Here is a 230686-nt window from a genome sequence, read left to right on the forward strand (position 1 = left end):
ACCTCGATGTCGGCTCATCGCATCCTGGAGCTGAAGCAGGTTCCAAGGGTTAGGCTGTTCGCCTATTAAAGCGGTACGCGAGCTGGGTTCAGAACGTCGTGAGACAGTTCGGTCCCTATCTGCTGTGGGCGTAGGAGATTTGAGAGGAGCTGTCCTTAGTACGAGAGGACCGGGATGGACAAAGCTCTGGTGTACCAGTTGTGCCGCCAGGTGCAATGCTGGGTAGCTATCTTTGGAAGGGATAACCGCTGAAAGCATCTAAGCGGGAAGCCCCCCTCAAGATGAGATCTCCCTGGGGAAACCCCTGAAGACTCCTTCGAGACGAGGAGGTAGATAGGCTGAAGGTGGAAGTCTGGCAACAGATGGAGCTGATCAGTCCTAATCAGTCGTGAGGCTTAACCTTCAAATGCGCGAGGCTTGTGGGCCTATGAAGTCATGCAATGAGAGCGATTCGAAAGAAATTTCTGGTGGCAAGATCGTTGGGGTCACACCGGTTCCCATTCCGAACACCGTAGTTAAGTCCGACAGAGCCGATGATACTGGGGCGTGACGCCTTGGGAAAGTAGGTCACCGCCAGAGCTAAACAAAAAAAAATGCCGATCCTTCAGGGGATCGGCATTTTTTTTGTCCAAAACGAAGGCATCCAGATTTCGGGGAGGCGCCAAATCCAAGAGCGAAGCCCACCCATCCCCCTAAATGCCTTCAACGAAGTAAAATCCTCCGAAGAGCCCCCCGGCCAAGAGAGACGTCGGGCCAGGTAGGTTCAGCCGCCGGCTGAACTGATCGAAGCGACCCAAGCTTCGAAGGTGATCCGCGCCAAAGAGCGAAGCACACCCGCTCCCCAAACGCCGCCAACGAAGCAAAATCCTTCGAAGAGCCTCCCGGCCTAGAGAGGCGTCGGGCCAGGTAGGTTCAGCCGCCGGCTGAACTGATCGAAGCAGCCCAAGCTTCGAAGGCCATCCGCGCCAAAGAGCGAAGCACACCCGCTCCCCAAACGCCGCCAACGAAGCAAAATCCTTCGAAGAGCCTCCCGGCCTAGCGAGGCGTCGCGATCCCACCAAGCACATTGCGCTTTTCCTGGATCGGGTCCGCCACGTTGCGTGCATGTCGCGATCCTCACGTTTCTTCGCCCCGCGTAAGTAAAACGGATCGATCTAAGGTAAAGTAACCTTCTGGTTTCAACTTGGTTCCAGTGGTGACCCGATGAGCAGAGCGCCCGAGGCTTCGTTGCCGGAGAAATATCTCGATGTCTTCTCCGCCTTCACGCATTATCTATCCTACGAACGAAAGCTCGCCGTCAATACCGTCGAGAGTTACACGACGGATATCCGATTGTTTTTACAGTATTATGACGCCCGCGATCTGGGGGGATTGGCGCCCGATCACGTGAAGGAATTCCTGGAGTTGCAGAGCCGGGCCGGTGTGTCCCGCAGGAGTAGAGCGCGCAGGCTTTCGGCGCTGCGGAGTCTGTGCCGGTTTCTGTTGTTGCGTCAGATCATCACCAAGAATCCCATGGAGTGGGTGGACGCACCCTTCCCCGCCAAGCGGCTGCCGAAGGTCATCAACGAAAAAGCCGTGGATGCCTTCCTGGGCGCTCCGGACACGCAGACTCCTTTCGGCCTGCGTGACCGGGCGATGCTCGAGATTTTATACGGCTGCGGTCTTCGTGCCACCGAGATGGTTTCTTTGCAGGAATCCCAACTGAGAATGGATCCCGGATTCCTCATCGTTCTAGGAAAAGGTGGCAAGGAGCGTTTGGTGCCTTTCGGTGCACGAGCCAAATCCGCCTTGGTAACCTACTTGACCGAAGGCCGGCCTCGTTTGTTGAAGGGATCGTCGCAACACGTTTTTCTCAACCGATTCGGCACCGGCATGACCCGCCAGGCGTTCTGGCAGCTCGTCAAGAAGTACGCGACACAGGTGGGGATCGATCGTTCCTTGATCTCTCCTCACGTGCTGAGACACTGCTTCGCAACCCACTTGCTGAATCACGGAGCCGACTTGCGGGCGGTCCAGATGTTGCTAGGTCACACGGATCTCAAAACTACCGAGATCTATACCGAAGTCGCCAAGGAACGCTTGGCGAAAATTCATTCCCGTTTCCATCCTTTGGAAGGTGGGTCTGACTGAGTTGGGAAACATGGGAAGATTTTTTCGAGAAATCTTGAGAATAATTTCGTCCGATGGAGTCTTAGCTGAGTGTAGGCCAACCCCTAAAGCGGAAGAAGAGAGCACTGATGACGACTATTGATTACGGTAAACGACTAGGTTTTTTCGCTTTTCTTATTACCGCCCTTAGCTTTTCGGCCCTCGCGCAAGACGCACTTACCTTGGAAGGTGGCTCCGGTAACGCCGGATCGGCCGTCGAGCTGAGCCTTTTTGTTCGCGATGTGCAGGGCACGGTTCTCGATACCGACGACGAGGCCGAGAGCAATTTTTTTGGATTCAACATTGGCTTCAGCTTCGACGCTTCGCTCGTCGACAGCGTTGAGTGGGAGCGGGCTGGCCTCACCACTTCCCAGAATCCTTTGTTTTTCATCGATTTCAGTGAAGTCCAGAACGGCACCTCCGCTTTGGGAGTGGGCTTCAACGAAAGTATGGCGCTGACGCTTGGCGCCGCCTCGCCCGGTGATTTGGTCGCTAAGCTGCGCCTGGTGCCTTCCGCGGCCGCAGAAGGCCGTACGATTCAATTTACGGTCAACCAGAGTCAAACTTCGCTGGTGGGCCTTCAGGGCGGTATCGAATTGAACATCGCCAACGGAACACTTGCCGTGAACATCGGCAGTGTTACCGTAGACGGCGACCCCCCTGACGACCTGCCCGTGATCAACAGCTTCACCGCCAATCCCACCACCATCGAAGTGGGTTCCAGCAGCACGCTTTCCTGGTCGGTCAGCAACGCCACCAGCGTCACCATCAATCAGGGCGTCGGCAGCGTCCCCGGCAGCAGCAATCGAGTCGTGTCACCAAGCGTAACGACAGATTACACCCTGACCGCCAGCAACAGTCAGGGCAACGTGCAGGCCACGGTTCGCGTTACCGTGATCCCGGTCAATTCCGGCGATCCCCCGGTCATCGACCTTTTCAGTGCGAACCCTTCGACCATCGCGCCCGATGGCAGCTCGACCCTTCAGTGGACCGTGCGTGACGCCGATTTCGTGTCCATCGACCAGGGGATCGGTACGGTCGACAGTTCCGCATCCCGGTCCGTTTCGCCGGATGCCACCACAACCTACCAATTGACGGCAACCAACGAGTTCGGTACGGCACGCCAAAGCGTGACGGTGACGGTCTCTTCCGCGGGAGCCCCGGTCGTCAACAACTTTTCCGTCACGCCCAGCCAAATCGCGGAAGGTGAGTCGGCGACCCTGGCCTGGGACATCGACAACGCCGATGCCGTCGATATCGACAACGGGATCGGTCGTGTGGATTCTCAAGGATCCGTGATCGTCAGTCCCACGGAGACCACCGAATATACGCTGCTCGCTTCGAACCAGGACGACGAGGTTTTGGTGAAGACCACCCTTCTCGTCGCCAGCAAGCCGCGCATCAACTCGTTCACGGCGAACCCCGAGGAAATCCTGGCCGGTCAGTCGAGCACCTTGAGCTGGGATGTCCAAAACGCGACCTCCCTGACCTTGAACCCCGGCAACCTGGACGTAACCACGGCAAATACGTTGACGGTGCGTCCCACCGAGACGACCACCTACACCTTGACCGCGACCGGTGCGGGTGGTGAATCGTCGGCGAATGCGGTGGTAACCGTGACCGGTGCGCCTTCGCTGATGCTGAATGCCACCGAGATTCCGTTCGGGTCGACCACCGGCTCCCTGCAGGTCCGTTTGAGCGCCAATACCGACCAGGCCTTCAACTGGAGCCTGGCCCAGGCTCCGGAGTGGCTGACCATCACGCCCGAAGAGGGGAGTGTGGCCGCCGGTGAAACGCAGGTCGTTCGTTTGATTCCCGATCGCGACTTCCTGTTCCCCGGACAAGACGTGACCGAAAATCTGGCTTTTCAGGCTCAGGGTTTCGACAACGCGACCGCACAGGTGAGCGTCGCGCGAGCCGAACAGCGCAACGGCGAATCCTACTTGTTCTTTCCGCTCGCCGATTCCGGAACGGAGAAGATCACCCACCTGGGCGTCACCAATCTGGAGAACCAGTCCGTGGAGATGACGCTCTTGATCTTCGATCGCGACGGTTCTCGCGTGGACGAGCCCCTGGTGCAAGAATTGGGAGCTCTCGCCAGCTTCAGCCACACCATCGAATCGCTGGAGAGTGGTTGGGCGGTCGCCACACTTTCCTGGGATGCCTCGAACACGGGACCGGCCGGCAGCGGTGTCGCCAACATTCGCGCCCGCGACGGTGAAGAGCTGGTGGCCTTGAACCCGGTGAGCAGCGCGGCGGAATTCCTTTACGTACCGCATATCGCCGCCGATTTGAACACGTTCTACACTCTGGGTGCCGCAGCCAACATCTCCACCGAGACCAGTAACCTGTTTCTCGATGCGACGGAAACGGACGGTTTCGACGTGGAGGATCTGTCGTCCGGCAGTCACGCGTTCTTCAACTTCGCCGATGCCATGGGCGGCACCATTCAAGGCCCCGGATGGGGGTCTCTGTCACTGAATGAGGCCAACGATTCGCGTATGATCGGAGCTGAAGTCTTTGGTAGAACCGCCCAGTCCGGCCTGCGCCAGTCCGTGGGTGTGGGCTTGAGCAGCCAGGCTTCCCAGGAATTGTATTTTGTACATATCGCAAGCGATACGAGCCGTTTTTGGACGGGTATCGTGGTGATCAATTTGGGCGAAAGCAGCGCCGATATCCAGTTCGAGGCATTCGACACCTCCGGTCAGTTGATTGGAACGGGACAGGTCGAATCCTTCGCGGCCGGGGAGAAGAGGACCTTCCTCGTCAGCAGTGACAGCATTCCCTTCGGCGACGATGCCGCCTGGTTACGCGTCACCTCTTCCTTTCCGATGATCGGCTACGAGCTGTTCGGAACCTGGGCGCCCGCCGATCAATTTGCAGGATTCGAAAGTATTTCCGGCCTTTCTAATCGTTTGGCCATTCCCCACACTGAAGATGGCGTCAGCGAAGGGGGATGGACCGGTGTTGCCATCATCAATCCCGGTTCGAGCGCCGCCGTGGCGACGGCCCGTCTGGTTGCTGCCGACGGAACGGTCAAGGAAACCCAAGAGGTGACCATCGAGCCAAAAGAGAAACTCGTCCAACTGGTGTCCACTCTCTTCGAGACCTCGATTGCCGCGGGTGACGTGGTCCTGGTAGAATCACCTGAAAATGTAGCAGGTTTCGTTCTATACGGGTCGGGCACGACGACCATGGGAGCCCTTGTGGCTTGGCCGTATTGAGAAAAAATTGATTATTTGTGTTCACAACTAGGAGGAACGACGATGAGAAAACTGTTATGCCTGTTTGTTGTGCTGTGCGCATCCTTTGCGATGGCACAGCCCAGCCTGGAGCTGAGAGCCAAGACCGGCACGCCCGGCTTTGTGGATGCCGACACGATCGACGCCAGCCTGATTACCGCCGGCGAGGCGTTCTGCTTGCAGATCATGTTGAACAACCTGAACAACGAATTCGCCTTGGGCGGCGCCGAGTACCAAATCACCGCGCCTACCTTCCTGATGCTGGCGAACAAGAACGCAGTCGGCACCGCCAACGCGCCCTACCGCATCGATTCCGGTGCAACCGGCTGGAACACCGAGAACTTCCAGAAACTGCCCGCCAACGAAAACGGTGAAGACACTTCCACCACGCTGCGCAGCCTCGCCGGTTCCTACCGCTACGGTATCGTCGTGACCGCCGCCAGCGATCGCCCCACCAGCGGCAGCATCGTTTTGGGCGAAGCTTGCTTCGTTCGTGGCCAGGACTACAGCGCTTCCCTGAACAGCGACAGCAACGCCGGTGCTCGTGACGAGCCGGCCTGTATCTCCTCCACCGAGGTGATCCGTCTGATCGCCGCCGACAGCGGCTCCAGCCGTCACATCATCGCCAAGGGCGACGCCACTGCCGCACTCCAGGGTGAAATCACCTGGACCGCCGCCGATTTGGAAGTGAACTTCGTCAACACCAGCACGACCGTCGTAAAGGCCGATTCCACCCTGGACGGCAATGTGACTCCTGCGGACATTCTGCCCTCGGCTCGCTGCATCTTCTTCGGTCAAGCGAGTGCAAGTTGCACCTTGGGTGGTATCAGCGCCGACGAGTTCCTCACGCGTCTCGACTGCAACTGCGACGGTAACGTCAGCTCGGGCGACCTTCTGCCTTGTGGTTCTCGCGCTGCCGGCTCTCTGCCCCGCCTGTCCAAGAACCTGAACTTCGAAGCTCTGAACGAAGGCACCGGTTCTCTGAAAATCGACGCCATGGACGGTGCCGGCGCGGTTTACTCCGGTGTGGTTTTCCTGAACGGTAAAGGTGAGCTGTTCGAAGACATCAAGCTCTCCGACGCTGCCGTGGCCGATGGCTGGAACGCGATCGCCAAGTACCACGCCAACGAGCAGGCTCTGCGCTACGTTCTGTTCAACAGCAATTTCGAAGACGCCGTATTCCCGGCGCTCAACATCGCTTACAAAACCGATGGTGCCGCTTCTTGGGCCCTGGGCGATGTGCAAAACTTCAACGCTCGCAATGAAGCGCTCACCGTTGCCGGTAACCGCGATCATTTGGGTGTGAAGAACCAGTAAATGGTTCAATCGGGACAGCCAATTTTATTCGCTCGTCTCTTGTGTGGAGACGGGGGCTGGCATGCAACCTGCAGCCTCCCCAGAGTGATAAAATTGGCTGTTCTCTCGTTTGCCCCTTAACATTCTGTTTGAATTGTTTTGAGGCGTATAACTCATTAGAATGAGTGGTCATTGAGTGAATCATTCATTTTATTGGTGTGTCTCTGACGATGAATCTTTACCTCAAAAAACAAGAGATGGTGGGTAATTAAATGGTAACTAAAATCAGAACAATCGTTCTCTGCGCCTTGATGGCAGCGGCTTTTGTGCCGGCTTTCGGCCAAAGCCCCCAAGGCACAGTTAAGCTGAGAATCGGTAGCGTTCAAGTCGACCCTGCCGACATTACCTCCGCAGCCTGTATTCAGGTTCCGATTTTCATCAATGACCCTGATCAGGCCAACCGGGATTTTCTTCAGGTAAGCTGGTCCGTTCAGTTGTCCGGCGATGAAGCGCTGGTCGATGGTGGCTTTGGTTCCGACGTGATCGTCGCCAACGCCTTCACCAACTCCACGACCGGTCTCACCAACCCCGGTACCGATCTCACCGACACCGGTGGTGGCGGCAACACGCCTTCCTGCGGGTTGATCTTCAACCAAGCCACCGAAGGCGGTGCTGCTGTTGATTTCGAAAGTGGTAATGCAAACGCCACCATTTTCACCAACAACGCAACCGATGGCGTCGTGGCCCGTAAATCCGCCACGTTTGTCAGCTTCACGGGTTCCATCCTGGTTGACGGTCCGCAGAACACCGACATCATGGTTGGCGTCTTGGAGATTCCCATCGTGGCCAACCCCGCGGTCGGTCGTATCACCGTTCAGGCATCCGACCTCGTCGACGGTGGCTTGATTGATCCCAACCTCTACCAGTTCGACGACGGTACCGCTGGTCGCCGCGTTCCCCAGTCTCGCCGCTTCGACGTCACCGAAGCTATCGGTCACATCGATATCTTCAGCGCCGTCGACTGCTCCGGTGCTTCCGTGGTTGACGCCAACGCGACTGCCGGTGCACGCCCCACCCTGCGTGGTGGTGCCGTAGGCATCAACTTCCTGGATCCCCAAGCCGGTGGTAACGGTGGTGCTTTGGACTTCACCTTCGATCACGCCGCAACCGTCACCGACATTCGTGTTCAGGGTTCCGACGGTTACGACAACACCTTCTCGGCTACCGGTACCCAGTCCACGCTTTCCATCAATACCGCTACCGACAACTCTCCCCAAGCCGCCAGCAATGTCACCTACACAGTGACGTACGGTGTATTCTTCGCTCCGGCCGGTGAGCCCATCTTCGGTGGTTCCTGTTCCGTGGGGACCGAGTGGAACGCTCCGACCGTTACGGTCGCAGCCGATTCTCAGCCGGTTCAGGGTGGTAACACCAATATCGACGTCACCATGTCCAACGTGGTTTACGACGCGGGTAACTCCCGTTTCGCTCAAATGACTTCCACTGCCCCTGGTTTCACTGGCCCGGTCAATCTTAACGCGCCTACCTCCACTTCCGGTGTAACCCTGACCTACGACGACCCCTATTCGATCACCGGTATCGATGCGGACGATCTGGGTCTCTACACCGTCATGGTAACTGGCCCCAACGGTCAGTCCGCTACCGACAGCTTCCAGCTCGTGACCGATCCCCCCGAAAACTTGGTGAACTGCGCCACGGTTCCTCAAGCCACCATCGGCGGCACCGTGACGATTCCTCTGGCCGGTAACAACGTGACCGGTTGGGAAGTCGTCTACAATGGTGTAACCCAAAACCTGCCCGCAGATGCCACGCAAGTCGTTCTGGATCCCATCGTGGGCACCGCGACGACCGTGACCATCACCGCTCAAGGTTTCGACAGCTCGGGTAATCCGGACACCGACGTCGAAACGTGTACGCTCGACTTTGTCGCTCCCGCGTGTGGCGCAACCACCCAAAATCCCGACTCCACCGCCACTCCGGTCGATGTCGGCACCGTCATCACCCTGACCCTGGTTTCCGAAGGTGCGATCACCGCAACCATCGGCGGTACCGCGATGACTCAGGGTGCTACCGTAGGCGACGAAACCACTTGGACCGCTACCCACACCGCGCTTCGCGACGAAACGATCACTGCCGTGATCACCAACCCCGACGGTGAAACCGCCGAGTGTACCTGGGTCATCGACATCAACTGTGCGCCTCCCGAAATGGTCGACGTTTCCGGTGAGCCGGGCACGGTTGGCACCATCACCATCCTGGGTACCCCGGGCTGCACCTACACCGTCACCGTCAGCGATCTGAACGGTAACGTGATCGACACCATCGACATCGACATTCCCGATTGCGGTGAAGATCTCTGTGAAGGCACTGCCAGCTACCTGATTCCCGCCGACGCCGTGTTCGGTGTTGGTCAGCAGGGTCAGGATCCCGCCGGCGGCACCATCCGCACCGTACCCACCTTGGGCGAATGGGGCATGATTGCCTTCATCACCCTGCTCATGGCGTCCGGTCTGGTCTACATGAGAAAGCGCCGCATGGCATAAGGATCTTTTCAGATCACTTGAAAGGCCTCCCTTCGGGGAGGCCTTTTTTGTTTGGGCATACCCCGTTTTGGCGGTTCAAATTTATCGGAACGACGCGAACGTTCGATGATGGATGTGAAGGCCCCGCTTCCTGGCCGGTAGATTGACATCTCGCGCCTTAGTGTTTAAAATACACTAAATCTTTGAAGGGGGGCACCATGACTTGTGCGCTGCTGATCATCGATCCTCAGAATGATTTTTGCGACCCCACCGGCGCGCTCTACGTGCCTGGCGCCGAAAACGACATGGAGCGGCTCGGGCGCTTTATCGCCACTTGGCGCCATCGGTTTTCCAGCATTCATGTCACCATGGACAGCCACCACCACTGGGACATTTCCCATCCGCCTTTCTGGGTGGATGCCGAGGGCAATCATCCCGAGCTCTTTTCACAGATCGGCATCGAGGATTTGAGTTCCGGTCGTTGGCGCACGGCCCAACCGTCTTGGCAGGAACATGCGGAGCGGTATGTGGCCACATTGCACGATTCCGGTCGTTACCAACTGACGATCTGGCCGCCTCACTGTCTCCTGGGCAGCACGGGTCACGCCGTGTATCCCTGGCTGTTCGAAGAGTTGAAACAATGGGAATCCGACGTGGGCCGACCGGTCGATTTCATCTTGAAAGGCACCAATGTGGGGACCGAACACTACAGCGCGTTACGCGCCGAAGTTCCCGATCCCCAAGATGAGGAGACTTCGCTCAACCGGGCGTTGATCGAGCGCCTCACCCGAGAAGACATCACGCGCGTCTTTGTGGCCGGAGAGGCCTTGAGCCATTGCTTGGCAAGCACTCTGTTGGATTTGGTAGAAGAGGTGGATGCGGAAGCGTTTTCGCGGTTTGTGCTTTTGCGGGACTGTACCAGTAGTGTGCCGGGCTTCGAGAAACTGGGCGATGTCTTCCTCGGGAAGATGCTGCACCGAGGTCTTCGTATCTGCAATACGGACGACTTCGAAGATTCTCTTTTCAAGTAATCGATAGCTCAGAGGGTTTCCAGGAAGCCTTGCCATTTCACGTAATGGCTGCCTTGCCAATAGAGCTGATCGCAAGATTCGCAACGGTAAACGGTGTCGTAATGGTCGCGGACACTGGGCGGCAGTCGATGAAGTACCTGCTCCTTGTCCACATTGGCGATGCGGCCGTTGCAATGGCTGCAACGCACTTGGGTTCCCAGGTAACCTTTCATCGGGTAACGGGAGACCAGCTCGGTGAATTGAATGCGCGGATCGGTACTGCGCAACCAATGACCGTATTCGACACGACCCCTCTTCAACAGGCCGATATCTCTGGACAAGGCGATTCGGCGTTCTTTTCCCGCGATCTCCGCGATGCGTTCGTCACCCAAATCCTCGCGTTGATACAGGGTGTCGAATCCGGACATGCGTAGATAGCGCGCCAGGGTGCCCAGATGGACGTCCAGAACGAACCTTGGCCGTTCTCCGGGATGATTTGGGAGCAAGGCATCTTCGGGAAACCCGGATGGGATGGCGTCGCAACCAAAGACCTCGACGACGTCGCCCTCGAATAACTGGTAACCGAAGTCGACGGGCCGGCCGTTGACCACAATGGCACAAACCTCCGGGTGGGGAGGCCCGATCGCCTCGATGGCGTCTTTGACCGAAGGATGTTCCTGGAAGGAGTAGGACATACGCGCAGGTGTCGTTCCTTTCGGCAGAAAGTCCCGAACACTCCCGGAAAATGTGAAAAAAGCGTTGTTCGTTCCCATGGCCCATCCAAAGAACGCGGTTCGCGGTCCTGTGATCAGTCTAGTTCAAACAGGCATGAGAATGAAGGCGGCATAATGTTCCAAAGCCGACTCGGCGACCACTGCGACGCGTGGCGATGGGAGACACAATGCAAAAAGGCCCGGAGTTCCTGGAACCCGGGCCTCCATTGGTCGGTACACCACCCCATCAGAGGGGGGGATGCGTTTCCGGTTATTCGGCCAGCAGGCCTGGGATCATCCAGTTCACCGACTGAAGCAGGAGTTCCTCACGCGCGAGTTCAGACAGATGACCGAACGGCATGGTGAAGTAGACCACGCGGAACCCGTCTTCGACGGTGAAGATCGCGGTACCGCTCGAACGATTTTGCCCGTAATAGCCGTCGTACGCGTAACAGGCTTTTGCGGGCGGCTGGATATCCACCTCGCTTTGGTACCAAACATTGTCGAGCGACAGCCAATAGGGCGTGTCGAGGATGCCGCCGTCGATCGGCACGATTCCCGGCACGCGCCCGCCATGCGCGACATGCGTGGCGTGGAGGTAATCCCGGAACAGAGGTGTGTCGTCGAGGTAGAGCGATGCATAGGCACCCGAAAGAACCAAGTTTCCGCCCCGGCTCAAGTAGTTTCGGATCATGTCGCGCTGGGATGCATCGAAGTGGTTGCCCTGATCGGGGTGGTAGTAGCCCAAAGACCAGATGACCATCCCGCCGAGATAGGGGCTCAGGTCGGTGACGGGACCTTGGGAGCGGATCTCCCAGACCTCGTATTCGATTTCGTTGCTGTCGAGAATTGTCGCGAAACTTTGGAGATAGCTGTCGTTGCCGTAGGTGGAGTCGTTGACTAACAAGATCCGTTGACTGTCGCCATGGCCTTCCTGAGCCTGGGCATAGGCGATATCCGAATAGTTGGACAAAGAGCCGGATTGGCTGATGGCGCGAATCGAGTAGTAATACCACTCACCTGGAATCAGATCACCATCCAAATAGTGGGTCGAGCTGATGGGCTCCTGATTGATGCGCGTCCAGCCGACCGAGGGGGTGGAGCGATAGATGACGAATCCTGCGAGGGTGGGATCGCTCTGATTGGGGTCGTCGCCGGTTCGCCAGGTGACCTGAATGCCTGTCGATCCCGAAGTGGCTGTGACGTTGACGGGCGTAGCCGGTAGGCCACCACCGTCGCCGCCGTCGGAACCATCGCCACCATCACCACCGTCGGAGCCGTCACCGCCATCACCACCGTCGGAACCATCGCCACCATCACCACCGTCGGAGCCGTCACCGCCGTCGTCTCTAGCACTTGCCGATGTGCTGTTGGAGGGATTGGATTCATTGCCGGCGAAGTCCTGCGCAATCACCTGGTAGTAGTAGGTTTGGCCAGGAGTGACCGCTGTGTCGGTTGCGGTGGTCGCATCGGCGTTTAATTCGGCGATGGCCGAGAAAGGGCCTTCGGCATGTTCGGACCGATGTAGGGTGTACCCCGAGAGGTCGGGCTCGGTATTCGCGTTCCAGCTCAGCGCGATGGCGCCGATTTCACCCGAGGCGCGTAAGCCGGTGGGAGCCGAGGGCGGTGTATTGTCGGTCGAGCCTTCGGTGCTGAACGGGCCTTCGATGACGCAGGTGGCTGTCACGTGGTTTCCGCTGCGATTCAGGCTGCCGAACCAGGATACGGCGGAGATGAAGTTGTTGCCCAAGGGATTCAGCGCCGCCAAGGCATCGTCCATGCTCTGTTCGAATTGATCCCGAGTCGCCCCTTCCGATTGTTGGATGTTCTTGGTCAGGGTGAAGGAAGCTTGATAACGACCTTTCCACGTCCGGAATTGGGTCATCTGAGCTTGCACGGTGCTGCCGAGAATGGATTCGATGTCGCCGGCGTTGTCGGCCGGGAGACTGTCGGGCGTGCGTGCCGTAGGGACGTCCTCGGCGAACAGGCCGCTCCCGTCCTGGAGCGCCGCGATCTGTGTATCGAGGTATTGGGTGTATCCCTGTTGCAACGAGGCGTCGTTGGCCATGCGCAGATATATCGCATCGACCTTGGCGGCCTGGTTGCTGCGAACTCCGTCGAGCAGTTCGGCCAGGAGGTCCGGTTGCTCGGCATCCAGGTAGGTGAACAGGTAACCCGAATACCGATAGAAGTCGAAACCGGAACTGTAGGTGGCCCGCACGATCTCGGCCACGGTCATGCGCCGGCTGTCTCCGGCAATGTGCTCCGCATAGATGCGACGGGGGAGCACCTCGTGTTCGCGGGTGCTGCCGGCCAGGAATTCAGCCAGCCCCTCCGCGTACCAGGTCAGGCGATCGCCCTGATAGATTTCCCCTTCACCGAAGCTGGGAACCACGACGTAGCGACCGTCCAGATAGTGGACGTACTCGTGGCGGAGCAATTCTTCCAGAGTCAGATAGGATTGATCGGGCGTGCGATCGTAGGTGAAAAGGGTTGCCCAATTCTCGATGTAGATACCGCCGTTGTTGGTGTCCGTGCCGTAAAGGAACGGCTGGAACTTTTGGTAGTCGTCGGGGGAGGCGTAGATGACAAGGGTGGCGTTCTCGTTGGTGTCGCCGGGGGTTTCCTCCAGGAAGGTGGTCTTGCGGAAGAATTGCGCTTCCACTTCCTGCATGGCGTCGTAGAGTTGCGCCGCCTTGGCGTAGGAGATCGCGGTCTTGAACGTGACGCGTCCTTCGTCGAATACGAAGGTATTTGGGAGCGCCAGAGCGTGGACCTCGGCCTTGATCGCGTCCAAATCGAGTTGGGTGCCGTCGGAAAGAGTGGCTTCGTAATACCAGGACAAGTAGTTCAGGGCGTTGAACCAGGGACCGGAATGGACTTCCTGGTTGTAATAGGCCTGACTGAGAATGGCGTGAGCGCGTTGCGAGGTTTTGGGTTCCAGCACGCTGAAGTTACCCAGCGCGTAAAGGGAGTTGTTGACGATGGCCTCGGTATTCTCGTCGTATTGTGTCTGTAGGGCATAGTCCTGCACGAGATTCAGAAAACGGTCGTCCAGAAGGCGGTACCAGGGGCTGTTTTCGCCGTGGGTTCCGTTGTAGATGCCGGGTTGCCGAGCCAGCGTCGAAAAGAGATTGAAGGCCGCTTGGCGTTCTCTGTACTCCTTGGCGAGATCGGGGTTGTCGCGAAACCGGGTCAACATCCAGTACACCGTATCGATTACGCGGTGACTGCCGCCGTTGCTGTCGATGGAAACGGACCATTGCATCCGCAACGCGGACATGGCCGAAGTTTCGTTTCTGAACGCACCTTGCGCGGCAACACGGTCAGTGGCCGTCTGCAGCACGGGAAACAGGTCGGACGGATAGGTGAGATCGTCCTCGTACCATTCGTGGAACAGGGCGATTTGCTGGAAATACATCAGCCGCTCGATGCGAACCGCATTCTCGGGAAGCCGATGGGCTTCGTTTTGGGTCAGTTGGGCGACGGCCTCCAAGCGATCGTTCGATAGTGCACGGGCCGTTTCGGCGTTGAAGGTCCACAGCACGTCGAGGCACGATTGATCGGCGTCCGCCACGGCATCGGCGAAGGCTTGACCGGATAGGTTGCCCCACTCGTACGCGGAACAGGGACTGGAAGCTTTGGCGCGCAGGGGCGTGTGGTGCAGGGGGATCCGGTCCTGAGTCTCCCTGGAGGTCCACGCGGGGCGGGGTGGATGGGTTTTGTGGTGAGGCAGCGAGACGCGTTCGGCGCAAAACGCCGGACGATGTTGAACGCGGCCGCGAGGGGCGAGGTCGGTGGGACGACTGGAGGCGGAAAATGCCGGAAGGGCGGTGAGTGCCATCAAAACGCAGATAGAAATGCTGGCCAAAAAGCGAGTCATGTCTGATCTCTCCTCTATTGAAAAACTTGGTAGAGGCAGATATGAAGAATATTCTACTGATATATTAATGTAAATGGATTGTAATGCTTGGGCTCCGGTTTTGTAAAACCTTTTCTTGGTTATCTTCGCTCCGGTGTGATCCAGCTCTAGTTCGAGGTTCCTATCGAGTGCACCCTCAAAACCTAAATCACCACGACGCTGCGCTCAACGCGTTTTGTTAGAGTGGTTTGGAAGTGCGAGGTATGGCGCGTGCAACCTCGTGGGCCACGCCTTTCCCCGAAAGGATCGCCTATGGAACCGGAGACAGGTGATGTCATCCGTGAGGAAATGTAAAAAATCAGGTATATGCGTGCGAACGCACTTGCTGAGCCGGTGAGATTTTGGATCGAGTGCATGATTCTCCATGATGACGAATCTCACCGTCAAACACGCATTGGTTATCCTTGTGTGCTATCCCACGTTTTGAAGAATTCGAGGTTGGCCAACCCTGGGTTTCGAATCTTGCGACATGAAAGTCGTGTTTTTCAAACTGGTTCGCAATACCTTGGAAATAAGCGAGGTAACAACTTTTCGCGATGGGCTTAACAGCCGTGTAGGTCCGCTTGGTGAAAAAAAGTTGGTGACGTTAAAAAACTTGATGAGCCATTTTCCCTTCGGGTTACGAAGGTATAGGTAAGGATACCTGCAACTACCCGACAACCTCGGATCTCGCGCTTGAGACAAGCAGCCATGCAAATGCAGAACGCGAAGTACCAAATCGTCACCGGAAACGATCGTCACCCGTTTGTGGCGCTACCGTTCCCTGAAGCTCCTATCCCTGCCATTGGGTGATGCACCCAAAAACCCGAACCGAGTTCGAAGGCCGAAGGTGAACTTTGGGCTTCGGGCCGTCCAGCGAACTTTGACGACGTCTTTATTGGGGGGTTATATGAGTTTGTCGCAACTGGCTCACGAACTCATGGTCTTTCGGCAGAATCGCGATTTGGTGGAACCGTCCCGTGTGCACCTTCTCAGTCGGTGCCAGGCTTGGATCGATGCGGCGGATCCCTGTTGGAAAAACGAGTCGCTCCTGGCCGACCAGTTGGCGTGGTTACTCGCCAATCGGTTCAAGGCTGCATCTCACATCGTGGCCGCGATTTCGATCGGCAACGGCGTGGGAATGACCCTCGAGGGTTCTCGAAGTCATCTCCATACGGCAAGGTGTTAGGGCGATCAGTACCAGCTTGACGGGAGTCGGAAAAGTCGTTATCGATCCCGACCAAAAGGCCTAGACCCTCGCTGTTCGGAATGAATCGCCACCTTTTGGTCTCGCCTGCATTTATGCCGAAAAGCGCTCCACGGAAAGGTCGGCCAAAGACTGGGCGGAGGTTGCCTGTACCGATTGCTCGGCGGCGATTTCGCTGATGATCTTGCCCGTGATGGGTGCCAGCGTAATGCCGATCATCGCGTGGCCGGTGGCGACCAACAAATTATCGAACCTATCGCTGCGCCCGATCATCGGCAGGCCGTCCGGCGTGCAGGGGCGAAACCCGGACCAGATTTGGCCGCGCGACACCGATTCGGCCCGAAAATCGGGAAAATAGGTCGGCGCCGCCTTGAGTATGGAGGCCACGCGCTTGCGATTGATGCTGGGGTCGAGGCCTGCTAGTTCCAGGGTGCCGGCGAAGCGAATCTGATTTTCCAGCGGGGTGACCGTGGCTTTCGCCTCGGCCAGGATCATGGGAATTCGCGGTGAAACGGTGGGACCGGGAAGCGTGATGCTGTAGCCTTTTGCCGCTTGAACCGGCAATTTCAGACCGAGCGTCCTCGCGATCAAGGGTGACCAGGACCCACCGGCCAAGAGGATTTGGTCGGCGGTGAAATCGCCTTGGTTGGTGCGCACGGCGACAATTTTCCCCTGCTCTTCGACGAGTTCGGTCACTTCGGTTTGCGTGTGGATCGTCGTTTGTCCCTTTTGCTTCAATTTGGCGGCAAGAGCGGTGACGAATCGGCCGGGGTCCAGGTGGGCGTCCTGTGGATAGTAAACGCCGCCGATGATGCCATCCGGCACGTGCGGCTCGAGCGCACGCAGGGCCTCCTGGTCCAATTCCTCCACGGGCATGCCCATGCCTCGCGCCAAGTTGGCGCCCTTGAGGCAGTCCTGGCGACCCTTTTCCTTGGCGAAGAGCATCAGGAGACCTTCTTTGCGGTAACCGAAAGAGAGATCGTCGATGGCGGCCAATTCGTCGAACAGGGGCAGGCTCGCCTGGATCAACTCGTGGATGATGGGCATGGAGCGGCGCATCCGCGATTCGGAACAGGCCGACCGGAAACGCCAGATCCAGGAGATCAAATCGGAACTCAGACGGGGTTTGATGTAAAACGGGCTGGACGAATTGAATAGCCATTTCAGGCCCTGGCTGATCACACCCGGCGCGGCCAGGGGCACCACGTGGCTGGGCACGATCAAACCCGCGTTGCCGTGAGAGCAGGCGCCGCCCACCTCGCTTTTCTCCAGCACGGTGACGGAAAATCCGGCTTGATTCAAATAGTGCGCGGAGCAGATGCCAATGGCGCCGCCGCCAACGATCAACACATCCGACATGGTGCCTCCCGATCCTGTTTGCTGAGACTGACGTATTCGCGAGAGAGAAGAGTGGGGCACCCACACGCGGGGCACCCGCTTGTTTCAGAGTACCTGGAATCCGTGCGCGAAGGGGTCCTCGTCATCCACGAAGATCGAGTTGATCCCCGTGACGCGGGCCCAGCCCTCGATGCTGGGAATGATCGCGTCGTACGAGCCCACGCGTGCCTGACCTTCGACCCGGGCTCGGAACAGACTGCCGATCACGCTCTCGTGCACGAAACTGTCGCCGACGGCGAGCTTGCCGCGTGCCGCCAATTGGGCTACGCGCGCCGAAGTGCCCGTTCCGCAGGGAGAACGGTCGATCGCCTTGTCACCGTAGAACACCGCGTTGCGGGCGTCCGCTTCGGGATGGCGTGCCTCGCCCGTCCACTGGATGTGACTGAGGCCGCGAATCGTTTCGTTTTCGGGATGGTCGAAGGTGTAGCGATCGTTCATGGCCTGGCGTAACTTGGGGCTGATACGCACCAAATCGCCGACGCTGAACGCCTTCATGCCGGCGTAGTTTTCCTGGGGTTCGACGATCGCGTAGAAATTGCCGCCGTAGGCGACGTCCAGCTTGAGCGGGCCCAATTCGGGACAGTCCACTTCCAAGTCGGTGGAATGGAGGAACGAGGGCACGTTGGTGATGCGAACCGCGCTGATGCGATCGCCTTCCTTGCGGTAGTGCGCCTCCACCAGACCCGCGGGAGTGTCGAGTTTCAGGACGCCCGGCGTTTTGGGGGTGACCAGGCCCTGCTCCAAGATCACCGTGACGGTGCCGATGGTACCGTGCCCGCACATGGGCAGGCATCCGCTGGTTTCGATGAACAGGAAAGCGATGTCGCAATCCGGTCGGGTCGGCGGATAGAGAATGGTGCCCGACATCATGTCGTGGCCGCGGGGTTCGAACATGAGTGCCGTACGAATCCAATCGTATCGGGAGAGAAAATCCTGGCGGCGCGCGCTCATGGTGTCGCCTTCGAGAAAAGGTCCTCCGCCGGCGACGACCCGAACCGGGTTCCCGCAGGTGTGGGCGTCGATGCAGAGAAAGGTGTGCTTGGCCATGGTCGATCCTTTCGTGCGGCGAGCCACGACGAGGCCGTCCGATCGAGTACGGGACCCACCGTCCGGAGACGGACGGCGCCCCTGGTGTTCCTCGATCGGAAACCGCTCCACGTGTGGTCGCCACGCTTGGCGTGAAGTTGCGAAAGCTTCGGTGGGAGTCAGGTTCCCTGGGATTGGGAATAGGCCGATGGAATGCGACGCGCCTTAGAACATCTCCAAGGCGGCGCGCGTGAATTGCTCCAAGTAGTCCATGAGCTGATCGGAGGCGGCAGCGGCCGCTTCTTCGTTGCCTTCGGCAACGGTGTCCATCAGCTTCGCGTGCAGGGTGGCCGATTGGCCGAGATCGCCATTGCCTTGATAGAGGTACCAAAACCGGCGGCAGTGGGCGTGCAGCGGTGCGCAAGCACGTGCGGCGAAGGGGTTTCGGGATGCGTCTTCCAGAACTTGATCGCACTCGCGGTCGTAGCGCATGAACTCCGCGGTGTGCTGGGTTCGTGCGGCCGCGGCGAGGTTCGCGGCGAGATCGGCCAACTGGGCGCGATGCTCGGGGGTGGCGCGTCTCGCGGCACGAGTGGCGATCAGGCGATCGAGGACTCTGCGGGTTTCCAGCAGGGCGAGGTGCTCGGTGATGTTGACCTCGGTGACCATCATGCCGCGACGGGGCATGGTCACGACGAGCCGTTCGGAAGTCAGGCGCTGCAAGGCCTCACGCAAAGGAGTTCGGCCAATGTTGATTTCCCGGCTGAGTTCCGCCTCGGAGAAGATCGTCCCGGGTGCCAATTTCAACGTGACGATCATTTCCTCGATAACGGAATAGGCTTTTTCGGCTAGACTGCTGGGCTGTTTCTGCATAGTCCTTTTCGGTTGGGGCCTGGCGGCCGCCCTTTTCTGGAGTAAGGCACTTTGGGTCATGTTCGACTTCCCGATTCCGGCTCAACCGGCCAAATAGGTGGTTTTGACCGTTGTGTAGAATTCGATTGCCGCCGGCCCTTGTTCGCGTGGGCCGTAGCTCGAATCTTTTCTGCCGCCGAAAGGAACGTGGTAGTCCACACCCGCCGTTGGTAAATTTACCATGATCATACCCGCTTCTGCATGGCGTTTAAAGTGCAATGCGTGTTTTAGCGACGTGGTACAGATTCCCGAAGACAAACCGAATCCGGTTCGATTGGCTTCTTCGAGGGCCTGTTCGTAGTCGGCGACTCGTATGACCGAGGCCACCGGGCCGAAAATTTCTTCGCGATTGATGCGCATGTCGGCCGTGGTTTCGGTGAACAGGGCGGGCGCCAGGTAGTACCCTTCGCGCGCCAGTTGCAGGCGATCGCCGCCGTAGACGAGCTTGGCGCCTTCGCTCTGGCCGATTTCGATGTACTCGCGCACGCTGTTGAGTTGGCGACCGTCGACCACCGGGCCCATTTGGGTACCCGCCTCACGGGCATCGCCGACCACCAGCTTGGCGAGGCGTTCGGTCACGGCATTGACGAAACGATCGTGAATGCCCTCGGTCACGATCAGGCGGCTGGAAGCGGTGCAGCGTTGGCCGGTGGAAAAATAGGCGCCGTTGACGGCAATGTTGACCGCCGTGTCCAGATCGGCGTCATCCAGTACGACGAGCGGGTTCTTGCCGCCCATCTCCAGTTGGAACTTGGCCATGCGACCCACGCAGGTCGCGGCGATCCGGCGACCGGTATCCACCGAACCGGTGAAGGTCACGGCGTTGACGCGAGAATCTTCCACGATGGCGTTGCCGATGACGCTACCGCGACCCATGACCAGGTTGAAGGTGCCGTGCGGCAGATCGGCCCGAGATATGATCTCCGCCAGGGCCCAGGCGCTTCCGGGCGTGAGTTCCGCCGGCTTGAAGACGACCGTGTTGCCGAAGGCGAGGGCCGGCGCGATTTTCCAGGCGGGGATCGCGATCGGGAAATTCCAGGGGGTGATGATCCCGACGACGCCCAGCGGCTCGCGCGTCACCTCTACCGCGACGCCGGGGCGAATCGAGTCCACCAGATCGCCGGCCATGCGCAGCGCTTCACCCGCAAAAAACTTGAAGATCTGACCGGCACGGTTCACTTCGCCGATCGCTTCGGGTAGGGTCTTGCCTTCTTCCCGCGCCAGGAGGTCGCCCAATTCCTGTTTGCGCGCGATGATTTCGGAGCCGATGAAGTCCAAGGCGTCGGCCCGCTGTTGGGGCGTTTTTCGAGACCAGGTCGGAAAGGCTTTGACGGCGGCTTCCACGGCCGCTTCGGTGTCGCGTTTCTCCGCACGTGCGTAGCGATCCACCACGTCGCTGATATCGGACGGGTTGATGTTTTCGATGCTTTGGTCCGACGCTTTCCAGGCGCCGTCGATGTAATTTGCCTTCATGTTTCGCTCCTGTTGATTGAAATGGCTGAGCTGACAAGAGAACGCTTGTGGACGATGAGGTGTTCGACATGGGGGGTTCCGCGATTGGGAACCGGATGGGACCGTTTTCCGTCTGCGCGGAGAAGCGGCGATCCGTCCAGGGGAAAGGATCGCATGCGGATCATCAACTCGGCATGGGAAAACCGGCCCTTTCGGCGAAAAGTCGAGAATCCATCCCCCGGTTCGGCCGGGGGATGGTGTCTGAGGAGTCGCCTGGTCGGGCGTGGTGTATTCGGCATTCGTTCCTGAGGAAAGGGGGAGAAGTGGTGGCTTTCCCCGGAGAACGAACACCGAATAAGCTTGATCCGCCGCAAAACCGGTGCGGCGGGAGACCGTCGCGCATGGGGGAACAATCGCGAGGGCCGGGGGGAAATTTGGTGTGACAGGCCGGTTGTCGTTGATCGATAGGTGGGCGATCGCCGCCTTGGGGCATGCGGAGAGCGCCTAAAAAGAGGGGAACCGGCTCGAACGAGCGGTTGAGGGGATGCTCCCTCGAACCGGTTCCCACGATGAAGATACGCGGATGTGTCGATCACATCGCGAAGAGGTGCGATGCGATCGACGTCACCGCGTTTTGATCAGCCCGCTCGCGGTCGGGCCCCGCATATGACCTAAGCGAGAACGGTCTGATCGTTGTGAGCTGCTTTTGCCAGCTCGGGTCGAGAAGCGAGACATTCGTCGATGATTTCTTCCACTCTGCGGCGTTCTTCGCCGGCCAGAGGTAGACGGGGGGCGCGTACGTGTTCGGTGCCGAGGCCGGTTTTGACCTCCGCCAGCTTGATGTTCTGCACCAGCTTGGTGGACACGTCCAGGTGGAGCAGCGGCATGAACCAGCGATACAGTTCGCGGGCCAGGGTGAGATTGCCGGCCAAGGCGGCCTGATAGATGGCGACCGTTTCGCGCGGGAAGGCGCATACGAGGCCGGCGACCCAGCCGTCGGCCCCCAGCAGCAGGCTCTCCAGAGCCAGGTTGTCCACACCGCAGAAAAGGCGGTAGCGGTCGCCGAGCAGGTTGCGGATATCGGTGATGCGACGCACATCGTCGGAGGATTCCTTGATTGCGACAAAATTCTCGCAATCGGCCAATTCCGCCAGGATGTCGGGGGTGAGGTCGATCCCGTAAGCAACCGGATTGTTGTAAAGCATGATGGGCAGGTCGGTCGACTTGGCGACGGTGCTGAGGTAGGCAACGGTTTCACGATTATCGGACTTGTACAGCATGGGCGGCAAAAGCATGAGGCCGTCGGCGCCGAGATCCTTGGCATCGGCGGCCAGTTGGCAAGCGGCCTGAGTGGTGTTTTCCGCGATGGTGGCGAGCAAAGGAACTTGTCCCTTGATTTGAGCGGCGGCAGATTGTATGGCACTGCGTTTTTCTTCAGGAGAAAGAACACTGTTTTCGCCGAGCGTTCCAAGAACGATGATGCCATGGCAGCCACTGTCGAGCATGGCTTGGATATGGCGTTGGAATGCGGGAGAATCGAGTTGGTCGTCGGCGGTGAATTTCGTAGTAACGGCAGGGAATACGCCGTGCCAATTAAACTGCATGATGGAACTCCTAAAAGATTTACTGGGGGCGGAAGGGACGTCAATCAGAGTGACGCAACAAATAAATCCGCAGAAGAAGGGACGATCGCGTCCGGCTACGTTTGCTAAATATGTGATACCACTGATATATCAGTGAGTGCAACAAAAAAACGCGATCTCTATCGATTTCCTGTTTGTTTTTGTTCGGTTTTTCGTTTTGCTTGACCTCGGCCGCTTTTTCCGGCCTTGTCCCCGAGCCTCCACGATTCTGAAGCGGCTCGCATGGGCCCTTTCCGGAGGCCTTTCCAAATAAAAAAAGAGCGGCTCTTTCGAACCGCTCTCCTTGTTTGGATTTCGTGAATGGCGGATATCGAGTCCGCCCACCTCGATGGGGGCTCGCTCGGATCTCGCGATTACAGGGCCGGCAAGGTGTGCTTGCGACCCTTGTTCTGCTTTTTCAAGTAGGCCATCAGGGGCTCGAAGTAGTCGAGCATGGGCTTGGCGCTGATTTCTTCGCCGAGGTTGTCCCGCATCACCTTGCGCCAGTCGACGACCGAGCCGGTTTTCAGGATGCCGTGGAGGAAGGTGCCGATTTCCTTGTTGCCGTAGTAGTTGGTCGCCCGCGGATCCTGTTTCAGGATGTTCTTGGCGATGTGCGCGTGCAACTGGTGCAGGATGATGTAGGAGATGGCGTAGTCGTAGTACTGCGCCGCGTCGTTGTTGATGTGGGTCTTGGTGGCCGCGTCGCAATAGGATTCGTCGCGGTCGGAAGGAGGCTCGATGCCCTGGAACTTTTGCACGTAGGACCACCAACGCGCGTTGTACTCGTCCTTGGAGAGGTTCTGGCTGTAGAGGTCGTGCTCGAAGTGGGTCATGGTGCCCGCGGAGAAGGGAATGAACACCACCATGCCCAGCGCTTCACGCAGCAGGATCTGGATTTCGTCGGTCTTGGCGTTTTTGTCGATCAGGTTCAGCTTGGCCAGGAACGGCTTTTGGGTGGAGGCCATGCCCAGCAGGCTGCCGACGGCCTCGTGGAAGCCGCGGTTGGCGCCACGACGGAGCAGCGGCGGGACCTCCGGATTGGTATAGGCCATGTAGTAGTAGATGTGGCCGAGTTCGTGGTGGGTGGTCTCGTACCAGCGCGCGTTGGGCTCGACGCTCATCAAGCTGCGCAGGTCGTTCTGGAGGTTCATGTGCCAGGCGCTGGCGTGGGTGTTCTTCTTGTAGGGCGCGTCCTTGGCGACCGGGTAGAGGGAGGACTTGGTATAGAAGCTCTCGGGCAGCGGATCGAAACCGAGGCTGATGTAGAACCGCTCGGATTGCTTCACGAGCCATTCGCTACCCTTTTCCTCGAGAATGCCGTCGAGGTCGATGCCTTCCACCTTGACCATCTCGGCCCAATCCTGGCCCCAGCGATTGGGAAGCCAGTGGGCGGGAATCAGGTCGGGAACCTTCTTGGCGCCGTACTTCTCGGCCAGCTCGTGGCGGGCCCAGGTGTGGAGCTCGCGATAGAGGGGGCGCAGTTCTTTCATGAACTTGCGGTTCATCTCCATCATTTCCTTGGAGGTCATGCCGTAATCGGAAACCTGGTAGTCGAAGTAGTCGTGGTAATCGAGCGCCTGAACCGTCTTGTTGCGCAGGTCTACCAGCTCAGCCAGGCCTTCCTTGAGCTCCTTGCCCACTTCCTTGGAGGCTTCCCAGGCCTTCAGGCGCTTGCTGGGGTCGGTCTCTTCGTAGAGAATGCTGTCGATCTGGTTGGGGGTGACTTCCTCGCCGTCAATTTTGAATGAGTACCCGAAGAGATTGGTGTTCTGGCGGGTTTCGGCGGCAATGCGCTTCTTGACCAGGTCGGGAACCGTTTGGGGGTTGTTCGCCGCGCCGTAGAGGATGACCTCGAGCTGCTTGACCTGCAGGGGGGTCAGTTTGTCTTTGTGATTGAGAAATTTCTTGGTGTGCTCGATGACCGAAACGGAGCCGGTGTGGCGGGCCATGGCTTCGTTGGCGAGCTTGGTGATGTTGTCGATGGCGCCGACGCCGTCGATGATAACCGTGTTCGAGGCCCATTCCGCCTCCGCGGAGAGGGCATACAGGTCGAGAAAAGTCTTGGTGTATTCGTCGATAAACGCCTGGGCTTTGTTGGAAATGTCGCTTTCGGGCGCGCCCGCGGTGGTGGACAAAACCGAGAGGAACAAGATCAAAGTCGACATGATGGCGCGGGCGATGTTGCCGCCCGTCTTGGAAAAACGGTTCGATAGTTGGACGTTCATAAAGAGGATGGCCTCCAAAAAATTGTGTACCCCACTCTCCTGGGATCGAACCCCTGCCGCCGTTGGCGAGACCCTCGGGTTTCGCGAGACGGACCCGTGTGGTGGGGGTCCGGAGAATTGGATCTGAATCACGAGTGGTCCCGGCGGCTGATCGAGCCGATGGCGCGGGTGCGACTCGTCCCTCGCGGTTTCCGAACAAAGGGTCCGTACCGGAGGGGGATGGCTCGAATCGGGAATCGATACCGCTTCGGATAGGTCATTCATGAATAGCGAAACATCTGTCACACGGCCTTTGATCCCGGGCTTCGGCCCGGCGGGGGAGGGAACGCAGGCGCCATCGAATCGCGTGGTTTGCCACGATCGACAGTGTCGTCGCACCCACCCGAATCACCCACCATCCGGGTTCGAAACCGAACGGCGGCCGTGCACATCGCAGCGGAGGAAACGGGACTCAAAACCGAAAGTATACCATCCTAATCTTCTACGCGTAACACAGCGAACAAACGCATCACGGTCGTTTCGGAGCTCTGCCGGTGGGGCGGCAAAAAATTCAAGCTCCATGGAGGGGGGATCCGAAAGATGATAAGATGAACTCCCCTTTCCCGAGAAACCTAGGGGATTCGTGGAACGCACAGCCTGGGTTCAAATCTATTACCGCCGAATTTTTGCTGTCTGGGGTCTTGCTTTGGTCGCACAAAAGATTCTGGAAGAAAAGTTGGACTCGCTCCGACGGGAGTACGAGCGACTTCTACCCAGAAAAGTCAAGCAAATCGGTGAAACGTGGGACTTGCTGCGGGAAAGCGGTGATCCGGGTACGTTGAGCCTGTTATATCGTTTGGTCCATAGTCTGGCCGGGTCGGGCGCGACCTTCGGCTTCACGCGTTTGAGTCAATGTGCCAAAGAGGTCGAAGCCTCTTTGCTGGCGCTCGAGGAAAAGGGAGAACCGCTCGGCGAAGAGGACCTGAGTGCCTTGGGCGAGCTGTTCGACACCATGCGGGAGGCGGCCTTTCAAAAGGATGCCAGCGTGGAGCAGGTCACGCTCACGTCGATCCAACCGCAGTCGCAAAAGGTGGAGACCCAGGCCAGACTGTTTCTCTACAGCCTCGATCCCATTTTTTCACAGCAGTTGCGGGTGCAACTCAGTTTTTACGATTTCCAGGTGTCGCTTTTCGCCGACTTGGGGAATCTGTTGCGGGAGGCCAATCGCCAAAAACCGCCTTCGGTGCTGATCTTCGATTTGGCACAGGAAGGGTTCGGCGTGGCCCACCTGGAGCCGATCTACAATCTCTCCAAAGAGCTGAACACCAAGATTCCCATGGTGTTTCTCCTACCGCGTGGGGACGATGCCACCTTCTGGTTGCGCGCCGTACAGATCGGCGCCCGGGCCTGCTTTTCGAAACCATTGGGAATCGGCTTTCTGGAGAAGATCCACGAGATCGTCTCGCCGAACGAGGAACCACCCTATCGCCTGATGATCGTCGACGACGACAAGGTCCTCTCGAATCATATCGGGGCCATCATGGAGAAGGCGGGCATGGACGTGTTGGTCATCAACGAGCCGACTCGCGTCCTCCAGCCGATGTTCCGTTTCAAGCCGGATCTGATTCTGATGGACCTGCACATGCCCGAATGCTCCGGGCTCGACTTGGCTCGGGTGGTGCGCCAGTACGAGGATTTCGTCTCGACGCCGATCGTCTACCTGTCCAGCGAGACTCAGGTCAACAAGCGCCTGGAAGCGCTGGATCTCGGTGCCGACGACTTCCTCATCAAACCCATCCAGTACCGCTACCTCTATTTCTCGCTTTCTTCGCGCATCAAGCGCGCCCGTCAACTGCGGACCCACATCCTGGCCGACGGCTTGACCGGCCAACAGAACCACACCACGCTCTGGCGCCGCTTGGGCGAGGAGCTGGTCAAGGCTTCGCAGAGCCGCATCCCGCTGACCTTCGCGTTGGTGGATATCGACAATTTCCACGAAATCAACGAGGAGTACGGTCACCCCGCCGGCGATCGCGTCCTGCGGGGTCTGGCGATGTTGCTGCGGCGGCGCATTCGGCAAAAGGGCATCATCGGTCGCTATGGCGGTGAGGAGTTCGGAGTCGTGCTGGTCGGGTTCGAGGAGGCCGAAGCCCTGGACCTGATGGACCAGATTCGCGAGGATTTCAGCGAAATCGTACACGATCTGGATCGCAAGGGTTTTCACGCCACGATCAGTGTGGGCCTCGCCGGTTCACCCGCTTTCGAAACCGCGCGGCTCCTGTCCAAGGCGGCCGAATGTGCCGTGAACATGGCCAAGGAACGCGGTCGCAACCAGGTGCTCATCTATCCCAAGGATCGTGCATTGACGTTCCATCAGTCGCCACCGGCATCGGATGACGAAAGCGTGCGGTTCAAGGTCCGCGACGAGAGCGAAGAACCCGAGATCCGACCCGACAGCAGCATCGATTTCCTCGTGTTCAACACGGATTCGTTCAACGTCCACGCCGCCGATGCCCAGGTGGATTTCTCCGTGGACGGCTACGCCGAAGGGGAACAGCCGATCGAACTCACGGACGAGGAGAATACCATCTCCTTCGAGGATCTTTCCGAGGAAGCGCCGGAGGAGGCCGCCGTCGTCGACGACAGCCTCGCGGATCTGGACCCCGAGGAACTGGCCGAGGCCCTGGATCTGGAAGACGATCAGGCGCCGGACGATGTAGTCGAAGGTTCCGATGGCGACGAGAACGACGACGATTTCGACGAGTTTTCCGATGCACCCCTCGTCGTGGTGGTGGACGACGAACGCGAGATGCGGGAGTTGGTCAAGAACACCCTGAAGAACAACGGATTTCGGGTGTTGGTCGCGGCGGATGGCGATCAGGGGTTCGAGCTGGCGCTCCAACACGAGCCGGTCTTGCTGATCACCGATCTGCTGCTCTTCCCCGGCATCCACGGCTTCGAGCTGTGTCGCCGGGTGCGCGCCCATCCCAAGCTGAAAGACTTGCGCATCATGGTCATGACCGGGGTCTACAAAAGTTACCGATACCGTATGGAAGCCCGCGACGCGGGAGTCGACGAATTCATGGAAAAACCGCTGGATTTGGAGAAGCTCGTTCAAAATGCGTGCAGATTGACACTCGCGTGACGATCGGGTGGGTTTGGCGGTGCAAGGAGTTGCCGATGACCGAGGCTCAGGAAGGTTCGACCCCAACGCCGGCGCTGCGACGGGTGATGTATGTCGAGGACGAACCAGACATCCAGTTGATCGTGCGCATGGCTCTCGAGGAATTGGGCGATTTCGAAGTGGAGATCTGTTCCGGGGGCAGTGAGGCGCTGGCACGGGTGGACCAATGGCGGCCCGATCTGATCCTGTTGGACGTCATGATGCCGGACATGGATGGGCCGACGACGTTCCGAGCCCTGCGCGAGAAGGCCTGTTGCCGGTCCACGCCGATTGTGTTCATCACCGCCAAGATCCAGAGACAGGAAATTCAGCCCTACCTGGATCTCGGCGCTGCGGACGTAATTCAGAAACCCTTCGATCCCCTGGCCCTACCCCAGCGGTTGCGTTCGATCTGGGAGCGTTGCCGGGAAGCGTAGGCGACGCTTCAGCCGTGGCGGTAGAAGAGGATCGAGATATTGTCGGGCTTGGTGTACAGCGGAGAGCCCGTGGTGTTCCACTTGAGGTTGGCCTCGATACAGCGGTTGTACAGAGCGTTCAGAAGGGCGCGGTCGTCGTTGGTCGAATCGACGACGTCCTTGATATCGCAGGGATGTAGCGTTTCCAGGCCGTCCGAGGCCAAAATCAGGGCATCGCCCTTCTTCAGCGTGAGGAAGGTCGGCATCCAGTAGGGATCGTAGTTGCGCCCGATCGCGTTGGAAATGATGTGCCGCTGGGCCAGGTATTGCTCGTCCGAGAACTGCTTCTTCAGTTGGTCGAGGTCCAGCCACTGACGGTTTTGATCCAGCAGGCGCAAATCCTCGTCGCGGATGTGGTACAGCAGGACGTCGCCCACCTGACCGATCTCGCATTGATTGTTCTTGATGCTGACCGCGGTAACCGCCGCCTGGCTGATCTCGTTGGGAAAGGTCACGAACTCGGGGACTTCGCCTTCCAGCTTGTCGCCGAGATCCAGTAGGACCTCCACGCTGTCGGCGAACACTTCCTGGATCGATTTCTCCGGGTGCTTTTCGAATTGGCTGAGAATCACGTAGCTGGCCACTTCGCCTACCAGGCAGTCGCCGACCCCGTCACAGCCCACCAGCAGCAGTTCGTTCTCGCGCTCGAATACGCCGATCCCGTCTTCGTTGACCGCCTTGTAGTTCACACCCCGGGAAGACAGCCCTTCGGCCCGTTCGCCGAGCACGTAGCCGTTCTCGTTACCCGCACAAAAGCTGTCGGAAGGCTGGCGATCCATCATCCGGTAGAGGATTCGGGTGGCCATGCGCTTGAAGATCAGGTTCTTGGATTCGGTTTCCACGAATCGGAACCAGGTATAGCTGTTCATCTTGGAAGCGATGTGCTTCAGGTAAATCGGAGAATAGTGCCCGAACAGTTCGGTGAGACTGGGATAGTTCATACTTGGGGGAAGAATTTTTGCAAAATCCTCGGCCGAAAGGGTTGGGATTTGAATGGGTGTCTTCCGCATCCTTACTCCGATTTAGGTCGTCTAGATATAAATTATCTGGGTATTCTAGCCCTATGCCTCGTCATTTGGAAATGAAAATTGAAAACCCAGAGGCCAAACGCGTCCACCCGGTTGCATGTCCGCAAAACAGACACCGCACCTGGACTTCGACCTCGGGCCGGAAGCCAGGCTTCGAGGAGGTGGAAACGTCGTACGGGAAAGCTCGGCGCCCCGATTCGGGAGTAGCTTGCCGATTCCCGGGGGTCGTTCCCGGTGTCTTCGAAATGTCATGACGGACGCTGTTTTTAGCCTTATCGCCCGGGAGTGGATTCCACTTGAGGTTCAGCGCCAAAAAACGATCGGGCCGGGTGGGGACGTGCCCCGGGCGGGTTCGTCACGGGGTTGACCCCGGTTGATCGGCTCGCTAAGGTGGGGGCACGGTGACAGGTAAATGTAAGCGGATGGTTTTTCGCTAGTTGCCTTTGGGTTTTCTTGTTTGTGGTCTGTTAAGAATCCCGGCCTAGTGACCGATAGGCATTTGGAAACCCAGCCACCATCACTGCGAAACGAACGCGTCGCCATCACCACTCCAGGGCGGCAACCGAGGAGGTTGTTTGATGTCGGAAGATAAAAACCTCATTAGTCAGGACGAAGTGGACGAGCTGTTCAAAATCCACGATTTGATTTCGGATAAAAAAGAAGAGAAGCAAACGTCCCTGATCGAAGAAATCAAAGGTGCCATCTTGGATTCAGGCAAGCTCACCATCACGGAATGGAAGAGCCTTCGGGAGCGGATCCGCGAGATCGAGGTGCTGATTCCCCATATCGACATGATCATCCAATTGAAGGACAAAGACTGATTCCCAGGTCATGGTCCCCGTGCGCTCGAGAACTGGCGGGCGCGATCCGCGAGACATGTCGACCCGATCATCCCTTCGACCGGAAGGGATGATCGTACTTCGCCCGGTGACGCGTCCCTGTCTTCAGGCGAGCTTCTTTCCGATCACCACCTTGGCCAATGCCGTCATGATCAGGTTCATGACGACCAGGACCGCCAGGCAGCCCCACATGCTGAGATTTGCGACGGGTGTCGCCAGCAGGTTTTTGGACCCTTGCCAGCTACCGTCGAAGAACACCGCGCGCAGGGGCTCCACGGCCATGGTGATCGGGTTGAGGGAAACGAACCAGGTCAACCAGCCGGGCATGTATTCCAAGGGCGCGAATGCGGTGGACATGAACATCAGCGGCAACGAAATGATCATGATGATGGACAGCAGCTCGAAGTGGTACCGGAGCGCGAAGGACAGGGCCAGGCTGAGGGTCGTGAACAGCATGGTGATCAGGGCCAGCACCAATATGAAGACGCCGATCCCGGCCAATCCGCCGTTGAACTTGACGCCCATGACGCTCGTAACCAACACGATCACGACACATTGCAGCAACGTCATTACGAAAATGTGGAATCCGGTGGCCCAAATGATCGAAAACCGCGACTTGAGGGGGGCCGCCAAGAGACGGTCCAGAAAGCCCAGCTCGCGATCGAACAGAATGGGCACGCCGCCGTTGAGGGCGCCGGTGAAGGCGGTGAAGACCAAGGCGCCCGGGGTGATGAAGGCCAGATAGCTGTCGGTGCCTACCAACGTGCGCATCGGGCTGTTCTTGAAGACGGCCGAGAACAGGACCAACCAGATGAAGGGCTGAAACAGGCCCGCGAGCAGCACGATCGGTCGTCGTTTCGAGTGAAGGAACCAGCGCCAGGACAACGCCTTGATTTCCATCAGGTAAGCATTCACGAATCACCTCGCAGCGAGAATCGATAGACGTCTTCCATGTTGGGATGCTGGACGTTCAGCGAGAACACCGGGAGGTCCGCCCCTTCCAGGTGCGAAAGAATCGTTCCCTGGACTTCGGACATGGCGCTTTCGCCCTGCACCGCCAGGGCGACCCAGGTGTCGTCGTGATTGAGGACACGCAAGCCGGTCTGGCCCGCGAACACCGCCGCGGCCTGTTCCTGGTCGCGGGCGGTCATGTACTCCCGCGTCTGCAGCCGAACCACGAACTGCCCCAATTGTTCCTTCAAGGCCTGGGGGGTGCCGCTTTGGGACACGACGCCGCGATCGAGGATCAGCACCTCGTCGGCCAGTTGCTGGACTTCCTGGAAGTCGTGGCTGGCCAGAATGACCGAACCGCCCTCTTTGGTGAAATCCCGAATCAGGGACCAGATCAACTCTCGCGCTTCGATGTCCAGGCCGGTGGTCGGCTCGTCCAGGATCAGGATCCGCGGGTTGTGCAGCAGGGCCGTGGCCAAGTCCAGGCGGCGTTTCATGCCGCCCGAGTATTTGCCGATTTGTCGATCCTGGGCTTCCTTCAAGCCCAGCCGATCGAGCAACTGCAGGGCCCGGTCGCGATGGTCGCGCCATTTCAAGTGAAGGATGCCTGCCGTGAACTGCATGAATTCGACGGCGGTCAGCACCTTGTCCATGGCCAGTTCCTGCGAGACGTAGCCGACGAGATCGCGGATCTTGCGCGGTTCTCGCAGGATGTCGCGGCCCTCCCACAGGATTTGCCCGCCGTCCGGGGGCACCAAGGTCGTCATGATCTTGATGGCGGTACTTTTTCCGGCTCCGTTCGGTCCCAGCAGGGCCAGAATGCGGCCCGGCGACAGGCTGAAACTCAGTGACCGAAGCGCTGCCACATCTTTGTAACTCTTTTTGAGGTCTTTTATTTCCAGTGTCATGCGCGCTGTTTTCCTTTTGACTAGGGGAGGTTGGTGCCGTGGCCCGCGAAGCGTTTCGCGCCTGGCTCGGCGCCTTCGGTCGCCTTTCGAATCGGGGACCGGGGACCCGCGCTTGTCGGGAGGCTCGGGCGATCGGGTTCACGACATGCCGACGCAAAGCATGTGTTTGCCGTGTCGCGTCATGATGACGGACCTGCCAAACCCCGGATGATAGCACAGCACGGGCGGAAATGGTGCTGGACCAAAGCTTTCGCCAAGGTGGGGGCCTGTGGAAGAACTCGTTTCGACCGAGCGTCGTAGCGTCGGGAAAGGGGCTGTCGAACGCTCAGGTTTCCGAGGATTCCATGGTGCGCGCGATGGCCATTTGGTGAAATCCGTACCAGAGAATGCCGGTATTGGCCACCAGAATGAGAATCGCCGCGATCACCATCCACGGTTTCGGTTCCAATTGCCGGTCCATCTGTTTGAGGGCCGGTTGAAAGTGATCGACCACATGCCAGAACGCGGAGGTTTTGGCATAAAAGTCTTCCTCCGATCCCACCATGTAGAAATACACCGCGCCTTCACCCGATTTCGTGCTGGCGAAGCCCAGAATGTAGTCGCGGAAGCGGTCGTCCTGTTTCAGCCGGAATATTTGCGGGTTCTTGCCCAGGTACCGCGTCTCTTCCTCGATCGGCTCCAACTGAATCCGTTGAATGCCCATGACCTGAATCAGCAGGTCCAACACGCGGTTGGGGTGCGGGTTCGCTTCTTTGAAGGCGGCGGCGACGAAAAACGCGTCGTGTTCGGGAGAGCGGGCCACGATCACCGATTCACCGACCCCGTGCGGCCAGTACACGTGCGGAAATTCCTCGTGGACCGGAAGCGTGGCGCCGTCCTTGAAATGAATGACGGGACGGTCTTCCGCCGGTGCGGGCCAGCCCAGCCAAAGACAGAGACCGAGCACCATCGCTCTAATCCACTTCGCCTCTGCGTACCGACGCCAACACATTCAGGAATTCCTTCTCGGGGATCACCCTGGGATTGTTCTTCTTCTGGGAGTACTTTCCCGGCGTTTCCAGGAACTGCTCCACCAGGATAGCGTAAAGCTTCTCATATTCCCGAAAAGTTATATCGAATTGTGCGGCGCGCACTTTGAGACTGGCTTCGCGCACCTGGCGCAGGTGATTCAAACGCTCGTCGATTTCCTTGCCGGGTCCTTTGGGCGGCCCGCTGGGCACGGTTCCCTCCAATAACTCGAACAGCGAGGTGCCCAGCGCCGCGGCCAGCCGATTCAGGGCGGCCAGCGAGATGTGGGTCAACTGCTCCAACTGGTGTGGTGTCAGGTGAATGGAGCCCAGGTCCAGATCGGCGCTGTTGTGGTAGGTCATCAGCTCCTCGCGAATGGCGTCGAACGGCTGCTCCAAAAGCTTGATCTGCGCCGGTCGCAAGCCGGCCTTGCTCGCGATCTCCTCGACGCTCTTGTTCCTGCGGATGCGCAGGTCGTGGACTCGTCGGCCCAGGTCCTTGAAGGACACGCCCGGTGCCCGCGGTGCCTTCAGGTCCTTGAGGATCGTTTCCACCACCGGAAGCAATTGCGGCTTCAGGTCACGCCAATCGCGATACTTCAGGTAATACCGTTCACCGTCGGTGGCGTGCACGATGTTGGCGGGCGTACCGATCAGGAACCGCGAGAGCTGGGTGTCGCGTGAAAAGATGATGACGGGTTTGCCCAGTGAGGTGGCCATTTCCACTTCGCCACCGATCCCGAAGCTGGTGTGGTCTGCCGCGACCAACATGTAATCGGCCTCGACGACCCGAATCCGATCGAGCAGATAGACGTGCTCCGGCAGCATGTGGTCGCGTACCTCGGGCGAGGTGACCAGCGAGGGGATGTACAGCCGCGTGTGATAAGGCGGCCCCGCCAGTGCTTGGGACACCTTTTCGATCAAGTTCTTGAGTCGACCTTTCTCCCGCGGGGGGCATTTGGTGATCGGCTCACTCACGTAGGCCAGGTGGGTTGGCTCCTGAACGGCGGTGGCATGGGTCATCGAAATGCGTTCCTTTCAATCTGGTCCTGGTCGGGCATCGTTTCCTGTCGGCTGGATTCGGGATGAGGAAGCTGCTCGCTTTCTTTCGATACAATGTAACCGTATTGATCGGAGTTGTTTGGGTGAAAAATGTCGCATTGTTGGGTGAGGTTGCCGCGTCAACTCGATTGGACAATTCTCTATAACTCTCTATCTGTTTAGTTCTAATAATCTTAAGTGAAACTTGCGAAAAAGGGCGTCAAATCCGTTTGACACCGTTCATCCCACCGCATTTTGGGCACGAGTGCATCGCTGGTTTTATTGAAGTTACGTTTTGAAGTGGGATTCGAACCGGCATGTGGCTTGCCCTCTTGGATTGGCGTTTCCTTTGGGGCCCACACTTTTTGGAAGCCCCAATGGGCCAGGCTCGGATACGGCTGCGCATGTCTCCGCTTGGGAGGCAATGGGATATGTTCGGTCGGCGGGTGTGCAATCCGGCCTGGCCCATTCCCCGACAGTGCGGGAGGTTTTCGATGAGTCATCGTTTCGGGAAAGGTATCGGCGGGTACTCCTTGATCGAGTTGAGCGTGGTCCTGGTGGTCGCCATCACGTTGGGGGTCCTGGCCGCGCCGCTTCTGACGGGCCCGCTTCGGGACCGGGAATTCGGGGTATTCGCCGCGGAGTTGACCGGGCAGTTGTTGTTGGCGCGCAGTCATGCGCTCCACATGCGGGAAGAGGTCCATTTCGATTTCCAGTCGGACCGGGAATTTCGCTACCGCCTGCTCCGTCGCCGGCCCGGTGGGGGTTGGCGTGCGCTCTCGCTGAACACCTGGCCATTCGGATATGGGCGGACGATTCATGCCGCTTTGCCGGCTTGGCCGCTTCCGCATCCTCACACGGGTTCGCCCATTCGCCATCCCATCAGCTCGACCCACGGGCAACGCTTCTTTTTTGGCACTGAAGGGTCCAGTTCCGGTTCGGTGGTGTTTTCCGACGGGCGCGATCGGGTTCTCTGTGCGGTGATATCCGGTGAGACCGGTCGCTTCAGGGTGTACCTGTGGAACCGTAGCGAAGGGGATTGGGATGTCTATTATTGATGTATGGCGGTTCGTCTCCGTGGCATCCGGCGTGAGGCCCGCGAAGACACCGAGGAGGTCGTCATGATCCCCCCGCTTGGGCGATGGTTCGCCAAGACCAGGGAGAGCGGGCCGGCTGGATCGAAATGGCCTGGGCGCTTGCGCCAACTCGATCCGCTGCAATGGGTGGCGCCTGCGGATTGCTTGCTTTGCGGGCGAAGTGTCCGCGGCCCGGTGTGCGCCGACTGCTCCGGTCTGTTTCAATCCGCCTCCGGCAAAGGGTGCCGACGTTGCGCCAATCTCCTCGTTTCGGATCATGCGCTTTCGTGTCCCTGGTGTTGCCGCCTACGAGATCTGCCCGATCACCTGGCTTGTGGCTTCTATTACCGTCACGAGGCGGCGACCCTCTATCGATTGATCAAGTTCGAAGGTTATTGGCCTTTGATGAAGCACCTGTTGGAGCCGGGCATGCACGCTTTTTTCCGCATTCCCTTTCTCGAGTACGACGGGCTGGTGCCGGTCCCGGAGCCCTTCGTCAAGAAGATGAGCCGGTTTTTCAATCCCTCCCTTCTGCTGGCCGACCTGCTCTGCGCGCGAACCGGTCTGGATGTGCTTCCGGTTGTCGGGATCCGTCCCTTCAGCCGCGGCCAGGTGGGTTTGTCCTACGCCGAGCGCCGCGCAAACGCTCGCCGCAGGTTCTTTTTGAGACGGGCCCCACCCGAGCGCCTCATCCTGGTGGACGATGTACTGACCACCGGCGCCACCCTCGAAGCGATGACCGCCGTGCTCCGTGCCGCCAAAGTGCGGCGCATCGCCTGGTTCACGCTCTTGCGAACACCTTGAGACCTCTCCAGCATTGCGGTATTACCGCGCCGACCGAAGCGGCGATCCCTTGCACCTCTTCCGAAACGGATCTCCGGCTTGCCGGTTCTGGTTCGGGATGGCGCCATGGAATCCGAAATCGCTGCAGCTTGATTGACAGGTTACCCAAGCGCCTGCTACACAAAGTAATACTCGAATAATTTTTCGCGAACCGGCCCAGAGTTGGCGTGCTTGGAAAGGGATGGTCGATGCTCAAGAATATCGAATTATGTAACGTGGGTCCCGCCGAGCGGATGGCTTTCAAGCCGGTTGCGCACCGGTTCAACTTGATTACCGGTGACAACGGGCTCGGCAAGAGTTTCCTTCTGGAAGCCTCCTGGTGGGCCTTGACGGGCACCTGGCACGCACATCCGGCTGTTCCTTCGCGTGGTGACGCCGTCATCGCCTACCAATTCGATGGCGATACCAAGGTGTACAGCGCTTCATCCAAATGGGATCCCAAGTCCCAACGATGGCGCCGTAAAGCGGGGCGACCCCCCAACCCGGGACTCGTGATTTACGCGGGCATCGACGGTTCCTTTTCCATTTGGGATCCTGCGCGCAATTATCGGATCTATCGCCGTGCCGATGGCGGTGAAGCGGAATCGCCCGCGGCGTATCAATTCGGACCTCACCAGGTTCTCGATGGGCTCAGGCGAACCGTTGTCGAAGGCGGTGTGTCCCGCGAGCAGGTCGTTTGCGCGGGCTTGATCGACGATTGGACCCGGTGGCAGGCCGCGAACGATCCCAAGTTCCAACTGTTGACTCGTCTGCTCCACCATCTCGGTCCGGACGGGCAACCCCTGGAGCCAGGACGACCGGTTCGCCCCACTCTGGACGACGATCTGAGGAGTAGAATCGAAACGACGATCCGCGATCTAAGGCTCAACGAGGATCCTACGTTTATTCGAGCTCGCGAGGAGTATCACGACTTGTACCATGGGTTGCAGACCAATGAATCGGGGGTTCCGCGAGAGCCGCTCCCCTTCGACTGGTTGGCGAACGAGTGCCCCTTCGTGGCCTATGAACTCCAGCGTCAGGGGCGCCTGCGCAAATGAGCGGAAACCTCGGCCTCTTCCTGGCGATTTGCTTCGATTGGTTACCCACCTGAAACCCAATGGTCCGGCAATTCGGCCCTCGGTCCAAGCAGTGACTCCATGACGAATCAATCGAAGCGCCGTTTTTGCGTCGGGGCCGGCGCCACCCGCTCAAAGGTAGCGGTCGCGATCCGCGTCGTCGTGATAGGGGATCGGGTCGCGTTGGCCCGCCCGGGCGAAGCCCCGCAGGCGCAAGCCACAGGAATCGCAGTGACCGCAGGCCTTGTCGCTTTCCTGGTAGCAGGACCAGGTCAGCGATAGGGGTGCGTCCAGTTCGAAACCGCGTGTCACGATTTCGGCTTTGTTCATCTTGATCAGTGGGGTCTCGATGCGAATCTCCGTGTCCGGTTTCGTTCCCAGCGCGATCAACTGATTGTAGGCTTCCATGAAAGATAGGCGACAGTCGGGGTAACCCGAGCTGTCCTCTTCGACCGCACCGATGAAGATGCGTTTCGCACCGATCACTTCCGCCCAGGATGTCGCGATGGCCAGCAGGTGCGCGTTGCGGAAGGGAACGTAGGAAGTGGGCACACCTTCCGCATCGAGATCGGCGTCGGCCACGTCCATGTCGGCGTCGGTCAAGGAGGAACCGCCGATCAGCTTCAGGTGGTTCAGATTGGTGACCAATCGGTGCTTCACCCCGTAGTGGTCCGCGATTTCGTGGAAGGCGCGGAGCTCGCGCGCCTCCGTGCGTTGCCCGTACTGAACGTGCAACAGCGCGGGTTCGTAGGTTTCGCGGGCAATCGCTGCCGTCACGCAAGAATCCATACCGCCGCTTGTCAAAACCACTGCTTTGTCTTTCATTTTCCCGCAACATCTCCCCACAACGTCTTGTGTAACTGAACTTGAAACCGTACCTGCAATCCGCTTTCGATGACCTTCTCCGCGTAGCGATGCTTGTCCTCGCTGGCGGCCACCGGAGAGATCAGCACCTGGAAACGGCGATCCAATGCCAGTGCGCGAACTTTTTCGAGGCTCCAGGCTAGATCGGCTTCGGAGCAACAGACGAACTTGACCTCATCGCTGGGTTTCAGCAGGTCCAGGTTGGACCACAGCATGCGGTCCAACTCGCCGCTTTCCGGCGTTTTGACATCCAGCACCACGTGGGCCTCGGGGTGCAGGCCCGCGATGCTCACGGCGCCGCTGGTCTCGATCAGGGGTCGATACCCTTGCTCGATCAGGGCATCGATCAGCGCCCAGACCGCGCGTTGGTGGAGCGGTTCGCCGCCCGTGATCTGAACCAGGTGGGCGCCCTTCTCGCGCACGTAACCCAGCAGTTCGTCGAAGGACTTCCAACTGCCGCCGTAAAACGCGTATTCGGTGTCGCAGTAGGTGCAGCGCAACGCGCAGCCGGTCAATCGAATGAAGGTGCACGGGAGCCCGCTGTGGGTGCCTTCACCCTGCAACGAATGAAAGCACTCGGTAATCTTTAGGCGCGGCTTGTATTTGAAGCTCAATCCGCGCTTCTCGTAAGTGAGCATCATGGCTGGTTCCGTAAAATCACAGTCCCGTATTGGGTCCGAAAATGAACTCCATGCGATCGCCGAGCTCGAAACCTTCCGGGATCGCGGTGGTGAAATGGTCGCCGTCCAGCTCTTTGTTCACTTCTATTTGATTGAGTTCCAGGAAATAAATATCGCCGTCGGCCGAGACCACCTTGATTTTGTTGATCAGGTAGCTTTCGTCGAACCAGAGCCGAATCTCGCTGACCTTCTTTTTGACTTTGCGTTTGGTGGGTTTCAGGATCAGGGTGCGTGTTTCTTCGCCCTCGGCGTTCAGGGTCCGGATGATTTGAAAATAGTCGAGAATGGTGCTGAGGTTTTCCATCAACACGTACTGCGAAAGGGAGGAGCGCCGCTTCTTAATTTTGATGCGCGTGGCTTTTTTGGCCTTAGGGGAAAGCGAGACCATTTCCTCCGGTGTGATCACCAGAACCATGTCCTGTTCGGGATCGAAGTCGAATTTGATGCCCGTGTCCTTTTTCATATAAAAGATGCCTTTCATTTCGATCGGCTCTTTGAGGAGGCTGACTTCCCTTCGTTGAATGAATTCAGCCTGCATGGTTTGGACGGCGGCATTGCGGGCGTCGATCTTTTCGATCAGGGATACCAGTTCCGGGTCCATCTTGCTGCCGGCGAGGACCGTGGCCGGAGCGATCAGCAAAAGAAAAAATGCCAAAGCGTGCATACAACCTCTCTTCAAGCGTAATAGAGTACCAATTTGACGGTAGGGGATCAATCCTCCTGAGCGGAGTGCCCTATGCAATGGCGATACCGCGGAGAAGTCCGGCGAGGGGCGGCGTCCGCGTTCGGGGGCTCGGCCTTTGGCACGGCTGGAATTGTGATCTCACCCGTGGCGATCGTGGTAAGATGGCGCGCTATGTGGAAACGACGCCTTTTTCTTTCTGGTCTCATCGCATCTGTCCTCTTGGGATGTCTCGGTTGCGGCTACCATCTGGTGGACTGGTCATCCGCGTCCTATGCGACGTTGGCGGTGAAACCCGTCGACGGTTCGGCCCCGACCAGCGTGGTTCGGAGCCGCATGCGCGATGCGTTGATTACTCGCTGTCTGGCCGGCTCCGCGCTACGCCCGGTCGATTCGGAAGCCGATCTGGCGCTGCACAGCACCATGAGCCAATACCGCGAGAACATCATCGCCACCGATACCGATGGCCGTACCAAGTCCGTCCAGTTCACGTTCGTGATCAGCTTCGAACTGCGCGACCGCCAGGGCAAGGTCATCTGGTCCATGCGTAACTACCAGTATTCCGATCAGTACGAGAAAACCACCAGCCAGGGCGCCTATCGCGATGAGGTGGTGTTCCTGCAGGACAAGGCGTTGCGAGCGGTCGCCGATCTGGTCGTGACAAACATATCCCTGGCCATTGCCGAACACGATGCCCGCGAATCTTCCGAATCGAAGTCCGAAGGTGACGGCGGAGGCCAGGCCGAAGCCCAGCCCGATCGAACCGAAGAGGAACGCTGAATGAGCAATGCCTACGAGACCGGTGCTCGGGAATTGCGCGACGGGCGCATCGCGCCGGTGTACCTCTTGATCGGGGACGAGACCTGGAGCAAAGAGCGGTTCCTGGAGCTGTTGAAGAAGACCCTGGTCGATCCCTCCATGGCCGATTTCAATTTCGAGCAGTTCCACGCCAACGAGCTGACCGGTGTCGATGCGGTCGACAAAGCCGGGATGCTGCCCATGATGTCCGATCGCCGGCTGTTGATCGTGGAAAACTGCGACGCATGGAAAAAGAAGGACCTGGACGTGGTGACCAAGTACCTGGGCGCCCCCTGCGACACCACCACCCTGGTCATGAGTTTCACCAAGGCCGACCGTCGCAAAAAGTTTTTTTCCGCCAAACAGTCCGGCGTGCGTCTACTGGATTTTCCGCGGCCACGCCAGTGGGAACTCCCTGAGTTCATACGAGGTGTGGCGACCGGCATGCGCCTGCGCCTCACGCCCGATGCCGTCGAGCTGGTGGCCGAATTGGCCGGCGACGACATCTCCAAGGTCCACCGAGAGTTGGACAAACTCAGCATTTTCAAACTGGGATCCAATCAGATCGAGGCCGAGGACGTCGAGGCCTTGATGGGCCGTACCCGCATGGTCACCCGTTGGGAACTCAACGAAATGCTGGGCAAACGAGATCTCCCACAAGCTCTGATCAAGGCGCACGACATCATCGACAGCGGCAGCGACGCCATCAGTCTGTTGTCGGCGATCAACATGTTCCTGCGCCAATTGTTCCTGGTCAAGATCGCCATGACCAAAGGCGTTCGCGACAAGGGGAAGATGGCTCAACTGATCGGTGTGCCGCCCAAGATTGCCGGTGACCTGATGGGGCGCCAACGCGCCTATTCCAGTTGTGAATTGCGGCGGGCCTTCGACTTGATGCGCCAAGCCGATTCCAAACTGAAGGGTTCGGGCATCGATCGTCGCCTGATCGTGGATCACCTGCTGTGTGAAATCATGATGCGTTCGGAGTTGTCGCCCCCGGCATCCGGACGTTGATGAGCAATCTTTTCCCCACGATTATCGATTACAATGGGATAACACCACAAATCGAGTGAAGAAAAGGCTTTCAAGGCGAACCAGGGCTGGCGGGTCGGTCGGCTTCGTCGTCCGGGTTCGTGGACTTCGAGAGCTGGATCACAGGGGGTCGGTCATGGGTCATGCACGCATCGGTAGTCGTGCGAGCGAAGGGGTGCGTCCCGCTCCGGGGCGCGTGGTTCGTCTCGGTCTGTCGGGGCTTCTCGCGCTGACGGTTCTTTCCTGCGCCAGCGTTTCGGTCAAGAAAACCGATCCTCTGAAGATGGCCACGCACATGACCCGCGATGTCCTCGGCACCGGGCGCTTGAGCGAAGAATCGTTTCAGACCCTGCGCCTCCACCACCTGGACAACTTTTACCGCAACAAACCGCTGCACGCGTTGGCGGGCCTCAAGGCGATCTATGCGCTGGAACCCTCACCGAACCTCTTGGCCTGCATCTCCGAAATCGCCTACATCGAAGGACGGAAGGCCGACCAATCGGGGCGTGCCGACCTGGCCGCCTCCCTGTATTTGATGACCGCGGCCCACACCTTCGATTACCTGTTCGGCGCCGGCGAGTTTTGTGTCGACAAGGCCTTCGACAACCAGTACTACCAAATGCAACGCATCTACAATTTTTCGGTGGGACGTTACATTTCGCTCTACCAGGCCAAAGAAGGCACGTTGAAGTCTCACCGCGCGTCCTACTACTTCGAGGAAGTGGACATCGATATCGGTGACTGGTGCGGCGTCTACACCCGCAGTTATTTCGATACCTTCATTCCCGCCACCGAGGTCGCCATCCGCGGCTTCCGCAATCGATATCTGCACCACGGCCTCGGGGCTCCGTTGATCGCCCTGCGCGAGAACCTCGGCAAGGAACCGATGGAACGATTCTATCCTCCCGAGGGCATCGTCCACCCGATGACGGCCACCCTGAAATTCGAGCGCGTTTACCACGCCAAGGACGGCCGGCCCCGGCGCGCCTGGCTGCAATTTCACGATCCGCGTGCCTCGCGCCATCTCGATTCCGGCAGCGGGACCATTCCGCTGGCCGCCGATTTCACCGCGCCCTACGCCTACCTGCTCGATCGCGCCGACTTGGACAAATACCGATTTCGCGGTCTGCGCAACTCCCAGAAGAGCTTGGCGCACCAGGGCGTTTACCTGATGGAACCCTACGATCCCGAGCAGGTTCCAGTCCTCATGGTACACGGGCTCGGCTCCACCCCCGCTACCTGGCTGGAACTCACCAACGACCTCAACGGCGATCCCCACGTACGCGACAACTACCAGATTTGGCACTACATGTATCCCACCGGGTATCCCTTTTTGTACTCCGGCAAGATCATGCGCGATACCCTGGATGCCTTTATGGACGAGGTGGATCCCGAGCGGGACGATCCCGCCATGAAGGACCTGGTGGTTCTGTGCCACAGTATGGGCGGCCTGCTCACCCGGACGCTGGTCACCCACAGCGGCGATGATGTGTGGAACGCGGCATTCGATCGAAAACTCGAGGATATGGATCTCGAAGCTGGGCAACGGGCTTTTCTGAGTGGCGTGTTCCAGTTCCAACCCAAGCCCTACGTGTCACGGGTGGTCTTCATTTCGGTGCCCCATCAGGGGAGCCGCATGGCCGACGGATGGATCGGCCGACTGGGGAGCTCGCTGGTGCGCTTGCCGGAACAATTCAAGAACCGCTTGAACGACATCATGGCCAGGAATCCGGGCGTCGTCAAACCCGAGACGGCCGAACTGTTCGCGCGGCGTGGACCGACCAGCATCAAGGCCCTTTCGCCGACGCGCGGCATCGTGCGCGTGTTCGGCAAGCTCCCGATCGACCGGCGCGTGGCGGTGCATTCGATCCTCGGGGATCGTGGAAAGGGCCAGTTGGAAGGGGGCTCCGACGGTGTAGTGCCTTACGAAAGCGCCCATTTGGACGACGTCGCCTCCGAGCTGGTCGTGCCGAGCGGGCACGACGCCCATACCCATCCCTTGGCAATCATAGAGATCAAGCGCATTCTGACCCAGCACCTGCGCGAGCGTTACTCGGGACCCATGACATCGGGCGTCGATCCGATGCCGTAGTCGCGGCTGAAATGGGAAAAGGCGAGCCCTGAAGAAAAAAACGGACCGCCTGGGCGGTCCGTTTGCGAGCCTCAGATCTTGACGATGTCGTCGATCGTGGCGGTCGCGATCGGGTGGTAACCCGAGCGGGCCTTGGCGTAGATCTCCTTGCTGAGGTCGCGCGTTTTCGGGTTGTCCCACAACGCCTGGTAAAGCGGTTTGAGGAACTTGCGGCGACCCTGGCGCATCAGGAAGTGCTCCACGGCGGGAAGCGCCGGTTTGTAGGTGTTGCGAATGGCGACCATGCCCCAGGCGAAGAGAACCTCGGAGTTGCCCGTGTTGCTGAAATTACAATGCTCGTCGAGCTTCTTCAGCTTCGCGTGATCCACCTTCTCCGGCAGGCTGTTGAGGAAATCCAGCCACTCTTCCGTAACCCAACCCTTCTTGTCGATGAAATCCAGGTTGCCGGTTTCGGAGAAGGCCTTGGCCGCTGCACGCGTCTTGTCGAACTTCTCCGATTTGGGGATCACCATGTTGTCGGGCACGCCGGCCTGGTAGACCCACTCGTCCACCTTGAGCTCCTTCCAGGCCGTCTCGTTGCCTTGGAACAGCTCTTTTTTCATGAAGGCCAGGAACTTGGCGGTGGTCATACTCTGAAAGGCGTGTGTGTCGAAGTACTTGATCAGGAAGGCGTCGAACGCGCGGCGGCCGAAGTATTTTTCCAGGACGAACAGGAAGTTGGCGCCCTTTTCATAGGGGACGCTGCTGAAGGCGTCGTCGGGATCGTGTCCGGAAAGGTCCTGGAACAGCTTGGCGAATTCCTTGTTCTTGGCGCCCATTTCCGCGATCTCGTGATGCAACTCGCGTTGGCCGAGCAGTGTGTGCATCTGCGCCGTTTCCTTGCCGTAGAGTTCTTCGACGATGCGACGCTCGAAATAGACCGTAAAGCCTTCGTTGAGCCAGAAGTCCGACCAGGTGGCGTTGGTGACCAGGTTACCGGACCAGGAGTGTGCCAACTCGTGGGCCATGACGTTGACCAGGCTGCGATCGCCGGCCAGCAGGGTCGGGGTGGCAAACGTCAGCATGGGGTTCTCCATGCCCCCGAACGGAAAGCTCGGCGGCAGAACGATGGTATCCCAGCGTTCCCAACGGTATTCGCCGTAAAGGCCCTCGGCGGCCTTCATCATTTTTTCCATGTCGGCGAATTCCCAGGCCGCCTTTTCCAATACGGCCGGTTCGGCGTAGACCCCGCAGCGGTCGGAAATCGCCTTGAACTCGATTTCGCCGGCGGCCAGCGCGATCAGGTAGGGTGGAATGGCGCGTTTCAGCTCGAAACGATAGATGCCCTTCTCGGGTTCGTGTTTGCCATGGGCCGCACTCATGATCGGGGTGATGCCCTTGGGCACGCGAATCACCGCGTCGTAGGTCACCCGTACGCCCGGCGAATCCATGCAGGGAAACCAGGTGCGGGACAGGATGGCCTGACCTTGAGTCAACAGAAACGGATGTTTCTTGGAGGTGGTCATGCGCGGCTCGAGCCATTGCAGGGCGCCGGCGGCCGGATCGGTGTGATAGTGGATCTCGATCTTGGTAATGTTGGGGTTGGGAAGCTTGACGCGCAGACGGCGACCCAACAGTGACTCGTTTTCTCCCAAGTCGAATTTCAAGGTGCGACCGGTTCCCGGTTCCACGACCTTGGTGACCGTGAGCATTCGGGTGTCCAGGTCGATGTGGGCCGCGCCCTTTTTGGGGTCGGCGTATTTGAGCGTGAGCTCACAGGAACCGCTGATGACCTTTTTATCGAAGTCCAGCGAGAGGTCGAGCGACACGTGGGAGGTTTGCACCTGTTCCACGTTGCCGTAGGTGTGTATGTCTTTGAACGAATAAGCGAACATGGCAATGATTCCAAACAACAGCATCTTAAAGCGTACCTCTGTAAATCTTTGACGCGTGAGGGTTCTGCTCCGATCGGATGTTCCCCCCGACAAATCTTGCATCTACGCGAAAGTGTCCCAAATTCTACCCCAAACTCTACGCGAACGGTGGCTCCGAAAGAGGTCACGGGCCGAGAAATCCCATGCCGCCACGGGATTTTCGCCTAGGTGGCGGTCGTGTATTTCCATCGACAGGGTGTGGTTTGATCGCGGCCCTTCGTCCGGTTGCGGCAGTTCTTTACCGGGTGTATCAAGTTATTGAAAAAGATAAAGTTGACGTTGTGTGAAAAGTGCCGCCCGGTGACCCGGCAAGTGCGCTTTCCACGGGCTTTCGCACTTGACACGCCGCCGATTCTGAGCCCTAATAGGGGCATCCCCTTTCTATTTGGTTTCTCGGGATTCCACCGCTTCCTTTGTCTCGGCCTTTCGCCTGGTAGGGGATTTTCGTGGGGTGATGTTTGGGGCGCCCTTTCGGTGTGGGTTCGCGAGTTTGGTCATCGTCACTTTTCTCGATTACGCATCCATTCGCCGGCCGACGGAATGGTGCCGCCGATGGAGTCGCGGCCTTCATTCGCGTTGCGTGCGATCGATTTCGGTCGAAGGTGTCGGACCGGCCTGGGGGGATCCTCGAACGACCGTGCCCACTCCCCCGTGCCACAAGGAGACACCGTGATTTCATTACTGCTGACGATCCTGTTTGCTCAGCAGGTCGAATTTGAGGCCCAGCCCAAGATTCTTCTGGAGAAAACGGGTCTCGATTTTGAGCGTATGTCCGTGTCGGCCGATCGCCTTTTCGTGCCCGACGAAGGCAACAGTGCCGTCTTGGTTTTCGACAAGTCCGGCAAGCAATTGGCGATGCTTCAAGCCGCTTCCGGTGCCAAGCTTCAGCTTCCCCACCAGGTGACCTGGGTGGAAGCCGACCAAAGGGTTTATGTCTACGATTCCGCCGTGCGTCAATTTTTTGTGTGGGATGCCAATTTTCAACCCGTCAACCGGATGGCCACCAATTTCGACGTCCTTTTCGAAGTCGGTCGCCTGATTCAGGTTGGTGGCGGATTTGCCGCGCCGGTATCCCTGGTCAAGGAGAAATTCCTGGTCGGCCGATTCGACGCCCAGTTCCAGCCCATTCGCTACGGCTACGAAATCATGAACCGCCAGTTGACCAAGATGTCGCCGGTCCTGCGCCGGTCCTTCCTCGCGCGGGTCAAATCCCAAGGTGGTGAGCGCCTCTTGGTCATGCAGAGCCTGAGTCCTTCCGTCGCGGTATTCGATACCAACCTCAGCGCGACCAATACCTTCACGCTCAGTCCTCGAGGTTGGACGGACGCCAATATGCGCAAACTCAAGAAGGTCTCGAAGAATCCTCGCGAACTTCAGAAGCTCCAGGAAACCTTCTCCGAGGTCGTATCCCTGTTTGCCGTGGGAGAGGACATGTTCCTGGTGGGTTTTCGCAACATTCGCAGTCGGTCCCTCATTTCCTACCAGTGCTACAACGCGGAGACGGGCCAGCCGCAGGGGATCAGTTTCGACACGGCCTTCAGGCTGGTCGCGGTTCACGGCGATACCGGTTACTACCAGGATCCGGCTTCGTCCAAGCCGGAGCTGTACCCGATTCGGGTGGTGCGTCGTTGAGCTGTCGACTTCGGTGACCACAGCCGAAATTCCCAGTTCTTTGTGCGCTCAATGGTGAGAAAACGTTTAATTTTAGTGCTTTACCTGGGGAAGCCTTCTGCTTCGGACCTCCGGAGAGCGTGCCCATCCCGCCTTCGGATGGGCACGATGCGGAACTCAGGAGTCTTTGCCCGAAACGAAGGCGCTTCGAATGGCGTCGAAATCCGACGCTTTCAAACTGGCGCCACCGACCAGGAAGCCGTCCACGTTTTTCAGGGTCGCCAGTGCCGCGGCATTGGCGGGCTTGACGCTGCCACCGTACAGAACCGGCGTTTGGGTGAAGCCTAGCCCGGCCAGATGGGCCTTGATGCGGGTGTGGGCGTCCGCCACGTCTTCCGGTTCGGCTGCGATACCAGTGCCGATCGCCCAGACCGGTTCGTAGGCGATGGCCAGTTCCGTAGAGGAACTCAGATGCGCGATGGCGGCCAATTGACCGTGAAGGATCTCCAGGAGGCGGCCGGCTTTGCGCTCCTCGAGCGTTTCGCCGATGCAGAGCACCGGCAAAATGTCCGCCGCCAGCAGGCGATCGATTTTTTCGCGCGTGTCGGCCACCGTTTCTCCGAACAATTGGCGGCGTTCCGAGTGGCCGACGAGGTTGAAACGACAGCCCAGTTCGGCCAGCATGCCCGCCGACGTCTCACCGGTATAGGCGCCCTCGCCGAAGCGCGATACGTTTTGCCCGCCGACCCAGGTCTTCCCGAACCGATCCGCGTCGATCAGGTGAAACGGCAGGGCCAGGCCGTAGATCGTGCCCTCGGGCGGGGCTTTCGACACGCCGCTGAACGCCGCGGCGAAAGTTGCCGCCGCTTCACGGCTTCCATTCGATTTCCAGTTTCCCAAAACCATGTATTTCGCCATTTAGGCCTCCAATGCGGTGACACCGGGCAGATCGTGACCGCCCAGCAGTTCCAGGGAGGCGCCGCCGCCCGTGGAGATGTGGGTCATTTGATCCTGAACCCCGGCTTTGTTGACCGCTGCCACGGAGTCGCCGCCGCCGATGATCGTCATGCCCGGATTCTCGGCCATGGCCTCGGCGACGGAAATCGTGCCCGTGGCAAAGGTCTCCCATTCGAACACGCCCATCGGGCCATTCCAGACGATGGTCTTGGCCGCCGCGACCTGCGTGTTGTAGAGGTTGATCGTTTCCGGCCCGATATCCAAACCCATCAGCCCTTCCGCGATGGTCTGATCGTGCGTGATCTCGGCATCCGCGTCTTCTTTGAAATCGCGTGCGGCCAGGTGGTCCAGGGGCAGCAGCATCTGCACGCCTTTCCGTTCGCACAGCTCCAGCAGCCGCTTGGCTTCCTCCACGAAATCCTTCTCCACCAGCGACCGACCGATACCGATACCTTGGGCTTCAAGGAACGTGTAGCTCATGCCGCCGCCGATGATCAGTGTATCGACCTTGTCGATCAGGTTTTCGATCAGGCGCAGTTTGTCCGAAATCTTGCTGCCGCCCAGGATGGAGACGAAGGGGCGCTCTGGATTTTTCAGGGCTTCTTTCAGGTAGTGCAGCTCCTTGGCGAGCAGGTAGCCGGCCCCTTTTTCCTCGAAGTGTTCCGCGACGGCGGCGATCGAAGCGTGGGCACGGTGGGCCGCGCCGAAGGCGTCGTTGATGTAGACATCGCCGTATTGGGCCAGGGTTTTGGCGAAGTCCGCATCGTTTTTCGTTTCCCCGGGTGAAAACCGGAGGTTCTCGAGGAGTTGCACCTTGCCGTGCCGACCGCCGTCCGCGAAGTCGGTGACCAAGGCGACCTCGGTCTCCAGAAGCTCGCCGAGGTGGGCGGCGACGGGTTTGAGCGAGAATTCGGGTTTCACCTGGCCTTTGGGGCGACCCAGGTGACTCATCAGGGTGATCTCACATCCCTGTTCCAACAAGTAACGAATGGTGGGGAGTGCTGCGCGAATGCGCGAATCGTCGGTGATCTGTTGGTTCTTGTCCATCGGCACGTTGAAATCCACGCGTACCAGAACCCGTTTGTTGGCCAGATCCAACTGATCGAGAGATTTTACTGCCATGTCGGTGCCTCACTGGTGTGTTGGGTTGGTGCCCCGAAGCGGGCTGGGGCGGACAGACGGAGCCCGATCCCATGAGGGAGACGGCGCGACCCGAACGGCTTGCCGGTCGCGCTGATGGGGGCCTTGGGATCCCTTGGCGGAAAAGCTCCTTCCACTGTCGCGCTTGTCGAGAAATCATCTGCCATTACAGCATATCCGGCCCGATTCGCCTATGGTCGCCTGAACCGGTTTTCGCTCGGTGACGGGACCCGCCGCCCCCGTCCAGGAAGCCGCATCGCTCGGGCCGAGCGGGTTTTCGGAACGGGGCCGGCTACCCGTTTCGGAGTGGGAAAAGGAGGCGCGATGGGGCGGGCGGCGAGGCCCGGCACTTGCCGAAAATGTCGAGAAAGGCAGCAACTGCATGATCCGCTTTGACTTGTGTGTTGATATGGTTTTAATATATCAATAATAGCTTAGCGCCCTTCCCATGCTTCCCATCACTTCATGCCGCCGTGTTCCACCGCTTGTCGGGTGTTTTCTCGGATGGTTTTCGCGAGGGCCGCTTTTTCAACCATACGGACGGATGTGACCATGGCTTCTCGTATTTTGCTTTTCTGTCTCTCCCTGCTGCTCGCCCTACCCGCGCTCGCCGGTCCGCCGGTGCGCGAGCGGCCTGCCTACCGCCGCATTCAGGACAATCTCCAACGTGGCTGGAACACCTGGCACAGTCCCTCGGTCTTGACGCAGGTGCTTTTACCGGAGGGGTTTGCCCTGAACCTTGGATTCAAGCAACACTATTGGCTCGAAGAGCGCCATTTGGGCGAAGCCTTGATCGGGCGTCGACAGGAAGGAGCCGAGCGGATTCGGCCCGGACTGCACGCCATGGACGGCTCCTTCACCTCGCTGACCCTCCATTGGGAAGAGCTGGCCGCCACCATTCGGACGGCCCATGCCGGCGATGACCTGGTGGTCCTGATCGAACCGATGTCCCCGAGCAAGAACCGGATCAAGCTCGTGCTCGAAACCGCCATGTTGTGGAATCGGCCAGGACATCTTCTGCGCGATGGCGAGGCTTTGGTGGCGCGATTGGCCAACCGCGAGATCCGCGTCTTTACCACGGGTCGGCACGTGGACGATCCCTACGTCCCGACCCGCACGCCCTATCTGGCGCTGCCGCTCGAAGGACCGCTCGCCATTTCCACCGGCAAGCCGCGCACTCTCGCGGAGGTCACCGACCTGGTGACGCGGGCCGAGGCGCGCCTGGCCGAGCAGGCGCGTGCCAAGTACGGCGATCTCGACCAGGCGTGGCTCGCCGTGACTTCCGGCATCGCCTGGAACACCATCTACGAGCCCAAGCACGACCGGGTCGTGTCCACCGTGGGGCGGCTATGGAACGCCGAATACGGCGGTTACTGCCTTTTCGGCTGGGACAACTTCTTCCTGGCCTACATGACCGCGCTCGACTCGCGCGATCTGGCGTTCGCAAACATCATCGAACACCTTCACGGCAAGACCGACGAGGGGTTCATCCCCAACGACAATCGCGGCAACGATTCCAAATCGTTCGATCGTTCGCAGCCGCCCGTGGGCGGCATCATGGTTCGCGAGATCGTCAAGAAATATCCCGAGCGCTGGTTTCTGGAAGCGGTCTTCGACGACCTGTTGGGCTGGAACCGTTGGTGGATGCGCAAGCGTCTCAATGAAGGCCTGCTCAGCTACGGATCACACCAGGCGCCCAACCCGTTCCACGAACCCGCCACCCGCAGCAAGCGCACCGCGGGATACGAGTCCGGCATGGACGATTCGCCGATGTACATCGATGTGCCGTTCAATGCCGAAAAGAACACGTTGGAGTTACAGGACGTAGGCTTGACCAGCCTGGTCATCGCCGATTGCCGGGCGCTGGCCGAGATGGCCACACTGCTGGGTCGCGACGCCGAGCGGCGCGAACTCCTGGATCGCGCGCAACGGTTGACCCGTGCCATGGATGCGCTGTGGCACGAGGAAACCGGCTTCTATCTCAACCGCAGGACCGACACCGGCGAATTCTCGTTTCGTCTCTCGCCGACCCTGTTCTACCCGCTACTGGCCGACGTCGCCGACAAGGGCCGTTCGCGGAAAATTCTCGATCACTTCTACGACGAGCGCGAATTTGCGGGGGATTGGATCCTGCCCAGCATCGCGCGCAACGACCCCACCTTTCCCAAACAGCGCTATTGGCGCGGAGCCATCTGGCCGCCATTGAACTGGCTGACCTATCTAGCCTTCCACCGAGCCGGTTTTACCGATTCGGCACGGGAGCTCGCGGATAAATCGCTCCACATGTTCCTCGCTCAATGGCGTGACAAGGGTTTCGTCAGCGAGAACTACTCGGCGATCACGGGCACCGGCGACGACGCCCGCTTGTCATCCGATCGATTCCACTCGTGGGGCTCGCTCTTCGGGGTCATGGCCCTGGTGGAGGCGGGCCACATGCCAGCGCCCGGCGCGCCGCTGGAGAAGGTGGCGCCGTGATGGGTCCTCATCGTCGGTTCGATCCCTTGAGTGGGCGACGCATTCTGGTCTCCCCGCAAAGGAATCGACGCCCCTGGCAGGGGCAGCGCGAGCCGGTGGTCAACGCGCCCCGACCCGCGTACGACGAGAACTGTTATCTGTGCCCGGGGAATCGCCGTGCCAATGGCCGGATCAATCCGGCCTATTCGGGAACTTTCGTATTCGACAACGATTTTCCGGCGCTGCTCGATGCGTCCGACCCCGTTGCGGGCGACGACCTCCTGTTTCGTGCCGATGAGGTTCGCGGCCGTTGTCGGGTCCTGTGTTACGCCCCGCGCCACGATCTCGGGTTGGGCGATCTGGGCCGCGACGGCATTCGCGCGGTCATCGAAACCTGGATTCGCGAGTGCGCTTCGCTCGGGCGGCAGTATTCCCACGTTCAAATATTCGAAAACCGCGGAGCCCAGATGGGGTGTTCCAATCCTCATCCCCACGGGCAGATCTGGGCCACCGACAGTCCTCCGGAGCTGCACGACGTGGAGGATACCCACCAACGCGACTGGTTCCAACGCCGGGGCCGTGCCTTGCTCCTGGAGGTGGTCGAGCGCGAAGCCGCACTCCGAACCCGAGTCGTAGCCAAGACGAACCATTGGCTGGCGATCGTACCCTTTTGGGCGGTGTGGCCCTTCGAACTGCTGCTGCTCCCGCGATTCCCGATCAGTCGCATCACCGAGTTGCGCGTGGCGGAACAAAGCGACCTGGCCGAAATGTTGGAACGGGTGTTGGCCTGCTATGATGGTCTCTTCGACACGACCTTTCCCTATTCTTTCGGCTGGCACGGCGCACCCCAGGACGGACTCGCACGGCCTTGGTGGCAGCTCCATGCCCATTTCTATCCGCCGCTGCTGAGGTCGGCCGGTGTCCGCAAATTCATGGTCGGTTACGAGTTGCTGGCCGAATCGCAGCGGGATCTCACGCCCGAGACGGCGGCCGAAACACTTCGGGCGGTGATATCGGGAGGCATTCGATGACGATGCCCAGGGTAACCCTCGAAGAATTGTATGGCGTCGATCCCGAACGACTGGCGGCCCAGGATGCCCGTAGGGCGATGGGCGCCCGCCATTTTCGGTCCACCTATGGCAGGGATCCCGAGGCGGTATTCAGCGCGCCCGGGCGTATCGAACTTCTGGGCAACCACACCGACCACCAGGGGGGTCAGGTGCTTGCCACCACCATCGGTTGGGATGTGCTGGCCTTCGCGGCGGCGAATGAGGAGAAGGTGGTTCGCTTGCACAGCAACGCCTACCGGGACGCGTTCACCCTGTGGTTGGACGACCTGGCGCCGCTGCCGGAGGAGCGCGGCCGGGTGGCGGCCTTGATTCGGGGCGTCGCCGCCGGCCTCGCCGCACGGGGCTGTGGCATTGGTGGGCTGGACCTTTTTTTCGCCAGCCAGGTTCCCATCGGCGGTGGCCTCTCCTCTTCCGCGGCGATCGAGGTTCTGCTGGGTCGGCTGTTTCACGAACTACATGGAAGCGGCGATCTTTCCTGCGGCGAGCTCGCACGCGTCGCCCAGGATGCCGAGACCAATTGGTTCGGCAAGCCCTGCGGACTCATGGACCAATTGGTCATTTCGCACGGAGGCCTGATTGCGTTGGACTTCGCCAACCCCGACGAACCGGGGGTATCCCTTCTCGACGTCGCCTTCCCGCCTCCCGACAAGTGCATGATCCTGGTTCAAACCGGCAGCGATCACGAGGGGCTCGACGCCGCCTACGCTTCGATTCCCCAGGAGATGGGGGCTTTGGCCCGAGCCCTGGGTCGGCGGCGGATGCGCGACGTGTCGCAACCCGAACTCCTCCAGGCAATGCCGAAACTTCGCCAGACACTGGGAGATCGGGCGGTTCTGCGTGGGCTCCATTTCCTCGACGAACAGGAGCGCGTGGTGCGGGGCACGGCCGCTTTGAAGCGCGGAGACTGGGAGACCTTCCTCTCCTGCACCCGCGAGTCGGGTGTCTCTTCCCACGCTTGGCTGCAGAGTTCCTTCCTCGATCCGGAATCGCAGGGCATCAGTTTGGCGCTCTACCTCTGTCGGTCCTTTTTCGAGGCCGGGACGGCGGGGGGATGGCGGGTGCATGGTGGCGGCTTCGGGGGATCTGTTCTGGCCTTGATGGAGAGCGATCGGGTAGAACCCTTTCGCCGCTTAATGGAACCCGTTTTTGGAAAGGGAGCCGTTCGCGAAGTGCAGATTCGCCGGCATGGCGTCGTTCGCCTGAACGGTTAGGAGGTTGTGGTGACGATTTGGTTGTTGATCTGGATGCTTGCAATTGACGGCGAGCGCGTACCCGATTGGGAGAACCCGGAAGTGGTCGAGCGGAACAAGCTTCCGCCTCATGCCTCGTTCGCGCCCTGGCCCGATCTGGACACGGCACTGAAGGGAGGCGAGAACCCCAACCGGCTCCTGCTGAACGGGCAGTGGAAGTTCCACTGGGTCCGCAAACCGGCCGATCGGCCGCTGGACTTTTATCGAACCGATTTCGACGACGCCGCCTGGGCCCGCATCGCCGTGCCGGGCTGTTGGGAGTTCCTCGGTTACGGCACCCCCTGGTATTTGGACGAGGCCTATCCCTTTCCGCCCAATCCGCCCCACATCCCCCACGACTACAATCCGGTGGGTTCCTATCGGCATCGGTTCCAGGTTCCCGAGTCTTGGCGCGGCAAGCGGGTCACGATCGAGTTCGGTGCGGTGGAATCCGCCTTCTACCTCTGGGTGAATGGGGTGAAGGTCGGCTACAGCCAGGGCTCGCGCCTTCCCGCCGAATTCGACATCACCGAGCACCTGGTCCCCGGAGAGAACCTGCTCGCGGTCGAGGTCTACCGCTGGAGTGACGGCTCCTACCTGGAGTGCCAGGATTTCTGGCGCATCAGCGGAATCAAGCGCGATGTCGTGCTCGTCGCGCGTGAGGCCATGTGGATCGAAGATTTCGAGGCCCGAGCCGCGCTGGTCAACGACTATCGAGAGGGTCACTTGAATTTGACCGTGCACGTAGGCGGTTCGATTTCCGCGCCCTATCGCGTGCGAGCCACCGTTCTGGATGCGGCGAATCGGGCCCGGTTATGGCGTGACGAGGTAGAGACGAACCATTCCGAGGTCACTTGGCGGCAGTCGTTCGAGGGGATCGCGGGCTGGAGTGCGGAAACGCCGAACCTCTACCGCCTGACCATCGAACTTTTGGATGCGAAGGGTGCGGTGATCGAGGCTTTGGTTCACGATATCGGGTTTCGCACGGTCGAGATCGAGGGCGGACGCTTGCTGGTCAACGGCAAGGCGATCACCTTGCGCGGGGTCAACCGCCACGAGCACGATCCGGTCATGGCCCAGGTCGTCGACGAAGCGTCCATGATCCGCGACATTCAACTGATGAAGCGGCTCAACGTGAATGCGGTGCGCACCAGTCACTACCCCAACGATCCGCGTTGGTATCGGCTCTGCGACCGATATGGGCTGTACGTGGTCGACGAGGCCAATATCGAGTCGCACGGAATGGGCTACGATCCGGACGTGACCCTGGCCAACAAGCCGCTCTGGGAAAAGGCGCATATGCAGCGCACGGTGCGCATGGTGGAGCGCGACAAGAATCATCCCTCGATCATCGTCTGGTCGTTGGGCAACGAGGCCGGCGACGGCGTCAATTTCCAGGCGACCTCCAAATGGGTGCGGCACCGCGACCCCAGCCGACCGGTGGCCTACGAGCAGGCCCGACTGAAGCCCCACACCCAGATCGTGTTCCCCATGTATGCCCGCGACTACATGATGGCGGCCTATGCCCGCGAGCACGACGATCGGCCCTACATCCTGTGCGAATATGCCCACACCATGGGCAACAGCGGCGGCAACCTTCGGGACTATTGGGACCTGATCGAAGCGCATGGCGTCCTGCAGGGCGGTTTTGTTTGGGACTGGGTCGACCAGTCCATCCGCAAAACGGACGACAAGGGCCGCGTCTATTACGCTTACGGAGGGGACTTCGAGCCGAAGGGTCAGCGGAACGACGGCAATTTCTGTGTGAACGGGTTGGTGGCTTCGGATCGCTCCCTCCACCCCCATGCCCTGGAAGTGAAGAAGGTCTATCAGCCGGTGGGGATCGCGCGCGGTGCGGCACGAGGCGAACTGAACTTGACCAATCGGTACGACTTTCTGGATCTCAGCCACCTGGCCGGACAGTTTCAAGTGTTGCGGGACGGCTCGGTCGTGCATCGGGGCCAGTTCGATCCAGGTTCGCTGGAAGCGGGGCGGCGGGGTGCCGTGCGTCTCGAACTCCCGCCGATCACGGCGCGCGAAGTCGAAGAACTTCTGCTTGATGTGCAGCTCGTGACGAAACGCGCGGCGGAAATGGTACCCGCGGGGCATGTCGTCGCTCGCGATCAATTCCCGCTGGCGCCGACGCGGCTCCAGCCTTCACCGAAGCGAAAGGACCCCGCCAAACTCGCCATTCGCGAGGTCGCGGGCGGGCATGTCGTCGAGGCCGGTGCCGTCACCGTACGGTTCCGCGAGGGTTTGCCCGAATCCCTGGAAGTGGAAGGCAAGTCCTTGTTGGTCCGGTCGCCCTTCGGCGAGTTCTGGCGACCGCCCACCGACAACGACTACGGTGCCGACTTCCCGCGGATGAACGGAACCTGGCGCGATGCGGGCAGCCAGGTGGAGGTGACCCGGGTTCGACGCGCCGACAAGGCCGGCAACTTCATCCTCGTGCGCGAAGAGCGCTTGCCGCGCGGGCTCGGCACCATGACCTGGTCGACGACCCTGTATGGTGACGGTACCCTGCTCGTCGACCTGAAGTTCGTGCCTGGGGGTGACGATCTGCCGGAGATGGCGCGTTTCGGCACCACTTGGCGGCTGGCGGCTGATTTCGATCGGGTCGGCTGGTACGGTCGCGGGCCGCACGAGTCCTACATCGACCGCGAGCGAAGCGCCTTCCTGGGCCGTTACGACGCCGCCGTTCGCGACCAGCCGCATCCCTACGTGCGGCCCCAGGAAACCGGAAACCATACCGACGTAACCTGGATGGCGGTTCACGACGGAAAGGGCACCGGCCTGTTGGCGGTGGGCCTGCCTCGATTGGAGGCGGCCGCACTGCCCTATACCGTGGCCGACCTCGACGAGGGCGACCGCAAGACCTTCCGGCACTCGGTCGACCTCCAGCCGCGTCCGTTTACCAGCCTGCACCTGGACTACCGCCAGATGGGTGTCGGTGGCGACAACTCGTGGGGCGCTACGCCGCATCTGGCGTTTGCGCTCTGGCCGCGACCGATGCGGTACCGGTACCTGCTGCGTCCCTATGGCCCCAAAGACGGCGAACCGGGCGCCTTGGCGCGGCGACTGCAGCCGCAGCTCCAGATTGCGGCCCGAAAGGACTACCGCGCGCCTTCCGCCACCGACAATTTGCTGCCGCATGCGGCGCGAGGACGAGCGGTGGCGGTGGTCACCCCGAGCGCGCCGCGTTACTCGGCCGGCGGAGACGCCGCCTTGACGGATGGTGCCCGAGGCTCCATCGATTATCGGGATGGACGTTGGCAAGGATACGAACGCGAAGATCTGGTGGCCACGCTCGATTTGGGGGCACCCACTGCCATTCGGCACCTGCGAACCGGTTTTCTGCGTCATGCCTGGGCGCGGGCCTTTTTTCCAATCCGACTGACCTACGCTGTTTCCGACGATGGGCGAACCTTCAGGACCCTGGCGCAAATACCCGTGGCCGATGCCACGGAATCGGGCTCTCCCGAACGACGGCTTCTGGAAGCGCGCTTCGAGGATGTGACCGCTCGATTCGTCAGGGTCCACGCCGTCAATCGAGGAACCCTTCCCGGGGAGCGGGGGCGTGACGGCAAACCGGCTTGGCTCTACGTGGACGAGATTGTCGTCAACCCCGGAAACCCGACCTCGTCACCCAAACGGGACGAAGAACACGTCGATTGATTCGGAGGATGGCAATCGGGTCCGAAGGTTGGGTGGTGCGCCCGACAGGAATCGAACCTGTGACCTACGACTTAGGAGGTCGCCGCTCTATCCAACTGAGCTACGGGCGCCTTATGTGAGCTGAGCGCGATGGTCGAACCTTAGCTTGCTCGCCGATCGCTGTCAAGGGGCCCGGGCCAGGGAACCCGGGCACCGCTTCAAGCTGTCGGGACCTGGGCGATACACTCGATCTCGACCAGCACGTCCTTGGGAAGTCGCGCCACCTCCACGCAGGAGCGAGCGGGTTTGTGGTCGCCGAAAAACGCTCCGTAGACCGCGTTGATCTTGCCGAAATCGTCCATGTCCTTGATGAAGAGGGTCGTCTTGATTACGTCCTCCATGCGGCATCCGCCGGCTTGAACCACCGCGGCCAGATTCTCCAGGCACTGCCGGGTTTGGGTTTCCACGTCCTGGCTCACGATTTCGCCGGTCTTGGGATCCATGGCGATTTGGCCGCTCGTGAAGAGCATGTTCCCCGTTCTGCGTGCCTGTACGTAGGGCCCGATCGCGGCGGGAGCTTCGTGGGTGTGAATGATGTCCGACATCTGTATCTCCTTGGTTGATGAGTCCGGATCCCCTCACGAACGAGGTCGATGGAGTTCTGGTCCGCATGTCACATCTTCGCCATGGGACCTATTTGAGAAATGCGAAATTGGCTCGAGAGCGTGCCGTTCGGTCCGAAGGGATTGTCCTGCTTTTGAAACCACTGATCCTAACACGCTTGTGGTGCTCGGTGGGCGCCTTTCGCGGGCGGTTCGACGCGAGCTTTCCCTTTGGGAGCGGCAGGGTTCGGTACATCCTCGTGCCGCGGTGGAGACCAGGCCGTCTCGACCCGTTTCGGACCTAAAAACCCTATAAACATGGGATGGTTTCTCAGGTGCCCGGGTCCCTAAAATAGAGGGCGTCGGGAGGTCTTGACCATCGAGTGATTGCGATGGCGAACCGGGCCTCGTGGCTAATGCTATGTCCTTTGGCCGTTCACTCGATTCGGTCACCTATCACTATTTCATCGAACGTTGGGATTCGGCGGGATTCCGCCTTCCGTCCATTCTGCCGGTTGTCGCGTTTTCGTTCTTTTTCGAGCTGCATCCATGCCCTGTACGGTACCAGGGAGTTTCCCAGGGTTTCACCTTGGCGGGTTGGGGTCGACGATGCCCCGCGCGTTGGGGCCTGACCTTTCGGGCGTCGTGGGGAACCGTGGATCGATCCCGGTCCCGTTGGTCGAATTTTTATGGAGAGCGTGTCAAGCCTATGCAATTACACAACTTCATCCCTTTTCCCATCTTCTGTTTCGAGAATCGCGATCCGGATGGAAACAAGCGTGGGGTCTTTTTGGTACGCGGTACCTTTCGACTCCCCGATCGGGATTCGGGGGCGCCGATCCTGCCCGTTCCCGAGCAGCCCAAAATCGAGTTTCGCGATGTCTTTCGCGGCGATAGCGCCACCACCAGTCTGCTGACGGAAACCGATCTCGCCCCGTTCAAACCCGGGGCGGACATCTATTTCAATGCGACTGCCTATGCACCCGAAGGGCTGCCGGCGCCGGAATGGGATGTGGCCGCTACCTTGGGCACCGCGACGAAGCGGCTACGTGTCACGGGGCCGCGCCATTGGCGTCGCCGTCGCTGGGGTGGTTGGAAGTTGGACGATCCAGAGCCGGTGGACCGCGTGCCATTGACCTATGAGCAGTCCTTCGGTGGGAGCTACACAGGCGGCGATGAAGAGCAGGTCACCTACATGGCCAACCCGGTCGGCAAGGGGTATTTCGACCCCAAGGCGGCGCCCCGCGACCAACCGGTGGCCGCGCCCCAGGTGATGGATCCCGAAGCACCCGTCCACGAACCCGGCGAGCCGATGCGGCCCGAAAGCCTGGCGCCGGTGGCGCGCCACTGGCAGCCCCGCTTGGCGCGTGCCGGCACCATGGACCAGGCCTGGGTCGACCATCGCGCACCGAAATTGCCGGCGGACTACTGCGAGGGCTTCAACAACTGCGCGCACGAGGACCTGATCTACGAGGGCTATCCAGAGGGCGACGAAGACGTCGTGCTTGAAGGGCTCTGTCCGGGAGGCGGTCGCCTGCATTTTGCCTTGCCCCGCTATCGGGTTGGCCTGCTCATGCGTTTTTGCAGCGGTCGTCTTCACATCGTGCCGTTGGTGCTCGACACGATCTATTTCGATTTGCGTGCCGAGAGCCTCTCGGATTTCCGCGTGCATCTCACCTGGCGGGCCAATTATCCCCTGGACGAGCCCATCCGCGTTTTGGAATCGCGGCTGGTGCATCCGGGCCAAACATGGATGGAGCGTGTGACATGGCAGTGAACGAGGGGTGCCGGGCCACCCCGGACGCGTTTGTGATCAATGTGGATCCCGACATCTGCCTCACCCCGATCGGCGGCGATTGGGTGCCGGTGCCCTACACCATCATCGGCTTTTTCGGGGACGTGGCCAACGCCTCCGGAGACGTACAATTCACCGGCCAGGCTGCCACCAACATGGACTGTTTCATCCCCGCGGTCATCGGCAACGAGGCCGGCACCGGTGGCGGCGTCAAGAGCGGCGTGAACCTGGGTGCCTGCCGGCCGTCCACGGCCTGCCGCACGGTGTTCGTCAACGGCCAACAGGTCGTGTTTCACACCAGCACCATGGACATGAATTGCAATGGATTGATGGGTGTCCACAATTGCGTGGGTGTCGTCGCCTATTTGGTGAGCCCGCCGGTGAGTGCCACGATCCAGCCGGACGGCACCATCGTCGGCGACACCAATCCCGTGGCTCCGCTGACTCCCGAGGAACAGAGCTGGTGGGACATGTCTTTTTCCGACAAGGTCACGGACACCGCCAATCGGGTCGTGGGCGTGCTCATTTTCGCCGGAGGTGCGCTGGAGACCGCAGCCGGGGTCGCCATGGTCACCGCGGGCGGTGGCGCTTCGGGAACGGGTGTCGGTGCATTGCCCGGCGTGCCGGTGATGATCTTCGGCGGGGTCGTGACCTTGCACGGGATCGATACCATGCAGTCGGGTGCGCGTCAGGCGTGGACCGGGGAGCTGACCAACACCCTCACCCAAGACGGCATCGATTACCTGGTGTATGGGGACGAGGTTCCCGAGCACGGCATCACCGTCGGTCTGATCGCCGATTTCGGGGTCGGACTCGGCGGCGGGCTCGGCAAGAACCTACTCGAGGAAGGGGGAGAAGTCACCGCGGAGTTGATCATCAAAAACCACGAGGCGGCATTCGCGGCCTGGCTGAATCTGCGCACACGGCTCGAGATCTACGATCAACTTGATCGCATGAACGACGGCCGCGCTCCGATCGATGCGCCGCCGCCCGTGAACTTTGGCGGTGGGCCTCAGCCTGCGCCGACGCCTTCTCCGCCGGCGGTGCCTGCGCCCGAGCCGGTCGCCACGCCGGGCGCCTCCACCCCGACCTCGACCGCGCCACCGGCCGCGACACCCGCGCCCACGGCGACGCCGAGCCCAACGGCGGCGCCGACGCCTTCCGCAACCCCGACGCCTTCCGCAACCCCGACGCCGTCGCCGTAGTCGAGGCCCGGAAGTACCCGAATCCTTCGGCTGTGCTGGTTCCCCCGAGCAAAGTCGCTTCGAAGTGCCCGCGAGCGCGCATGCGACGCAAGGCCTGTAGGTTGGCCCGCTGGGCCGACGCGTCGAAGCAACCCAAGCAACGACAACCAATTGCGCCAAAGAGCGAAAGCCGATTTCCTCCCTCGCGCTGCGCCAGCGAAGCCGTAAGGTCCAGGGTTCCCGCATCGTGAAAGGGTCGCAAGGCCTGTAGGTTCACCAGCTTGGTGAACCAATCGAAGTGAACCCTGTGGCAACGTAGAGCAACGCCAAAGAGCGGAGCGAGCTCATTCGGGTGGGAGCAGTAAAGGCCTGGATGAACAATACCTGGTGGCGTAACACACTGATGAAGTGTGGGTTGCTCCGATCGGTCGAGTTAGCATCCTGCGCGGCCTGGCTCAACCTACAGACCTGGATTCTCTCTCCGCATGCGGGAACAGCGAGGATGGATGCTTTGGGATGGATGTTTCGGGAAAGGTAGGCAAGGCCTTGGGATGGCGCTTCATCGAGGATTGCGTTACTTCGAGGTGTCGACCCAGCACCCTGGCCGGGCCCGAAACCTACAGCGACGACGCCTCTCTCGGCATGCGGGAACTACGAGGCAATGCACTTCGGCGGAGAACCTTCCGCGAAGGAACCGGCTCCGCTCTTGGGCATCCCGATTCACTGTAGGTTGGGCCGCTTCGATTGGTTCACCAAGCTGGTGAACCTACAGGCTTTACGTCGCTTACGGGCGGGCGGGCTCTTCGGTCGCAGTCTTTTGGCGAAACCTTTGGCTCCGCTCTCTGGCATCGCACTAAGTCGTTACCTGAATCACTTCGAAGTGTCGGCCCAGCGGGCCAACCTACAGGCCTTTCGACCCCTCTCACGATGCGGGCACTTTGATTTTGCGGCTTCGGATTGGGGGCCGCGAGGGAGATTCTGTGCTTCGCTCTTTGGCGCAATGGATTGTCGTTGCTTGAGTTACTTCGAAGTGTCGGGCACGGCCGGTATGGCTGGCAGCCCAACCTACAGGCTTTACTGCCCTCTCACGATGCGGGAATCACTGGGGTGATCACCTCGAAGAAACAGGGGACAGGCGGACGGCTCTCTCGCCGTTCGAGAGCCTCGTGTCAGGACGGCGAACACGGAGCGATCCTTTTGTGGTTTACTTGTGCTTTTCGCCCCGTACACTTCGCTCAAGGAGGCATCCGTGGATAGAGAAGCCCGACGCCTGGCCTTTCGAAGCTTGGCCGCTGAGTTGGACAAGCTGGATCTTCCCGTGTACGAGTCCTTCGGGAAGGATCCCTTGGAGCCGATCATCGGTTTCGGCCCGGCCCAGGCCCGTCTCTGCATTTTTGGTCGCGATCCTGGCCGCGAGGAAGTTCGCCACGGCATGCCCTTCGTGGGGGCCGGCGGTCAGAAGGTCCGAGCCGAGCTGTACCGCGCTTGGTTCGGCACCGAGATGCCCGATTTCGAGGCCTCGATCGCCATTGGCGACAACGTCTTCTGGGCCAACACCATGCCCTACAAGCCCCTCGGCAACAAGGCCTGGTCCCAGGCCGTCAAAAAGCGGGGCCGGTCGCTGATGGCCGATGTGCTCTTGCACGAGTGGACCGGGGAAGACGTGGTGACCCTGGGCCGCGAAGCGTTTCTCTGGTTCGGCATCGGTGTCGACCGCGCGGCACGCAAACAGCTCGAGGCGTTCTGGCAACGAGAGGACCGCTTCGAGACCTCGTTCGAATGGACACTGCAAGGTGAGGACGGCGAAGCGCGCACGTTGCGGTTGCATCCCTTGCCTCATCCCTCTCCCTTGAACGCCACGTGGTACCGGCGATTTCCGGAGTTGTTGGCGGCACGGCTGGGGCAACTGGCGTGGGGTCGCGATCGTTGGGAGCGGAGCCCTTCGCCGCCTCGATGACCTGGTTCGGCGGGCCATTCGAGCCGGCCGCCATACAGGCCGCGCGTCATGGACGTCCGCGATGCCCGGATGTGAGCCTGGCGACATTTATCCCGCTACCTTCGAGGACGGGGGAATGTGTGGCCCTCGATGAGAGTTCTTTTCTCTACGGCACGTGGTTTAATGAAACCAAAACACGAGTGCCCAAATTTTTCCGCCAGGGGGGATGCCGTGAAAAGAATGCGAGACGCCAGGAGTTGGCGCTTCCCTATGTTTGGGTTACTGATTTGGATGGTGGCCGGCGCCTCGATTGCCGGCGAGACCCAATCGAAATTGCAAAAAGAGGGGACAGCTATGGAGAAAGCCACATTCGGTGCCGGTTGCTTTTGGTGTGTCGAGGCCGTGTTCGAACGCCTGAAGGGCGTCGAGACCGTCGAATCCGGCTACACCGGTGGCCACACCAAAAATCCGACCTATAAGGAAATCTGTACCGGCAGGACCGGCCATGCCGAGGTCGTCCAGATCACCTTCGATCCCAAGGTCGTATCGTTCGGGGAACTGCTCGAAGTCTTTTGGAAGACCCACGATCCCACGACTCTCAACCGCCAGGGCAATGACGTGGGCACCCAATACCGCAGTGCGGTCTTCTACCACGACGACCAGCAAAAGGCCGAAGCCGAGAAGTACAAGAAGAAGTTGGATGAGGCCGGCGTTTTCGACGATCCCATCGTGACCGAAATCAGCCCATTGGGTGTCTATTACGCCGCAGAAAACTACCACCAGGAATATTTCGAGCAGAATCCCAACCAACCCTACTGCCGGTTGGTGATCGCACCGAAGGTCGACAAATTCGAAAAGGTGTTCAAGGACAAGCTCAAAAAATAAGCGATCCCATGGTCCGGGGCCGCGCTTGGAAGAGCCCTGGCGACCTCGATCTCGAAAGTCGATGGGTCCCGATCGTGGTTCGCCGGCGCTGCCGGCAACCGGATCGGAACCCTTTTTGGATCAGAGGGCCGCGGCCAGCCGGCTGCCTTCGTCGATGGCGCGTTTGGCATCCAGTTCCGCCGCGAGTTTGGCGCCGCCGATGAGGTGGTTCGGCACACCGGCCGCTTCCAGCGGCCCCTGCAGTTCCCGCATAGGCTCCTGACCGGCACAGACGATGATGTGGTCCACTTCCAGAACGCGCTCCTCCGTTTCGCCCATGACCACGTGCAATCCGTTATCGTCGATCTTGCGGTAGGAGATCCCGGCCAGCATGTCCACCTTGCGGTTTTTGAGCGATCGGCGGTGAATCCAACCGGTGGTCTTGCCGAGGGTTTTGCCCAATTGGCTCTGCTTGCGCTGCAACAGGTAGATCTTGCGCGGCGAGGTGGGGATTTGCGGCTCCACCCCGGCGATGCCGCCCCGTGCCTCCAGGTTGGGGTCGACCCCCCATTCCCGCAGAAACGCGTTGGGTTCCGTGTTTTGGTGACCGGCGGGATGCGTCAGGAACTCGGCCACGTCGAACCCGATGCCGCCGGCACCGATGATGGCGACCCGTTGACCGACCTCCGCGCCGCGATACAGCACGTCGATGTAGGAAAGTACCTTGGGATGGTCGATACCCTCGATGCCTGGCGTGCGTGGTTTGATGCCGGTGGCGAGGATGACCTCGTCAAATTTCTCGTCGATCAGTTGCGTGGCATCGACGCGGTGTTCGAGGTGGAGCTTCACACCCGTGACCTCGATTTGGCGTTGAAAGTATCGCAGCGTTTCGTGGAATTCCTCTTTGCCCGGGATGCGCTTGGCCATGTTGAATTGGCCGCCGATCTCCGGAGCCGCGTCGAACAGGTGGGTTTCGTGGCCGCGGCGTGCCGCCACCGTTGCCGCGGCAAGGCCCGCGGGTCCGGCGCCCACCACCGCGATCTTCTTCTTTTTGGCGGTGGGTTCGTAATTCAGTTCCGTTTCGTTGCAGGCGCGCGGGTTGACCAGGCAGCTCGCCGCCTGATTCTTGAAAACGTGGTCCAGGCAGGCCTGATTGCAGGCGATGCAGGTGTTGATCTCGTCCTCGCGGCCCTGCTCGGCCTTGATCACGAAATCGGCATCGGCAAGGAAGGGGCGGGCCATCGAGACCATGTCGGCATGGCCTTCGGCCAAGATTTTTTCGGCCACTTGCGGCATGTTGATGCGGTTGGTCGTGATCAGCGGAATCTTCACTTCCTGCTTCATCTTGCGGGTGACCCAGGTGAACGCCGCCCGGGGGACCATCGTGGCGATCGTGGGGACCCGGGCTTCGTGCCAGCCGATGCCGGTGTTGATGATCGTGGCGCCCGCCGCTTCGATGGCCTTGGCCAGTTGCACCACTTCGTCCCATTGGCTGCCGTCGTGGATCAGGTCGAGCATCGAGAGCCGGAAGATGATGATGAAATCGCGGCCTACGGCTTCCCGGGTGCGGCGTACGATTTCCACGGCGAAGCGCATGCGGTTCTCGTAGGCTCCGCCCCAGTGGTCGGTGCGGTGGTTGGTGTGCTTCACCAGGAATTGATTGATCAGGTACCCTTCCGAACCCATGATTTCTATCCCGTCGTAGCCCGCTTCTTGGGCCAGGGTGGCGCAACGCACGAAATCGCTGATTTGCTTTTCTACGCCGCGGGCGCTGAGGCCCCAGGGTTTGAACGGGCTGATGGGCGACTTGATGGGCGAGGGCGCCACCGCCAGGGGGTGGTAGCCGTAGCGGCCCGCGTGCAGGATCTGCATGCAGATTTTCCCACCTTCGGCGTGAACTGCCTTGGTCACCAGTTGGTGGCGGGCGACTTCGCCTCGACGCGTCAGTTTCCCCGAGAGGGGGGCGACCCAGCCGGCGCGGTTTGGGGCGATGCCGCCGGTCACGATCAGGCCCACACCGCCGCGGGCCCGTTCGGCGAAATAGGCGGCGAGTTTGGGGTAGTCCTTGGCGCGATCTTCCAATTTGGTGTGCATCGACCCCATCAGGGTCCGATTGCGAATCGTGGTGAAGCCCAGGTCGAGCGGGGCGAGGAGGTGGGGGTATTTCTGGGAACTCATATGCGGCAAACTCCGAAGTGACAGAGTCGAAACGTTGGTGGAAAAGCGGGTTTCGTTCCGCCCTGATCGACCCGATCGAATCGACGAGCCGGACGAGGAAACCCGTGCTCCCGAAATCCGCCCGGTCCCGAAAGCGAAGCGGCAAGCCGACACGACCGCGGTGACCGAAGGATGGCGAAGCCAGGGAAGGGAGCGGGCCGTCCTATGTGGATCCGAAAAAAGAGGGATCCGCATAGGGAGCGGCGAAGTGGGAGGGTATGGATGAATCCGACGTGAATAAAAAGCGAAAAGGGTCGCGGGAAACATTGGCTGTGTTCATCGTCATCAAATGCTGTTGAGATGTGGGGGTGGGTCCCGCGACCGAATTAAAATGAATAGTAGCTCATAATTTTACAGTTTGCACCTGTCTTTTGATCGGAGCCCCTTAAAGTGCTTGATTCAATGGCCTTGTTCTGTAAGGGAGGTGGTCCGTCCTCGATCTCGATCAGCCGTCCTGTTCCGACCGTCCGGGCAATGGGGGGGCCGGCGAGGCGGTGACTCTCTTTTCGCCCGCTCGGGCTTTCGATTCCGCGCCGATGGGTGCGCCCAGGAATGTCTGAAAGGCCTCGCTTTTGGGGCTGAAACCCAACGGATCCTCTTCGTAGTAGACCTCGAACAAGTGAAGTCCGGTGGCAGGAGCCGTTTCGCCCATGTCCACCCGGTTGCCGCGATTCAGCCGTTCTCCGAAATCTTCCGCGGCCCATTCACCGGTACCGACTCGCTTCAGCGAGCCGGCCATGTTGCGCACCATCAGATACAGAAAGTGGTGGCCGAGCACGTCGAAGGTCACCAGGGAGCCATGGCGCCGTACCCGGGTGGCGAAAATCGTGGTTTCGCTGTTGGGACGGTGGTCCTTGCACGATTGAAGGGCCTTGAAGCAGCGCGTGCCTACCAATTGCTCGGCCGCGCGGGCCATGGCTTCGACGTCCAGGGGTTCGGCGCAGGCGGTGACGTAGGGTGCGATGAAGGGCGAGGCCAGGTTTTGCCAGGCGTTGAAGGCGGTCGTGCCGGGCGGATTGAGGAAGAAGTAGCCGTAGTGTTTGGCGCGGGCGTGGTGACGTGCCTGGAAACCCGGCGGCCGCTCGCATACTTCCAGCAACTGAATGTCTGGCGGAAGCAGTCGTTCGAGGGCCCGTTGCAGCCCCTCCAGCGGAATCGGATGCTCGATTTGGAACGAGACGCGTTGATCGTGGGCGTGCACACCCGCATCGGTTCGGCTACACCCAACGGTTTTGATCTTTGCCAGCTTCAGGATTCGCTTGAGAACCGCGGCGACCTCGCCCTGAACCGTCCTGGCACGTGGTTGGATCTGCCAGCCATGGAATCCAGCGCCGTTGTAAGCGATTCGCAATTCGAGGTTTCGCATCGGGGTCTTTTGATTTACCATTATAGGACCGTTTTACGCAAAAGTTCCGGGTCGTTTAGGACCTTGATCTCACAGAGGGTGGTGACGGGCGCATATGATTACTGGCTTCAACACCGACGTCAGACACAAGTCCAAAGTCTATCATGTCCAGACCGAGGACAAAGGCCGCAGCAATCCCAAGATCGAGTCACTCGTGTACGTGGGCGGCGAGATATTGGACAGCTACCAGACCTCCTACGAGCAAAAGAAGTCCGATCTTTCCGAGGACGAAATCATGGAGCTTCTGGAAGCCCAACACAAACGGGTGATTCGGGAAATCAAGACCGGACACTACGATTCGCCGGATGACTTTCCGGAAGATGTGCTGACCCATCGCGAGTTGGACGAGCTGATCATCGACTATTTGAACAGCGAGCCGCCCTTGGACCAGTTGAAGCTGGTGGTCAACGGGCTGTCCACGTTGCGGGCCCGGACCGATGCCGCGCTGAAGGTGGAAGCCCGCATGGTGACGGCAGGCGATCCCGTGCCCGACGCCCACGTTCGGGTCAAGTTGATGCGCAAGGGCATGCAGACCCAGGATCTCGGGGAGAGCCACACCGATCAGACGGGACAGGCGCTCGTCAACGTGAACCTGCCCGACTACACCATGGGCGAGGCCGCCGTGGTGGTGCAGGGCATCAGCGAGTTCGGCGTGGCCGAACAGCGCTACCTGCTGCGGCACTGATTTCGAGCCGCCCATGTCCGAAGCCTTCACATCCGGCGCATCCGGGGCTGCCGAACCGCAGGCGGGCGGCTTCGACCTGGAGCGCGCTCGGGCAATTTTCGAACGCGCCGCCTTCGTGCGCCACTTGGGCATCGAGCTGGTCGCGTTGGAACGCGGCCTCGTGGAGACCCGTCTCGCCATCCGGCCCGAACATCTGCAGCAGGATGCCTTCATTCACGCCGGCGTGCAGACCACCTTGGCCGATCACACCGCGGGCGGTGCGGCCGGGACCGTGGCGCCGCCGGGATTCATCGTCCTGACCGCCGAGTTGAAGATCAATTTGTTGCGTCCGGCGGTGGGCGCCTGGCTGCGTTGTGTCGGTCGCGTGATCAAGCCCGGCCGGTCGCTGATCGTGGCCGAGGCCGAAGTCTACGCACCGCGGGAGCCCGATCGCGAGGTTCTGGTCGCCAAGTTGATGTCCACCTTGGCCGTGGTTCCCGAACCCAAGTAGGCAGGTCGGCGGTACCCGTCGATTTACGGAGCGAGGCCCTTGCGGCGGAACACCATGACCTCCGATTCGAACCCCTGTTCGGTGGTCTCCCCGAAGATGTCCGCATTCAAGGCCACGACGTCGAACCCACTGAAATACTGGATGTAATGGTCGCGGGTGGTTTGCTGCTTCACCCCGACATCCGTTTCCGATTGGGCCGACGGTTTACCGTGCCGGCTGTTTTTCAGCAGCAGGTAGTGGCTTACCAGGCCGTCGAGGTGTTTGGCGTAATTGGCGACCACTTCCGGTTCCATTTCCTGAAACGAGGAGCTGTTGGCGAAGAGTTGGAAGTTACCCTTGACCTTCGGGAGCTGCCAGGGGCAGATGACCGCGGCGCGAAACTCGTTGGCGCGCAACCATTCGATGTCGATCGTTCCTTGATCGCGGGTCTGGTCGTAGGTCGCGACCGCATTCGGCCCGAACAAGGTCTCCAAATACCAACTGGAGATGTAGGCGGTGGGCGGAATGTCGATATTTAGGTAGAAGTACTTTTTCGAATGGGAGCGCAGGAAGATCTCGCCCAGGGAGCCGAATCCCCCGCCGATCTCGAGGACGTTCGTAATGGGTTTGGTGTCGACGTGTTTCTTGAGGAAAGCCAGGCACTTGAGGTAACGCAACATGGCGAAGCCGAAGCTTTTGCCGCTGAAATGGTGCTGTTCTACGGGGCAGCCCGCCGCGGACTCGAAGACCTGATCGAAGGCCGGCGGTTGGTGGCTGTCGGCCGCGCAGAAGATCTCCCAATCGCGTTTGGCTTCCACGCTCCCGTTCAGGTGTCCCAAAAAGAGTCGGGCCAGGTCCGGATTGCTGGCGGCCAGTTGTTGAATCGCCTGATCCGTGGCTTCGCGATTCAACAGGTATTCGCGCTTGATGTAGGTGGGCACGTACATGTCCAGTGCGCTCATGTGCGACCGGAACTGAGTGACGCCGTGTCGCTTCAGGTCGGCCAGGATCGGTTTCATGGCGTTGGACCAGAACAGCGTGGGACGAAAGAGTTCGGGTGCCTTGGCCATGTCGGCCAACATCAGGTCGAGGGTATTGGGATTCATGGGAGACCTCGAATGGGGCATTCTGGGAACGGGCGGCCTCGGGACCACCCGTACCGGACGAAATCGGGTCAGCTCATCAGGTTCATGTGGCGCAACACGGCCTTGACCAACTCGATCCGCGCATGCTTGATCTGATCGAACGTATCGCCTTCGAGCTTGAGGACATACACGAAGGTTCTCGGTCCGCGTTCCAGGTAGCCCACCAGCCACCCGACCTTCTTCTTGTCGGGCATGGTGCAGAGGCCGGTTTTCCCACTGAAGCGGTAGTCCTTTTGGTTGTCGAGTACCAATACGTCTTTGAGGATGGCGGTCGTCTTCTCCGAAACGCCCAGCTTTTCACGGTAGAACCGTTCCATGAAGTCGAGCTGTTCGTTGGGCGAGATGGCGAAGTCGCCCTTGATCCAGAAAATGTCGGGTCCCGCGGAGAAGTCACCGTTGCCGTAGTCGAACTTGGTGAGCCACTGCTGCATGCGCTTGGGGCCCACGTGTCCGGCCAGGGTGCGGTAGTACCACACGATCGAGTGTTTCATGGCCTGCCGCAGGGTGGCCGGGGAGCGTTCCCAAGAGCGCGGCCACCAATCTTCGGCGGGGAATTTGAGGGGGTCGCGCTTGATTTTGGTATCGGCATCCTGGAGGATGCCCAATTCGAGACCGATGATGCTGTGCGGAATCTTGAAGGTCGAACAAGGGAGGCAGCCGCGATCGAGGGCTTCGTCGTTGAATCGCCACATCTGGCCGCTTTCGAGTTCCTTCATGACGAAGGTGGCCTGGTGGTTTTCGAAGATCTTCGCGAAATCGGGCGAGGGTAGCGTGCGATGGGTTTCGGAGGCTTGGAGCGGGAAACAGGTCGCGGCCAGTACGGCCAAGATCGAGTGAAAGATGGGTTTCATGTGGAACTCCTACGGGCAACGGCTGAATGGGAGCCCGGCCGAGTTGGCAAGTGAGGCCGGGTTCCGTGGGATCGCCATTGTGGCGCGGCTGTTTGAAAGGAGCGTGAAAGGGGCCGGGAGTCTTTTGAAACCAATGTGAAGCGTATGTGAAGTCGGGCGCCGAATTGGACTTGGCTGGATTGCACGGCCTGCATGGGAGACCGACACACGCCGTGCGATCAATCGATGAAAGCGGTGACGATGTCCGGGAAGAGGACGATCATCAACAACCCGAAGAGTTGAATGCCGATGAACGGAATGGCGCCTTTGTAGATTTGGGTGGTCGCCACTTCCGGTGGCGCCACGCCGCGTAGGTAGAAGAGGGCGAATCCGAAGGGCGGGGTCAGAAACGAAGTCTGCAGGTTCATGCCGATCATGACGCCGAACCAGACCATGTCGATGCCGAGGATTTTGGCGGCGGGGGCCAGCAGGGGGATGATGATGAAGGCGATCTCGAAAAAGTCGATGAAGAAACCGAGTACGAAGATCGCCAGATTGGCGACGAGCAACAGGCCGATTTTGCCGCCCGGCAAATTCGTCAGCAAATCCTCGATCCAAATGTCGCCGTAAAGACCGCGGAACACGAGCGCGAAGGCGGTCGAGCCAATCAGGAGGAACACGACCATCGAGGTCAGCCGCATGGTGTAGTCCATGGTCTCCTTGAGGCGGGTCAAGGTCAGGCGGCGGTTCAACGCGGCCAGGATGATGGCGCCGACCGCGCCCAGGGCCCCGGCTTCGGTCGGTGTGGCCACCCCGGCGAAAATGCTGCCCAGTACCAGGAGAATCAACGCCAGTGGCGGAATCAGGACCAAGACGACTTGCTTGAGCAGGGCTTTGCCCTGAAGTTCGCGGGCCTCCGGGGGAAGTGCGGGCATGGCTTCGGGTTTGACGAGGGCCACCGCGACGGCGAACAGGGCGTAGAGGCCGGCGAGCATGAGGCCCGGGCCGAGCGCGCCGCGGAACAGGTCGTTGACCGAGATGCCCAACTGATCGGCCAGAACGACCAGGACCACGCTGGGCGGGATGATCTGACCCAGCGTGCCCGAGGCGGTGATCAGGCCGGCCGAGATCTCGCGCGAATACCCGTAGCGCAACATGACCGGCATCGAGATCATGCCCATGGCGACCACGGAGGCGCCCACGACGCCGGTAGCGGCGGCCAGGAGCGCGCCGACGAAAACCACGGCCAGGCCCAGCCCGCCGCGCAGGGGGCCGAACAGCATGCCGATGGTTTTGAGCAGATCCTCGGCGAGGCGCGATTTTTCCAGCATGGCGCCCATGAAGATAAAGAAGGGAACCGCCAGCAGTACATAGTTGGACATGACGCCGAAGGTGCGGTTGGAAAGTGCAAAAAGCAGGTGCCAGTCGAAAAAGCCCGCTTCCACGCCGACGAAGGCGAAAATCAGGGCCGTCCCGCCCAGGGAAAAGGCCACCGGGTAGCCGCTGAAAATCAGCAGGAACGCCACCGCGAACATCAGGGGGCCGAGCCAGGATTCGGTCATAGTATGTCACCCAAGTGGGGATTGTCGGGGTCGTCTTCGTGGGACTTGGTGGACCTGCCCGTGATGACGCTCAGGTTGTGGATCAATTCGGAGACCCCCTGCACCATGAGCAGCAGAAACGCGATGGGGATCAGCGTCTTGATCGGGTAACGCGGCAGTCCGCCCGGGTCCGGCGACATCTCGCGCACGCTCCATGAGTTGACCATCGAGGGCCAGGACACCGTGATCATCAAAGCGCAGAACGGAAAAAAGAAGATCAGGGTGCCGACGAGGTTGATCCAGGCCTGCCCCTTGGGCGACAACTTTCCGTAGAGCACGTCGACGCGCACGTGCTCGCCGTGTTTGAGGGTGTACCCGGCGCCGAGGAGGAAGACCGCACTGAACAGGTACCATTGGGTCTCGATGAAGGCGTTGGAGCTGAGGGCCACGGTCGTCATCGGGTCCAGGTAGCGGGCGACCGCGTTGTAGGCGCCGAACCCGACCATCGCCAGCGTCAACCAGAGTAGGGCGCGACCCAGTCGCTCGGTGAGGCCGTCGATGGCGGCGGCGATGTTCATGAGAACGTCCATGAGGAGTCACTTCCGTGGATGCCCGAGGCGGTGGTGTTCGGGAATTCTTGCAAAGTTCCCGAACGCAGGTCAAGCGGGACGAGGCTCGGGGCGGCGAAACCCGGTGATTCGGGCGAAATCGCGAATGGACCCTGCCGAAAGCATCGAGCGTGGCACGGCTGAACCGGGGTGGATTGGTCGTTGCGGATGCCGTCTTCCTTCACTACAATGGCCGCAACTCCAGGTATCCGATCCAGTGTTCAACGACTCCGTGCGAGCTGCGCCTCGTCTGATGCCCGGGGGCGGAACCATCCGATTTCCGCGACCCCCATCCGACCCATTCCAATCGAAGCGTCCTCGAAGTGGGCGGGCTCCGAATTCGGTGCCGTCCGCCGAGAGGCGATCTTCAGGTCAGGGAGACCAACATGAGCCACGATCAACGTCCCGAACCTTCCGCCGCCCATCCTCGGACCATGGAACGCCGCGGCTTTTTGAAAAAGGCAGCCGCGGGTCTTACCGGCGCCGCACTCGTGACCCACGGCTGTGGGTCCAGCTCGCCGAACGCCAATGGCGAAGGCCCTTCCATCAAAACCAGCCCCAAGGTCATGTGGCGACTCGCTTCCAGTTATCCCCGATCGTTGGACACGATCTACGGCGCCGCCGACGTCCTGGCCAAGCGATTGAGCGAATTGACTTCCGGCCGGTTCACCGTGCGGCCCTATCCGGCCGGTGAACTGGTTCCGGCGATGGAGGTCATGGATGCGGTGCAGCAGGGCACCGTCCAACTGGCGCATTCGGCCAGCTACTATTTCAAAGGGAAAAACCCGGCCCTGGCTTTCGATTGCACGATTCCCTTCGGGCTCACGGCCCGCCAGCAAAACGCTTGGCTGAGCCATGCCGGCGGTTTGGAGCTGATGCGTGAGGTGTTTTCCGACTTCAACATCATCAATTTTCCCGCCGGCAATACCGGCATTCAGATGGGCGGCTGGTTCCGTCGTGAAATTCAATCCGTCGCCGACATCAACGGCCTCAAGATGCGGATCCCCGGGCTCGGTGGCGAAGTCATGAGCCGCATGGGCGCCACCGTCCAGGTTCTGGCGGGCGGCGACATCTTCCCGGCGCTCGAGCGCGGCGCCATCGACGCGACCGAATGGGTGGGTCCCTATGACGACGAAAAACTGGGCTTCTACAAGGTCGCCAAATACTACTATTATCCCGGCTGGTGGGAACCCGGACCCAACCTCTCGTTTCTCGTGAACAAGGATGCCTGGGCCAAGCTTCCCAGCGAATATCAGCACGCCTTCGAGGTGGCCGCCGCCGAAGCCAACGGGGCCATGCTCGGAAAATACGACGCGTTGAATCCACCGGCCCTGGAACGCCTGCTCCAGCAAGGTGTGCAGTTGCGCCCCTTTGCCCAGGACATCGTCGCGTTGGCGCGCCAGACCGCCTTCGATTTGATGGAAGAGCTGTCGGGCGCGGATGCGAGCTATCGCAAGGTGTTCGAACCATGGAAAGCCTTTCGCGATCAGAGCTACCGCTGGTTCGCCACGGCCGAAGCCTCCTTTACCGCCTGGGCCGCCAAGGAAGCGCAGCCCGGCTGAGGCCCGTCCCCCGAGACCTGGTTCCGTGCCCATCCAGGCCGCTTCGATAGCGGCGAGGTTTTCACGGCTGGATGGGCTCCGGATCACCAGGCGGTGGCATTCGTGTTACATTCAAGCCTTTACCGCCCTTTGTCCCAACCGGCATTTCGCCTTCGTTGCGACCATCTCTCGATCGAGGAGTTCCCTTCATGAAGTTCCGCCATGCGTTTCTCTGTTTTTCGATGTTCATCTCGGCAATGGGTGCGGGCCTGTTCGCCGCCGACGAGATCCACATCTCCTACACCCAGATGCGACCGAACCTCTTCATGTTGGAAGGCGCGGGCGGCAATATGGTGCTCTGCCGTGGCGAAGACGGATTGTTTTTGGTGGACGACCAGGTTTCGGCGGTCAGCGAAAAGGTCAAAAAGGCGATCAAGGCCATCGAGCCGGGACCGCTGCGCTTCATTCTGAACACCCATTGGCACCACGACCACACGGGCGGCAACGAGTACTTTCGCAAAGGTGGAACCCTGACCGTGGCGCACCGCAACGTGCGCAAACGCATGATGAAGAAAAACGTGGTCGAAGCCCTCAAACGCGAATTGGAGGCTTCTCCCGAGGGCGCGTTGCCGGTGATCACCTTCAGCAAAGAGATGACCTGGCACTACAACGGCGAGGAAATTCAGATCTACCACGTGCCGAACGCCCATACCGACGGCGATTCGATCGTGTTCTTCAAGACCAGCAACGTGGTCCACATGGGCGACGTGTTCTTCAACGGCCTCTATCCGTTGATCGACTACAGCTCCGGCGGCACCATCAAGGGCATGATCTCGGCCGTCAAGCGCGTGCTCAAGCACGTGGATTCCGATACGCAAATCGTCCCCGGCCACGGTCCCCTCGGTACCAAATGGGATCTCGTCACCTACCTCCAGATGCTGGAACACGTGCGCGACAAGGTCTCGGCCATGAAAAAGCAGGGCAAGAAGCTGTCCGAGATCAAGGCGGCCAAGATCACGGCCGAGTGGGATGCAACCTGGGGTACCAAGTGGCTCACGCCCGATCAGTTCATCGAGATCGCCTACCGCTCGATATGACGAGCGCCCGAGCAGAAACGGAATGGTTGCCCCTTTCGTGGTGGTTTGGCTGGATGGGCACGGCTGCGGCCATGGGGTGCCATGGTTTTGACAAGTTGCTTTCTTTCAGGTGATTAACTGGTGCCTGATGCCTGGGCCTTGCCGCTGGTTTGTGGAGAGAACCTGCCGATTCCATGGAATCATTTAAAAAACCCGTTTCCGGATGGGTGGCAACCAGCGCGGATTCAAACCGATTCCACCATCGGATGGGCGCCTCCGACCGGGCAGTGGTGTGCCGGGCTCAAGCTATCCGGTGCGAATGTCGATTCCTGTGATCAACGATCTCATTCGAGGAGCGCGATTCATGCCTCACTACGCACCGCGGCGTTTCGAACGCTTCAACTGCGAGATGGCCGTATGGATTCACCCGCTCGCCCCTGAAGAACCGCTCTTGTTGGCCGAAGTGCTCAATATCAGCGGTGGCGGGTTCCTCTGCCGCGTGGACCGCGAACTTCCTCAAAACCAGCCCTTGGATATTTCCATTGAACTACCCCAGCGGGAAAACCTGGTTCCGGTCAAGGGAGAGGTCCGCCACGTGCGGCCCGAGGACGAGCAAACCTTTCTCATCGGTCTGGAATTCACGGAGATCGAAGGTATGACGGTCCCCGCTTTCATAGCCTACATCGAGGCTATGTTCGTTTAGGTACCCCCACCTCCACCAAAAACTGGCGAGTGAATCCATGCACAGGGACATGTTTCAGGAACGGATCGAGGAAATCCTGAAGACCGGCAACGAGAAGTTGCTGCATTCCTTCTTGATGCGTGGATTGAAGACGGACCGACAGCAAACCATCGGGTTGCTGAACGAGGTCCTGCCGCTCATCGGCGGCCGCAATCGGCTCAAGGTCATGGAAATCCTGATCGACGACGGCGAAAAGGACCTCATACCGTTGTTCGTGAGGGCCATCGTGCACGAAAAGAACATGTTGTTCGCCAAGAGCCTGTTGTTCATCTACCGCAATTTCAGCCATTACGAGGCCGTCTTCCCGCTGGAATCCATCGAAGATCGGCTGGTTCCCGAACTGGGCGACGCCTTCAAACGCGTCATCGGAACCCTGCGCGCCAAGCACCACCACCGGTTCAACATGCAGGCCTTCCGCGATCGGGACGACCAGCCGGATTTGTTGCGGGAAACGCTGGACATGATGCTGAAGGAGCCGGATCCCGCCTATGCCGGTTTTCTGATCGACCGGTTGAACGACGGGACCGATCTCCAGGTCCGTGAAGCGTTGCGGGGTCTGGATGCGCTCGGTGACGCGGATTCGGTACCGACACTGCTGGAGTTCCTGGCGGCGCGCATCGAGCAAAAAAAGCTGGTGGATCGCCTGGGGCGTTTCCTGGTGCGGCCCGAAAGTCACGAGGAACGCGGCCCGGCGGATTACGCCCAACCCTTGGCCGATCTGGTGGGCTGGGACGATACGGATCGCGAAACCTTCCACGCCTGCATCCAACAGGGAAAAGGCGAAGCGGTGCTTTCGATGGTGCGCGGTGGATTTGGCTTGAACGGCGATCTCTGGATGGAAGTCAGCGTCTTCCTGACCAACACCCTCTCCGGTGAAAAACCGCAGGAAAGCGCGCTCGCCAGCTTGAACACGGCCTTCGCCGCATGGCAAGGCGAGCAGGACCGGGTCCTGACGAAGGTTTGCGAGGTGCTTGGGCGGATTCGTTTTCGCTGTGACGGCGAAGATGCCACGGAGCGGATCGAGGCCGCCATTCCCGAATCCGAGTCGGCCCGGCCCGTGATGCTGATCGCCTACCTGGAGGGTTGCCGCTCCGCCAACGCGCTGAAACGGTTGTTGGCATACGTTTCCTTTCCGCCCGACGAGGTGGTGTTGCGGCGCGCCCTCGAGGCTCTGACCGCCTTCTCGTTCGAGACCCTGCCGTTGCCCTTGCTGGATGTGGTGCGAACCGGGCCCGATGCCGGGATTCGTGAAATGGCCATGGACATCCTCGCCCGTGCCGGATACGGCTCCGTTCTGGTGGAAGACGTGTTGGTGGGGGCGCCTGCCGAACGACTCCCCGAAATCGCGCAGGCGGTGGCGCGCCATCGCGTTCAAGGTGGCGGCGCCCGCCTGGCCGATTTGTTGGAAGACGCCGAGTCCGAGTCCCTGGCGTTGGTGCTGATCGAGTCGCTTCGTGCTTTTCCCGGCTCGCGTACCGGTCCGGCCGTGAAGCCCTTTTTCCAGCCAGGCAATCCAAAGGCGATTCGCGATGCGGCTTTGGAGACCCTTTTGGTGGCCGGCGGTCCCGAGCGGTTGCAATACCTCCTGGACGGCCTGAATCTTTTTCCGACCATCAAGAAAGATCAACTGGTCCGCCAAGTGTGCGAGCGCCTGGCCACCTTCAACCGCGAGCAATTTCCGCCCGGTTTGTTGGAGGCCATGGATTTCTGGTTGTCCTTGCTGCAGGATGCCCGCGACGAACAACTGCGCTACCTGGTGTTGCAGGTTCTTCAAAGCGCCGATTGGGGCCAGGCTCGCAACAAGCGTATGTGGGTCGAGAGCCTGCGCAGTCTCAGTGAAGACGACGAGCCCCAACGCAGCAGTGAGGAGCGGCGCCTGTTGCGGGTGCTGATCATCAAAGCCGAAGGCGATTCCCGCACCGCGACCGCCGCTCCGGCGGAGCCGCCGCCGGTCGCGGAGCCCGCGGTAGAGGAAGCTGCCCGTCCGGAGGGTCCCGCTTCAAGGAGACGGCTCGACTACATGCTGGATCAACTGGAGACGTCCTGCCACCACCAGCGGGCCGGCGCTTTGCGACGGCTCAACCTGATGTACAAACCCCACCTTTTGAAAAACCAACCTCACGAAGAGAAAAGGTTGGTGGACAACGTATTGCGGCTTTTCGAGCAGAATCAGGGCGTGACCGAACTGACCCGCGTGTGCATCAGTTTGGCGGTGAAGGTGGGCCATCCTCGTTTGTTGGAACGCGTCGATACCTGCCTCTACGATACCGATCTGGGCGTCGTCCAGTTTGCCGATCGCGCCCTCGCCATGGTGCGCAAGGCCGAAATGGCGCAATCGATTCAAACCATTCACCTGCTTGACGATACCCGTCTGGTGACGCGCACGCTGAGTTCGCTGTTGACGCGTAGCGGGTTCCAGGTGGAGATCGACAATTGCCCCGAAGACGCGTTGGTGCGCTTGGAACGCGGCCGCTTCGACCTGGGCATCGTCGACTTGATCATGCCGAAACTCGATGGCGTGAGCTTCATTCGAGAGATTCGGCGCAGGCAATTGGCGCCGCGCCGGCTGGTCGTCATTACCTCCAGCCGCGACGAGAACCTGCACCGGGTGGTCCGGGGCCTGGATGTCGATGCGTTGCTGCTCAAGCCGTTCCCCATGGCGCGACTGGTGGATTGCATCCGCGGCCTGGAAGCGTCCTGACGATCGGTGAACCGCGTAGACATCGGGAGCCGACAAACTTCCAACCGGGTTTGGACGAAGGAAAGCTTAATATTGTTTTGTGTCGCTAAAAAGTTGGCTTGTGGATTGCTAAAGAAAGCAATGTCTTTTTCAACATGACATTGACAACATATTCGACCTTTCAATCAAATTTTTTCCTACTTTCATCTCTGTTAGTGTTTTTACATTCTGGCTTCTCGATCGCTCCGTTCTCGATTTCTCGATAAAGCACATACTATGACTCCCTCTCGTTCCCCAAGACCCGCGAGATCCACGCTCGCGGGTTTTTTCTTTTTGGGGGAAGGCCTCTGCGGTGATCTTCCGATCCGCGGCCTGTCTCCGGTTTGGATACGAAAACCGAACGCGATGGGCCGCGAACCTCGATTGTCTCGGGGATGCGCACGCTTTGTGAATCCCGCTTCCAGCCTTGAACGCACTCACTTTTTGGGCTTTTCCTGCGAATCCGGGTTTACGGTTTGCGGGCTTTGAGTGAAAATAGTGATGTAGCGCACGCGCGCTCGGGTGGGTATCATCGCCAACAGGGGAACCTTTATTATGAAACGATTCCTTTTCGTATGTTTACTTTTTCCGACAATATGTTTCGGTGCATTTATGGAACGTGCCGAACCCAATCGCCCTGTCAAATATTCCGTTTTCAAAGCCCACACCATCCTTCCCGAAACCTTTCGAAACGTGATCGAAAAGAACGGGAAACACCTGTTTGCCGGTCTCGAAAAGGGATTGTCCACGCCCCACGCCCAGCTCTCCGTCGAGCGCGTGATGGAAGAAAAGCGGAAGATCACCGAACTGGTCAACAACCAGGCCGCCTTCAGCCAGGTCGCCCATCAGATGGGGTTCGTGGCCGGTTTGGTCGCGCTGCTGGCCGATCCCGTTCAGGAACAACAGGGGACCGTGCGCCAAGGCTTCGATTTCTATCTCGATTACAAGCTGTCGCGGTTCCATTTCGTGTTCGACGGCTACCCAGGTCCCGACGTCAACGAGCAATGGCTCTCCGCCCAACTGAACGCCGTGGTCAGTCACCGAACCCAGTACCGCAACATCTTGGAAAAGGGTTATCGCCAGGTGAACGGCAACCCACGCTTCCGTTTCGACGAGCGCCATCCCGTCTACGGGGTGTGCAGCATCTACTTTTCCAATGTGGCTCGACTCTCCGCCCATCTCTGGTATCATGCTTGGGCGGCCGCCAATGGGGACCTCACCAGAACGCCTCTACTGAAAGAACGCATCGCGGAAATGAAGAAAAAACAAGGCTGAGCGGGCTTTCGGGAACTTTTTTTACACAGCGTTCGGCGGCCAAAAAAAAGCGGAGTAGCGAGCAATGATGGCCGAACAGAAAAAGCGTGCGCTCATCAGTGTCTCGGACAAGGCCGGCATCGCCGAGTTTGCCGAAGCACTGGCTGAAAAAGGATTCGAAATCATTAGTTCGGGCGGCACCTATCGCCACCTCGAGCAGGCCGGGTTGAACCCCATCAAAGTGGCCGACATCACCGGATTTCCCGAGATCCTCGACGGACGGGTCAAGACCCTGCATCCCCACGTCCACGGGGCCCTGTTGGCCCGCTACGAGTTGGCCTCGCATCGCGAGCAATTGAACGGTCACGGCATCGATCCGATTCAGGTCGTCGTGGTCAACCTCTATCCCTTTGCCCAGACCATCGCCAAAGAAGGCGTGACGGTGGCCGAAGCGATCGAACAGATCGATATCGGCGGGCCGACCATGGTTCGCGCCACGGCCAAGAATTTCCAAAACCTCACCATCCTGACCGACCCTGCCGATTACAGCGCTTTCCTCGAGGGTGTGGATCCCGCCACCGGCTTGCCTTCCCTGGCGTTTCGCCTGACCATGGCCCAAAAGGCGTTCCAGCACACCTTTTCCTACGACATGAAAATCGCCGATTACCTGGATGCGGTAGTGGCCGATGAGCGGGAACTGACGCGGGCCGAAGACGAGACCCTGCCAAAGGTGTTTCGCATGAGTGCCGAGCGGACCGAGGTCTTGCGCTACGGCGAGAACCCCCACCAACGGGCCGGCATGTATCAGGTGCACGGTGCCGAGCTGCCGGACTACGTCACCCAACATCAAGGCAAACTGCTCAGTTACAACAACCTGGTGGACATGGAAGCGGCTTGGCGTTGCGCCTGTGATTTCGATCGGGCCACCGCGGTCGTGGTCAAGCACACCAACCCTTGCGGCGTGGCCAGTCACGACGTGTTGGAGGAGGCCTTCCGCCGGGCCCGGAAAGTGGATGCGACCTCGTCGTTCGGCGGCGTGATCGCCTTCAATCGCGAAGTGGACGAAGCCACGGCGATCGCCATCAACGAACAGTTCGCCGAACTGGTGATCGCGCCCGCCTTCAGTGAGGCGGCGCTGAAGAAATTCAAAAGGAAAAAGAACCTGCGCGTGCTCGAGATCCACCTGCCGGACGGCCGGTTGCCTCGTGGCCTGGAGTTCAAGCGCCTCGACCACGGACTCCTGGTGCAGGACAAGGACAACAAGCGCGTGCCCTTTTCCGATTGGAAACTGGTTTCCGAGCGCCAGCCTTCCGAAGCGGAGGTGGCCGCCCTGACCATGGCGTGGCAGATCGTGCCCCACGTGAAATCCAACGCGATCGTCTATGCCGACGCCGACGGTGCCGTGGGCATTGGCGCCGGCCAGATGAGTCGGGTGGACTCTTCCAAGATCGGCATCGCCAAGGCGGGTGAAGCGGGTTTGACCATTGCCGGTTGCGCCATGGCTTCCGACGCGTTTTTCCCGTTCCGCGATTCGATCGACGCGGCCGCGGCAGCGGGTGTTCGCGCGATCGTGGAGCCGGGCGGTTCGATTCGCGACGAAGAAGTGATCCAAGCGGCCAACGAGCACGGCATCGCCCTGTTCTTCACCGAGACGCGTCACTTCAAACACTGACCAAACACGTGTTCGATGGGATTCGTGTCGCCGCGATCGCGGCGACGCCTCCCAAGCGCCCAACGTGCGCTTTCTCTCTTTGGGTTCACGGCGGAATGATTTAGCATGAATCTCGATTGGGTCGTCGTTCGACCGGATCTTGCGCGGTTCGCGCGTTCCCTGGTGAAAGGTCTCGTCTCGAGGGAGGGTTTCGATGGGTATTCCGCAAAAGCCTCAATTCCTGATGAAGCGCCGTTTCCGATGTCGCCTTTGGGGCGTTCTCGCCGTTTATCTGAAAGTTGGCCTGCTTTTTTCGGGATTCGCGGTCCTGCAGGCCGAGGATGGAGATGGGTTCCTGGGCGCCCTGCGCGTAGCCTATCCCACCGCCAAAACCCTGGACCAGCCTTTTCCGGGCCAATCCGTGGAGGATGCCCGCGCGGTTCAGCGCGAGTTCATTACCAGCCTTTGCGGGATCATGGGTCCCGTGGTCGGCTATAAGGCCGCTTTGACCAATTCCGCGGCCCAGAAGCGGTTTGGGGTGGATCAACCGATTCGCGGCACCCTGTTGCGCGACATGATTCTCAAGAGCGGGGCCCGGGTCCCCCTGGATTTTGCGGCCGTCCCCTTGTTGGAAGGCGATCTGGTGGTGCGGGTCGCCGGTGAGGCCATCAACCGCGCCGAGGGGCGCAAAGAGGCACTGGCCGCGCTCGACATGGTCTACCCGTTTCTCGAGTTGCCCGATGCGGTGTTTCGCAAGGGCGTCGAGATCAACGGTCTCGCCCTGATCGCCATCAATGCCGGCGCCCGCTATGGTGTGCTCGGCGAAGGGGTTCCGCTGGGCAAGATGGCGAATCCGGAAAAGGCCCTTGCCCAAATCGAGGTCGTGGTTTCGGACGAAAACGGCCGCGAGTTGGCCAACGGGGAAAGCGGCAATCTGCTCGGCCATCCCTTGGATGTGGTGCTGTGGCTGCGCGACTCGCTGCATGCCGAAGGGAAAAAGCTCAAACGCGGCGACCTGCTCTCCTTGGGCTCGATGACCGCTTTGGTGCCGCTCCGCAGTGCGGGCACCTTTTCAGCCCAATTCGAAGGCCTGCATCCCGAGCGTGTCATGCGCGTGGACGTGATCCTGGAAGAACCACGCTGAAGGGTGCCGCCCAACCAGGAGGGCTCGGCACTTCACGCGAACATTCGGCACCATGGGCACGGTATCGGGTCTCGGGCGCCAGGTGCTCGGAGTGCCGGTCGTGGTAGAAATCCGACCGTGACCTGGGCACCGGTCGTGATTTGGTGGTGTTCCGGATCCGTTCATGGGATTCGCGATCCGGCCATGCCCGTGTGCGAGTTTTTTCGACGGGGCCCGTTTTTTTGATAGGATGGCGGAAAGGCCTTTCGTGGATTTAGCGAGGTGCCCATGAACACGATCTTCGCCATGGTTTGTGCGAGCCTCTTCTTGTTTCAGGGCGATTACCAGAAAGAACGAGCCCGGATGGTGGCCGACCAGATTCGCGCGCGCGGTGTGAGAGACGCAGCGGTCTTGGCGGCGATGGAATCCGTGGAACGACACCGTTTCGTGCCCAAACACTTGAGGCACGACGCCTACGAGGATCACCCGTTGCCCATCGGGCACGGCCAGACGATTTCCCAACCCTACATTGTCGCGGCCATGACCGAGATGTTGCGGGTCGATTCCGATTCGGTGGTCTTGGAAGTCGGCACGGGCTCCGGATACCAGGCGGCGATCCTGGCTCGCATCGTCAAGCGGGTCTACACCCTCGAGGTGATCGCCCCGCTCGCGCGCCGAGCCGTAACCACCTTGAGGGAGAACGGGATGACCAACGTGACCGTCAAAGAGGGCGACGGTTATTACGGCTGGGCTGAGAAGGGGCCGTTCGACGGCATCGTCGTGACCGCCGCGGCCAGCCACATTCCGCCACCGTTGGTGGATCAGTTGAAGCCCGGGGGCTGGATGGTCATTCCGGTCGGGCCGGTCTTCGCGGTTCAGTCGCTCATGCTGGTGCACAAGCGCGAGGACGGCACCATTACGAAGAAAAAGGTGATGTCGGTGCGCTTCGTGCCGCTTACCGGTAACCACTGATCCGGCGCCGGGCCCGGTTTTTTGTCATGACCCACCTTGCGATTTTTTTGGTCGGATTGGTGGGGATCGCCTATCAGATCGCCTTGATGCGCATCTTCTCGATCGCCCAGTGGTACCACTTCGCCTACATGATCATCAGCATCTGCATGTTGGGCTTTTCCTTCAGCGGGACCTTGCTGGCCCTGGTGCGGCGGCGCATTGCGGGTCGAGAAGCGCTTTGGCTTTCTCGCTGTACGCTTGCCTTGGTACCTGCGCCGGCGTTGTGCTACGCCTTGGGGCAAATGGTGCCGTTCGAATCCTTCCGGCTCCTGGTCGAGCCGATCCAAAGTCTCTACCTACTGTGGATCTACCTCGCGTTCAGCTTGCCGTTCGCTTTGGTCTCGGCCTGTATCACGCTCGGGTTCATGATCGAAAAGGCGCGGGTGGGCAAGGTCTATTTCGTCAATATGGCCGGATCGGGCCTGGGGGCCCTGGTCGTGATCCTGTTGCTCTACCGGGTGAATCCCGTGTGGGTTCCCTACCTGCTCGCGATCCCGGCCGCGGTGGCCCATTTGGTCCTGCAGCGGCGAGCAGACTGGCTTCGAACGTGGCGGTGGTTGGCGGCAGCCGGGATTCTCTTGGTCCTGGTCGGTCCGAGGCCGATTCGGATGTCCGAGTACAAGGGACTCTCCCATGCCGGCGCCTTGCCCGATGCCGAAGTTCTCGAACGCCGCGACGGGCCGATGTCCCAAATCACGGTCCTTTCCTCATCCATGATTCGCGAGACGCCAGGCCAGATATCCAACTATCCCATGGGCCGCTTGGGCCCGCTACCGGAACAGATCGCCTTGTTTTTCGACGGTGGCGGCATGTCGGTGGTCAACCGGCTGAATGGCGAGCCCAGCGAGGCGGTGTACCTGGATTACGTGGGCGACGCCCTGCCCTACCGCCTGTTGACCCGACCCGAGGTCTTCATCGTGGGGGCCGGTGGCGGCACCCAAATCTTGAACGCCCTGTACCACCGGGCAACGCACGTGACCGCCGTGGAAGCCGATCCCAATTTGTTCGACCTCATGGAAGGTTCGCTGCACGCGTTCTCTGGGGGTTTGTACACCCGACCGGAAGTGACCGTCGTGCACGCGGAGGGAAGGGGATACCTGCAGGCCCGTGAAAAGCGTTTCGACCTGATTCAACTGTCCCTTTTGGATTCCTTCAATGCGTCCTCGGCTGGGGTTCGCGCGCTCAATGAAGACTATCTCTACACGCTGGAAGCAATGGGGTTGTATCTGGACCGCCTGGCGCCGGAGGGCATGCTGGCCATTTCCCGATGGTTGAAATCGCCGCCGCGAGACACGATCAAAATGGCGGCCACCCTGATCGAGACCGCCGAACGGGCCGGTATTCGCGAGCCGGCCAGACATCTCGTCGTCATTCGCACCTGGAACACCGCCACCCTGCTGTTGAGCAAGGTGCCGCTTTCGGCGGAGCGGATCGCGGCAGTCCGAGCGTTTTGCGCCGAGCGGCATCTGGATATCTGTTGGTTGCCGGACCTGCGGATCGAGGAAACCAATCGCTATACGATCCTGGAGACACCCGAATATTTCCAGGCGATTTCGCGGTTGCTGTCGGCCGAACGCGAGTCTTTCTACCGGAATCACCTGTTCGACATTCGCCCCGCGACCGACGATCGCCCCTACTTTTTTCGCTTCTTTCGCTGGAAGGCGTTGCCGGAACTGTGGGCGCACATGGGAACCGAGTGGATCCCCTTCGTGGAGTGGGGTTACCTCACGCTGATCGTCACGCTGTTGCAGGCACTGCTCGCTTGCGTGCTCTTGCTGTTGCCGCTGGTGGCACCGGCATTGGGTCTGTTTCGGAAAAGGGGCGGAGAGATCCCCGGCGGGTCGAAGCAGGTAGGGACCGCCGCGGTCATGTTTTATTTCGGCGCCCTGGGGTTCGCGTTCATGTTTCTGGAAATGGCATTCATTCAAAAGTTCATGTTGTATCTCAGTTATCCGGTGTTGGCCGTCTCGGTCATCCTGACCGCGATGCTGTTCTTTGCCGGGTTGGGCAGCTATTTTGCCGATCGCTATCGGGGCGTGGGGCTTCTTCCCCGGACGTTCGCGGCTCTGGCCCTGGTGTCCGCGGTGTATGGCGCTGGTCTGTCACCGCTGTTCGCCGCTTCGGCCGGATTGGGCGAGGCCTGGAAAATCCTGCTCAGCGTGCTGCTGCTGGGACTGCCGGCCTTTTTCATGGGGATTCCCTTTCCCACGGGACTGCAGCGGGTGTCCGAGCGCGATGACGTTTCGGTTCCCTGGGCGTGGTGTGTCAACGGCTGTGCCTCGGTGGTGGGGGCGACGTTGGGTAAGGTACTCGCCATGCAGTTCGGGTTCAGGTTCCTGCTGTTGACGGCGGTGGTGCTGTACGGCGTGGCCACGATCGCCTATCCTGCGTTGACTCGCGACAAATTGGACGGTTGAGCGACCGCCAGGGCTTTGCTGGCTGCGCCTTGGGAGCTCCTGCCTGGTTCGAGACCAAAAAAAAGGAAGTCGACACGTCGACTTCCTTACCGAGGAGGAGATTTACAAAAAGCAAGTTTGGGGTTTCTTGGAAAACTCGAAATGAACTTCCGTTTTTTACAACAAACTCAAAAACAGGCAGATGGTGAGAGTGGGGGGAATTATCTTCTGGAGATATTCAGGTCATCGGCGTACAGACGGAAATGTTTAACTTTTGGGTGATTTTTTTCACCATATATATAAATAGATGTATCTGGCCCAGTAGCCTTCTGATTTTGAACGGCTTTTCAGACAGTTGCGAGCGAGGTCGCCAAAGTGACCTCTTCGACCGATCGACCAAAAAATGAGCGGCACGGTACCGGGACCGATGCCCGGGCAGTTGCGCGACCCGCTGGCGAAAACTCGGGCCGAATCTCGCGAACCCCTGGCGCACCGAACCGGCACCGCGCAGGTCCGGTCCATCGGCGCGAATCAGGCCGTGCCCGCCTCGTCCACCGCCTGGCGATCTGCCTGCCTGCTTTTGGAAAACCACATCTTCAGGTGATTTCTGCCCGACTCGCGCCGGTACTGCAGGGCGTCGGCCACGGTCTTGATGATGTAAATGCCCAAGCCGCCCACTGGACGCGACTCGATATCGCTGTCTAAATCGGGTGGCGGCGCCTGAAGCGGGTCGAATGGTTTGCCGGTGTCGAAGATGTCGACCTTGACTTTCGTGTCGTCCTGGGAGAGCCGAACGTCGATGACGTGCCCGCCGTGGTCGTCGAAGCTGTACTTGATGATGTTGGACACCCATTCCACGATGGCCAAGTTGAGGGACATGGTCCCTTGCTCGTCCAAGCCGTGGTCTCGAGCGAAACGCTCGACCGGGTCGGCAAGCTCACGAATGGATTCGAACTTGTTTTCGATCTGAAGCTGCAATTGAGAGCTCATCAGCACAAACCACAATCGGAATTCCGGAAAAGGCCACCGCGGAAATGAAAAAAAGACCCGGGAAAAAGGATGAATCGCGTATCTGTTGAAAATATCACGTTCGAGAGGCTTGGTCTATCTCGTAAGGCGTTTGCCTGCCGGGTTTAGCCGGAAAGCAAGATCCGGTTCGGGCTGCGCGCCATTGGTGAACGGGCTGATTTCAGGGCTTTCTCGGCTCCTGAACGGTGTGGTCCACCGCGAGATGCAAGTGGGTCTCCTTGCGCTTGGGGGCGAACATGAACCAAAGAGGTCCCGCGAACGGCAGGCAAATCATCAGGGCCATCGCCTTCCATTCGGGTGGGCCTTTGGGCTTGCCGTCCATCCACTTGATGATCCCGCAACCCAGCAGGCTGGCCGCGACGATTCCGCCGATGAGAAGACCGGCTTTGGTACCGCCCATGGTTTGCGAAAGCGCCAGCCACATCCACACGAAGGGTCCCAGGGCGATCAGGAAGATCACCAGAAAAATGACGATCGGCACCACGTAGGCGATGTCGGAAAGGCGAAGCTTGTTTTCGCGTTGGCTCATGAGTCCTCCGGAAGTCCAGTCCCTCTATTCATCTTACACCAGACGGGAAGCACGGGCATGAGCCGCTGTCGCCACCCGCCACACAATGGCGCTTCAGGGCGAACTGCTGGCCTCAAAGAAAATTGTGACCGTTCGTACGGCTTCGAAAAGTTGAAGCTTATCAGCCGTTTGGAGAGGGGTGGTTAAAAAAGAGTGATCAATGTAACGATTTTGTAAATGAAAATGTGTTGACATCTTTACCGCGGTGAGTATCCTAGAACTCGCATCTCATCTGATTTTCAAATCGCTGGTACTTTTCTTAGGCTGAGAACCTTGATTCGCAGAAGAATTCTGCAGTTCTCGGTCTGAAGTCCTAATTATTTTCTGAAAATATCGATCATCTTAGAGAGGAGAACAAAATGAATCATCCAAGAATGAATCGTTCTTGGAGCAAGTCGATCCTTGTGGTCGCAGCTTGCTTGTTTACCGTTTTCGCGCTGGCAGCGGAAAAAGTCGATCTTCGTCAGCACGGAGATATCTCTCGTGCCGCCAATGAGTTCCAATCGGCTTCCCTCGAAAGCCTGATTGGACTGGATGAGTCGGTTTCCGAACTCGCCGTCGTTCGCGAGCGTACCGACAACACCGCCAACTTGATCCATACCCGCTATCAGCAGTACTACCGCGGCGTCCCCATCTGGGGCGAGCAAGTCGTCGTGACCCGCAAGGCCAATGGTGAAGTGGTTCGGATGCACGGTCAGGCCGTCACCGGCATCGCCGCCGAACTCGCGACCGTCGAGCCCGGCCTGGCTTCCGAGGCTGTTTACAAAAATGCGCTGCGTGGCGTCATCAGCCGCCAGGGCATCCGTCGTCCCATTCTGGAAAACGAAGTGAATCGTCTGGTTGTCTTCGTTCAGGAAGACGGCACGCCCAAGCTGGCCTATCACGTTTCCTTCTTCCTCGACGGACAGGTTACCGCAAAGCCGACCCGTCCCACCATCTTGATCGACGCCCACACCGGCGAAGTCCTGATGGAGTACGAAGGTCTGGCTCATGCCGACGGTACCGGCCCCGGTGGTAACGAAAAAACCGGTCAGTACGAGTACGGCACCGACTTCCCCGCTTTCGAAGTATCCGAAAGCGGCAGCAACTGCAGCATGGACATCACCAACGTCAAAACCGTCGACCTCAACCACGGCACCAGCGGCAGCTCGGCGTACTCCTACGCCTGCTACAGAAACACCCGCAAGCAAATCAACGGTGCCTACTCTCCCCTGAACGACGCCCACTACTTCGGTAAAGTCGTTTTCGACATGTATTCCCAGTGGTACAACACCGCTCCGCTGACCTTCCAGTTGACGATGCGCGTTCACTACAGCAGCAACTACGAGAACGCGTTCTGGAACGGTTCCTCCATGACCTTCGGTGACGGCCGCAACACCTTCTATCCCCTGGTGAGCCTGGACGTTTCCGCTCACGAAGTCAGCCACGGTTTCACCGAGCAGAACTCCAACCTGACCTACTCCGGTCAGTCCGGCGGTATCAACGAAGCCTTCTCCGACATGGCCGGTGAAGCTGCCGAGTTTTTCATGAACGGCACCAACGACTTCCTGGTCGGTGCACAGATCTTCAAATCCAGTGGCGCCCTGCGCTACATGGCCGATCCTCCCCAGGACGGAAACTCCATCGGTTCCGCCAACGACTACACCAGCGGCATGGACGTACATTTCAGCTCCGGTGTCTTCAACAAGGCCTTCTACACCCTGGCCAGCACCAACGGTTGGGACACTCGTAAAGCGTTCGAAATCTTCGTGAAAGCCAACATGGACTACTGGACCAACAGCACCAACTTCCAGCAAGGCGCCCAGGGCGCCCTGGATGCCGCCAACGATCTCGGCTACACCGCCGCTGACGTTGTGGCCGCCTTCAATGCCGTCGACATCAGCCTCGATGGCGGTGGCGGTGGTGACGATGTCACCGACATCACCAACGGCTACTCCGCGACCATTTCCGGTGCCAGCGGTTCCTTCAAGTTCTACAAGCTCGCCGTACCTGCCGGCGCCTCCAATCTGGTCGTTGCCATCAGCGGCGGCAGCGGCGATGCCGACCTGTACACCCGTGCCGGTCAATTGCCCACCACTTCCGCTTACGATTGCCGCCCCTACCAGAGCGGCAACAACGAAACCTGCACCGTGGCCAGCCCGGCCGCCGGTGACTTCTACATCGGTGTACGCGGCTACAGCACCTACTCCGGCGTAACCATCACCGTCAACTACGACGATGGTTCCGGCGACGGCGGTGACGGTGGTGACGGCGGCGACGGCGGCGATGACGTCATCGACAACGGCGAAACCGTTTCCGATCTGTCCGGCGCCCAGGGCTCCTGGGTCTACTACCGCATCAACATCCCCGCTGGCGCTTCCGATCTGAGCGTTGCCATCAGCGGCGGTACCGGCGATGCCGACATGTACGTGAACTTCGGTTCCGAGCCCACCACCAGTGACTACGACTGCCGCCCCTACCGCAACGGCAACAACGAAACCTGCTCCTTCTCCAGCCCCTCGGCCGGTACCTACTACGTGGGCCTGCGTGGTTACAGCGCCTTCTCGGGTGTCAGCCTGACCGCCTCCTGGACCGATCCGGGCACCGGTGGTGACGAGATTAACGAATCCAACCTGGGCGCTTCCACCGGACAGTGGTTGCACTACAGCATCAACGTGGCTGCCGGCGCATCCTCGCTGTCCGCCCAAATTTCCGGTGGTTCCGGCGATGCCGATCTCTACGTGAACTTCGGCTCCCAACCCACTACCAGCAGCTACGATTGCCGCCCCTACCTGTCCGGCAACAGCGAAACCTGCAACATCAACAACCCGCAAGCGGGTACCTGGTATGTCAGCGTTCGCGCCTATTCTTCCTTCTCCGGCACGAGCCTGACCGCCCAGTCCAACTAAGACCGCGCGTTCCTCTCGCCTGGCCGGTGAAAGCCGGCGGGTGAGCGGGACCCCAAGCGCTCGAAGCGCACCGGGAAACCCCTTTCAGCCTTTGGTTTGAAAGGGGTTTTTCCCGTTTCGGCCTCGCCTTCGCCGAACCCTCCGGTTGCCAGGCCGGTGTCGATCTGGTAGACAATGGCGAACGCTTCGACTGTACAGGAAGGTCACCGTGAAAGTACCCGTCACCGCCGCCATTCGCGAACTGCGCAAACACGGCATCGCTTTCGAGCCCCATTTCTACCGCTACGAGGCGCGCGGGGGCACCGCCGTCTCCGCTCGGGAGTTGGGCGTTACGGAAGATTGCGTGGTCAAAACGCTGATTCTCGAGGACGACGCCAAAAAGCCGTTGATCGTGCTCATGAACGGGGATCGCGAAGTGTCTCTCAAGAACATGGCCCGCCTGCTGGAAACCAAGGCGGTGCAGCCCTGCAAGCCCGATGTGGCGCAGCGCCATTCGGGTTACATGGTGGGCGGAACCTCGCCCTTCGGGACCAAGAAACGCATGCCGGTCTATCTCGAAAAGCGCATTCTGGATTTCGAGACGATCTACATCAACGGCGGCAAGCGTGGATTCCTGGTCGCCCTGAATCCTCACGAGCTGGTTCGCGCACTCGAGGCTACGGTGGTCGAGGTCGGTGTCTGAGTTGCGGCCGAGCGATCAGGGTTGTCCGTTGGGGTTCAAGGGAACCTGATCCAGGGTGCGAAGCCGCTGTTTGATGGCCTCCAGCGGGGTGAGGAAGGCGACGGTCTTTTGTGCTTCGTTCGTTGTGATGCGCGAAACCAGGCCGATGACATGGCCGGTGCGCCGGCTGAATACCGGCGTCCCCGCTCGGGAACCCGGGATCAGGGCCTCGCTCATCGCGAGCGCGATAAACCCTTCCTCCACCTTGGCGACGGTGCCGCCACGCCACCGGTAGCCTATGCTGCTCTCGAAATCCTTGTCGGGCAGCCACACCGCTTCGCCGAGCTCGGGCCCGGGTCGTTCATCGAGCGTGAGGATCATGGCCGCGGGGATGGGGGCGTCGGATTCCGCCCGTCTCAAGGGAAAGATGCTCAGATCCTCGCGCAGGTCGATCGGGTCACCGCCGCCGGCCTTGCCCAGGCCACCCCGGCTGTGATCCGCCGTACCGACCACCTGGCCGCCGTTGACCGCGGCCCAGGTCACCCGGCGGGGGGGATGGGGGGATAACGTCAGGTAGTGTGCGGCCGTGAGTGCCAGCGGGTCGTTCTCGGCGTCGCGAATCAGGAAGCCGGTTCCCTGGAAGGTCGGGTCACTTTGGGACCAGTGCCACATCGGCTGCAGCAGAAAGGCTCCGGAAGGTGGCGGCAGGTTTGCCGGTGAGGCTGTATCGGGATCGCCCGATCCGGCCTCCGCGATCGACTCGGTGGGCGCTTCGGTCGGCTCCGGAGGCGAATCGTCGTCTCCGCCGATCATGAGCCAAAGGCCCAAGGTCAGGACGACCACCACCCCGGCGGCGGGCAGTCCGTAGCGAAGCATGCCCTCCTTGGTGCGGAGTGAGGCTAGGATCTCTTTGAAATCCAGGTTGGTAGCCTTTTCCTTCAACAGCGCGGGCAGCTCTTTGAGGCGTGGAAGGAATTCTTTGACGCGTTCCAGCAGGTCCTGTAATTTTTCCTTCACGAACGGTCACCTCCGCGCCAGTGGGCCCCTTGGTTTCACGTCGGACGGCCGACCCTTCGGCGAGCCGTGGTCTCGCTTCCCGGTAGGGGAGAGCGTGCCGAGCCAAGGCCCTTGTGTTGGCCAGGACGGCCGTCTATACTGGCCGTGAAAAACTTCGGGTATCCACATCGAATGATTGAACGCAGTATTCAGAATACAAAAAAACGATAAAGGGGACCAGAGATGGCGGGCATTTTCAAAGCCTACGACATTCGTGGCGTTTATGGTGACGCGCTCAACAAGGACATGGGCTATCAAATCGGCTTGGCCTACAGCAATCTGATCGGAGCCGGCAAGACCATCGTGTGCGGACGCGACGGCCGTCCCCACTCAGAGGAATTACAGGCGGCATTTATCGATGGCGCCAGAGACGGCGGCACTCATGTGGTCAACATGGGCCTGTGCACCACGCCCACGTCTTATTTTGCCTGCTCTCGCGGTGGATTCGACGGTGCGGCGATGATTACCGCATCCCACAATCCCGGCCAGTACAACGGCATCAAGTTTTGCCGCGAGGACGCCATTCCGATCGGGTATGCCGAAGGCATCGATCGCATGGAAGCGGCCATTCAGCAGGACTCGCTCCACAAAAACGAAGCCCGCGGCTCTTTGTCGGAAAAAGATTTCAAGGACGATTACATCGCGTTTCTCGCCGATTCCAGTGCGTCGCGGCACCCCTTCAAGTTCGCCGTCGATTGCGGCAACGGCATGGGCGGCTTCCTGATTCGGGATTTTCTGAAGGCCGTCGATCAGGACGCCGTGGCGCTCTATTGGGATCTGGATTTCACCTTCCCCAACCACCTCGCCAACCCGCTGGATTTCGAAACCCTGGCCAAGCTGCGGGAAACCGTAAGCTCGCAGGGACTGGATTTCGGGGTGGCCTTCGACGGTGATGCCGACCGTTGCTTCTTCGTGGATGATCAGGGCGAAGTGGTGCCGGCCGATATCTTGACCACCCTGATCGCGGTCGACATGCTCAAGAAGAAAGGGCCCGGCGCGATCATCTACGACATTCGCAGCTCCAAGGTGGTGGCCGAGCAGATCAAGGCCAATGGCGGCACGCCGGTTCTCTGCCGGGTGGGTCACTCCTTCATGAAAGCCAAGTTGCGCGAGATGGACGGTCCCTTCGGCGGTGAGTTGGCCGGCCATTTCTACTTCAAGGATTTCTTTTTTGCCGACAGCGCCTTCTACACCATGACCACCGTCATGAACATCCTGGAAGAGGCCGGCAAACCTCTCTCCGAGCTGATCGCACCGTTCAAGACCTACGTGCCCTCCGGTGAAATCAACTTCAAGACCACCGAGGCCGATCGCCTCATCGAAGAAGCGCCCGTCAAATTCCCCGGCGGCGACGTGAACACCATCGACGGCATTCGCATCGATTTTCCCGATTGGTGGTTCTGCCTGCGCAAATCCAACACCGAGCCGTTGTTGCGCCTGGTGGTGGAAGGCGACAACGCCGATGTGCTGAACCGTCAGGTCGAATCGATCAAGGAATGGTTGATCGGATCGGGTGCGGAAGTTCAGGTCGGCGGGCACTGAGGCCACCGAGTATTTCGTCCGGGTGGGAAGTCGGTCACCGACGGCCTGCCCCCGACATCTCTATGGCTTTGGAGCAAGGATATTCTTTCTAATGTATTACAGGAGGGCGGGCATTGACCCGCCTTTTTTCATGCGCGAATAGGATCGCCAAGGAAAGCTTTGATCCGAAAAACATGGGGAGGTCGTGCGAAAAACTCTGATAAAGATCTCCGATTTGGCCAAATTGTTCCAAACCCTTGCCCCGACTAGAATGGAGGGACACCGGTAAACCGTTTCAGGACCGCATGCGCTCGGTGCGTCTTGCACGGTTTCGGCAAACTGATCGCGAGCGCGGCGATGGCCATGGCAAATGGAACCAAAAAAATCGGGCCCCGGATGCACCTGCACACGACCTTCCTGATCGTGCTGCTCGAGGACGACGTGCTTTATGGGGCCAGCACCATCGCGACGCTCGGCCACCAGCGCGACAGCCGGCGTATTCGCGACACGCTGGCTCAATTCGCGCGCTCCAACAGCTTCAAGGGGTACCGCAGCGAGTCCAACGGCCGCACCGGTTTCGTTCGCGGCCGCAATGGACACCGCGTCGAGGCCTATGCCGGAGACATCTGGCGCCGGCACGCGGGTGCCGACGCCTTGCGCGACGCCCTGTGCCTCGCCCTCGCCATTTCGCGATTGAATCCAGCCAGATCCTACAGCTCCCGCGAGTTGGCCGAACGGGCTTCCTCGTTGGACCCACACCGCGCCGCCCACCGCGGTCGGCTGTTGGTCAAGTTGGCGGCCTTTCATCACCAGCTTCGCGCCGGCGGCGGGTCTCGAACTTCGGCCGAGGTGCTGGACCGTCGCTTGCCCGCCAGCGCCTGGAAGGCCATGGTTCCCACGGGTACCCTACACCTGGCGCGACGTTGGGAGATGGGCCAGGTGGGAACCTTCCGCGAATTGGGCGATCCGCCATCGGCGGAGGCGGCGGTCGAAAACCGGCCTTTACACGAACTCGGCAACGTCGAGGGCGTTCCGGAGAAAAAGTGCGAAGCCAGGCGTCCTTCCCGGCCTGAACCGAATCGCACTGCCGATCGGGCGACCAGGGCGTGCGACGATGTCGGCTCCCCCCAACGCACGGCACCGAACGCTTCGATGGAGGCGGGTGCGGAAGCACCGTCCGGAGCTTGGTTGGTCCACTGCCACGAACCGGACGAAAGCCCGGCGCCGACAGAAACGGAACCCCGCCCCTCGGGAAGGCGCTCCCGCTTTTTCAGAGGAACCCGCATGGGTCGGCGATCACCGCAGCGCACGCTGTGTCTCATTCTAAGTCTTGTCGTGATTGTGTTTGGCTTTGGAAGCGGCGATGCGGAATCACCCCGGGAACGAGATGTGGTTACCAGACACAATCATCCCGTTCTGGCCGTGTGGTTCCCTACGCCGAGGGCTGACGACCTACTTGAACTCAACCAGACGTCCATCGATTCCGGTATCGGCAGGCTGACGCTGGAACCCGCCGGGGGTTCCCTGTCCGAACCGACCGTTCCCGAAAGGGAAGGGGCTGGTACTGCCATGTCGATGCGGGTCTTGCCGCAGGTTCCCTGATGTCGCTAGGCGAACAGGGAGATGCGACCACGGTTGTCGGGCGGATCGGGATCCGCTCCGAGCAGGTCGCCGGCTCTTTGATCTCCTTGGGTTTGCTCTTCGGTTCGCGCGCGATCGGGTGGATCGGGATCCGGACCGACGAGGCCGTCAGGTCGGTAGCTCCCCGCCTGCGTGCCGGTTCGAACCCGGTCGGGTGGATCGGGGTCCGGTGACACGGCCGATCTGGCCAGCGTCTCCGATGCCGAACTCAACTCGATGCGATCCGCGCCGAGCCCTGGCTGGTTTCGATCTGCCGCCACGTCGGTGGCCGCATTTCGTGGGTTGGGGTTTTGGTAGACCGCGGCAAGGACACCACGATCACCTTGTATCGTCGTCAAGGTTGACCTCCCTGGATGTAACCGAAGCGAACCCGCGGGGGTTCGTCAGCGGTGAATCAACCGGAGCAGTCCCAGGTCTGAACGTACTCCAGCATTTCTTGCGCGTAGGGGTCATTTGAGCGCGCGATATAGCTGCGCACCTCTTCGATCAATTCGGCGACACCTTCCTGCCGACATTTGCCGATGATGATCTTGTTGATGCGTGTTTGTATGATCTTGTCTTTGGCCCGCTGCTTCTCGAAAATCCGCTCGGCCTCGGCCGTGGCTTGCTCGCTCTCGCGGATGCGGCCGGTCAGCCCGTAGAAAAAGCCCACGTCACCCAGGGCGACGCCGATATTGACCTGATCGCGAATCCGTTGATACTCGGCCAGTTCACGCTCGCTGAAGTCGATGGCGGCCTTGAGGTTGCCGAGCCCGAAAGAGGCCCGGGCCTTGAGGTGGAAAAAGTGGCCGAAATGGGTGATGCCGGCGTTTTTGGCCGAATCCATGGCCACGTTCAGCAACTGGTCGGCTTCCACGTATTGGCGATTCATCAGCAGGACGCCGGCGAGGCCCAGTCGGGCCTTGAAGGCGTTGTGACCGATGCCGAGCTGGTCGTAAATCGTCTGGGCACGCGAGAAATAACGCTTCGCCTCCGCGGGGCGCTGCTCGTTGATGTGGATATAGCCCAGCAGATAGGCGCAGTGGGCCGACAGACGTTCCTCCGGATGATGCGAGAGGATGTATTCGGCCAATTCCCGTGCCGCTTTCGGTTCGCTGCGGATGAATTTGATCCAGGCCTTGCCGTACAGCATCTTCAGGTGGCCGGTTCGATCGAAATGCTGCTGAAAGAAGGTTTCGGCTTCGACGGCGCCGCGTTCGTCCAGCAGGCGCATGCCTTCCTTGTAATGGCGATCCGCTTCTTGGGGCGAAAGGGTGGTCATGACTTTGGATTCGGGGTCCGACGGGTTGCCGGCCGTGGTGCCCGGCGCGGTATGCTTCCCCTGTTGAAGCCCGATCAAATAGGCAATGGCCAAAGCCTGAATGACAATGACGGCCATCATCGCGGTTTTCGTGTTCACGGTTCTCGTCTCCGGTAGGAGGCCTGTCAGGTTGCGGGTAGGGCCCTGCCGTTTGTGAATGCGACGCGGCGATGCCGGCGAAACCGACCACCATCGAATAGGTTATAACGGGGAGGGTCCCTGACGTGAGCCTAACTGGGGCATGGAATATTTTTGAGCTGGCCTCGGACGTAGGGTGAACCCATATCAGCATCGGGTGATCCTACATGCGAAAAAAAACGTGCCAAGGTCTTCGGAACGCCAGCATTTTAACAAAGGACACCAGTATTTTTGGCATAAAAGACCATTCTTGCTTGGAGGGCCAGTATTTTCGTCTTTCTCCTCCGTCTTGCTTCGTGTATTTCGAAAGAGACCATCCACGGACACGGGTTTCAATGGACCCGCTCATCATCGTGAAGAGAGGAGAACGGAGATGACGAACGCCAGTAAGCTGGAAGTATGCGCCCCCGAATCGCTGGAATTGATCTTTTTCGATGAGGATGATTTCGAAAATTGGGATCCCGAGCGGTTATTGGAAACGGATGCGGTCTTCCTTTTACGCGACGTCGCCCGGATTTTGGCTTTCGACTTCGAGAGTTGGGCGGCGCGTGTGGAGGCCTTCACGGAACCCGAAAAAGTAGGTTTGGTGAAGGTGTGGGGGCACTGGTTTGTCAAAATGGCCGAATTCCATACCTGGTATGCCAACGGCGGTTTGGGATTTTCGCAAAAGTTGGTGTCGTGATCGAGGTACCGCTCGATTCGGGGCTCACCCTGGGCGCTTCCGGAAGCTGCGGTCTCGTACCGGAAAATCGCACCGACTACGGTCCAATAAAGCGATCAGGCATCGGGTTTCGGCTCGTCATTCGGCATTTGTTCGCTGCCGAGACCCGAAACCTGAACCCCTGCCGCATCTGACGCCGCCTTCCGCGGTGAGGCATGATCGGGCGCGTTTCGGTGGTTTTTCTGAGATGCCCAGGATCCAAACTCCGCGTTTGACTGCCCTGGTTGCCGGTTGACGGGACAGGGGTTGCGACCTCCGGCCCCGGCTTTCGGTGAGGCCGGTTCCTTCGTTTTTGGGCACAAAAAAAGCCGAGGAAATCCTCGGCTCGAAGTTGGAACAGGCGATGCCGTGAGACGCATCCCGGTCTCAGGGACGGGGATGCGACCGGCACAACGGAGGGAATTGGCGTGAATGGACGCGCCGGCAGCGAAGCCCGAGCTTCCATTCGGTGATCGTGCGGACCGGCCGTCGCAGCGACCGGTCACTCGTGGGAACTTTCCATGGCTTGATCGAAGGTAAGAAAAGACGCGGATCGCTCGATCGGATTACCTGAACCCGTATCGAGGAAACCCTATGGACGTCGCGTGAGGCCGATCAGAGGTTTTCGAATTTCTTGTTCAAAATGAATTCCTTGGAGGTGACCAGATCCTCCAGGCCGCGAATGCGTTCCTCGATGGTTTCGAATTGGTGATTCAATTCGCAGAGAGCCTCGTCCGGGGTCTTGTAGTCCTGCCAACGAGGCATGTCGCTAAGGTAATCGCTTTCGGAAGCGCTCATCGAAGACGAGGTGCCCGGTGCCATCCACAGCGCCAGGGCGATATAGGAAATAAAGACCAAGGGAAAGACGGGCCAAATAATGAGCGAAATGATGATGCCGACTCGCAACACTGTCGGCGACAGGTTGAACGCTGCGGCCAAGCCGCCACAAACGCCCGCCAACCACCGATCGTTTCTGGAACGCGGGATGCGCCGGTTACCGTAAGGGCAGGCGCGGCCAAACCCCCTGAACGCCGTTTTGTGATACGAGCGATTACTTGTGCTGAATGCCATGGGAAAGCTCCTTCATCTATATGTCTTTTCATTCATCGAAGGTTCACGTCGAAGTGGGATGCCTTTGCGAACGTCGTCCACTCAGGAGTGGTACCCATTTCGTTTCAACTTTTTGGGGTTAACCATAAAATAGATGATCGTCCCGACGAGAACCAGGGTCAGCACACTTTTGCTGAAGAGAAAGTGGATTACCATGGCGAAGATGCTGCCCACCAGGTGCAGCAGATTGACACCGACGCTGAAAACGGCTCCGGCCAACCAGATGGCCAATAGGACGGCGGCGACGACGAGGATGGTTTCGACTACTTTTTTCATGAGGACACCTTCCCTTGCGACTCCTGATAGCGCGGCTCCGTGTGGCCCTTCAGGATTTCTTCGAGGTTCGCCAGGCGCCGTTGCAGGTTTTCGGCGCGAGCCCGAAGTTCGTTTTGGTCTTCAGCGGAAAAAGTTTTGATCTTCTGTTTGCCGGGTTTCTCGGCGTTTTTGGCGGTATGGGGGATGCGTGCGTCCAGCACGCGATTGATGATTTTGTAGGTAAAACACATAAAGAGAATGGTGACGGGTGTAATGAATAGCACCACGATGGGAATGAAAGATTCGTTCATGGTCCCCTCCGATCTTCAACTCTGCTTGCAAGCGATCCTTTGACTTGTGTTGGTGAACGCCGTTCGGTGCCTGATTCGGCAAAAGCATTTCGGGCGATCGGACCGGCGCGGATCCGTCCGGTAAGTGGATGGCATCCGCTCGGATGCCGCGCGATCTCGAAGCTTTTTCGATTCTTACGGTTGTTCGGGAGAAAAAGGGCTCCTGAGCCGCCCCTCTCCCCGAGGTGTTGTACGGCTATGGGAAGGCGTAGGATCAGCTCGCGTTTTTGGCGGGGGCCGCTTTGGCTTCCTCGGCGAAGGGATCCGGCTTGGGGTCGATGGGGTCGGAGGTGGTTTCGAACCGGCTGGGCAGCTCGCTGGCGTTCTCGCCGTTCTCGACACCTTTCAGGCGCTGCAACTCCGCTTCGATTTCTTCGCCGTGGACGAGATCGACGAATTTCTTTTCGAGCGAGTTGTTGCTGATGCTCATGACTTCCGCTTCGGCCTGGAAGCGGTCGATGCGCTTTTCGTAGTTTTCGAATTTGGCGAAAGCGCCGGTCGTGTTGAGCTTGTAGATCTTCTCTTCGACCCGGCGACGGGTCACCGCGCTCTGATGGCTGGCGATGAGCATGCGCTGGCGGGCGCGGGCGTTGGCCAACTTCTCTTCGAGGCGCGAGATGTCGCTTTGGTACTGAGAGGCCAGGACATCGACCTCGTCCAGCCGCTTCTTGTAGTGTTGGCACTTGCGCTCGCTGTCCAGTTTCTGTTCCAGCGCTTCGCGAGCCAGATCGTCTCGTCCCTTTTTCACGGCCAACTGTGCTTTGGTGGCCCACTCCTGCTGGCGTTTGGTTTCGTTTTCCAGCAGGCGAGTGGTGCGGATTCTGTCGGCGACAACCTCGGCAGCCGATGATTTGACTTCAGTTAAAGTATCTTCCATCTCGTGGATCATCAACTTCACCATTTTCTCGGGGTCTTCGGCCTTGTCGAGCATGGCGTTGACGTTCGAGTTGATGATCTCACTGATTCTAGAAAAAATACCCATATGTTCCTCCTAGGCTATTTCGCGACACAGACGGCGAATTGCAAAGCCATTGCCAAGCCGGGATTGTGTGTGTAAGTCTCTGTATTTATTTTGTTTGTGCGTTTTTAGCGGATTCGGCGCCAGCATACCGGCGCACGTCTCGGACCAGGCTTGTCGAAAAGCGCAAGGTGGGTTTGCGAATTTTTAATGATGTTGGCGAATCTGCAAAAGTGGATTCGCTCCGCCATCGGAGCCGCCACCCGAGTCCCATTCCGACGATGCCGCTGGCCGATGCCTTTTTCCAGAGCCCGCTTCAACCGGGGGCCGCGAGCGGGTATGATGGGAGCCGAGTTGCGGTCGGAGTGCGGCGCCCGGTTTTTTGGCCATGTCATTTCGACCGCGCCACAGGTTTTATCCCGGGATCCTCGATCTTGGGCGTCAGAGAGGAAAGAACTATGGAAACCAAATTGGCCGCGGATATCGACGAACACATCGCCCTTTTTCAAGAGGTCCGGCAATCCCTGTTGGGTGAAGTCGTCGCGGTGGGACGACAGCTCTGGACCTGCATGGAGCGCGGCAACAAGATCCTGGTCGCCGGGAACGGCGGATCCGCGGCCGATGCGCAACACTTCGCCGCGGAACTGGTGGGTCGCTACATGATGGAGCGACGCGCCCTGCCGGCGATCGCCTTGACGACCGACACCTCGATCCTCACCGCGGTGGGTAACGACTACGGCTACGATCAGGTGTTCAGCCGCCAGGTCGAAGGACTGGGCAAGGCCGGCGACGTATTCATCGGGATCAGCACCAGCGGCAACAGCGAGAACCTGGTTCGTGCGCTCGAGAGCGCCAAAGCCCTGGGCGTCACCACCGTGGCCCTGGTGGGCAAAAGCGGTGGCAAAATGAAGGACCTGGCCGATATCGTCCTGCTCGTCCCCTCCCAGAACACACCGCGCATCCAAGAAGCGCAGCAATGGATTTGGCACACCTGGTGTTCCCTGATCGATCAGTTCCACGGCTGATGGCGCGCTGCCCGACAGCCGGACCTCGAAGGTGACGACTGAACGGACCCGGTGGCGGGCATTTGGGGCCCGGTCGGGTTCATATCTATTGATAGATGGTGTTCCGGTGAGCATGGACGGCCGATACCTCGCGACCTCCCCGAGCGGATCGATTCCGGAGCATCGCGCGACATTCCGTCGTTAACGGTTGGAGACTCATACATGGCGCAGACTTCTCAGGCGACGAAAGCAGGTTCGCAGGACGATCCGAGCGACGCGAGCTCCACCGCTCGAACCACCGGAGCAGGTGCGACGCGCCTTGGTTCGGGTCGACGCCAGGTTCGTCTCTGGCATTTGGCCGGCCTTTGTGGCCTGTTGACGGTCGCCGCGCTGGCGGGTTCGCTGTTGGGTGTCACGCACCTGCCCCTGGCGGAAATCTTCAATCCCGAGAGTACCGGCTACCAGATCTTCTGGAACCTGCGCGTGCCGCGAGTCTGCGTCGCGTTTCTCGCCGGAGCCGGGTTGGCAAGTTGTGGGATGGTGTTCCAGGCCTTGTTCCTCAACTCGTTGGCGACGCCCTACACGCTCGGTGTTTCCAGCGGGGCGGCTTGCGGCGCCGCCTTCGCCATCTACCTGGGCGGCATGTCGGGACTGGCCACCGGATTCGGGGTGATGAGCGGCGCGCTTTTGGGCGCCACCACCTCGGTCATCCTGATATTGGTCTTCAGCCAGACCCGCATGGGCCATCAGCGCCACGTGATGCTTCTGGCCGGCGTGGCGGTCAGCTTCTTTTTCTCGAGCCTTCTGATGCTGATTCAGTCACTGGCCTCGTTTTATCAGTCCTTTCAAATCATTCGCTGGCTTTTGGGCGGCATTTCGGTGGCGGGCTATCGCGAGGTAGGTTACCTGGCGCCCGTCGTATTGTCGGGTTGCGCCTTGATCTTCCTCTATCGCCGCCACTTGAACCTGCTGTTGCTCGGCGATGACCTGGCCCATGCCCGCGGCCTGGCGGTGCCCACCACGAAACGGGGCTTGGTCGTGCTGGTTTCGATCATGGTGGCGGTGATCGTCAGCGTGACGGGCCCGATCGGGTTCGTCGGCCTGGTCACACCCCATGTGGCGCGTTTGGTCTGGGGCAGCGATCACCGCGACCTGATTCCTGTCACCTTCCTCGGCGGGGGCATCCTGCTGGTGATTTGCGACCTTATCGCGCGGTTGATTCTGGCGCCGTCCGGCTTGCCCGTCGGAGTCGTGACCTCTTTGATCGGGGCACCTTTCTTTTTTACCTTGCTGATGCGCCGGCCCTATCGTTTTTGAGCGGGCGCTTCGATAACCGGCTGGAGCGTGCGCGGCCTTCGACCGGGATTCTTCGGTTGGTGATGTGCGGAGCCGGGTGTGGACCCCGACTCCGCCAGGTTTCAGTATTTACCGAATTCGGAATCGTCCAAGGAGATGATTTTGTTGGGATCCAGGCTGCTGCCCTTGTGGGGCGCCGGACTGGACCCGTAGTTGACGTTCTGCGAGTTCACCGGCGAGCCGTAGCCCGTACTCACGGGAGCGGGGCTGGCTGCCGGACCCGGAGCGATACCGGCCGCGGTGGACACACCCATCTGCTGCGCCATGAACTGCTTGAAGGCCTGCATCATCTCCGGTGACAGGTTTCCGCCGATTTCGGGGACTTCCTTCTTCTTGAGTTTGAATTTCGTCAGGAGTTCGTTGAGCTGCACGGCTTGGCTCGACAACTGCTGACTGGCCGCCGCACTCTGTTCGGCGTTGGCGGTGTTCTGTTGGGTGACCTGCTCCAACTGACCCAGGGCTTTGTTGACCTGGGCGATGCCCTGCGCCTGCTCGTTGCTGGCCGCGGCGATTTCGGCCACCAGGTCGGTCACCTTGGTGATGCCCTCGACGATTTCGGTCAGGCCCGTCGCGGTTTGACCGGCGATCGAAGTGCCCTGGTTGACCTTCTTGATGGATTCTTCGATCAGTGCGGTGGTCTCCTTGGCCGCGTTGGCGCTGCGGGCCGCGAGGTTGCGTACCTCCTCGGCGACGACCGCGAAGCCCTTGCCGTGAACTCCGGCACGAGCCGCCTCGACCGCGGCGTTCAAGGCCAACAAGTTGGTCTGGAAGGCGATCTCGTCGATGACCTTGATGATCTTCGAGATGTTTTTGCTGGATTCGTCGATTTCCTTCATGCTTTCCAGCATTTCCTTCATCTGGCTGTTGCCGCTCTCCGCACTCTTGCGGGAGTGGGCCGCCAATTGGTTGGCCTGGGTGGCGTTCTCGGCGTTCTGTTTGGTCTGCGATGCCATCTCCGCCATGGAAGCGGTGATCTGTTCCAGCGCCGCGGCCTGCTCGGTCGCGCCCTGGGAGAGACTCTGGCTGGCATCCGAAACCTGACGGGCACCGGTATTGACCTGCTCCGAGGTGACCCGTACCTTGCTCAGAATGTCGTTGAGCGATTCCAGGGTCTGGTTCAGCGAATCCTTGAGGGCGGCGTGGTCGCCCTGGTAGTCACTGGTAATGAAGGCCGTCAGGTCACCGGCGGAAACGCTCTCCAGTTTTTCCTTCAGGTCGCTGATGGGGGCCACGATCGCGTCGATGATGTTGTTGATGCCTTCCATCATGGGGCGGAACACATCCGAAAGGTGCTCCGTCGAACCCCGACGGCGGAGGTTGCCGTTCGTGCAGGATTCGATCACCGTGTTGACCTCGTCGCGATAGACGCTGCGGTCGTTGTAGTCGACCCACTCCACGGCGTTGCCGATGAGGTCTCCCGAATCGTCGTACAGGGCGGTGGCGTTCAGTCCGAATTCGAGACCGGCGACCGTGATTTCCGACTTGTAGGGCAGGTTGCGCGGGTCGCCGAGTATGGAACGCTGGTGGGCCGGATTCTTGTGGAAAATATCGATGCAGGTCCCCAGCAGGCGGGATGCATCGAAACTGGCGAAGATCTGGCGAAGCTGGGACTGGTATTTGGTCAGCAACTGCGTGACCGCCGGGTTGCAATAGGTGATGCGGAATTCCTTGTCGCACATCATCAAATTGGTGGCGGCCCCTTCGATCATCGATTCCAGTGAGCGCACCCGGGTGGCTTTCTCGCGGGCCTCGGTCACGTCCTGCCATTCCAGTGAGTTTCCGATGTACTCGCCGTTGCCGTCGAACATGGCCGAGACGTTGAGCTCGAAGATCATCGGCCCGACCTGGATGTCCGCGCTGTGGGGCAGGTTGTCGGGGTTGTTCAGGATGCCCCGTTGGTATTCCGGCTTCACGTGGAATTTGTCGACACAGGTGCCGATCATGTTATCGGGATCGAAACCGGGGAAGGCACTTTGGAAATGCGACTGATGCTTGCGCAGCAATCGGAGCGAGGCGGGGTTGATGGTGCGGATGATCAGGTCGCGGTCCACGGTCATGACGGCCGTACCCGAGCCCTCGACCGCCGAAGTCAGGCGCGAGATCTCGTCTTCCCGAGCGCGGGTTTCGGTGACGTCGTACCACTCGAGCGCGTTGCCGATGTACTCGCCCTTCTCGTCCATCATCGCGGTGACCTGAAGGTTGAAGATCAGGTTCTTGACCTGGATGTCGGCGGTATAGGGCAGGTTGTCGGGATTGGCGAGAATGCGGCGCTGGTGTTCGGGGTCCTTGTGGAAACGGTCGATGCAGGTGCCGATCAGGTTCTCGAGGGAAAATCCCGGAAAGACCGATTGGAAGATGGGCAGGTTCTTGCGCAGCATCTTGTCGGTGGCGGGGTTGATGTAGGTGATGACGAGATCGCGATCGACCATCATCATGGCGGTGCCGGAACCCGTGACCGAGGAGTACAGTCGGGAGACCTGATCTTCCTTGGCCCGAACCTCGGTGACATCGTACCACTCCAGGGTGTTGCCGAAATATTCACCCTTGTCGTCGATCATGGCGGTGACTTGGAGATTGAAGATGAGATGGGCCACCTGGATGTCGGTGGTGTACGGCAGGTTGCTGGGGTCGTTGAGGATCTGGCGTTGGTGGCTGGGATTCTTGTGGAAACGGTCGATGCAGGAGCCGACCAGTCCCTCCATCGTAAATCCCGAATAGGCCGACTGAAAGACGGGCAGGTGCTTGCGCAACATCTTGTCGGTGGCGGGGTTGATGTAGGTGATGACGAGATCGCGATCGACCATCATCATGGCGGTGCCGGAACCCGTGACCGAGGAGTACAGTCGGGAGACCTGATCTTCCCTGGCCCGAACCTCGGTGACATCGTACCACTCCAGGGTGTTGCCGATGTATTCCCCCTGATCGTCGACCATGGCGGTGACCTGGAGGTTGAAGATGAGATGGGCCACCCGGATGTCGGTGATGTAGGGCAGGTTACTGGGGTCGTTGAGGATCTTGCGCTGGTGACTGGGATCCTCGTGGAAACGGTCGATGCAGGTGCCAACCATGTTCTCCAGCGAAAATCCCGGGTAGGCCGCCTGAAAGACGGGCAGGTGCTTGCGCAGCATCTTGTCGGTGGCGGGGTTGATGTAGGTGATGACGAGATCGCGATCGACCATCATCATGGCGGTGCCGGAGCCCGTGACCGAAGACCGCATGCGGGTGGCCTCGAGGCTGGTTTCCGAGCTCTGCTCGGCACTGGCGAGCGTCACGACCGCTCCCTGGGGTTCGCCCTCTTCGTCGAGGGTCGGTACCACGCGCATGGTCGCGCTACGCGGATTGGTGGTGCTGCCCCATTCGAGCACTTCCTCGACGGTTTCCGCATCGCGCAGTGCCTGATCCACCGGCGTACTCTTGCGTTTGGAATAGAAAGCCGTCCAAGCCTTTTTACCCACAACGGTTTCCGGTGCCTTTCCGGTCAACGTCGTGCAGGCCTGATTCCAAGCGACGACCTTGGCGGCGGCGTCGACGGCAAAGGTCGCGATGGGTAGCTCGGCGAACAAAACTGCAAAATCTACAGTCGCGGAGCCTTGGTTCATGATGTCCTCCTCTTTTTGCTGTAACCGCTCTGCTCGAACTGCCGAACGATGCCGGCTGACCGATGCGAAAATGAGCACCGATAACGCGTGGACAAACTGCGGAGATGCGGGGGGGTCTGCCGCGGGATCGGGAATCGTTGTGGAATCACGTCCGTGATCGTGGGGAAAAGGGTCATTCTGGGGCGCTTCCTGCCATCTGTTTGATATCCGTCGTGTCCTTGAAAAGCAATGCCTCGGCATCGAGGAGGATCTTGACGCGATCGCCGACCTTGCCCATCCCGTGCATGAACTGGTTTCCATAACCGCCACGCACCTGGCGAGCTTCCTCGATTTGTTCGGCATCGATCTCCAGAACTTCGGACACGGTGTCCACGATCAGGCCGACCGTGGTCTCCTCGGCGTGAATCACCACGATGCAGGTCCTGGCGTCGTAGTCGCGCGGGTCCATGCGGAACCGCAGGCGCACGTCCATCACCGGTATGACCTTGCCGCGAAGGTTGATCACGCCCTTGATGTAGCCGGGCAGATCGGGCACCGGCGTGATCTTTTGAATGCCGATGATTTCGGTCACGTACCGAATGGCGAGACCGTAATCTTCGTCTCCGAGCACGAAAGTCAGATATTTGCCTTCCTGGGTATCTTCTTCCGGCTCCTGGTCGGTGAGGCTGTAGGGGTCTTTTTGATTCATGAGGATATCTCCCGTGGTGTTGGCGTTTCCGGGTATCTTCAGGAGGGATGGTTGGCGAAATCGTGAGCGTCCCACCCGGATTGGGTGGCATCCGCGACCAAATCCTGGATATCGAGGATCAGGCTGATGTCGCCATTGCTGAGAATGGCCGTGCCGGAAATGGCGCGCACGGCGCCCAGATAGCTGGACAGGCCTTTGATGACCGTCTGGTATTGGCCGCAGATCTCGTCCACGAACAAGGCAACCTGACGGTTCCCGCTCTCGACCACGACCAGAATGCCGTCTTCCAGCCGTTGATTGTCGCTGGAGATGTCCAAGGTCTCGTGAAGCCGGATGACCGGCAGCAGCCGTTCACGGATCCTGAGCATTTCGCCGCGGTCGATGGTTCTGTGAATGTGTTTGGGTTGGCAACGAATGGACTCGCGGATCGAGAGCAGGGGAAGGGTCAGGAGTTGGGTTCCGACACGCACCAACATGCCGTCGATAATGGCGAGGGTCAGTGGAATTCTTATGGAGATCAACGTCCCTTTGCCCACGGAACTTGAAATATGGATGCGTCCCTTGATCGCCTCCACGTTTTTCTTGACCACATCCATGCCCACGCCGCGTCCGCTGATGTCGGTCAGTTGATCCGCGGTCGAGAACCCTGGCTCGAAAATGAGGTCGTAGATGTCGTCCTGATGGGTCGGTTCGAAATGGGGCGGGACCAAACCTTTCTGGCGGGCCTTGGCGAGAATGCGGTCCGGGTCGATGCCGCGGCCGTCATCGCGAATCTCGATCAGGATCTCGCCACCTTGATGCATGGCGCTCAGCCAGACCGAGCCGGTTCGCGGCTTGCCCAGCTTTTCGCGGTCGTCGGGCAGTTCGATACCGTGATCGATGGCGTTGCGAATGATGTGCAGCAACGGGTTGGCGATATTTTCCACCACGCTCTTGTCGACTTCCGTGTCCTCGCCGGCCATGTGCAGCGTCACCTGCTTGCCCTGGCGCTGGGACACGTCGCGCACCACGCGAATCATCTTGCGGAACGTGGCTTCGATCGGTACCATCCGCAGGCTCATGGCGTTGTCCTGCAACTCGCGGGAAATGCGGTTGAGGTGGAGCGACGCTTTTTTGAAGTTCTCGAAGACGTGGCCTTCCAGGTCGGGGTTGTGGGTGACCATGTTCTCGGCGATGATCAGCTCGCCCACCAGGTTGATGAGCGCATCCAACTTGTGCAGATCCACGCGGATATTCTGGTTGCTGGTGACTTTGCGGGCCGAATCGGCCGACTGCAGCCGGCGCCGTTCCTGCTGGACCTGAAGGGCCAGGTCCAATTGGCGTTCCTCGATCGCGCCCTGGTCCTGGAGGATTTCGCCCAAGGGCAGCGCTTGGCGCCGCAGTGCGCTTTCCAGCGTGGTACGCTCCAGGTATCCCAACTCCACCAGGATTTCGCCGAGCAACGCCGAGTCGCTCTTGTGGATGATCGCACTCACGTGGCCCTTGGTCTGGTATTCGTTCAACTGGGTGACCCATTGGTCGCGATCGGGCACTTTGCCGGATCCGTCGGGCAACTCGCCAAGGGCCAACTTGAGCACGTCCAAGGTCTTGAGCATGAGGGAGATGCCTTTCTTGTCCGGCTTCAGACCTCCGCTCTTGTAATCTTCCAAGACCGACTCGAAACAGTGTCCGATGGCCTCGAGATCGGCGTAGGCGAACAGGCCGCAGTTGCCCTTGAAGGTGTGCATCGCCCGAAAGGCCGCGCCGATCGCCTCGGTGTCCTTGAAATCGCGTTCCAGGGCCAACAGCTCGGATTCCGCGGCCTCCAGGTGTTCCTCCGCTTCGGAGAGAAACGTCTTCAGCATCTCGGCCGTGATCGTGATGCGGAACTCGTCCGGCAAATCATCCTGGCCGATCTCGTGTACCTCCGGCTCGCTGATCGGTGTCGGGGGCTGCGGCGCCACGGGCTGCGGCGGCAGGGGCTCCGGTTCCGCGGGTTGCGGCGTGGCCTCGCCGGGAACCTCGAGACTCTTGAACGCGCTTCTCAGCTCCGAGATGGCGCTGTTCAAATTCGTGACCCGTTTGCCCTGGACCAATTGCTCGAGCAGGTTTTGCAGCAGATGCACCCCTTGCATTCCCAGCTCGATGGCGTCGTGGGGAGAGCCGTCTCGGTTGGAGATGTTGTCGAAGAAGCCCGCCATGGTCGAGGCGATTTCGAAGACCGGGCCGATATCGAGAAATTCGGCGCTTCCCATGATCGAAATCAAATCGCGGTGGATCGTGTTCAGGGTCTCGGGAGTCAGTTGATCCGTTTCGGCAGAAAGTGTGAGTGCCTGCCTTATTTCTTCCAGGACCAATTGGCTGTCCTCGGCGAATTCGATGAGGATGTCCATGTCTTCGGAGGGGTCTTGTTGAATCATGAAGTGGGGGTCCTGACGTGTCACGCAGACGTGCAGAATGGAGCCGAGTTTTTCGGCTACGAGGCTGGCAGACGATACCCGTTCCTGGAATTGTCATGCTGAATTTAGGAATCTCCCCCTCCCCATCGGCGATTGTTTTCATATCTTGAAAAATGAGAGTTTGACGCAAAGTGAGGTTCGATTATCCGTGTTCCCTGACGCGAACCGCTCAGTTTCGAGGGAAAAAAGCCTCGTTCGGTCCATGGCCTGCGTGGACATGTGAACCGACAGTTGTTTCGAAGCTGGGGTTTCGCCGTGGTGAAACGGGTCCTACGCGCGGTGCGAAGAAGCGCCTCGTCCGTGATGGGATACAATAGGGAAAGCACATCCTATTGGAATGAACCGGGGCGAGCTGCGGTGCCGGGCCCTATGCCTCGCTCATCGTTTTCGGTTGTCCCGTTTCCTTCGGGACTAAAGCCGGTTGCGGCCGTTGCCGAATCGGTTTTTCAGTTCGATCCGACCCTGGGAGGTATCGACCCTATGGCTTCCACCCGCTTGAACCGCACCCTGGACCACGCTCTGCTAGCTCGTGACCTGCGGCGCTGCAAGGCTGCCGACCAGGCGGTCCAAGACACGGCACGTCGTCATTTGGTTCGGCGGATGGGGAAAATGAAAGGGTTGCCGCAAAAGATCGGGCAGGCTCTCGCACTGAACGCCCTGGAAGAGCCCAGTGATTTCCGCTCCCTGACCGAAGGTGGGACGGCTCTTCCCTTGGCCGATCTGCTGCCCGTCCTGGAAGCCCGCTGGGATTGTCGCTGGCAGGATCGGCTGGCCGAGATCGATCCCGAGGGCAATGCCGCCTCCTTGGGGCAGGTCCATCGGGCACGTCTCCTGGATGGCCGAACCGTGGCGATCAAGGTGGCCTATCCCGGGATTCGCGAGGCCGTGAGGGCCGATCTGGCCAATTTGGGCCTGCTCACGAAGGTCTCGAGCCTGATGTTGGGCGGCGTGGATTTCGACAAACTGCGACGCGCGCTGATCCGCGATCTCGAAGAGGAGCTGGACTACGCCCACGAGGCCGATCAGCAACGCGAGTTTGCCGCGCGGCTCTATCCCGAATCCGGCGTGGTCATTCCCAAGGTGGTCGACCATCTGTCCAACGATCGGGTGTTGGTCACCGAATGGGAGCAAGGTGCCACCATCGACGAGGCTGCCGGCTGGCCGGAAGCGGTTCGTTTTCAAATCGGAAAGAGCCTGGTCGACCACTTTCTCACCTTCCTGTTCGAGCACGGCCGCGTTCACGGCGATCCCCATCCCGGCAATTACCGGTTTCGGCGCGATCCGACGCGGGTGATTCTGTACGATTTCGGCTCGGTCGCCCATGTAGAGGAACGCAGGCGGCTGGCATTGCTGGGATTGATTCGTGCGACCATTCATCGTCGGGGCGACCCCCTTCCCTGGATGGTGGCTACCGGATTCAACGAGGACTTGTTGGAGCCCATGCGCGATCGATTGCCGGCGGTCTGTTCGGTATTGTTCGAGCCCTTTTTGTCTCCCGCCAAATTCGATCACCGCCATTGGAATCGCAACCAGCGTTTGGCCGACATCCTCGGTGAGGATCGATGGAATTTTCGACTGGCGGGTCCGCCCGAGTTGTTGTTCCTGGTGCGGGGCCTCCAGGGGTTGCTCTACTACCTGTCGCGCCTGAACACGGCGGTGTCGTGGCAGATCCTGTTGCGCCCGATCCTGGCCCTGCTCGGCTCCAAGCTGGATACCTACCAACTGCCGTTGCGCCGACCCGGAGCGGGTTACGAGTCCATGGCGCGCGAACTGCGCGTGGCACTCTTTCGCCAGGGTCAGCAGGTCGTGATGCTCAAATTTCCCGCCGGAGCCGTCGAGCGATTGGAGGTACTGATGGGTGAGGAACTCGCCACGCGTCTCATGGCCGAAGGCTGGAACTTGAATGAAATCAAGACTCGGGCGCGGGCGTCGGGCCTCATGCCTGGCGATTTGCTGCACCACTTCGATCGCGAGAGTGATCGCGAAGTGAAGGTGTGGCTGGTCTGAAGTCCGTGCCCATGCCGGGCGATCGGGTCAGTTCGGCGCCTTCTTTTCGTAGTAATGCTGGATTTTTTTGAACAGCATCAGCATTTTCAATTGCTTCAGATCGACGATCATATCTTCGGGAGGACCCAGGTCGCGCAGCCGCTCGCCCACTTCTTCGCCCAAATCCCGGCCGTAGAACATCAACACGCATCCCGACGGCGTCAGGGAACTCAGCTTCTTGAGTTGGCTCAGGTATTCCAGGCTTTTCGAGGCTACTTCCAGCAGGAGAAGGTTCGGCTTCAATTCCAGGTGGTTGCGCAGGTCGGTTACGGACGAGGAGCACTGGAGCACGTGGAACTTGCGGTTGAGTGCCGAATTCAGTGCCTCGAAGTAATCCGAGTTGTCGCCGCTGACAAGTGCAGTGGGCTTGCCCGTCGGTTTCTCGATGTTCAACGCCTTGGTCTCCGGCTGGCTCGAATCCGGACGGTTGAGTGCCATGACCTTGCGTTGCGATTCGGCGAGGTTGCGGTACTCCACGCGACGCTGTTTGACGATGAATTTGTACAGTAGCTCACGAGCGTTCTTGGGAATTTCCTGAAACTTCAAACCCATCTTGGTATTGGCGATATAGCGGATTTCCGCCGACGTCGAGAGGCGCAATTCCTCACTGAGCCGAATGTCCACCAAAATGACCAGGCCCTTCTTGAGATTTGCGTTGGTCATCGTCCATCGCGGGTCCAGGCGCACGCCGGCACCGGTCATGGAAATATCCATCAAGGTGCCCTTGAGGATGTCGTAGGAATTGGTGGTGAAGGTGACCGTCGGTTTGGCGGGGAAGTTGGAAACGCGGTAGGCGGCGCGGTGCTCGTCCTGAACCATGGTCTCCGGAACCTGGAACTTGAGGGTTTGCATGCCGCGGGTCATGCCCAAGCCCACCAGCGAGGTGGCCCCCTTGTACAGCGTGAGCTCGTAGGGGAAATACACTTCCAAGTCCTTTCCGCGCAATTGGTAGAGGACTTCGTCGCGGGTGAGCGTGTTCTTGAGCTGGAAAATGCGTTTGTCGTAATCCAGCACGTCCGAAACGAACTTGAAGGTGCTGGTGGTGATGAAGGCCGTTTCTCGATCGACCACGACCATCTTGAGCAGCGTCTCTATTTCCGCTGGGTTGAGCGTTTTTTGTTTTCCGAAAAGTCCGCGTAACATGAGGGCATCCTGGTGGGATCGAGTCACGAGCTGCTGAGCAGGATGTCATTTCATTCCAATAGGGAAACCCAGTCAGTATTCATCTGGCGTATCGGAATTATGGGAAAAAGGTTGAGCTTTCCGCGGTAGCCGACGCTGGGGTGGGGGGGTGATTTCGCGTCGGGCAACCCCGCTGGGTCGCGATTTCGCGCGGACTTGTCGCCACCGGCCTTTTCTTCCGTTCGATGTAGGCTGCCTTGTCTCTTGACGCGGCACCCCCGAGTGCTATCTTTGGCGACGAGGAGGGTTCATCTATGCGTGTGTTGTTGCAGCGGGTTTCGCGAGGTTCCGTCACCGTGGATCGCGCGACGATCGGCGAAATCGAAGCCGGCTACGTGCTTTTGACGGGCATCACCGAGGGCGATTCGGAAGCGCTGGTGGTCAAGATGGCCGCCAAGGTGGCCTCGTTGCGCCTGTTCCCCAACGAGGAGGGAAAATTCGACCGATCGCTGCGCGACGTGGGCGGCGGTGCTCTGGTCATTTCGCAATTCACGCTCTACGGGGAAATGCGGAAAGGGCGACGCCCCTCGTTTTCACGTGCCGCGGCACCGGCGTTGGCGGAACCCTTGGTGGCCCGTTTCGCCCAAGCCCTGCGCGAGGCGGGCGTCGAGCGGGTGGAGACCGGCGAGTTCGGCGCCTCGATGCAGGTCGACCTGTGCAACGACGGACCCGTGACCCTGATGCTGGACAGCGCCGAGCTGTTCGGCTGAGTACCGCCTTGGGCGGAGCCCGCGTCATCGATCGCCGTCAGCCCCCATCGCCCGAACCGAGCGTCTCCTTCAGGTCGCGACACATTTCGCGGACGCGGTGATCGTAACTGTGGCTTTCGGAGACCACACGCCGACCCGCCTCGATGTGCCGGCGGCGCCAATCTTCGTCCGAAAATGCGCGATCCACCATGCCGAGCAGCGTGTCGCGATCTTCGAAAACCAGCACCTGGCGATGGATCTCGAAAACATCGTTCAATTCGCCGGGTTGATGGTCGGACGGACAGGAACGGATCAGGATCAGGCCACCGGAAGCCAGGCACTCGAAAATGCGCGGGTGCAGGTTGAGCACCGAATTGATGTGAAGGTGGACCTTGGAAGTGCGATACGCCGCGGCCAATTGGGGGCCGGGCTCCAAATAGCCGCGCCAATGCGGTTTCATCTCGGGATGGTGTTGCCAGTCGCGACCGTATAGCGCCAGCGGCACACCGGCTTCGATCAACCAACGCAGTGGTTGGAGCCGGTGGAACTCTCGTTCGACCATCCACATGCGTCGGTGCAGTTCCGCGACCATGGGCTCGGTCGGCATGAGGCCCAGCTCGCGGATGCCGCGCCGTGCCCGTTCGAACAGGACGCCGTAGTCCTGGTACGTAATACCTTCGCGTTCCATGAGGTTGCGAAACCAATCGTAGAACCCGGGAGCCCATTCGGGTTCCGGGGCCACCGTGCCGATGTTGCAGGCGAAGGCGACTTCGTCTTGAACCGGTTGGGCGTCGGCCGATGATGGGCGGTAGGTCTCCAGGTTGACGGCCAAACGCAGTGCACGGGGGTTGGCGTACCCCAAGCTCCGGTAGGTGGGCATCATTTGGTGGGTCACGACGAAGGTCAGGTCGCGGGGACCCAATTGGCGGATCAGATCGGGCTCGTGCAGGTGGGGCAGGTCGTCGATGATCCAGGCGATGAATGGGATTTCGGGTGGAATGGGAAACGGGAGTTCCGGGCGTAGGTGGTCGAAGCAAAACACGACGTGCGGTTCGAACGCCAGGAAGGTTTCCAGCATGGCCTGGGCCGACAGGCGCTCGGTGGGATGCGATTCCTTGACGATCACCGCCTCGTGACCCATGCGCGTCAGGGCTTTGCGGATCTCCTCGCAGCAGTGTTGGGTGACATTGGAGAACAGGGTCGTGATCAGCATCCACCGCATTGGGTTCCCGGAGGCACCGGAAAGCATTGCCTGGAGTTCTTCGAGCCGCCGATCCATGCTCGAGCTTTCCAGTCGCAGGTGAGCCTGATCGCCCTTCTTTTTGCGTTGCCTGCGCATTTTGCGCAGGGCGTAGTCGATTTCGCCAGTGGGATTCGCGGCGATGACCGGCACCTGGCGCATACTGTCGGCGGCGAAATAATCGGTCAGTTGGCGGGTGCACCGCGCACCGAGGAAGAGGAAGGTACGCGTGTCGGCCAACAGGTCGGCACAGGGAACGTGTCGCAACAGGAATTGGAACCGATCCAGATCCGGCTCCACCAGGTACAGCCCTTGGGCCATGCCCTGAGCCAGATTGGGTGGGTGCCGCCAGACATTCAGCAGGTCGGCCTGGGGTAGGCTGCCTGAGAAGACGACCCCGATCTGGTAGGCGAGTTCCGGAAGACGTGCGACGAGACTCACCAGCCGGGGCGACAGGACGTTCGGCGGGGGGGCAGCGGCGGCGGCCAGGTCGGTGGCCAACAGGGGCAGGGCGTACGGGGCATACATCCCGTGCGCGGGTTGCAGCGATCGGGCCTGCCAACGGAATTCGTCGGTGAATGCCGGAATCAGCGGGCGTTGGGGCTGGTGGCGGCTCGCAAGTTCGGCCATATCTCGATCGCGGCGTTTCAGCGCCTCCATGTTTTGGGACCAGGCGGCGCCTTCGGCCTCAGCCGGACTGGTTGCGACCGTTTTTTTCTGCGGATCGAAATGGACGCTTCGATCGATAGCCAGGGCGTCCAGGCAACGGAGAACGCCGGATCGGGTTTCACCCGTATCCCGGGCCGCCCAAAGATGCAGCCACCAGCGCAGGGCCCGGAAGGGGGTCGCCGCGGTCAGGAGGAATTCGGCCCAGACCTCCACCGCATCAAGGGGACAACCCAGTCGATCGGGCGACGGGAGTGGCTCGGTGCCGAGCAGGTGATGGACCCACGTGGGTGTGGGGCGTTCGCCGTCGTGGTGGAACCAGAGGATTTCAAGCGGGGAGATGTCGTGGCGCTGCAGGAAGGCGATGCTCTCGGCGAGATCCTCACCGGGATGGGAGCCGGGGACGTGGAGGAACACTTCCGGCGCCGTGGTCGGCCGTGCGGGTGGGTGGTGCGCCAGGGTAGCGGCGGCACTGGGGTCGTTATCCACCAGCAGAATGCCGTGCAGCGGGTGGCTGGAGGCGAATGCCAAGGGAAGGGCCGCGGAGACGCGAGGACCGCTCATCACCAGCCAGCGGGGTTCTTCCGAGACCTCCGGGCCGCATTGCCAGGTCGATGTCGCCTCCCAGTTTTGGCGAAGGTGGGGATCCTGAGCACCGTGCTGCCAGAAATCGGAGCCCAGGCTCGCGAAGATCGGGGGCCTGTGGGGCCAGGGTGACGAATCGATCGAAAAAATCAATGGCGAACCTCGAAGGCGGGTGTTGGCACGGAAAGGGCGGGGCATTCGCCGCTTGGGTCGGGAAGGGACGCTGGGTGAGGTGTGCCCATTATATAAATGATAGCGGTTCTGGTGACGTTCGATCGCTTCCGTATTTCGACCGCGGTTTGGCGTGGCCGGTGGGCGATCGGTTCGTGCGGTGGTTTCCCTTCGCCGAGCCCGTGCCTGCCGGCCGAAGGGCTTGGTGTCGACTCCGATTTCCGGTGTAAAGGTCCCTTAAAGAAAAGGACTTTTGGTGGAAAAACTATTGGCAAGGCTTCGCTTCCTGGCTTAGCCTATTAGCTCGAATAGCCCCTGAGTCAGCCAGCCTCCGTTCCTTTTTCGACGACCCCGTCCAGGTGGCGTGTACCTGACGTGTGCGGTCCGGGGCTGGGTGTGGCTGGGTTCGGGTACTGCCAGATAGAAGGGAGGACGTCGTGGCGGAAATCATTCAATCGGTCACCCAGGAACAATGGGAAGCCCTCCTCTCGGAATTGTCATCCACCTTGAAGAACCGCGACAAAGTCTCCCTGTTGCGGCTCATCCAGCAGTATCACCCCGAAGACATCGCGGAGGTCATCGACGAACTCGATTTCGACAAGATCGTGGAGATCGTCCGGACCGTGCTGCTCAGCGACGTGACCTACTGTGCCGAGCTGATGTTGGCGCTGGAACCGGCGACCATCGCACGGATGTACGCCCATCTGAAGGCACCCGAATGGGCCGTGATCTTCCAGGAACTCAGTGACGACGATGCCGTCTATATTCTCGACCTGTTTCCCGATCCGGCCCGCGAGCAGTTGGTCTCACGCATGCCGGGCGAAGAGCAGGAGGACCTTCGCCAGCTCATGAACTATCCCGAGGAGTCGGCCGGTCGCATCATGACCACCGAGTTCCTCTCGTTGGACCAGAGCGCGACGGTGGAAAACGCCATCGAGCTGCTGCGCGCCAACAAGGACATCGATCCCGTCAACCTGATGTTCCTCTACGTGACCGAAAAGGAAAAGCTGGTGGGCATGGTGAGTTTGCGCCAGCTCCTGCTGAGCAAGCGGACCGCCAAATTGAAATCCTTCATGCGCACGGACGTGATCGGCGTCCACGTGGACATGGACCAGGAAGAAGTGGCCGACATCGTCAGCCGCCACGACGAGGTCACGGTGCCGGTCGTCGACGACCAGGACCAGATTCAGGGGATCATCACGGTCGACGACGTCATCGACGTCATTCAGGACGAGACCTCCGAGGATCTGTTCCAGTTGATCGGTTCGTCCGACGAGGAACTGCTGGTGCGAGACAACACGATGAAGATCGTGTCGTTGCGCCTGCCGTGGATCCTCACCTCGTTTTTCGGCAGTTTGATGGTGGTGCTCATCATGCGCTACACCGAGCGCGACGTCTTCGGCGAGGACGCGGCCCGGATCTTCACCTTCGTGCCGATGATCTCGGCGATGGGCGGCAACGTGGGGGTTCAGTCGTCCACGATCATGGCGCGCCTGTTGTCGAGCAGCACACCCAATTGGAAGGAAGCGCGCACCTCGACCATGAAAGAGGCGCGGGTGGGATTGACCTTGGGGTTGATCTGCGGTGCCCTGATCGGGTTGATCGCCTATTTTTGGGGCGGCATCGGGTTGTTGGTCACGGTCATGACGGCGATGACCTGTACCTTGACGGCGGCGGCGACCACCGGCACGATCATCCCGATCGCCATGAAGCGGCTCGGGTTCGATCCCGCGTTGGCCACGGGCCCGTTCGTGACGTCCTTCAACGACTTCGTCGCGGTTTGCGTCTACTTCTCGATCGTGTACATGCTGCGTGACTACCTGCAGTTCTGATCGGCGGGATGTCGAAGAGCCCGTATGCTCGAAAGCGACGTAAAGCCTGTAGGTGGAGCAGCTTGCTCCACCAATCGAAGCAAGCCAGGAAGCGACGAGGAACAGCGCCAAAGAGCGGAGCGAGCCCTATCGGGTGGGGGGGCAGGCAAGGCAGGAATGAGCTTCGTCCGGTGGCGTAACGTGTTGGTGAGGTGTGGGTCGCTTCGATTGGTTCACCAGGCTGGTGAACCTACAGGCCTGGTTTCTCTCTCGGTATGCGGGGACCTTGGACTTTACGGCTTCGGATTGGAGTCGTGAGGGGAACGATCGGCTTCGCTCTTTGGCGCAATTGGTTGCTGTTGCTTGGGTTGCTTCGACGCGTCGGCCCGGCGGGCCAACCTACAGCGACGACGCCCCTTTCGGTATGCGGGAACAGCGAGGATGGAGGCTTCGGGGGTGGGCGTTTCGGGAAATTACGTGACTACCTGCAGTTCTGATCGGTGGAATGTCGAAGAGCCCGTATGCTCGGAAGCGACGTAAAGCCTGTAGGTGGAGCAGCTTGCTCCACCAATCGAAGCAAACCAGGAAGCGACGAGGAACAGCGCCAAAGTGCGGAGCGAGCCCTATCGGGCGGGGGGCAGGCAAGGCAGGAATGAGCTTCGTCCGGTGGCGTAACGTGTTGGTGAGGTGTGGGTCGCTTCGATTGGTTCACCAGGCTGGTGAACCTACAGGCTTTATTTCTCTCTCGGTATGCGGGGACCTTGGACTTTACGGCTTCGGATTGGAGTCGTGAGGGGAACGATCGGCTTCGCTCTTTGGCGCAATTGGTTGCTGTTGCTTGGGTTGCTTCGGCACGTCGGCCCAGCGGGCCAACCTGTACCATAGAGTTCAAGCTCTATGGTTAATATTCAGTTCGTCACAGCCGTAGCCTTTTTCTTTTTTTGCTTCTTTTTTTCTTTTTGTGGAAACTGTGAATCTTGTGGAAAACTTTTTAGGTAGACGGTTAGGCGACTCCGGCCGGCCGACCAGAGTCGCCGGGTGAGATGAAGCCTTCGACCAACCTGAGCGCCCTGGTGGGTAGCTCGTCTGTAGGATTTTGCTCATCTCACCCTTTCCACACCGTTGAAAACCGCAGACTATCTGGGATTCTTCAAGTCCGTGTTTTTGCAGGTTTGGCTTTTGCGGTGTGTACCGTCCTTCACCTCTTCGGCATTGTGGAGGCTCTTCATGACCAAGACCCTAACCGCCTGGACCGGCATTGACGTTAGCAAAAACACCTTCGATATCGCTTATGTTTCCACCGAGAAAGGCGTCCCATTCGAGAAAGACATCCCATTTCACCGCATTCCCGCTCGTAAATTCCCAAGGACTCTCACAGGGGCAGAAGATGCCTTGACCTGGCTTGATGAGGCTCTTGGGTTTCCCGAACCTTTCAAAGAGCATGTCTGGGTCGTGATGGAGGACTGTGGAAGATACGCCGAGGAATTACGTTTGTGGCTGTCGATGAACAAGGGGCCATCCATCTGTATGATCACCCCCTCGCTCACGGCCGCTTACGCAAAAAGCCGAGGTCTTCGAAATAAAACCGATCGGGTGGATGCTCGATTGCTTGCCCTTTTCGGTCAAGAACGCAAACCTAAAATTCAAACGATTCCGAGTCGGACCTATCAGATTCTCAAGGACTTGTGGCGATGCAGGCAGGAGTATGTCGAACTCCAGGTAGCCGAGGGGAATCGGGCAGGTCAGCCGCTGCAAATCGAAGCGGTTCAGAAGATTCGAAAAAAACATCTCAAGGAGCTACAAGACCATATCGATCGGGTCGAGAAGGAAATCAAAAAGCTTCTCAACCGGACCCCAAAACTCAAGAAGGATGTGGACTTGTTATGCACGATAAAAGGGATCGGTTTCCTCACTGCTGTAATGGTCATCGCTGAAATGGGAGATCTCCGAAGATTTGCGCGAAGCCGCCAAGTCGGTGCATTTGCAGGGTTAAACCCGTCAAAGTTCGAATCGGGGACCTCGGTGAAAAAAACGACGATTATAAGTCGCAAAGGCTCAGCGGTACTGCGAGCGGGGCTTTACATGCCTGCGCTGACAGCCTGCCGTTTTAACGAACAAATGAAAACATTCTACGAGCGGTTGATACGCAAAGGAAAGTCGAAAAAGGCCGCTGTCGTGGCGGTCATGCGCAAATTGTTGGTGCTCATGCGGGCAATTCTAAAAACAGGAGTTCCGTACCAGGAGGATTTTCAAAAGTGTGCGTCTGCGGAAAAGATGTGCAAAACCTGACAAGATTTCCGCATTCCTCCCCCAATTTTAGGGTTGACACACAACAGACTATCCTACAGGCCTGGTTTCTCTCTCGGTATGCGGGAACAGCGATGAGTCGTGCTTCCCAGGACAAGCGCCCCGCAGCGACGGCGGATCACACCGTGAAGCCGCCCGGACCGACCGGGACCGAATCCGCCCGATCGCCCTGGAACAGGTACACCCCGATGTCCTCCGGCTTCAGGTTCTCTTCTTCGCGATACCCGAAACGGCGGATCAACTTCTTCGCCTTGGGGTGGCCGCTGCCCACCAGGACCAGGTCGCTGAATTCGTCGGCGATCTCCTTGGAGTGGGTGCTGATCAGCAGCTTGATGCCGCGGTTGGCCACCTTGGCGAGAATGCGGGCCAGGGAACGCCGCATCTCCGGTTGCAGGTTCATCTCGGGATCTTCCACGATCAGGACGTCGGTATCGCTGGCCATGTGCCGCAAATAGGCCACCATCACCGCGAGCGATTTGACCACCGGACCCGCCATCATCATGGTCACCGGGCGACCGTGGTCCGGCACGAACGAGAGCTCCTTGACGTCGGAAATGCGCACGGTACCGCGCAGGACGCGGCGCTCCATTTCCTCGGCCAGGTCGGCCAATTCGCCGCGATCGTCCAGGTATTGGGCCAACCGCTCCAACAGGCGATCGTGCTCGTAGGTGGCCAGCGAGTAGGTTTGGGTGGGCGTTTCCGATTGTTGGGCCCGGCGGACCAGGCTCTCCGGTTGCAACGGCAGGTCCCGACCGAACACGGCGATCGCCATGCGTTCCACCGGAAACACCGCCGGACGAACCATGCCGGAGAGACACCAACTGATGAATTCGCTCATGATGTTGCTCACCAACCGGCGCAGGATTCGAGGGTTGGGTTCGCGTCCCGAGCGGACCCAGCGAATCTGGTTGTCGTGCCAGTCGAGCGATACCCGCAGGGAGACGCCGTCGACCATGCGCTGCAACGAAAGGGGGAGCGCGTGCAGGTGGGCCCGGGCCATCGGCGGGTTGAGGCAGCGCAGGTGGATCTCGGTTTCGGCGAAGCGTTCCTGTGGCGTACCGAACAGCGTGACCAGGTTGGCCTGAAGCTCCTGGCCGAACGAAGCCAGCATTGGCTGCAAGGCCTCCAGGTAGCATTCTTCCAGGGGACGGACGATTTCCCGCTCGTGAATCAGGTTCTCGACCAGCGGCTCCATTTCCGACAGATCGGGCAGGGCCGCGGTTCCCTCCGAAAGGACCCGGTAAAAGCCGAAAACCGTCGTGGCCGCGTAGGATTTTCCGGTGCTGTCCGGACCGCAAAACAGCAGGACGCGGCGATCCAGATCGATGTCGGCCTGACGAAGGACTCCCAGATTGGCGACCTGTATACGGGTCATGATCGGGCTCCGAATAGGGGTGGGCGACGCGGTGGGGGAGGAAGACGTGTCGCGCGGGCGATATTTTCGTGTGATTGGCGGTGAGCCGGCAAATAGGGCCGATGCCCAGGAGAGAGAAGAAAAGGTGTACAGGATAAAGATTCGTAGCGCCAACCTAATACGATCGCGGCCGGCTGTCAAGTCTGCCCGACCCGGCGCGCGAGGGGTCTTTCCGCTTTTCCGGCCGGGCGCCGCGTGGCAGAATGACCCCAAGCTCCGCTTCCGGGTTTGGCCATGATTTCTCCCGAAAAACACCACGGCTTTGTGATTCACCACACCCCGCTCACCAGCAGCCGCCACATCGTTCACCTGTTCACGGCGGAGAGCGGCGTCCGCAAAGGCATTCTCCGCGTGGGCAGGAAGCAGCCCTCGGCCTATCTGGCGCCGCTCAATCACCTGGAGTTCCAGTTGAAGGGCAAGGAGCACCAGAACCTGAAATCCCTGGAACAGATCAGCCTGCGCGGCCATGCCTACGACCTGTCCTCGGGATACATGGGTCTGGCGCTGTTGCATCACTGGAGCTTCCTGATCCACAAGTCACAACCCGAGGGCCATCCCGATCCCCACGTGTTCCGCCTGCTGGAGCACATGTTGGCCACCTTGCGCCGCGACGAACCGGTGGCCCATCTACCTCATCGCAACCTCTATTTCGAGATCTGGCTGCTGCATTTTTGCGGGGTGCTCGCCCGCCATCCGGGCTGCGTGGCCCACGCCCTGAACGAGATCGAGGCGGCGCCCGCCCGGGACGCGGCGATCTGGACCCCGGAGGACGACCTCTATCCCGAACGGGTCTTCCAACAAAGGATTGAGCCCTTCCTGGAATTTGCTCTAAAATGGGGAGCTTTAACCAGGCTGAACCGGGCGCTTGGAACGCTGTGGGAACACTTTTTGGCGATGGCGCTGAAAACCCGCGAAGCATTGGTCAAACAATTCAGTGAAAGGCGGCTCTTGTGAAATTCCAGGATCTCATTTTGGCCCTGCAAAATTTCTGGGCGGCGCAGGATTGCGTCATCAGCCAACCCTACGACATCGAGGTTGGCGCGGGCACCATGAACCCGCATACCTTTTTGAAAACGCTCGGACCCGAACCCTGGAATGTGGCCTACGTGGAGCCGAGCCGCCGACCGGTCGACGGCCGTTATGGCGAAAACCCATTTCGGGTACACAAACACTACCAGTTCCAGGTGATCCTGAAACCCTCGCCCGACGACATTCAGGAACGCTACCTGAAGAGTCTGGCGGCCATGGGGATCGTGCTCGAAGATCACGATATCCGGTTCGAAGAAGACAACTGGGAAGCCCCCACCCTGGGCGCCTGGGGCGTGGGCTGGCAGGTCCTGCTCGACGGCATGGAAATCACCCAGTTCACTTATTTCCAGCAGGTCGGCGGCATCGATACGCACCCGGTGTCGGTGGAGATCACCTACGGCATCGAACGACTCTGCATGTTCCTGGGCGGGGTGGACAACATTTTCGACCTGCCCTGGTCCAGCACCGTGACCTACGGCGATGCCCGCAAGCGTGAAGAGTACGAGTTCTCCAAGTACTGCTTCGAATCGGCGGACATCGATCTGCACAAGAACCTGTTCGACATGTACGAGAACGAGGCCTACCGGCTTCTGGACGAGAACTTGCCGCTGGTGGCCTACGACTACACGCTGAAATGTTCGCATACCTTCAACGTGTTGGACTCCCGCGGTGCCGTCAGTACCACCCAACGACCGGCCTATATCGCGCGGGTTCGCAAAATGGCCTGCGCGGTGGCGGAACAATACGTGGCCTTACAGGAGGGCGTGAAACATGGCTGAATTGATCATTGAAATCGGCACCGAAGAAATCCCGGCGCGCATGATGAATCGCGCCCACCGCGACCTTCGCGACAGTTTGGAAAAGGTATTGACCGAAGCGGGACTGGAATTCGACGACCTGGAATCCCTGGGCGCCCCCCGGCAGTTGACGATCATGGGCCGCAAAGTTCAGGTGGCCCAAGAAGATCGGGTGGAAACGGTGCTCGGTCCCCCGGTGAAAATCGCCTATGGCGCCGATGGCTCGGCGACCAAGGCCCTGCAAGGGTTTTTGCGCAGCAACCCCGGCCTGAACCAGGACCAGTTGTTCCGCACCGAGGGCAAGAAGGGCGAGGTCGTCGCCGGCAAGGTCGAGATCAAGGGCCGCGACACCGTCGATATCCTGGCCGAGGCGATCCCCACCCTGCTGGCCAAAATGCACTTTCCCAAGAACATGCGCTGGGGTCACAACCGCGAGCAATTCGTGCGGCCGGTACGCTCGATCCTGGCCCTGTTCAACGGCGAGGTCATTCCCTTTTCCTTCGCCGGCATCGATGCGGGCAACCGCAGCTTCGGCCACCGCTTTTTCGGAGGCGACGGGTTCGAGGTCACCACCATCCAGCATTACCTCGACGCCAAGGCCGAACGCCATGTGGCGGTGGGCCACGAGGAGCGCGAAGCCAAGATTCAGGCCCAGATCGATGCCCATCTGGCCAAGATCGGCGGCATGCTGGTGGCCGACGAGGCCCTGCTCAGCGAGGTGGCCGACCTGGTGGAATGCCCCTACGTGGTGCTGGGCGAATTCGACGAAAAGTTTCTCGACATCCCGCGCGAAGTGCTGATCACCTCCATGCGCGAGCACCAGAAATCCTTCACGGTTCAGGATCATCACGGCAAATTGATGCCCTACTTCCTGTCGGTGGCATCCATCCCCACAGATCCCAAGGGCTTGGTGAAGAAGGGTAACGAATGGGTGCTGAACGCCCGGCTCTACGACGCCAAATTCTTCTGGGAGACCGACCGCGAGCGATCCTTCGACCATTTCCGCGAGCGTCTCAAGAACGTCACCTTCATCAACGAGCTGGGTTCCTACCACGAGAAGACCCGGCGCCTGGCCGGGCTGGTGGCCCACATGGCCGATGTCCTGGAGTACGGTTCCGCGGAACGCCAGGACCTGATCTTCGCGGCGGAGCAGTGCAAGTCCGACCTGGTCAGTGATTTGGTCTTCGAGTTCGCCGAGCTCCAAGGCATCGTGGGCGGCCTGCTGCTGCGCCATCACGGCAAGAACGACCAGGTTTGGCGCGCCATCTACGGCCACTACCAGCCGGCCTCGATGGATGACGACCTGCCCGCCAATCGCAACGGCTGCCTGATTTCGATCGCCGACAAGCTGGATACCCTGGTGGGTTGTTTCGCCGCGGGCATGATCCCCACCGGTTCCAAGGACCCCTACGCCCTGCGCCGCGCCGCACAAGGCGTGGTGCGCGTGTTGGTGGATGCCGAACTGCCCTTCTCCCTGGACGAAATGTTGACGGTCTCCATCGGTCTCTATCGCCAGGCTGACAACGACGTGGTGCCCGACGAGAACCTGCACGAACAGTTGCGGAACTTCCTGGTCGAGCGCATTCGCCACTACCTGCGCAAGGTGCGGGGGTTCGACTACGACGTGGTCGAGGGCGTCTTGGCCGCCGGGGTCGACCGCATCGACCAGACCCTGCCGCGGGCCGAGGCCGTCGCCGACCAACAGGAAAAAGACAACTTCCGCAGTCTGTCGCTGAGCTTGAAGCGCATGCAGAACGTCATCGCCGACGAGGCCGATCGCCTGCCCGATTTCGATGCCGAGCTCCTGGAAGAAATGCCGGAACGGACCTTCTGGGCCCAGTTCACCACCGTCAAGCACGACATCGAAAAGGCGGCCGACGAGGGCCGTTACAACGACGCGATGGACCTGATGGTGACCCTGGCCGATCCGGCCGAAGCCTATTTCGGCACCGATGGCGTCTACATCAACGTGGACGAGGATCAGTTGCGTTTGAACCGCAAGGCCATGTGCCGGGAAATCGCCTTGACACTCGGGTTGGTGGCTGATATCAGTACATTAGCACCGAAATGATTCCCTACTAGAGAAAAAGCTATCGGCCTGAAAATGGGTTGGTTGGGAAATTTGCCAAACGCAAGGAGTCTGGAATGTCCGAGGTTTATCGTTTTTCAAAAACCGTGACCGATGGTGACGGCACGATGCGAGGTCTGTTGGGCGGAAAGGGAGCCGGTCTCGCCGAAATGTGCCGGATGGGCGTTCCCGTTCCTCCTGGTTTTACCATCAGCACCCGCTGCTGTATTTCCTATCTCGACGAGGGCGGCCAGCTTCCCGAAGACGTCCGTGCCGATGTCATGGAGAAGATGAAATGGCTGGAAGCCGAGCTGGGGAAATCCCTGAGCGGTGACGGCCCGCCGCTGCTGCTCTCGGTTCGCTCCGGCGCGCGCGTCTCGATGCCCGGCATGATGGATACCATCCTGAACCTGGGCCTGAACGACCGCACGGTGGCCAAGCTCGCCGAGCAGAGCGGAAACGAGCGCTTCGCCTACGATTCCTTCCGTCGCTTCATCCAGATGTACAGCAACGTGGTGCTGGGCCTGAGCCATTCCGACTTCGAGCGCATTCTCGAGGACGTGCGCGAAGACGAGGGCGTGGATCTGGATTCCCAGATTTCGCTCGACGGTCTGAAGCGCATCGTCGAGGAATACAAGGATCTGGTGCTGGAAGAGACCGATCAGGCTTTTCCCGAGGATCCCTACGACCAACTTTGGGGCGCGATCAACGCGGTATTCGAGTCTTGGAACAACGATCGCGCCATTCTCTATCGCAAGATCAACAACATCGACCACAAGTGGGGCACCGCGGTCAACGTGCAGAGCATGGTGTTCGGCAACATGGGCGACAGCTCGGGCACGGGTGTGTGCTTCAGCCGTGATCCGAGCACGGGCGAGCCGGGCCCTTACGGCGAGTACCTGCGCAACGCCCAGGGCGAAGACGTGGTCGCCGGCATCCGCACCCCCTTCAAGATCGACGATCCCAACGACCCCGAGAGCATGGCCGCCTGTTGGCCCGAGGTCTACCAACAGTTGTTGGATACGCTCGGCGTACTGGAAAAACATTTCGGCGACATGCAGGACACCGAATTCACGGTGGAAAACGGCCGGCTCTTCCTGTTGCAGACCCGCAACGGCAAGCGCACCAGCCGCGCCAGCCTGCGGATCGCCATCGACCTGTACAAGGAAGGCCTGATCGACAAACACGACGCGGTCCGCAAAGTGGAGCCGGACTCCATGTCCCAACTCCTGGCCAGTGAATTCGACCAGGATGCCAAGCAGAAATTGCTGGATTCCGGTCGTTTGCTGGGTCGCGGCCTGAACGCGGGACCGGGTGCCGCCACCGGTGTGGTCACCCTGAGCGCCGAGAAGGCGGTCGAGTTGCAAGAAGAGGGGATCCCCGTCATCCTGGTGCGCGAGGAGACCTCGCCCGAAGACATCGCCGGCATGCACGTGTCCAGCGGCATCCTCACCCAGCGCGGCGGCATGACGTCCCACGCCGCCGTGGTCGCGCGTGGCATGGGCAAACCCTGTGTGGTCGGCTGCACGACCATGGTGGTACACACCGCGGAAGCCGCCATCCAGTTCGGCAAACGCACCATTCGCGAGGGTGCGTTCATTTCGATCGACGGCACGACCGGCGAAATCCTGGAAGGCAAGATCCCCACGACCGCATCGCCCCTGATCCAGCAATTGAGCGCGGGAACCGTCGAGCCGGGTTCCGAGGGCGAGCAGTTCGCCCTGCTGATGTCCTGGGTCGACGAAATCGCCAAGATCAAGGTGCGCACCAACGCCGATGCACCGGCCGATGCCAAGATCGCCCGGCTGCTGGGTGCCGTGGGCATCGGGCTCTGCCGCACCGAGCATATGTTCTTCGGTGAAGATCGCATCCAGCACGTGCGCAAAATGATTTTGGCGGCCGACGAGAGCACCCGCAACGAGGCCTTGGCGGCCCTGCAACCCTTTCAGGAGAACGATTTCTACGAGCTCTTCAAGGAGATGAACGGCATGCCGGTGACGATTCGGCTGCTCGATCCGCCCCTGCACGAGTTCCTGCCCCACGGCGACAGCCTGATCGAGGGCCTGGCCCACTCGATGGGGATCACCAGCACCGCCGTCCGCCACCGTGTCAAGGACCTGGAAGAAGCCAATCCCATGTTGGGCCATCGCGGATGCCGCCTCGGCATTTCCCACCCCAGCATCTACCGCATGCAGGTGGCCGCCATCGTCGGTGCCGTGGTGCGGGCCCGCGCCGAGGGCATCGACGCCCAGGCCGAGATCATGGTACCCCTGGTGGGGGCCCAGGCCGAGCTGGACAAGGTCAAGGCCTCGATTCAACCCGTGGTTCGCGAGGCCGATCTCGATTTGCCGATCGGCACCATGATCGAGATCCCGCGCGCCGCCTTGACCGCCGACGAGATCGCCGAGAGCGCCGACTTCTTCTCCTTCGGCACCAACGACCTCACCCAGTGCGGCATGGGCCTGTCACGCGACGATTCGGGCAGCTTCCTGCCGCTGTACATCGACGCCGGCATTTACGCCCGCGACCCGTTCAAGTCCATCGATCAGAAGGGGATCGGGAAATTGGTCTCGATGGCCGCCGACATGGGTCGCAAGACCCGACCGGGCATCAAGCTCGGCGTCTGCGGCGAGCATGGTGGGGATCCCGATAGCATTCGTTTCTTTTATAAGGTAGGCTTGGATTACGTTTCGTGCTCGCCCTACCGGGTGCCGATCGCCAAACTGGCCGCCGCGCGGGCCAGCCTCGAGGAGGGCGCTTGAATCGACCGTCACCGTCATCTGCAGCTCGTGAAAACCACGGCCCCGCATCTCACTTGGCCACCGCTGAACTGTGTTTGCAACGCTTGGATTTCATGGGCGCCCGTTCCATTTTGCGCAAGCGCCTCGATCAGGGCGCCGACGATTTCAAGACCTGGAACTTATTGGGCGTCTGTTGGGCTCAGATGGGTGATTACGGCCGCGCGGTCGAGGTGTTCCGCCGCTTTTCGGAACGCAAGAACGCCAAAACCGTGCGGCACAAGGCGATGTTCAATCGCGGCCTGGCTCTCTTCTTTCGCGACCTGGAGCAGGTGGGCGATTGTTCCGTGGCGCGAACCATGGGGCCGCGTGCCATGCCCACCACCGTTCAGCCCGACCAATTGCCCAGGGATCCCTTCACCGAAGCGGTATCCATCTGGCAGGAGTTGCTGCGCCTGCGCACCCATTCGAAAGACATCTTTTTCGCTCATTTGAGTTTCGCCTTCCTGCAGCGCGGCGACCTGGACCGGGCGCTGGACTGCATGATGAGCGCGCTGTCGATGAGCGAGCATTTCTACCTGACCCAGTACATTCTCGGCCGGCTTTTCCTGGACCTGTTTTACCTGAGCGCCGAGGGCAGCCATTACCCGATCAACCGCACGGTCGCCGAGTTCTTCGAGGTGGAAGAGTTCGAGATCATGTTCAAGGAAGGCGATCGGTGCGCCGTGCAGCGCGAGACCCACCTGGACATCGCCATGCAGGCCTTCCTGGAGGCGCGCCGCCAGAACCCGATGTCGTTGGAATCGACGCTGGGCCTGTCGCACACCTACCTTTTGGCGGGCATGCTGGAAGAGGCCTACGAGTCGCTGGCACACGCCGAAGCGCTGGCGCCCGATTCGCTGCAAACCCTGGAAATGGCCCTGGTGCTCCACCAACGCAGCGCCGCCCCACCGGAAACCATCCGGACCCTGGTCAACCGCATCCGCGAGCAGCGACGCCTGACGCCGCGCCAACCGGTCACCAACATCCTGCCCGCCCACTACCTGCTATAGCGGCGGCAGGTTCCGGGCCTACCGGGTCGATCGTCCCGAGAAACAGGTTCGCAAGGGTCAAGATGAGGCATTGGGGGCCGATTTACTCTCTTCCAGGGCGCTGCCGACCTTCAATTCGGCGAACCAGTCCAGGAATTGCGTGACTTGGGCGCCTTTGAAAATGCCGCCGTGTTGCGGGCATAGATAGGTGACCTCCAACTGGCGAACCTGTTCGATCCACTGGTTTTTGGCCTCGTTGGAAGGCATCCAGCGCTTGTGAAAGCCCTCCATGTACTGGATATGGTTGTCGAAGTCTTCCACGTACAGCGTCTCGGCGTCCTCGGGCAGCAGCGCGGCGCCGATGTCTCCCGAGAAAATGATTTTGCAGACGGGATCGTAGAGCGAAAAATTACCGGACGAATGGCAATAGTGCGCGGGCAGGAGAACGAACTTGTGATGGGCGTTTTGGGCGCCGATCGTGGTGCCGCAATCAGGGACCTTGACGAAGCGGTCCACGTACTCGTGACCGAAGTGGGCGATGAACCCGGACCAGATCCAGGGCATGTAGATTTTCGCCTTGGGACAGAGCCCCATCCAGAGCGGTAGGCTGGACATGATGTCGGGATCCTGGTGGCTGCAGAAGAAATGGGTGATCGATTCGATCTCGATCACTTCGCTCACCGCGGCGGCCACCTGGGGAAAGATCTCGTAGCCACCGGGGTCCAGAAGCAGGCCCTCTCCTTCGTGGACGATCAGGTATTCGTTGGTATCGATGACGTGATCCGATTTCTCCGGATCTCTCCCGAAGACCCACCAGGTCACACCGTCCATTTCTGCGATCTTGTGTTTACGCACTGAGGCTGTCCTCCTCCACGGGTCCTTCGGTGCTGTCGAAAATGGCGAGAGCACCCTTCACTTTGGCCACGACGTCCTCGATTTCCAGGGCGAGCCGGTCGTTGAGGGTGACCAGTTGATCGGCGATATTCCGGAACGTGGTTTCCATGTGGGCCTGGCAGGAGGCCGCTTCGATTTTGAAAAAGGTGGCGACCATCGGAATGTGGATGGAGACCCGCGTGAGATCGAGCATGGTACCTTGGGTCATTTCGAGCTGGCGACGAAGCTTTTCCAGTTCGGAGATCAAGACGCAACCCATTCGATTGCGCGTGGATTCGATCAGGGCCCGGTTCTTCCCGGAGATCCCCGATTTCAGGACCATCTGGTACTTTTCACACTGGCGGGCCTTGGCCGTGCTGACGAGGGCGTAGGTCGCCAACTGCGACGAATCGGAGGCGAGGCGGTCCTGGATGGCGGTCATTTTTTGGGTGATGGTTTGAAGTTCCTTGGCGATCGCGCTGATGGCGCGCCCGTTCGCACGCGAACGGGAAGCCAGCACTTCGGAGTTGATCGCCAATCGCCGAAGTGTTTCGATGCGGTGGAGAAACTTTCCAGCCAGAAGTTGAATGACCATGGAGCGACAGTACAGAGAAACCATGGTTTCTTTGGTCGGGAGCTCCTTGGCGGGTTTGTGACCTGCTAGGCTCATCGATCCCTACTTGGTTTTCTATGCGAGTATGTCTTGATTTTACCCAACTTGGCGGCGAATGGGGTGCTCGAAATCGAAAAAAAGTGGAAGTGGACCTGCTCGGGGGTCGAAGGAGACGTCGCTTTTCGGTTCGAAAGGGTTTCGCCAGAGGTTTGACCGGCGCCCGGTGTCGTGATATCCCTATGAGTTCGCCCATTGGCGGCCAGGAGAACAGGACCCATGATCGAAGACCGTGATTTTCCGATACCCGAACCCGACGACAACGCCGTCGCGGCGATGGAGAAGGCCTGGCGTCGCGCCGACCTCCAGCGCTACCTGGTTCGGTGGCAGACCAGCCCGATTCCCGAGGTGCCGACCCCGTTTTGGGACTTTTCCTGGCGTGCCCTGGATATCGGTTGCGGCATGGGTCGCTACATTTTACGGGAAGGGGAGCGCCACCCCGAGCGGGCCTATCTCGGCGTCGACAAGGGCAATCTGCGCGGCGGCACCATGCTGGATCGCGTGGGCGCGGCGGACCGACCCAACGTGTTCGGGCTCCACACCAACATCATTCCGCTGCTGCCCAAACTTCCGCCGAACTCGCTCGACCAGGTCAGCATCTTTTACCCCAACCCCTGGTGGCCCACCAAGCATCGCCAGAAGCGTTGGTCCTACCATCCGATCCTGCCGGTGTTGCCGAAGTTGCTGCGGCCAGGCGGACGGTTGTTGCTGACGTCCAACGAAGCCTTCTACCTCGGCGAGTTCCGCTACGCGGTGCTGCATCATCCCGAAATCACCGAGATGGCCACCAGTTACGCGGGCCCGATCCGCGAGACCGAGGGCCGCACCCATTTCGAGGCCAAGTTCATCACCGAGGGCACCCCCTGCGGCGAGGTCGTGTTCGTGCGTGGCTGATCGAGACAGTCGGGATTCGGGGCCGAGATGTCGGAGGGAGGCGAACCCCGCTTCTCGGCGGATGGTTTTAGAGAGAACGCGAGCGTCGAACGCGGGGTCGGTGGGCCGGTTTCCCCGAGACATCGGGTGTGGTCCGCGATCAGAGATCGAAGCGGAATCCCGTACTGAGGCGGTAGGATCGAATCGAGGAATAGTGGCTCGGACTCGAGGGTAACCCATACGAGCTGTTGAGGTTCAGTTCGGGAGCGTTCACGATCAGGTTGCCGTCCGTATTTTGAAACGTTCCGAAGCTGTTGACCCAGGTTGACCATCCGCTGACGCGTTTCCTGTTGAGCGCTCCGATCACGTCCAGTTTGACCCAGAAGTCGAACCGGGCCAGTGGGAGATTGTAGGTAAAGCTCAAATCGAGATCGTAGACGCTGGGGAATCGCTGGCCACCTCGCTCACCGTTGAAGTAATAGTCCCACTGGTAATAGGTACCCGGCGCACTGCCCAGAAAGTCGCGGGTATCGTCGATCCCATCGCCGTTTGCGTCACTGGATTGAAGCACGACGGGCGCCGTATAGCTGTAGACGGACCCCGATTCGTATCGGGCGAGGCCGCCCAGGGTGAGCCGACCGGCGCCGGTCAGGTTGATTCGATAGGTTCCGAAAAGGCGTGCGCGAAAGGGTACGTCGCCGGGTAGACGACCTTCGGGGAGGGCGAAGGCCGGATCGTAACTGCCTTCGTAATCGCCATAAATCGTGCCCATGTTGGGGCTCCACCATTCTTCGCTGTCGTAATTTCCGCGGACTTCGGAGAAGGAGAAGCTGCCGCTCAGATCCCAAACCTCACCGCTCAAGGCACCGGACAGAATCAGCCCTTGATAGGTACGTTTCAAGGGGACATTGGTCCACAGAGTCCGGTCGACCAAACTCGTGCCGCCGAGAACCCCTTCGGTCGTCACCTGGCCGTAACCCCCGATGACGGTGTCGATGTTGCGTTTGTAGTTTTTGTAGATGTAGGAGGCTTCCACGTGGCCATTCAACCCGACCGCTTTCTTGGCCGTCAGCGTGTACTCCAGCGAATAGGGCGGCTTCATGTTCGGATCGACGGCCGAGGTTTCGGGGGCGCCGTCGCCGATGAACTCGAGATTGGCGGGGTCGAAGAGTGCCTGGTAGGCATCACTCTGCGGATCGTTGAATTCGGCGCGCGTCACGTGTAGCAGATCCGGCCCGACATAGCGGTACTCGGTCATGGGTTGGTTGCCCACCGGATTGCCGGCGTTGGCGACGTCGTCGTGCATGCGGCCGACGTATTTGGCGATCGAGGCGATCAGCTTCAATTCATGGTCGCCGAACCAGTCATAGGTGATCGAGACCCTGGGAGATATGTCGTTGGCAGATACGTTGTCCGAGATATAGGCATTGGATTCGAAACGGTCGTAACGCAACCCGGCTTGAACGCTCAGTTTGGGATTGGGAGTCCAGCTATCTTCGGCATAAAACGACAAAATCCGGTTTTTGCCGTGAACGTCGGGTAGGTATTTTTCCAGCAGAACCTGTACTTCGCCGGAATACATGTCGTAGTAGGTATCGCCGTTCGGCTCCCACAGGATGTGGGAACGGGTGCCGCCGTAGCGACCCAGTTTGATCAATCCACCGGTCGGGGTCTGGCGGTTGAGGCCGCCGGTGATGCTGTTCACGTATTGGACTCCCACATGAATGTCGTGAAGACCCAGATGGCCATCGTGGAAAATGTTCAAATCGGCAGCCAGCGTCTCCTTGCCGCGAACCGAGGGCGAGGCCCAATTGCCGAAAAACATATTGTTGTCGATGACCACCCCGCCAGCGGCGATCTCGTCGGTGATGACGTGTCCGCCATTCGGGTCGCCGCCAAAGCGCGATACGGTTTCGAAGTCGGAGGCGCTGATCTCGAGGAACATGTGATCGTTGAGCATGCCGGTGTAGTTGAAGGCCAACATGTCCCGTGAATCCTCGCGATTCGATACGATATCGGCGGAAGCCGGACGCAGGAAGGCCCAGCCGCTTTCTTCGGTATCGTGCGTGTTGTAGTCCAAAGAGACGGTATGCATCGGTGTGATCGACCAGGTCAGTTTTCCTTCGTATTGATCGTTGCTGAGCGAGCGGGAAAAAGTGTCGCCGCTTGCCAGGACACCGGTACCGTCGCTGGTCGGCAGTACTTTTGTCGCCACGAAAAACCAAAGTTTGTCTTTGACGATGGGACCGCCGAGGGTTGCCTGATACTCCTTCTGGATGTCATCCGTCTGCTCTCCCGTCAAGAATGGGTTGCGGGCGTTCCAGTCATCGTTTTCCATCTCCACCCGTAACGTCCCCGCGAAATGATTGCTGCCGGACTTGGTGATGCCGTTGACCACACCACCGGTGAAACCGCCATAGCGGACCGAGGTGCCGGATACCAGCACTTGAGTTTCCTGGACGGCATCCTCGATATAGGGTGCCAGGTCGCCGCCCCAGGCCGGATCGGAGATGTTGGCCCCGTTGAGCAGGAACTGATTGTCGCGGCCCACCGCTCCGGTAATCGTGTGTTGTCCACCGGCACCGCCTCGCGTGACCGCCGGTGCGTTGCTCAACAGGCCGGAAAGGCGTCGGTTCGAAATGGGTAATTGGTCGACCTTGTCGGCGGTGAAATTGACGGCCAAGCCTTCGGCTTCCAAAGCGCTGACCTTGGCCGAAACCACGGAGATCTGCTCGGTGATCGCGATGGGGACTAGGGTTGCATCGGCCCGCACCGTGTGTCCGATCCCGACGGTGATGGTCTGTTGCACGGTTTTGAATCCCGGCATCGAGAAAGAAACGAGGTACTTGCCCGGTGGGAGCAGGGCGGCGGTGTAATTTCCGTTGGCATTGGTCACCAATTGGCGATCGCGCATGAGTGCGTCGGATGACAGGGAGATCTGCACACCCGGAATCGAGGCACGGTCACCGTCGCTAATCGTGCCGACGATGCTGCCGGTTTGTTGGGATTGGGCCATCACACCGATAGAGAAGCAGAGGAAAAAGGCAGGAACCCAAAGTCTAGGTCTCAAAACGAACCTCCTGGAAATAAAACAGTTCCAGCAACAAGGGCCACAATCACCGAAAAGGGGGAAGCGTCGGGGCCAACTCTTCGACCGATGTCGCGTTCGAGATCGGACTGGCGAAGGCGGAGCATCGATCCGCATCGGGATGTTCGGCCTTTCGGGACGCGGTCTCTTGGACGCTGTAGCGGGACACGTGCTGTCGTGACCATGTCACCCGAGGTGCTTCGTGACGACACGGCGGATCTTCGGCCGCCGACCGTCCTTGCCGAACGGGGTCGGCCGATCGGTGATGAATGGTTCACCTTGGGAATGCTTGTCCTATCATTCTGGAGGGTGCGGCTACCTGCGCCAATCGGTCGGGAGTTGTATTCAGGGGTGGAGATTGATGCCGGTCCCATGCAGCTTTCGGTGGAACCGATGTGTCTCGAAGCACGGTAACTACCGCATATTCAGGTTCGTTGGTAGTCGTCGGCGTATCGCACGATGTCGTCCTCGCCGAAATAGGATCCCAGTTGCACCTCGATCAGTGAAACCAAATCATGGCCGCCGTTCTCAATCCGGTGCTTGGCAGTTTTCGGGATCACGATCATTTCACCCGGTTGTAATTCGCGTTGCTCTTCGGCAAGGGTCACTGTGGCGGTACCGCGAATCATGACCCAGTATTCGGTGCGATGTCGGTGCGATTGCAGGGAGAGGCGTTGCCCGGGGAGGATGTCCAATCGTTTGATTTTGCAGTCCGGATAATCGCCGATCACCCTGAAACAGCCCCAGGGACGCTGTTCCAATCCACGAATCTGTTCGTCGAAAAGGGGTACCTCGCTCATGGCTCCTCCTATGCCGATTTCCGGCAACTGTTTGCCCGGCATTTTAGGGCCTGTCGGTGATTGCGATGAGCCTGGAATCCGACCCAAATGGGACATGTCCCAAATGGGTCCGCTTGTCCCATTTCACTGGTTGACCGGTGAGCGACGCGCTCTTTATTTTTTGGGGATGCCCCACGATCCCCCAGCCGGGTTCGTCGGTTCTGTCTCCGATGGGGCCCGATCGCGGCCTACCTGTATTTGGCTTTTTTCGGCTGGAAAGGGCGCCGCTTCAAAAGTGCCGCGGCACACGAAATGACTATGTCCGCCGGGCATCGAGCCTTGACCTGAGGTGGCGAACGACAGTGCACGGTCGATTTGCGAGGGGTCTCGGTAAACCTCGCGAGGTTTTGCCATTCGACTCGTGCCGAAAGGAGTGAACAGCATGGTGAATCGCCAAAGTGCGATCCTCGATCTTCCCCATGATCGCGAATCTCGACCGGGAATGGTTGTCGGAATCGATATCGGAGGAACCAATACCGATATCGGATTGGTCACTCGAGGTGGGGACTGCCTGGCCAGGAAGCGACTGGCGACACGTGATTACCCTACTGCCGAAGCCTTCGCCGACGGGTTGGCCCGGACGATCCTGGAATTGCTGGCGGACCGGGAGATCCGAACCCTGGCCGGGGTTGGGGTCGGCGCGCCCAACGGCAACGCGTTTCGCGGCACGATCGAACACGCACCCAACTTGAAATGGAAAGGGGTGATTCCCTTGGCGAAATGGTTACATCGCAGGGTCCTGTGTCCAATTCATTTGGACAACGATGCCAATGCCGCCGCCATGGGAGAAATGTTGTACGGGGGGGCGCGTGGTTTACGGGACTTCGTGATGGTGACCTTGGGAACCGGGTTGGGATCCGGTGTGGTGATCGATGGTAAGTTGGTGCGAGGCCACGACGGATTTGCGGGTGAGTTAGGTCATACCGTGGTCATGCCGGGCGGCCGACCCTGCGGTTGCGGGCGTCGTGGTTGCCTGGAAACCTATGTCTCGGTGACCGGATTGATCGCAACTGTCATCGACCTGCTGGATCAAACATGGGCGCAACCATCGAGACTCGAAAAAAGCCGCGATTCGTTGAACGGTAAACTCATTGCGGCCGCTGCCGAGGCCGGAGATCCGATCGCCGAACTCGCCTTTCGACGAACGGGTCACATGCTGGCCTTGGGATTGGCCAATGCCGCGGCGATCACCAACCCGGAAGCGATTGTCCTGGCCGGTGGATTGGCCAAGGCCGAAGCGCTGCTGCTCGAACCGACGAGGGCGGCTCTGGCCGATTGTTTACACAACCTGTATCGCGGTAAGTTGCGCATCTCGGTTTCGAAGCTGCAAGCGGACAATGCGGGCCTTCTTGGCGCCGCCGCCTCGGTTTGGACCACCGCGCCGGCGGTGTGGTAGCGATCCTGAACCTCGCCGGCGCGGTCGCGTCGACAGGTGTCGGGAATGACGGCGGAATCGCGCGGCATCGAGTCAACCGCGTGCGGGCCAAATCGATGTCGGCGGCCTGCGCCCCTCCGGAAACCGGAACTTGGAGAGGTGTGATTTTGGGATGAACTCCTTATACCAGGGTAAAGTGGTAAAGAAACCTCGATTTCTGCGATGTGCCTCTCATGAATTAATGCAGAGGTCCGGCTCCCGTCGCCGATGGGCCATTCGTGGGCGGCTTTCACAGAGCCAGGGTCGTGAATCGGGCTCGCCGAAGCGCCCGACACCGACATCCGTAGTGAAGGAACCGAAGGATATGGATCGACCGACCTGCCCGATCGAGAAGGCCGTCGCGTGTCATGGACAACTTCCCCCGTACCGTTTGCGGCAGATTGGCCGTTCATGTCGGAGGTGGATGACACTCTCGCGACGGACCTCGAGTTCGAAGGTCCGTCGCGTTTGGTTGCTCTTGTGGCTGGTTGGCGGTAGCTTCGTTCTTTCAGGCGAAAGCGAGATGATCTTTCAATATTTGACACGAGAACAGGGATTGTCGCACTCCTATGTCAACTGCATGATCCAAGATTCGAGGGGGTTTCTCTGGTTTGGGACCGAGGACGGCCTGAACCGTTATGACGGTCATCGGTGCGAGGTATTTCGGACCCTCCCGGGCGATGTCGACAGTCTCAGCCACATTCGCGTCAAATCACTTTGGGAGGATGGCGCGGGCATCATCTGGATCGGCACGGTGGGCGGTGGATTGAACCGGTACCGGCCGGCGGATAACCGGTTCGAGAGTGTGCGACCCCCACCGAACGCCGCCTTTGCCGGGGGCAGTGGCATCGTACACCACATCGAACCCGATCGATGGGGTCGGCTTTGGTTGGGGACCGAGTGCGGATTGGTTCGCTTCGATCCTGGTACCGAGCGATGGGCCCATTTTCCTCCCGATCGCAGATCGACCTTCGAAGGCGCTGAATTGGCGGTGGAAGTGATGGCGTCGCGCGGTAAAGATGAACTCTGGTTGGGTACCCGAGGTGGCGGTCTCCTTGTGTTCGATACCCGGCTCGGTCGCTATCGGGGCACGACCCCGGCCGCGTTGGCCGGGGCGACGGTCTGGGCACTGGCCCAAACCGCGGAAGGGCTCTTGATCGGCAGTGATCGCGGTTTGTGGCGACGTTCCGATGAAGGCCGACTCGAAGCCGTCACCGGAGTCGCCGGTTCGGTTCGCGCTTTGGGGGTCACTCGAGCGGGCGACCTCCTGGTGGGCACCGAACGAGGGCTCGCCCGTCGGGTGCGCGGTCAGGGCGACTTTGAGTTTGTTCGCGCGGCTCGCGGGCAACCGGGCAGCCTCTCGAGTGATCGGGTGCGTTGCCTGATGGAAGACCACTCGGGCGTCGTATGGGTTGGCACCGACGATGGTTTGAATCACTTCGCGCCCGACCGCCGCAAATTCGCGGGGGCCGGACATGCCGAATTCGACGAGCGGCTGACGTATCGCAACGTACACCTGATTTTCGAGGATCGTCTGGGCAATCTGTGGGTCGGGGGTCAGGGCATGGGATTGGTTCGCAACGAATTCGATCGACGGCGCAGCACATCGTTTTTTCCCGGTGCGGAAATCCGATGTATGACCGAAGACGGTTCGGGTCGCCTTTGGGTCGGCAGCAATCGGGACGGGCTTTTTCGATTGGAGGCCAATCCGCGATCCGACGTGCGGCCGCGCCGATACGTCTTCGACCCGAAACGCTCCGAAAGCCTCTGCGGAAAACGGGTTTTCGCACTGCTTCGCGACCGTCGCGGGCATCTGTGGGTCGGCACGGAGCGTGGTCTCGATCGATATCGACCCGAAAGCGACGACTTCGAGCATCTGATCCCCGCACTCGAGGGGCGTGGCCCGCTTATCTATTGCCTCAATGAAGATCGGGCGGGCGATATTTGGGTCGGTACCCTTGGCCATGGATTGATGCGCCTCGATCCCGCTTCCAAACCCGGAACTCCGGTGACGCGGCGGTTCACCCGGCGTGACGGGCCGGGTGAACTCGGCAGTGACGATATCCTGTGCGTGACCGAAGCCCGATCCGGCGCGTTGTGGATCGGCACGAACGGTGGGGGCCTCAACCGTTTCGATCGGGCACGTGGGCGCTTCACCCGTTTCACCGAGCGTGACGGATTGGCCAGCAACACGATTTACGGGATCCTCCAGGACGAGAGACAACGGCTTTGGCTTTCCACGAACAACGGGGTCACCCGGTTCGATCCGGCCACGGAGACTTTTCGCAACTACGGCTCGGGCGACGGACTTCAGAGCCTCGAGTTCAACGGTGGCGCCTATTTGAAATCACGCACCGGCATGCTCTTTTTCGGTGGCAAATACGGTGTCAATAGCTTCGAACCCGATTGGATTCAGGCCAATCCACATCCGCCCAAGACGGTGATCACTCGCGTCTCGACCGATCGAAACGGTCATTTCGCACCTGTCGCAGCCGACGGTGCTGCGCTTCGGTTGACTCACCGTGATCGGCTCCTTTCTCTCGAGTTCGCCGCGCTTCACTACGTCGCGCCCGAGCGGAATCGATTCGCATTCAAAATGGAAGGACTGGAGGAGACGTGGCACGAGGCCGGTGATCGGCGTTCCGTGACCTATTCGAATCTGGAGCCGGGCCACTATCTGTTCCGCGTGCGCTCGGCCAACGGTGATCGGGTCTGGGACGAACGGGGCGAATCGATCCACATTCGGGTTATACCGGCTGTGTGGCAAACCTGGTGGCTGCGTGTTGCGGGCCTGATCGGCATGGGCTCGATCGCAATTTGGATGTATCGGCGCCACATGCATTTTCTGCTGGAACGGCGCCAGGCCTTGGAACGGCTCGATCTGTTGACCGCCCAAACGCGACAGGGAGCCCTCGTCGCGCATGAAGCACACAACCCGATTTTCGCAGTGAACAATTCGTTACGGGTCATCAACCGCAAGGTACAGGGCATGGATCCGGAACTGGACGACCTTCTCCAACTGTTGGGTTCGGAAATGGATCGCCTGCGCCGTATCGTCAAACGTCAAAGCGATTTCACGAAACGGCCGTTGCCGGCCTTCGAGAACGCCGACCTGCGAGATTTGGTAACCGCCGCGATCAAGGTTCTGAAATGGGGTAATCGGCTCGGCCGGACCAAGATCTCGATCGTCGCTTCGGGTGGTTTCTTTCCCATCCATTGCAATCCCGAGAGTTTGCAACAGGTCTTCATGAACGTCATCGGAAATGCCGTCGAATCGATGTCCGGCGGGGGCCGGTTGGAGATCGATCTCGAGCAGACCTCCGCGGCGGGTGAGAGACACTACATCGTTCATTTCAAGGATAACGGACCCGGGTTCGACAAGGCGGCGAGCGATCACCTTTTCCAACCCTTCGCTTCGACGCGCACGGAGCGTGGAACCGGGCTGGGGTTGTTCATTTCCCACAACCTCATCAAAAAGCACCGGGGTGAAATCACCCTCAATGCCCAGTATCATGGAGGAGCCCACCTCATGATCCGGATTCCAAGGGACGGAGGTTGCCATCATGAAGAATCAGACGCACCTGTTGATCGTGGATGATGACGAAGGGGTTCGGGCCAGCTTCGGACTCTGGTTAAAGAGCGAAGGTTTCCGGGTGCACACCGTTGGGGATGGGGATGCGGCCGCGGCGGTGATGAGCCGCGAGCCGATTGTCGTCTGCCTGGTGGACCTGAAACTGGGTGAGGAGGACGGGTTTCAAGTTTGCCGGAGGCTGGCGGATTTGAACGAATACGCCAAGATCCTCATGATCACGGCCTATCCGGGTTATGACACGGCGATCACGGCACTCAAGTCGGGGGTCTTCGACTATCTCTCCAAAGCCGAAGATAACGAGACCATCCTGGGCAAGATCCATGCGGCGGTCGAAACCTACGAGCGCGAACGCGCACAACGGGAACGGGAGGGTCGTGACAAGTCGAACCTTGTTCTCGTTTGTCGACGTGAGCTCGTTGCGGGTGGCCTGACCGCCTTTTGCCGCGAATACGGCGATTACCATTTGGCCCGAGTCTTCAAGCGATTCGAGTTGATTCGGCCCCAGGATTTTGCGCTGGAGACCGCTTTGTGTCTGGTTTGCGGTTCCTGCCATCGCGAGGTGCTGCTCGATGCCGGTGAGACCGTGGTGGAACGACTCAAAGTGGCCTTTCCCGAGGCCAAGCTCGTCGTGATCGATTGTGGGTTGGCCGAAGACGATCAATTGAGGTTGCTCGAGTTGGAGGTGCGCGGTTTTTTGGCGCCCAACACGTCGATGGCAGACATGAAAATCGCCTTCGATGCGGTTTTGGAGGGACAGATCTGGGCGGCAAAGCGCTTGACCGACCGGCTCCTGACGCGTCTGTTACAGGGCGGGGTCAAGGTACGACCGCGCCAGGAAACCTTCCAGTTGACGCCGCGCGAGCTGGAGGTGCTTCAGGCCATGGCGGCCGGGCTCTCCAATGCCGAAATCGGTCAGCGACTGTTCCTCAGCGAAAAGACCGTCAAAACCCATGCCCATAAGATTTTTCGAAAAATGGGAGTCGAATCGCGCATGCAGGCGGTGATCAAAGCCGGCGAAGTTCACCTGCTCTAGGTTCGGAACGGGGGTTCCCCGCCCGAAGATCCATCCGATTCGGGCCGGGACCCGGTCTCGAGGTGGAGACGCGCCCGAAGCGGATACAACCCAAAATCGTCCTTTTGGTCGATGGCGGCTCTCGAAGGCGCCCGCTACGATGGCGTTACGTTGCCTCGCACCTTTGTTTTCGGGCGTTTCGGGTAGAGCATCGGGCTTGCACCGAATCGCTTCGGGTCCATCGAGGCAAGGTTTGCATCCGACGCGCTTTCTTCCTTTGCTTCCTGCTTCGAAGACGAAAATCAGCGCCGCTACTGCGCTTGCCCCTCGAAAAATCGACGACGTACCTTCGCCGGACACCATCGGTTTTTCTCGGGCGGAAGCCTGGTCTCGACTGAGGTTCCACCTCGTTCGAAGTGCAGGCTGGTGGCCCCTTCAGGTCTTTTGCGAGGTGAACGACATGTTCCTTTTCAGTCGGTCTTCTTTTTGCGGTATTTCGTTTCTGTGGCTCGCGGCGTTCGGCCTCCTTTCCGGTGGCGTGGATGGTATGGCGGGTGACGGCGGTCCTATGCCGTCGGACGGTGCGGCACGCGGCCCCCGAGACGCGCGCTGGCTCAAGGTCACTTCGCCCACGGTCGAATACGAGAACGACCAGAGCGCAGGTGGGCGCCTGTTCGCACAGGCGGTTCCCGACATGACCCGCTACGTCCACGACATCGCCCGGCGCGTCGGTCGAATGCTCTACCACGATCCCGCTGAGGTTCCCGCATTCGAGCGGCTTACCCTACGCATTTTCAAGTTCGATGGCATCGCGTGGAAGTCGGGCGAGCCACCGCACATCACGGTCGCGGTCAGCACCGACTATCTATTGCGCTACCACGAGGGTGGCGGCGACGTTGCGGAAGAAGTGCGGGGGATTCTCTATCACGAAATGACACACGCCTACCAGCACGCGGAGGGCATGTCGTCTTTCGCCGTAGAAGGCATTGCCGATGTGGTTCGGCATCGTGCCGGCTACATTCCGAACCACTTTCGCGAGCCGGGTGGACATTGGTCCGACGGTTACAAAACCACTGCGTTCTTTTTTGCCTGGATTCAGGAAGAACGGGGATTCGATGACTTCACCTATGTGCTGAATCAATCAGCACACCCGAAGAACCGGGGGTTCTGGTCATGGGAAGACACGATCACCAATGCCACATGTCACTCGGTCCACACGCTTTGGGACGAATATCAATCCTGGTTGAGTGAACGACCCTGAGATTGGAGTGCGAAACCGCGCTCACGCGGGCCCGCGCCGCCCGCCGGCAAACGTCGCGATCTGAATGGAAAACTCCCGAGTCACGCAGTTGCGCCCGGGCCCAATCTTCGACACCACATACATGGAGCCACCGTTTTGATTCACTGCCTGTTACCCCTGATCGTTCTGTTCGGTTCGCCTGCGCATCCCACATCCGACGACGAGCCCTTTTCACATGTGGATCCGTTCCTCGGGACCGGTGGCTACGGCCATACGTTTCCCGGTGCCGTGATGCCGTTCGGCATGGTCCAACTCTCGCCCGACACCGCCAGCCGCGATCCCAAAGAGAGTTATCCCTGGTGCGCCGGCTACCGATATGAAGACCCTACGATTCTGGGTTTCAGTCACACCCATCTCAGTGGCACGGGGCACTCCGATCTGGGGGACTTTCTGGTGATGCCGATGGTCGGGGAGGTTCACACCGATCCAGGGCCCGAAGATCGCCCCGACCAGGGTTATCGATCGCGGTTCAGTCACGATCTCGAACGGGCGGAGCCCGGTTATTACACCGTCCAGCTCCTCGACCCGGATGTGAAAGCCGAGTTGACCGCGACGACCCGTGTCGGCGTGCACCGCTATACCTTTCCCGAGACCGAACGGGCCCACATCCTGATGGATCTGGTTCACGCGATCTACAATTTCGATGGAAAGGTGGTCTGGTCTTCCGTCACGGTGCACGACGATCGCGTGGTGACCGGCTATCGGCAGACGACGGGGTGGGCACCGGATCGACGTATCTATTTCGCCGCCGAATTTTCGAAGCCGTTCAAGAGCTACAGTCTCACGCGGGAAGATCGCGAACACTACTACTTCCGGGAGCGGGGCGTTCGGCGCCAGCCCGTTGGCGCTCAAACGTTCAGTGGCCGGAAACTCAAGTTGGTGTTTCATTTCGACACCGAGGCCAACGAACCCATTCTCTTGAAGGTCGGCATCTCGCCGACCGACGTGGCGGGTGCGCGTCGAAACTTGGAGAAGGAGGTTCCCCATTGGGATTTCGAACGGGTGCGGCACGAGGCCAAAACTGCCTGGCGGCAGGAACTGGATCGAGTCCGCATCGACGGTGACCGCGCAACCAAGCAAATTTTCTACACCAGCCTCTACCACGCCTCCATCGCACCCATGACGTATTGCGATGTCGACGGTCGCTATCCCGGCATGGACGGATGCATCCGGAACGCCGGTGACCACCTCAATTACACGGTGTTTTCACTTTGGGACACCTACCGCGCCACCCATCCGTTGTTCACCCTCATCCAACGCGAACGGGTGCCGGACATGATTCGTTCGATGGTTCGCCACTACGAGGAAAACCCGCGCAAGCAGCTACCCATTTGGTCCCTGCATGGAAACGAAACTTACTGCATGATCGGTTACCACGCCGTTTCGGTGATCGGCGATGCCTATCTCAAGGGTATTCGCGGGTTCGATGTGGCGCGCGCTTACCAAGCCGTTCGCGATACCGCCACCCATCCGGATTACGACGGCCTACATCACTACCGCAAACGTGGTTACGTGCCCATCGATTTGGAGCCGGAGGCGGCTTCCAAGACCCTGGAATACGCCTATGACGATTTCGTCATCGCACAGATGGCGCGCGCCTTGGGAAGGAAGGCCGATTTTCGGGCGTTCAGCGAGCGCGCGAAAAGTTACCGTAACGTGTTCGATCCCGTGACTGGATTCATGAGGGCGCGTCTCGCTGACGGACGCTTCCGCGAACCCTTCGATCCCTTTCGTGCGGCATGGGCCGGCGATTACACCGAAGGCAACGCATGGCAATATTCCTGGTATGTGCCCCACGATGTCCAGGGGTTGATCGAGTTGATGGGCGGACGTCACTCCTTCGTCACCAAACTCGATCGCCTGTTCGAGGTGGAAACCGACGAAGAGAAGTACAAGGAAGTCGACGACATTTCAGGCCTCATTGGCCAATACGTGCACGGAAACGAGCCCAGCCACCACATCGCCTACCTCTACAACTACGCGGGCATGCCCTGGCGCACGCAGGAACGCATCGCCCAGATTCTGTCGGTCATGTATCAAACCGGGCCCGAAGGGCTGGCCGGTAACGAGGATTGCGGTCAAATGTCCGCCTGGTACCTTTTCTCCGCCCTTGGCTTCTACCCGGTCGCGCCAGGAGACGGCGTCTACGTCATTGGCAAGCCGTCCCTTCCCCGTGCAACCATTCAACTGGGAGGGGGCAAAACATTCGTGGTCACGGCGGAGGATCTTTCACCGGAAAACATCTATATCCAGTCGGTGCGCCTGAACGGCAAGGATTGGCCTTACAGCTACCTTTACCACCGCGATATCGCGGTGGGCGGGAGCCTGCATTTCGAGATGGGCCCCGAACCCAATCGCGCCTGGGGTAGCGATCCTACCCGGGTGCCACCCTCGATGACCGAAACCAGCAAGACATGGTGATTCATGAATACCATCGGTGATTGGCCGCTTCGTGAGCGGGAAGGATCGCGGGACCCCGACGACGCCCGGTTCTCGGTCTTCATGGAGGAGGGGACCCATCAGCCGGTTCGCGCGGCGGGGCGACGCGAACTCGAGTGTCTCGTGCGTCAAAGCCACGACATGATCGCACGGGATTCACGCCTCCTGACACGGTTGATGGGAGCCCACCTGGAAGTGCTGGGGCTGCTGTTGGCCCGTTTGGAAACCGTTCCCGAGAGACCTGACGCGATGGCCCCGGCGGCATGGAACGAACTTCAGGATTTGAAACGCGAAGTACACAGAATTGCGACCCTTTCGACTCAAATGATGGAGACGGTCGGCGATGTCCGCAGGACTTTGGGCCCACCTTCGTTGCGGAAAGCCTTCCGCGACACCGGTGGGACGCGCGATTCGCAAAGTCCGGGGGAACAGCTCGTTCCACCACGCGATCAAGTGTTCATGCAGCGGGTAAGGGACGTGGCCGAGGCCAATCTGAGCAATTGCCTGTTCGGCGTGACCGAACTGGCTGACGCGTTGGGCATCGGGAGACGCCACCTCTTGCGGCGTTTCAGGGCGATCACCGGATCACTTCCATCTCACTTTTTGCGCGATCTACGGCTGACACGTGCCGCCCATCTGCTGGGCCAACGGGCCGGCAATGTTTCCGAAATCGCCTATCGCGTCGGTTTCGCCAAACCGAGCTACTTCGCCAACCAATTCAAAAAGAAATTCGGCCGGACACCTACCGGTTTTCGCGAAGCGCTCGATGTATCGCACGTCGGAGCCGTAGACCGACGTTGATCGAGCGCGCCGCGGCCGCCCGCCAGCATTCTCCCCCGATTCGGGAAACATCGCCCCAGTGACCCAACCCACCTGGTAGTTTTGGGAATATCGTCGGTAGCCTTTTTTCTCAACCCTGGATTGGCCGTTGCGGCCGAATCGTCGTATGATTGTTGTGATACGGTTGGAAAAACGAGCGTTACAACGCGTCTCCTGGTGCCGGCATGACGACCCGAAAAATAATCCACATCGACATGGATGCCTTCTACGCATCGGTGGAACAGCGCGACAACCCCCAACTCCGGGGCAAACCCGTGGTCGTGGGCGGCAATCCGAATTCGCGCGGCGTGGTCTGCGCGGCCAGCTACGAGGCACGCCGGTTCGGCGTGCGCTCCGCCATCCCTTGCGCCCAAGCCTTTCGGCTCTGCCCCCAAGCCATTTTCGTTCGGCCACGGTTCGAGGTCTATCGCGGTATCTCGCGCGAGATCCGCCGCATCTTCCTGGCCCATACCGAGCTGGTCGAGCCGCTCTCCCTCGACGAAGCCTTTCTGGACGTGACCCAAAACAAGAGTGGCAACCCCTCGGCCACCTGGCTGGCCAACCAAATTCGCGCCCAAATCCTGGAAAAGACGCGCCTCACGGCCTCCGCCGGCGTGGCCCCCAACAAGTTTCTCGCGAAGATCGCCTCCGACGTCAACAAGCCCAACGGCATTTTCGTCATCCCGCCCAGTCGGGTCGAGGCATACATCGAACAACTTCCCATCGGTCGCTTTTTCGGTATCGGGAAGGCGACGGAAAAGAAGATGCACGCCTTGGGGGTGTTCTGCGGCAAGGACCTCAAGCGCTTCGAAGAGGCCGAACTGATCCAGCGCTTCGGTAAATCCGGCTCCTGGTACTACCGCATCTCGCGCGGGATCGACAACCGCGAGGTCAAGCCCCATCGGGTGGCCAAATCGGTCGGTGTCGAGGAGACCTTTGCGCGCGACATCGATCAGCTCGATCGCATTCGCGAGATCCTGCGCGAACTGGCCATCGAGTTGGAGCGCAGGCTGAGTAAAAAGCAGAAGTCCGGCAAAACCATTACCTTGAAGTTGCGTTACGACGATTTCACCACCATCACGCGTGCCGAATCCCAGCCGCGCTATGTCTCCGATGCCGCCACTTTTTACGAGGTTGCCGCGCGACTGTTGGAATTGTCGGAAGCCGGCAAGCGACCGATTCGCCTGCTCGGCATCACCCTGTCCAACCTGGACGACCCCGACCATCGGGAATCCCAGCTTTCCCTGCAATTGCCACTGCCGTTCGGCGAAGAGCACTTTTGAAACGGGTTCATCCCGGCTGGGTTTCTCGTGCCGCGACCGCTTCCTCCGTCCACGACGCGCGGGCCGCGTCGCGCGCCCGATCCATCAGTGCCGCGTCCAGCCAGGGGTCGCCGAAACGGAAATTCATCGCCCCGGTCTGGCGCGTGCCGAACAGGTGTCCCGCGCCGCGCTCCTTCAGGTCGAAGGCGGCGATATCGAACCCGTCGTCACAGCTTTCCAGCATGCGCATGCGCCGCAGGGCGTCGCGGCCGATATCGCTGGGCACGACCAGGAAGCAGAAGGCGTGTCCGCCGCCGCGGCCGACCCTGCCGCGAAGCTGGTGGAGCTGACTGAGGCCGAAGTAGTTGGCACTCTCCACGACCATGATGGTGGCTTGCGGCACGTCGACCCCGACTTCGATCACGCTGGTGGCGATCAGTATGCGGTACCGCCCGGACGTGAAGGCATCCATCTCTTTTTGCTGGGCTTCTTTGTCCATTTTGCCGTGGATCAAGCCCATCGGAATCCCCGCGAACGGGCCCGATCGAAAGGTTTCGAACATGGTGACCGCGCTTCGTTCGTTGGCTTCCTCCTCACCTTCGATCAAGGGAAACACCCAAAAAACCGACTCACCCTCCGCCAATCGGCGCTTGGCGAAGGTCAGGATCTCCTCGCGGTTCTCGGCGCGCTTCAGGATGGTCTGCGGCGGGATGCGGTCGGCCGGTTTCTGGCGGATCTGGAGAACGTCGAAATCACCGTAGAGCGACATGGCCAGCGATCGCGGAATCGGTGTGGCGGTGAAGGCGAGGTAATGGGGCGCGGATCCCTTTTTCAACAAGGTGCGCCGCTGGTTGACCCCGAAGCGATGTTGCTCGTCGACCATCACCAGACCCAGGTTTGCGTAGATCACGTCTTTCTGAAAGAGGCGATGGGTGCCGACGACGAGGTCCAGTTCGCCCCTGGCCAATGCAGTCAGGATCTCCCGGGTTTCGGCGGTCGAACACTGCGACGACAGCAGGCCGACCCGCATCCCCAGGGGCTCCAGCAGGGCTTTGGCGCTTTTGCAATGCTGGCCGGCAAGGACCGCGGTCGGGCACAGCAGGGCCGATTGCAGCCCCGCCCGCGCGAACAGGAACGCCGCCGCCAGGCCGACCACGGTCTTACCGCAACCCACGTCACCCTGGATCAGGGTGTGGAGCCGGCGACCCAGGGCGAGCTGGTCCACCAGGGTGCGCATGACCTTGATCTGGTCCGGCGTGGGCCGAAAGGGGAGCCGGCCGAGAAAGGGGGCCAGGGATTCGGGTTCCGGATGGAACCGGTGGTAATGGCCCTGTTGGCCCAGGACCGCGAGCCGTTGGAGACCCCTCTGGAAATGATAGAACTCTTCGAAAATCAATCGCTCGAGACTCGGATCCTGGCGCGTTCGAATGGCCTTCGCGCGAGCGCCGTCTGCCGGGGCGTGCAGGGTGCGCAGTGCTTCCGCGCGGCTCGGGAACCCTTCCTTCGCCAGCCAGGCTTTCGGCAACGTTTCTTCGTCGGGCATGGTTTCCAGCAGTTGGAGAATCCATTTGTTGATGTTGGCCGATCGCAGGCCGCCCACCTCGCGGTAGATCGGCGTGATGCCGGTCTGGACGGGTTCCGACTCGCCCAGGCGCGACAGCACCTCGAACTTGGGGCTGTTCATCGTTCGCCCCAGTTTTTCGAAGCGGATCTTGCCGAACAGCGAGAGCCGTTGCTCCTTGATGATCTTGTCGTGGATATGGGGTTGGTTGAACCAGGCCACCCGCATCGTACCCTGCCCGTCGTCCACCAGGATTTCCAGGACCTGGACGCGCTTGCGCGGCGTGCGGCTCACCTTGCGCGAAATCACCTTGCCGCGAATGTGGACCGGCGTTTCCAGCGGCGCGCTCGGGATCGGCGTGATCTCGGAAAAGTCGAGATATTCGCGAGGGGTGAACGCCAGCAGGTCCGACACCGTCTCGATGTTCGCGTTGATCAGTTTCTCTTTGGTTTTTGGACCCAGGCCTTTGATGCTCAGTTCGGTCAGGGGCGTCGCCAGCCATTCTTTCAAGGTGGGCATGAGGTGGTGTCACCAACGTGGGGTTGTGGGCGTGTGCAGGTCCCGATCCATTCAATCCCAGGGCCCCGATGGAACCGTGTCCAAATCATCGGTACCGGGACCGCCGGTTTCTATCGATTCAGGTTTTGAATCAAGGCGGGCAGCGTCCGATTGGAGGGACCGGCCGCCAATTCCTTGCCGTCGGGCCCGTAGACCATCAGGTAGGGCAGGTCCTTGATGCCGCGCTTCTGCGCCAGTTCCGATTCCCAATCCACGATGTCGAGTTTGTAGATCTGGAGCCGATCGCCGTAAGTCGCCTTCAGGTCCTTGAGGCTGCGATCCAATTCCTTGCAGGGCGGACACCAATCCGCGTAGAAATCGAACACCGTGAAACGGCCCTGAGCCACGTGGGGATTCAAGTCCAGATCCTTGCCGTGGGACAGAACTTCGAACTGTATCGCGGCGGGTCGCTCGGTGGCCGACGGCGCCGTGCATTGGACCAGGAGCGCGATCGACATCAACGCCGGGATCAAGAGACGCATGGGAACTCCTTCGAATGATCGGGAAAGGCGCGGCCCCTGTCGGAACGAATCGGTTCGTCGGCGACCGCCCTTCGGCTTACATCAATACCACGGAACCACGAGCCGGGTCAGCAAAACCTGTTTGCGATGTGATGGCCGCGCCAGGGATCCTCAAAAGACGCGGTTGGCAAACAACCGGTTGGTGAAGTTGGGGCCCGGCTCGTCGGTCTTGACCAGGCTCAACTTGCGCATGGCGGCCTTGCGATCCGTCTCGGTACTCATCTCGAAATGAAGTGGCTCGCGGCGTTTCAGGGGCTCGTCCTTGGTGCGCACCTGATCGAGGCTCAGCACCCACGAAGGGCTGTCCTCGAAATCGGCGACATGCACCAGGTCCTTTTTCTGGTGGACCAACAGGCTGCCTTCCGGGGCCAGGCCCAGGGCTTTCGCCAACAGCAACATGCCGGCCTTTTCACTCTCGTCCAAATCGGAGTTCATGGCCTCGATGACACACTCTTGCGCGGTCTTGGCGATGCTCGGGTCACCGCGCCAGTTGCGCACGAAGGCCGCCACGGTCTTGACGAAGCGGTTGATGGGCAGCAACATGCGCGGGTGATCGTTGCGCGGCGTGTAGTAGGCGAAGTTGACGCGGTAGTAGAAGCCGCGGCCGATGTATTCCGAGTGCAGCAGGTGGCGCAGGGCCAGATTGCCGGAACCGTCCGGTTTGGTCAAACTGGACGGCGATTCGCCGATGTAGTGGTACAGCGAGTTCACCACCAGGTCCAACTGGATCTGGCGCGACAGGCGTAGCTGGCGGAACACGGTTAGGAGCAGGATCGCCGTATAGAACTGGATGCGGATGCCCTCTCGGGGAATGTCGACGTTGAGCAGCCCGCGAATGAACCGGGGATAGGACTCGTTGACGCGAATCAGGTTCAGGATGACGCGGTAGGCGGCATCCATCTGGGCGTCCATCTCGTGAACCACCGATTCGTTCAGTTGCTCGAGGAAGTACATCAGTTTGAGGGCGTTGCGCAGGGCGTACTTGGCCGCGTGACGTTCGTCGATCATGGTCGAGGGAAAGGTCTCCTCCTCGAGCGGCTCGAGCGGGGTCACCTTGTAGCAGTCGTAGCCGGCGAGGGCTTCGCTGACGGCCCCCGCGCCTTGGGCGTTCTCCTTGACCAGAACGTTGGCCAGCGCGATCAGGTTCTTGGGCAGATCGGTTTCCTCCACGAAATTGGGTGCGAACGAGAGCCCGCCAATCTCGGCCCGTCGGAACAGGCCCGCCAGGTGCTGGACCGATTCCAACATGCTGTGTTCGATGAAGATGCGTTTTTCGACCAAGTGCACGCTCTGGGGCGTGACGCGCAGGGAGCAGCCCTTCAGCAACGAAAAACTGGACTTCATGGCCTCGGCCAGTTCCTGGATCAGGTCCTGGTAGGACATATTCTGGTCCCGGTTCTGGGTCAGGGTCCGGAAGAGCCGGCTCAACTTGAACGTGAGCGTTTCACCCAGGGCCTGAATGCGTTTGCGTTGTATTTTGGGTTGGTATGGTTCCATCACCTACCCCATCAGTTTCTTGCAGTAGCGAATCAATTCTTTGTTGCCGATCAGCTTCTTGCTCATCTTGCGAATCAGTGCCAGACCGTCCGGTGTCCCGGCCTGTTTCAGCAGGAAGGCGGCGTGCTTTTGGTTTTCCAGGGTGAGGGTCTGGGCGTCCTGGGCCGGTTTGGTCGTGATGATCTGTTTCAGGAAGGCCAGGCCCTCGAACGACCTGGTACGCTCGATGAGTCCGAAGACCATGTCGCGCTCGTCGTCGGACAAAGCCGTGAAGCGGGGCACGGTGTAATAGGATTTCAGCGTCTCTTCCTGAAGTCCGGGGGCGATGTGGCCCAGGGCGCGCCACGCTTCGAGGCGGGACTCGGCGTACAGTTCTCCCTCTTCGCTGGCACAACCGTGCAGAATGGTTTTGCGCTCCGGGAAGTTGCGCTGGCACAGCAGGCGGACCAGTTCCAAACGGGTTTTGGGACCTTCGTGGTTCAGCCAGCGTTGGAAAATCTTGGCGTCCACTTCGTCGGGAAGTTGACCGAACGCGGGGACCAGCAGCATGGCGACCTTGTCGCTGAGCAGGCCCGCCCAGTCCACCAGCTTGAGGGCCTCGCTCTCGCCGGCGGCCGACAGGCACAGGTCGGCGAGGAAACGACGGCGGAACTCTTCTTCCTCTTCCACGAAGAGGTGGAAGAGCACGGTCACCGTCTGTTCGGGTTCGGTCCAGCGCGTGATCTGGTGGAGTTCCTCGCGGTACTTGTGAAGCTCCTTTTCGGGCTTGTCGGAGATGGCCCGGAAAAACTCCTCGTTGGCCAGGCGTTCGCGCGGATCGGTGACCCCGGGCCGAATCAGGCCCTCGTCGCGGCGCCAGCGATCCAGTTTGGCCAGCACCTCGATGGCGCGGTCGAAATCGTTTTCCAGGACACAGTTCTCCACCAGGGCGCTGACCATGTGGGCCTGGCGGTCGTCCAGGCAGCCGCCGGACTCGTCCGAAATGGTCTGCAGGCAGATTTCGATCGCCTCCTGGCGCATGATGGGATCTGCATCGCGGCCGAGCTGCTCGCGAATGCGGCGCAGCTTCATTTCGGCGAAACGCTCTTCGATATCCAGGTAGACCGGTTCCAGATCGGTGAACGGAATCTGTTCCGCGGCAAGCAGCGCTTGGGGGTTCCAGTCGGCTTCGTGGCGCAGTTCGTTCTCCAGCTCCAGCAGGTGCTCTCTGGTGTAGTCGTCCTCGTAGACCGTGTCCACGTAGTCCGCACGAATGCGGCGCAAATCCAGTTGGAACATCAGGGTGACCGCATCGATCCCGTGGGGGCGACCCGATTTCAGGTAGCGCACCACGCCTTCCATGAACGCCGTCAGGTCGTTCAACAGCAGCCCGCGGAAGAAGCTCAAATTGCGCACGCCGTCTTCGTAGAATTTGAAGCTCAGGCTCTTGTCGTTCTGATCTTCCTGGTAGACCAGCGCCCGCTCGAATTCCAGCCCGATCGCCGAAACCCCCAGGTCCAACCGATCCCAGGTCTCGAAATAGCGCATGAACAGCAGGTGAAGCTTGCGGACCTCGGTGATCGCGAATTCGTCGTTCCACACCGACTTGTAGGCGTTGCCGAATTGCACCGTCAGTTCCTGGACCAGCCCGGCCTTGGTCTCCGTCTGCACGTCGCTCAAATCCGCCTGTAGGTAGCGAATCAGGTCTTCGATGCTGGCCGCCACTTCGACCGCCGTCTCGAACCGGTTCTCCGGGTTCTTCTTGAGGCACTTGAGCACGAAGTATTCGAAGTTGGGGTTGATCTGCGGCAGTTTGTCGCGCATCAGGGGCGGTGCTTCCTTGAGGTGCTTGGTCACCACGTCGTACCAGTTGTTGCCCTGAAAGGGACGAATGCCCATGGACATCTGGTAGGCGGTGACCCCGAGGCTGTAGATATCGGCGCGAAAATCGACGATCCGGCCGCCGCCGGCCTGTTCCGGCGCCATGTAGTAGGGCGTGCCCGTGAGGTTCTTGAGCTTGACGCTGGGCTGGTTGGTGTCTTCACCGGCGCTGTCGTAATCGAGGATGCGGGCCAGACCGAAGTCGGTGATCAGGACCTGGCCGTCCTCGGAGATCATGATGTTCTTGGGCTTGATGTCCAGGTGGACCACGTCGTGGTTGTGGGCGTACTTCAGCCCGCTGGCCACGTCGCGCATGATCTCCAGCGTGCGGATCTGCGACAGCCGGCCCTCTTTCTTGAGTACGCGATCCAGGGACCATCCCTTGATGAACTGCATCGTGTAGAACACCATCCGTTGGGGATGGTGAATCATCACCTGCTTCGGGAAATCCAGATAGCGAGGGTACTCTTCCGGTGTGATGTCGCCCGTGTTGAACTCTTGCGCGATGTTGGGGTGACGAAACTTGGACACGATCTGCGCTTCGTGGATGAACTGGTCGCGCACCCGTTTCTTCTGGGCGAATTTGGGTTTCAGCACCTTCATCGCCGCATCGATCTTGCGCTCGCGGTCGTGGACCAGGTAGATCTCGGCGAAGCTGCCCTCGCCGACCTTGCGGATGAAGCGGTAGCGGCCCTTGACCGTGGTCTTCGCCTCCGCGGTGACGCTCGCAGCCGGGGTACCGGTATCCTGCTCCTGATCCTTTCCATTTTCCTTTTTGTCGTCGGGGGCCTCGATCAGTCCCTGCTTGTGGAGGAATCCCTGGAACTCGGGGCTGGCTCCGATGATTTTGGCGCCGATCCTGAAAAAACTGCCTTCGGGACGATTGATCAACTTGCGGTTCTTTTCGTGGACCTTGAGCTTGAATACCTTGCGATCGGCCTCCTGGCACTTGAGCAGGTAGAATTGGCTCTCGGGAAAGTTGATCGGGGCGAAGAAACACAGGCCCTTGGTTCCGAAATCGTGGCTCCGGCCCCGGTAGACCTGGTCGCCGACCTTGACCAGTACCGGTAGCTTGGTGAAGATCCGGTCGTGGGCCCGCCGCTCGGGCAGGCTCTCGGCGCTGAGACTGCCGTAACCCGACTCGATCGCCTTGTCGATGACCTGCACGTGGCTGGGCAGGTCGCCCCGGTTGAAAATCCCGTTTTTGACCAGGAACGTGTGGAAATTCTCGCTGGCCGCCGTGATGCGCATGCCGATGCGCCATAGCTTTCCGTAGGGCGTGGTGACCTTGTTGCGGCTCTTTTCCTCGACCTGTAGGTCGAAAGTCAGCTTTTCGTGGCCGAAACACTGGAGTGGAAAGCGCTCGCTGGTGGGAAAATCGAGCGGCGCCAGAATGCTGAGGCCCTTTGCCCCGAACTCGACCGAACGACAGCGGAACTTGCGCTCGTCCGCACCGGCCAGAATGGGGATCTGGATGTAGGCACGTCGCTGCCTGCGTCGGTTCTCGCTGCCCAGTTTCAGTTGCAGGCCGGCCTCCAAGGCGCGGTCCACGTCGTCCATGCTGGATTTGCCGTGGGCGATTTTGTGGCGCTCGAGAAACGATTCGAAGTTGGGACTGTACTTGAGGATCTTCAGGCCTACCCGGAGCCGGAACGCGCCGTCGATCCACACTTGGCGCCGGTGCTTCTCTTCCACCTTGAGGTCGAATTCCTCCATGGCGCTCTCGCGGCATTTGAGGCGAAAGGGGCCGTTTTTCGGTAAATCGCTGCCGAATACGACGCAGAGCCCCTTGGCGCTGAAATCCTCGGTCTCGCCCCCGTAATTGCCGTCGTCGAATTTGGCCATACAGGTGATCTTGAGCCGAACCCGCTTGGCCTGGCGCCGTTCGTCGTCCGGTACTTCGTCGGTCCCGGCGCCCGTCGCCCCATCGTCCTCATCCGATTCTTCGGATGGCGAGAGGTTGTTGACGGTCAGGTCCATGGAGCCGTTGTAGGTCAGGTCGAACGTCAGGTCCTGGCTGCTTTGGTCGATGCGCGGCGGGAGCGAGTCGTTGGGGCCGCTGGACCCCTCGTTGAGCGCCTGGGATTCCGAATCGCCGTTGGCTTCCTTGACGGGCGAAGCGGTGCCCTGGCCGCGCGCACCGGTGGCGGTTCGCTCGCCCTGGGTGGTGGCAGCCCCACCCACGTAACGCGAAATCGTCGTATTTTTTGCGCCAACGCCCTGTTCGGCCATGACGGGAGCCGCTACCCGATCCTGGAAGATGGTCTCTTCCAGCGAATTGTCGGCGCTGATCGAGCTGTCGGCACTGCCGTTGACCGAGAGCCAGGGGGGTAGCGTCTGCGTCAGCGAGACCTCGCCGGGATCCTTGGATGCGGCCTTCTTGCGTTCCTGCTCCGCGGCCTTGGCTGCCGTCAGTTCCTCGTACATGGCGAAGTCGGCCGGAATGGTATCGCGAATTCGCAAACCCAGTTTCGTGAAAACCTGCTTCTTCCAGGTGACGGGGCGGCGATGGCGAAGCTCGACGTTGAATTGAACATTGCGCTTCTCATCCAATTTACATATGACCGAAAGCTCGTGAACAAGCGGCAATGTGTCCTGGGTGATGATACTCAATCCATCTGGGCCGAAATTGACCGTTTGGGCGGGAAACCGCTGATCGCCAATAATACATAAAGCGCTCAACCTCAATGTAATGCGGTTGAAGTGGCGGCGATTCCCGCTATGACCTTGTTCCGTTTGCATGACCGCGATCGTTCTCCCTTGGGCTAAGGGTTCGGGGAGTTGCCGTTCTTTTGGGGTCGAATTGTCTCATTCTCGAGGGCTTCGAAAAGTGAATCAGATATTCGTTTTGCCCCGAATGACGGGAAAGATGCCGTTCATTATAGAGAACCCCTTCGAATTTCAAAATCCCCATTCCTAACGGAACGCGAATTATTGAAGCCCTTTCCGAGCGGGGACTCACCGCAACGATATTTAGGACTCCTGTGACCGAGGACGCTCCGGGCTCCTGGATGGTGAAAACTGGCGATCGGGAAAATGGATTTTCACGGGTAATTCGGGTCTTGCATTCAAACTGGCTCCTTTTGATGCCTGGGTCAACCCCGGCGCCCATCCCCAACCGCGATCGTGGCGCATGGGAACCTACCCATCCGGAAACGAAGAGATCGCGGCGGTCACCAGGGTTCCTCCGGAAGGGCGGGGCATCGACTTGTGGTTGCCCGGTTTCGGCAAGATCTTTATCACGAGGCGGTTGACCGAATTTTCGCGGCAGGCTGTCGATTCCCGTCGGCATTGGGTTGGATATCAAAGATCAACATTCCGAATGAGCCTGAATCTGGATCGGCCGTGGATCACCGCGCCGTCCGGCTCGGTACCGTCCCGGGTTCCCGATGAGGAGGAGGGATTCGCGGTTTGGTGAGCCCGATTGCGTGACGGTCACCGGCTCTGGTGGGATTTCGGCGAATCTGGCATAATCTCGCAGAGTCAACGATCTCCAAAACACAATCAAGGGGTTCCGCGCTCGGGAACCGGTGTCCCGAGTTCTGTCCTTGCTGTTTGGGTCGTGATGGCGGACAGCTCCCGCGTCGTTCTGCGGACGATCGTCGGGAGAAAGACAAACAGGGCAATGGCTGCCGCGCGGCGCGCATTCGAAGGAACGGGTCGTAGCGGCGAAGCGGGTGCTTCCAGGGTCAGCACGCTTCCTCGAGGAGCGGGCCGGGAGCGCCGGGACCGGATCGACATCGACGGCTTTGGAACACTCGGGAACATGCCTACAAGGACGGAACCTTGAACGACGCGAACAACACGGAACAAGCGAACATTCTGAGCCGCAATCAGTTCGGAACCTTTGGCGGCGTCTTCACACCCAGTATCCTCACCATTCTGGGCGTCATCATGTTTTTGCGGGCCGGCTTCGTCATCGGCCAGTCGGGTATTTTGGGTGCGATCATCATCCTGGCGCTGTGTAAGCTGATCACCACCTTCACGGCCGCCTCGATCGCCGCGGTATGCACCAACATGCAGGTGCGCGGCGGCGGCGCCTATTTCATGATCTCCCGGGTGCTGGGCCCCGAATTCGGCGGGGCCATCGGCATCGCCCTCTTCTTCGCCCAGGCGCTTTCGGTTCCTTTTTACATTCTCGGTTTCACCGAGGCCCTGGTGGTCACCTTTCCCAATTTGACCGACTACTTTCAAATCATCGCCCTCATTTCCGCGGCCTTACTTTTCGTGATCTCCTACGTGGGCGCGACCTGGGCCATCAAGGCCCAGTACTTCATCATGGCTCTGCTCGGGCTCTCCATCATCGTCTTCATGGGCGGCGCCTTCATGCGGTTCTCGCCCGAAACGCTTTCCGCCAATTGGGAGGCCGGGTACACCCTGATTCCCGATGCGGAGGGGTCCTACAACTTCTGGATCATTCTGGCGATCTACTTTCCCGCGGTGACCGGCATCCTGGCCGGAGTCAACATGTCGGGGGATTTGCGCAACCCCACCCAGAGCATTCCCCAGGGGACCTTCCAGGCGGTGGCGGTCGGGTTCGTGATTTACTTGATTCAGATCTTCGCCTGTGGGGCCGCTTTCAACCGCTCCGAGCTGATCGAACGGCCTTTCGAAATCCTCAAGGATCACGCCATGTTCGGGATGGGCTGGTTGGTGGTCGCCGGGATGTTCGCCGCGGCGCTTTCCAGTGCCCTGGGCAGTTATCTGGGAGCTCCGCGCATCCTGCAGGCGGTCGCCCGCGATCGCATCCTGGAAGTGCTGAAACCCTTCGCCAAGGGCACCGAACAGGGCGACGAACCGCGGCGCGGCCTGATTTTCACCGGCGTCCTGACCGTGGTGGTCCTGCTGGTGGTCGGTAACGATGCCGGTGGTGGTGCCCTGAACTCGGTTGCGGCCATCATCACCATGTTCTTCCTCTACACCTACGGAATGGTCAACCTGGCCGCCTTTATCGAAGCCGTGGGCGACAACCCCAGTTTCCGGCCGCGGTTCCGCGTGTTTCACTGGGGCACGGCCCTGTTGGGGGCCATCGGGTGTGTGGGCATCGCCTTCCTGATCAATTCGGCTGCGGCCCTGATGGCGGTCCTGGTGCTGGGCGGTCTGCTCTGGTTCATCAAGACCCGCGAACTGCAAACCACCTTTGGCGATGCGCGTCGCGGTTTCGTATTCGCCGGGGCGAGAAAGAACCTGCTGCGGCTGACCATGATGGAGGAAGATCCCAAGAACTGGCGGCCCACGGTCCTGGTTTTCACCGGGAACCCCGACGTTCGCGAGTACCTGGTCTCCTACGGCGTCTGGCTGGAGTCCAACCGCGGCATCGTCATCCTGTGTAACGTGTTGGTGGGTACCTTCGAAGAGTTGGGGCACCGGCGTCCCGTGGCGCTCACCCGCCTCGAAAAGTTCTGTCGCGACAAGAACATCCAGGCATTCCCCTCGGTCGTCGTGGCGCCGGAGCTGATGCAGGGCATCTCGTCGACCCTGCAAGCCTCGGCCATCGGTCCGATTCGGCCGAACCTGGTCATGTTCGGCTGGTCCTCCGAATTGGACCGCATGAGCGTCCTGCTCAGGTACCTCCGCATCGCCGAACGCATGGGTATGGGGCTGATCCTGCTGTATGCGCGCGGCATGCCCGAACCGCGTACCAAAAAGCGAATCGACGTTTGGTGGCGTGGCCACAAGAACGGCGAGCTGATGGTGATTCTGGCTCATTTGCTCAGTCGCAACTGGGAATGGGGACGCAGCGAGATTCGCGTCCTGCGCCTGATCGGCGACAGTTCTGAGCGCGAAGAGGCACGAACGGAGATGGATGGACTGATCGACGAGGCTCGGGTCGACGCGAAAGTCGAGTTGATCGAGTCCGGCAAACCCTTTCCCGAAATCCTGCACGAGGCTTCGGGCTCGTCGGATTGTGTGTTCCTGGGCTTCGAGCCGCCGGCCAAGGGGGCCGAGGAGCCCTGGCACCAGGCCTACAAGGCGATGCTGCGCCGCATGCCCACGACCATTCTGGTCAGTTCCACCGGCATCGAGGATATGCGGGCATAGCCCAACGCGGTGCAGAAGCGCCACCGCTGAAATGCTCCGCCTTCCTGTTCCCGCATGCAGAGTGAGTTGTCGTGCCTGTAGGTGGGGAGGCGCCCTGGTCAGCCTGCGCCTCCAATCGAAGTCACGAGTGCTTCGGTGGGTTTGTGGGCCCAAAGAGCGAAGCGATCGATTCTACCCTGTGGGCAAAGCCGGCATTGGATTCTCTCAAGTGCCGCGTCATGTCGACACCTAGTTGCTTCGAAGGGTCGAGCAGGCTGCTCAACCTACAGGTCCACAGGTGCTTACGAGAATTTCGGGCTCTTTGGTCGGGTCGCCGGTTAGGGAGGGCTACACTTCCAAGTGTGTCGACTATGAGTTCCCGTACCTCGAAGAGAGGTGGAATGCAGGTAGATGGGGGGCCGCCTAGGCCAGGTTGGAAGTGACCCGCCACACCCTTGCGAGCGGGCGGGTCATGGTGTTTCTCAGTTCTTGGCCTCGTCGCGAAGCGCGCGACGAAGAATCTTGCCGACGTTGGTCTTGGGCAACTCGTCGCGGAACTCGATGTGTTTGGGACGCTTGTATCCCGTCAAATTCTCCTTGCAGTACTCGATCAGGGCTTCCTTGGTGAGGTCCGGGTCCTTCTTGACCACGAACAGTTTGACCGCCTCGGTCGACTTCGGATCGGGCACGCCCACCGCGGCCACCTCCAAAACACCGTCGTGGCTGGCCACCACGTCCTCCACTTCGTTGGGATAGACGTTGAAACCGGACACCAGGATCATGTCCTTCTTGCGGTCGACGATCTTCAGGAAGCCGTCCTCGTTCATGACCGCCACATCGCCCGTCTTCAGGAAGCCGTCTTCGTGGAATACTTTGGCGGTTTCTTCCGGTCTGTTCCAGTAACCCTTCATGACCTGCGGACCGCGAATACACAACTCGCCCGCTTCACCCAGGGGTTGCGGTGTGCCGTCGTCGTCGCGGATCTGAACTTCCGTCGACGAGATCGGAAGACCGATGAACCCGTTGTATCCGGTGGTTTCCTTCAGCGGGTTGATGCAGGCCGCGGGACTGGTTTCGGTGAGCCCGTAGGCTTCCACCAGCGGGGTCTTGGTGACGTCCTGCCAGCGTTCGGCCACCGGACGCTGTACGGCCATGCCGCCGCCCAGGGTGAGCTTCAGGCTGCCGAAATCCAGGTTGCAGAAGTCCTGGTTGTTGAGCAGCCCGTTGAACAGGGTGTTGACCCCGGTCAGCGCCGTGAAGCGCCATTTGCGCAGTTCATTGACGAAGCCGGGAATGTCGCGCGGGTTGGGGATCAGGACGTTCAGGGCGCCGATCGTCGAGAAGGTCAGGCAATTGGCGGTCAACGAGAAGATGTGGTACAGGGGCAGCGGGGTGACGATGATCTCCTTGCCGGCTTCCAGGTCCTCGCCGATCCAGGCATGGGCCTGGTTGACGTTGGAGGCGACGTTGCGATGGGTCAACATGGCGCCTTTGGAGACACCGGTGGTGCCGCCGGTGTACTGGAGGAAGGCCAGGTCTTCGGCCTGGATTTCCGGAGTCTTGAATTGACCCGAGCCGCCCTTGGCCAGGGCCGTCTTGAAGGGGACCGCTTGCGGGAGATTGAAGGGCGGCACCATTTTCTTAACGTACTTCAGGACGAAGTTGACCAACTGCGCCTTGCCGAACGGCAGCAGATCCCCGATCTGGGTGACCACCACGTGTTCGACCGGGGTTTTCGAGAGGATCTTCTCGAGGGTCCCCGCGAAGTTGGCCAGAATGACGATGCCCTTGGCGCCCGAGTCGTTGAGTTGGTGTTCCAGCTCGCGCGCGGTGTAGAGGGGGTTGACGTTGACCACGGTCAATCCCGCCCGCAGGACCCCGAACAGCGCGACCGGATATTGCAGGATGTTGGGCATCATCAGTGCGAAACGATCGCCCTTCTTCAGGCCGAGCCCGTTCTGAAGATATGCGGCGAATTGGGCACTCATCCGATCCAAATCGGCGAAGGTGAGTATTTTGCCCATGCAGGCAAATGCGGAGTGATTGGGGTACTTGCGGAAACTTTCCTCGAAAATGTCGACCACCGAATTGCATTTGGATACATCGATATCGGTGGGAACCCCCTTGTCGTAACTTTTCAACCAAATTTTCTCCATCTTCTCCTCTCTTTCATTCAAAGCAGCTTCACTCAAAGCAACACCCCTTTCAGCTCCCTCGTTTTTTCCTCGGTGTGCCCGGAGACCACAACGCCGAACGTTACCGCGTTGCCGGTTCCTTCGCCGAATGACGCGATCGAACCAAATCGATGCGTTAGATAAGGGGAAGCCACGTGTCGTCAGCAAAAAATCGGAATAATAATGGTCCTAACCATACCTCAGATCAGGGCTCAAACCAATAGGGGAAATGCGGCTAAAGCCGCTTAAGACCTTTGTCGAGAGGCGGTAGGAGGTGGTCAAAAGCCTGGATGTAGGCAGGTTTCGTCCGGGTGCGGCAGGGAATGGTGACTGGTGCGTCAACGTTGAATGGCTCGATCCGAGGGCAACGACAGCGAGGTTTCGTCCGATTTGGCCGCCAAGACGTTGTAGAGCACCCGTCCCCGCTCCTTGTTCTTGAGGTTGACCTCGCCGATGCGTTCGCATTCGAACTCGTCCTTGACCTGATCGCGCAGGTCTTGCCCGATCACGATTTGGTCCGGCAGGGCTTCGGCCTCGTAGCGCGAAGCGGTGTTGACCACGTCGCCGATCACCGTGAAGTCCAGTCGTTGCAGCGATTCGGAGCCGATGTTCCCCGAAATCATGTTGCCCGAATTGATGCCGATCGACACGTGCGGGAACAGATTGGGGGCGAGTTTGAATTCCTCGGTTCGCAGGTTGTGTTTGACGGTCAGGGCGCAACGGATGGCGCGGCGCAAGTGATCGCCGGACCGAAACACGGCCATCACCGCATCGCCGATGAACTTGTCCACGTAACCGTCGTGGCGGATGATTTCCTTGACGATCTGATCGAAGAGCCGATTGAGCAGGTGGACGACCTCATCGGGCGGTTGGCGCTCGCTCATGGCCGTAAATCCGCAGATGTCGATAAAAATGACCGTGGCTTCGATCGACTCGTTGACCATCAGTTGGTTTTGAAACTCGGGTTTGGTCATCAAGCTGAGCACGTTTTCGTTGACGTACATCTTGAGAATGTTGTTTTCCCGTACGGCTTGGGCCGTTTTCTTGAGCTGGTGGACGTGATCCAGCGTCTTTTGCAGGGTGATCTGCAGATCTTTGATTTGGATGGGCTTGGTCAAAAAGTCAAAAGCCCCCAAATTCATGGCCGTGCGGATGTTGCGAATGTCGCCGTAGGCCGAAACGATCACGCATTTCATCAGCGGGCGCAGCTCGCGTGCCTTTTGAATCAGGGTCAGGCCGTCCATTTTGGGCATGTTGATGTCGGTGACGAGGACGTCCAGATCGGGATGCGCATCGAGGACGTCCAGGGCTTCCAAGCCGTTCAAGGCAAACAGGAAATGATATTTGTGATGACGTACTTCACGGCGAAACATCTGGCGAATCATGGCTTCCGTCTGTACTTCATCATCCACGAACAGAATTTTTGACGGCATGGCATACCTTTGATCACCGTCCGGCGGCGCGGGAATCATTCACCAAAGGGCGGCGTGAGAGGCTTGATTTGGGGAAATGTGGCGTTGTTGGTGGCCAAGGGCCCTCAAGGAGAAAAGCGGGTACGGGATCATTTTATCAAATTGAGGACAACCGTTTTGCTTCATTTAGCTCCTCGCGCCTCGACGGTCAATGAAAAAGGGCCGGCAGTGTTGGCTGCCGGCCCTTTTTGCGAACCGTAGGGGGGTGAATTTCGGAAAAGATCTGAGAGGATCGCGGAACCGATCGGGCCGGTTCCAGGTCCGGGCGGGCTCCGGAAAACGATCCGGAACCCATTCGAAGTGAAACAGTTAACTCTTCTAGCTATGTCAGTTCACGGCCACCGCGTTGAGGTGGTGCTCCATGATGTGCATGCCGAGATACTTGGCCGCCAAGTCCTGGGGATAGGCGATCAGGGTGACCTTGACGTCGCGATTGTGCTTGCCGTGACCGACCGTGTAGGTCACCGTGTTGCCTGCCTTGATCTTCTTGTAGACCGACTTCATGCCCTCTTTGTCGCCGTACTTGACACCGTTCAAGGCGACCAGCGTTTCGCCGACCTTCAGTCCGGCCTTGGCCGCGGGGGTCTCATCGATGACTTTTTTGATGACCAGGGCTTCGGTCTTTTCGTCCCAATTGAGCTCGACGCCCAGGAAGCCCTTATTGGCCATTTTCTCGGCATAGGCATTGATGCAGGTCTGGGTGTCCGCCGTGCATTTATGGCCTTCACCGGCGATAGCGGGAACCGCGAGAACGGCGCAAAGCAGCGCGAGGACAAAGATACTGATGTGACGTTTCATGACTGTCTTCCTCCAGAAACGCGGAGCCTCGGCTCCGGTAGTTTCGATATGTAGTGAGATACACGTTTACCGACCCTGTATGCACAGAGTAAACAAAAACGTGCTTTCGTTCGCCTGTTTAACCTCAGATGATTCCAGGACATAATCCGAAATGTGAACCAAAACCATTAATTCGTTTGGAAAAACTGATTGTCGGAGCCTGGAATAATGAATCGAAAACATAGAAAAAGCGTTGTACTTCTTCCCCTTATACGCTCTGTAGAGGACAGGGTTTCAAGCGCTCCAAAAAAAGGTGACCCTTTTTGTAAGGTTTTTAGTTATCGTATAAATATCTTGAAAATATATCTTTGTGAATGTTCAGTGGGTTATTTTGGTTCGCTGGATCGGTATTTTCGAGACCCAGATCGACTGGAAAGTGATGGGGTGTCATTTAAAGGGGACAGGCGCCGCCATGCCGTTCCAGCTCATTTCCAAAGATGCTCGGGCCACCGGGTTTCCGACAAACTGATACTAATGAAAAACTCGATAGTATGTTGAAAATGACATGGTGGATCGAGTGAAATCGGACTTTGTGCATACTGTAGTAATGGTAACTGAAGCTGCTTGGGGGTGTGATGTGGTAAAAATGCGTGCATTTGTGTATCGAACATGTGTCCGACAGGAGTCTCGCAGGCGTGGCGGCGCCACTTCCATTGCGACTCTTTTTCGTTAGGTTGGATCCGGCGAAGGTGTTCCTGACCCCTGGCTGGAAACCAAGGTTCTGCCGGTGGTGAATCCTCGGGTATTTCGCGTCACGGGGGCGACAGCCTCTGTCTTCGGGGGCCGACTCGGGCAGGAGCCGTCCCGGCTCGAACCCGAATCGCGGTTTCGGGTTGGTAAAAGGTTGAAGTCGTTCGGTTTATTGATCGCAGGAGGTCTGGACGCCTCGTTGGGATTCAAGGATTTTCCCTCCGATCCACTTGATTCGGTTCAAAATTCTCCATTTCTGGATGGGCACTAGGTACAATGATCTCTGTCGGTTGGGTTTGGACTCGGCCGCAGACTCTGTTTTGGCCGAGGTTGGCGCAGATTCAAGATTCGGCCACGCAGCCCTATGGAGCGTTTCATGAGTCTCGACAAGGTTCCCGTTCACATTTTGCTGGTCGACGACGATAAAACCGACCGCAAGGCCTTTGAACGTTTCGTTCACAAAAGCCGGCTTCCCTACATTTACGATGCCGTCGGTTCGAAACGGGAGGCGCTGGAACTGATCGAAACCCGGGAGTTCGACGTCGTGGTACTCGACTATCACCTGGGCGATGGCGTCGGTTTGGATTTGGTTCCCGAGCTGGCCGAGACGCCGGTCATTTTCGTGACGGGGGCCGGCAGTGAGGAAATTGCGATCCAGGCCATGCGGCGTGGCGCAACCGACTACCTCGTCAAGGATTCCGAGCGGCAATACCTCACCATGCTGCCCAATATCATCCGCGGTGTCATCCAGCGAAAAGAGGCTGAACAGGCGCTTCGCAAATCCGAGGAGCGCTATCGCGGGCTGGCCGAGTTCGCCGATGCCGTGATCCACAACGTAGGCAATGTCTTGAACAGCGTCAATGCCTCCTGCGAATCCATCGCGGCGACACTCAACCGGTCGCGAATCGGCCAGTTGGAGCGGGTGAATCACTTGCTTCAATCGGTTTCCGTCGAGACGGATTTCTTTGTCAATCATCCCAAGGGTAAACAGATTCCCGACTATTTGACGGGTCTCAAGGGGAAGCTGACCGAGGAGCACGAAAAGATCTCCGAAGAGATTGACGGCATCTTGAAACGGTTGCTTCTGGTGCGCGAAATCATCGAAACCCAACAATCCCACGGCAAGGTTCGCGAGGCCAGCGAGCCTTTGAATTTATTGGAGATGGTTGAAGACGCCATCAAGGTTCGGCGCGCGACCCTGGTCCGCAATCGAATCCAGATCGCGGTCGACGTGTCGGATGCCCTGGTCGTCTCCGCGCCTAAAATCAAGCTCACCCATATCCTTATCAATCTCCTCAAGAATGCGATCGACGCCATTTGCGAAACGGATCAGGAGGTTCGGCAGGTCCGGGTCGCGGCCCAATTGCTCGAAAACGGCGATGTGCAACTGCTCATCGCCGATACGGGCATCGGCATTTCCGATGCCGTTCGCGAGCGCCTGTTCCAACACGGGTTCACTACCAAAAAGAACGGCCATGGATATGGCCTGCACTATTGCGCGAACATCATGAAGGAGTTGGGGGGTCGCGTCGAAGTGGAAAGCGATGGATTGGGTACGGGCGCCACCGTCAATCTGTTTTTTCCATCGGAGGGAGTTTCGTTGCGTTGAGCGTTGGCGAAACGCGAGCGGCGGTATCCGTTTCTTGCGCCAAATCATGTCTTCAATTGAAAAAAATGGAAACAGATCGTGATCGGTCCGCAACGAGGTCATGGAACGGCGGTTGTCGACCATTCGTGACCCGAAACTGAAACGTTCGAAACGAGCATCGTGATCAGGAGTGGTTCGTGTCTCGCAGGAATTCGCAGACCTGGTTTTGGGAGAACGTCAACGGTTTTCCGCTTTTGGTCTTCGTGCTGATTTCGGCCCTGTTGTTGGGGATCGGGAACAATCTCCAGCGGCGCGAAAGGGAAAAACGCGACCTCCGGTTGGAGCTGACCGCCGACCAGCTCGCCAGGCGCATCGAGGACGGCGTGCGTGCCCGGCTCAATTTGATTCACATGTTGCGAGAGCATTGGTTGTACGACCTGCAACACGAACCCGAGCACTTTTTCGAGATGTGCGAGGCCTACCAGCGCAAGTTCGCGGGTTTCCAAGCCATCAATTGGATTACGGTCGACGGGGTCATCGAACACGTGACGCCGATCAAGACCAATCGCCAGGCCTTGGGGTTCGACGTCAATAGCCACAAGGATGCCGGTCCCATCTTCCGCATGGCCAAACAGACTGGCACCTTTCAGATGACGCCGCCGCTGCAGTTGGTCCAAGGCGGTGTCGGCTTCGCCACCTATTTTCCGGTTTTCAAGGACGAAGAGCTGAAGGGCTTCATCAACGGGGTGTTTCGAATCAAGCCGCTGATCAGCGCCTGTTTGCGCAACGAAGCCTATCCGGAGCTCCTGTTTTCCATCAGCGAGGGTGAGATACCCCTGTTCAGCAGCCAGGCCGGCATTCCGGACTCCGTATGGGTGGTCGAGGAATCGCTGGTCATCGGCAATCGAACCTGGACCCTGTATCTGGCCCACGAGGCCCCGGCCGAGGCCGCACTGCTGACCCGTCCTGCCGGCATCCTGTTTCTGCTGGGTTGGCTGCTGGCTTTGGGGCTGGCCCTCATGTTGCGGTTGGTTCTCGTTCGCCATGCGCAGAAGCACGAGCAGGAACGCGCCATGTCGATCTTGATGGAGAACCTGCCCGGCATGGTATACCGTATTCGCAAGGATCCCAAGTGGACCATGGAATTCGTCAGTCACGGCGCACTGGAGTTGACCGGCTTCTCTGCGGAAGAATTGATGGATAGTGGCAGTGTGTCCTACATCCAACGGGTGCACCCGGATTTTCGGGATCAACTCCGCCACGCCATTCGACAGGCCCTGGAGGACCACACCGCCTACGAAGTGGTATACCAGGTCATGACGCGTGATGCCGGCTATCGCTGGGTATGGGAGCGGGGCCGCGGGGTGCCCTCGCGGCGCGGCGAGTCGTTGGCTCTCGAGGGATTCGTTTGCGATGTCAGCCAACGAATTCGGGCAGAGCAGGAAGTCATTCGACACCGCAACCAACTCGAAGAGCTGGTTGCCGAACGAACGACGGAGCTCGAGGAGTCCAACCACGAGCTGCTGCACGAGATCCATCAGCGCAAGCAGGCCGAGAGCCAGCTCCAGGTGCTGTTGCGCGACTTGGAGGCCGCCAACCGCGATTTGGCCGAATTCGCCTATGTCACGTCCCACGACCTCAAGGCGCCCCTGCGTGGCATCGCCAGCCTGGCCAAATGGCTTCGCGAAGACTACGAACAAGTCCTGGGTCGCGATGGAAAAGAGTACCTGGACGACATGGAGGCTCGGGTCCACCGTTTGTTCTCCCTCATCGAGGGCATTTTGGCCTATTCCCAGGCCGGCTCTTCGCGTCAGGAAAAGGAAGTGCTCTCGGTGAAATCGGTGGTCGAAGACGTGATTGCCGATCTCGAAGTGGAGAACGGCTGTGACATCAGCCTGAAGGGATCCTTTCCTTCGATCCTGTACGATCGGACCCAACTCTACCAGATCTTTCAAAACCTCATCGCCAACGCGGTCAAGCACGTGGACGGCAGTCGTGGCAAGGTCGACGTGTTCTGCCGCAACGTGGGCAATGATTGGGAGTTTGGCGTGAAAGACAACGGTGTCGGTATTCCTAGCCAGGATTTCGAGCGCATCTTCCACATCTTTCAAACGCTGGAGCAGGGCGACCGCAACGAGGGCTCCACTGGAATCGGTTTGGCACTGGTGAAAAAGATCGTCGAACGGAACGGTGGCCGCATTCGGGTGGCATCGGAGATGGGACAGGGCAGCGAATTCCACTTCACGGTACCCAAGCAACTGGTGGGCGGGATCACCGCTTCGCCGCGAGTGCTGATCATGGACCGCAACGCTTCCTTCGGCCTGGCCGCCATGCGAACCCTGCAACGCGAGGGTTACGATGCCGGTTTTTCCACCACATTCGATCATTCGTGGGAAATTCTCTCTATTTCCGATCGGAATTTGGACTTCCTGGTTGTGGAAGCCTACTACCTGGCCCACAACACGCAAGAGGTGGATCGGCTGTGGGAAGCCTATCCGGACCTCAAAGTGGCGGTGTGCCACACCAAGCCGGAGGAGAACTTGGGTCCCTTTCCCCGGGTCTTGGGTGAGTTGCATAAACCTTTAGAGGTAAATGAGTTTAAGGAGTTGTTCGATCTCGATCAGGAACGTTTGAAGGTTTGATGCTTCCTGATTGACTGGGTTGTTGCCTGAGATCCTGGCGGAGTGGATATAGCGAAAAAAGGGGTTTTTTAGTAAGTTGTTGTGAGGGCGGTTGTTAGAGTTTTTTTGAGTTTTTACAACCTGAATACAACCATTTCGCTTGACTTCATCTCCCGTTTCGGATACATTTAGGGGCATGGACGGGTTGCCCGGCTCACCGAAAAAGGAAGCTTTTCAACGAGCCGCAAGGTATGACTACCATCCAGAATCAGTCTGCGCGGCAAATCCCAGATCCTGCCGCTAAATGATTTTGGTTGTGGTTTTTAGTGATGTTGTTGTCTTGCGGTTGTTTGAAAGTTTTTATGGGCGGTCGGGGCGGATCCGCCGCCACGCGATGCACCACACAATGAATGGGAAGTCGGCACCGTGGCGTGAATGCCTGTCGTGTTGATTCACGTGTCCACCTCGCCGGGGTCTATCGCAAACCCGACCGGGTTTCGTCCTATGTGTGTGAAAAAAGATGGAAGGTCGAAGGCTGACCCGAAGGCCCGATTTCCGTCTACGCATTACCCAATCCCGACCTAATCAAAATTCGGGGCGGCAGGTGTACTTGTCGTCCGTCCGGTAGTCGAGCCCCGGTGAAACCCATGCCTTGGGCGTGATTCGTAGGGGTGCGCCCAAAATTCAAGTCACAAGACTTCTTGGTTAGGAATCAAGGAATTTCTGAGTGAAAGCCGGCCCAAATTCTGAGGCCAAAATCTTGTTATTTCCAATTCACCAAGAGCTTAACTTTCGGAAACATAGCATCAACGCTGACCCTGGCCGATTTGCTCGTCGCTTTGTGTTGCCACAGCTTGCAATCCAAGGGGCTCGCCGAATTTCTGGAGGAAACATTGTTAGAGAAAAAAACCATTAAAGTCGCTATCGCGGATGACTATCAATTGCTCCGCGAGGCTCTCACCCATATCCTTTCCCAATTCGAGGATATCGAGGTCGTGGGCGAAGCCGCCGATGGTCATGCCGCCCTGGACCTGGTTCGCGACAAGGATGTCGACATCCTGCTCCTGGAACCCCTCATTCCCAAGAAGGACGGGATCGACCTCACCAAGGACGTGGTCGGGCTCGACAAGAAAACCCGGGTGGTCATTCTCACCATGGACAAGACCTCCCACAATGCCTTTCGCATGTTGCGCGCCGGAGCCATGGGCTGGTTGCCCAAAACCGTGGGCGTCGAGGAAGTGCTGCAGGCGATTCGCAGTGTGGACAAGGGTAAAGTGTTCCTGCCCATGGAATTACAGCGTGTGTTCGCCGAGAAGTACGTCCGTCCGGAAAGCATCAGCAACCCCGAAGAACAGTTGTCGGATCGCGAGTTTCAGGTCATGAGATTGCTGGCCCTGGGGAATACCAACCGGGAAATCTCGAAAATGCTCTACGTGGGTGTCAAGACGGTCGATACCCATCGCGCCAACCTGCTCCGCAAGTTGGGCTTGAGGAACAATTCCGACCTGACCCGATTCGCCATTCAGAATGGATTCGTCAAGTTCTGATCCAGCTCCGGCCCATTCGGCCCTGAACGCTCCCCTTGGCGGGCAGTAGGCCGTGGAGTCTCGCCTCATTACTTGAAGAATTAGCATCGGGTTTCGGTTTGTCGAACCCCTGTCGACGAACTCGATGCTAATTCTTCAACCTTATGAGAACAGATGGCTAAGGATCTCCACGGCCTCGCTCTGGCCAGGATCGGGTATGCGCGTCGAACGCTCGAGGGAGGGGACTGCGCTGGGTTCGCTTCGTCGAGACAAAAAAGTTGGGCAAAAAGTGGCCGCCCCGGTCGTGCGGGGCGGTGCGACTCAGGCGTCGGTATTGATGCGCAGGGTGTAGCCGATGCGCTCCCAATAATTCTGTTCCAGCTCGAGGTCGTAACGGGTCAGGGGATGGTCGGCCAACCACTCGTCGGGTACATCCAACCAAATTTCGTTGGGCTCCCAATCGATCTCGATCTCGGGAATCGGCTGGTCTCGCCGTTCGCGGTTGAACAGCACGGCCAGGCGCAGGACGAACACCAAGGGCCAGTCGAATTCGTTTTCGTAGGGTAGGTTGTCGGTTTTCAGGCGTTTTCGGTGGTTGACCACCGCGAAGCTCAACAACCCCTGCTCGATTTTGGAGAAGCCGTCCATGTCCGTATTCAACAGGATGTATCCGCCGTGCTTGTGATAACCGGAATGGGCCAACACCAGGCCGATTTCGTGAAGGTCCGCGGCCCAACCGATGATTTTCTGGGCCATGTCGCGGCGGTGAATAAGGGCGTGGGCCACCTGGGGAAACCATTTGAGCGCGGTTTCTCGCACGCGCCTGGCCTGGTTCTTGTCCACCCGGTAGAAATCCATCATGCCGGACACCGACTCGACTCGCTTGTCGTCGTCCATTTCGCGGCCCAGGAAATCGTAGAGCACGCCGTCCCGCAAACTCTGGCTGGAGACCAGCATCTGCTCGATACTGAGCTCGAGGAAGATGCCGTAGAGAATGGCGAATCCGCCCGGAAACACGGGGATGCGGTCCTCGCGCAGGCCTGGCAGCAACTCGCCGCTCATTTTCTTGGCCTGGAACAGGCGATTCTTGATCAGGTTGAGGCCATCCATGGTGATGATGTTGTCGCCCGAAGTCAGGTAGGCGATCGCATTGCCGATGGCCTTGCAGGTACCCGACGCGCCGATGGCCCGCTCCCAATTGTCCCGAGAAAAGGCGTTGTGATAGCGTTCCAACTCCCGCGCCACGTGCATCAGGGCCCGTTTGAATCCCTTGCGAGTGATGGCCCCGCCGGGGAAATACTTCATGCTGAAGGTGACGCATCCCAGTTCGCGGCTTTCCATGGTGTGCGGTTCCAGGTTCTGGCCGATGACGAACTCGGTGGAACCGCCGCCGATGTCGATGACCAGGTTGCGTTTTTTCGACTTGGGCAGGTGCTGGGCCACGCCTTTGTAGATCAGGCGCGCCTCCTCGCGACCCCCGATGATGTCGACCGGCGTCTTGAGGGTTTCCTCGATTCGTTTGAGGAAGTCGTAACTGTTCTTGGAGGAGCGCAGGGCATTGGTGCCGACCACCTTGACGAGCTCCGGGGAAATGCCGCGAAGTCGTTGCTCGAACCGAGCGAGGCAGGTAAGGGCCCGTTCCTGTGCCTCTTGGGAAATGCTCCCGTCTTTTTGAAGGCCCATGCGAAGCCGCACGGGCTCGCGCAGGGAATCGATGACCGTCACTCGCCCACGCTGTACTTGCGCGATCATCATGTGAAAACTGTTGGAACCGAGATCAACGGTGGCGATGGTGCGTCGGTCGGGCATGGGTCCCCTTTTCCCCGAGAGGTTGAAAGTGCGAAAATGCGATTCTTTGCGGCTGCGCGGACCTGTGAATTTTCATGGTCCGATGCCGGGAATCTCGCTTCTCGGGTTGATGTACACAATCGAAAGGTTGTGCAAATGGAAGGGCGGGACGCTCACATTCCAGCTAAGAAGCTTACCATCTTTTCAGTCCTTTCCTCATTTCACATATGAAAAATGAGGTGTGTCATGTGGGAAGTTTCCCAGGGGTCGAGGTCGGTAAAGGGGAGGTGTTCCTCTTTGCCTCGCCCCCTCATTTGGCCGAGAGTTCCTCGGAATTCGCCTGAGGTGTAGAGGACGTCGCCGCATCCGGTAGGCGTCGGTCTCCTTTTCGAGGACCGTGCTTCCTCGTGGGGACGGGCAGGGGGAAATGGGTTAAGCTATCCCTTTCACCATGGATCGACGATACGGATCGTCGGAAAAAACACGACGCGCTCAATTCGATTTTGGAGGTTCGGATATGTCCGGTTTGATGAACATGATCCTGAGTATGTTGCTTTTGAGCGGTGTCATTTTCGGCGTGGCGCGGATCACGCCGGGCATTCACCTGAAAGGATTCGGTGCCGCCATTCAGGTGGCCGTGGTCTATAGCCTGATCGACATGCTGCTGTTCCGCGTTCTCGCGTTCTTTTCCCTGCCCTTTCTTTTGATTACCTTCGGTTTGTTCGTCTTCGTCATCAATGCGGTCATGTTGTGGCTGACCGACAAGATCCTCGATGATTTCGAGATCGAGGGCTTCGGCACCGCCATTCTGGCTTCGATCATGATCACGGTCGGAAACCTGATTTTGAAGTGGCTCCTGCTATAAGGTCTAGGGGCCAGCAAGGAGGAGGTGCCAACTCAACCAATCGAAGCAACCTAGCCTACGGTTAATCGGGATTCCCAAGAGCGAAATCGGTTCTGTCGCCGAAGTGCGTTGCCTGGTAGTTCCCGCATGCTGAGTGAGGCGTTCCCGCAGTTGGTTGGTCACGGGCGGTATGCCCGCTGGGCCGACATGTCGGAGTGATTCAGGTAACGACTTAGTGCGATGCCAAAGAGCGGAGCCAAAGGTTCCGCCAAAGGACTGCGACCGAGGAGCCCGTCCGCTCGTAAGCGACGTAAAGTCTGTAGGTTCACCAGCTTGGTGAACCAATCGAAGCGATCCAAGCATCGACAATTAATTGCGCAGAAGAGCGAAGCACAGAATTATAATGGACCCCATAATCGAGACCAGGAGCTAAGCTTCAAAAGCGTTAAGGTGGGACCTCGGGTAAACAGCGGGGCAGAGAGCCAAGGGGGAGCATAAAGCGGGCGCTCCACCATAGTGTTGGGGCCCACCCCTCGTACCCCAGGGGACACCTTGACGGCCCAGCAAGCTGCGCCATCAAGATGTCCATGGTGCGCCAGGGGTCCACCCTAACACCATGGTCGTTCGTCCGTTTATATCCCCCTCGGCCAACAGCTACTGCGGAGCCGGAGAGAGGTAAACCGAGTTTTGGCTAGGAAGCGCAACAATCACGATCCCAAGTTCAAGTCCCGGGTGGCTTTGGAAGCGATTCGCGGCATCAAAACGGTCTCGGAACTGTCAGCCCAGTACGGGGTCCACCCGACCCTGATCAACCGCTGGAAAAAGCAGGTGATCGAGTCCCTGCCGGAGGTGTTCGAGAGCGGGAAGGCTCCTCGAAAACCCGCCGGCGAATCACCGGAAATCGGCAAGCTTTACGAACAAATCGGTCGTCTCCAGGTGGAGCTCGACTGGCTCAAAAAAAAATCTGAATCCCTGCATTGAGGAGAAACGGCTGTGTATCGAACCCCATCACCGCCGGTTGAGCATTCGCCGGCAGTGCGCCTTGCTTGGGTTATCGCGAGCCTCGTACTACTACGAGCCGCGACCCGAGAGGCCCGAAAACCTGGTCTTGATGTCGGAGATCGATCGTATTTACCTGGATTTCCCCTACTTCGGCAGCCGACGCATGGCCGCCTTCCTGCGAGATCGAGGGTATGCGGTCAACCGGAAACGGATTCAACGGCTCATGCGGTTGATGGCCCTGGAGGCCGTGTATCCCAAGCCCCGCACCAGCGCGGCCAACCCGGCCCATCGCGTGTATCCTTACTTGCTGCGGGACCTGACCATCACCCATCCCAACCACGTTTGGAGCACCGACATCACCTATGTGCCGATGCGGCGAGGCTACATGTACCTGACGGCGATTATCGACTGGTACAGCCGGTACGTGGTGGCTTGGGAAATCTCCAACACGCTGGATGGAGCCTTTTGCCGCGAGGTTCTGAGACGCGCGCTGCAAAACAAGAAACCTTCGATATTCAACACCGATCAAGGCGCGCAATTCACGAGCCCGAAATTCACCGAAATCCTTCAGGAGGCAGAGGTTCAGATCAGCATGGACGGCAAGGGACGCGCACTGGACAACGTGTTTGTCGAACGATTGTGGCGTTCGGTGAAATACGAGCACATCTACCTGCACAGTTACGAAAACGGCCTGGAACTGTACCATGGGCTTCACAGGTACTTTGAACACTACAACAACGAGCGGCCACATCAATCGCTCGGCAACCAGAAACCCTCCGAGGTGTACCACGCCACCGAAGCTTAAGTTTGGCACCTTTTGGTCTAGACAACGGGGTCCACTATAAATCTCCCTCACGACCCCCAATCCGAAGTCGTAAAATCAAAGTTCCCGCATCGTGAGAGGGCCGTAAAGCCTGTAGGTTGGCCCGCTGGGCCGACATGTCGGAGCGACCCAACTACCGTTAGGGCATGATGATCAAGAGCGTAGCCGATTCCTTTCGCCGAAGGGTCACCTGTCGGAATCCTCAATTATCAAGGTTCCAGGTGAGGTATTTGGGAGGCAGATTGCTATCGACGAAGGCCCTTCCCGGGAGCCCTTGGCTTCGCTCCATGGGATCGGGAGATCTCTTGATTTGGCCCGCTTCGACATGCGGGCCCGGCGCCCTGGATGGGCCTGCCATCTAAAGCGTCGACGCCTCTCCCAAGTTGCGGGAACTGCGAGGCAACGCATTTCGGCAGAGGCCCTTCGGCGAAAGAACAGGCAGCGCTCTTGGGCTTCCTGAAAAACCGTGGGCTGGGTTGCTTGGAGGCGTCGGGCCAGCGGCCCAACCTACAGGCCTGATTTCTCTCTTTGGATGCGGGAACAACGAGGAAGGGCGCTTGGGGGTGGGCGTAAAGGGAAAGGATGGGCAGGGCTCTTTGGGATGGCGCTTCCTCGAGGGTAGCGTGGCTTGGAGGCGTCGGGCCAGCGGCCCAACCTACAGGCCTGGTTTCTCTCTTTGGATGCGGGAACAACGAGGGAGGGTGCTTCGGTGTGGGCGTATAGGGAAAGGATGGGCAGGGCTCTTTGGGATGGCGCTGCATCGAGGGTAGCGTCGCTTCGAGGCGTCGGGCCAGCGGCCCAACCTACAGGCCAGGTTTCTCTCTTTGCATGCGGGAACAACGAGGAAGGGTGCTTGGGGGTGGGTGTAAAGGGAAAGGATGGGCAGGGCTCTTTGGGATGGCGCTTCCTCGAGGGTTGCGTGGCTTCGAGGCGTCGGGCCAGCGGCCCAACCTACAGGCCTGGTTTCTCTCTTTGGATGCGGGAACAACGAGGGAGGGTGCTTGGGGGTGGGCGTTAAGGGAAAGGATGGGCAGGGCTCTTTGGGATGGCGCTTCCTCGAGGGTAGCGTCGCTTCGAGGCGTCGGGCCAGCGGCCCAACCTACTGGGCTGACGTCACCTACAACGATGCGGGAACTTCGAGGTTCAGGTTCGTAACGAGGCTTCGCGCTCTCTGGCCAGGGCCCGCAACCGGTCGAACCGGAAGATGCCCGAGTCGTGGCCGTCACTGAAATGCAACGCCAGCGCGTAGCGTCCGACGGAATGAACCTTCGCCAACGAGATATCCTGGGGGACCTGGTCGTCCAGGAGCTTTTTTTCGCCGGTGTATTCGTCCACGCACACCGCGCAGGGGCAGGATTGGCGAAGTTTGCGCACCGGCAGGACGCTGATCGAACCATCCTTGGCCCACTTGATCCCCAACTCGTCGCTGCTCACCTGCCATACCGCCGATACCGGCAACCCCTGGCCCCCCACTTCTTGCGGCGGCTGGGCCTGGCGCGCCGCGAACAGATCGGAGTTCCACGTAAAATCGAATGCCGCGATCGGTCCTTGCTCCGCCAACGCCTGCAACACCGTTTCCGCCGCCGCGCGAATCGCCTTGGCAGCCGGGGCATCGGGCTGGCGCAGCAACAGCGGGTTGCCGGCGTCGCCGGCATCGCACACGTCGCCTTCCACCGGAATTTGACCCAGTAAGGGGAGGCCCAGATCCTGTGCCAATTGGGCGCCGCCTTGGCTTCCGAAGAGCTGGACCCGGTCGTCGCAGCCATCGCATACGAAGTAACTCATGTTCTCCAGAATCCCCAACACGGGAATGCCCAGTTGCTGGAAAGCCTGCAACCCACGGCGGGTGTCGGTCACGCTCAGGTCCTGCGGCGTCGTGACGACCACCGCCCCACTCAGGGAAATCGATTGACCGATGGTCAGGATGGCGTCGCCGGTTCCGGGCGGCATGTCGAGAAAAAGGTAATCCAACTCGCCCCAGACCACCTCGTTGCAGAACTGGTGGATCACGCCGTGGACCATGGCGCCACGCCAAATGAGCGGAACCTTCTGGCCTGTCAGGTTCCCCATCGAAATGAACTTGATGCCGTGAGCCTCGATCGGGAATACCTGTTTCTTTCCCTCTGCCACGTACGTCGGCCGTGCATCGGTGCCCGCCATCAGCGCCTGGCTGGGTCCGTAGATGTCCACGTCCATCAATCCGACGCGCGCGCCCGCTTGGGCCGCGGCCACGGCCAGGTTCAAGGTGATCGTGGATTTGCCGACGCCGCCTTTGGCCGAATGGATCGCCACGATATGCTTCACGCCTGTCAATCCCGTTGCCATGTCATACCTCGATCGCGGCGGGCCCCGGAACGGCCCATCCGGCATTCAGCGAGCGTCGACCCAACTCGGCGGCCACCCGGCCGGCGAGATTCCCGAAGGCGTGCACGTAGTCGCCCTCCTTCTCGCGGATCAACACCGGAACGCCCTCGCCGCCGTCTTCGTTAATCTTGGGGTCGAGGGGAATGCGGGCCAGGAGGGGCAGACCGTATTCATCCGCCAGCTTTTGACCGCCGCCGCTTTGAAAGATGTGGTGTTCCTTGTCGCACTTGCCGCATTTGTAGTAGCTCATGTTCTCGATAAAACCCAACACGGGGACGTTCACCTGCCGAAACATTTCGATACCCTTGCGCGCATCCCGTAGCGCGGCCTCCTGGGGTGTGGTCACCACGACGCCGGCCGAAATCGGCGTTTCCTGGGTCAGGCTGAGTTGCACGTCGCCCGTGCCTGGCGGTAGATCGAGAACCAGGTAGTCCAGGTCGCCCCAAGCCACATTGAACAGGAATTGTTGGACGAACCGGTGCAGCATGGGACCGCGCATGGTGGCCGCCTGATCGCCGTCGAGCAGGAAGCCCATCGACATCACGTTCATGCCGTAGGCTTGATGGGGTGCGAAGGTTTGGTCGCCCAACGCCCGTACGGGGCGGTTGATGCCGACCAGGTCGGGAATGCTGGGACCGAAGATGTCGCAGTCCAGCAGGCCGACCCGTGCGCCGCGTCGGAGCAGGGCCAGGGCCAGGTTGATGCTGATCGTGGACTTGCCGACGCCGCCTTTGCCGCTGGTCACCGCGATGACGTTGCGAACACCCGGAATTTGGCGCTTGGCGTTGCCCGTGGGGCGAACGCGGGCGGTCATGTTGACGTCGACCCGACTGGCGCCCGCGGCCTTGACTTCTTCTTCGCACTGGGCTTTGAGCTGTTCCTTGACCGGGCAGGCCGGCGTGGTCAATTCCACGTCGAAAGCCGCCCGATCGCCTTTGATGACCAGGTTCTTCACGAACCCGAGAGAGACGATATCGCGGTTCAAGTCGGGGTCGATCACGCGAGCCAGGGCCTTCAGGACGGTCTCTCTCTCGAGGGCAGGGCGCTTTTTACGCATGAATCCAAAAAACATAGATCTTTCCTCGCTCGTGGCATCGACCGCGCTGTACGAGGCGTTCGGGTCGATGGCCTGGCACCGCGTTTCCGAACCGTTTCGGGACTCGATTCGGGTGGGGTCGGAACGCCTAGCCGGCTTTGTGAACAAAGGGCGCGCTGGAAAACACCGAAGGCGCGTCGCCCTAAGGGCTAGATCATGCCCAGTTCGAATTTGGCCTCTTCGCTCATCATTTCCGGAGTCCAGGGGGGATCCCACACGATATCCACCACGACCTGGCCGATCGACGGGATCATTTCGATGTTGCGTTGCACATCCATCGGCAATTCCTGAGCTGCGGGGCAGTTGGGCGTCGTCAACGTCATTTGGACTTCCGCCTTCACGTGCGGTTCTTCCTCGACGTCGACTCGGTAGATGAGGCCCATTTCGTAAATGTTGACCGGGATCTCGGGGTCGAAGACCTGTCGCAGCGCCTCGGTGATTTCGTGGCGCAGGGCGGCGTCACCGCCCGTGCCTGGAACCAGTTCGTCCGCGGTCTGTTGTTCGGTTTCGCTCATGACCCAACCTCCTCAGTGGTAACCATCGACTTCGATCCGGCCAATGCGGCCTCCAGGGCATGCCATGCCAATTCCGCGCATTTGATACGCGACGGAAACTGCCGTACCGCACTCAGGGAGAGCAGGTCGCCCAAGTGCGTCGCGGGCTCCTGCCCCGCCATCAAAGCCTTGAAGGCCGATGCGCATTCGAGAGCTTCCGTCTTGGCCCCGCCCTTGACGAGCTCGCTCATCATCGAGGCCGAGGCGGTGCAGATGGCGCAGGCCCGCACCTCGAGTCCGATTTCCCGAATGACCTCGTCCTCGAGCCGCAAAAACAGCGTCAATCGATCGCCGCACACCGGGTTGTCCCCTTCCGCGCGATGACTGGGGCGCTGCAGGCGGCCCAGGTTGCGCGGCCGTCGTCCGTGGTCCAAGATCAAATCTCGGTACAGGTGGCGGGGTTCTATGGTTCCGGCACACATCAGGCAAACAACCTCCGCACTTTTTCGAGGCCGCGAACGAGGGCGTCAAGGTCATCGCGATCGTTGTAGAGTGCGAGCGAGGCACGTACCGTCGCCGGAACCTGGAAGAAGTCCATCAGCGGCTGGGCGCAGTGGTGGCCGGTGCGTACGGCCACACCCTCGTGGCTCAGAATGGTGCCGATGTCGTGCGGATGGGCGACATCCATGACGAAGGAGAGCACGCCGGCCTTCTGGCTGGCGGTCCCGATGAGGCGCAATCCTGGGATTTCCTGGAGACGTCGGGTTCCGTATTCCAGCAGTTCGGCTTCGTAAGCCGCGATCCGGTCGAGCCCGACCTCTTCGAGGTACCGCATCGCCGCGGCCATGCCGATGACACCCGCGATGATGGGGGTGCCCGCTTCGAACTTGTAGGGCAGTGCATTGTAGACGGTTCTCTCGAAACTGACGGTCTTGATCATGTCGCCGCCACCCTGCCAGGGAGGCATCGCCTCGAGCAGGTGCTTCTTGCCGTACAACACGCCTACGCCGGTGGGGGCGAACATCTTGTGTCCGCTGAAAGTGTAGAAATCGCAATCGAGTGCCTGCACGTCGATGCGCAGGTGCGGGGCGGCCTGGGCACCGTCGATCACGGTTACCGCGCCCACCTCGTGGGCTTTCTCCACCATCCGGCGAACCGGGTTGATCGTGCCCAAGGCATTGGAAATATGGGCGAAAGCGACGATTTTGGTGCGAGCGCCGACCAGTGCTTCGAAAGACTCCCAAACCAGTTGGCCGTGCTCGTCGATGGGGCAGACCTTGAGGGTCGCACCGGTTTGCTCGCAGACGATCTGCCAGGGCACGATGTTGGAGTGGTGCTCCATGTAGGTGATCAGCACCTCGTCGCCCCGCTGGAGATGGGTGCGCCCATAGGACTGTGCCACCAGGTTGATGCCTTCCGTCGTGCCTCGAACGAAGATGACTTCCTCGAGGGAGCCCGCGTTGATGAAACGGCGCGATACCTCGCGACCTTCTTCGTAGGCGGTGGTCGCCTCTTCGCTCAGTGTATGAAGGCCGCGGTGAACGTTGGCGTTGTGCTCGCGGTAATACTCGTCGAGTGTGTCGATGACGACCTGGGGCTTTTGAGCCGAGGCCGCATTGTCCAGGTAGACGAGCGGATGGCCGTTCACTTCGCGACGCAGGATCGGGAAATCCTCGCGAATTCGAGCCACGTCGTAGGTCGTCCCTTTCAGGTTTTCACTGGTGATTCCGGTCATCGTCACACGCTCCATGTCACTACTTGCGGGTTGTGGTGGTTTTCGAGGCCTGGTCGAAGAGGTTCACGAGCTGCGGCTCCGCTCATTCACCCAATTGTCTGATTTTGGAAAAGCGATCCAAGAGAACCGCTTCCAGTTGCTTGCGCAAAGGTAACAGTTTCATTTGTTCGATGATTTCATGAGCGAAGGCATAGACCAGGATGTCGCGAGCGTCTCGTGGTTCGACGCCACGCGACTCAAGGTAGAACAACGCGTCCTCGGCCAGTTGGCCGGTCGTGGCGCCGTGGGCACATTTCACGTCGTCGGCGTAGATCTCCAATTGGGGTTTGGTATCGACGCGGGCGTCGTCGGAAAGCAACAAATTGCGGTTGGATTGGGAAGAATCGGTTTTCTGGGCGTCTTCACGGACGACGATGCGGCCGCCGAACACGCCGTGGGACTTGTCGTCCAAAATGCCGCGGAAGTTTTGGTGGCTGGAACAATGGGGCTGGCGATGATCGACCACGATGTCGTTGTCCAAATGTTGGTTGCCGTGACCGAGGAACAAGCCGTTGATGTGCGCTTCGGCACCGGCGCCGTTCATGGCGACGCGCACGTTGTTGCGCGCCAGCGCGGCACCCATGAGGATATTCTGCGATTCCAGGTAGCTGTCCCGATCGAGTACGGCCGCCAACGTGTGGATGTGGTGGGCGTGTTCGTTTTCGAACTCGGCGAGATAATGGGTGACCCGGGCTCCTGGCTCCACCACGAGCTCCGTGACGGCATTGGTCCAGTAGGCCGCCTCACCCGCCGCGAGGTAGGTTTCCACCACCACGCTTTCGCTGAAGGACTCGGCGACGATCAGGGTTCGCGGATGACTGACGCGCTTGGCTTGTTGGCCCGAGCTCAAGTAAAGGATGTGCAGTGGTTCGGTCAGGCGCAAATCGCGACCAATTCGAATGACGACCCCATCCTGGAGAAACGCCGTGTTGAGCGCGGTCAAAGCGTCACCATCGAACGGTGCGTATCGACCCAAATGACTTTCGACGAACTTGGGATCGCGTGCCCATTCGGCGGCGAGATGGGTGAACCGAACCGTGTCGGGCAGACCGTCCAGATTGGAGAGGTCCTGCCGGAACCGACCGTCCACCAGCACGATGCGATGGTTATTGGCCTCGTCGACGGCCCACCGATCCAGGATGGCGGGGTCGATCTCCAAATTGCCGGTGTCGGCCAGGCGATGGGGCTCGCGACTCAAAGCCCGCAAGTTGGTGAAGCGCCAGGCTTCCTGCTTGACCGTCGGGATGCCGAGTTCGGCGAAGCGTTGCAGCGCTCGCCCACGCAGTTCGTTCAGCCATGCGCCGCCGGTGGTGGCGCATGGGCTCCGGAGCTGCTGAGAGTCCTGCTGATAGGTATCCTGCAATTCAAGGGTTTCCATATGTTTTTCCGTCCTTGCCGTCTTCGTCGTGGCCGCTCAGCCGACCGTGATGTTGGCGTGTTCTTCCACCCAGGCGTAGCCCTTTTCTTCGAGCTCGAGGGCCAGCTCCTTGCCGCCCGACTTGACGATACGGCCGTTGACGAGGACGTGGATGAAGTCCGGCACGATGTGGTTGAGGAGTCGCTGGTAATGGGTGATCAGCAGGAAGGAGCGATCGACCGAACGCATGGCGTTGACCGCGTCGGAAACGATTTTCAAGGCGTCGATGTCCAGGCCGGAATCCACTTCGTCGAGAACGGCCAGGCTCGGTTCGAGTATCGCCATCTGCAACATCTCGTTGCGTTTCTTTTCGCCGCCGGAAAAGCCCTCGTTCACCGAACGCTTGAGGGACGCCATGTCGATCTTGACCTCGGCGGCCTTGGCCCGGAACAGCTTCATCATTTGGGCCGCGTCCAGTTCCTCTTCGCCGCGGTATTTGCGCTGGGCATTGAGGGCGGCGCGCAGGAACTGCATGCCGCTGACGCCGGGAATCTCGACCGGATATTGGAACGCGAGAAACAACCCCTCGCCGGCGCGCTCGTGCGGCTCCAGCTCGATCAGGTCACGGCCCTTGTAGCGAATCTCGCCTTCCGTCACCTGGAAGGATTCGCGACCGGCCAGAACCTGGGAAAGGGTGCTCTTGCCCGAACCGTTGGGGCCCATGATGCAGTGGACCTCACCCGGATTGATGGTCAGGTTGAGTCCCTTCAAAATAGTCTTGTCTTCGACACGAGCGTGTAGGTTTTTAATTTCCAGCATGTTGTTATCCTCGTTCCATGCAGGCGACCGATTGGTCGCACATTTCCGGTTTGATGGGGGAAGAAGGGGTTGCCGATGCGTATCGGCCATGTTCGCCGACCGCGTGTGGGGCGCGGTGGCGGAAACCCGCGCTAGCCGACGCTGCCCTCCAGGCTCACCGCCAGCAGTTTGGTCGCTTCGACCGCGAACTCCATCGGTAGTTCGCGGAACACATCCTTGCAGAAGCCATTGACGATCAGGGAAACCGCGTTCTCCATGTCCAAGCCGCGCTGCTGGACGTAGAAGAGCTGGTCTTCGGCGATTTTCGAGGTGGACGCCTCGTGCTCCACCAAGGAGCTGGTGTTGCGCACGTCGATGTAGGGGAAGGTGTGGGCGCCGCAGCGATCTCCGATCAGCAACGAGTCGCACTGGGTGTAGTTGCGGCTGTTTTCGGCGCCCTTCATGATCTTGACCAGGCCGCGGTAGGCGTTTTGGCCGCGGCCTGCCGAGATCCCCTTCGAAATGATCGTGCTCTTGGTGTTCTTGCCGAGGTGGATCATTTTGGTGCCGGTGTCGGCCTGTTGATAATTGTTGGTCAGCGCTACCGAGTAGAATTCACCGACGGAATTGTCGCCCTGCAGAATGCAGGAGGGGTACTTCCAGGTGACCGCGGATCCGGTTTCCACCTGGGTCCAGGAAATGTGGCTGTTGCGGCCGGCACATTTGCCCCGTTTGGTCACGAAGTTGTAGATGCCGCCGCGGCCTTCCTCGTCGCCGGGATACCAGTTCTGGACCGTGGAGTACTTGATCTTGGCGTCGTCCATCGCGACCAGTTCCACCACCGCCGCGTGCAGTTGGTTTTCGTCGCGCATGGGTGCCGTACAGCCTTCCAGGTAGCTCACGTAGCTGCCCTCTTCGGCCACGATCAGGGTGCGCTCGAATTGGCCGGTGGAGGCCTCGTTGATTCGGAAATAGGTGCTCAGCTCCATGGGGCAGCGCACGCCCTTGGGAATGTAGACGAAGGAGCCGTCGCTGAACACGGCCGAGTTCAGGGCCGCGAAGAAGTTGTCCGTTTGGGGCACCACCGAACCCAGGTATTTCTTCACAAGGTCGGGGTACTCGCGCAGGGCCTCGGAGATCGGGCAGAAAATGACGCCGGCCTTCTGCAGGGTTTCTTTGAAGGTGGTGACCACCGAAACGCTGTCGAACACCGCGTCGACGGCGACGCCGGCCAGGCGTGCGCGTTCGTGCAGCGGGATGCCGAGCTTCTCGTAGGTTTCCAACAGTTTCGGATCCACTTCTTCCAGGCTCTTGGGGCCGTCTTTCTTTTTGGGCTGGGAAAAGTAGCTGATGGACTGGTAATCGGTGGGCGTGTATTTCAATTGGGGCCAATGGTGGGGCTCTTCCATCGTCTGCCAATGGCGAAAGGCCTTCAGGCGCCACTCCGTCATCCACTCCGGCTCCTCTTTCTTCTTGGAAATCGCGCGCACGACATCCTCGTTGAGACCGGGTGGGAAGGTATCCGACTCGATATCGGTCACGAAACCGTATTTGTATTCTTTCTTGGTGAGATTCTCGATGTCGTTGGCGACGGTGGTCATACACGCACCCCTAGTCCCGCGAGCGGGAGATTGGATTCCAAGTTGGATTCAAGTGTTGTGAGATCGGCCAGGCTGATTCTTTCCAAAAAGTTTTGAAGCATCCCGTTGAGTCGCTGAATGGGATCGCTGATCGGGCAGCAGTTCATGATGGTGCAGGAGGGGCAGTCCTCCTCGTTTTCCTGATGGCCGGAATCGCTGCAAAGGGCGATGTTGACCGGGCCTTCCAAGACCTCGATGATGTGGCGAAGGCTGATGTTCTCCGGCAGGGAGACCAGCGAGTAGCCGCCGTTGGAACCGCGTCGGGAAGAAAGAATGCCGGCGCGATGGAGTTCTTTGAGAACGTTCATCAAAAGGGGAAGGGGCAGTTGGTATTCGTCGGCCAGTTGGCGAGCGCTGAGAGGTCGGTTTTCGCCTTTGCGCTCCTTGGCGAGACGGGAAAGGGCCACCAGGGCGTAATCGGTTTTGCGTGTCAAACTGAAGCTCATGAAGGGAACCGCCGCGAGGGGAATCGGTGAACCGAAAGGTGATCTCGGTGGAAATGGGACCGAATCAATCCCAATTCAGCCCTAAAATAGTACAAAATTGGTCCGAATTCAACCCTTCTCGCTGGTTTGCCTGAACATCTCTCCGTGCCGCGTTCTTTCCGGCTCCGGCCTCGTTCTCGGACAGGCGCCGAACCTGTCCGCGGCTCGCCATTCTACACGATTTGGCGCACCTCCGTCATGGGGAAAAGGCGGGTTTGGCCCCGTTTTTACCCTCTTTTTGCACGCCTTCCGCGTTTTGGGTCTTGTGGTAGACTTGGGCGAATCGACCAGCCAACGATCGCTTCGATCCGGTCACGAGGGCAAGAGTCGCGGTTTCGCGAAGGTGTCCTGGATTCGGGGTTCCGTGGATTTGTCTCGTGCGTCCGCCCATCGAGAACATCATGCCGGAGGGCTGGTTCGCACCTGGTTGGGTTCTTCCCGATGATCGCGAGTCGGCCCTGCCCGACCGTGACCCCCAAGGAGTCGGCCTTATGGTAACCGCTTGTCTTCTCTATTGCTTGTTGGCGTTTCAAGAAGACCATCACTACATCGACGGCACCGTGTTGACCCTGCGCAACGGCACGGTCATCAAAACCGCATACGAGGTCAAGGAAGATCGCTTTTTCTATTCTTGGCGCGAGGAAGGGACCTACATCTCGATCGAAAAGCAGAAGGTCAAGTCGGTCGACTACTTCAGTGTGTTGGTGCCGGGTCCCGCGCCCAGAATCAAGGTCCAGCCGGCCATCATGCGCCGCATTTCCGGAGCCTCGGTGGCCTATGAGGCGCGTGGCGCCACCATGCTCAAGTGCCGCCACGTGGATGTGCGGGGGCGCAGCACCGAGGGCGGCTTCACCTACAATCGCGTCGAGCACATGAAAGTGGCGGGGGAGCCGGGGCAGGGCTACCGACCGATGGAAGTTCGGTTCAGCAAGGTGACCAAGGGCACCCAGGCAAAAATCCGGATCTACAGCTTGAAGGGCGAGCTTTTGTACCAAACCGAGTTCGCCGTGGACGAGGTTTCCCGCTCGCGTCGCGAAAAGCGCGAAGGGACCATGACCTATGAGTTTCGAATGCCCGCCGAGATCGATCCACACCAGGTGGGCCTGGTCGAGATCATCAGCCGCAAGGCATGAGTCGCTCCGCGGATCGGGGCACGGCACCTTTTGTTTTCCTGAATCGACATCAATCGAGGATCTATTATGGGATTTGTATTCAAAGATAGATGGGCCCTGGTCACGGGGGCTTCGTCCGGCATCGGGAAAGAGTTGGCCGAAGAGCTGGCGCATCGAGGCACCAACCTGGTGGTCGTCGCGCGTCGGGAAAACCTGTTGACGGATCTGGCGACGAACCTCGAGAAGAAATACGGCGTGAGGGCCGTCGTGCACGCCATGGATCTCACCGCACCCGATGCAGCCGTCGCCCTGACCGAGTTTTTGAAGGAATACGAGGTGTCGATTCTGGTCAACAACGCCGGCTTTGCCGCGACCGGCCCCGTGTTGGACACCGAATGGGCGACCTATCGCCGCATGCTGGATCTGAACATGGGTTTCCTATGCGAACTGACCTACCGCATGCTGCCCGACCTGAAGCGACGCGATCAGGCGCGGATTCTCAACGTGGGCAGCATCGCCGGCTACCAGGGCGTCTCCAACATGGTGATCTACAGCGCGACCAAGGCCTTCGTGAACAACTTCACCGAGGGATTGCAGTGGGAGCTCCACGGTAGCAACGTGGCGGCGACCTGTCTTCAGCCCGGCAAGACCGAAAGCGAATTTTTCGACGTGGCCCACATGCGCGGAACGCGCTTCGTGAAAAGCGGTGTCATGTCGGCGCGGGCGGTGGCGCGTCAGGGCATCGATGCCATGCAGAAGGGCAAGCCCAGCTTGGTCACCGGATGGATGAACAAGATCTCCATTTTCGGTTTGCGACTCAGCCCGCGTTGGTTGGTGGGCTTCACGATCCGCAACATGTTCCGCGAAATGGGTCGCTGAGACCGCCGACGCGCTCGACTGGCCCGTCCATGAATGTTTTTTCAATGGCTTTCGGTTGCTCGCCGTTCGCTTCCGGGGTATCGTTTGTTAAGGTTCGGTGAAGTTGACGCAGCATGGCATTTACATGAGATCCCGCGATCACGTGCGGTAGATCTCTGCGATTTGGACGAAATCGGCCAATCGACTCGATGAACCGACGGGGTGGTGAACGAGAGTTCGTCGCTGGGAGTACTCAAACGATGGATCGAAGGCAATTTCTCAAGCTGGGCGTGACCGGTGGCGCCTTGCTGACGATGTCCGCATGGATGAGCAAGGGTACCTTTTGGGGAACCGGTACCCATTTGGCTCGGCGCGGCAATTACCAATACCAATTTCTCACCGAGGCCGATCACGAAGTGGTGTCGGCGTTGATTCCCGCGATATTGGCAGGGACCGCCGCGGCTCGGGACAAGGAACTCGCCGAAGAGGTCGTGCGCGGGGTCGATATCGCCGCGAGTCATTTTCGGCCGGCCATCCAAAAGGAAATTCGCCAGTTGTTCACGGTACTGACGCTGCCCGCGACGCGGGTTCTGGCCTGCGGTGTCTGGTCTGGCTGGTCCCAGGCCGATCCGGCTCGGGTGGAAGGCTTTTTGGCCTCCTGGCGGAACAGCCGCATGGCCCTGTTGCGTTCGGGTTACGACGCGCTGCAGCAGTTGACCGTCGCGTCCTGGTACGGCAATCCCAAATCCTGGTCGGGCCTGGGATACGAGGGGCCGCCGCCCCTGGCCAATGCCTGAGTGGCCGACTTGCACTCGAGGTGTGCCGCCGGCATACGTGAGGCCGAGAGATTCGCGACAAAGGAAGGGAAACGCAAATGATCGAGGATGTGATCACCCAGGGATTGGCTTCCGGCTGGTCGGTTCAAGACGGCTCCGAATTAGACCGCGATCTCGAGATGGAAGCGGACGTGGTGATCGTCGGAACGGGGGCCGGCGGTGGTTTGAGTGCGGAAGTCCTGACCCGGGCGGGCTTGAACGTGGTGCTCGTCGAAGAGGGGCCGCTCAAACACCTCCCCGATTTCAAGATGGAAGAGCGTTTCGCCTATCCCGACCTGTACCAGGATTCCGCCAGCCGCAAGACGAAGGACAAGGCGATCAACATCCTGCAGGGACGCTGCGTGGGCGGCGGCACGACGGTCAATTGGACCAGCAGCTTCGCCACCCCGGACGAGACGCTGAATCACTGGGGGCGCGTCCACGAGGTGGAAGGGTTCTCGCCGGAGGACATGGCGCCCTGGTTCGAAAAGGTCAAGGCGCGGCTCAACATCCACAAATGGCCGGTGCCGCCCAACCCGAACAACGAAGCCCTGCGAAGAGGCGCCGAACGGCTGGGGTGGTCCTTCGATTTCATGCACCGCAACGTGAAGGGCTGTGCCAACCTGGGTTATTGCGGCATGGGATGCCCGATCAACGCCAAGCAGTCGATGTTGGTGACGACCATCCCCGCAGCCCTCGATGGCGGTGCCCGGCTCTACACGCGCATGCGCGCGGTGCGGTTGACCCACCGTGCGGGACGGGTCACCGAACTCGTTTGCCAGGCCTTGGATGGCCGTGGGGTGTTCACCACCGGGCGTACCATGCGCATCAAGGCGCGGGCCTTCGTCCTGGCCGGCGGCGCCATCGGTTCTCCGGCGCTGCTGATGCGCTCCAAGGCTCCGGATCCCCATGATCTCGTCGGCAAGCGCACCTTTCTCCATCCCGTGACCGCCAGTACCGCCTTGTTCGCGGAACCGATTCGGCCGTTCTCGGGCGCGCCGCAGTCGGTGTTTTCGGATCAATTCCTGTGGCCGGAAGGGGTGGACGGCCCCATGGGCTACAAATTGGAAGTGCCGCCTCTGCATCCGATCCTCAGCTCCACCGTGTTGGACCACCTGGGTGAAGACCACCATCGGTTGATGAAGGATTTCGCCCACATGCAGGCCATGCTGTCGCTGTGTCGGGACGGATTCCACCCCGAGAGCCAGGGCGGCCGTGTGGTGCTCCGGGCGGACGGCAGTCCGGAATTGGACTATCCCTTCACCGACTACGTGCGCGACGGGTTCCGCCGCTCGCTGCTGTCGATGGTGGAACTGCAGTTCGCCGCGGGTGCCACCAGTGTATGGCCGGCGCACCGCCAGGCCCGCAGCTACAGCCAATGGAAGGCCGCGCGCGCGGCGGTGGCGGAGTTGCCGATGGACCCGCAAATGGTTCGCCTCTTCAGCGCCCATGTCATGGGTGGCTGCCCCATGGGCCGCGAAGCACGCCATTCGGTCGTCACCAGCGAAGGCATGCACCATCACCTGGAAAACCTGGCCGTGATCGATGGATCGGTATTCCCGACCAGCATCGGCACCAATCCACAGGTCTCGATCTACGGCATGGCGATGAAAAATGCGACCGCCTTGGCCGCCCGCTTGACCGCCGCCGGCTAGCTCGATCCACGGTGCCTGGCGCCGTCCTACCGGGCCTGCTCCGCGCTATCGGATCCAATGAACCCGCTCTTTTGCGGCCAAGTCCTTCATTTCCACCCGAGGTGTGGGGGTTTTTTGAAGGGCGGCCGTTTTACCCGAATACGGTGTCCGAGCGACCGCCGCATTTGCATCGTTGGCTCTCCTGCACTACCACTCCACGGCGTGGTGACGTTCGACAAACCGTTGGAAGATCGACCCACCGTGGCGTCTCTCCGAGTCGAATGCCCTTTCGAGAGAAGGAAACCGCCTTGGATTCCCAAATTTCGGAATTCGATCAGGGGGTCCGATAAAGGATGTGACTTCCTGTGAGCAACTTCTTTGAAAGAATCCGTCGACTTGACTACAATTTGTTTGCTTTGTTTCGGATAACCCTGTCGCGAGCATCCGCCTGCTCTTGGGGCAATGGGGGCCTTGTCCGGCCCCGGCGCGCTCCACGACGCTCCAAGGCGCCGTTAGGCAACGGCGCGATCCGGTGGATCGATGTTCGTGACACGGTCTTTGCAGTAAATCCTCAAACCCGAGCGTTTTCCGTATATCGGAACCCGGAATGAAGACCTACTTTGAAGGAGGCCTCCTATGATCCGGCACCCCATTAGTGCCTTTGCGTTATGTCTCTGCCTGATAGGTTCCCTGGTATTGGGCTTTTATGAATTTTCCTCGCCACCGGTCGTTCCGGTGAAAAAGGTGTCGGAGGTCGCCGCGCGTTCCGGCCACACTTGGCCGAAACCGCCCAAATGGAAAACGTGGAAGAAAACGGAATCACAACAGAAACGTCGGGAAGCCATCTTGGAGCGACTCAAGTGGGAGTACGACCTACGCAAGAACCCCAAGACCGGTAAGATTCCGGCCGGCGCCCTGAAAATCGAGCGACAGGTGCGGGCCAAGGCGCCGATCCGGTTGCGCAATCAGGCCAAGGTGGAATCGGTGGAAGGTCGCGGCCCCGGGAACCTGGGCGGCCGCAGTCGCGCCTTCGCCTTCGACGTCAGCGATCCCAGCGGCAACACCATGTTGGCCGGTGGTGTAAGCTCCGGCGTATTTCGCTCCACCAATCGCGGTCAGTCGTGGACCAAGGTCAGCGCCAACGATGCCATTCACAGCGTCACGACGCTCGCTCAGGATCCCACGACGCCCAGCAACTGGTATTACGGTACGGGCGAACTGGTGGGCAATTCGGCTTCGCTCGGCGGGGCTTTCCACTTCGGCGACGGCATCTGGCGCTCCACCGACGGGGGCTTGAACTGGGAGCAACTGCCCGCCACGCGTTCGAACTCGGCGATCGATTTCGACAGCCCGTTCGACTTCGTCAGCAAAATCGTGGTTCACCCCACCACGGGCGACGTCTACGCCGGGACGCCGACTCAAATCTTTCGTTCACAGGATGATGGCGCGACCTGGGACGTGGTGTTGGGACAGGGTATGAGTTTTGGCGGAGTCGACGGCCTGCCCGACATCGTCATCGCGCCCAACGGCTCCACCGTCTACGCCAGCTTGTCCGGTGGACTCGATGGTGGTCTCGGCGGCGTTTACCGTTCGACCACGGGCGATTCCGCCTCCTGGGAGAAAATCGCCGGCTCGGGTGCGGCCGCGAGTCCCGCAGATTGGGGTGGCGCGGGTAGCGTGTTCCGCACGGTTCTGGCCCTCGACGGCACCGGTTCCCAGCTCTATGCGCTTTACGACAACGGGCATTTCAACGATTGTGACGACGATACCCGGGAAATTCGTCCCGAAGCCGACCTGTTCCGGTTCGACGTGGCCGGAGGGACCTGGACCAACCTGAGCGCGAACGTGCCCAACGAGGGCGGCTGCAGCACTGGTAACGATCCATTCGCGATTCAGGGAGGTTACGACCTGATCGTGGCCGTAAACCCGACGGATCCCAACCAGGTTCTGGTGGGCGGCACCAACCTCCACGTCTCGTCCGATGGGTTCACGACCGCAGCGAACGTCCGCCGCATCGGCGGTTATGCCAGCAACCAGAACTATGCGCTCTATACCGGTCACCACCCGGACATCCACATCCTGGTGTTCGATCCCAACGACTCGTCGCGCATGATCTGCGGCAGCGATGGCGGCCTTCACGAAACCAACCCGACTCAGGATCCCAATGTCTGGACCAATTTGAACAACGGCTACGTGACCTATCAGTACTACCACGGCGCCATCGGCCCCGAGCTCGGTGACGCGCGGGTCATGGGCGGGGCCCAGGACAACGGCACCACCTTGAGTTACGGCGGCACCGATCACTTCGACGTGTTCGGCGGCGACGGTGCCTCGGTGGGCATCGCACGCAACGAAATCATCAACGGTACCAGTGCCGAGGTGATCTACATGACCGCCCAGCTCGGCACCTTTTTCCGTGCCGACGATGTCACCGGATACGCCGACATTCAACCGACCGGCTCCGACCAGGGCATTTTCGTCACCTATTTCCTGCTGGATCCGGACAACACCAACATTCTCTACTACGCCAGCAACAACCGTCTGTTCCGGACCACCGATGCGGCCCGGGTGACCGCGGACACCTGGACCGAGTTGACCGGTGTCGGTACCAATCTGGACGGTTCCGACATCCGCTCCATGGCGGTGACCCGCGGCACCTACGGATCGAGCAGCAAACTGTACATCGGGACCTCGCAAGGGCGGATCTTCCGGCTCGACGATCCGGCCAATGCCGAGCCCGGCACCTCTCTCGTGGAGATCACCTCCAACGAGCAGCAGGGCGGCATCGTGAGCAGTCTCGCGGTCGACCCCTTCGACGATTCGATTCTGGTGGCGACCTACGCCAACTACGGCGTGCCCAGTGTCTTCTTCTCCACCGATGCCGGCTCCGCCCAGCCGACCTGGAGCAACATCGAAGGCAACATCGCCGAGACTTCCGTGCGTGCTTCGGCCATTCTGCAAACCGAAGCCGGACGCGAAATCGTCGTGGGCACCTCGGTGGGTCTGTGGTCGACCACGGCGCCCAACGGGGCTTCGACGGTTTGGCAACGCGAGGCGGAAGATCAAATCGGAGCGGTCGTGGTTTCGGACCTGGACCTGCGTCCCAGTGACAACCACCTGCTGGTGTCGACCCATGGACGCGGCATGTTCGTCGCCGAATTCAGTCGCGGCAACCAAACCAGCACCAGCCAACCGTTCCGCTACCACTTGCCCGAGATCCAAGCCGATGCCGGCAATCTCGACACCATGATCGGCCTCGTCAATCCCGCCGATACCGCCGTGGATGTGGACCTGTTCGCCTTCAATGCCGCCGGTCAGGCCCTGGGCCGAAGTACCGCGGTCACCAGCTTGAACGCCAAGGGCGCGGCCGTGCTCAGCGTCAAGCAGGCGTTTTCGGCCAATCTCAACGAGGTCGCTTGGATCCAGATCGGCGCCAGCGGCGAGATTTCGGCCTTTGCCGAGATCCAGAACACGGAAACCCGTTCGGCATACGCCGCGGTGGAATTGGGTAACCTGGCCTATATGCCTCATATCGCCAAAGATACCGAGACATTTGAAACCGTTCTCAGCGTGCTCAACGGCACCGCCGGAACCGGCTCGGGAACCCTCACCGATTTTCCGGCACAATCCGGGCGTGCGATCGACGGCGTGTCCACGCCTTTCGGTCACTCTTCCGAGGCGATCACCGAATACCTGGGCAGCGACCTGATCGACGGTCCCGATTTGTGGGCCCAGGTGGATGCGACCGGCAATACCATGGGCGCCATGGAGTTCTTCACCCGGTTGCCGGACCGCGGCCAGCAGGCGGCCTTGGGGTTGAACGGCCAACGCGGGCGCACCCTGAACTTCCTGCACGTCGCCACGGACACGTCCCAGTTCTGGACCGGGATGCTGTACATCAACATCAGTTCGTTCACCACCAACGTGACCGAAACCTACTACGACGCCGACGGCAACGTCCTCAAAACAGACTCTTTGCTGATCCAGCCGCGCGAGAAGAAGACGCTGTTCTTCGATTTCGCCAACCAGGTTCAGGTACCCGCCGGGACGGCCTGGGTTCAGGTCTCTTCCAGTCAGGAACTGATCGGCTACGAGTTGTTCGGCACGCCCTCCATTTCGCAAAACGATACGTTCTGCGGACTTCAGGGCAACTATGGCGGCAGTCGGGTGCTGGACTATCCGTTCTTCACCACCAGCGACACGCGGTTCACGGGCCTGGTCGCGCTCAACCTGGGCACCGAGGCTTCGACGTTGAGTTTCACCGCCTACGCGGCCGACGGTTCCGCTCTGGAAACCGTGAGCCTGTCGGTGCCGTTGGCGCCCAAAACCAAGTACGTGGCCACGGTCGACGCGCTGTTCACCAATCCCGATACCCTGAGCCGCGCGGCCTGGGTACGTGCCGAGGCGAGCGGTTCCGAATGGGCCGGCTTCCTGCTCTGGGGTGATCGGGGCTCCGCCAGCCGCCAATACCTGTCGGGGCTCTCGGCGGTCAATCGATAATCGAGCGAACGAATCGCAACCATGAAAAGCCGCCCGGCCCCTTTCGGCCAGGCGGCTTTTTTCTTATGACCGGTCGGGACGAATTTCGCGGACGTATTTCGCCCCCGGCGCCGTCACCCGAAAAGGCCGCGGTTCGGTCTGCCGCGATCGACATCCCATCCCGAGATCAGTGTTCGTCCCGATCCAGGCGCACGTAGGTGAAGAAGAACCCCTTGTTCAGCGCTCGCTGGTTCTGGCCCTGGTTCGGATCCGTCAACGGGATCACCCGGCTGTCGTCGCGATGGGTCCACCCTTCGGCGTCGTGACGCATGGTCGTGTAGTGCCCCGCATCCAGGCTGTCGCCGTGGTGCAACACCGCCGCCCGAAGCTGGTAGGTTTCGCCGCCGAACTGAATCGTGTCGGGGATTTCCACATCGTGATCGTCCTTTTGGCCGAGCCCCGAGTCGCGCCCCAATGCGAAGTTCAGCACCGGTGGCGCACCGAAGGCCTGGATCGAGCGTGTCGCGGGGCCCTCCAGCGCCTGCATGCCGTTGCGGGCCCGGACACCCCTGAGCGCCTCTGCCGATTGGTACCGATCCAGTGCGTCCTGGAGACTGCGCGCCTGCCCGATCGGCAACCGCAACACGTAGGACCGCGTCATGTCCGTGACCCTGGGATTACCGCTCACATCGGTATATTGTTCCGGATCGTTCGACCGGATGGGCCGCATGCGATCCACGTCGTAGGTGGTGGTCGTAAATTCGCCCACCGTCAGGGTGCCGTTGGGATCGAACAGCGGCATCAACCGAGCGAAGAGCACCTCGGAGGCGTCGTGTTGGGCTTCGATGGCCGAGACCTCGGGATTCCTGGCGGGTGGCAGCAGGCCCAATCGATCCATTGCCTGCAGGATGTCGCGAACGGCTTGATTCAATCGTTCGGCGGGCTGATTGTCCTGGACTGGGTCCACGATGGTCCGGATCGCCGCCCCAAGTCTTCGGACATCGGCGAAATCCAGGTCCGGGAATTCGCGTTCGATCGCCTCACGGTTGGCTTCGATGGTCTCCGGTTCGAACAACTGCCGGTAGGTGGGGGTCGAGGCGATCACGTTCAGCGAAGCGCTCAGGAAACAGTTGTTGTGGGTGACGTTGGGGATCCCGTGATTGCGAATCGGGCCGGTGGCTTCGAAGGCGAGGCCGCCCACTTCGTCGATGCTCGAGCCTCGGCGACGGTTCGATTCCTTCGTCGGGTTCCCCTTTTGCGTCGCGTTTGCCGCATCGCTTCCGTGGAGCGGGTTCGAGGGTGCGGTTTTGGGTCGGCCTCGGTGGAAGAGGTTGAGACTGAGGTGTTTCGCGATCCGTCCGCGGATCGTTCGCTTGGATTTCACCGTGAACCGCCTGGCGGTTTCGGGAGCGTACAACCGCTCGTTCTGGCTCATCAGGTACTTCGTGAGTGCAGCCTTGGCCCGGTCGAAGGCGCCCTCGAACCTGGGATTCGAAGCAAAATCACGCATGGCTCGATCGAATTCCGGATCCATGTGCTCCTGGCCCATGTCCCGGAAATTGGCCAGGATCTCCTTGCGGATGTTGCCGTCGCGGTAGGCGATATTTTGGAAGATTTTGCTGAATTGGTTGCGGTGGCTGGTCACGAACTGGTCCCACTTGCCTTTGTCCAGTTCTCCATCGTTCGCCCAATTGTTGAACTTGGTCTGGATGTAGGTCAGCGTGTCGGTTCCGAGCCGTTCCGTCAGGTTGCGGGACGACCCGCTGCTCGCCGCCAATCCCAATCGGAGATCTCCCCCGGGGGCGATCGGAATCGGCACGCTCGGGACCTCGATCCCGCGCTGCTCCGTTGCCGAGAGACGGGTGTACTGAAGACGGTAACCTTCCTCCGATTTGATGAAGCTCATCTGGATCTTGGCGCCTGCCTTCAGGTTCATGTTGAACAATTCGGAATCGACCTCGCTGAAGTCGATGACGGGTTTGCCGAAGTCGAGACCCGCACTTTCGGCCTCCTTGTGGCCCATCATGGCTTCGAAGAAGCCCTTGAAATTCTTGCTGCCCTCGAGGCCGCTGAGGATGTCCATCAACGAGGTGCCGCCGCTCACCGCCAACTCCAGACCGATGTAATCGCCGTCGTTGTCGGGGTTGGCGTCGTTTTCGATGTGGTTGAACCGAACCGTCGCCGACATTTCGATCGATCCCCACAACTTGACTTGGAAGGTGTTGCTCACTTCGTCGTTGGTTCCCTGCATCACCATCTTGCGCGAGGGCAGTTTGCTGGGTTTGATGTCCAGCGGCGGCATCATCAGTTTTTTGCCGAACCGTTCCAGGTTCCTTGCGAAACCGGCGTCCTGGGTTTCCGGGGACTGGTGGTCCGCGAAGGTCATCTGGTAGAGCTGGGAGAGCCTCGTGAACGTGTGAATGACTCCTTCCAAATAGGCCTCGGTGGTGCGTGCACCGCGATCGGCCTTGATTTCGCGTTTGGCTGCGCGCTGTTGGCGGAGGACGCTCTTGCCGACTTCCTCGGGTTTGGCCAAATGGCAGAAATGATCGAATTCGCCTTCCAAATGATGCATGGCTTGGCGAAGGTCTTCGCGAACGGCCGCCATTTCGAGGTTTTTGGAAGGCGAATCCTGACGGCCCCGCAGCGCCGTCAACTGATATTCCACGGCGTTCAGCAGGTTTTGGCCATCGGTTTTGCTGTGGCGCTCGCCCTGCCAGGTGACTGAAAAATAATTGGGATTGGCCGATGCGAGCAGGTCCGGTTGTTCGCGCAGCGCATCCTGCAAACCGATCGATTTGGTAAAGGTCGTCTTCGTTTTGGAGCCTTCGGTCGTATTGAGGAATCGCAGGATTTGAAGCGCCAACGAGCCCTTGCCGTTCTTCGACAGGGTTTGGACGAAGTTCGGGGGAACCTGGCGCTCCAGGTTGACCCTGTCACCTGGGCTGAGGACACCCAGCATTTTGAGCTGCCCCTGGAACTTCTGATGTCGGGCCGGGCTGGCTTGGGGAAAATGCTTGTCCAACAATTTTTCCGCTTGGCTGCGCACGTAGTCTTCGAGGCTGGGATAGGTGGTGCCCTTGCCGATTCCGGCCGAACCGCCGGCCCCGACCGAGGCCAGCTTATCGTTGCCCAGCGTCAAACTGAGCGACAACGAGGCCGAGTTGGTTTCGCGAACCTTGGTGTCGTCACCGGTTTCCAGATGGTATTTCAGCGTAACTTTCGAGGAGGCGGACCCCACATCCACGCCGAACATCGACGCGCCGACCCCGATTTCTATCGAAGCTTCGCGCGTGCGGCTGCCACCGCTCCGTTCGAGGACGGTCAGTTCGCTTTGAACTTGATCCATCACGTCTTTGATGATCAGGCCCCGTACGGCGGTGCGAAGTTGGTCTGCCACGCCTTCGAGGACCTCGCGATGGAAGCCGGGTAGGTCCTGGCCGTGGTTGTCCAGAAGGTGTTCGGTGCGATCGAGCAGCCGTTCGTAGACTTCGTACTCGAGATCGGTATTGCGCCCATCGGCGCCGCGGGGTACGGCTTCGATGCCGGCGAACGGATTGGGTTCATCTTGCAATCCACGAAGTGCGTTGAGCTTGTCGCCCAGTTCGCGGCAGATCCCGACCGCCTCTTGGAGATTCGAGAAATCGTAGACCTCTCCGAGCAGGTTTTCGGCATGCCAGCAGAGTGAATCCGAAGAGCACCCGTTTTTTTGGAGGGATCTGAGTTTGTCGGCGGCCGCTTCCAGGTCGACGAGCCGATCCGAGCTCAACGGCATGCCCGCTTCGAGTTTGTTTTGCATGAATTCGGTCATGAGCAGGGCTTCGACGATGTCGCGACCGAATTCGTTGCGCAGCGCGTCCAGTTCCGCATGGGGAATGACGCCCTGTGCGACGAAGGGTGAGCGTTGGGTCAACTCCTGGTCGTTCAAGGCCAATGCTCGGGCCCGGACCTGTCCGACCGTCTGCGAACTCAGCGGCGCCTGGTTGCGCTCCATCTGGGCGAGGTTGAATTCCTGGGCGAGCCGGTGAGCGATGGGGGCACCGTATTCGGTTTTCAAGGACGCCTGAAAATGGGCCAGGGTATCGCGGTTCTCGGCGCCGATGCGATCCACGATGCTGGTGTTGAACATGGTTTGAAAGAACAGCGCGGTGTGGTCGACCACGCTCGCCAACGTGGCGCTGACCTTGCGGCCCAACCAGGAACCGATCGAGGTGACGTTGGTGCCGTCGCCGACCTTGTTGTTTTTTGCGACCAGTCGATTGGTACCGCTTTGCGCACCCCGAAAAAACTGTCTGACATTGTAATTTTCCATACGGCGACACTCTAAAGGAAACCGTGCACCAACCGGCAGAACGCGAACACGGCCGCCAAGGGGCACCCCGGCGGGATTGCGGGTGCGCCAATGCGGCAGACGTCCTGGCTCGCCAGGGAGCCTCGATCCGCTCAATCACAGGGCTGCGCGACGCGTGGGCCTGCGAAGCGCAGGGCCGGATCGCCACGCAAACCTATTCCGGGAACCGGCGACGAGCTTGGCCGATCCGGCAGGCGCGTCGAGGTGGAGCGGAATGAAATGGGTGCTGGGTTCAGATAAAAATTGCGAAAAAGTAGATGATGATCGGTTATCGATAGTGATAAAGGTTCGATGCTGCGTGCCCCACGCAAAGAGACCATTCGCCGGTCACGAGACGGCGCGGCAATTTGGGTTGTGTGAGGCTTTCGTCGAACTTCACACTAGCGCTGAATCCCTTGTGAGGCAAAGGATTCGGCGCGTTGTGCGTGGTTCGTCACAATTCGGTTCGTACTTTTATCGATCATTCGCTGGAAACGCGGCGTGTGATAGGGTAGGGAAATTTTTTTCAGAGAGGCCGGCATGGATGGGCTCGCAGCCGATGGGGTCGAGGGCGCTTCGCGAGCACTTGGCCGGAGCTTGGGCCTTCACGTGGAAGAGCCGACTTCGCCTTGCTCTCCGAGCGCACCTTCGCGGCTTGGCGAGTTAGGACGCGGCTTCGCCCCTCAGTACGAACTCCAATAGACTTTCTTCGATTTGGCCTTGGACTTGACGCGCTTGAACTTGCCCAATGCCGACTCGCGTTTTTCGGCGATTTCGATGACCCGTTCCTGGCAGCCCTTTTCCTCGGCCGGATTGGACGGTTGGCGCTGGACGTAGGTGCCGTCCGGCTTCATGTCCCAGGTGCTGCGCCGATCGGCCAACTGAATGTCCAGCAACTTGCCCAGGTCGCGCTGCAGAATGGGATCTTCGATGGGCACCAGAACCTCGACCCGGCTCTCCAGGTTCCGCGTCATGATGTCGGCACTGCCGAGGAAGATCTCGGGCGTGCCGCCGTTGCGGAAATAATAGACCCGTGCGTGCTCCAGGAAGCGGCCCACGATGCTGATCACCGTGATCGTGTCCGACAGGTCGGCGATGCCCGGTCTCAGGCGGCAGGTGTCGCGCACGATCAGCTCCACCTTGACCCCGGCCATACCTGCCTTGTACAGGGCCCGGGTGATGTCCGAATCCTCCAAGGCGTTCATCTTGAGTCGAATGTGGCCCGGCTCACCGCTTTTCTGGAACTCGATCTCGCGGTTGATCTTGCTGATGATCTTGCGCTTCATGTCGCTCGGCGCCACCACCAGCTTTTTATACTGGCGCTTGGGCGTGAATCCGGTGCTCAGGTAGTTGAAGAACTCGGTCAGGTCCTGACCGATCTGGGCATCGCAGGTGAAGTATCCCAGATCCGTGTAGAGGCGCGCGGTGCCGCCGTGGTAGTTGCCCGTACCGATGTGGGCGTAGCGGCGAATGCCGTCGTAGTCCTTGCGCACCACCAGGATGGTCTTGCTGTGGGTCTTGAAACCCACCACGCCGTAGGTCACGTGAATGCCCGCTTCCTCAAGCCGGTTCGCCCAGCGGATGTTGGCCGCCTCGTCGAAGCGTGCCTTCAACTCCACCACGACCGCCACCTGCTTGCCGTTGAGCGCGGCGTTGACCAGCGAGTGAATGACCTTCGAGTCCTTGGAGGTGCGGTACAGCGTCATCTTGATCGCGCGGACCTTGGGATCGTTGCTGGCCTCCAACAGGAAGCGCTCGACGGAGGAGGAAAACGATTCGAAGGGGTGGTAGATCAGGATGGGTCCGTTGCGGCGCAGGTTGTGGAAGAAGTTCGACTTCTCTTGAAGTCGAGGATGGTCGACCGGGTGGTGGGCCGGATCGCGCAACTGGGGCAGATCCAGCATGGCCACTTCCATCAGGTCCGACTTACCCATCATGCCCTTGACTTCGAAGACGTCGGATTCCTCGTCCAATCCCAGCTCGGCCGCCAACATGCCGCGGTTGTTCTTGTTCATCTGCGGAGAAACCTGGAGACGCACGATCGCCGCGAATCGGCGATAGCGCAACTCGGTTTCGATCATTTCCAGCAGGTCGTCGGCCTGTTCCTCGTCCAGTTCGGTGACCGCGTTGCGGGTCACGCGGAACATGGCCGAATCGAGCACTTCCATCTTGGGAAACAGCAGGTCCAGGTTTTGGGACATGACGTCTTCCAGGCGTGCGAAACGATAGGTGCCGGGAATGCGCAGGAAGCGCGGCACGTCCGGTCCCACGGGGACCTTGACCCGCGCCAGGGCCGGCTGCTCCTCGCCCGGGTGGCGCAGGGTGACCAGCAGGTTCAGCGAGAGGTTCGAAATGAAGGGGAAGGGGTGGGCCGGGTCGATGCCTTGCGGGGTGACGAGCGGGAAGATGTTGGCGTAGAAGTAGTCGCGCAGGTAGACCTGCTCTTCGGCGCTGAATTGGGGCCACTCCAGCAGCTCGATGCCGTTCTCCTGCAACAGTTCGGTCAGGTGCATGAACAGTTGGTTCTTTTCTTCCTCGATATCGCGAATGATGTGGTGGCACGCTTCGATCTGTTGCTGCGGGTTGCGCCCGTCCACCGACAGATCGGTCAGGCCGGCGCCGATCTGTTGTTTGAGGCCGCCGATGCGTTTCATGAAAAACTCGTCCAGGTTGGAACAGACGATGGCTACGAACTTCACGCGTTCCAGGAGCTTGGTACGCGGATCTTGGGCTTCGGCCAGGACGCGCCGGTTGAAGTTCAACCAGGTGATTTCGCGGTTCAGATAGAGTTCCGGCGCACTGGGATCCCAGTTCTTGCCATCGGGGCGGCGAGGAACGCTCTGAACGTCCGAGACGCTGTCGTCGCCAAGCGTGTGAGAGGTCCTGATATCGCTATTCGAAGCCTGCTTTTGTTCCAACAAAGATGCCTCCTAACTTGAATCGGTTACCGCGAAATAGAACCCCGTCGGGCGTCGTCCGCGACGCGTTTCCCCTCGAGCATGGGGGGGTGGGCTGGTAACAGGGTGCGGGGCCGGGTGATGCTCAACAGGGTGGCGCAGCCTGGCGCCACCTTTTTCCAGGGCGTTTGAATCGACAAACGCACCAACGTGGCCGTGGGGATGAGTTTTCCATCGGGAGGTGTCGGCGGTTCCTGGGCACACAAGAACCGGGTGAGGTCCTCCAAATCGGGGTTGTGACCGACCAGCATGAGGCGTTGAAGTGCGGGCGTCGCCTTTTGGATGAGCCGAATCATGTAGTCGGTGTCGGCGAAGTACAGTTTTTTCTTCCAGATGACGTCACCGTAGGGGTAATCCATGGCGCGACATACGCGCTTGGTGGTCATGGCCGCGCGCATGGCCGTGGAAGAGAAGACCATGTCCGGAATCCAGTGCTCGTCCAGCAGGTAGTGACCGATATTGGTCGCGTCCCGGCGACCGCGTTTCTTGAGAGGGCGCTCGTAATCGCCCAACAGGGGATCGTCCCAGGACGATTTCCCGTGACGAAGGATCAGAAGTTCACGAGTCATAGGTCATCTCTAATAATGGCAAAGGGATAGCGATGAGGTGATCGCGAAGTGTCTCCCTAAGCATACCAGGAATCGAGGGTCGGGGGAAAGCGCCTGGTCCGGTCAGGGCAAACCGCTCCGTCCCAAAAAAAGAAAAGGCCCGGTCGCCTGGACCGAGCCTCTTTGAAACGAAAGGGTTTGTAATGGGTTCCCGAACGCCGTTGCGGCGCGGGGGATTACAGCGAATCTTTTTTGCCTCTGGTCGTCCGCAGGCCGGCGAAGCCCTCACCGCGCAGGGAAATGTAGTCCCGCATGACCATCAGGCACTCTTCCAGGATGTAGTCCGGGATTGCCACCTTTTCTTCGTCGTCTTTCTCGGCACCGGCGATTGTTTCGGCTTTGTTTTCGTCGGGCTTCTCATCCTCGGGGGCCACGATGGCCTTATTGTTTTCCAGGATGATGGTTTCGTCGGTCTTGATGCCGGAAACGCGGATCTTACGAGATTCGTCGCGGGCGTTTTCCTTGGCTTCGAGCTCCTCTTTCTCTTTCTGGCGCTCCGCCAGAACCAGGCTCACGCTGTTGCGTTCGCGGTTCTTTTTGCGATAGGCGGAATCCTCGGCGAGGTATTGAAACTCGTTGTTTTTGGTCAGACGCTTGGCCGAGTTGGCCTTGAGTACCGGCACCAGATCGCGGACGAGGCCGTAGTTCTTGTGCGGGACCGCGTCGATTTCATCCCAGGGCAGGGCGTAGTCCAAGTCCTCTTCGCCCACGTCCAGATCGTCGTAGGGGGAGGGCAGGACCACGTCGGGTTCGACCCCTTTGAATTGAGTCGAGCTGCCGGAAATGCGGTAGAACTTGAGCGTGGTCATCTTGAGGGCACCGGCCACGTCTTCGGCGAAGGCCCGGCGCATCTGTTTGTTGAGCGAGGGTTGCAGCGAGAAGATGTTCTGGACCGTGCCCTTGCCGTGGGTGGACTTGGCGCCCACGACCACGCCGCGGTCGTAATCCTGAATGGCGCCGGCGAAGATTTCCGAAGCCGAGGCGCTGAACACGCTGGTCAACACGACCAGCGGGCCGCGATAGCGCAACTCGTCGTCGGGATCGCGGTGAACCCGAACGCGGCCGTTGAAGTCGCGAACCTGAACCACGGGACCCTCGTCGATGAACACACCGGTCAGTTCGATGGCTTCATCCAGTGCGCCACCGCCGTTCTGGCGGAGGTCGATGACCAGGCCGTCGATGTTCTTGCTCTCCAGCTTGGCGATCAGGCGACGTACGTCGCGAGTGGTGGATTTGTAATTGGGATCGCCGGCCACTTTGGCGGACGTATCCATGTAAAAAGAGGGGATTTCGATAACACCGACGCGCATTGCATTGCCGTTCTCACCCTCCATTTCCATGATTTCCGCCTTGGCGTCCATCGCGGTGATTTCCACGCGGTCGCGAATCAGGGCGACCTCTTTGGTTTGCGAGTAATCCTTGGCGTCGCCGGGAATCATCAGCAGCCGGACCAGGGAGCCCTTGGGGCCGCGAATCTTCTTGACCACCTTGTCCAGGCGCAGGTCGACGACGTCTTCGTACTCACCCTTCTTACCCTGGGCCACGCCGATGATCTTGTCTTCGGGCTTGATCTTGCTGCTCTTTTCCGCCGGGCCGCCCTTGACCAGGGCCGCCACGACCGTGTATTCGCCTTCGGTGCGCAAGGTGGCGCCGATGCCTTCCAGCGAATGACCCATCTCGATGTCGAAATTCTCCTTGGTCATCGGCTTGAGGTAGGCGGAATGTGGGTCGAAGGTTCGCGCGACCGAGGAGAGGAAGGTTTCCAGGACATCCGTCTCGTCCAGGTCGCGGTTGTTCCGGCTAAGGCGCTCATAGCGTTTGCGCAGCAGGTCCAGGGTGTCTTTTTTGGGTTTGCCCTGGAGCTCGAAGCGAATCAAGTCTTCCTTCAAGCGGCGGCGCCAGATTTGGTTCAATTCATCCTTGGACTTGGCCCACGGTTGTTCGTGGCGTCTCAGGACGTAACCCTCCACTTTCGTGAAATCGAATTCCTGATCCAATAGCTCGTTGATGTTCTCGACCCGTTCGTCCACGCGTTGCCGGAATCGATTGTAGATCAGGAAGGCGGTGCTGACATTGGCGGGAACCATGCGCAGTTGATCGTCGAATTGGGTTTCCCAGGCACGAAATTGCTGGATGTCGGATTCCAGGAAAAACATGCGGTTGTAGTCGAGGGACTCCAGATACTCCTTGAAGACGCGCTTGGACAGGTCGTCGTCTAGATTCAGACCACTGTAGTGGTAAAGGCTGAGGAAATTGGAAACCAGGTTGGCCACGTAGGGCTGGTACTCGATAGATTTGAGCTTTCCGGTTTCCGCGACCGCCGTTGCGGTAAACAAAACGATGGTGACGATGGCGATCATCTTCTTGAAGTAGCTTGCCATGGATCCCCCAAATTCGCGTGATTTTTACATTCTAAGCCTTTCCATACGACGGTACCATGGCAAAAGTTCCTCGGCCCGACTGGCGAAAAGGCTGTGTTCATGCCTGTTTCAGCGCCTCCAGGTGGCGGCGGAACAGATTGTCGCGCCAAGTCGTGAAGCGGCCCTGATCGCGATAGGCGGCGGCGTAGGCCACGTAGTGATGCGCTCGCTCGATGAGGAACGCCCGTTCCGATTCCTTGAGATCCCGAACGACTTTGGCGGGGCGCCCCAGGATCAGGACGCCGGGTGGAAATTCCTTGCCTTCGGTGACCAGGCTGCCGGCCCCGACGATGGTGTCCTCGGCGATGACCGCGCCATCCATGACCGTCGAGTGCATGCCGATCATGACGCGATGGCCGATGGTGCAGCCGTGAGCGATGACGCCGTGTCCGAAGGTCACGTCGTCGCCGATGTGTAGCGGATTGGTTTGGTAGCTGGTGTGGAAGGTACAGTTGTCTTGAACGTTGGTTCGATTGCCGACGCGGATTTCGTGAACGTCGCCGCGGATGGCGGCCTGAAACCACACGGAGCAATGATCGCCGAGCACGACGTCGCCGTTGATGCGGGCGCTCACGTCAATGAAACAGTTGTCGGGGATGATCGGATCTTTGGCCAGGTGGGGCAACGACAAAGATTCCGTCATGGCGAGCTCCTTTTCATTTGTGGATGGTATCGGGAAGGTCGAAATGGAGAAATTTTTGGAACAGGACCTGGGCCCAGCAACACCGGTGCCAGCGGGTTGGAAAGGAGCCGCACCCGCTGGCCTTGGCCGAGCCGAATCTGCCGGAACGGAAGGGTGGAACCGCTCGGTACATGGATTCGATAACGCTATGGAATGGATCCTACTTCCTACATCATTCTAACACTCGAGACGCGGGTGGCTCCCAAGCCCGAGTCGATGCCTGTCACATTTTGTCGCGAGAAGTGGCGCGGCGTCATGGTTTCTCGCGGCCCGCGAGAATCAACGGCTCCGGTTCCAGGCGTACGCCGAATCGCTGGAGGACGCCATCCTGGATTTCGTTTTTGAGTGCGATCACTTCGGCCGAGCTGCCCGAACCTCGATTGATCAGGGCCAAACAGTGTTTCTGGGAAAGGCCCACTCCGCCGCGAACCAGGCCCTTTTTGAAGCCACTGTGATCGATCAGCCAGGCGGCCGACAATTTGACCCGTCCGTCGTCCTGGGCGTAGGCCGGATGCGGCTCGCGGCAACGGGTTTGAAACGCGGCATAGGCTTCGGGGTCGAGTATCGGATTGGTGAAGAAGGAGCCGCAACTGCGGGCGTTGGGATCGGTCGGATCGGCCAACATCGACTTTTCGCCGCGCACGATCAGGACCGCGGCCCGGGCTTTTGCGACCGAGGCGTCCTTTGGGAGGCGTTTGGTCAGGTCGGGATAGGTCACGGTCGCCTTGCCGTTGCGTCTCAGGTTGAAGCGCACGGAAAGGACGACGGCGCGGTCGCGCCAGGCACCTTTGAAGACACTGTCCCGATAGGCGAAGGCACAGCGTGCGTTGTCCCAGGATTCCACTTGCATGGTCTCCAGGTTCAGGATTTCCACTTCCGTGATGGTCTGCGACACTTCCTGGCCGTAGGCGCCGATGTTCTGTATCGGCGCCGCGCCTACCAGCCCCGGGATACCGGACAGGCATTCGATTCCGGCCAGGTTCCGGGCTACCGCTTCCGCCACGAAATCGTCCCATAGCTCGCCCGCCGCGGCCGTGACCTCCACGTCCCGATTCTGGTTGTTCTGCCGGTATTCGATGCCCTTCATGGCCAGGGCGATCACCAGGCCGGGAAAGCCGGTGTCGTCGAAGACCAGATTGCTGCCGCCACCGAGCAGAAAGAAGGGCAGTCGATGGTTGCGCGCCCAGGTGATCATCTCCACCAGATCCGTGGTCGTCCTGGCCTGGCCGAAATAGCGGGCCGGTCCACCGATTCCGAGGGTCGTCAACGGGGCGAGGGGCACGTTCTCTCTGAGGTTCACGTCAGCTCCAGGGGATAGGTGTTGGGAGGGGGGTGAAGTGGGCCGGCATGGCTTCGACGGGAATGGCCGGCGAGACACCGGGTCTCGGCAAGCTCCCGGAAAGTCTCAGTATAGGCAGCGAGGGCAGGGAGTACAAGCCGGTGGGGCAGTCGCCGCGGGGGATCTCTCCTCCAGGACCTGGATGGCCTACCTGGCCCTTTCTGACCACGAGGCCTCTCGAAGGGATTTCGGCTTCGGAACCGCTGGATCGCCGCGGTGATTCATGACGTCTGAATGGGGCATGGTCTCGGCCCAAAAAAAGGAGATTCGCCGAGGCTCGATCGAGTGAGAACGTGTTATGGTCATCGCATCCTATTCAGCATGTCGAGAGGCCCATATGAGCAAGCCGTTGCAGGGGAAAATTGCGGTGGTGACCGGTGCCACCCGTGGTGCGGGGCGCGGCATCGCCTGTATGTTGGGCGAGGCCGGTGCCACCGTTTATTGTACCGGGCGCAGCGTGCGGGGGCGGATCGCCACGGCGGGGCGTTCGGAAACCATCGAAGAGACCGCGGAGATGGTGACCGCCCATGGCGGGGAAGGGATCGCCGTGAAGGTGGATCACACCGTCGAAAGCGAGGTCGTCGCCCTGTTCGAACGCATCGCCGAAGAGCGGCCCCACCTGGACATTCTGGTCAACGACGTATGGGGCGGCGATGCGCTCACCGAATGGAGCAAGATGTTCTGGGAGCTGGATATCGAGAAGGGCATGACCATGTTCCATCGCGCCGTCCATGGCCACATCCTCACCAGTCGCCATGCTTTCCCGCTGTTGGCCAAGGCCGATCACGGTTTGATCGTCGAGGTGACCGACGGCGATCACATGGGTTACCGGCTCAATCTCTACTACGACCTCGTCAAGACCGCGGTCATTCGGCTCGCTTTCGGCATGTCGCGCGAATTGGCCAAATACCCCATCACGGCGCTCGCGGTGACGCCGGGTTTTCTTCGCTCCGAGGCGATGCTCGACCACTTCGGCGTGACCGAGGAGAATTGGCGCGACGGGGTGGCCAAGGACCCGCATTTCATCGCGTCCGAAACCCCCTTCTACGTAGGGCGGGCCATCGCGGCGTTGGCCGCCGATCCCAACGTTGCGGCCAAGGCGGGTCGGGTGTTCAGTTCCTGGGACTTGGCGCTCGAATACGATTTCGTCGACGTAGACGGCAGGCAACCCATCTGGTCGCGCCACCTTTTGGAAACCACGGGCCAGAACTTCGTGGCTTGCGACGAGGCTTTTTACGACAAGTATTGCAGCGACGGTCCCTTGGAGACCCTGTTCTCCGATTGGCCGCCCGGCCCCGAATCGAGCGGGGACCGGAAGTGATCGCGAGCCGAAGATAGGCCATTCGCCCCATCCAAATGTCGTGAGATTCGCGATTCGGCGAAACGAATCCCTGTTTTTCGTCACCCTGACTTAAAGGAGACTCTCCGCGTTCTCGGGTTGTACGGCAGGCTCGGCGCTGTTGCGCTAAGTGGTTTGAAGTAGCGATCTTCGGGGGAGGCGTGTATGCTTGTTCGACTTCGAGGTCACGGGTCGGCGATGCTCCGTTCCATCTGGAGGTTCCCGATCCCCATCCACGGCGAAATCCCGAGATCATCTCCGATGACACTGCCGAAATCGGTCGCCCTTTCGGGCGTTTTCATCGATTCGGTAGCCGCGGTCACCGAGGGGGCTTTGCTTGGCGTGTGACCATCGCAATTGGTATACTGGGGTGTTTATCCCCCCGAAATTAAAAAACTTAATCATTCATTTTCGCTTGAGATCAAGGGTTAGAAGGCTATGAAAAAGATCTTATTTTGTGCGATCTTCCTGAGTTCGTTCGGCTTACTCGCGCAGAACGACATGCATGCCAACATCGATTTACAGTTTCGGTTCGCCAACCCCGGTGCCCGTGCACAGGCCATGGGTGGTGCGTTCATCGGTTTGGCCGACGATACCACCGCCATCTTCGCCAACCCGGCCGGACTGGCGCGTTTGGCCAGTACCACCGTGGTGGCCGAATTGGGCAACACCGACCGGGACAACAACATTCCGTTTTACAGCGGAACCATCGATCGGGTGGCGCTGCAGGACTTCGAGTTCAATTTGCAGGATCGGGACTTTCCCGAAACGACCACGTCCGTGCCCTTCGTGGCCTACGTCGATACGCGGTCTCGGTTGAAGTGGGGGGTGTTCTACGCCGAGCAGGCCAACTTCGAGCGGCGCTTCGAAACCGCCGGGGTGACCATTCCGCGCTATCGCAATCCGGACTATTTGAGCAACAACACCCTCACGTTTTTTCCCGACAGCGATCATTTCATCGATCTGCAGATGCGGACGGTGGGCGTCAGTGCGGGATTCGCGTTGACCGAACGGCTCTCGGTGGGGGTCACCCTCAATTACAACGATTTCCAGTACGAGGGCAAAACCGATCTGTTCATCCCCGATTTCCAGGCACTCTTTCCGAACGAAACCTTCAACCCCGCCTTTCTCGATGCGATCGAACCACTGATCGGCGATTCGCTGGCGCGGGTGGACGTCGACGGTGACGATCAGGCGGTCAGCGTCTACGCAGGAATTCTGTTCGCACCCAACCCGCGATTCAGCATCGGGTTGGCCTACAAGCAGCAGCCCAAATTCGAATACGACTTCACCACCAACGGTATCGACACCAACACGCTGGAGGAACTGCCCACCGAAACCGGCGTCGGCGATTTCCGGATGCCCGACAGTTACGGTGCCGGCATCAGCTTCAAGCCCACCGACCTGTTCATCTTTTCGTTGGAAATCAACCGGGTGCTCTATTCCGAGTTGGCGGAAGACTTTACCGCCTTTTTCGCCAATCCGGTGGACCCCGCCAACAACCGTCAAGTCGTCGGTGACGTCACCGAGTACCATGCCGGGATCGAGTACATCATCACCTCGACCACCTTTCCGCTATCGTTGCGTGCCGGCTACTGGTTGGAACCCTATCACGCACTGCAAAACGAGAAACTGGACACGCAAATCCTGTTCGGGTACACCGACGAAAGCGGAGACTTTCTGGCCAGCTTCCGACAAAACGTGTTTTTACAGCAGTTTGCTGAGGACGAAAACCACATCACCTTTGGCGCCGGCCTGAGTGTGGGGCGGCATTTCGCCTTGGATGTGGCTGCCGATATCGCGGACGAAACCAGTTCCTACAGCCTTTCCGGCATTTATCGATTTTAGCGAGGAAGCGACATGAAACGGCTTGTTCTCCCTATGTTTTTGATGTTGGCCGGAATCTCGGCCTTTGCTCAGCACAACAACCGCAGCGCGCGGGATCTGCAGTTCCGGTTCGGCAACCCCGGCGGCCGTTCGCTGGGATTCGGCGGCGCATTCCTGGCTCTTGCCGACGACGCGACCGCACCGGTAGCCAACCCCGCAGGGATGACGCGCACCACCAAGCGATCGTTGGCCTACGAGTTGAACTACGAGCGGCGCGACAACGAGATCCCCTTTCAGTCGGGCTCGATACTGCAGACCAACCTCTTTGAATTCGATTACAACTTCACTGCGGCCGACGCACCCGAAAGCCAGTTCCAGGTGCCCTATCTGGCGGTCGTGCTGCCCCACGGCAACCTGCGTTACGGCTTCTTCGTGCACCAGCAGGCCAAGCTGGAACGCAGTTATACCTCCGAGCCGATCACCGTGTGTCATCTCGGCTCCAATTTCTACCCCAACTGCGAGCTGGACGAACGGCCCGCGAGTTTCAACCCGTCCACCGATGTCCTGGACCTGGATATCGTCAACGCGGGTGCCTCGCTGGCCTACGGTTTCGGCGACACCTTTTCGATCGGCGCATCCCTGTTCTTCAGTCGTATGGACTATCAGGCCGATTCCGTCATTCTCGCCGAACAGGTGCTGGACACGGTGCGGATCGAGAAGTTGGCGCGTGGCGAGGACGAGGATTTCGGCGGCATGGTGGGCGCTCTGTGGCGCGCGACCAACGAACTGTCGGTCGGCGTGACCTACAAGTTCCAACCGGAATTCGTCTACACCGCCACCCTGAATTCCGAACGACCTCTGCCCGGAACCCCGGACAACTTCGTTCAGGAAGGCACCTTCAAGATTCCCGACTCACTGGGGATCGGCGTCAGCATCGCGCCGCTCGAGAACCTGACGATCAACGTGGACGCCGTGCGGGTCTACTATTCGGAGGTCACCGACGAATTGATCGACTTCACGGGCGTCGAGGTCAACGACCGGGTGGTGACCCAGGCGATGTCCGACATCACCGAACTGCACGTGGGCATGGAGTGGGTTTTCCTGAACCTGGCCTATCCGCTTTCCCTGCGCCTGGGTTACTGGCTCGATCCCTACCATGCCGCCGTCAACTCCATCGAGGACAGCCAGATTCTCGGTGGCTTCGATCCGCAGCAGCCCGAATTGCGAGACATCTTCTTCCTGCACCTCTTCGAGGAAGACGAGAACCACTATTCCCTCGGGTTGGGTTGGTCGTTCGGGGAGAACTTCCAATTCGATGCCGCGGTGGAAGTGGCCGATCAGAGCACCAATGCGACGGTGAGCGGTATCTATCGCTTTTGAACCGGGTTCGGCCTGCGATCCTTTGATTCCGGGCCGTCACCCATCGCCATGATTCAAGCGGCCGGCTCATGCGACGAGTCGGCCGTTTCCGCGAATGTCCTGGATCGGGTCAAAAAAAAACACGGCCTCGGTGGGCCGTGTTTTTTGGTGATCGGAGATGCGGAGCGATCAGGAGTTCGCCGGCTCCACGTAGGACACGGGACTCTCCGAGATGAAGAGCTCGAAGCTCTTGTATTGCTTGCCGTCGGCCGCCAATACGGCTCTCAGCGAACCGGAGCCGATGTTGATGAAGCTCTCGTGGTCCTTCATGAAGATATCGCCGATATCCTCCATGCGGGCCCGGCCCTGGCGGCGCAGGATGTTCTGAATGTCCATCTGGTCCAGGCCGTCGCGACGGCCCAGCGACAGGCAGACCGTGGTGAACGACTTGTCACGGCCCCGGCCCCGGTCACGACCCCGTCCACGTCCGCGGTCATGGCGTGAACCGCGACCTTCGGGGCGGCGATCCTTGTCTTCGTTACCGCGATGACGAGGTGCCGTATCTTCCTTGGGGGCAGCCGCTTGTTCGGTGTCGGGCGTTGCTGGTGCGTTCGCTTTCTGTTGATCCGCGTCGTGATCCCGGCCGCGTGCGGCGCGATCTTCGTTGCGATCTCGGTCGCGGCTACGGCCACGCCCGCGGTCGTCGTCGCGATCCCGTCCGCGTCTGCGGTCGTCGTCGCGATCTCGTCCACGCGTTTCGCCACGGCGACCACCGCGCCGTCCGCGACGGCGCCCGCCGTCTCCATCGCGATCGCGGTCTCGATCACGGTCACGGTCTCGATCACGGTCACGGTCTCGATCCCGGCCGCGATCGCGGCTGGATTCCGAGCGTTCGGGTTTGTTGTTCTGGTAGTGCTCGGTGGGATCCTCGGGGATCGCCGGACGCAGGAACTTTTCCAACAACAGCGGCAACAGGCTCTTGGCCTGCTCTGCGGTCAGGTTTTCGGCGAGTTGGGTGAATTCGTCGCCGATATCGGCATCCTTGGCGTAATCGATCGAGCTCAGCTTGCCCAGGTGATGGTTGATGCGACCTTCGATCACTTCGGCCTCGGTGGGCATCTGAATTTCTTCGGCCTCGATGCTGTTGGCGATCAATGCCTGGCGGAACCCGGCCAGGTCGTGGCTGGACACCAGGGAAATGGCCACGCCCGATTTACCCGCGCGGCCGGTACGGCCGGTGCGGTGGACGTAGGTTTCCGAATCGCCGCTGGAGCTGTAATTGAACACGTGGGTCACGGCCGGCACGTCGATGCCGCGTGCCGCCAGATCGGTACACACCAGGTGTTGCACGAGGCCGTTGCGCATCTTGCCCAGCGTCTTTTCCCGCTGGGTTTGCGAGAGATCGGAAGACAGACCCTCCGCATTGACGCCGGCTTTGGCCAGGAACAGGTGGACCGATTTCACTTCCGAGCGCGTGTTGCAGAAAATGAAGCTGATCTCCGGCTGCTCCTTTTCCAGGAAGGCCAGCAACCCACGTTCCTTGTCGGCCGCGTCGACCATGCAATACCGGTGAGAAATTTCCTTGGGCGCGATTTCCTTCTCGCTCAGGGTGATGCGTTCCGGTTCGTCCATGTGCTGGTGGATCAGGCTTTCGACGCTGTAGGGGAAGGTGGCCGAACTCATCACGATTTGGCGGCGTCGGGGCAGGTGTTTGAAAATGAGCTGAACGTCTTGAAGGAAACCCATCGACAGCATTTTGTCCGCTTCGTCCAGCACGATGCCGCGAACGACGGAAAAGCTCATGGTGCGCCGCTTGAGGTGGTCCAAGATGCGGCCCGGCGTGCCGATGACGATCTGAGCGCCCTCGCGCAAGGCGTTGATTTGGGCTTTCATGTTGGCGCCGCCGTAAATGGCGGCCACACTGACGCTCATATTCTGCGACAGTGAATCCAGTTCCGCGTAAACCTGGGCGGCCAGCTCACGAGTGGGAACCAGGACCACGAACTGAACGGCGGGAACGTCTTCCATCACGCCATTCAGGAGGGGCAGTCCGAATGCGGCCGTCTTGCCGCTGCCGGTCTGTGATTGAATCACGACATCTTTCTTCTCCATGATGACCGGAATGGACTGAGCTTGTATGGGGGTTGGGCTTTCATAGCCCTTGGCCTTCAGGTTTTCCAGGATCGCATCCGAGAAACCAAGATCATTAAAGTTGTCCATGGCAACTCCTAAACATGTAGGTGGTCGAAAAAATCGCGCGGCTGGGCCTCGACGACATGTGGGAGGCCCAATTGTGCTTGGATGGGAAAACGTACATTTGAAACGCTTGCTTCTGTATTGAAATTGGCCTGAAGGCTTTTGGTTCGAGCGCGATGCCTTCGGTACCCAGCTCCGGATCCGACGATCACGGGTCGGCCGCCATTTTCCTCATTTGACCGGGGCACTTGGTGTCAACCCGGGTCATCAACATCTGCAAAACAACGCGGAATGCAACATTCAAACAACCACACGACCAATAGTTGTTACATCCGGGGCGGGAGCGGGGTAGTGGTACCCCTGGGTGGAATCGAACCACCGCACCTGGCTCCGGAGGCCAGTGCTCTATCCACTGAGCTACAGGGGCATGGTCGGAAAGTCTAGCAAATGTTCGACGAACTTGCTACGGTCAATTTGAACACAGGTGCAGATAAGCCGCAAGCAGTTAAACGAGATGGGGTGTGTTTGGCTGATACCACTGTGCATTCACTGGTTAGGGATCATGATCGAATGCCGGTCAGGCGGGTTCCGAGCCCTTCTGAGAACCTGAACGCAGTCTCGTGAAGAAGTTTTTTACTCGGGGAAATGTCGCGTGAGGATCCATGATGCCGGCGATGATCGAGACCGATGGGATTGTCGCCTAGATTACGATTGTCGCCGCCTCCGAGAAATTGAAGTGTTTTTCGGTTTTGCCGAAATGTGGTTAAAGCTATGATCCTTCCGAATGGGCTGATCGCGGGCGTAGGTTCGCGGTACCCACGAGTTCCTGTGTTTTGTGTGTTGGGTTTGGTCTTCCATCCGATAGGCTCGGCCGCTGTTTTTCTCCAAGGTGTCTTATGACTCAGCCTACGCGATACCGACTTCAAGATTTCGACCTCGAGGAAGAAGCGGATATCGAACCCGATGTCCGCTCGCAAAAATCTTCGAAGAAGGCCGAACACCCCACCGCGGGCGGTGATTTCGAAACCTACCCGTTGACGCGGCCCGAGTACATCTCGGCCATGGTACACCTCTATCGCGGCGAACTCACGCGCTCCAACACCTGGCGCTTGCGGCTGGACACGACCACCAACTGGGCCATCATCGCCACCATGGGCTTGCTTTCGTTCGCGTTCAACCTCAAGGAACACACCCATGGCAGCATCGTATTGGGCATGTACCTGGTCCTGCACTTCCTCACCCTGGAGGCGCGCCGCTTTCGCTTTTTCGACGTGTGGCGAACCCGATTGCGCATGATCGAGGAAAACTTCTACGGACCGATTCTGACGCGCGACCTGTCCAGTCCGGAACACAACTGGGGTGACCTGGTGGCCGACGACCTGCTTCACCCGCGTTTCAAGATCACCTATCTGCAGGCCTTTCGGACCAGGTTGTTGCGCAACTACGTGGCGCTGTTCATCATTCTGCTGTTCGGCTGGGCCGTCAAACTGTTGATGCACCCCCAGGCCGAGGGCATCCACTGGTGGGAACACATGGCCTTCGGGCCGATTCCCTGGTGGCTTTCGCTGCTCACCGTTTTTGCCCTGTACCTGTTCCTGGTGTGCGTGGTGATCTTCGTGCCGCCCTCCCACCCCGCGGAGGGGGATTATTGGAACGTGGAAAAACCGCTGGGGAAAATTTCAGATTTTTGACGGCCAACCCTGGCCGATTCCCGCGGGCATAAAAAAACCGGCGCCGAAGCACCGGTTTTCAGCATGCGACCGAAATCATGTCAGCGATTGCGGAGGATGCGACCTTCCTGGGTGGTTTTGTTGGCGAATTCGAAGTAGTCGACCGGAACCGAGGACGAAATCTGGCTGCCGTTTTCGAACGCCAGACCCAGTGCGGCCACGTTTTGGTTGCACTTGAATTCCAGGTAACCGTAGCCCAGGCCGGGGTTGCCCAACAGGGTGTCGATCTGCGGGAACAAGTCGTAGGTGGTGCCCAGCCACTTGCCGCCGGAGGGGATGCTGTTGACCGTGACGGTCGACAGCGGTTGGTCGTTGGCGCCGTTGGCGCCGTCGTCGTAGAGGTTCACCACGCAGTCGCAGGTTTGGGTGGAGGCGTTGGTGAGGGCCAGGCCGCGGAATTTCCGGCGTTCCGAATAGGCGTCGATGCGTTGGTCGATGTTGATCAGGAAATTGGGGCCCGGCGTTTGGACGGCCACGCCGACGGTGGCGTTCTTGGCGCCGTTCTCGAAACTGCTGTAGATGGCTTCCAGGCTGTAGCCCACGTCCGCTTCGTCGGAGTAGAAAAACGCTTGCAGGTTGGCGCGGTTCTCGACGATGTCGTCGAATTCGAACACCAGGATTTCGAAGGGGGCGATCAAGGCCCGGTATTGCGAGCCGGGTGTAAGCTGATTGCCGGCACCGTCGAAAATGACGGCGTTGACCAGGCGACCGTCGATGTCCAGCAAATCGAATTCGATCGTGATGGTGCGGTTCGTATCGTTGCGAACCATGACCGCGGATCGCCAGGAATCGTTGATGGCGAGGTGGGGGATCGCCTTGAGGACTTCCGCCCGCTTGGCCTGGCGGGTGTAGGGTCCGGTTTTGGAAGAAAGAATTTCAATGCGCGTACCGGCTTCCGCGGCCGATGCTGACTCGCCGGCGGTGAGTGGCGCGACCGCGACGGTCAAGATCATTAAGATCGAAAATACGAATTGCTTCATGGATGTACTCCTCGGGAATGAGTTTGCGGTCGCCAGATGCGGCAAAATCTGTTCCATTTGCCCGATCGTCTCGGCTGAAGTTGGGAAGTCGACCTGAGATAGCCTTCTGACAACGCCCGATTTGGGCCTAATCATAAGTGTTTTCGTCACCGAATGCGACGCATGCGATTGATTTTTGTGACGCACCAAATAGAAAAAGCTAACGCTGCCGACTGTCCTTTCCTGGCAACGGCCTGTTGTTTCCTGACGACGACGCCCCTGGTGTAACCGGCTGGGTGTGGTAGGGTAAGCCAGGGTCCTCGCGATGGGATGGGTGCGGCGTGCGTGCCGCGTCCTTTCGGGGGATTCGAGACGTTCACCTGAATCGATAAGCGAAATCCAACTGTCGGAGCGTCGCCGGCCTTGCGGGCTGAAGCCGGGGAACGGGAATTGCTCTACCCGGGAGCGACGTTTCCAATGAGCCAAAAGGTGGTTTTTTTCATGAACTTATCGCGCGTGAGCTACCATCGACTTCCCGCGATGCGATGGATTCATCTCCTTCCTTGGGCCCTGGTCTGGGCCGCGGCGGTGTCCGGCTCGTCGCTCCTCGCCCAGGTACGCATCCTGGATCCGCTCGAGGGAGCCTATGTCTCCGATCGCTACGAAGTGGTTCTCGAGATTGCCGAACCGAGCGTGGTAACTCGCACCCAGCTCCTGTTGAACGAGGAGCCTGTCTTCGACAAGGAGGGCGCCCACACCGCCGTTGTCGTGGATTTCGGCGAGACGATCGAACAGCATCACATCGTGGCGAGGTTGGTATTGCAGTCGGGAGAAACGGTGGCGTCCCCGGCTGTCGTGACCAAGGCCTTGCGTGTGGATTTCGAGACCACCGCGCGCGTGCTCCTCCTTTCGGCTTTGGTGAAAAACGGTCGCGGCAGTCCGATTCTGGGGCTCGAACGCAAGGATTTTCGCGTATTCGAGGACGGCAATCCGGTGGAGATCCGCAGCTTTTTCACCGAGCGCCTGCCCTTGGATCTGGTCTTGGTTCTGGATACGTCCTCGTCGTTGGGTCAAGAGGGCATCACCACCGTCCGCAAGGCCGCACACAGTTTCGTACAGAACCTGGCCGACAGCGATCGCGTCGCCATTTTCGAGATCAAGAACGAGCCCATCAAGGTCTTGGGCTTCACCAACGACCGCAAGCAAATGACGGCCAGTATCGGCGGTTTGAATTCGAAGGGGCAGACCGCGCTTTTCGATTCGCTCGGTGCGGCGTTGAACGACCTGGAAGGCCGAAAGCGCGGCAGGCGGGCCATCGTGATGTTCACCGACGGCCGCGACAGCATCTACGAGCTCGCCAGAAACAAGGCGTACCAAATGCGAGTGGCCATCGAGCGGGCCCAGAACGCCGAAACCGTGGTGTATACCATCGGCCTTGGGAAAAAGATCAATCGCGGTGCGCTGGAAACCATCGCGGCCGATACCGGTGGGCGCTTCCTCTATGCGGATCGGGCCCTGCGCTTGCCGAAACTCTTTCAGGAAGTGGTGTTGGACCTGAAGCACCAGTACGTGCTGGGTGTGGTGCCGAAGGCGACGAACACCGGGTATCACGCACTGAAGGTAGAGGTGCGCAAGCGCCGAGCTCGGGTGGTGACCCGCAAGGGCTACACGCTGAAATGACCGGTTCGGAAACCTTTCCTGCCGATCGAAGTGCGTCGCTCGGCAGTTCCCGCATCCAAAGTGGTTCGCTGGCCTGTAGGTTGGCCTGCCAGGCCGACGCTTCGAAGCAACCGAAGCCACGACGTCACCCAATCTCCAAGAGCGGAGTCAAAGGTTTCGCTGAAAGATCAGGGTCGAAGAGCGCGTCTGCTCGTAAGCGACGTAAGGCCTGTAGGTGGAGCAGCTTGCTCCACCAATCGAAGCGAACCAGGGAGCGATGAAGTACAGCGCGCAAGAGCGGAGCGAGTCCTGTTGGGTGGGAGCAATCGAGGCCTGGGCGCGCTTTTCTGTCTGGCGTAACGTGCTGATGTAGTGTGGGTTGCCTAGACTGGTTGCGCTGACAGCCTGCGCGGCCCGGCTCAACCTACAGGCCTGGCTGTTCTCTCGGCATGCGGGAACCGCGGGACTGCCCACTGTCGGTGATAGCCCGTTGGCGAATCATTAGGTTGCGCTCATGGGTATTGCGCTCCGTCGTCAATTGGTTTGCTTCGACGCGTCGGTGCCATTACGGGGCTTGGGTTATCGCTCCGGAGTCTGTGGCGATTCCCGGTGGGTCGAAAAATCCCGGGGCACCGGTAGACGCAGTAGGATGTGGAATCCGAAGGGGGTTTCCACCGCGTCCCGTGAAAATTCACCCACTGCCAGGGTCGCCAGGGCCTGGCTGAACTCGGGGATCAGGTCACCGTTGTGCCATACCCGACCCAGGTGGCCACCGCTCTCGCGGGATGGCGCGTCGGAAAACTCCCGGGCGAGCCGAGCGAAAGTGGTCGGATCGCTCGGCATGCTCGCTTCCAGCTCTTGGATCAACCGTTGCGTTTCCGCGATCGCCTCTTCCCTCGTACGCGTCACCTCCGTGCCCACCTGGGCCGCGTCGCGATGGGCGACCAAGATGTGTGCGCCGTTCCACGTCTCGATCTCGCGCCGCTGAAAGAAACCGAATCCACGGGGCGTGAGCAGGGGGCCGATCACCGCGCCCACTTCGGCCACCTTCATCTTTTCGACCAATTCGTGGGGGACTCGGCGGTCACCTTCCGCGAATACGCCCAACTCGATCGGACCCTGCTCGGGATCGAGCTCCCGGGCCACGGCCTCGAACGATTCAGGCGAAATTTGGCGGCCGATGTCTCGCGCTTTCTCCTCGGCTTCGGCCTTGTCCGGCAGTTGAGGGTCCTGGCTGGTCTCGGTGGCGAAGGGAATAAAAAGGCCCACGGCCCGATAATGTCGCGCCCGCTTGGTCTCGCGTCGAACGATATGGAATCCGAATGGTGTTTCGATCGGATCGGGCGTCACCTGTCCAACGGTCAGCCGATCCAGCGTGTCTTCCAGAGCCTCCGCCATTTCGCCCTTGTTCCAGGCGCCCAGGTGTCCGTCGGGCGAAGCGGCCGATGTGTTGGCGTGTTCGTGGGCGAGGTAGGCGAACAGGGTAGGATCGCTTTGTAGCCGGTTGGCCAGTTCGGAGGCCAACGCGAGGGCCTCTTCGCGGGTGCGAATCACGTCCAGGTCGGCGCCCACGGCGTCGCGATGGGCGATCAAGATGTGGGATGCGCAATAGTCGCCCTCGCGATCCAGGTACTGGACCAGGGGGGTCGCCATCGCCAATTGACGCGGCTCCTCCGGCTCGGGCTCCGGCGTGACCGGTTCGGGTTCCGTCTGGGACGTCGGCGGGATCGACGGGACCGGCTCCGAATCTCGAGGGGCCGGATCGTTGCTGCACGCCGAAACCATCAGAACGACAGCGATCAGGAGTACGGCTGTATGTTCCGTGATTCGTGTTTTCATTTCTGCCAGCCTCGGCTACTGGAAAAATGTGTCGCGTGCGGAGAGTTACCGATTCGTACGTGCCGGAGCGATGTAGGATCCGGTTCCCTTTCCATGTTCGGGTGAATACGCCAACCTTACCATGGCTTGGGCTTCGTTTTCTTCACGTCAGTTCTTCCCAAGTGATGTGTTGGCTTTCAACCTTAATAATCATACGCCCTTCCATCAAACTGACCAACAGGCTGCCCACCATTTCCTTGCGCCAACCGTGACTGATGGCGAACTTGGTGGTGTCTTTGCCCGATAGGGTGGCATCGATGAACGGGGCCAAATCCCGTTTGAGGATGATGTTGGCCGGCGCCATGTTGGCCTTGTGGGCGATTTCCTTGATGAGAATCCAGGCCAGATCCGCCAGGGCCTCGGCCTTGTCGGAGGGTCCCCGGTTCTTGCTCTCCTTGAGTTTGGGCCATTGAGAGCGGGGCAGGTCGCGGGCGCGCGCGTGGGTTTCCTGGAGACTTTCGCCGTGGCGTTGGACGAATTTGGGATGGATGCCGCGCCGAGATTTCAATTGATCGAGCGTCAGCTTGTCCATCTTGGCCAGCTCGACCATGACCTCGTCGCTCAGCACGAAACGCAGTGGTTTGTCCAGCTCGCGGGCTTTCTGGTCACGCCAAATGGCCAGGCCTTGCAGGACCACCAGGTCCTTCTCTTTGAGTTGACCGACTTTTTTGACCTTGCGCCAGAGACCGGCGGGGTCGGGATTGAAGAGGTCGTTGGTCAGTTGGGCCGCGGTTTCCTCTCGAATCCAGTTCAGACGGCCTTGGCTCTTCGCGAGCGCCACCAATTTGTCGTAGGCATCGGGCAGGTAACGCACGTCGTCCTGCGCGTAGCGGATCTGGGCGTCGGTCAAGGGTCGCTGCAGCCAGTTCGTGAAGCTGTCGCCCTTGCGCAACTGGATGCCCAGTGTCTTGGAGATCAGCGCCGCGTAACTGATCTGATCACCGAGGCCGCACATGCTGGCGGCGATTTGGGTATCGAAAATCGGTTGGGGGATCGATCCCATCTGATTGTAGAAAATCTCCAGATCCTGGCGGCTCGAGTGCAGGACCTTGACGATATCCGTGTTTTTCAAGAGAACGTGGAAGGGATCCCAATCGGTAACCTTCAAGGGATCGATGAGAAGCGGACCTTGTCCGGGCCAAGAGACCTGGATCAATGCCAAAACCGGATAGTAGGTGCGCTCGCGAATGAATTCGGTATCTAACGTTATAAAAGGTTGGTTCTCGGCCGATGCACAAATCTCGGCCAGAGCTTCATTCGTGGTGATATCGATCTGCATGGTTACTTGATTTGCCTCTCAAGACTCCATCTAAAAAGCCAAAACTAACACATGCTATCTTAAAAAGCTCGTGTAAACTTGACGGCCGCTCGGGCGGCTGGAGCCCATGGGTGGGGTGTGAAGGTCGTGCGGGGATGGGGCCCAGGTTGCGGTGTCGCGGTAGTTCAGGGCAGAGGACCCGAAGAGCCGATGGGCTTCCTGCGATTGCAGGCCGGGGCCCGAAAAGGGAAGGGACATCCAACCGGAGCCCATAAACAAAAAAAGCCTCGAAAGGACAATACCTTTGAGGTTCCGGTTCGAGCTGTTGAATTGTTGAGCAATCGGAAAAGAAAGGGGGGAAGTGGTGCCCAGGAAGGGATTCGAACCCCCATGCATTGCTGCACACGGACCTGAACCGTGCGTGTCTACCAATTTCACCACCTGGGCACGTGGACAAGGAGAGAAGATACCAGAATCCGTCGGAGATGCAACCCAAAAATTCAAAAAAAATCGGGAATCGGCTCTGGGCGCGGATCTCAGCTCGGTTTTCGGGCCCAATGAATGGCCACCGTGCGAAACATGAAATGACGAAAGGCGACGGATTGGAATCCGGCTCCGGAAAAAAGATCTGCCAGATCTTCGGCGGTCTCGAAAGACTGGGTCGAACTGGAGAGGTAGGCGTAGGCCGAGGCGTCGGCGGAGAGCAGCCGCCCCAGCAGCGGCAGGCCGTGATTCAAATAGGTGCGAATGAAGGGACGCAGGATGCCCGGTGGTGGTGGCGTGGTATCCAGGCAAACCACTTTGCCGCCTGGTTCGAGAACGCGGTAGACCTCGGCCAGGGCGGTGGGGATCGAGGCCACGTTGCGCAGGAGGTATCCGAAGGTGACCGCCCCGAAGCTGTTGTCGGCAAAGGGCAGGCGCATGGCGTCGCAGGCGATCCAATGGAGCTGCCCTGCATGGGGGCGGGTGATGCCGTGGCGCATCATGCCCAGCGAAAAGTCGCCGGCGATGACGGTGGCCTCGGGGAGCCGCCGTTTGAATTCCAGGGCGATGTCGCCGGTGCCCGAGGCCAAATCCAAAACCCGGCCACCCTCCGCCAGCTCCGCTCGCGCTACCACGAATCGCCGCCAGCGTTGGTCTTGACCCATCGTCATGACCCGATTCATGAGGTCGTATCGAGGCGCGAGCTTGTCGAACATGCCCTGGATGCGGGCACCTTTCTCTCCCAAATCGGCGTGATGGGATGGCTGTGCCCCGTGTTCGGGTTTGGTTTCCGGTGTCATGATTCGTAACCTTCGATTTTCTGGATGTTCTGTTCCCAGTTTGCGCCGTCGAAAGGCGTGATCTCCACCTTGCGCCAGTCCAGGTCGGTCACGCAGCGCAGGTTGACGTCGTACCCGTCTGGATGGGATCGCGGAACATAGAAAGGAGAAACACCGCAGTGGCTGCAGAAATGGTGTTTGGCTTCACCGGTGTTGAAGCGGTAGGTCGAAAGGTCCCGCTGGCCCTGCAACAGTTCGAAGTCCCCGCTGGGAACGATCAGGTGAATGTACCCTTTCTGAAAGCAAATGGAGCAATTGCATTCGAGGGCTTTTTCGAACATGGCGCGAACGCGGAAGCGGATGCGCCCGCAATGGCAAGTGCCTTCCTTCCAAACCGGAACCATGGTGTGCCTCCCTCGGGGATCGTCGCGTGCTTTCGAGAACGGGGCGCGCGTCGGCGTCGCGTGACGGTTTGCCTGGCCGGTGCCTCCCGGTGATGCCCCGGGCCGCGGTGCGACTTCGGTCGAGCCCTCGTTCTGGGCGGCCACATTATTTCACGCCGCCTTGGGGTGTCCAAGCAAAAGTCTTCTCCTTCGCCCCGGAGCAGGCCCGGGCTGCCAGGTCCCATACCTAATTAATATGAAGGTTCCGCGAACGCGACACGGACGGTGGTGGGGACTGCAAAAAAACCGTGACCCGGTTTCCCATCCGTTCCTGTTCTTCATGAATAGAACGCGACTCCTGATCTGGACCCGCCTCCGGGGCCTGTCGCGAGATCTGACGCTCGAGTTGGGACCTTTGTCCCGGATTTGGAGGAATCATGCTTATTTCTGTTTTTGACTTCACCCGCCGGAGTCTGGACCCGGTGGAACGCGATTGGGCGATCAAGGCCGTGAACGCCCAGTTGGCCGAAGATTTTGCGCCCGGTTGGGAGGTCGGCGCCTCGGTGGTTGTCGAATCGCTGGATCTCTCCCGTCCCTTTCACATCCGCCCGAAGGGGAAGAGCGCCGTGGTGTTGGTAGATTCGGTCGAATCCATGCCGCACGAGGTATTGCGCACCTGGCGGTCGGCCGGTTTTGGGTTCTCGGTGGTCTGTCCGGACCTGGCCGTCGATGCCGGCGAACCCTGGACCCGGGTGTTCTCCCGCGAGATCCTGCAGGCCGTGGCCTTTCCGCGTGGGCCTCGCTACATTCGCGGGCCACATCCGGAACTACCGGGGCGCGAGGTGTTCCACCTTCGATTGATCTGCGCGCCCGTTTGGTCGGAGGGTTACCGGGTGATGGGTGTGGATGTGGCGGATTTCGTTCTTCCTGGCTATTATTCCCGGCTGCACATGCCCCGCCGCCATCAAAAGGCCTTTTTACCGTTACAGGCCTTCGGCAAGCTGCCGGGCGGTTTTCTCGCCTACCTCGATCCTCGCGAAAACGAGGTCATCCATTACTTCGGCGAAGACGGCACGGCCGCGGATGCCGCGAATCGCTATCTGGCCCACGCTCCGGCGCGCCGGTGGTCGCATCGGCCGGTTCCCTTCGTGCCGATCTGGTCGCGGCCCCCTGAAATGCCCGCGGGGGATTCCTCCGGCGTTGGTCGGATTCCCGACCCGCTTTGCTTCGCCTGTGGCTCTTCGTTGCGGGGCCTGGGACCCGGTGCCCGAGTCGCCGTGACTGCCGGTCGTCGCGAAGGGGGTGGATGAAGCCGCCAAGGTCGACCGGGGCGGTTCGCGGCCCTCGTGCGCGGGCTTGGCGTGGCGCGACGTGAAGGTCCCGGCTAAAATGCAATCATCACCTCATTTCCGACGAATGCTCGAACGAGGCTCGCCCTCGCCTCGTTCGACCACTCGCCTTTTGCCGAAGGAGTGCCTCTTGTCTTGGGATCTTCTGCCTGCTGTTCTGGTTACGGCGATACTCACCAGTGCCTTCACCCTGGGTGGCGCATTTCTGGTCATTCGGTTCTGGCTTTGGAGGGTGCTCGAGCGGGAACTGGACGACCGGTTGCTCGAGGCGGAGAAGGATTTTCGTGAAGAATTAGAAAAGACCGCCGAGGAATTGATCCCCGAATTCCGCAAGGAACTTTCCGAAGGCTTCCAGGAATCGGCGGAGGAACTGCTGCCCGATTTCCGCAAGGAGGTCAGTGAAGGATTCGAGGAGGCCGCGCGCGAGTTGTTGCCCGAGTTTCGTTCGGAGTTGAAGGAGGCATTCGAAGAGAGTGCCCGGGAGTTGCTGCCCGAGTTTCGGAGCGAAGTTCAGGAAGGCTTCGAAGAAGGCGCCGCTCGAGTCCTGCCGGAATTTCGCAAGGAGGTCAAGGGCGGCTTCGAAGACGCCATGATTTCGGCGGCGGGTGGTGAGCTGGTCGATCGCACGGCCCAGAAAGTGGCCACTCAGGGCAGCCGGTTCGTAGCGTCGGGCCTGAACCTGATTTTCGGAAAACCGGGACAACGCAAGGACGAAAGGAAATAGGAGAATCGCACCGGATCTGGAAGAAAACGTTGGGACCGACGGAGCGCCCTCGGGTCGCCAGCCTGGAGCCCATCCAGCCGGGTCGTTTGGAATGTCGCCATGTTGCCGTTCCTGGATGGGCGTCGGCCCGAATGACGAGGTCTGTAGCCGGGATGGACACCTAGCCCCAAAGAAGACTACCGAACGGATATGAATTGAGTAAAAAAGTTCTGTCGTAATCGGGTTTGGTAAAATTTGATAAGATGTTTTTGCGGTTACGCCTAATTTTGTTATAATTTTTTCAAGATGAAGGGCGAATGCTTAGGTTGCCTTCCCGCCTCGTAAGCGGCGGTGCGGCGCCTGATCGCTCATTCGACTGCTGTTGTTGTCCTTAGTCGGCCTTGGCGGTGTTCGGAACTCCCGAGCATCCCATTGAAAACCGTGGCAATCCACTGGGGAAGCGGGTAAAAATAGGGCTTTCATTCGGCGGGGTCGCATGTGTCGTGCTCTCAGGAGCGGGCACAGGGCGACCGGGTTTCCGATGAGGCCGACCGGCACTCCCCCAAGCCGCGAAGCACCACGGTTCCGATTCGCTGATGGATCGGAAGCGACTCGGTCCGGAAGCGTGCGACCCCTGAGAAATGACTCATTTCAAGAGATGCTCCAGGAGGCTCCCATGAAGGCAAGCGTGCTCGAAGAATTTGAATGGCGTGGTCTGGTATACGACAAAACCGAAGGCCTGGGCCAATGGTTGGCCGAGGAGAAGGTTTCCGCATATATCGGCTTCGATCCCACCGCGGATTCTCTGCACGTGGGTAGCCTGTTGCCCATCATGGGCCTGGTCCGCTTACAGCAGTACGGGCACCGTCCCATCGCCCTGGTGGGCGGGGGCACGGGCATGATCGGCGATCCCAGTGGCAAATCGAAAGAGCGCAATCTTTTGGACGAGGAACAACTGGCCAAGAACGTGGAAGGCATCCGCAACCAATTGGCCAAGTTCCTGGATTTCGAAACCAAGGAAAACCCCGCCAAGCTGGTGAACAACTACGATTGGCTGGGCAAAATGAATTTCATCGAGTTTTTGCGCGATGTGGGCAAGAACTTCACGGTCAATTACATGATGGCCAAAGAATCGGTCAAGCGCCGCATCAACAGCGAGGAGGGCATCTCCTACACCGAATTCACCTACATGATGTTGCAGGCCTACGACTTCTACAAGCTCAGCCAGAGCGAGGACTGCTACCTGCAGATGGGTGGAAGCGATCAGTGGGGCAACATCACCGCGGGCATCGACTACATTCGCCGCCAAGGCGGCAAGAAAGCCCACGGGCTGGTGTTCCCGCTGGTGACCAACAGTTCGGGAGCCAAATTCGGAAAGTCCGAAGAGGGCAACATCTGGCTGGATCCCGAAAAGACCTCGCCCTACCGGTTCTACCAGTTCTGGTTGAACTCGTCGGATTCGGATGTCTTGGGGTACTTGAAGAACTTCACGATGCTGGATCAGGACCAGATTGCCGAGCTCGGCCATCGATTGGAGACCGATCCCGCCTCCCGCGCAGCTCAAAAACGGCTCGCCGAGGAAATCACACGGACGGTTCACGGACAGGAAGAGCTGGACAAGGTTCAGCGTGCCTCGAAAGTGATGTTCGGCGGCAGTGTGGAGGGCCTGACGGCCGCCGACATTTCCGCGATTATTCGCGAAATGCCGGCCACTGATCTTGCGCGTGAAAATTTCGAGGGTGAAGGTTTTTGGGTTCCTGAATTATTGGTAAGCTGTGGTGTGACCAAATCGAAAGGGGAAGCGCGCCGCCTGGTGACGAGCGGTGCGGTGTACGTCAACAATCAACGCGTTGCCGATGCCAACCACAAAATCGTTTTGGATCAGGCCATCGACGGCCGGTTTTTGGTGCTGCGCAAGGGCAAGAAAAATTACCACCTCGTCAAGATTTTGTCTTGACGCATCTTGTTTGCCGCGGCCAGGGGAACCTGGCCGCCCAAATGCACAAGGGGGAGTGCTTTGACTCAAGAGAAACAATACCGCGGTATTTTGCCGGAACCCACACCGGAAAACGGTTTTCAGGCGTCGGGCGGTCTTAGTGTCAGTTTCCTGTTGGGTACGGACGTTCACATCGGTGAACCCGAAACCTGCGAACAACGCGTGGCCATCACGCCCGAGCAGATGGGTCTGCTGAAACGTTGGTTGAACGAGCTCGGTATCGAAGGGCGGTTCTACGTGGTTTCCGGTGCCGGAAACGGCGCCGGTTTTTCGGATGGAATGTACGTCGAGGTCGGTGCGGAAATCGTCGAGGAAGAGGATTTGCCGCGATTGGAGCGGCTCCCGGACGTGGTGCACGCGCTCAAGGAATCCACGGCGTACGAGGCCACGATTCCCGGCGCCTTCATCCGTATCGGCGCCCTGCATTCCGGTGATTTCACGCCGGATAGCGGCTTGGCCGAGTTCATTGCGGGCGGTAGTTTCTGCGGCGTCTTCGACGGTTCGGCGGTGGGCGGTTTCGCCTATCGGTGCGAGACCGATGTCAAGCCCAAGTATCCCGTTCCCCTGCGCTCCAGCATGTCGGTATACGCGGGAAAGTTGGCGGGCCTCGACGTCAGCGAGCACCTGGATGTCGACGAAAAGGTGGTGATTTCGGGCGGCGGCATCGCCGGCACCAGCGCGGTCAGCGTGTTGCTGGAAGAGAAGAACTTGGAGCGCATTCGCGAAATCCTGATTTTGGAAAAGTCTCCCCTGCGTTGCGAACAGTTGCGCGAGCAGTACGCCGAATACCCGAAGGTCCGCATCAAACAGAGCGGCAACGTGGCGGATGAAGATTTGCAGGGCGCCAAGGGTTTCATTTTGACCATCTTCCTGCAGGGAAGCGGCGCCACACCCAAGGTCGCGCGCGTCGAACAGATGCGCCTGATGCGCGAAGGCGCGGCCATCGTCGATGTGGCCATCGATGAAGGCGGCGGCATTCGCATTCCCAAAGACGACGAAGTGGATTCGGTGACCGGTGGACGACCTCGCATCACCGCGGCCGACGTGCGCGGCGAGATTCAGGCGCTGGGCAAAAACCTCGCCTATACCGCCGACAACCACATGCCCCGTCGCCAACCCAAGTTGGCATCGGTCGAGCACGGCGAAACCGCATTGATGTATCTCGCCACGCTGATGTACCTGTGCGCTTTGAAGGGGTCGCCGGAAGCCGCCCTGAAGTTCATTATGGATCAGGACTACATGGAGCATCCCAAGACGATCATGTCGGCCTTGGTTCTGGACCTCAAGCACGGCATGGCCTTCGCCCGTCAGGACAATGTCATGGTGTTGTACCGTCACGTGCTCAAGAAGTCCGACGAAATTCGGCTGTTTCTCAAGGAACGCGGCGTTCAGGGCGTGTTCGCCTGAACCTCCCGGGGCCGGGTGTTCGCGATCGAGAGAACGCCCGGTCGATCCTGCGGCAGGTCTCTTTCTCCACTCTCGGGATTTCCACTGAAAGGGTGCGGTGACGAATACCGGTCGCGCGCCCGCCACCACGGGACCGACGGCGTCGTTTCACGCCGTCGCTATCGACCCGGATCAGTGGGCGCGACTGTCCATCTTTTCCTTCTGGTCGAAAAATTTTTTCAAGGGTTTCAGGTGACGGGCCTCCATGTACTGCGTCGCGGCCGGCGGCAGGATCCGGGTGGCCTCGGTGACCAGGCCCGAGCGAACCAGGCCACCGAGGCCGGCCAGATCGTATTCGATACCCTGACAGATGGGGTGATCGACCTTCCAACCGGTGTCCGGATAGCCTTCTAGATCCTGATTTCCGTTCTCGTTGGAGAGGATCTGGCAGTTCAACGACTGACCCTTGTCCATAAAGAATTGGTTTTTGCAGCTATTGCAGGTGGTCTTCAGTTTGCCCAAGGGGACTTTGGCCAGGGCAATCGTCGATGTTTTCCCGCATTCGGGGCATTTGATCTCCAAATTCATCGCACGCTCCAATTTGCCAATCGGCGGCATGTGTGGGGTTGACGTCGACTCCGGTCGCGAGTGGTGAATGCTTGGAAAGCAGGTTCGGCGGAAGTGGGATGGGAGTTGACGCGTACCCATCCAGATACAGCGGTTTTTTGCAACGGTTCCTCGGAACCGGCAAGTTCTCCCTGCAGATTGGTACCGGTAATCAGGTGTCAGCTAATTATCTGTGGACAAGAATCTTGCCGAGAACTGAAGCCTGAGACCGGGTACCGTGCCCATCCAGCCGAACTGCCATGGGTGTTGTCACCATTTCGTTTCTGGACGGACACTAACTATGCTATCGGTTGGAATGAGCCTCACTTGAAGAGTCACGGGTGATCCGCCGGCGCGGGATGCGGCCCTTTTCTTCGACGGTTCGTGGCTGTTCGAGCCAACTCGTTTATTTTCACTTCGCGATGCCGGTCCGAAAGTCTCGGAGGCACCGACTCAGGTTAGAATGGGTTCATGTCGAAGCCATCGATGAGGTAGGGTCCGGGCCAGGATTCGTCGCGGTGTTCGGATCGCCCCGGCGCGCGTGCCCGGTAGCCCCCGATCGCGGTCGACGGGCTCTTTGGATATTCGAAACCAACCTCCAAGCCAGGACGGGCTCGTATGTTGAAAAAACTGTTGATGTTTTTGTTCCTGTTGCTCGTTTTGGGGGGAATCGGCTTCGCCGTGTGGTTTTTTTTGATCGACGGCAATGTCGATGACCTGCTCGGTCCTTCGTTCCCCAAGCAGGCCAAGGGATTGAGCCGGCCCGGAGAGATCGCGATGCACGGCAACGGCATGGCCTCCCTGTCCGCTCAGTCCGAGCGGGATCTGCTCTTTCTGCAGGGGTTGTTGCACGCCCATCACGCTTCGGGCCGCCTCCAAGCGTTGCGCGATCTGTTTCAGGGACATCCCGCCGCGGACTTGCCATCGGAGCTGGCCGAACTGGCTCCGTTGTTCTACTACCTGGATCTACACGACCTGGGTGAGCGCTGCCGCGAGCTGTATCCGCCCTATCTGCAGGTACTGCTCCAATCCTACGCGGACGGGCTGACTGCCGGAATGGGCAAGGGTCAAGCCTGGACGGTGGCCGACGTGCTCATGGTCCATCGCGGTTACGCGTTTTTGTTCGGCCGCAACTGGGTCAAGGATTGGGGCGCCCGCAACCTGGCCTCGGCATTCGGCATCGAACGGGCCGCCCAGGTCTTCGACTATCCGGTCCCGACTTCCCCGGCCGACGAGATGGTCTTCGCCGCCGAAGTCGAGGGCCTGTTTCGCCGACCCTGGATCGAGCTGGTCCGCGTGGCCGGAGAGGGGGGCGTCATGGCGCAACAGGTGCGTGGCCACCCTTATCTGCGTTTTCTTCCCTTGCCGACCCAGTTGGAAATACCCGAACGGCTGTATGCGGAAGGTTTGAGTCTCGTCGGCGTGCCCTTTCTCTGGTCCGGCAGGACCGAGACCGTCAATTTCGTCGTGCAACCCGTGCTGGCCGACGACGAGTACTTTTACCAGTTCGACCCGGCCTCGTTGCTGGGCCGCGAGGACTTGTTCATCGTGAACCGGGATGCGCCGGGACGGGAACGCTATGAGGAGGCGCCCCGTTACTCATGGTTCGGGCGTCGCGTGACGCCCCTGGTCTCTACGAGTTCGGGGCGGGAAGTCTTTTACGACTGGGATGGATTTCGTCCCAGCATGGATCTGGCCGCCTTCTACCACCTGCTGCACGCCGCCAATGTGGACGAAGCGGTGACGGCCTTTCAGTATCATCAAATGCCAGCCGTGACCCTGAGTCTTGGCAATGCGGGTGGACGCTGGTTTCACCGTCGTTACCTGCCTGAGCCTCCCGGTCGGGCCTGGTTCCCACCGGCTGCCCAGCCACGGGTGTTCGATCGTGCTTACGTCGAGCCGAGTCCCCCGTTTCGGAGTGTTCTAGGGCTTGATTTTTCCTCGTCGGCCGAGCAGGCCACATGGGCTGATCTGGCTCGTGGCAACGGTTGGCGACAGGCCTCCGAACTGGATCGGCAACTCACCGAGCTACTGCTCTTCAACCTGGACGGCTCGCTGCGCAATCGATTGGGAACCGAGCGAACGGAACGCGCGGTCACCCTCCTGCGGGGTGACCAGGACCCCGTTCGCGCCTATTTCCTTCAGGCGATCTGGGACGAGGGCCGTCAGGCGCTGGGTGGACAGGTGTTCGAAGAAGGGGCTTCGGCGTTCGTCACGGCCATGGACCTGGAATTGTCTCGGCTGATATTGGAAGCGCTGCAGCGTCGAGGTGGCGAGGGCATTCTCACCCAGGCCGGGGTACGGGGCCAGAACGAATTTCTGTTCCAGGTATTGCGCCGCGCCTTGGCCCGTTTGGACAAGGCCGATGACAGTGGGTCTTTCACGTATCGCGACCCGTCGGGCAAAGAATTGACCTCCGCCCGCGTATGGCCGGCAGGTGTCCCGGCGGTGACCGCCCCGGCCGTAACCGCCGGTGGAGATCGAGTGATTCAAGTGTCCTTCTCGACCCTCGTGCTGGCCGATCCCTTGTTCATGTGGCGGTATCCGGCACTCGAAAAGAACGAATTGGGTTCCCCTCAAAAAGTGTTTTTCAGTCCGGCCGAGGCCCGCACCTGGACGATTCGGCCCGCAAAATAGCGCCGATCGCCCTTCTCCACGGAGGTGACCCACTTCCCACCTCTCTTGCGTGGCGACCGGTGATCCGATTTACGGCAAACCATGGATGCGACGTGTCCCCGAGCGGGGATTGTGCGTATAATGTGCCTTGAATCAACGTTTATGACTTCATTTTCCTATTTCGCTTTGCGGCCGGAATCGATTCCTGCGAGGACGGTCCGCCCGGAATTGTCGTGACCGGCATCGGCCGGACGCGGTTACGGGCTTTTCTCGAGTGGCACATGGTCGACAGTATTCACAACCTCT

General features: G+C 59.7%; 156 protein-coding genes, 3 tRNA genes and 2 rRNA genes (2 of these 161 cut by a window edge). 83 read left to right on the top strand and 78 right to left on the bottom strand.

Annotated features, from left to right (window positions below; all coding sequences use genetic code 11):
• The 7 genes from J3U87_RS18260 to J3U87_RS18290 form a co-directional block, all read left to right on the top strand.
• Nucleotides 1-403, top strand: a 23S ribosomal RNA gene (locus tag J3U87_RS18260); it begins 2582 nt to the left of the window's first position.
• A gap of 60 nt (nucleotides 404-463) precedes the next feature.
• Nucleotides 464-579 (top strand): 5S ribosomal RNA (gene rrf / locus J3U87_RS18265).
• A gap of 624 nt (nucleotides 580-1203) precedes the next feature.
• Nucleotides 1204-2130 (top strand): site-specific tyrosine recombinase XerD, encoded by a 927-nt coding sequence (gene xerD / locus J3U87_RS18270; RefSeq protein ID WP_237377218.1) that lies wholly within the window; start codon nucleotides 1204-1206, stop codon nucleotides 2128-2130.
• Between the two features lie 107 nt (nucleotides 2131-2237).
• Nucleotides 2238-5372 (top strand): BACON domain-containing protein, encoded by a 3135-nt coding sequence (locus J3U87_RS18275; RefSeq protein WP_237377219.1) that lies wholly within the window; start codon nucleotides 2238-2240, stop codon nucleotides 5370-5372.
• Nucleotides 5373-5414: 42 nt separating this feature from the next.
• A complete protein-coding gene (locus J3U87_RS18280; protein ID WP_237377220.1) occupies nucleotides 5415-6707 on the top strand; it encodes a hypothetical protein in 1293 nt (430 codons plus the stop codon).
• Between the two features lie 473 nt (nucleotides 6708-7180).
• The gene (locus J3U87_RS18285) at nucleotides 7181-9250 is read left to right on the top strand and encodes a hypothetical protein (protein WP_237377221.1); all 2070 of its coding nucleotides are present in this window, start codon (nucleotides 7181-7183) and stop codon (nucleotides 9248-9250) included.
• A gap of 197 nt (nucleotides 9251-9447) precedes the next feature.
• Complete coding sequence (locus tag J3U87_RS18290) at nucleotides 9448-10260, top strand: cysteine hydrolase family protein (RefSeq protein ID WP_237377222.1); 813 nt, start codon at nucleotides 9448-9450, stop codon at nucleotides 10258-10260.
• Between the two features lie 8 nt (nucleotides 10261-10268).
• On the opposite strand, the gene J3U87_RS18295 is transcribed toward J3U87_RS18290, so the two are convergent.
• The gene (locus J3U87_RS18295; protein WP_237377223.1) at nucleotides 10269-11012 is read right to left on the bottom strand and encodes a Mut7-C RNAse domain-containing protein; all 744 of its coding nucleotides are present in this window, start codon (nucleotides 11010-11012) and stop codon (nucleotides 10269-10271) included.
• Nucleotides 11013-11223: 211 nt separating this feature from the next.
• On the bottom strand, nucleotides 11224-14835 hold the full coding sequence (locus J3U87_RS18300) for a collagenase (protein ID WP_237377224.1): 3612 nt from the start codon (nucleotides 14833-14835) through the stop codon (nucleotides 11224-11226).
• Nucleotides 14836-15763: 928 nt separating this feature from the next.
• Between J3U87_RS18300 and J3U87_RS18305 the strand changes: the two genes are divergently transcribed.
• The gene (locus tag J3U87_RS18305) at nucleotides 15764-16042 is read left to right on the top strand and encodes a hypothetical protein (RefSeq protein WP_237377225.1); all 279 of its coding nucleotides are present in this window, start codon (nucleotides 15764-15766) and stop codon (nucleotides 16040-16042) included.
• Between the two features lie 111 nt (nucleotides 16043-16153).
• Here the strand turns inward: J3U87_RS18305 and J3U87_RS18310 are convergent, their stop codons facing one another.
• From J3U87_RS18310 to J3U87_RS18335, 6 genes are all read right to left on the bottom strand, one after another.
• Nucleotides 16154-17419: an NAD(P)/FAD-dependent oxidoreductase gene (locus tag J3U87_RS18310; RefSeq protein ID WP_237377226.1), complete on the bottom strand. Its 1266-nt coding sequence runs from the start codon at nucleotides 17417-17419 to the stop codon at nucleotides 16154-16156.
• 84 nt (nucleotides 17420-17503) lie between these two features.
• Nucleotides 17504-18505, bottom strand: a complete 1002-nt coding sequence (locus tag J3U87_RS18315; RefSeq protein ID WP_237377227.1) for a 4-hydroxyproline epimerase — start codon at nucleotides 18503-18505, stop codon at nucleotides 17504-17506.
• Nucleotides 18506-18709: 204 nt separating this feature from the next.
• A complete protein-coding gene (locus tag J3U87_RS18320) occupies nucleotides 18710-19357 on the bottom strand; it encodes a GntR family transcriptional regulator (protein WP_237377228.1) in 648 nt (215 codons plus the stop codon).
• Nucleotides 19358-19438: 81 nt separating this feature from the next.
• Nucleotides 19439-20869 (bottom strand): aldehyde dehydrogenase family protein, encoded by a 1431-nt coding sequence (locus tag J3U87_RS18325; RefSeq protein WP_237377229.1) that lies wholly within the window; start codon nucleotides 20867-20869, stop codon nucleotides 19439-19441.
• 650 nt (nucleotides 20870-21519) lie between these two features.
• Nucleotides 21520-22452: a dihydrodipicolinate synthase family protein gene (locus tag J3U87_RS18330; RefSeq protein WP_237377230.1), complete on the bottom strand. Its 933-nt coding sequence runs from the start codon at nucleotides 22450-22452 to the stop codon at nucleotides 21520-21522.
• A gap of 392 nt (nucleotides 22453-22844) precedes the next feature.
• Nucleotides 22845-24698 (bottom strand): M2 family metallopeptidase, encoded by a 1854-nt coding sequence (locus J3U87_RS18335; RefSeq protein ID WP_237377231.1) that lies wholly within the window; start codon nucleotides 24696-24698, stop codon nucleotides 22845-22847.
• 685 nt (nucleotides 24699-25383) lie between these two features.
• Here J3U87_RS18335 and J3U87_RS18340 point away from each other — a divergent pair.
• Entirely contained in the window at nucleotides 25384-27822 is a 2439-nt protein-coding gene (locus tag J3U87_RS18340) for a response regulator (RefSeq protein WP_237377232.1), read from the top strand.
• A 35-nt stretch (nucleotides 27823-27857) separates the two neighbouring features.
• A complete protein-coding gene (locus tag J3U87_RS18345) occupies nucleotides 27858-28277 on the top strand; it encodes a response regulator (protein WP_237377233.1) in 420 nt (139 codons plus the stop codon).
• A gap of 8 nt (nucleotides 28278-28285) precedes the next feature.
• Here J3U87_RS18345 and J3U87_RS18350 read toward each other — a convergent pair whose 3' ends face one another.
• Nucleotides 28286-29326 (bottom strand): PP2C family protein-serine/threonine phosphatase, encoded by a 1041-nt coding sequence (locus J3U87_RS18350; protein WP_237377234.1) that lies wholly within the window; start codon nucleotides 29324-29326, stop codon nucleotides 28286-28288.
• A 596-nt stretch (nucleotides 29327-29922) separates the two neighbouring features.
• On the opposite strand from J3U87_RS18350, the gene J3U87_RS18355 reads away from it, so the two are divergent.
• Nucleotides 29923-30165 (top strand): hypothetical protein, encoded by a 243-nt coding sequence (locus tag J3U87_RS18355; RefSeq protein WP_237377235.1) that lies wholly within the window; start codon nucleotides 29923-29925, stop codon nucleotides 30163-30165.
• 123 nt (nucleotides 30166-30288) lie between these two features.
• Here J3U87_RS18355 and J3U87_RS18360 read toward each other — a convergent pair whose 3' ends face one another.
• The 4 genes from J3U87_RS18360 to J3U87_RS18375 all read right to left on the bottom strand — a co-directional run bounded on the left by J3U87_RS18360 (nucleotide 30289) and on the right by J3U87_RS18375 (nucleotide 34072).
• On the bottom strand, nucleotides 30289-31098 hold the full coding sequence (locus J3U87_RS18360) for an ABC transporter permease (protein ID WP_237377236.1): 810 nt from the start codon (nucleotides 31096-31098) through the stop codon (nucleotides 30289-30291).
• The gene (locus tag J3U87_RS18365; protein ID WP_237377237.1) at nucleotides 31095-32042 is read right to left on the bottom strand and encodes an ABC transporter ATP-binding protein; all 948 of its coding nucleotides are present in this window, start codon (nucleotides 32040-32042) and stop codon (nucleotides 31095-31097) included. Before J3U87_RS18365 ends, J3U87_RS18360 begins: the two co-directional genes overlap by 4 nt.
• 325 nt (nucleotides 32043-32367) lie before the next feature.
• Nucleotides 32368-32991: a hypothetical protein gene (locus J3U87_RS18370; protein ID WP_237377238.1), complete on the bottom strand. Its 624-nt coding sequence runs from the start codon at nucleotides 32989-32991 to the stop codon at nucleotides 32368-32370.
• 4 nt (nucleotides 32992-32995) lie between these two features.
• Entirely contained in the window at nucleotides 32996-34072 is a 1077-nt protein-coding gene (locus tag J3U87_RS18375) for a helix-turn-helix domain-containing protein (protein ID WP_237377239.1), read from the bottom strand.
• A gap of 512 nt (nucleotides 34073-34584) precedes the next feature.
• Between J3U87_RS18375 and J3U87_RS18380 the strand changes: the two genes are divergently transcribed.
• The 3 genes from J3U87_RS18380 (at nucleotide 34585) to J3U87_RS18390 (ending at nucleotide 37046) form a co-directional block, all read left to right on the top strand.
• Nucleotides 34585-35148 (top strand): pilus assembly FimT family protein, encoded by a 564-nt coding sequence (locus tag J3U87_RS18380; RefSeq protein WP_237377240.1) that lies wholly within the window; start codon nucleotides 34585-34587, stop codon nucleotides 35146-35148.
• A 63-nt stretch (nucleotides 35149-35211) separates the two neighbouring features.
• The gene (locus J3U87_RS18385; RefSeq protein WP_237377241.1) at nucleotides 35212-35970 is read left to right on the top strand and encodes a ComF family protein; all 759 of its coding nucleotides are present in this window, start codon (nucleotides 35212-35214) and stop codon (nucleotides 35968-35970) included.
• A 227-nt stretch (nucleotides 35971-36197) separates the two neighbouring features.
• Nucleotides 36198-37046: an AAA family ATPase gene (locus J3U87_RS18390; protein WP_237377242.1), complete on the top strand. Its 849-nt coding sequence runs from the start codon at nucleotides 36198-36200 to the stop codon at nucleotides 37044-37046.
• Nucleotides 37047-37196: 150 nt separating this feature from the next.
• Here the strand turns inward: J3U87_RS18390 and queC are convergent, their stop codons facing one another.
• The 3 genes from queC to J3U87_RS18405 are packed head-to-tail and all read right to left on the bottom strand — an operon-like array spanning nucleotide 37197 to nucleotide 39272.
• Nucleotides 37197-37889: a 7-cyano-7-deazaguanine synthase QueC gene (queC, locus tag J3U87_RS18395; protein ID WP_272932380.1), complete on the bottom strand. Its 693-nt coding sequence runs from the start codon at nucleotides 37887-37889 to the stop codon at nucleotides 37197-37199.
• Nucleotides 37886-38569 carry a radical SAM protein gene (locus J3U87_RS18400; RefSeq protein WP_237377244.1) on the bottom strand — a complete coding sequence of 228 codons (684 nt, stop codon included), beginning with the start codon at nucleotides 38567-38569 and terminating at the stop codon, nucleotides 37886-37888. Before J3U87_RS18400 ends, queC begins: the two co-directional genes overlap by 4 nt.
• A 16-nt stretch (nucleotides 38570-38585) precedes the next feature.
• Entirely contained in the window at nucleotides 38586-39272 is a 687-nt protein-coding gene (locus J3U87_RS18405; RefSeq protein ID WP_237377245.1) for a LolA family protein, read from the bottom strand.
• Nucleotides 39273-39464: 192 nt separating this feature from the next.
• On the opposite strand from J3U87_RS18405, the gene lptE reads away from it, so the two are divergent.
• The 3 genes from lptE to J3U87_RS18420 all read left to right on the top strand — a co-directional run bounded on the left by lptE (nucleotide 39465) and on the right by J3U87_RS18420 (nucleotide 43212).
• Nucleotides 39465-40070, top strand: a complete 606-nt coding sequence (gene lptE / locus J3U87_RS18410; RefSeq protein ID WP_237377246.1) for an LPS assembly lipoprotein LptE — start codon at nucleotides 39465-39467, stop codon at nucleotides 40068-40070.
• Nucleotides 40071-41102 (top strand): DNA polymerase III subunit delta, encoded by a 1032-nt coding sequence (holA, locus tag J3U87_RS18415; RefSeq protein ID WP_237377247.1) that lies wholly within the window; start codon nucleotides 40071-40073, stop codon nucleotides 41100-41102.
• 154 nt (nucleotides 41103-41256) lie between these two features.
• Nucleotides 41257-43212 (top strand): esterase/lipase family protein, encoded by a 1956-nt coding sequence (locus J3U87_RS18420; protein ID WP_237377248.1) that lies wholly within the window; start codon nucleotides 41257-41259, stop codon nucleotides 43210-43212.
• A 71-nt stretch (nucleotides 43213-43283) separates the two neighbouring features.
• Here the strand turns inward: J3U87_RS18420 and J3U87_RS18425 are convergent, their stop codons facing one another.
• A complete protein-coding gene (locus tag J3U87_RS18425; protein ID WP_237377249.1) occupies nucleotides 43284-45086 on the bottom strand; it encodes a M1 family metallopeptidase in 1803 nt (600 codons plus the stop codon).
• A 708-nt stretch (nucleotides 45087-45794) separates the two neighbouring features.
• Between J3U87_RS18425 and J3U87_RS18430 the strand changes: the two genes are divergently transcribed.
• Nucleotides 45795-46757: an NHL repeat-containing protein gene (locus J3U87_RS18430; protein WP_237377250.1), complete on the top strand. Its 963-nt coding sequence runs from the start codon at nucleotides 45795-45797 to the stop codon at nucleotides 46755-46757.
• 156 nt (nucleotides 46758-46913) lie between these two features.
• Here J3U87_RS18430 and tpiA read toward each other — a convergent pair whose 3' ends face one another.
• Both tpiA and J3U87_RS18440 read right to left on the bottom strand, forming a co-directional pair.
• On the bottom strand, nucleotides 46914-47654 hold the full coding sequence (gene tpiA / locus J3U87_RS18435; RefSeq protein WP_237377251.1) for a triose-phosphate isomerase: 741 nt from the start codon (nucleotides 47652-47654) through the stop codon (nucleotides 46914-46916).
• Entirely contained in the window at nucleotides 47655-48815 is a 1161-nt protein-coding gene (locus J3U87_RS18440; RefSeq protein ID WP_237377252.1) for a phosphoglycerate kinase, read from the bottom strand.
• A gap of 570 nt (nucleotides 48816-49385) precedes the next feature.
• On the opposite strand from J3U87_RS18440, the gene J3U87_RS18445 reads away from it, so the two are divergent.
• From J3U87_RS18445 to lacZ, 4 genes are read left to right on the top strand one after another with little or no spacing between them, the layout of a single operon-like run.
• Nucleotides 49386-51308: an alpha,alpha-trehalase gene (locus J3U87_RS18445; protein ID WP_237377253.1), complete on the top strand. Its 1923-nt coding sequence runs from the start codon at nucleotides 49386-49388 to the stop codon at nucleotides 51306-51308.
• On the top strand, nucleotides 51308-52318 hold the full coding sequence (locus tag J3U87_RS18450; RefSeq protein ID WP_237377254.1) for a UDP-glucose--hexose-1-phosphate uridylyltransferase: 1011 nt from the start codon (nucleotides 51308-51310) through the stop codon (nucleotides 52316-52318). The genes J3U87_RS18445 and J3U87_RS18450 overlap by 1 nt, the downstream gene beginning before the upstream one ends.
• Nucleotides 52315-53568 (top strand): galactokinase, encoded by a 1254-nt coding sequence (locus J3U87_RS18455; RefSeq protein WP_237377255.1) that lies wholly within the window; start codon nucleotides 52315-52317, stop codon nucleotides 53566-53568. Before J3U87_RS18450 ends, J3U87_RS18455 begins: the two co-directional genes overlap by 4 nt.
• Before the next feature lie 9 nt (nucleotides 53569-53577).
• Nucleotides 53578-57261, top strand: coding sequence for a beta-galactosidase, LacZ type (lacZ, locus tag J3U87_RS18460; RefSeq protein WP_237377256.1), 3684 nt, complete (start codon nucleotides 53578-53580; stop codon nucleotides 57259-57261).
• Nucleotides 57262-57294: 33 nt separating this feature from the next.
• Here the strand turns inward: lacZ and J3U87_RS18465 are convergent.
• Nucleotides 57295-57371 (bottom strand) — tRNA-Arg (locus tag J3U87_RS18465).
• An 87-nt stretch (nucleotides 57372-57458) separates the two neighbouring features.
• Entirely contained in the window at nucleotides 57459-57845 is a 387-nt protein-coding gene (locus J3U87_RS18470; RefSeq protein ID WP_237377257.1) for a RidA family protein, read from the bottom strand.
• A gap of 706 nt (nucleotides 57846-58551) precedes the next feature.
• Here J3U87_RS18470 and J3U87_RS18475 point away from each other — a divergent pair.
• The 4 genes from J3U87_RS18475 (at nucleotide 58552) to msrA (ending at nucleotide 63642) form a co-directional block, all read left to right on the top strand.
• A complete protein-coding gene (locus J3U87_RS18475; protein WP_237377258.1) occupies nucleotides 58552-59619 on the top strand; it encodes a DUF2169 family type VI secretion system accessory protein in 1068 nt (355 codons plus the stop codon).
• Nucleotides 59610-60842: a DUF4150 domain-containing protein gene (locus tag J3U87_RS18480; RefSeq protein WP_237377259.1), complete on the top strand. Its 1233-nt coding sequence runs from the start codon at nucleotides 59610-59612 to the stop codon at nucleotides 60840-60842. Before J3U87_RS18475 ends, J3U87_RS18480 begins: the two co-directional genes overlap by 10 nt.
• A gap of 1228 nt (nucleotides 60843-62070) precedes the next feature.
• Nucleotides 62071-62778, top strand: coding sequence for a uracil-DNA glycosylase family protein (locus J3U87_RS18485; protein WP_237377260.1), 708 nt, complete (start codon nucleotides 62071-62073; stop codon nucleotides 62776-62778).
• 249 nt (nucleotides 62779-63027) lie between these two features.
• Nucleotides 63028-63642: a peptide-methionine (S)-S-oxide reductase MsrA gene (gene msrA / locus J3U87_RS18490; protein ID WP_237377261.1), complete on the top strand. Its 615-nt coding sequence runs from the start codon at nucleotides 63028-63030 to the stop codon at nucleotides 63640-63642.
• Nucleotides 63643-63762: 120 nt separating this feature from the next.
• Here msrA and J3U87_RS18495 read toward each other — a convergent pair whose 3' ends face one another.
• On the bottom strand, nucleotides 63763-65799 hold the full coding sequence (locus J3U87_RS18495) for an oxidoreductase (RefSeq protein WP_237377262.1): 2037 nt from the start codon (nucleotides 65797-65799) through the stop codon (nucleotides 63763-63765).
• Nucleotides 65800-66283: 484 nt separating this feature from the next.
• Nucleotides 66284-67204, bottom strand: a complete 921-nt coding sequence (truA, locus tag J3U87_RS18500) for a tRNA pseudouridine(38-40) synthase TruA (protein WP_237377263.1) — start codon at nucleotides 67202-67204, stop codon at nucleotides 66284-66286.
• 94 nt (nucleotides 67205-67298) lie between these two features.
• Here truA and J3U87_RS18505 point away from each other — a divergent pair, with 94 nt between their 5' ends.
• A complete protein-coding gene (locus J3U87_RS18505) occupies nucleotides 67299-67928 on the top strand; it encodes a hypothetical protein (protein WP_237377264.1) in 630 nt (209 codons plus the stop codon).
• A gap of 13 nt (nucleotides 67929-67941) precedes the next feature.
• A complete protein-coding gene (locus tag J3U87_RS18510; protein WP_237377265.1) occupies nucleotides 67942-68418 on the top strand; it encodes a PaaI family thioesterase in 477 nt (158 codons plus the stop codon).
• A gap of 23 nt (nucleotides 68419-68441) precedes the next feature.
• On the opposite strand, the gene J3U87_RS18515 is transcribed toward J3U87_RS18510, so the two are convergent.
• The 4 genes from J3U87_RS18515 to J3U87_RS18530 all read right to left on the bottom strand — a co-directional run bounded on the left by J3U87_RS18515 (nucleotide 68442) and on the right by J3U87_RS18530 (nucleotide 72503).
• A complete protein-coding gene (locus tag J3U87_RS18515; RefSeq protein ID WP_237377266.1) occupies nucleotides 68442-69503 on the bottom strand; it encodes a putative sugar O-methyltransferase in 1062 nt (353 codons plus the stop codon).
• A 68-nt stretch (nucleotides 69504-69571) separates the two neighbouring features.
• Nucleotides 69572-70393 (bottom strand): penicillin-binding transpeptidase domain-containing protein, encoded by an 822-nt coding sequence (locus J3U87_RS18520; RefSeq protein WP_237377267.1) that lies wholly within the window; start codon nucleotides 70391-70393, stop codon nucleotides 69572-69574.
• 218 nt (nucleotides 70394-70611) lie between these two features.
• Nucleotides 70612-71934, bottom strand: a complete 1323-nt coding sequence (locus J3U87_RS18525) for a TRAP transporter large permease (RefSeq protein ID WP_237377268.1) — start codon at nucleotides 71932-71934, stop codon at nucleotides 70612-70614.
• The gene (locus J3U87_RS18530; protein ID WP_237377269.1) at nucleotides 71931-72503 is read right to left on the bottom strand and encodes a TRAP transporter small permease subunit; all 573 of its coding nucleotides are present in this window, start codon (nucleotides 72501-72503) and stop codon (nucleotides 71931-71933) included. The genes J3U87_RS18525 and J3U87_RS18530 overlap by 4 nt, the downstream gene beginning before the upstream one ends.
• A 452-nt stretch (nucleotides 72504-72955) precedes the next feature.
• On the opposite strand from J3U87_RS18530, the gene J3U87_RS18535 reads away from it, so the two are divergent.
• The 9 genes from J3U87_RS18535 (at nucleotide 72956) to J3U87_RS18575 (ending at nucleotide 86055) form a co-directional block, all read left to right on the top strand.
• Nucleotides 72956-74083 (top strand): TRAP transporter substrate-binding protein, encoded by a 1128-nt coding sequence (locus tag J3U87_RS18535; protein WP_420038311.1) that lies wholly within the window; start codon nucleotides 72956-72958, stop codon nucleotides 74081-74083.
• 188 nt (nucleotides 74084-74271) lie between these two features.
• Complete coding sequence (locus J3U87_RS18540; protein WP_237377271.1) at nucleotides 74272-75159, top strand: MBL fold metallo-hydrolase; 888 nt, start codon at nucleotides 74272-74274, stop codon at nucleotides 75157-75159.
• 343 nt (nucleotides 75160-75502) lie between these two features.
• Nucleotides 75503-75841: a PilZ domain-containing protein gene (locus tag J3U87_RS18545; RefSeq protein WP_237377272.1), complete on the top strand. Its 339-nt coding sequence runs from the start codon at nucleotides 75503-75505 to the stop codon at nucleotides 75839-75841.
• A gap of 37 nt (nucleotides 75842-75878) precedes the next feature.
• The gene (locus tag J3U87_RS18550) at nucleotides 75879-78581 is read left to right on the top strand and encodes a response regulator (protein WP_237377273.1); all 2703 of its coding nucleotides are present in this window, start codon (nucleotides 75879-75881) and stop codon (nucleotides 78579-78581) included.
• 630 nt (nucleotides 78582-79211) lie between these two features.
• Nucleotides 79212-79874: a hypothetical protein gene (locus J3U87_RS18555; RefSeq protein ID WP_237377274.1), complete on the top strand. Its 663-nt coding sequence runs from the start codon at nucleotides 79212-79214 to the stop codon at nucleotides 79872-79874.
• Between the two features lie 64 nt (nucleotides 79875-79938).
• Nucleotides 79939-81525 (top strand): bifunctional phosphoribosylaminoimidazolecarboxamide formyltransferase/IMP cyclohydrolase, encoded by a 1587-nt coding sequence (gene purH, locus J3U87_RS18560; protein WP_237377275.1) that lies wholly within the window; start codon nucleotides 79939-79941, stop codon nucleotides 81523-81525.
• Nucleotides 81526-81718: 193 nt separating this feature from the next.
• A complete protein-coding gene (locus J3U87_RS18565) occupies nucleotides 81719-82648 on the top strand; it encodes a 2-keto-4-pentenoate hydratase (protein ID WP_237377276.1) in 930 nt (309 codons plus the stop codon).
• A 267-nt stretch (nucleotides 82649-82915) separates the two neighbouring features.
• Complete coding sequence (locus J3U87_RS18570; RefSeq protein ID WP_237377277.1) at nucleotides 82916-83599, top strand: protein-L-isoaspartate(D-aspartate) O-methyltransferase; 684 nt, start codon at nucleotides 82916-82918, stop codon at nucleotides 83597-83599.
• A 26-nt stretch (nucleotides 83600-83625) separates the two neighbouring features.
• Nucleotides 83626-86055 (top strand): spermine/spermidine synthase domain-containing protein, encoded by a 2430-nt coding sequence (locus tag J3U87_RS18575; RefSeq protein WP_237377278.1) that lies wholly within the window; start codon nucleotides 83626-83628, stop codon nucleotides 86053-86055.
• A 510-nt stretch (nucleotides 86056-86565) separates the two neighbouring features.
• Here J3U87_RS18575 and J3U87_RS18580 read toward each other — a convergent pair.
• The gene (locus tag J3U87_RS18580) at nucleotides 86566-87024 is read right to left on the bottom strand and encodes an ATP-binding protein (protein ID WP_237377279.1); all 459 of its coding nucleotides are present in this window, start codon (nucleotides 87022-87024) and stop codon (nucleotides 86566-86568) included.
• 199 nt (nucleotides 87025-87223) lie between these two features.
• On the bottom strand, nucleotides 87224-87592 hold the full coding sequence (locus J3U87_RS18585; protein ID WP_237377280.1) for a hypothetical protein: 369 nt from the start codon (nucleotides 87590-87592) through the stop codon (nucleotides 87224-87226).
• A 398-nt stretch (nucleotides 87593-87990) separates the two neighbouring features.
• Here J3U87_RS18585 and J3U87_RS18590 point away from each other — a divergent pair, with 398 nt between their 5' ends.
• The gene (locus J3U87_RS18590; RefSeq protein WP_272932381.1) at nucleotides 87991-90519 is read left to right on the top strand and encodes a M4 family metallopeptidase; all 2529 of its coding nucleotides are present in this window, start codon (nucleotides 87991-87993) and stop codon (nucleotides 90517-90519) included.
• A gap of 208 nt (nucleotides 90520-90727) precedes the next feature.
• On the top strand, nucleotides 90728-91201 hold the full coding sequence (gene ybaK / locus J3U87_RS18600; RefSeq protein WP_237377281.1) for a Cys-tRNA(Pro) deacylase: 474 nt from the start codon (nucleotides 90728-90730) through the stop codon (nucleotides 91199-91201).
• 15 nt (nucleotides 91202-91216) lie between these two features.
• Here ybaK and J3U87_RS18605 read toward each other — a convergent pair whose 3' ends face one another.
• The gene (locus J3U87_RS18605; RefSeq protein WP_237377282.1) at nucleotides 91217-92197 is read right to left on the bottom strand and encodes a flagellar basal body-associated FliL family protein; all 981 of its coding nucleotides are present in this window, start codon (nucleotides 92195-92197) and stop codon (nucleotides 91217-91219) included.
• 222 nt (nucleotides 92198-92419) lie between these two features.
• On the opposite strand from J3U87_RS18605, the gene J3U87_RS18610 reads away from it, so the two are divergent.
• Nucleotides 92420-93778: a phosphomannomutase/phosphoglucomutase gene (locus tag J3U87_RS18610; protein WP_237377283.1), complete on the top strand. Its 1359-nt coding sequence runs from the start codon at nucleotides 92420-92422 to the stop codon at nucleotides 93776-93778.
• Between the two features lie 342 nt (nucleotides 93779-94120).
• Entirely contained in the window at nucleotides 94121-95359 is a 1239-nt protein-coding gene (locus J3U87_RS18615) for a hypothetical protein (RefSeq protein ID WP_237377284.1), read from the top strand.
• A gap of 5 nt (nucleotides 95360-95364) precedes the next feature.
• Here J3U87_RS18615 and J3U87_RS18620 read toward each other — a convergent pair whose 3' ends face one another.
• The gene (locus J3U87_RS18620) at nucleotides 95365-95736 is read right to left on the bottom strand and encodes a hypothetical protein (RefSeq protein WP_237377285.1); all 372 of its coding nucleotides are present in this window, start codon (nucleotides 95734-95736) and stop codon (nucleotides 95365-95367) included.
• 56 nt (nucleotides 95737-95792) lie between these two features.
• Nucleotides 95793-96797 (bottom strand): hypothetical protein, encoded by a 1005-nt coding sequence (locus J3U87_RS18625; RefSeq protein ID WP_237377286.1) that lies wholly within the window; start codon nucleotides 96795-96797, stop codon nucleotides 95793-95795.
• Between the two features lie 412 nt (nucleotides 96798-97209).
• On the opposite strand from J3U87_RS18625, the gene J3U87_RS18630 reads away from it, so the two are divergent.
• Nucleotides 97210-97518: a hypothetical protein gene (locus tag J3U87_RS18630; RefSeq protein ID WP_237377287.1), complete on the top strand. Its 309-nt coding sequence runs from the start codon at nucleotides 97210-97212 to the stop codon at nucleotides 97516-97518.
• A 633-nt stretch (nucleotides 97519-98151) separates the two neighbouring features.
• Here J3U87_RS18630 and J3U87_RS18635 read toward each other — a convergent pair.
• From J3U87_RS18635 to J3U87_RS18650, 4 genes are all read right to left on the bottom strand, one after another.
• Nucleotides 98152-98607, bottom strand: coding sequence for a PspC domain-containing protein (locus J3U87_RS18635; RefSeq protein WP_237377288.1), 456 nt, complete (start codon nucleotides 98605-98607; stop codon nucleotides 98152-98154).
• Between the two features lie 81 nt (nucleotides 98608-98688).
• Nucleotides 98689-98922, bottom strand: a complete 234-nt coding sequence (locus J3U87_RS18640) for a hypothetical protein (protein WP_237377289.1) — start codon at nucleotides 98920-98922, stop codon at nucleotides 98689-98691.
• On the bottom strand, nucleotides 98919-99212 hold the full coding sequence (locus tag J3U87_RS18645) for a hypothetical protein (protein WP_237377290.1): 294 nt from the start codon (nucleotides 99210-99212) through the stop codon (nucleotides 98919-98921). Before J3U87_RS18645 ends, J3U87_RS18640 begins: the two co-directional genes overlap by 4 nt.
• Before the next feature lie 253 nt (nucleotides 99213-99465).
• A complete protein-coding gene (locus J3U87_RS18650) occupies nucleotides 99466-100233 on the bottom strand; it encodes a PspA/IM30 family protein (protein ID WP_237377291.1) in 768 nt (255 codons plus the stop codon).
• A 434-nt stretch (nucleotides 100234-100667) separates the two neighbouring features.
• Between J3U87_RS18650 and gmhA the strand changes: the two genes are divergently transcribed.
• Complete coding sequence (gmhA, locus tag J3U87_RS18655; protein ID WP_237377292.1) at nucleotides 100668-101234, top strand: D-sedoheptulose 7-phosphate isomerase; 567 nt, start codon at nucleotides 100668-100670, stop codon at nucleotides 101232-101234.
• A 201-nt stretch (nucleotides 101235-101435) separates the two neighbouring features.
• Nucleotides 101436-102530 carry a FecCD family ABC transporter permease gene (locus J3U87_RS18660; RefSeq protein WP_237377293.1) on the top strand — a complete coding sequence of 365 codons (1095 nt, stop codon included), beginning with the start codon at nucleotides 101436-101438 and terminating at the stop codon, nucleotides 102528-102530.
• A 101-nt stretch (nucleotides 102531-102631) separates the two neighbouring features.
• Here the strand turns inward: J3U87_RS18660 and J3U87_RS18665 are convergent, their stop codons facing one another.
• From J3U87_RS18665 to J3U87_RS18675, 3 genes are all read right to left on the bottom strand, one after another.
• Entirely contained in the window at nucleotides 102632-106168 is a 3537-nt protein-coding gene (locus tag J3U87_RS18665) for a methyl-accepting chemotaxis protein (protein WP_237377294.1), read from the bottom strand.
• Nucleotides 106169-106340: 172 nt separating this feature from the next.
• Nucleotides 106341-106856, bottom strand: a complete 516-nt coding sequence (locus tag J3U87_RS18670) for a chemotaxis protein CheW (RefSeq protein WP_237377295.1) — start codon at nucleotides 106854-106856, stop codon at nucleotides 106341-106343.
• A gap of 38 nt (nucleotides 106857-106894) precedes the next feature.
• Nucleotides 106895-109255: a chemotaxis protein CheA gene (locus tag J3U87_RS18675; RefSeq protein WP_237377296.1), complete on the bottom strand. Its 2361-nt coding sequence runs from the start codon at nucleotides 109253-109255 to the stop codon at nucleotides 106895-106897.
• 519 nt (nucleotides 109256-109774) lie between these two features.
• Between J3U87_RS18675 and J3U87_RS18680 the strand changes: the two genes are divergently transcribed.
• A complete protein-coding gene (locus J3U87_RS18680; protein ID WP_237377297.1) occupies nucleotides 109775-111301 on the top strand; it encodes an ABC1 kinase family protein in 1527 nt (508 codons plus the stop codon).
• Nucleotides 111302-111328: 27 nt separating this feature from the next.
• Here J3U87_RS18680 and J3U87_RS18685 read toward each other — a convergent pair whose 3' ends face one another.
• A complete protein-coding gene (locus J3U87_RS18685) occupies nucleotides 111329-112483 on the bottom strand; it encodes a flagellar brake protein (protein ID WP_237377298.1) in 1155 nt (384 codons plus the stop codon).
• A 293-nt stretch (nucleotides 112484-112776) separates the two neighbouring features.
• Here J3U87_RS18685 and dtd point away from each other — a divergent pair, with 293 nt between their 5' ends.
• Nucleotides 112777-113232, top strand: a complete 456-nt coding sequence (gene dtd, locus J3U87_RS18690; RefSeq protein WP_237377299.1) for a D-aminoacyl-tRNA deacylase — start codon at nucleotides 112777-112779, stop codon at nucleotides 113230-113232.
• Between the two features lie 37 nt (nucleotides 113233-113269).
• Here dtd and J3U87_RS18695 read toward each other — a convergent pair whose 3' ends face one another.
• Nucleotides 113270-115855 (bottom strand): glycosyltransferase family protein, encoded by a 2586-nt coding sequence (locus J3U87_RS18695; RefSeq protein ID WP_237377300.1) that lies wholly within the window; start codon nucleotides 115853-115855, stop codon nucleotides 113270-113272.
• Nucleotides 115856-116310: 455 nt separating this feature from the next.
• Between J3U87_RS18695 and mgtE the strand changes: the two genes are divergently transcribed.
• Nucleotides 116311-117705, top strand: a complete 1395-nt coding sequence (mgtE, locus tag J3U87_RS18700; protein ID WP_237377301.1) for a magnesium transporter — start codon at nucleotides 116311-116313, stop codon at nucleotides 117703-117705.
• Between the two features lie 1206 nt (nucleotides 117706-118911).
• A complete protein-coding gene (locus J3U87_RS18705; RefSeq protein ID WP_237377302.1) occupies nucleotides 118912-119973 on the top strand; it encodes an IS110 family RNA-guided transposase in 1062 nt (353 codons plus the stop codon).
• A 136-nt stretch (nucleotides 119974-120109) separates the two neighbouring features.
• On the opposite strand, the gene J3U87_RS18710 is transcribed toward J3U87_RS18705, so the two are convergent.
• Nucleotides 120110-121366, bottom strand: a complete 1257-nt coding sequence (locus J3U87_RS18710) for an AAA family ATPase (RefSeq protein ID WP_237377303.1) — start codon at nucleotides 121364-121366, stop codon at nucleotides 120110-120112.
• A 273-nt stretch (nucleotides 121367-121639) separates the two neighbouring features.
• Between J3U87_RS18710 and recO the strand changes: the two genes are divergently transcribed.
• The 5 genes from recO to J3U87_RS18735 all read left to right on the top strand — a co-directional run bounded on the left by recO (nucleotide 121640) and on the right by J3U87_RS18735 (nucleotide 129089).
• Entirely contained in the window at nucleotides 121640-122359 is a 720-nt protein-coding gene (gene recO, locus J3U87_RS18715) for a DNA repair protein RecO (protein WP_237377304.1), read from the top strand.
• Nucleotides 122356-123213 carry a glycine--tRNA ligase subunit alpha gene (locus J3U87_RS18720; protein WP_237377305.1) on the top strand — a complete coding sequence of 286 codons (858 nt, stop codon included), beginning with the start codon at nucleotides 122356-122358 and terminating at the stop codon, nucleotides 123211-123213. Before recO ends, J3U87_RS18720 begins: the two co-directional genes overlap by 4 nt.
• Complete coding sequence (gene glyS / locus J3U87_RS18725; protein ID WP_237377306.1) at nucleotides 123206-125302, top strand: glycine--tRNA ligase subunit beta; 2097 nt, start codon at nucleotides 123206-123208, stop codon at nucleotides 125300-125302. Before J3U87_RS18720 ends, glyS begins: the two co-directional genes overlap by 8 nt.
• A gap of 74 nt (nucleotides 125303-125376) precedes the next feature.
• Nucleotides 125377-128061: a pyruvate, phosphate dikinase gene (gene ppdK / locus J3U87_RS18730; protein WP_237377307.1), complete on the top strand. Its 2685-nt coding sequence runs from the start codon at nucleotides 125377-125379 to the stop codon at nucleotides 128059-128061.
• Nucleotides 128058-129089, top strand: a complete 1032-nt coding sequence (locus J3U87_RS18735; RefSeq protein WP_237377308.1) for a tetratricopeptide repeat protein — start codon at nucleotides 128058-128060, stop codon at nucleotides 129087-129089. The genes ppdK and J3U87_RS18735 overlap by 4 nt, the downstream gene beginning before the upstream one ends.
• Nucleotides 129090-129146: 57 nt before the next feature.
• On the opposite strand, the gene J3U87_RS18740 is transcribed toward J3U87_RS18735, so the two are convergent.
• Nucleotides 129147-129923 (bottom strand): oxygen-binding di-iron domain-containing protein, encoded by a 777-nt coding sequence (locus J3U87_RS18740; protein WP_237377309.1) that lies wholly within the window; start codon nucleotides 129921-129923, stop codon nucleotides 129147-129149.
• Nucleotides 129916-130611: a hypothetical protein gene (locus J3U87_RS18745; RefSeq protein ID WP_237377310.1), complete on the bottom strand. Its 696-nt coding sequence runs from the start codon at nucleotides 130609-130611 to the stop codon at nucleotides 129916-129918. Before J3U87_RS18745 ends, J3U87_RS18740 begins: the two co-directional genes overlap by 8 nt.
• A gap of 219 nt (nucleotides 130612-130830) precedes the next feature.
• Here J3U87_RS18745 and J3U87_RS18750 point away from each other — a divergent pair, with 219 nt between their 5' ends.
• Nucleotides 130831-131505, top strand: a complete 675-nt coding sequence (locus tag J3U87_RS18750; RefSeq protein WP_237377311.1) for a class I SAM-dependent methyltransferase — start codon at nucleotides 130831-130833, stop codon at nucleotides 131503-131505.
• Nucleotides 131506-131644: 139 nt separating this feature from the next.
• Here J3U87_RS18750 and J3U87_RS18755 read toward each other — a convergent pair whose 3' ends face one another.
• Nucleotides 131645-134554: a TonB-dependent receptor gene (locus tag J3U87_RS18755; RefSeq protein ID WP_237377312.1), complete on the bottom strand. Its 2910-nt coding sequence runs from the start codon at nucleotides 134552-134554 to the stop codon at nucleotides 131645-131647.
• A 443-nt stretch (nucleotides 134555-134997) separates the two neighbouring features.
• Nucleotides 134998-135372: a phosphomannose isomerase type II C-terminal cupin domain gene (locus J3U87_RS18760; RefSeq protein WP_237377313.1), complete on the bottom strand. Its 375-nt coding sequence runs from the start codon at nucleotides 135370-135372 to the stop codon at nucleotides 134998-135000.
• A 421-nt stretch (nucleotides 135373-135793) separates the two neighbouring features.
• Between J3U87_RS18760 and J3U87_RS18765 the strand changes: the two genes are divergently transcribed.
• The 7 genes from J3U87_RS18765 to dinB all read left to right on the top strand — a co-directional run bounded on the left by J3U87_RS18765 (nucleotide 135794) and on the right by dinB (nucleotide 147270).
• Nucleotides 135794-136807 carry an ROK family protein gene (locus J3U87_RS18765; protein ID WP_237377314.1) on the top strand — a complete coding sequence of 338 codons (1014 nt, stop codon included), beginning with the start codon at nucleotides 135794-135796 and terminating at the stop codon, nucleotides 136805-136807.
• 574 nt (nucleotides 136808-137381) lie between these two features.
• Nucleotides 137382-140423: a ligand-binding sensor domain-containing protein gene (locus J3U87_RS18770; protein ID WP_237377315.1), complete on the top strand. Its 3042-nt coding sequence runs from the start codon at nucleotides 137382-137384 to the stop codon at nucleotides 140421-140423.
• On the top strand, nucleotides 140389-141450 hold the full coding sequence (locus J3U87_RS35015; protein WP_272932382.1) for a response regulator: 1062 nt from the start codon (nucleotides 140389-140391) through the stop codon (nucleotides 141448-141450). Before J3U87_RS18770 ends, J3U87_RS35015 begins: the two co-directional genes overlap by 35 nt.
• A gap of 439 nt (nucleotides 141451-141889) precedes the next feature.
• Nucleotides 141890-142690 (top strand): basic secretory family protein, encoded by an 801-nt coding sequence (locus tag J3U87_RS18785; protein WP_237377316.1) that lies wholly within the window; start codon nucleotides 141890-141892, stop codon nucleotides 142688-142690.
• A gap of 135 nt (nucleotides 142691-142825) precedes the next feature.
• Nucleotides 142826-145150 (top strand): GH92 family glycosyl hydrolase, encoded by a 2325-nt coding sequence (locus J3U87_RS18790; protein ID WP_237377317.1) that lies wholly within the window; start codon nucleotides 142826-142828, stop codon nucleotides 145148-145150.
• Nucleotides 145151-145153: 3 nt separating this feature from the next.
• Nucleotides 145154-145969, top strand: coding sequence for a helix-turn-helix transcriptional regulator (locus J3U87_RS18795; RefSeq protein WP_237377318.1), 816 nt, complete (start codon nucleotides 145154-145156; stop codon nucleotides 145967-145969).
• 203 nt (nucleotides 145970-146172) lie between these two features.
• Nucleotides 146173-147270 carry a DNA polymerase IV gene (gene dinB / locus J3U87_RS18800; RefSeq protein ID WP_237377319.1) on the top strand — a complete coding sequence of 366 codons (1098 nt, stop codon included), beginning with the start codon at nucleotides 146173-146175 and terminating at the stop codon, nucleotides 147268-147270.
• Between the two features lie 7 nt (nucleotides 147271-147277).
• Here the strand turns inward: dinB and J3U87_RS18805 are convergent, their stop codons facing one another.
• The 4 genes from J3U87_RS18805 to J3U87_RS18820 form a co-directional block, all read right to left on the bottom strand.
• Entirely contained in the window at nucleotides 147278-149329 is a 2052-nt protein-coding gene (locus tag J3U87_RS18805; RefSeq protein WP_237377320.1) for an ATP-dependent DNA helicase RecG, read from the bottom strand.
• Nucleotides 149330-149439: 110 nt separating this feature from the next.
• On the bottom strand, nucleotides 149440-149850 hold the full coding sequence (locus J3U87_RS18810) for a thioredoxin family protein (protein ID WP_237377321.1): 411 nt from the start codon (nucleotides 149848-149850) through the stop codon (nucleotides 149440-149442).
• A 150-nt stretch (nucleotides 149851-150000) separates the two neighbouring features.
• Entirely contained in the window at nucleotides 150001-151386 is a 1386-nt protein-coding gene (locus J3U87_RS18815; protein ID WP_237377322.1) for a hypothetical protein, read from the bottom strand.
• A 3-nt stretch (nucleotides 151387-151389) separates the two neighbouring features.
• Nucleotides 151390-155988, bottom strand: a complete 4599-nt coding sequence (locus J3U87_RS18820) for a protein kinase domain-containing protein (RefSeq protein ID WP_237377323.1) — start codon at nucleotides 155986-155988, stop codon at nucleotides 151390-151392.
• Nucleotides 155989-157032: 1044 nt separating this feature from the next.
• Between J3U87_RS18820 and J3U87_RS18825 the strand changes: the two genes are divergently transcribed.
• The gene (locus J3U87_RS18825; RefSeq protein ID WP_237377324.1) at nucleotides 157033-159288 is read left to right on the top strand and encodes an amino acid permease; all 2256 of its coding nucleotides are present in this window, start codon (nucleotides 157033-157035) and stop codon (nucleotides 159286-159288) included.
• A gap of 461 nt (nucleotides 159289-159749) precedes the next feature.
• Here the strand turns inward: J3U87_RS18825 and J3U87_RS18830 are convergent, their stop codons facing one another.
• From J3U87_RS18830 to J3U87_RS18840, 3 genes are all read right to left on the bottom strand, one after another.
• Complete coding sequence (locus J3U87_RS18830; RefSeq protein WP_237377325.1) at nucleotides 159750-161423, bottom strand: long-chain-fatty-acid--CoA ligase; 1674 nt, start codon at nucleotides 161421-161423, stop codon at nucleotides 159750-159752.
• 356 nt (nucleotides 161424-161779) lie between these two features.
• Complete coding sequence (locus tag J3U87_RS18835; protein WP_237377326.1) at nucleotides 161780-162874, bottom strand: adenylate/guanylate cyclase domain-containing protein; 1095 nt, start codon at nucleotides 162872-162874, stop codon at nucleotides 161780-161782.
• Between the two features lie 366 nt (nucleotides 162875-163240).
• A complete protein-coding gene (locus J3U87_RS18840) occupies nucleotides 163241-163711 on the bottom strand; it encodes a PDZ domain-containing protein (RefSeq protein WP_237377327.1) in 471 nt (156 codons plus the stop codon).
• A 1105-nt stretch (nucleotides 163712-164816) separates the two neighbouring features.
• Between J3U87_RS18840 and J3U87_RS18845 the strand changes: the two genes are divergently transcribed.
• From J3U87_RS18845 to J3U87_RS18855, 3 genes are all read left to right on the top strand, one after another.
• The gene (locus J3U87_RS18845) at nucleotides 164817-166049 is read left to right on the top strand and encodes an ATP-binding response regulator (RefSeq protein ID WP_237377328.1); all 1233 of its coding nucleotides are present in this window, start codon (nucleotides 164817-164819) and stop codon (nucleotides 166047-166049) included.
• A 176-nt stretch (nucleotides 166050-166225) separates the two neighbouring features.
• Nucleotides 166226-168670: an ATP-binding protein gene (locus J3U87_RS18850; RefSeq protein ID WP_237377329.1), complete on the top strand. Its 2445-nt coding sequence runs from the start codon at nucleotides 166226-166228 to the stop codon at nucleotides 168668-168670.
• Nucleotides 168671-169542: 872 nt separating this feature from the next.
• The gene (locus J3U87_RS18855) at nucleotides 169543-170196 is read left to right on the top strand and encodes a response regulator (protein WP_237377330.1); all 654 of its coding nucleotides are present in this window, start codon (nucleotides 169543-169545) and stop codon (nucleotides 170194-170196) included.
• Between the two features lie 300 nt (nucleotides 170197-170496).
• Here the strand turns inward: J3U87_RS18855 and J3U87_RS18860 are convergent, their stop codons facing one another.
• Nucleotides 170497-171984 (bottom strand): Ppx/GppA phosphatase family protein, encoded by a 1488-nt coding sequence (locus tag J3U87_RS18860; protein ID WP_237377331.1) that lies wholly within the window; start codon nucleotides 171982-171984, stop codon nucleotides 170497-170499.
• Nucleotides 171985-172480: 496 nt separating this feature from the next.
• Here J3U87_RS18860 and J3U87_RS18865 point away from each other — a divergent pair, with 496 nt between their 5' ends.
• Together J3U87_RS18865 and J3U87_RS18870 are read left to right on the top strand one after the other, a co-directional pair.
• The gene (locus tag J3U87_RS18865) at nucleotides 172481-172828 is read left to right on the top strand and encodes a phage holin family protein (protein WP_237377332.1); all 348 of its coding nucleotides are present in this window, start codon (nucleotides 172481-172483) and stop codon (nucleotides 172826-172828) included.
• 666 nt (nucleotides 172829-173494) lie between these two features.
• Nucleotides 173495-174614 (top strand): IS3 family transposase gene (locus J3U87_RS18870; RefSeq protein ID WP_420038213.1). Its coding sequence is split into 2 segments (ribosomal slippage): nucleotides 173495-173784 and nucleotides 173783-174614, totalling 1122 coding nucleotides; the frame shifts between segments, so codons are not numbered across the junction.
• Between the two features lie 1161 nt (nucleotides 174615-175775).
• On the opposite strand, the gene J3U87_RS18875 is transcribed toward J3U87_RS18870, so the two are convergent.
• The 9 genes from J3U87_RS18875 to J3U87_RS18915 all read right to left on the bottom strand — a co-directional run bounded on the left by J3U87_RS18875 (nucleotide 175776) and on the right by J3U87_RS18915 (nucleotide 184589).
• Nucleotides 175776-176936 carry a P-loop NTPase gene (locus tag J3U87_RS18875; protein ID WP_237377334.1) on the bottom strand — a complete coding sequence of 387 codons (1161 nt, stop codon included), beginning with the start codon at nucleotides 176934-176936 and terminating at the stop codon, nucleotides 175776-175778.
• 22 nt (nucleotides 176937-176958) lie between these two features.
• Nucleotides 176959-178068 (bottom strand): Mrp/NBP35 family ATP-binding protein, encoded by a 1110-nt coding sequence (locus J3U87_RS18880; RefSeq protein WP_237377335.1) that lies wholly within the window; start codon nucleotides 178066-178068, stop codon nucleotides 176959-176961.
• Between the two features lie 173 nt (nucleotides 178069-178241).
• Entirely contained in the window at nucleotides 178242-178607 is a 366-nt protein-coding gene (locus tag J3U87_RS18885) for an iron-sulfur cluster assembly protein (RefSeq protein WP_237377336.1), read from the bottom strand.
• A complete protein-coding gene (sufU, locus tag J3U87_RS18890) occupies nucleotides 178604-179068 on the bottom strand; it encodes a Fe-S cluster assembly sulfur transfer protein SufU (RefSeq protein WP_237377337.1) in 465 nt (154 codons plus the stop codon). The genes J3U87_RS18885 and sufU overlap by 4 nt, the downstream gene beginning before the upstream one ends.
• Nucleotides 179068-180321: a SufS family cysteine desulfurase gene (locus tag J3U87_RS18895; RefSeq protein WP_420038214.1), complete on the bottom strand. Its 1254-nt coding sequence runs from the start codon at nucleotides 180319-180321 to the stop codon at nucleotides 179068-179070. The genes sufU and J3U87_RS18895 overlap by 1 nt, the downstream gene beginning before the upstream one ends.
• A gap of 82 nt (nucleotides 180322-180403) precedes the next feature.
• On the bottom strand, nucleotides 180404-181738 hold the full coding sequence (gene sufD, locus J3U87_RS18900; RefSeq protein ID WP_237377338.1) for a Fe-S cluster assembly protein SufD: 1335 nt from the start codon (nucleotides 181736-181738) through the stop codon (nucleotides 180404-180406).
• Between the two features lie 36 nt (nucleotides 181739-181774).
• Nucleotides 181775-182536 (bottom strand): Fe-S cluster assembly ATPase SufC, encoded by a 762-nt coding sequence (gene sufC, locus J3U87_RS18905; protein ID WP_237377339.1) that lies wholly within the window; start codon nucleotides 182534-182536, stop codon nucleotides 181775-181777.
• Between the two features lie 131 nt (nucleotides 182537-182667).
• Nucleotides 182668-184116, bottom strand: a complete 1449-nt coding sequence (sufB, locus tag J3U87_RS18910) for a Fe-S cluster assembly protein SufB (protein ID WP_237377340.1) — start codon at nucleotides 184114-184116, stop codon at nucleotides 182668-182670.
• Nucleotides 184113-184589 (bottom strand): RrF2 family transcriptional regulator, encoded by a 477-nt coding sequence (locus J3U87_RS18915; protein WP_237377341.1) that lies wholly within the window; start codon nucleotides 184587-184589, stop codon nucleotides 184113-184115. Before J3U87_RS18915 ends, sufB begins: the two co-directional genes overlap by 4 nt.
• Before the next feature lie 542 nt (nucleotides 184590-185131).
• On the opposite strand from J3U87_RS18915, the gene J3U87_RS18920 reads away from it, so the two are divergent.
• From J3U87_RS18920 to J3U87_RS18940, 5 genes are all read left to right on the top strand, one after another.
• A complete protein-coding gene (locus J3U87_RS18920; RefSeq protein WP_237377342.1) occupies nucleotides 185132-185773 on the top strand; it encodes a hypothetical protein in 642 nt (213 codons plus the stop codon).
• A 66-nt stretch (nucleotides 185774-185839) separates the two neighbouring features.
• Nucleotides 185840-186631, top strand: coding sequence for an SDR family NAD(P)-dependent oxidoreductase (locus J3U87_RS18925; protein WP_237377343.1), 792 nt, complete (start codon nucleotides 185840-185842; stop codon nucleotides 186629-186631).
• A 239-nt stretch (nucleotides 186632-186870) separates the two neighbouring features.
• Nucleotides 186871-187407 carry a hypothetical protein gene (locus J3U87_RS18930; protein WP_237377344.1) on the top strand — a complete coding sequence of 179 codons (537 nt, stop codon included), beginning with the start codon at nucleotides 186871-186873 and terminating at the stop codon, nucleotides 187405-187407.
• A 77-nt stretch (nucleotides 187408-187484) separates the two neighbouring features.
• Nucleotides 187485-189080 carry a GMC family oxidoreductase gene (locus tag J3U87_RS18935; RefSeq protein WP_237377345.1) on the top strand — a complete coding sequence of 532 codons (1596 nt, stop codon included), beginning with the start codon at nucleotides 187485-187487 and terminating at the stop codon, nucleotides 189078-189080.
• Between the two features lie 825 nt (nucleotides 189081-189905).
• A complete protein-coding gene (locus J3U87_RS18940; RefSeq protein ID WP_237377346.1) occupies nucleotides 189906-193559 on the top strand; it encodes a WD40/YVTN/BNR-like repeat-containing protein in 3654 nt (1217 codons plus the stop codon).
• A gap of 166 nt (nucleotides 193560-193725) precedes the next feature.
• On the opposite strand, the gene J3U87_RS18945 is transcribed toward J3U87_RS18940, so the two are convergent.
• The 6 genes from J3U87_RS18945 to J3U87_RS18970 all read right to left on the bottom strand — a co-directional run bounded on the left by J3U87_RS18945 (nucleotide 193726) and on the right by J3U87_RS18970 (nucleotide 205835).
• A complete protein-coding gene (locus J3U87_RS18945; protein WP_237377347.1) occupies nucleotides 193726-197850 on the bottom strand; it encodes a ubiquitin carboxyl-terminal hydrolase in 4125 nt (1374 codons plus the stop codon).
• A 701-nt stretch (nucleotides 197851-198551) separates the two neighbouring features.
• On the bottom strand, nucleotides 198552-200789 hold the full coding sequence (ppk1, locus tag J3U87_RS18950) for a polyphosphate kinase 1 (protein ID WP_237377348.1): 2238 nt from the start codon (nucleotides 200787-200789) through the stop codon (nucleotides 198552-198554).
• A 23-nt stretch (nucleotides 200790-200812) separates the two neighbouring features.
• The gene (locus tag J3U87_RS18955; protein ID WP_237377349.1) at nucleotides 200813-201394 is read right to left on the bottom strand and encodes a SixA phosphatase family protein; all 582 of its coding nucleotides are present in this window, start codon (nucleotides 201392-201394) and stop codon (nucleotides 200813-200815) included.
• 215 nt (nucleotides 201395-201609) lie between these two features.
• Nucleotides 201610-203814, bottom strand: a complete 2205-nt coding sequence (locus J3U87_RS18960; RefSeq protein WP_237377350.1) for a carboxy terminal-processing peptidase — start codon at nucleotides 203812-203814, stop codon at nucleotides 201610-201612.
• Nucleotides 203815-203911: 97 nt separating this feature from the next.
• Nucleotides 203912-204496: a gamma carbonic anhydrase family protein gene (locus tag J3U87_RS18965; protein WP_237377351.1), complete on the bottom strand. Its 585-nt coding sequence runs from the start codon at nucleotides 204494-204496 to the stop codon at nucleotides 203912-203914.
• Nucleotides 204497-204788: 292 nt separating this feature from the next.
• Nucleotides 204789-205835 (bottom strand): UDP-N-acetylmuramate dehydrogenase, encoded by a 1047-nt coding sequence (locus tag J3U87_RS18970; protein WP_237377352.1) that lies wholly within the window; start codon nucleotides 205833-205835, stop codon nucleotides 204789-204791.
• Nucleotides 205836-206211: 376 nt separating this feature from the next.
• On the opposite strand from J3U87_RS18970, the gene J3U87_RS18975 reads away from it, so the two are divergent.
• The 3 genes from J3U87_RS18975 (at nucleotide 206212) to J3U87_RS18985 (ending at nucleotide 210420) form a co-directional block, all read left to right on the top strand.
• Nucleotides 206212-207195 carry an SDR family oxidoreductase gene (locus J3U87_RS18975; protein ID WP_237377353.1) on the top strand — a complete coding sequence of 328 codons (984 nt, stop codon included), beginning with the start codon at nucleotides 206212-206214 and terminating at the stop codon, nucleotides 207193-207195.
• 456 nt (nucleotides 207196-207651) lie between these two features.
• Nucleotides 207652-209061, top strand: coding sequence for an OmpP1/FadL family transporter (locus tag J3U87_RS18980; protein ID WP_237377354.1), 1410 nt, complete (start codon nucleotides 207652-207654; stop codon nucleotides 209059-209061).
• Nucleotides 209062-209073: 12 nt separating this feature from the next.
• Complete coding sequence (locus J3U87_RS18985; protein ID WP_237377355.1) at nucleotides 209074-210420, top strand: OmpP1/FadL family transporter; 1347 nt, start codon at nucleotides 209074-209076, stop codon at nucleotides 210418-210420.
• Nucleotides 210421-210588: 168 nt separating this feature from the next.
• On the opposite strand, the gene J3U87_RS18990 is transcribed toward J3U87_RS18985, so the two are convergent.
• Both J3U87_RS18990 and J3U87_RS18995 read right to left on the bottom strand, forming a co-directional pair.
• Nucleotides 210589-212619 (bottom strand): DEAD/DEAH box helicase, encoded by a 2031-nt coding sequence (locus tag J3U87_RS18990; RefSeq protein WP_237377356.1) that lies wholly within the window; start codon nucleotides 212617-212619, stop codon nucleotides 210589-210591.
• Nucleotides 212620-212947: 328 nt separating this feature from the next.
• Nucleotides 212948-213022, bottom strand: a tRNA-Arg gene (locus tag J3U87_RS18995).
• 469 nt (nucleotides 213023-213491) lie between these two features.
• Here J3U87_RS18995 and J3U87_RS19000 point away from each other — a divergent pair.
• Nucleotides 213492-214286 carry a DUF2270 domain-containing protein gene (locus J3U87_RS19000; RefSeq protein WP_237377357.1) on the top strand — a complete coding sequence of 265 codons (795 nt, stop codon included), beginning with the start codon at nucleotides 213492-213494 and terminating at the stop codon, nucleotides 214284-214286.
• A gap of 80 nt (nucleotides 214287-214366) precedes the next feature.
• Here the strand turns inward: J3U87_RS19000 and J3U87_RS19005 are convergent, their stop codons facing one another.
• Nucleotides 214367-215305, bottom strand: a complete 939-nt coding sequence (locus tag J3U87_RS19005) for a hypothetical protein (protein ID WP_237377358.1) — start codon at nucleotides 215303-215305, stop codon at nucleotides 214367-214369.
• Nucleotides 215306-215785: 480 nt separating this feature from the next.
• Between J3U87_RS19005 and J3U87_RS19010 the strand changes: the two genes are divergently transcribed.
• Entirely contained in the window at nucleotides 215786-216964 is a 1179-nt protein-coding gene (locus tag J3U87_RS19010) for a VWA domain-containing protein (RefSeq protein WP_237377359.1), read from the top strand.
• A gap of 558 nt (nucleotides 216965-217522) precedes the next feature.
• On the opposite strand, the gene J3U87_RS19015 is transcribed toward J3U87_RS19010, so the two are convergent.
• The 5 genes from J3U87_RS19015 to J3U87_RS19035 form a co-directional block, all read right to left on the bottom strand.
• Nucleotides 217523-218782, bottom strand: a complete 1260-nt coding sequence (locus tag J3U87_RS19015; protein WP_237377360.1) for a peptidylprolyl isomerase — start codon at nucleotides 218780-218782, stop codon at nucleotides 217523-217525.
• A 142-nt stretch (nucleotides 218783-218924) separates the two neighbouring features.
• Entirely contained in the window at nucleotides 218925-220100 is a 1176-nt protein-coding gene (rnd, locus tag J3U87_RS19020) for a ribonuclease D (protein WP_237377361.1), read from the bottom strand.
• Between the two features lie 341 nt (nucleotides 220101-220441).
• Nucleotides 220442-220526: transfer RNA gene (locus tag J3U87_RS19025), tRNA-Leu, on the bottom strand.
• An 89-nt stretch (nucleotides 220527-220615) separates the two neighbouring features.
• Nucleotides 220616-221362, bottom strand: a complete 747-nt coding sequence (ubiE, locus tag J3U87_RS19030; RefSeq protein WP_237377362.1) for a bifunctional demethylmenaquinone methyltransferase/2-methoxy-6-polyprenyl-1,4-benzoquinol methylase UbiE — start codon at nucleotides 221360-221362, stop codon at nucleotides 220616-220618.
• Nucleotides 221359-221745, bottom strand: coding sequence for a GFA family protein (locus tag J3U87_RS19035; protein WP_237377363.1), 387 nt, complete (start codon nucleotides 221743-221745; stop codon nucleotides 221359-221361). Before J3U87_RS19035 ends, ubiE begins: the two co-directional genes overlap by 4 nt.
• 416 nt (nucleotides 221746-222161) lie before the next feature.
• Here J3U87_RS19035 and J3U87_RS19040 point away from each other — a divergent pair, with 416 nt between their 5' ends.
• From J3U87_RS19040 to J3U87_RS19055, 4 genes are all read left to right on the top strand, one after another.
• Complete coding sequence (locus tag J3U87_RS19040; RefSeq protein WP_237377364.1) at nucleotides 222162-223034, top strand: hypothetical protein; 873 nt, start codon at nucleotides 222162-222164, stop codon at nucleotides 223032-223034.
• Nucleotides 223035-223203: 169 nt separating this feature from the next.
• Nucleotides 223204-223797 carry a hypothetical protein gene (locus J3U87_RS19045; RefSeq protein ID WP_237377365.1) on the top strand — a complete coding sequence of 198 codons (594 nt, stop codon included), beginning with the start codon at nucleotides 223204-223206 and terminating at the stop codon, nucleotides 223795-223797.
• Between the two features lie 655 nt (nucleotides 223798-224452).
• Nucleotides 224453-225733 (top strand): tyrosine--tRNA ligase, encoded by a 1281-nt coding sequence (gene tyrS / locus J3U87_RS19050; RefSeq protein ID WP_237377366.1) that lies wholly within the window; start codon nucleotides 224453-224455, stop codon nucleotides 225731-225733.
• A 60-nt stretch (nucleotides 225734-225793) separates the two neighbouring features.
• Nucleotides 225794-227179: a Rossmann-fold NAD(P)-binding domain-containing protein gene (locus J3U87_RS19055; RefSeq protein ID WP_237377367.1), complete on the top strand. Its 1386-nt coding sequence runs from the start codon at nucleotides 225794-225796 to the stop codon at nucleotides 227177-227179.
• Between the two features lie 171 nt (nucleotides 227180-227350).
• Here the strand turns inward: J3U87_RS19055 and J3U87_RS19060 are convergent, their stop codons facing one another.
• Nucleotides 227351-227746 carry a zinc ribbon domain-containing protein gene (locus J3U87_RS19060; protein WP_237377368.1) on the bottom strand — a complete coding sequence of 132 codons (396 nt, stop codon included), beginning with the start codon at nucleotides 227744-227746 and terminating at the stop codon, nucleotides 227351-227353.
• Between the two features lie 636 nt (nucleotides 227747-228382).
• Between J3U87_RS19060 and J3U87_RS19065 the strand changes: the two genes are divergently transcribed.
• Both J3U87_RS19065 and J3U87_RS19070 read left to right on the top strand, forming a co-directional pair.
• Nucleotides 228383-230401 carry a penicillin acylase family protein gene (locus J3U87_RS19065; protein ID WP_237377369.1) on the top strand — a complete coding sequence of 673 codons (2019 nt, stop codon included), beginning with the start codon at nucleotides 228383-228385 and terminating at the stop codon, nucleotides 230399-230401.
• Between the two features lie 260 nt (nucleotides 230402-230661).
• Nucleotides 230662-230686: the beginning of a pentapeptide repeat-containing protein gene (locus J3U87_RS19070; RefSeq protein WP_237377370.1), read on the top strand. The gene runs 1457 nt beyond the window's last position; 25 of the gene's 1482 nt are visible here — the first part of the coding sequence; its start codon is at nucleotides 230662-230664; the stop codon falls past the right edge of the window.

The sequence above is a fragment of the Sulfidibacter corallicola genome (genome assembly GCF_017498545.1).
Classification (GTDB): domain Bacteria; phylum Acidobacteriota; class Holophagae; order Acanthopleuribacterales; family Acanthopleuribacteraceae; genus Sulfidibacter; species Sulfidibacter corallicola.

Bases quoted from the DNA above. Each gene is read 5' to 3' on its own strand.
- xerD (WP_237377218.1), top strand. From the start codon at position 1,204: ATGAGCAGAGCGCCCGAGGCTTCGTTGCCGGAGAAATATCTCGATGTC.
- J3U87_RS18275 (WP_237377219.1), top strand. From the start codon at position 2,238: ATGACGACTATTGATTACGGTAAACGACTAGGTTTTTTCGCTTTTCTT.
- J3U87_RS18280 (WP_237377220.1), top strand. From the start codon at position 5,415: ATGAGAAAACTGTTATGCCTGTTTGTTGTGCTGTGCGCATCCTTTGCG.
- J3U87_RS18290 (WP_237377222.1), top strand. From the start codon at position 9,448: ATGACTTGTGCGCTGCTGATCATCGATCCTCAGAATGATTTTTGCGAC.
- J3U87_RS18295 (WP_237377223.1), bottom strand. From the start codon at position 11,012: ATGGGAACGAACAACGCTTTTTTCACATTTTCCGGGAGTGTTCGGGAC.
- J3U87_RS18300 (WP_237377224.1), bottom strand. From the start codon at position 14,835: ATGACTCGCTTTTTGGCCAGCATTTCTATCTGCGTTTTGATGGCACTC.
- J3U87_RS18305 (WP_237377225.1), top strand. From the start codon at position 15,764: ATGAGTTTGTCGCAACTGGCTCACGAACTCATGGTCTTTCGGCAGAAT.
- J3U87_RS18310 (WP_237377226.1), bottom strand. From the start codon at position 17,419: ATGTCGGATGTGTTGATCGTTGGCGGCGGCGCCATTGGCATCTGCTCC.
- J3U87_RS18315 (WP_237377227.1), bottom strand. From the start codon at position 18,505: ATGGCCAAGCACACCTTTCTCTGCATCGACGCCCACACCTGCGGGAAC.
- J3U87_RS18320 (WP_237377228.1), bottom strand. From the start codon at position 19,357: ATGCAGAAACAGCCCAGCAGTCTAGCCGAAAAAGCCTATTCCGTTATC.
- J3U87_RS18325 (WP_237377229.1), bottom strand. From the start codon at position 20,869: ATGAAGGCAAATTACATCGACGGCGCCTGGAAAGCGTCGGACCAAAGC.
- J3U87_RS18330 (WP_237377230.1), bottom strand. From the start codon at position 22,452: ATGCAGTTTAATTGGCACGGCGTATTCCCTGCCGTTACTACGAAATTC.
- J3U87_RS18335 (WP_237377231.1), bottom strand. From the start codon at position 24,698: ATGAACGTCCAACTATCGAACCGTTTTTCCAAGACGGGCGGCAACATC.
- J3U87_RS18345 (WP_237377233.1), top strand. From the start codon at position 27,858: ATGACCGAGGCTCAGGAAGGTTCGACCCCAACGCCGGCGCTGCGACGG.
- J3U87_RS18350 (WP_237377234.1), bottom strand. From the start codon at position 29,326: ATGCGGAAGACACCCATTCAAATCCCAACCCTTTCGGCCGAGGATTTT.
- J3U87_RS18355 (WP_237377235.1), top strand. From the start codon at position 29,923: ATGTCGGAAGATAAAAACCTCATTAGTCAGGACGAAGTGGACGAGCTG.
- J3U87_RS18365 (WP_237377237.1), bottom strand. From the start codon at position 32,042: ATGACACTGGAAATAAAAGACCTCAAAAAGAGTTACAAAGATGTGGCA.
- J3U87_RS18370 (WP_237377238.1), bottom strand. From the start codon at position 32,991: ATGGTGCTCGGTCTCTGTCTTTGGCTGGGCTGGCCCGCACCGGCGGAA.
- J3U87_RS18375 (WP_237377239.1), bottom strand. From the start codon at position 34,072: ATGACCCATGCCACCGCCGTTCAGGAGCCAACCCACCTGGCCTACGTG.
- J3U87_RS18380 (WP_237377240.1), top strand. From the start codon at position 34,585: ATGAGTCATCGTTTCGGGAAAGGTATCGGCGGGTACTCCTTGATCGAG.
- J3U87_RS18385 (WP_237377241.1), top strand. From the start codon at position 35,212: ATGATCCCCCCGCTTGGGCGATGGTTCGCCAAGACCAGGGAGAGCGGG.
- J3U87_RS18390 (WP_237377242.1), top strand. From the start codon at position 36,198: ATGCTCAAGAATATCGAATTATGTAACGTGGGTCCCGCCGAGCGGATG.
- queC (WP_272932380.1), bottom strand. From the start codon at position 37,889: ATGAAAGACAAAGCAGTGGTTTTGACAAGCGGCGGTATGGATTCTTGC.
- J3U87_RS18400 (WP_237377244.1), bottom strand. From the start codon at position 38,569: ATGATGCTCACTTACGAGAAGCGCGGATTGAGCTTCAAATACAAGCCG.
- J3U87_RS18405 (WP_237377245.1), bottom strand. From the start codon at position 39,272: ATGCACGCTTTGGCATTTTTTCTTTTGCTGATCGCTCCGGCCACGGTC.
- lptE (WP_237377246.1), top strand. From the start codon at position 39,465: ATGTGGAAACGACGCCTTTTTCTTTCTGGTCTCATCGCATCTGTCCTC.
- holA (WP_237377247.1), top strand. From the start codon at position 40,071: ATGAGCAATGCCTACGAGACCGGTGCTCGGGAATTGCGCGACGGGCGC.
- J3U87_RS18420 (WP_237377248.1), top strand. From the start codon at position 41,257: ATGGGTCATGCACGCATCGGTAGTCGTGCGAGCGAAGGGGTGCGTCCC.
- J3U87_RS18425 (WP_237377249.1), bottom strand. From the start codon at position 45,086: ATGTTCGCTTATTCGTTCAAAGACATACACACCTACGGCAACGTGGAA.
- tpiA (WP_237377251.1), bottom strand. From the start codon at position 47,654: ATGGCGAAATACATGGTTTTGGGAAACTGGAAATCGAATGGAAGCCGT.
- J3U87_RS18440 (WP_237377252.1), bottom strand. From the start codon at position 48,815: ATGGCAGTAAAATCTCTCGATCAGTTGGATCTGGCCAACAAACGGGTT.
- J3U87_RS18445 (WP_237377253.1), top strand. From the start codon at position 49,386: ATGGCTTCTCGTATTTTGCTTTTCTGTCTCTCCCTGCTGCTCGCCCTA.
- J3U87_RS18450 (WP_237377254.1), top strand. From the start codon at position 51,308: ATGGGTCCTCATCGTCGGTTCGATCCCTTGAGTGGGCGACGCATTCTG.
- J3U87_RS18455 (WP_237377255.1), top strand. From the start codon at position 52,315: ATGACGATGCCCAGGGTAACCCTCGAAGAATTGTATGGCGTCGATCCC.
- J3U87_RS18470 (WP_237377257.1), bottom strand. From the start codon at position 57,845: ATGTCGGACATCATTCACACCCACGAAGCTCCCGCCGCGATCGGGCCC.
- J3U87_RS18475 (WP_237377258.1), top strand. From the start codon at position 58,552: ATGCAATTACACAACTTCATCCCTTTTCCCATCTTCTGTTTCGAGAAT.
- J3U87_RS18480 (WP_237377259.1), top strand. From the start codon at position 59,610: ATGGCAGTGAACGAGGGGTGCCGGGCCACCCCGGACGCGTTTGTGATC.
- msrA (WP_237377261.1), top strand. From the start codon at position 63,028: ATGTTTGGGTTACTGATTTGGATGGTGGCCGGCGCCTCGATTGCCGGC.
- J3U87_RS18495 (WP_237377262.1), bottom strand. From the start codon at position 65,799: ATGAGTTCCCAGAAATACCCCCACCTCCTCGCCCCGCTCGACCTGGGC.
- truA (WP_237377263.1), bottom strand. From the start codon at position 67,204: ATGCGAAACCTCGAATTGCGAATCGCTTACAACGGCGCTGGATTCCAT.
- J3U87_RS18505 (WP_237377264.1), top strand. From the start codon at position 67,299: ATGATTACTGGCTTCAACACCGACGTCAGACACAAGTCCAAAGTCTAT.
- J3U87_RS18510 (WP_237377265.1), top strand. From the start codon at position 67,942: ATGTCCGAAGCCTTCACATCCGGCGCATCCGGGGCTGCCGAACCGCAG.
- J3U87_RS18515 (WP_237377266.1), bottom strand. From the start codon at position 69,503: ATGAATCCCAATACCCTCGACCTGATGTTGGCCGACATGGCCAAGGCA.
- J3U87_RS18520 (WP_237377267.1), bottom strand. From the start codon at position 70,393: ATGAAACCCATCTTTCACTCGATCTTGGCCGTACTGGCCGCGACCTGT.
- J3U87_RS18525 (WP_237377268.1), bottom strand. From the start codon at position 71,934: ATGACCGAATCCTGGCTCGGCCCCCTGATGTTCGCGGTGGCGTTCCTG.
- J3U87_RS18530 (WP_237377269.1), bottom strand. From the start codon at position 72,503: ATGGACGTTCTCATGAACATCGCCGCCGCCATCGACGGCCTCACCGAG.
- J3U87_RS18535 (WP_420038311.1), top strand. From the start codon at position 72,956: ATGGAACGCCGCGGCTTTTTGAAAAAGGCAGCCGCGGGTCTTACCGGC.
- J3U87_RS18540 (WP_237377271.1), top strand. From the start codon at position 74,272: ATGAAGTTCCGCCATGCGTTTCTCTGTTTTTCGATGTTCATCTCGGCA.
- J3U87_RS18545 (WP_237377272.1), top strand. From the start codon at position 75,503: ATGCCTCACTACGCACCGCGGCGTTTCGAACGCTTCAACTGCGAGATG.
- J3U87_RS18550 (WP_237377273.1), top strand. From the start codon at position 75,879: ATGCACAGGGACATGTTTCAGGAACGGATCGAGGAAATCCTGAAGACC.
- J3U87_RS18555 (WP_237377274.1), top strand. From the start codon at position 79,212: ATGGAACGTGCCGAACCCAATCGCCCTGTCAAATATTCCGTTTTCAAA.
- purH (WP_237377275.1), top strand. From the start codon at position 79,939: ATGATGGCCGAACAGAAAAAGCGTGCGCTCATCAGTGTCTCGGACAAG.
- J3U87_RS18565 (WP_237377276.1), top strand. From the start codon at position 81,719: ATGGGTATTCCGCAAAAGCCTCAATTCCTGATGAAGCGCCGTTTCCGA.
- J3U87_RS18570 (WP_237377277.1), top strand. From the start codon at position 82,916: ATGAACACGATCTTCGCCATGGTTTGTGCGAGCCTCTTCTTGTTTCAG.
- J3U87_RS18575 (WP_237377278.1), top strand. From the start codon at position 83,626: ATGACCCACCTTGCGATTTTTTTGGTCGGATTGGTGGGGATCGCCTAT.
- J3U87_RS18580 (WP_237377279.1), bottom strand. From the start codon at position 87,024: ATGAGCTCTCAATTGCAGCTTCAGATCGAAAACAAGTTCGAATCCATT.
- J3U87_RS18585 (WP_237377280.1), bottom strand. From the start codon at position 87,592: ATGAGCCAACGCGAAAACAAGCTTCGCCTTTCCGACATCGCCTACGTG.
- J3U87_RS18590 (WP_272932381.1), top strand. From the start codon at position 87,991: ATGAATCATCCAAGAATGAATCGTTCTTGGAGCAAGTCGATCCTTGTG.
- J3U87_RS18610 (WP_237377283.1), top strand. From the start codon at position 92,420: ATGGCGGGCATTTTCAAAGCCTACGACATTCGTGGCGTTTATGGTGAC.
- J3U87_RS18615 (WP_237377284.1), top strand. From the start codon at position 94,121: ATGGCAAATGGAACCAAAAAAATCGGGCCCCGGATGCACCTGCACACG.
- J3U87_RS18630 (WP_237377287.1), top strand. From the start codon at position 97,210: ATGACGAACGCCAGTAAGCTGGAAGTATGCGCCCCCGAATCGCTGGAA.
- J3U87_RS18635 (WP_237377288.1), bottom strand. From the start codon at position 98,607: ATGGCATTCAGCACAAGTAATCGCTCGTATCACAAAACGGCGTTCAGG.
- J3U87_RS18640 (WP_237377289.1), bottom strand. From the start codon at position 98,922: ATGAAAAAAGTAGTCGAAACCATCCTCGTCGTCGCCGCCGTCCTATTG.
- J3U87_RS18645 (WP_237377290.1), bottom strand. From the start codon at position 99,212: ATGAACGAATCTTTCATTCCCATCGTGGTGCTATTCATTACACCCGTC.
- J3U87_RS18650 (WP_237377291.1), bottom strand. From the start codon at position 100,233: ATGGGTATTTTTTCTAGAATCAGTGAGATCATCAACTCGAACGTCAAC.
- gmhA (WP_237377292.1), top strand. From the start codon at position 100,668: ATGGAAACCAAATTGGCCGCGGATATCGACGAACACATCGCCCTTTTT.
- J3U87_RS18660 (WP_237377293.1), top strand. From the start codon at position 101,436: ATGGCGCAGACTTCTCAGGCGACGAAAGCAGGTTCGCAGGACGATCCG.
- J3U87_RS18665 (WP_237377294.1), bottom strand. From the start codon at position 106,168: ATGAACCAAGGCTCCGCGACTGTAGATTTTGCAGTTTTGTTCGCCGAG.
- J3U87_RS18670 (WP_237377295.1), bottom strand. From the start codon at position 106,856: ATGAATCAAAAAGACCCCTACAGCCTCACCGACCAGGAGCCGGAAGAA.
- J3U87_RS18675 (WP_237377296.1), bottom strand. From the start codon at position 109,255: ATGATTCAACAAGACCCCTCCGAAGACATGGACATCCTCATCGAATTC.
- J3U87_RS18680 (WP_237377297.1), top strand. From the start codon at position 109,775: ATGGCTTCCACCCGCTTGAACCGCACCCTGGACCACGCTCTGCTAGCT.
- J3U87_RS18685 (WP_237377298.1), bottom strand. From the start codon at position 112,483: ATGTTACGCGGACTTTTCGGAAAACAAAAAACGCTCAACCCAGCGGAA.
- dtd (WP_237377299.1), top strand. From the start codon at position 112,777: ATGCGTGTGTTGTTGCAGCGGGTTTCGCGAGGTTCCGTCACCGTGGAT.
- J3U87_RS18705 (WP_237377302.1), top strand. From the start codon at position 118,912: ATGACCAAGACCCTAACCGCCTGGACCGGCATTGACGTTAGCAAAAAC.
- J3U87_RS18710 (WP_237377303.1), bottom strand. From the start codon at position 121,366: ATGACCCGTATACAGGTCGCCAATCTGGGAGTCCTTCGTCAGGCCGAC.
- recO (WP_237377304.1), top strand. From the start codon at position 121,640: ATGATTTCTCCCGAAAAACACCACGGCTTTGTGATTCACCACACCCCG.
- glyS (WP_237377306.1), top strand. From the start codon at position 123,206: ATGGCTGAATTGATCATTGAAATCGGCACCGAAGAAATCCCGGCGCGC.
- ppdK (WP_237377307.1), top strand. From the start codon at position 125,377: ATGTCCGAGGTTTATCGTTTTTCAAAAACCGTGACCGATGGTGACGGC.
- J3U87_RS18745 (WP_237377310.1), bottom strand. From the start codon at position 130,611: ATGAGCCTAGCAGGTCACAAACCCGCCAAGGAGCTCCCGACCAAAGAA.
- J3U87_RS18750 (WP_237377311.1), top strand. From the start codon at position 130,831: ATGATCGAAGACCGTGATTTTCCGATACCCGAACCCGACGACAACGCC.
- J3U87_RS18760 (WP_237377313.1), bottom strand. From the start codon at position 135,372: ATGAGCGAGGTACCCCTTTTCGACGAACAGATTCGTGGATTGGAACAG.
- J3U87_RS18765 (WP_237377314.1), top strand. From the start codon at position 135,794: ATGGTGAATCGCCAAAGTGCGATCCTCGATCTTCCCCATGATCGCGAA.
- J3U87_RS35015 (WP_272932382.1), top strand. From the start codon at position 140,389: ATGAAGAATCAGACGCACCTGTTGATCGTGGATGATGACGAAGGGGTT.
- J3U87_RS18785 (WP_237377316.1), top strand. From the start codon at position 141,890: ATGTTCCTTTTCAGTCGGTCTTCTTTTTGCGGTATTTCGTTTCTGTGG.
- J3U87_RS18795 (WP_237377318.1), top strand. From the start codon at position 145,154: ATGAATACCATCGGTGATTGGCCGCTTCGTGAGCGGGAAGGATCGCGG.
- dinB (WP_237377319.1), top strand. From the start codon at position 146,173: ATGACGACCCGAAAAATAATCCACATCGACATGGATGCCTTCTACGCA.
- J3U87_RS18805 (WP_237377320.1), bottom strand. From the start codon at position 149,329: ATGCCCACCTTGAAAGAATGGCTGGCGACGCCCCTGACCGAACTGAGC.
- J3U87_RS18810 (WP_237377321.1), bottom strand. From the start codon at position 149,850: ATGCGTCTCTTGATCCCGGCGTTGATGTCGATCGCGCTCCTGGTCCAA.
- J3U87_RS18815 (WP_237377322.1), bottom strand. From the start codon at position 151,386: ATGGAACCATACCAACCCAAAATACAACGCAAACGCATTCAGGCCCTG.
- J3U87_RS18820 (WP_237377323.1), bottom strand. From the start codon at position 155,988: ATGCAAACGGAACAAGGTCATAGCGGGAATCGCCGCCACTTCAACCGC.
- J3U87_RS18830 (WP_237377325.1), bottom strand. From the start codon at position 161,423: ATGGAGAAAATTTGGTTGAAAAGTTACGACAAGGGGGTTCCCACCGAT.
- J3U87_RS18835 (WP_237377326.1), bottom strand. From the start codon at position 162,874: ATGCCGTCAAAAATTCTGTTCGTGGATGATGAAGTACAGACGGAAGCC.
- J3U87_RS18840 (WP_237377327.1), bottom strand. From the start codon at position 163,711: ATGAAACGTCACATCAGTATCTTTGTCCTCGCGCTGCTTTGCGCCGTT.
- J3U87_RS18845 (WP_237377328.1), top strand. From the start codon at position 164,817: ATGAGTCTCGACAAGGTTCCCGTTCACATTTTGCTGGTCGACGACGAT.
- J3U87_RS18860 (WP_237377331.1), bottom strand. From the start codon at position 171,984: ATGCCCGACCGACGCACCATCGCCACCGTTGATCTCGGTTCCAACAGT.
- J3U87_RS18865 (WP_237377332.1), top strand. From the start codon at position 172,481: ATGTCCGGTTTGATGAACATGATCCTGAGTATGTTGCTTTTGAGCGGT.
- J3U87_RS18880 (WP_237377335.1), bottom strand. From the start codon at position 178,068: ATGTTTTTTGGATTCATGCGTAAAAAGCGCCCTGCCCTCGAGAGAGAG.
- J3U87_RS18885 (WP_237377336.1), bottom strand. From the start codon at position 178,607: ATGAGCGAAACCGAACAACAGACCGCGGACGAACTGGTTCCAGGCACG.
- sufU (WP_237377337.1), bottom strand. From the start codon at position 179,068: ATGTGTGCCGGAACCATAGAACCCCGCCACCTGTACCGAGATTTGATC.
- J3U87_RS18895 (WP_420038214.1), bottom strand. From the start codon at position 180,321: ATGACCGGAATCACCAGTGAAAACCTGAAAGGGACGACCTACGACGTG.
- sufD (WP_237377338.1), bottom strand. From the start codon at position 181,738: ATGGAAACCCTTGAATTGCAGGATACCTATCAGCAGGACTCTCAGCAG.
- sufC (WP_237377339.1), bottom strand. From the start codon at position 182,536: ATGCTGGAAATTAAAAACCTACACGCTCGTGTCGAAGACAAGACTATT.
- sufB (WP_237377340.1), bottom strand. From the start codon at position 184,116: ATGACCACCGTCGCCAACGACATCGAGAATCTCACCAAGAAAGAATAC.
- J3U87_RS18920 (WP_237377342.1), top strand. From the start codon at position 185,132: ATGGTAACCGCTTGTCTTCTCTATTGCTTGTTGGCGTTTCAAGAAGAC.
- J3U87_RS18925 (WP_237377343.1), top strand. From the start codon at position 185,840: ATGGGATTTGTATTCAAAGATAGATGGGCCCTGGTCACGGGGGCTTCG.
- J3U87_RS18930 (WP_237377344.1), top strand. From the start codon at position 186,871: ATGGATCGAAGGCAATTTCTCAAGCTGGGCGTGACCGGTGGCGCCTTG.
- J3U87_RS18935 (WP_237377345.1), top strand. From the start codon at position 187,485: ATGATCGAGGATGTGATCACCCAGGGATTGGCTTCCGGCTGGTCGGTT.
- J3U87_RS18945 (WP_237377347.1), bottom strand. From the start codon at position 197,850: ATGGAAAATTACAATGTCAGACAGTTTTTTCGGGGTGCGCAAAGCGGT.
- J3U87_RS18955 (WP_237377349.1), bottom strand. From the start codon at position 201,394: ATGACTCGTGAACTTCTGATCCTTCGTCACGGGAAATCGTCCTGGGAC.
- J3U87_RS18960 (WP_237377350.1), bottom strand. From the start codon at position 203,814: ATGGCAAGCTACTTCAAGAAGATGATCGCCATCGTCACCATCGTTTTG.
- J3U87_RS18965 (WP_237377351.1), bottom strand. From the start codon at position 204,496: ATGACGGAATCTTTGTCGTTGCCCCACCTGGCCAAAGATCCGATCATC.
- J3U87_RS18975 (WP_237377353.1), top strand. From the start codon at position 206,212: ATGAGCAAGCCGTTGCAGGGGAAAATTGCGGTGGTGACCGGTGCCACC.
- J3U87_RS18980 (WP_237377354.1), top strand. From the start codon at position 207,652: ATGAAAAAGATCTTATTTTGTGCGATCTTCCTGAGTTCGTTCGGCTTA.
- J3U87_RS18985 (WP_237377355.1), top strand. From the start codon at position 209,074: ATGAAACGGCTTGTTCTCCCTATGTTTTTGATGTTGGCCGGAATCTCG.
- J3U87_RS18990 (WP_237377356.1), bottom strand. From the start codon at position 212,619: ATGGACAACTTTAATGATCTTGGTTTCTCGGATGCGATCCTGGAAAAC.
- J3U87_RS19000 (WP_237377357.1), top strand. From the start codon at position 213,492: ATGACTCAGCCTACGCGATACCGACTTCAAGATTTCGACCTCGAGGAA.
- J3U87_RS19005 (WP_237377358.1), bottom strand. From the start codon at position 215,305: ATGAAGCAATTCGTATTTTCGATCTTAATGATCTTGACCGTCGCGGTC.
- J3U87_RS19010 (WP_237377359.1), top strand. From the start codon at position 215,786: ATGAACTTATCGCGCGTGAGCTACCATCGACTTCCCGCGATGCGATGG.
- J3U87_RS19015 (WP_237377360.1), bottom strand. From the start codon at position 218,782: ATGAAAACACGAATCACGGAACATACAGCCGTACTCCTGATCGCTGTC.
- rnd (WP_237377361.1), bottom strand. From the start codon at position 220,100: ATGCAGATCGATATCACCACGAATGAAGCTCTGGCCGAGATTTGTGCA.
- ubiE (WP_237377362.1), bottom strand. From the start codon at position 221,362: ATGACACCGGAAACCAAACCCGAACACGGGGCACAGCCATCCCATCAC.
- J3U87_RS19035 (WP_237377363.1), bottom strand. From the start codon at position 221,745: ATGGTTCCGGTTTGGAAGGAAGGCACTTGCCATTGCGGGCGCATCCGC.
- J3U87_RS19040 (WP_237377364.1), top strand. From the start codon at position 222,162: ATGCTTATTTCTGTTTTTGACTTCACCCGCCGGAGTCTGGACCCGGTG.
- tyrS (WP_237377366.1), top strand. From the start codon at position 224,453: ATGAAGGCAAGCGTGCTCGAAGAATTTGAATGGCGTGGTCTGGTATAC.
- J3U87_RS19060 (WP_237377368.1), bottom strand. From the start codon at position 227,746: ATGAATTTGGAGATCAAATGCCCCGAATGCGGGAAAACATCGACGATT.
- J3U87_RS19065 (WP_237377369.1), top strand. From the start codon at position 228,383: ATGTTGAAAAAACTGTTGATGTTTTTGTTCCTGTTGCTCGTTTTGGGG.